Source organism: Faecalibacterium hattorii, from assembly GCF_003287455.1.
Classification (GTDB): domain Bacteria; phylum Bacillota; class Clostridia; order Oscillospirales; family Ruminococcaceae; genus Faecalibacterium; species Faecalibacterium hattorii.
In genome coordinates this window covers 1-228566 of record NZ_PRLC01000001.1, presented here as the reverse complement: position 1 = coordinate 228566, position 228566 = coordinate 1, and the positions used below count along the sequence as shown (strand labels likewise).

Here is a 228566-nt window from a genome sequence, read left to right as displayed (position 1 = left end):
TAAACTTGAGCAATTGCAGAAAACAGGAGGAACCAGCGTGGAGGATTACCGCACCGTCCGGGGCACAGCCATCGGCGAATACGAAGAGAAGAAGAGCCGCTTCATTGCGCAGCTCTCGTTTGCAGACAGTGAGGAAAAGGCCGTGGCCTTTCTGGAGCAGGTGCGGGCGGCCAACCGCACGGCGCGGCACAACGTGTACGCTTACCGTCTGCGGGAGGGCAACCGGGAGCGCTATTCCGACGACGGCGAGCCCGCCAAGACGGCCGGCACCCCTGCGCTGGAGGTGCTGCAGCACAGCGGCCTGACCGACCTGATCGTGGTGGTCACCCGGTACTTCGGCGGCGTGCTGCTGGGCACGGGCGGCCTTGTCCGTGCCTACACCACCGCCACGGCCCGTGCGCTGGAAGCCGCCGAGGTCGTCACGGTGCGCAGCGTGGTGGAGCTGGAAGTCACGGTGGACTACTCGCTTTATGAGCGGGCGGCTCTGCTCATCAACGGGGCGGGGGCGAAGCTTGCAGACCCCCAGTTCACCGACCGCGTGACCCTGTGCTGGCAGATGCCCGAAGGCACAGAGCCGCCTTTGCTGGAACAGCTCCGGGAGCTGACGCGGGGCGCAGCGCAGGTGCGCGTTTCGAAGCCGTTTTACGCACCCTTTTAAGAGGTGGAAGCCAGCAGCTTGACCGCAATGCCAAGGGCTCCCCTATTAGGGGAGCTGGCACGCGAAGCGTGACGGAGAGGTTTATTTTTTGGAGTGACAGCGATTTTCCCCCTTCGACAGGGCCGTTTTGCTAAAATAGCGGCGGGGAAGGGGGCGCAGAAACGAAAGCGAGGGATTTCGGATGGATGTACGCCAGCGTACCGAAGAGATCGAGCGGCTGACCTTTGCCCCATGGGCGACCTTCAGCGATGCCAGCCGGGGCCGGGCAAGGCCGGAGCCGCAGGACCCCATCCGCCCCGTGTTCCAGCGGGACCGGGACCGCGTGCTCCACTGCAAGGCGTTCCGGCGGCTCAAGCAGAAGACGCAGGTCTTCCTCTCGCCGGAAGGCGACCTCTACCGCACCCGGCTGACGCATACGCTGGAAGTTTCGCAGATCGCCCGCACCATTGCCCGCGCCCTGCGGCTGAACGAGGACCTGACCGAAGCCATCAGTCTGGCCCACGACCTTGGGCACACTCCCTTCGGCCACGCGGGCGAAAGCGCGCTGGACAAGCTCTGCCCGGACGGCTTCAAGCACTACCGCCAGAGTCTGCGGGTCGTGGATAAGCTGGAAAAGGACGGCAAGGGCCTGAACCTGACGTGGGAGGTGCGCAACGGCATCATCACCCACACCAAGGGCACATGGGCGGCCACGCCGGAAGGGCGCATCGTTCGGATGGCGGACCAGATCGCCTTCGTCAACCACGATATCGAGGATGCGGTCCGCGCCGGGGTGCTGGACCCGGCCACCCTCCCCAAGGAGTGCACGGCGGTGCTGGGCGAGACGAAATCCCAGCGCATCACGACCATGATCAACAGCATCCTGCTCCACAGCGACGGCGATGTGGCCGTGGGCAGCGAGGAGGAAGAAGCCTTCCTCGCCCTGAAGGATTTCATGTACGCCAACGTCTACACCGACCGCACCGCCAAGCGGGAAGAGCAAAAAGTGGAAAAGGTCCTCACGGAGTTGTACGAGTATTACCTGACCCACATCGACCAGATGTCCAACTTCTACTTGCAGCTGGCCTATCAGGAGGGCAGGGACCGGGCCGTGACCGACTACATCAGCGGCATGAGCGACGAGTTCGCCATCCGAACCTTTGAGGATGTGTTCGTGCCCCGCAAGTGGCACGTATTATAAAAGGAGCAGGGAAAAGACAAAATGATCCCACACGAATATATTGAAGAGCTGACCCGCCGGACGGACATCGTGGATCTGGTGGGCAGCTATGTCCAACTGAAACGGAAGGGCCGCCTGTACGGCGGGCTGTGCCCCTTCCACAGTGAGAAGACCCCCTCGTTCTATGTTTACCCGGACACCCAGAGCTTTTACTGCTTTGGCTGCGGGGCGGGCGGCGACGCCATCACCTTTGCGAAAAAGATCAACAGCATCAGCTATGGCGAGGCCGTCAAGCTGCTGGCTGGCCGCGCCGGGATGCCGGAACCGCAGGAGGACGACAAGACCGGGCGGATGCGCAGCCGTATCCTCTCGATGAACAAGGAGGCCGCGCGGTTCTTCCATGCCTGCCTGAACTCCACGGTGGAGGAGGCCCGTCAGGCCCGCGCCTACTGGCGCCGCCGCGGCTTGGACGATAAGACCATCGTTCGGTTCGGCCTCGGCTATGCCCCCAACGACGGACAAGCTCTGTATCAGTTCCTGCGGGATAAGGGCTACAACCAGCAGGAGCTGGACGCCAGCGGCCTGTTCAAGCGCAGCCAATCGGGCCGCATCTACTGCCTGTTCTGGAAGCGGGTCATGACGCCCATCTTCGATCTGCGCGGCAACATCATCGCCTTTGGCGGGCGCGTGCTGGACGACTCCAAACCGAAATACGTCAACAGCCCAGAAACGCTGGTCTATCATAAATCGGAGACGGTGTTCGCGCTCCAGATCGCGAAAAAGAGCGCGTCCCGGCGGTTCGTCCTCTGTGAGGGCTACATGGACGTCATCAGTATGCAGCAGGCGGGCATCGATACCGCCGTCTGCGCCTGCGGCACGGCTCTGACGCCGGAGCAGGTGCGGCTCATCAGCGAGTACGCGGAGGAGGTCATCCTCAGCTACGACTCGGATGAAGCGGGCCAGAAGGCGACCCTCCGCTCGCTGGAACTGTTCCGGAACAGCCCGGTGCGGGTGGGGGTGCTCCAGATCCCCGGCGCAAAGGACCCGGACGAGTACATCAAAAAATACGGGGCCGAGCGGTTCCAAGCCCTGCTGGACGGCGTGGGCAACGCGCTGGATTTCCGGCTCAAGCGGCTGCGGGATCAATATGACCTGAAACAGGATGCCCAGCGGCTCGAATACGTCCGCGAGGCCGTGGACATGTTGGCCGAACGCTCCAACCCCACGGAGCAGGAGGTCTACGCCGGGCGGCTGGCCGAGGAGACGAACATCTCCAAAACGGCCATCATGACCCAGTTGGCTTCCGCCGTGAAAAAGGCGGGCAACAAGCGCCGCAGGGACCAGAACCGCGCCCGGCTGCACTCCGGTGAGATGAACCAGATCAGCGTCCCCTACAGCGCGGGTGGCTCACAGGCGCTGGGCGTGGCCTCGGCGGAGCAGCGGCTCTTGGCAGCTCTGCTGCGGGAGCCGAGCTACATCCCGCAGGTGCGGGCCCAGCTCTCACCGGACAAGTTCCTGCTGCCCCAGCAGAAAGAGCTGTATCAGGCCATGCTGGACTGCCAGCAGCAAGGGGTGGAGGTCAGCCTTTCCACCCTCCACGGCTTTGTGCAGAGCGAAGAAGCACTGAATGAACTGAGCCGTCTTGCGGCACAATACAGTGATGTCAACTGTACCCCGGAAGACATCGGGTTTTATCTGGACCGTATCGCCCGCGGGACCCCCATGGCGAACAAGGCGGCCCAGATGTCGAATGAAGATCTAGAACGATATCTCCAGTCGATGCGAGAAAAGAAACAGGGCAGCGCCCCTGCGGAAGACTGAACTGCTCCCTTTCCTCCCGGCTGGAGTCGGAAGGAGAAGGAATTATGCGGAAAATGTCGCAAACAGAGGAATTGGCAAAGATCTTGGCGGCTCGTGCCCGGCGGCACACCCTGACGCCGGAACAGGTCAGCCGTGCGATGGACGAGCAGGATTATGACGTTGCCGGGCTGGATGCGCTGTATGCGGAGCTGGAAGCCCGCGGCATCCGCGTGGCCGAGGAGGAACCGGATGTCCCGCTGCTGGACGAAGCGCAGATCGGGCGGTTGGAGCATGAGCTCTCAGCGGAGGGCGTTGCGCTGGATGACCCGGTGAAAGCCTACCTGAAAGAGATCGGCCGGGTGCCGCTGCTTTCCGCCGAAGAAGAGCGGGCACTGGCCCGTGCCGCCAAGGCAGGGGACATGGAAGCCCGGCAGAAGCTCAGCGAAGCGAACCTGCGGCTGGTGGTCTCGGTGGCCAAGCGCTATGCGGGCCGGGGGCTGCCCTTCCTTGACCTCATCCAAGAGGGCAACCTCGGCCTGATGAAGGCGGCGGAAAAATTTGAGCCGGACAAAGGATTCAAGTTCTCCACCTATGCAACGTGGTGGATCCGCCAGTCCGTCACCCGCGCCATCGCCGACCAAGGCCGGACCATCCGCATCCCGGTGCATTTGGTGGAGCACATCAACCGGGTCAAAAAGACGGCGGGGGAGCTGCTTCGGAAAAACGGCCGGGAACCGACGGCGGAAGAGATCGCCGTCCGTTTGGAGATGGAGCCTGACCGGGTGCGGGAGCTTTTGCAGTTGTCGCAGGAACCCATCAGCTTGGAAACGCCGGTGGGGGAGGAGGAAGACGCCCATCTGGAGGATTTCATTCAGGATGAGGAGGCCGGGGTCCCCGTGGACGAAGCGGGCCACCAGCTGCTGCGGCAGGAGTTGATGAACGTCCTCAAGAGCCTGACGCCCCGCGAGGAGCGGGTACTGACCCTGCGGTTCGGTCTGGACGACGGCCAGCCCCGCACCTTGGAAGAGCTGGGGCGGGAGTTCAACGTCACACGGGAGCGCATCCGCCAGATCGAAGCCAAGGCCCTGCGCAAGCTCCGCCACCCCAGCCGCGCCAAACGGCTGAAGGATTATCTGGAATAAGAACGATGCAAAAGCACCCTGCCGGCCGGGGTGCTTTTGCTTTGCGGAAAACAAGAGTCAACCTGTACAAAATGCACAAGGGTGTTTTAGGTGAGAACGTGCAAAAACAAAAAATCAAGGCCCAAAACAAGCAAAGCATACACGCTTCCGTGTGTGCGGAGAAAGAAGGCGCTTGACAAAAAAATTGGCCTGAAATGCGAAAAATGACTTGACAACAAGGCTTTATGGGTGTATACTGCGTTAGTATCACATAATGGCCTAGTGCGCCAAAAAGGGAGTTTGTATTCGACCGGCCGAAAGGCACGGGAGGAAAAGTTTGTGAAAAACGCCGAACTTCCTTCGAGGATACGGGTTGATTTATGTGTGTCTGCTCAAATTTGACCCGTATAACGCAACATCCGTAGAGTATAAAAGTAAGGAGTGGTTGATTTTATGATGAAAGTCAAGCCCGTAAAGCTCGGTAAAACCGAGCGCATGAGCTTCTCCCACATCGACGAAGTCATCAGTATGCCGAACCTGATCGAGGTCCAGAAGAACTCTTACCAGTGGTTCTTGGACGAAGGCCTGAAAGAGGTCTTCCACGATATCGGCACCATTGAGGACTACACCGGCAATCTGGCGCTGAGCTTCGTGGACTTCCGTCTCGATAAGGAGCCTAAGTACAGCATCAAGGAGTGCAAGGAGCGCGACGTGACCTACGCCGCCCCCCTGCGCGTGACGGCTCGTCTGCTGAACAAGGAGACTGGTGAGGTCAAGGATCAGGAGATCTTCATGGGAGATTTCCCCCTGATGACCGATGCCGGTACCTTCGTGATCAACGGTGCTGAGCGTGCGATCGTCAGCCAGCTGGTCCGTTCTCCCGGCGTATTCTACGGAGATGCCAAAGATAAAGTCGGCAACGATCTGTACAGCGCGACCATGAACCCCAACCGCGGCGCATGGCTGGAGTATGAGACCGATGCCGCCAACGTGTTCTATGTCCGCATCGATAAGAACCGCAAGCTGCCCGTCACCGTGCTGTGCCGTGCGCTGGGTCTGTCCACCAATGAGGACATCCTGAACTTCTTCGGCGACGATGAGCGCATCCTCGCCACGCTGGAAAAGGATACCACCAAGAATCAGGAAGAGGGTCTGCTGGAAGTTTACCGCAAGCTGCGCCCCGGCGAGCCTCCCACGGTGGAGTCCGCTACCAGCCAGATCAACATGCTGTTCTTCGACCCGCGCCGCTACGACCTGTCTCGTTTCGGCCGTTATAAGATGAACAAGAAGCTCTCTCTGGCCCGCCGCATCACCGGCTTTGTGGCCGCTGAGAACATCGTGGCTCCCCTGACCGGTGAGGTCATCGTCGAGGCCAACGGCAAGATTACCCGCGAGCTGGCCGAGAAGGCTGACAACGCCGGTGTGGATACCGTCGTCCTGCTGATCGAGGGCAAAAAGGTCAAGGTCATCACCAACGGCTGTGTGGACGCACAGGGCTTCTTCTCCTTTGATGTCAAGGAGTGCGGCATCAACGAGCGCTGCTCCTTCGATGAGATCAAGAAGATCCTCGACACCACCTCCGATGTGGAGGAGCAGAAGGAAATGCTCCGCCGCAACCACGACCAGCTGATCGGCCGCACCGTCACCGTGAAGGACATCCTGTCCTCCATCAACTACCTGAACGGTCTGGGCCACGGCGTCGGCACCACCGATGATATCGACCATCTGGGCAACCGCCGTATCCGCAGCGTCGGTGAGCTGCTGCAGAACCAGTTCCGCATCGGCTTCTCCCGCATGGAGCGCGTCATCCGTGAGCGCATGACCCTGCAGAGTCAGGATCAGAGCGTCATCACTCCGCAGGCGCTGATCAACATCCGCCCGGTCGTTGCCGCCATCAAGGAGTTCTTCGGTTCTTCTCCGCTGTCTCAGTTCATGGATCAGAACAACCCTCTGGCTGAGCTGACCCACAAGCGCCGTCTGTCTGCTCTGGGCCCCGGCGGTCTGAGCCGTGACCGCGCAGGTTTCGAAGTCCGCGACGTTCATTACAGCCACTACGGCCGTATGTGCCCCATCGAGACTCCTGAAGGCCCGAACATCGGTCTGATCTCCTATCTGGCATCCTATGCAAAGATCAACGAGTACGGCTTCGTGGAAGCTCCGTACCGCAAGGTCAAGAAGACCTACGACGAGAATGGCCGCCTGATCGATCAGGTCGTCACCGACGAGGTCGAGTATATGACCGCTGACGTCGAGGATGAGTACGTTGTTGCTCAGGCCAACGAGCCGCTGGACGAAGGCAAGCACTTCATCCGTCCCCGCGTTTCTGCCCGCCGCCGCGACGACATTCTGGAAATCGACGCCGAAAAGGTCGATTACATGGACGTCTCGCCCCGAATGATGGTCTCTGTTGCAACCGCCTGCATCCCCTTCCTTGAGAACGATGACTGTAACCGTGCTCTGATGGGTTCCAACATGCAGCGTCAGGCCGTGCCTCTGATGGTCACCCAGCAGCCCATCGTTGCTACCGGTATGGAGTACAAGGCTGCTACCGACTCCGGCACCGCCGTTCTGGCAAAGAATGACGGCATCGTGGAGAAGATGGACGCCGATCATGTGGTCGTCCGCAACGAGCAGGGCACTCTGGATAACTACCCGCTGGTCAAGTTCGCCCGCTCCAACGCTGGCACCTGCATCAACCAGCGCCCCATCGTCGAGGTGGGCGAGAGCGTCAAGGCCGGTCAGGTTCTGGCCGACGGCCCCGCTATGCGCAATGGCGAGATCTCTCTGGGCAAGAATGCTCTGATCGGCTTCATGACTTGGGAGGGCTACAACTACGAGGACGCCGTCCTGCTGAATGAGAAGATCGTCCGTGAGGACGTTTACACCTCTATCCACATCGAGGAGTATGAGACCGAGTCCCGTGACACCAAGCTCGGACCCGAAGAGATCACCCGCGACATCCCCAACGTTTCGGAGGATGCCCTGAAGGATCTGGACGAGCGCGGCATCATCCGCATCGGTGCCGAGGTCAAGAGCGGCGACATTCTGGTCGGTAAGGTCACCCCGAAGGGCGAGACCGAGCTGACCGCTGAGGAGCGTCTGCTCCGCGCCATCTTCGGCGAGAAGGCCCGCGAAGTCCGCGATACCTCTCTGCGCGTGCCTCACGGCGAGTACGGCATCATCGTGGATGTCAAGGTCTTCACCCCGGAGAACAGCGATGAGCTGCAGCCCGGCGTCCGCGAGGTCGTCCGCTGCTACATCGCGCAGAAGCGTAAGATCAGCGTCGGCGATAAGATGGCCGGCCGCCACGGCAACAAGGGTGTCGTTTCCCGCATCCTGCCGCAGGAGGATATGCCCTACCTGCCCGACGGCACCCCGCTGGACATCGTGCTGAACCCGCTGGGCGTTCCTTCCCGTATGAACATCGGTCAGGTTCTGGAAGTCAACCTCGGCTACGCAGCTAAGGCTTGCGGCATCAAGGTCATGACCCCTGTCTTCGACTCCGCCCGTGAGGCCGACATCGGCGATACCTTCGATACCGCCCGCGAGCTGTGGCACGGTGAGAATGCTCCGGCTTATCCCACCAAGCTGCCCAAGATCATGGGCGAGAAGGGCCATATCATCGACTTCTCCAAGATCGAGCTCGACCGCGACGGCAAGACCACCGTTTACGATGGCCGTACCGGTGAGAAGTTCGATAACCGCGTCACCGTCGGTTATATGTACTACCTCAAGCTGCATCACCTCGTTGACGATAAGATCCATGCACGTTCCACCGGCCCCTACTCTCTGGTCACCCAGCAGCCTCTGGGCGGCAAGGCCCAGTTCGGCGGCCAGCGCTTCGGCGAGATGGAAGTCTGGGCACTGGAAGCTTACGGCGCCGCTTACACCCTGCAGGAGATCCTGACCGTGAAGTCGGACGACGTCGAGGGCCGTGTCAAGACCTACGAAGCCATCGTCAAGGGCGAGCCCATCCCGCAGCCGGGCATCCCGGAATCCTTCCGCGTCATGCTGAAGGAACTGCAGTCTCTGGGTCTGGACGTCGTGGTTCAGGACAAGGAAGGCAACGAGATCGATATGCGCCAGAACTTCGACGACGAAGAGACCGGCTTCGATATGCGTGACGTTGCAGGTTCCGAGACTGTTACCAACGAGAACGAGCTGCTCAACGATTACACCATCAAGGACGCCGACGCAGGTTTCGATGATCCTTCCGTGCTGGACGATGACGAGGCTGCTCCTGCAGCAGAGTCCTCCTCCGACGAAGTGAATTTTGACGACTAAACCCCGGACAAGCTGCCCACCCCGCTGCGGCGCGCGTGCTGCCGCCGCATAGGGCGGGGGAGAGCAGTGGGTTTTTACGTCAGCGAGCATCGAAACAACGAGAGATTAAGAAAGGGTTCGTTTCATGGAAAACAACGTTTTCGATTCCATTAAGATCGGCCTTGCTTCTCCGGAGCAGATCCGCAACTGGAGCTACGGTGAGGTCAAAAAGCCTGAGACCATCAACTACCGCACCCTGAAGCCGGAGCGCGACGGCCTGTACTGCGAGCGCATCTTTGGACCGACGAAGGACTGGGAGTGCCACTGCGGTAAGTACAAGCGCATCCGCTATAAGGGCAAGATCTGCGACCGCTGCGGCGTCGAGGTCACCAAGGCGAAGGTCCGCCGCGAGCGCATGGGCCACATCGAACTGGCCGCGCCCGTCAGCCACATCTGGTATTTCAAGGGCATCCCCAGCCGCATCGGCCTGATGCTGGACATCAGCCCCCGTCTGCTGGAGAAGGTCCTCTACTTTGCAAGCTATATCGTCACCGATCCCGGTCTGACTCCGCTGGAAAAGAAGCAGCTGCTGACCGAGAAAGAGTACCGCGAGATGCGTGAGCGCTACGGCGACGAGTTTGAGGCATCCATGGGTGCCGAGGCCATTCAGGAGCTGCTGAAAGAGATCGACCTCGATCAGTTGAGCGCTGAACTGACCGCCGAGGTCGAAAAGTCCTCCGGCCAGAAGAAGGTCCGCATCCTGAAGCGTCTGGAGGTCGTTGAGGCCTTCCGCATCTCCGGCAACCGCCCGGAGTGGATGGTCATGGACGTTCTGCCCGTCCTGCCTCCCGACCTGCGCCCCATGGTCCAGTTGGACGGCGGCCGCTTTGCGACTTCCGACCTGAACGACCTGTACCGCCGCGTCATCAACCGCAACAACCGTCTGCGCCGTCTGCTGGAGCTGGGCGCTCCCGACATCATCGTGCGCAACGAGAAGCGGATGCTGCAGGAGGCTGTTGACAGCCTGATCGACAACGGCCGCCGCGGCCGCCCGGTCACCGGCCCCAGCAACCGTGCGTTGAAGAGCCTTTCCGACATGCTGAAGGGCAAGCAGGGCCGCTTCCGCCAGAACCTGCTGGGCAAGCGTGTTGACTACTCCGGCCGTTCCGTTATCGTCGTCGGCCCTGAGCTGAAGATGGACCAGTGCGGTCTGCCCAAGGAGATGGCTCTGGAGCTGTTCAAGCCCTTCGTCATGAAGGATTTGGTCGAGAAGGGCGTGGCCAACAACATCAAGTCCGCCCGTAAGATGGTCGAGCGCGCAAAGCCCGAAGTCTGGGACAGCTTGGAGACCGTCATCAAGGGCCACCCGGTCCTGCTGAACCGCGCACCTACCCTGCACCGTCTGGGCATTCAGGCCTTCAACCCCGTGCTGGTGGAGGGCCGTGCCATCAAGCTGCACCCGCTGGCATGTACCGCATTCAACGCCGACTTCGACGGCGACCAGATGGCAGTTCACCTGCCGCTGGGTGAGGATGCCTGCCGCGAGGCGAAGATGCTGATGCTGGCTTCCGGCAACCTGCTGAAGCCTTCCGACGGTGCTCCTGTTACCGTCCCGACGCAGGATATGATCCTTGGCAGCTACTACCTGACCACCGTTCGCGAGAACGAAGAGGGCGCAGGCAAGATCTTCCGCGACGAGAACGAGGCTCTGATGGCATACGCTGAGCATGTCGTTACCCTGCACGCACCCATCAAGGTCCGCCGCACCATGACCATTGACGGCGTGGAGCACACCGGTCTGGTGGATGCCACCGTCGGCCGCATCATCTTCAACACCCCCGTGCCCCAGAACCTCGGTTATATCGACCGTACCGATCCGGAGCACTGGCTGGAGTATGAGGTCAGCTTCCGCGTGACCAAGAAGACCCTGCCGGACATCATTTCCCGCTGCATGACCCGCAACGGCACCCGCACCTGCGCTAAGATGCTGGATGCCATCAAGGCACAGGGCTATAAGTATTCCACCCTGTCCGCCATCTCCGTTGCTGTCTGCGACGCCGTCATCCCGCCCCAGAAGGACGAGCTGATCGCCGACGCCGACAAGCAGGTCTCTCAGGTCAACAAGCTGTTCAACCGCGGCCTGATCTCCGAGAACGAGCGCTACACCCAGACCATCAACATCTGGCAGGCAACCACCGATAAGGTCTCCAAGGCTCTGGCAGCAAACCTGCCCAAGGACAACGAGATCTTCATGATGGCAGACTCCGGTGCACGTGGTTCTATGAACCAGATCAAGCAGCTGGCCGGCATGCGCGGTCTGCTGGCAAACACCGCCGGTAAGACCATCGAGATGCCCATTCGTGCCAACTACCGTGAAGGTCTGAACATCTTGGAGTACTTCGTTTCTGCGCGTGGTGCTCGTAAGGGTCTGGCCGATACCGCTCTGCGTACCGCCGACTCCGGTTACCTGACCCGCCGCATGGTCGATGTCTCTCAGGAAGTCATCGTCCGTGAGATCGACTGCGGCACCACCGACGGCCTGTGGGTCTCCGAGATCCACGAGGGCAAGGAGAAGATCGAGAGCTTCCGTGAGCGTATCATCGGCCGTTATGCCGTGGGCGACGTGGTCAACCCCGTCACCGGCGACGTCATCGTGCCCGAAGGCAAGATGATCGACCTGTACGATGCCAACGACATTGAGGCTGCCGGCATCACCAAGCTGAAGATCCGCAGTCTGCTGACCTGCCGTGCAAAAGTCGGCGTCTGCGCACACTGCTACGGCAGCGATATGGCAAACGGTGAGCCCGTCCAGCTGGGCGAGTCCATCGGCGTCATCGCAGCAGAGTCCATCGGTGAGCCCGGTACTCAGCTGACCATGCGTACCTTCCATACCGGCGGTATCGCATCGGCAGAGGATATTACGCAGGGTCTTCCCCGTGTTGAGGAGCTGTTCGAGAGTCGCCGCCCCAAGAGCATGGCCATCATGAGCGAGATCTCCGGTGTCGTCTCTCAGGACGATACCAAGAAGAACGTCGTCATCAAGGTCACCGGCCACGATGAGAGCGGCGCCGAGGTCGTGAAGAGCTACTCCATCCCGTTCACCCAGCATGCACGTGTCATGCCCGGCGACCGTGTGGAGAAGGGCGACGTCATCACCCGCGAGGGTGTCCTGTATCCGCAGGATATTCTGGCTATCAAGGGCCTGAGCGATGTGCAGAACTATCTGATCAGCGAGGTCCAGAAGGTCTACCGTCTGCAGGGCGTTGAGATCAACGACAAGCATATCGAAGTCATCGTCCGCCAGATGTGCCGCAAGGTCCGCGTGACCGACTCCGGTTCTTCCGACCTGATCGGCGGTGCGCTGGCCAACCGCCTCGAAGTTGAGAACATCAATGCCGAGCTCCAGAAGCGTATCGACGCTGGCGAAGAGGGCATCAAGCTGGTCGAGTATCAGCAGGTGCTGCTGGGCATCACGAAGGCTGCTCTGGCAAACGAGTCCTTCCTGTCTGCCGCTTCCTTCCAAGAGACGACCCGCGTGCTGACCGAAGCCGCCATCAAGGGCAAGGTCGATCCGCTGGCTGGCCTGAAGGAGAACGTCATCATCGGTAAGCTGATCCCGGCTGGTACCGGTCTCCCGGAAGTCCGCGAGGATCTGAAGCGCCGTGAGGCTGAGCGCGACGAGGCCGTTGCTGCTGAGCTGGCTGCTGCAAACCAGCAGTAAGCGCTGACGGGCTAAAAATTCCATAAACGCAATGCCGCCCCGCGGGAGAATGCTCCCGCGGGGCGGTTTTTTGAATAATTGCAATTTTTTCTGGAAAAACTGTTGACATTCCGAATCAGAACGAGTATTATATAACTGTTGCGCGTCCCTGTAGGGGAAGTGTGGCAAAAAAGTCGGAAAGAATCCGATGTTCATCATTAAGAAAGGAGAAACAAAATGCCTACTTTTAACCAGCTTGTACGCAAAGGCCGTCAGGTTCTGGCTACCAAGAGCACCGCTCCCGCACTGCTGAAGAGCTACAATTCTCAGAAGAAACAGTATTCTGATCTGAACAGCCCCCAGAAGCGTGGTGTCTGCACCGCTGTTCGTACCATGACCCCGAAGAAGCCTAACTCTGCTCTGCGTAAGGTTGCTCGTGTCCGCCTCACGAATGGTATTGAGGTCACCTCTTACATTCCCGGTATCGGCCATAACCTGCAGGAGCACTCCGTCGTGCTGATCCGTGGCGGCCGTGTTAAGGACCTGCCCGGTGTGCGTTACCACATCATCCGTGGTACCCTGGATACTCAGGGTGTGGCAGGCCGTAATCAGGCCCGCTCCAAGTACGGCGCGAAGCGTCCTAAGGCCGGTGCTGCGAAGAAGTAATTAAGGAACGAACCGCCATAAACGGCTTTCCATTATATAAATAACAAGTCCGCCTTGTGCGGAGGGTAACGGTTTATGTAAGGTCAGCTCTTTGTGACACAACGGGAGTTTTATTACTTTCGAGTACCGATGATATCATTCTGTGAAGGAGGGAAGAAAGATGCCTAGAAGAGGTAACATTGCTAAGCGCGATGTCTTAGCTGATCCTATTTACAATTCCAAGATGGTCACCCGTCTGGTCAACAGCGTGATGCTGGATGGCAAGAAGGGCGTCGCTCAGAAGATCGTTTACGAGGCTTTCTCCATGATTCAGGAGAAGACCGGCAACGATCCTCTGGAAACTTTCGAGAAGGCGATGGAGAACATCATGCCCAGCCTCGAGTGCAAGACCCGCCGTGTCGGTGGTGCAAACTATCAGGTTCCTCTGGAAGTCAGCCCCGCCCGCCGCGAGACTCTGGGTCTGCGTTGGTTGACCGCTTACAGCCGCAGCCGTGGTGAGAAGACCATGGCTCAGCGTCTGGCTGCCGAGATCATGGATGCTGCCAACAACACTGGTAACGCCGTGAAGAAGCGCGAGGATACCCACAAGATGGCCGAGGCCAACAAGGCTTTCGCTCATTTCCGTTATTGATCTGTTCTGTAGGAGGTTAATTTCATGGCTACTCCCAGAGAAGTTTCTCTTCAGATGACGAGAAATATCGGCATTATGGCTCATATCGATGCCGGCAAGACGACCACTACCGAGCGTATCCTGTACTACACCGGTATCAACCATAAGATCGGTGAGGTCCACGATGGCGGCGCCACGATGGACTGGATGGTTCAGGAGCAGGAGCGTGGTATCACCATCACTTCCGCTGCTACCACCTGCTACTGGTCTCACTCCGAGACCCAGAAGGATCCGGTCGCGTTCAAGAAGAATCGTCACCGCATCAACATTATCGACACTCCGGGCCACGTTGACTTCACTGTTGAGGTTCAGCGTTCTCTGCGTGTTCTGGACGGTTCTGTAACCGTTCTGGCTGCAAAGGGTGGTGTCGAGCCTCAGTCTGAGACCGTTTGGCGTCAGGCTGATGAATACAAAGTCCCCCGTATGGTGTACGTCAACAAGATGGACACCATGGGTGCTGACTTCTTCCGCTGCATCAAGATGCTGCATGATCGTCTGCACGCCAACGGCGTGGCCATCCAGCTGCCGATCGGTCAGGAGGATACCTTCCGCGGTATCGTTGACCTCGTTGACATGAACGCTGAGGTCTACTACGACGATATGGGCAACGACATGCGCTGCGAGCCCATCCCCGAGGACATGAAGGAGCAGGCTGAGGAGTATCGCAACATCCTCGTTGAGGCTGTTGCCGAGAACGACGAAGTCCTGATGGAAAAGTACCTCGAGGGTGAGGAGATCACTCGTGAGGAACTGAAGGCTGCTATCCGCAAGGAGACCATTGCAAATACTCTGGTTCCCGTTACCTGTGGTTCTTCCTACAAGAACCGCGGCGTTCAGAAGCTGCTGGATGCGATCGTTGACTATATGCCCGCCCCGACCGACGTCGAGGACATCAAGGGCGTGAATCCGGAGACCGAAGAGCAGGAGACCCGTCCGTCTTCCGACGACGCTCCCTTCGCCGCTCTGGCCTTCAAGATCGCTACCGACCCGTTCGTTGGTAAGCTGGCATACTTCCGTGTTTACTCCGGTAAGGTTGAGGCAGGTACCACTGTCTACAACTCCGTGAAGGACACCAAGGAGCGTATGGGCCGCATCCTGCAGATGCACTCCAACCACCGCAAGGATATCGACTGCTGCTACGCAGGTGATATCGCTGCCGTTGTCGGTCTGAAGAACACCACCACTGGTGATACTCTGTGTGATGAGAATCATCCCATCATTCTGGAGTCCATGAAGTTCCCTGAGCCCGTTATCCGCGTCGCCATCGAGCCGAAGACCAAGGCTGGCAACGAGAAGATGGGCATCGCGCTGGCAAAGCTGGCCGAAGAGGATCCGACCTTCAAGACCTACACCGACGAAGAGACTGGCCAGACCATCATCGCAGGTATGGGCGAGCTCCATCTGGAGATCATCGTTGACCGTCTGCTGCGTGAGTTCAAGGTCGAGGCAAATGTCGGCGCACCTCAGGTCGCTTACCGTGAGACCATCCGCAAGGAGGCCAATCAGGAGACCAAGTACGCTCGTCAGTCCGGTGGTAAGGGCCAGTATGGTCACGTTAAGATCAAGATCGAGCCCAATGAGCCCGGTAAGGGTTACGAGTTCGTCAACGCCATCGTTGGCGGCGCGATCCCGAAGGAATACATCCCTGCTATCGACAACGGTATTCAGGGTGCTATGAAGTCCGGCGTTCTGGCTGGCTATCCTGTCGTTGACGTCAAGGTCACCCTGTGGGATGGTTCTTATCACGAGGTCGACTCCTCTGAAATGGCCTTCTCCATCGCTGGTTCTATGGCGTTCAAGGATGCTATGCGCAAGGCTGATCCTATCATCACCGAGCCTATCATGAAGGTTGCTGTTATCGTTCCCGATGAGTATCTGGGCGATGTCATCGGCGACCTGAATGCTCGCCGCGGCCAGATTCAGGGTATGGAAGCTATGGCTGGCACCCAGCGTGTCAACGCTTTTGTTCCTCTGGCTCAGATGTTCGGCTACGCAACCGACCTGCGTTCCAAGACGCAGGGCCGTGGTCAGTATGTCATGGAGCCGTCTCACTACGAGCCGGTGCCCAAGAACATTGCCGACCAGATCATTGCAGGCCGTACCAAGGCTTGATTGCCTTAAATTAAAAGAGAATTTTGCCGGGGTGGTGTAGCTCCGGCAAAATTTCCTGTAAAAACACTTGATTTTACAGGCTGAATCTAGTAGAATAGTTTTGCAATGCAATTCTGTGTTTGCAGGACTGTTGTAACCAAATTCAATCCGATTATAAAGGGAGGATATTCCAATGGCTGAAAAGGCAAAATTTGACCGTTCTAAGCCGCATGTTAACATCGGCACCATCGGTCACGTTGACCACGGCAAGACCACTCTGACCGCCGCTATCACCAAGTATCTGGCACTGAAGGGCGACGCAGACTTCATGGATTATGCCAACATCGATAAGGCTCCCGAGGAGCGCGCTCGTGGTATCACGATCAACTCCGCTCACGTTGAGTATCAGACTGACGCTCGTCACTATGCTCACGTTGACTGCCCGGGCCATGCTGACTACGTTAAGAACATGATCACTGGTGCTGCTCAGATGGACGGCGCTATTCTGGTCGTTGCTGCTACCGATGGTCCCATGCCCCAGACCCGTGAGCACATCCTGCTGGCTCGTCAGGTCGGCGTGCCTTATATCGTTGTCTTCATGAACAAGTGCGATATGGTCGACGACGAGGAGCTGCTGGATCTGGTCGAGATGGAGATCCGCGAGCTGCTGAACGAGTACGACTTCCCCGGCGACGACACCCCGATCATTCGTGGCTCCGCTCTGAAGGCTCTGGAGTCCACCTCCAAGGATCCTGATGCACCCGAGTATGCTTGCATCAAGGAGCTGATGGACGCTGTTGACTCCTACATCCCCAACCCGGATCGTGAGGAGGATAAGCCCTTCCTGATGCCCATCGAGGATGTCATGACCATTTCTGGCCGTGGTACCGTTGCTACCGGCCGTGTTGAGCGTGGTGTTGCCAAGGTTGGCGATGCTATGGAGATCGTCGGCATCAAGCCCGATCGCCTGAGCACCACCATCACCGGCCTGGAGATGTTCCGTAAGTCTCTGGACTTCGCTGAGGCTGGCGATAACATCGGCGCCCTGCTGCGTGGTGTTGATCGTACCCAGATCGAGCGTGGTCAGGTTCTGGCTAAGCCCGGCACTGTCCATCCCCACAAGGTCTTCGAGGCTCAGGTCTACGTTCTGACCAAGGACGAAGGCGGCCGTCACACCCCGTTCTTCTCCAACTATCGTCCTCAGTTCTACTTCCGTACCACTGACGTGACCGGCATCATCACCCTGCCCGAAGGCACCGAGATGTGCATGCCCGGCGATAACGTCATGATGCACGTTGAGCTGCTGACCCCGGTTGCTATGGAAGAGGGTCTGCGTTTCGCTATCCGTGAGGGTGGCCGTACCGTTGGCTCTGGCGTTGTCGGCAAGATCATTGAGTGATCTTGACCCTTCGCGCCTGTCCTAAGGCTAAAGGTTAAACTTTCAAAGAGCGTTCCCATTCCGGAGAGTGGGAACGCTCTTTTTGGCATCTTTGGCTCCTCTGCTGATGCGGCAGGGGAGCCTTTTGTGTTCTGTACAGAAGACTCTTTACAAAAAAGGTTGTTCTGCTATACTGAAGACAGATGAGAAAATAAAAAGATGCTGGAGGGCGCAAGCGATGGCATTTGATTATAAGAAAGAGTACAGGAAATTTTATCTCCCGCCGAAAAAGCCGCAGCTGATTACGATCCCACCCATGAATTTTGCAGCAGTGCAGGGGAGGGGTGACCCCAATGAACCGAATGGCGAATACAAGGCAGCCCCGGAAAAGTGCAAGACGGTGCTGCGTCATCCGATTCGAAAAAAATAATTCCGGTCAAATCCACAAAAGATGTCGCTTTTGGTTGTGAAATGTGCTATACTAAAGTCATCTGTAAAAGCACACATGCAACAGGGAGGAGAATATCATGCAGCACGAAACCGTGATCGTTCTGGATTTCGGCGGCCAGTACAACCAGCTGATTGCCCGCCGCGTCCGCGAAAACAATGTCTACTGTGAAATCTATTCCTACAAGACGGATCTGGCGCTCATCAAGGCGAAGAACCCCAAGGGCATCATCTTTACCGGTGGCCCCAACAGCGTTTATCTGGAGGATTCCCCCACGATCGACCCGGAGATCTTCAACTGGGGCGTGCCTGTTCTGGGCATCTGCTATGGCAGCCAGTTGATGATGCACCTACTGGGTGGTCACGTCTGCCGCGCACCGGAGCGCGAGTACGGCAAGACGGAGGTCTTCGTGGACAATTCCAGCAAGATGTTTGCGGATGTTCAGCCCTCCACGATCTGCTGGATGAGCCACAACGATTATATCGAACAGGCGGCGCCCGGCTTCAAGATCACGGCCCACACGGTCAACTGCCCGGTGGCCGCTGCCGAGAACGCTGAAAAGGGCCTGTATGCCGTCCAGTTCCACCCGGAAGTCCTGCACACTGCCGAGGGCAAGAAAATGCTGCACAATTTCGTGTACAACGTCTGCGGCTGCACCGGCGACTGGAAGATGGACTCCTTCGTGGAGAACAACGTCAAGGCGCTACGTGAGGAGATCGGCGACGGCAAGGTACTGTGCGCCCTGTCCGGCGGCGTGGATTCCTCGGTTCTGGCGGCTATGCTGGCCAAGGCGGTCGGCAAGCAGCTGACCTGTGTGTTCGTGGATCACGGTCTGCTCCGCAAGAACGAGAAGGAAGAGGTCTGCGCGGTCTTTGGCCCCGGCAACCCGAACTTTGACATCAATTTTGTCTGCGTGGACGCCCGCGAGCGCTATTTCAGCAAGCTGGCCGGTGTCACCGAGCCGGAGCGCAAGCGCAAGATCATCGGTGAGGAGTTTATCCGCGTCTTCGAGGAAGAGGCCAAGAAGATCGGCAAGGTGGATTTCCTTGCGCAGGGCACCATCTACCCGGACGTCGTTGAGAGCGGTCTGGGCGGCGAATCCACCGTCATCAAGAGCCACCACAACGTCGGCGGTCTGCCCGATACCGTGGACTTCAAGGAGCTGGTGGAGCCGCTGCGCAACCTGTTCAAGGACGAAGTCCGTCAGGTCGGCCGTGAGCTGGGTCTGCCGGAGTATCTGGTCAGCCGCCAGCCGTTCCCCGGCCCCGGTCTGGGCATCCGCATCATCGGCGAAGTGACCCCTGAAAAGGTTGCCATCGTGCAGGATGCAGACGCCATCTGGCGCGAGGAGATCGCCAAGGCGGGCCTCGATAAGGAAATCAACCAGTATTATGCCGCGCTGACCAATATGCGCAGCGTCGGCGTCATGGGCGACGAGCGCACCTACGACTATGCGGTGGCTCTGCGCGCCGTGACCACCACTGACTTCATGACGGCCGAAAGCTACAATATGCCGTGGGATGTCCTCGGCACCGTCACCAGCCGCATCGTCAATGAGGTCAAGCACGTCAACCGCGTCTTCTATGATTGCACCGGTAAACCGCCGGCCACGATCGAGCTCGAGTAATCTTCAAAACCTGAAAAGTGTTGATGCAATGCAATATTTCGAGAGTCAAAAGGCTCTGTGATACTGCTTTGATACTATCAGGCGATTATTCATAAAGAGAGACATGAGAATGCCCTCTGAGAAACGGTAAGTTTTTCAGAGGGCATTTTTGTGTCTTTTATTCTTTACGCCACTTTTTCTTCGGCTCGTACCGGCCGCAGCCGTCGGCGGTCTGAGGCCAGTTGAGCTTCCATTCCAGATACTCTTCCTTGGTGATCTCACCCTCCCGGAGCTGCTTCTTGCGGAGCTGCCACTCCTTCAGGAAATCATCCAGCAGGCGATACCGGAAGCTGACCGCCATGTGCTTTTCCGGGAGATCCGGGTCGGTGGTGTCTGTGACCTCGTAGAGCCGGGTGCCGGGATAGTGCTCGTCCAGCTCGAACAGAGTGTACATCACATCCTCTGCGGCGTACAGGGTCGGCTCATAGAGGGAACGGTAGTTCACGTCCAGCACCTCCGCAATCTTGCGGAGCAACTCTTCTTTAGGAGTGCGGGTGTTGCTTTCGTATTGTGCGATGCGGATGTCTGCGCTTTTCTCCTCAAACCCGATGGCAATGCCCAGTTCTTTCTGGGTCATACCTCGGAGGTTGCGGGCACGTTTGATGCGGTCACCGACTGCCATGCGATTGCCTCCTGACTTAAACATATTTGTTGAACCCAGTATAGCACAGAAAAACAGGAGGTGCAATAGAAAATAAACAAAAAAGTTTAAGATTTTACCCGAAAACCTCTTGACTTAACGGAATGTGTTTAGTATAATGAGAACACAAAAAGATAAGCAAAAATGCTTAGTAAAATTGAATGACCGCCAAACTGACCCAAACCGCCAAGACCTTCCGAAAGGAAGCGAGCGCTCCGTAAGGGGACGGCACAGCACCGCAAAGGGGATATGCCTGCCGGAAGTCAGCGAGGATGAAGCGGCACCGAAACGAAACCGACAAGGAAAGGACAAAAAATGGCAAACAGCATTTTTATCAAGGCAGACGAGCTGGCAAAGGAACTGGACATCTCCCAGGGGCTGGCGTACAAGATGATCGCCCAGTGGAACGAGGAACTGAAGGCCAAAGGCTATACGACCGTAGGAGGTCGGGTGAGCAGGAGGTACTATCAGGAGAAGATCTACGGGGCAGGAGAGGAGTGATGGGATGCCAGCCTACAAGGACAGCAGGCAGGGCACATGGTACGCTTCCTTCTACTTCGAAAACTGGCAAGGTGTGAAGCAGAAGAAGCTGAAACGGGGGTTTGCCACCAAGAAGGACGCTCTGGCGTGGGAGCGGGAGTTCCTTCTTCAGCAGGCAGCAGACCTGACTATGACCTTTGAAGCCTTTGTGGAAATTTATATCACGGACAAGAAAAAGCGACTCCGGGAAAACACCTGGTCTACCAAAGAGCACATCATCCGAACGAAAATCTTACCGTATTTCAAAGAAAAACGGCTCAGCGAGATAAAGCCACGGGATGTGATCGCATGGCAGAACGAGATGCTGAACTACCGGGACAAAAACGGCAAGGCCTACTCGCCGACCTACCTCAAGACGCTCCATGGACAGCTCAGTGCCATTCTGAACCACGCCGTCCGGTTCTATGGGCTGAAATCAAATGCAGCAGCCACAGCCGGGTGCATGGGGTCAGAAAAGCACAAGGAGATGCTCTTCTGGACGAAGGAGGAGTACCTCAAATTCGCAGAAGTCATGATGGACAAGCCGCAATCCTATTACGCTTTTGAGGTCCTCTACTGGTGTGGCATCCGGGAGGGCGAATTGCTGGCTCTGACCCCGGCAGACTTCGACTTGGACAAGGGGCTGCTCTCCATCACCAAATCCTATCAAAGGCTGAAAGGCCGGGATGTGATCACCGACCCGAAAACACCCAAGAGCGTCCGGGTCATCCAGATGCCGCAGTTTCTGACGGACGAGATCAGAGACTATCTGAAATCCCTCTACAAAGTCCAGCCAGACCAGCGGATCTTTGAGGTGACCAAGAGCTACCTGCACCACGAGATGGACAGGGGAGCCAAGGAAGCCGGGGTGAAGCGCATCCGAATCCACGACCTGCGGCACTCCCATGTATCGCTGCTGATCGAGATGGGCTTCTCGGCGCTGGCAATCGCAGACCGGGTGGGGCATGAGAGCGTGGACATCACCTATAAGTACGCCCATCTCTTCCCCTCAAAGCAGCAGGAGATGGCGCAGAAGCTGAACATGGAACGAAAGGAGGGATGAAAATGGAACGAGTGCTCGACCAGCAAGGACGCTGGCGGAACAAGGTGGTAGCCTTCCGAATGTCCCCGGAAGAGGACGAGGTTCTGGAAGCCAAAGTAAAGCTCTCCGGGCTGACCAAACAGGAGTATATCATCCGCCGCTTGACCGACCGGGAGATCACCGTGGTAGGCAACCCAAGGGTCTACAAAGCCCTGCGAGACCAGATGAAGCTGATCTATCAGGAATTGCAGCGGCTGGCCGTGGATGAAGAAGTCCCACCGGACTTGCTGGAGACCTTGCAAATGGTGGCTCTGACGTTGAACGGACTTAAGGAGGAATGCGAATGACGGACAATAGAAAAACGACCGTACCGGGTGCATCTGTTGGCGCAGATGCGGTACAGTCGTCCTCAAAAATCAACACCAATATTATAACAAATTCGGGCAAGCAAATCAATCTGCAAGCCGCGAAAAAGTCAAACAATTTCGGGCTGAACACGGTATCAATGACCGAACTGTACGACACGGTGTATCCACCCCGGAAGCCCATCGTGAACGACTTGCTGTACAGTGGCACCTACCTCTTCGTAGGTGCGCCCAAGGTGGGCAAGTCCTTCTTCATGGGGCAGCTCGCCTACCATGTGGCGATGGGGCTTCCGTTGTGGGAGTACGAGGTGCATCAAGGCACCGTCCTCTATCTGGCGTTGGAGGATGATTACGCCCGGCTGCAGCGGCGGCTCTCCCGGATGTTCGGGGTAGAGGAGACCAGCAATCTCTACTTCGCAACGCAAGCTAAGTCCGTGAGCGAGGGACTTGACCAGCAGTTGGAAGGATTCATCCGGGAGCACCCGGATGTACGGCTCATCATCATCGACACCCTGCAGAAGGTGCGGGAGATCGGCGGTGACCGATACAGCTACGCCAGCGACTACGAGATCGTGACCAAACTGAAAGCCTTCAGCGACAGGTATGGCATCTGCCTGCTGGTGGTTCACCACACCCGGAAGATGGAAGCCGAGGATAGCTTCGACATGATCTCCGGCACCAATGGCCTGCTGGGTGCAGCGGATGGAGCATTCATCATGCAGAAGAAGCGGCGCACGGACAATACCGCCCTGCTGGACATCGTGGGGCGTGATCAGCCAGATCAGGAGCTGACGTTGGAGTTCAACCGGGAACGCTGCGTGTGGGAGTTCCAAGGAGCCGAAACGGAACTCTGGAAGCTGCCGCCCGACCCGCTTCTGGAAGCGGTGGCAAAGATGCTCAGCCCGGAACAGCCAGAGTGGAGCGGTACGCCCACGGAGCTGCTGGAACGTCTGCCGGGTGTGAGCATACAGGCAAACATCCTGACCCGGAAGCTGAACGTGAGTGCCGACAGGCTCTACAACGATTATGGAATTCGGTACGAAAGCAGGCGCACCCATGAGGGCAGAGAGGTCAAATTGACGCTGGAAAATTCTGGGGCGTGACGATTCGTGACGGTTGTGACGGTATTTTTGCTACTATATAAAATATCGTCACAATCGACACAACCGACACGGGATGGTGATAATGATGAAAAATGTGCAAATTTCGCAGGAACTTTTCGTCGCCTTGCTGCATTATCATTTGAGCGGCGAAAATGAGTACGAAGAAGTTATTGAACAGGGTTTGGAGCAAAAACTGGATGCGATGCTGCGGCATGAGCTGTATGCCCAGTACAAGACGGCGCCCACCGAGGAACAACGGGAGCAGGCTCGGCAGGAGTATCTGGACAGACGAGGCGTGCCAGAAAGCTTCCGCTGGTGAGTCCCTCTATTGGTAGAGGACAGGAGCGTGTCACGCTCCTGTGAATGCAATCACGCAGGAAGGTGGTGTTGGACCGGGCAGCGGCGAGGTACAGCGAAACCCAGTCCGCAGACGGAAGCCCCCGGCAGGGCGCAAAGGCATCTTTTGATGGACGGAACGTCTGTCAAAAGTGCTTTTGCGTTACTTTCGACGAAAGTAACAAAGCCATTGCCGTGTCCGGCACCAGTTACTTCCACAGAGAAAGGACGTGCGATTGAAAAGAACCATTTCCGCAATGCGGGGTCCCGGCTCCCTCAACCATAACCGGAGAAGTTTCACCGCTGAAAACGTAGACCCGAAGCGCAGCAGCCTGAATGTCGTGTACCGGGATGAGCCGATTCAGAAGGTGTACCACGAACTGTTTGACGAGGCAGTGAAGCGTTACAATGCCAAGCAGAAGCGCAAGGACCGCTGTATCACCGACTACTATGAGCACCTGCGGACAGGCAAGCAGGAAAAGCTTTTCCATGAGCTGATCGTCCAGATCGGCAACAAAGATGATATGGGTGTCTTGACCGAGAATGGCGCACTGGCAAAGGAACTGCTGGACGAGTATATGCAGGGCTTCCAAGAGCGGAACCCGACACTGCGGGTGTTCGGGGCTTTCCTCCACATGGACGAAGCCACGCCCCATCTGCACATCGACTTCGTGCCGTATGTGTCCGGTTGGAAAGGCAAAGGACTGGACACCAAGGTCTCCCTGAAGCAGGCTCTGAAGGCCTTGGGCTTTGCAGGCGGCTCCAAGAGAGAATCCGAGCTGAACCAGTGGATCAACGCCGAGAAAGAGCAGCTTGCTGCCGTGATGGAGCGGCACGGCATCGAGTGGGAACAGAAAGGCACCCACGAAGAGCACCTGTCTGTGCTGGACTTCAAGAAGCGGGAGCGTAGTAAAGAGGTGGTGGCTCTGGAAGCTGCCAAGCAGGAGTGCCAGACCGACCTGACCGAGATGCAGGAACAGCTGGAAACAGCGCAGACAGCCGTAGAAGCCGCTGAACAGCGGGTACAGAAAGCAGAGTTGACCTACCAGAAGCAGAGCCAGAAGCTGAACAAGCTGGCTCCCATCATGGAGGGGCTGGAAAACCTGTCAGCGCAGTACTCCCAGCGGCCGGAGGAATGGGTGCCAGAAGCAGCCACGTTTGAGACCGCCAAGAGTTACCGGGAGAAAAAGGCCATGCCGCTGATCCAGAAGTTGGTGAAGGTACTTTTTGCCCTCCATCGGAAGTACTGGGAGGTTAAGAACGAGAGGGATAAGTATCTGCACTTCTATCAGGACGAGAAGAAGGCTACCCGCCATTTGAGCCAGCAGCTGGAACAGGTAAAAGCTGAGAATTCGCAGCTCTATGCGATGAAACGTGATTTCAGGCGAGTATGGAACTATTTCGGTGCCGAAAAGATGCAGCAGGTCATTGGGTTTATGAGGGAGCAGGAGCAGACCACAGATAGGAGCCAGAAGAAGAACAGGCAGAACAGCATAGAGCTGTAAGCATAGCAGACCCCCGCCAGCGGATGTTGGCGGGGGTCTGTACATATAAGTGATATTTTACTCAAAAAGCTCCGGGGCAATATCCGTCAGAGCAAATCCGGGAATGTCCTTCTCGTCTTTGTAGGTGCCATCTTCAGCCAGAAACTCGACCTTTGCAAAGTCCGCAACTGGAATCTCAGATTCACAGACATACCAGTTCAGGTAGTCATTAGCAGTTTGTTTGAGGGTTGAGGCAACGCTGCGGTCAGCGTTGTACTTGTCGCAGAAAGTGCGCCAAGGCAGATATCGCCAGATTTTACCATTGGTCTTGATGGTAATGCGGCACATGATTTTGTCGTTGGACAGACCGGTGTTTTTTGCACCGGCATGGTCATTGGCAGTCAGCCAGACGACAGGATGATAGTTTTCATATTTGTCAACGGATTTATAACCAATTTTCTGCCCATTAAAAAAGAGTGGTTCGTCATGGAGCGTGGCGTTGTCATATTTCAGATTGGAAGGTGTCAGAAGCAGTTTCCCAGTTGCAAGAATCATCCGATACTTGATGAGGCTGGTGTAATGATACAGATTTTCGGGCAGTTTGGTCTTTTTCGCTTTCATTGGCTTTCCTCTCAGTTCACAGGTGTTTGACGATACGAAACTCCGTCCGAGATACAGACAGTGGACAAGATTGAAAAAAGTGTACACTATCTCGCCGAAAAATGCAATAGAAATTTTTATCGGCTTGCAATCACGGAAAAGCTGTGGTACGCTTTACTAGGATAGTATAAAGGGAAAGTATATCCTTTTTGGGAAAAACACCATGGTGTACCAATAGTGGTACATTTACTATGTTAAAATGAAAGAAAACAATGCGGAAATTCGCATTTGATGGAGGAAATAAAAATGGTAGACACCAAAAAAGAACAGGAACGCGAAGAACTGCACCGTGCAATCTGGGCGATAGCGGATGATCTGCGCGGCGCAGTGGACGGATGGGATTTCAAGAGCTACGTTCTCGGTACGATGTTCTACCGTTATATTTCGGAGAACATTGCCAGCTACATCAATCAGGGCGAAATTGATGCAGGCAACCCGGACTTCCGCTATGAGGATATGCCTGATGCAGAGGCAGAGCAGGCACGGGAAGGGCTGGTACAGGAAAAAGGGTTCTTCATCCTGCCCAGTGAGTTGTTCTGCAATGTACGGGCAAAAGCGGCCAGCGATGAAAACCTCAATGAAACGTTGGAAACGGTGTTCCGGCACATTGAGGAATCCGCAAAGGGCAGCTCCTCTGAGGGACAGTTTGCAGGGCTGTTTGATGATTACGATGTGAACAGCAACAAGCTGGGCGCGACCGTTGCCAAACGCAATGAAAAGCTCGTGAAGCTGCTGAACGGCGTAGCAGATATGAACCTTGGAGATGTGAAAGAGCATGACATTGATGCTTTTGGCGATGCCTACGAATACCTGATGACCATGTACGCCAGCAATGCGGGCAAGTCCGGCGGCGAGTTCTTTACGCCTGCCGATGTTTCGGAGTTGCTGACCCGGCTGGGTACGGTAGGCAAGAAGGAAATCAACAAGGTATATGACCCGGCCTGCGGCTCTGGTTCGTTGCTACTGAAGGCAGAAAAGGTGCTGGGACGGGACGCTGTGCGCAATGGCTTCTTTGGGCAAGAAATCAACATCACAACGTATAACCTGTGCCGTATCAATATGTTCCTGCACGACATTGAGTTTGACAAATTCGACATTGTCTGTGAGGATACGCTGACAAATCCGCAGCACTGGGATGATGAACCCTTTGAGCTGATCGTATCGAATCCGCCGTACTCCATCAAGTGGGCCGGTGACGAGAATCCGCTGCTCATCAATGACCCGCGTTTTGCTCCGGCTGGTGTGCTGGCTCCGAAGAGCAAAGCGGACTTAGCGTTTATCATGCACTCGCTGGCATGGCTGGCTTCCAACGGTACGGCTGCAATCGTCTGCTTTCCCGGCATCATGTACCGTGGCGGCGCAGAGCAGAAGATCCGCAAGTATCTGGTGGACAACAACTTCATTGACTGCATCATCCAGTTGCCGAGCAATCTGTTCTTCGGCACCAGTATTGCCACCTGCATCATGGTGCTGAAAAAGGGTAAAACGGATAATAAAGTGCTGTTCATTGACGCTTCTTCCGAGTGTGTCAAGGTGACGAACAACAACAAGCTCACGCCGGAAAACATCAATAAGATCGTGGACACCTTTGCACAGCGGGCAGAAGAAGCGCACTTCTCCCATCTGGCGGAGTATTCCGAGGTGCAGGAAAATGACTACAATCTGTCCGTTTCCACTTATGTGGAAGCCAAGGACACCCGCGAGAAGATCGACATTGTGAAGCTGAACGCTGAAATTGCGCAAATCGCAGCACGAGAAAACGAACTGCGGGCTGCTATTGACCAGATCGTGGCAGAAATCGAGGGCTGAGATGGAAAACAAAAAGAATGATTCTGCGTTGGTACGTTCTTCTGCGGCGGAATATTTGACCTTTGTTGCCTCCACGGGGGAGGATAAGGACAGCATCGAGATGCGCTACGAGGATGAAAACATCTGGCTGACGCAAAAGATGATGGCGACCCTTTACGATGTGTCTGTCGCAGCGATAAACCAGCACCTGAAAAAGATTTTTGAGGATGGGGAATTGCAGGAAGAAGCAGTTATTAAGAAATACTTAATAACTGCCACGGACGGAAAAAAGTACAACACGAACCACTATAACTTACAGGCAATTATTGCGGTCGGCTTCAAGGTGAACAACCAGCGGGCGGTGCGGTTCCGTGTCTGGGCGAACCAGATCGTGGAGCAGTATACCATCAAGGGTTGGGCTATGGATGAGGAACGCCTGAAAAACGGTGGCACAGTCCTGACCAAGAAATACTTTGAAGAGCAGTTGGAGCGTATCCGGGAAATTCGCATTTCGGAGCGCAACTTCTACCAGAAACTCACTGATATTTACGCTACTTCGCTGGATTATGACCGCAACGCGCTGACCACAAAAGAGTTCTTTGCAAAGGTGCAGAATAAGATGCACTATGCCGTGCATCGCCATACGGCGGCAGAGCTGATCTATGAGCGTGCCGATGCCGAAAAGCCGCACATGGGGCTTCACACATGGAAGGACGCTCCCAACGGCAAAATTAAAAAGAGCGATGTTTCGGTGGCGAAAAACTATCTGACCGAAGATGAAATGAAGTCCATGGAGCTGATTGTTTCGGCATACCTTGACCTTGCCGAGAACCGTGCCCGCCGTCATATCCCCATGACCATGGAGGACTGGGCCAAGCGGCTGGACATCTATTTGCAGGCAGATGATCTGGAAGTGTTGAGGGATGCAGGCAAAATCTCGGCGCAGCTTGCAAAAATGCACGCCGAAACGGAGTTTGAAAAGTACCGTGTGGTGCAGGATCGGCTGTACCAGAGCGATTTTGACAGGTATTTGGAGGAAAACCTAGAGTAAAGATGAGCCTTGAGATTTGGAGTTTCGTAGTGGATGTGCTCTCATAGATTGCAACAGTTGTATTGACAGTTGCAATCTATTGGCTACAGCGCTCACATGAAAAAGAACGTGAGCAAATGGAAGTGGAGGCGCAGAAAAAAGCTGTTGCTGAAGCGGCAAGAGTTTTTCTGATTGATAATGAAGATGAAATAGAATACTTGCCGTTGTCAGCGATTGCAAAAAGCCTGAATCTCAAAAGAAAGCATCATAGAGTGATAACGACTAAGTTTTTAAGATGTAGTGAGGAAGTCCAAAAGGAAATTCTGAAGCAAGCCAATTTTCAGCCAATAGAGGTTTCTAAAGAACAGGTGAGTGCTGCATTAAAACGACTAAAAGATGATATTAAGGCGTGCGGTTTTGGACAAGATACTTTATATGATGGGGCTAAATACTTTTATCGAGCGATGGAGCGTTATTCGGATGAAAAAATTGAAACCGTAAACCCGTACATATTTGAGGACATAAGGCGAACACACTTTTATCAAGGTGATTCACTCCAATTATTAAAAGACACGAGCTATAACGGAACGCTATACGGATATATGTATGATTACCTTCACTCCGCAGATTTGGGAAAATCCAAATGGCTACTGCAGCCACCAATTGATATGGTTTGGTTGCAATGTGATTTAGCTGGATGCCCAGAAGAAATAATGACATACTGGACGATGCGAATCGTTATTGACTGTTGCCGGGTATTTGCTAAATCAGAAGAAGATATTATTTTCGATGAAGATTTGATCGAAACACAGGAAGATATGTATTATTATGCGGTGATGGCACTGTACAGTACCTATATTGCAAAGAAAGAAGAGGGTGCGGATGAGTAAGCTAGATGAACTGCTCCGGGAGCTTTGTCCGGATGGCGTTGAGTATAAAAGATTCGATGAAGTTTGCACATTAAATGCTCGAATTGGCTGGCAACGGCTAACGAAAGCAGAGTATATGAGCAAAGGCGACTACTTGCTTATAACAGGAACTGACTTTACTGAAACACATGAAATTGATTATAGTACCTGTGTATATGTGACGGAAGAACGATACAAGCAAGACCTGAAAATTCAATTGAAAAATGGAGATATCCTAATAACCAAAGATGGAACTCTTGGTAAAGTAGCGCAAGTAAAGGGGCTTGAAATGCCAGCTACATTAAATGGTGGAGTCTTTGTTGTTCGCTGTAAAGATGGTTCGTTAGAGAATCGGTTCATTCTGCACTATCTGTTGTCTAATCATTTTCAAAGTGTTGTTGAGCAACAGAAAACAGGTTCGACAATTAGTCACTTAACACAAACACTTTTTTCAAGGCTAATGATACCAATTCCACCACTAGAAATTCAGCGTGAAATTGTTCGCATTTTGGACAATTTCACAAATCTTACATCGGAACTTACATCGGAACTTACTGCTAGAGGCATACAGTATAGTTACTATAGAAATAAGCTGTTGACATTTCACGCTAACACAAAAATTGTGCAACTGGCAGATATAGCGGACATTGGGACGGGAAGTAGTAATACAAACGAGGCGGTGGAAGATGGCAAATATCCGTTTTTTGTTCGCTCTCAGGAGCCGTTGCGAAAGAATGATTATGAGTATGATGAAACAGCCATTATAACGGCGGGTGATGGTGTGGGCGTCGGAAAGGTATATCATTATATTGAAGGAAAATATGCGCTGCATCAGCGGGCATACCGCATTCACATCAATACGCCAGAAGTTATGTCTAAATATTATTTCCATTACATGAAAGCAAAATTCCTGCCGTATATCCAGAAAACGATGTTCCAAGGTTCGGTTGCGTCTATTCGTAGACCTATGCTGAATGCTTTCCCTGTGCCCGTTCCGCCCCTTGATGTCCAAAAACGCATTGTGAATGTACTGGACAACTTTGAGAAGATTTGCTCCGACCTCAATATTGGCCTGCCTGCTGAGATTGAAGCCCGGCAGAAGCAGTACGAGTATTACCGAGATAAGCTCTTGACATTTGCAGAAACTGGTAACACAATTTTGAGCAGAGCAGAGCAGAGCAGAGCAGAGCAGAGCAGAGCAGAGCAGAGCAGAGCAGAGCAGAGCAGAGCAGAGCAGAGCACTGATTAAGCTCTTGCAGTATGTGTTTGGCTATGTGAGAATCTCTTTAGGTGATATTGGCTCTATCTGTATGTGTAAGCGTATTTTGAAGAGCCAGACAAATACGGTGAGCGGTGTTCCGTTCTATAAAATTGGAACCTTTGGAAAAGAAGCTGATGCCTATATTTCACAGGAAACATTTGACGAATATCGGTCGAAGTATAATTTTCCGAAAAAAGGCGATGTGCTGATTTCTGCGGCGGGAACGATTGGCAGAACAGTTGTTTATGATGGGAAGCCTGCATACTTCCAAGATTCTAACATCGTTTGGATTGATAATGATGAAAGTATTGTTTTGAATAGCTATCTTCGCTACTGCTATGAACTGAAACCGTGGAAAGCATCTGAGGGCGGAACGATTCCGAGATTGTACAACGACAATATAGCAAAGGCTGTAATTGCAGTACCGTCTATTGAGGAACAGAAGCGAATTGTTTCTATTCTTGACCGCTTTGATGCAATCTGTAATGACTTGACAAGTGGCCTGCCCGCAGAGATTGAAGCAAGACAAAAGCAGTATGAATATTATCGAGATAAATTGTTGACGTTTAAGGAGGTGGCTGCAACGTGAGTGCAGCAAAAAAAGCTGGTGTAATTTATATCCTGACAAATCCCTCTTTCCCGGATTATGTAAAAATTGGCTATGCGACCAATATCGAGAATCGACTGAAACAGTTAAATCGAAGCGAGTGCATCCCATTTGCGTTTCGGGTATATGCTACTTACGATGTTTCAACTCCGCTACAAGATAAAGAACTGCATAGCCTGATCGACCGTTTGAATCCTGATTTGCGCGCTATTGATACGTTCGATGGCAAGACAAGAACAAAAGAGTTTTATGCAATGACAAAAGAGGATGCTTATGCGCTTTTGGAGAGCATTGCAAAATTAAGCGGCACAATGGACAAACTGCAGCGCCTTACCCCGGAAGGCCATGAGATTGCAGACGAAGAAGTTGCGGCTGAAATTCAGGAAGAAGCAAAAGAACGCAAAGCCCCGTTCTCATTTATTAAATGCGGTATTCCGATGGGGGCAGAGATCGTGCTGCAAAATCATCCTGAGGTTGTAGCCGTTGTAAAAGATGATCGGCAAATTGAGTATCAGGGTAAAACCTACTCGCTTTCTGCGTTGGCTCAAAAAATCATGCAGACGACCTATCCGCTACAAGGGCCGGTGCATTGGCTTTATCAGGGAAGAAAACTGCGAGATATTCGAGTGGAACGAGAAGAAGCAGGTTTGTATGAGTAAAAGGCGGGTGTGAAAATGTCCTTTTTCAATATCGTTGCGGCTACCAATGAGGATACCGTTGTTGCTGCCTATGAACCCTCCAAGGTGCGCTCTGACAGCTACCAGAGCGAGGCAGAACTGGAGAAAGAGTTTATCCGGCTGTTGTGCGAGCAGGGCTACACCTATCTGCCGCTGCATACCGAGGATGAACTGATTGCTAACCTCCGCAGCCAACTGGAAGAGTTGAACCACTACCAGTTTTCCGATACGGAGTGGCGGCAGTTTTTCAGTGATGTAATTGCCAACCCCAACGAGCATATTCCCGAAAAGACCCGGAAGATTCAGGAAGACAATGTGCAGGTATTGCACCGGGATGATGGAAGTTCCAAAAATATCACGCTGATCGACAAGAAGAACATCCATAACAACCGCCTGCAGGTCATCAACCAGTATGAGGTAAAACAAGCAGACGGCGCACGGCATGATAATCGCTACGATGTGACGATTCTGGTCAACGGCTTTCCGCTGGTTCATGTGGAACTGAAGCGGCGCGGGGTGGCCATCCGAGAGGCGTTCAACCAAATCAACCGCTACCAGCGGGATTCGTTCTGGGCGGGCTGCGGCTTGTATGAGTATGTACAGATTTTTGTGATCTCCAACGGCACAAATACCAAGTACTACTCCAACAGCACCCGCTACAATGCCATCAAGGATGCCAAACACGGCAAGACGAAAAAGGAAAAGACCAGCAATAGCTTTGAATTTACCTCCTACTGGGCCGATGCGAACAACCGCGTGCTGACGGATCTGATCGACTTTACCCGGACATTCTTTGCAAAGCACACGATCCTGAGCGTGCTGACCCGGTACTGCATTTTTACCTCAGAAAAGATGCTGATGGTGATGCGCCCATATCAAATCACGGCAACCGAGAGGATATTGAACCGCATCGAGATCGCCAACAACTACAAAAAGTATGGAAGCATCGAGGGCGGCGGCTACATCTGGCACACCACTGGCTCCGGCAAGACGCTGACCTCCTTCAAAACGGCACGGCTGGCATCGCAGTTGCCCTACATCGACAAGGTGTTGTTTGTGGTAGACCGCAAGGATTTGGACTACCAGACTATGAAAGAGTATGACCGCTTCGAGAAGGGCGCGGCAAACTCCAACACCAGCACCACGATTCTGAAACGCCAGTTGGAAAACCCGGAAGCACATATCATCATTACCACCATCCAGAAGCTGGCGACCTTCATCAAGAAAAATCCGGGGCATGAGGTCTACCAGAAGCACGTTGTGATCATCTTTGACGAGTGCCACCGCAGCCAGTTCGGTGATATGCACGGTGCTATCGTTCACAACTTCAAAAAGTACTACCTGTTCGGTTTTACCGGAACACCGATTTACGCAGCAAATGCGGGTACGAGCGGAAAACCCGGTATGAGGACAACGCCTCAGTTGTTTGGCGGTGAACCAAATGAAAAAGGCGAAAAGGTTCTACCACTGCATACCTACACCATTGTGGATGCCATCAACGACAAGAATGTGCTGCCGTTCCGTGTGGATTACATCAAGACGATGGATGCAGAGCCGGACATGGACGATAAACAGGTTTGGGACATTGACCGGGAAAAGGCATTCATGGCTCCCAAGCGTATTTCTCTGGTGACAAAGTACATCCTTGACCACTTCGACCAGAAAACCTATCGGGGAGACAAATCGTATGAGTTTAATCTGCTGACGAATGTGGCAGAGGTGGCCTCTGCCCAGCGTGGTGCGGTGGAGGAAATCAAGCAAAAACAGCGCGTCAGCGGTTTTAATTCGATTTTTTGCGTAGCATCTGTGCCAATGGCAAAGCTGTATTATCAGGAGTTCAAAAAGCAGATGGCGGCAGACCCAACCAAGCGGCTGCGCATTGCTACCATTTACAGCTATGGAGCCAACGAAGCGGAAACGGATGGCATTCTGGACGAGGAAAACCCGGAAGATACCTCCAACCTTGACCAGAGCAGCCGGGATTTTCTGGATGCCGCCATTCAGGATTACAACGAGATGTTCCATACGAACTACTCGACCGATGGCGAACGGTTCCAGAACTACTACAAAGATGTATCGCTCCGCATGAAAAATAAAGAGCTTGACCTGCTGATCGTGGTCAATATGTTCCTGACGGGCTTCGATGCCACGACCCTGAATACCCTTTGGGTGGACAAGAACCTGAAGATGCACGGCCTGATTCAGGCGTTCAGCCGGACGAACCGTATCTTGAACAGCATCAAGACCTTTGGCAATATCGTCTGCTTCCGCAACCTGCAAAAGCGGGTGGATGCGGCAATTTCGCTGTTTGGAGATAAAAATGCGGGCGGCATCGTTCTGCTGCGCAAATATGCAGACTATTACCACGGCTATACGGATGAGCAGGGAAAATACCATCAGGGTTACACCGACATGATCGATGACCTGACACAGAAGTTCCCGCTGACAGAGCCGCAGATCGTCGGAGAGCAGAACCAGAAGGACTTTATCGTGCTGTTTGGCGCACTGCTGCGGATGCGGAACCTGCTGTCCTCCTTTGATGATTTCAAGGGCAACGAACTGATCTCTGAACGGGATCTACAGGACTATTTGGGCCGCTATCAGGATTTGCGGGATGAATGGCGCAACAAGAAGCATGATGAAACCAAAGAGGACATCACCGATGATGTGGTGTTTGAGGTGGAGCTGATTCGGCAGGTCGAAATCAACATTGACTACATCCTGATGCTGGTCAAAAAGTACCATGACACCCATTGCGATGACAAAGAGGTGCTCATCACGATTCGCAAGGCGATTGATGCCAGCCCGGAACTGCGCAGCAAAAAGCAGCTGATTGAAACCTTTATTGCAGGTGTCAACGATGTGGATGACGTGATGGCAGAGTGGAACACTTATGTGTCCGAACAGCGGGAGAAAGAGCTTACAAAGATCATCCAAGAGGAAAAGCTGAAGGAGCCGGAAACGCGCAAGTATCTGGCCAATGCGTTCCGGGATGGTGAGATCAAGACTGTTGGCACTGATATTGACAAGCTGATGCCGCCTGTTTCCCGTTTCGGCGGCGGTGGCCGTGCACAGAAGAAGCAGGGTGTAATCGATAAGCTGAAGAGCTTCTTTGACAAGTTCTTTGGGATTGGAACCAAGATGCTTTGAAATTAAGAGTGGAGGAATGCGAAAATGCCGAGTGTTGATCTTGGAAAACTGTATGATGGAATGCAACAAGAAATGGAAGCAGGGCTAAAGACTGGCGCATCAGTATTGATGCATCCTGGAATGAAAGGGGACGACACAGAAGATAATTGGAGAGAGTGGCTAATGGCATATCTTCCGAATAGATATGCTGTTGCCAAAGGAGTTGTAATTGATGCAGATGGGAACGAAAGCGAACAAATAGATGTAATCATTTACGATAGACAGTACTCATATCTGGTGCTTAAACACAATGAAACATTTTTGATTCCAGCGGAAAGCGTATATGCAGTTTTTGAAGTAAAGCAAAGCCTAAACAAAGGCTATATGGAATATGCCCAACATAAGACAGAAAGTGTAAGAAAATTAAAACGGACATCAGTGGCAATAAAGCACGCAGGAGGAAAATATGACCCTAAACCACTACACAAAATTGTTGCAGGACTATTAACAACAACATCTGACTGGGCAGAATCGAGTACTATAGATAACATTGCAAACAACCTATCTGAAAACGAGTTGAAAAGGCTTGATATGATATGCTGTGTGGCAGCAGGAACTTTTGTATGTGATCGAGGGGATAAGACAATAAGTTACTGCGACAAGTCAAAATCACTTGTATATTTTCTTTTGAAAGTTTTGGGAAAATTGCAGGAAATAGGAACCGTACCAGCAATTGATTATAATGCGTATGCGCAAAAGATAGAAGTTCATCAACATCCATAAGAAAGGAAAGACTATGGCGAAACAGCGGGATTTCAATAATTTCTTGTCGGAAATCGAACCGAGTAGTACAACAGTGGCATATATTAGCAGTTTGCAAAGTACATTGAGGGATTATCTGAAGAATCATGATACTTATAAAAAAATACATGTAGATACATTTTTGTCCGGTTCATACGCAAAACATACATCTATTAGACCCACATCTAAAGGGAAAAAGAGAGATGTGGACATTATAGTTGTGACATCTTATGAGATGACAGATGATTCCAAGAAAGTAATAAGTGAGTTAAAAGATGTCTTGATTCAAAATGCGAATTATAATTCAGCAACAATTCAATCGCATTCTGTTGGAATTGAGATGGGCGGACTGTCAATAGATGTTGTTCCAGTTATCTCTGATCAAGATGATGAGGAAGTGTATTATATTGGGGATTCTAATACAGGAGAATGGACAAAAACTGATCCTAAAGGTCATAAAGTGTGGTCTACTACAGTCAACAAAGAACATAATAAAAAATATAAACCACTTGTAAAAATATTTAAGTGGTGGCGTCAGACAAATTGTCCAGAGGATATTAAATATCCCAAAGGAATTACACTAGAAAAAATCATAGCAGATAATTTGGGAGATTCATCTCTTGGAACAGAAGATTTTCTTATTGCAACAATGCAAAATATAGTAGCTGCATATAAAGAAGATTATGCAGATGCCGGAGTGAATCCAACTATAAGTGACCCATCAGAAAAAATTGAGGGCAATGATCTGCTGGCCGGGTATAGTACAACAGATTTTTCTAATTTTATAGATAAACTTAGTGAGCATGTTTCAATGTTAAACGATGAAGGAACAGAAAATGATACATGGAGAAAAATATTAGGAGATGAATTCCCCAAAGAAGGCTGCAAGGCTATTGCATGCTCAAGCGTTAATAATGTATACAGCTGTATATTCGCACCTTATAAGGAAAAGCCAAGATGGCCTATGCAGCGTGGTGGAGCTGCTTTTATAACATTAAGAGTGACTGCAGCAGATGGAAGCGATGTTGAGTATATAAGCAACGATATCCCACTTGAAAAAAGATGCACATTGCATTTTCGGGCATTAACTGGAGTAAAGCGACCATATAGCGTTATATGGCAAGTTGTGAATACTGGGCAAGAAGCTACAATGGCAAATTGCTTACGAGGAAATTTTGAACCATCCAATGAGGGATTTGATGGGAAGAGGGAAAGCACTTTGTATAAAGGAACACATTCAGTGCAATGCTTTATTATAAAAAATGGAATTTGTGTAGCGAAAAGTAAGGAATTTATTGTAAACATTCGGTAGTAGAGAACAGACTTGCTTTATGAGGGAGAGTTCGGTATAATACTCACAGAGATTCCGCTGGTTGCGTGATACTATCCTGATACTAAAAAATCATCAAGCCACATCTAGCACAGCAATCTCATGGAAAAGTGAACATCCAAGAATAGACACACTAAACAAATTTGTTTAGTAAAGAAATAAACTTACCGAGCTCGAATAATAAAAGGTCATTACAGTCAAACCTCAGAAAATAATTCGCAAATCCAACTCATCACGCCGCAGGAGACGGGACTTCCCATTCGGAAGGCTCCGTCTCCTTTTTGTTTACCCACGGCCTACCCAGCCCATCCTATTTTTCAAAGGGGGCGGTTCGATGTCCGGGCGGCGGGTGGTGGCACTGTATGCACTGTTGGTGGGGTGCTTTGCGGCGGTGGTCTGCCGGTTGTACTGGCTCTGCTCGAATCCGGCTTATGCGGCCCGTGCGGCGGCGCAGAGCGTGGTCACGCTCCGTCTCCCGGCGCGGCGAGGGAATTTCTACGACTGTGAAGGCCATCTTCTGACAGGTCTTGGCACAAAATGGGAAGCACTCTGCGTTCCCGGCGAGGGAAATTATACGAGGCTGTTTTCCTGTACCGATGCGGCCGGACAGGCCCTGCTCTACCAGAAACGAAACGCGCTTGCTCCGTTTTTTCTTGAGGTGGAGCAGGATGTTTCAGCGCTTGGAATTTCTTGCTGGCCGGTGTCCGTTCGTTTCTCGGCGGCACCGCTGGCGGAGCATCTGATCGGGTATGTGGATGGAGACGGCAAAGGAGCGGCGGGGCTGGAAGCGGCTTTCGATGCGGCCCTTTCCGGCACCGGGGAGGGCGACACGCTGACCTGTCTTGTCAACGCGCAGGGGAAGCTGCGGGAAACGCCGGAGCAGACCCACGCCGACAGCGGGGCTGTGGGGGTGCAGTTGACCCTTTCGCGGGATGTCCAGCGGGCGGCGGAAGCCGTCGCGGCCCGGATGATGACGACGGGGAGCATTGTGGTGCTGGAAACGGCCGGTGCCGAAGTACGGGCGTGCGTCAGCGTGCCGGGGTATGACCCGGCAGACCCGGCGGCCAGCCTGAACGCGCCGGACAGCCCCATGCTCAATCGGGCATTTCAGAGCTACGCGGTGGGGTCGGTGTTCAAGCCGGTGCTGGCCGCTGCCGCGCTGGAAGCGGGGGAGACGGGCCTTGTGTATCACTGCCCCGGCTGGTGCGAGGTGGATGGCCAGATCTTCCGCTGCGCGGGCGGGGTCGCCCACGGCGAGGTGGATCTGGCGGCTGCGCTGGAAAAAAGCTGCAATGGATATTTCATCCGCTTGGGGCAGACACTAGGGGCAGAGCGGGTGCGCACGCTGGCGGAGCAGCTTGGCTTTGGGCAGGCTGTGGAGCTGACCGATAGCTTCCGCACCGCGGCGGGGAAGCTGCCGGAGCTGGCTGCCCTGACGTCCAGCGGGGCCTACGCAAATTTCTGCTTCGGGCAGGGCGAGCTGCTGGCGACGCCGGTACAGATCGCCGGGATGCTGAACGCCCTTGTGACCGGGATGTATCGGGAACCTCTCTTTCTAAGGAACACGCTGGACGAAACGACCGGCGAACCGTTGACGCCGTTGGCCCACAGGAGGGCGGAGCGGGTGGTCTCGGAGGGAACCGCGTCGGCCCTGCGGATGCTGCTGGCGGGGGTGGTGGAGAACGGCACAGGGCACGAGGCGGCGTTGCCGGAAACGACGGCTGCGGGCAAGACCGGCACCGCCCAGACCGGGCAGTTCCGGGACGGCGTGGAGCTGAAAAACAACTGGTTTGCCGGGGTGTTCCCGGCAGAAAAACCGCAGTATACCATCGTGGTATTGCAGGACGCGCAGACCGTCCCGGCCCATTCCAGCGCTGCCATTTTTGCCGCATTGGCAGAGATGCTGGAAAATTTCGGCGCGTGAAGCGCAGTTGTTCTTGCTTTTTGCGCCGTTGTATGCTATTATATCCTTGTATTTGTATGTAGTCTCAATGAAACTAATAATAAAAGGAGCGTTCCATCCATGTCTGCTATTGAAATCGTCGGCGGTGTCGTCCTGCTTGCCGTCTCGGTCGTTATCATCGTCCTCACCCTGATGCAGCACACCCACGGTCAGGGGCTGTCCGGTGCGATCAACGGCGGCGCATACGGCGCAAACAATGCACGCCTGACCCCTGCCGATCAGATGCTGGCCAAGGTGACCCGCGTTGCCGGCGTCGTGTTCTTTGTGGTGGCCATTCTGGCCTGTGTGTTCGCCAGCCGTCTGGCCTGAGCACTCATGCACAGCCCCGTGTAAGGCGGGGCTGTTTTTCTGCCTATTTTTTCTGATGAGAGGGAAGAGCCGCCGCCCGGTGGAGGTGGGTCGGCTGTGGAAGTTAAGGAGTAAAATTTATGTCATTACGCGATAAAGTGGAACATGCCATCCAAAATCAGCCCTGCACCGTCAAGGACCTGAAGGCCCGCTTCGGCGGCGACCGCGGGGCCGACCGCAAGGTGATGGAGGCACTGGATTCTCTGGTGCACGACGCCGTCATCTGCCAGCGTTCGGGCGTGTTCTTTACCGTGCGCTCCGGCCGTGCCGAAAAGGCACTGCTGTGCAAGGTGGTCAAGCTGGGCAAGAACTTTGCCTTCGTCATGCTGGAGGATGAGACCAGCGATATCTTCATCCCCGGCCGTTTCACCCGCGGCGCAATGCCCGGCGACGAGGTCCTTGTCGAGAAATTTGAGCATCCCCGTGTGGAGGGCAGCGACGAGGGCGCGATCCTCGCCGTCCTCACCGAGAAGAACGACCTCGTGGGTACGGTCCGCCGGATCGAGGGCCGCCTGAAGTTCGTGCCGGACGACTGCCCGGCCATCTCCATGCAGCTCATGCGGGACTGCGAAGGCGGTGCCAAGGACGGCGACAAGGTAGCCGTCGAGATCCTGATGCGCGGCAACCGGCAGGAAGACCACCGCGTCGGCGTGGCCATGCGGTTCGGCAGCAGTGACGAGGCCAAGCGCTGCGCCAAGGCGCTGCTCTACGCCCGCGATATCCATACCCGCTTCCCGGACAAGGTCCGCGAAGAAGCAAAGAAGTTCGAGGATATGACGGTTTCTGAGAAGGACTGCGAGGGCCGCATGGACCTGCGTGCCCTGCCCATCTTCACCATCGACAGCGCCGAGACCAAGGACATCGACGATGCCATCAGCCTGACCCGCACCCCGGAGGGCGGCTTTGAGCTGGGTGTCCACATTGCGGACGTTTCCAATTACGTCAAGCCCGGTTCGGAGTTGAATGAGGAAGCCTTCAACCGCGCCACCTCTGTGTACTACGCGGATCAGGTGGTGCCCATGCTGCCCAAGAGCCTGTCCAACGGCATCTGCTCGCTGAACGAGAAGGAGCTGCGCCTTGCATTCTCCTGCCTGATGCGTCTGGACAAGGACGGCAACCTGACCGATTACCGCTTCGTCAAGTCGGTCATCTGCAGCCGGGTCAAGGGTGTGTATTCTGAGATCAACGCCCTGCTGGCCGGGACGGCGGATGCCGAGATTCAGGCAAAGTACGCCGAAGTGCTGGATCAATTGCCCGCCATGAAGGAGCTGTACGGCCACCGTGCCCGTCTGCGCACCGAGCGCGGCTGCATCGACTTCGAGAGCGGGGAAGTAAAGCTGATCCTCGATGAGGACGGCCACTGCATCGACGTCAAGAAGCGCACCTCCGGCGAGAGCGAGGCCATGATCGAGGAGTTCATGCTGCTGGCCAACCAGTGCGCGGCCCACTTCGCCCGTGTTAAGCAGATCCCCTTCGTCTACCGTGTCCACGAGGAACCCAACGGCGAGAAGCTGGAGCGTCTCCACGCTCTGCTTCAGGCATGCGGCATCAACGACCACTTCGCCAAGGATGTGCCCACCCCCAAGGAGCTGAGCGGGATTCTGGAAGGTGTGCGCGGCACCTCCTTTGAGGAGATCATCAACACCGGTATGCTCCGCTGCATGTCCAAGGCGTGTTATGAGGAGAAACCCAAGGGCCACTACGGTCTGGTGCTGAAAGACTATGCTCACTTCACCAGCCCTATCCGCCGTTACCCGGACCTTGCCATCCACCGCATCATGACCGACCTGCTCAGTGGCACCGACAAGGAAACCATGGCCATCCGCTACACCGACTTTGCGGCACAGGCAGCCAAGCAGTCCAGCGAGCGGGAAGTCATCGCCGTGCAGATTGAGCGCAAGGCCGAGGACTGCTATAAGGCGGAGTACGCCCGCCGCCATCTAGGCGAGTGCTACGAGGGCATCATCTCCGGCGTCACCCAGCGCGGCCTCTTCGTCGAGCTGGAGAACGGCGTGGAGGGCTTCGTGCCCGCTTCCAGCCTGACGGCTACCGGCACCACCCTCACCGAGGGCATCCGCCTGTCCGACCCCGTTTCCGGCAAGAACTGGAACCTCGGCGACAGCATGATGATCACCATCGTCCGCGCCGACGTCAACCTCGGCAAGGTCGATTTTGAGGTCGCCCCGGAGAATAAGCAGTAATAGATTTTATTAAATGGCTCGCGAAATGCGGGCCATTTTTTATAGAAAAAACGAAAGGAAAACATATGATCTACACGCTGGAAGACTTTATCCGAGAGTACCGAAAAATCAAGGAAATGGGCTGGATCCGGACACATCGCGCCGGGCCGACAGGCGTTGGCAAGACACTGGAAGACCTGCTGGGCATTGAAGAAAACAATCATGATGCGCCGGACTTCGGGGAATATGAGCTGAAATCCTGCCGGGTGAATTCACAGAGCATGTTGACGATGTTCACCAAAACACCGCAGCCTCCGAAAGCAAATACATATCTCCGGCTGAAATACGGCTATTCCAGCAGTGTCTATGACAATGAGGAAAAGGTTTTGCACTCCACTCTGACGGCAGCGCATTTTGTTCCTATTGCAGATACCGGGCATCAGCTGAAGATCGTGTGCGATGCTCAGAAAATTTCGATCGCATCGGAACTCGGAACAGAAAATGTATACTGGGAGCGGGAAAAACTCCGCAAAGCGTTTGAAAAGAAATACAAGAACAAATTTGTTTATGCAAAGGCGCAGTCCCGCGGGACGGGTGCGGATGAGGAGTTTTATTTTGAAGAAGCTTACGAGGTAAGCGGATTTGATTATGATGCGATGATCGAGCTGCTGGAACAAGGCAGAATCTATATTGACCTGCGGATTGGGCAGTATGCAAATGGAAAGACGCACGACCATGGAACGGGCTTCCGAATCCGTGAAATCGATCAGCCGAAGTTGTTCAAAGTAAATCGAAAGGTCGTGTAAAAGCAGAATCCCCGCCGTGCGGCGAAAAGCTGCGCGGCAGGGGTTCTTTTTCAAATTTTGCGGAGGACCACAATGTGTTCGTTGGTCATCGTGGTGACTTTGGCTCCGGCCTCATTGGTAGGGGAGTTCAGGGAAGGCATGACCTTATTGGGAATATTGCGATCAATGGTATAAACATGCTGCAAATGGTAGAGGGACGCCAGTTCAGAGATGATAACATCAGTTTGCAGAAGCACTTTTTTCACGGTGCGGTTGCCGACGACCCAGAACTGATAGCCGCCCGCTTTTGTCTTTTCCGACACGGCACGGATGGATGCGTCGAGGTCTTCATAAAAGCTATAGACATCTCCGGCACGCTCCAAATCGATGGCGGAAATTTGTTCCAGCGAATTTTGCAGCGTTGGGCTGTGGAGGTGGGAAGCAAAGCCTTTCCTGTATTTTTTTCCGCCCATCAGACTGCGGTCGATGCCAAGGATCTCCTTTTCGGTGAGATGCCCAAGGCCGAGCCACTGAAGCGAGAGGCGGCTGTATTCGCCATAGGCAACGGTCGTACGGCTGTCCCCATAGGGCGGAGAAGTAATGACAAGATCGAACATGTCATCCGGGATACTTTTCAATTCGGTAGCGTTATCCCGGTGGATCGTCACGCGGGAAGTGTTGCGACACGCGGCATAGAAATTGCCCATTTTCTCGATGTTGCGGGAGAGGATCTTGGAAAATTCGCCGATGACGCTGGGGGAAAAGGCGGCAACCTTTTTCGGCGGCATCCGGAACATCTTGAACTCGCCGTTCCGCCGGTTGGAGACGAGCCGAATGGATTCACTGAAAGCAACAAACACAAAGTTACGGATCGGTTCATCCGAAATTTCTAAGATGCAGTTTTTGATGAGCTGCAGGGATAGAATAACATTTGGCTTGAACCAGTAGCCGATATTTTTGAACGAGGGAATTTCAAAATCGGCACGACGGCAGGAAAGGCAGTATTCCTTCAGATAGCTGGGTGCATCGGAACCCCAATTGTCTTTTGCAGTCAGGTCAAGGCCGAGAACTTCTCGCATATAGTGGTCGGCACCGGAAAAAAACGATTCGTCCCGTTGGTAAAGCGTATGAATCTGGTCGAGAAGGGCGGAGCAAACCTTCCGCAGATGGATCGGGTCAAGCGGTGTGGTCTTTACGCGACAGAGCAACAGGGCAAGGGGGTTGATATCGTTGCCGCAGACTGTGGGAATCCCCGCAAGCATTCCTTCCACCAGCACGGTGCCGGAGCCGGAGAAGGGGTCGAAGAGCGAGTGCACCGGCCGGATGGAAGAAGTGATCCGGATCAGATTCCGGCTGATGGGGCTGACCATCATGGCGGGATAATTGTGCAGCCCGTGGGTGTATTCGTGGGTATCATCGGCCTTGAAATCCCAATAATCCTCCGGTAGTTCCCGCAGCTTCTGAATCAGTTGATCGTCTTCGGCAGTTGGCAGGGGAAAGGCCAACTGTTCGAATGCGGCGGGCTGAAAATGATCCTTCATGGGTGGGATTCTCCTTTGATCGGCCAATGCTGACACAACAGAAAAATGAGCTGCGTCCCGGCAAACGGTGATAGACATACTAAATTAGTATACACTGAAAAGAGCGGAAGTTCAAGGATCAGAAGGTGAAAACGGTTTGAGAAATCGATGGGGACGGACACACTTCGTTCACTTTTCCGACAAAAGTTGCTTTTTGCATAAATTTTATACACTGTTCGGTTTTTGTATGTTGTTCTGTCATAAGTGGTGGGATATACTAAGCACAACGAAAGGGCGAGCGGGAACGCCGCCCGGAAACATCCAAAATTCAGGAGGTCTGCGTTATGTATTATTCCAGTGGCAACTACGAAGCCTTTGCACATCCCCGCAAGCCGGAGGGTGTCGATGATAAATCTGCCTATATCATTGGTTCGGGTCTGGCGGCGCTGACCGCAGCGTGCTATCTCGTCCGGGACGGTCAGATGAAGGGCGAACACATCCATGTGTTTGAAAAGGACCCGCTGCCCGGCGGCGCTTGCGACGGTTACAAGTACGACATTGGCTATGTGATGCGCGGCGGCCGCGAGATGGACAACCACTTCGAGGTCATGTGGGATCTGCTGCGCTCCATCCCCTCGCTGGAAACGGAAGGGGCCAGCGTCCTCGATGAGTATTACTGGCTGAACAAGGAAGACCCCAACAAGTCCCTCTGCCGCGCCACCGAAAAGCGCGGGCAGGACGCCCACACCGATGGCAAATTCGCCATTTCCGATAAGGGTGCCATGGAGATCATGAAGCTCTTCTTCACCCCGGACGAGCAGCTGCAGGATAAGAAGATCACCGACATTTTTGACGATGAGGTGTTCTCTTCGAATTTCTGGCTCTACTGGCGCACCATGTTCGCCTTCGAGAACTGGCACAGCGCACTGGAGATGAAGCTCTATCTCAAACGCTATATCCACCACATCGGCGGTCTGCCGGATTTCACCGCCCTGCGCTTCACCCGGTACAACCAGTACGAGTCCATCATCCTGCCCATGGTCACCTACCTGAAGGAGCACGGCGTGGAGTTCCAGTACGAGACGAAGGTCACGGATGTCCGCTTCAAGATCGAGGACGGCAAGAAACAGGCCAGCTCCATCACCGTGGAGCACAAGGGTGAGGAAAAGGTGCTGGACCTGACGGAGAACGACCTGCTCTTCATCACCAACGGCGGCTGCGTCGAGAGCTGCACCATCGGCTCGCAGGACAAGGCGGCGGGGTTCGACCCCGCCATCAAGCCGGGCAACGGCTGGGATCTGTGGAAGAAGATCGCCGCGCAGGACCCCTCCTTCGGCCATCCCGAAAAGTTCTGCTCGCAGCCGGAACTGTCCAACTGGGAGAGCGCGACCATCACCACGCTGGACGACAAGATCCCCCAGTATATCAAGAAGATCTGCAAGCGCGACCCCTTCACCGGTCACACCGTCACCGGCGGCATCGTGACCGTCAAGGATTCCAACTGGCTGCTCAGCTGGACCTTGAATCGCCAGCAGCAGTTCCGTGACCAGCCCAAGAATCAGCTCTGCGTCTGGGTCTACGGCCTGTTCAGCGACAAGCCCGGCGACTATGTGAAGAAGCCCATGCGGGACTGCACCGGCCGCGAGATCTGCATGGAGTGGCTGTACCATCTGGGCGTGCCCACCGAGGAAATCGCTGAGCTGGCCGAACACAGCGCCAACACCGTGCCGGTCATGATGCCCTATATCGACGCCTTCTTCATGCCGCGTGCCTTCGGCGACCGCCCCGATATCGTGCCGCAGGGTGCCGTCAACTTCGCTTTCCTCGGCCAGTTCGCCGAGACCGGCCGCGACACCATCTTCACCACCGAGTATTCGATGCGCACCGGCATGGAGGCCGTTTACACGCTGCTGAACATCGACCGCGGCGTGCCGGAGGTTTGGGGCAGCACCTATGACGTCCGCAGCCTGATCGATGCTACCGTGAAGCTCCGGGACGGCAAGAAGATCACCGAGATGAACCTGCCGTTCATCCAGCGAGTCGCGCTCAAGGAAGTGCTCAAGAAGATCGAGGGCACTGACCTTGAAAAGTTCCTCAAGGAGTATCACGCCATCTGACGTGCATGCCGAAATGATTTCTCCGATCCGTTTTTGGATCTCCCCCTGAATGGGGCCGGGCCCTGCAAGCCTGAGACGGGATGCAGGACTCGGCCTTTTTTCGTGAAAATTTACAGAAAACTCATAAAAAGTACGACTTTCGTGAAATGATTTTGCGCAGGATCTACGGTTTTGCCTTGAGAAAAGTGTCAAAGTGTGTTATGCTTATACTACAAATACGGCGCGGGGGAGAGAGCCTGTGCCGCAAAACCGTGTTGTACGATCAAAAGGAGGTCATTTCCTGTGAAACAGTTCATTTCCCGCCGCAGCTTTATGAAGGCTACTGGAGCTGCCACTGCACTGACCGCAGTCTCGTTTGCTGCGCCCGCGGCGTCGGCCGAAGAGACCAATTGCTTCCTTGGTGACAAATCGGCGGTCACCATCCTCTACACCAACGATGTGCACACCTACATCGACAAAAAGTCCCCCGAACTGACCTATGCCGCCATCGCTGCGCTGAAAAAGAGCTACGAGGATGCGGGCCAGAACGTCCTGCTCGTGGACGCCGGTGACCACATTCAGGGCACCGCCTATGGCTCCATGGACGATGGCGAGACCATCATCAAGCTGATGAACGAGGCGGGCTACGATCTGGCCACCCCCGGCAACCATGAATTCGACTACGGCATGGCCCGCGCCAAGGCGGTCATGAAGGAAGCCGACTTCACCTACATCTCCTGCAACTGGGTCGATCTGCGCACCGGCCTGAAGGTGCTGCCCACCATCAAGATGTTCACCATCGGCGGTGCCCGCATCGCCTTTGTGGGCGTCACCACCCCGGAGACCTTCACAAAATCCACCCCGGCCTACTTCATGAACGCCAGCCAGACCAAGTACATCTATGATATCCTCGGCGGCGACGACGGCCAGAAGCTGTACAATGCGGTCCAGAAGGCCATCGACAAGGCAAAGTTCCTTGGCGCAACGTACATCATCGGCCTCGGCCATCTGGGCGTGGATCCCTCCTCTTCGCCGTGGACCAGTGAAGAGGTCATCGCCCATACCACCGGCTTCGACGCCTTCATCGACGGCCACTCCCACACCGTGATGGAGAACAAGCAGGTGGCCGATGCCTCCGGCAAGGCCGTCACCCTGACCCAGACCGGCTCCTACTTCAAGAATGTCGGCAAGATGACCATCGGTGCGGACGGTACCATTACCACCGAACTGATCCATACTTACGAGGGCGCGGACGCAGCCGTGGCCGCCACTGCCGCCGAGTGGATCAGCGCTGTGGACGATATGCTGGGCGAGGAGATCGCTGTGGGCGACTCCAAGTTCTACATCAATGACCCCGCCACCGGCAAGCGCCGCATCCGCTCCGGCGAGACCAACCTCGGCGACTTCGTGGCCGACGGCATCTATACCTACTTCAACGAGATCGAAGAACTGCACTGCGATATCGCCATCATGAACGGCGGCGGCATCCGCACCGATGTGGACGCGGGCCCGTGGAGCTTCAAGACCTGCAAGACCGTCAGCCCCTTCGGCAATGTGGCTTGCCTGATGTCCGTCACCGGTCAGCAGATCCAAGACGCGCTGGAGTTCGGTGCCCGCTTTGTGGGTTCGGACGGCAAGGAGAACGGCGGCTTCCTGCATGTGGCCGGTGCCCGGTATGAGATCCACGCCATGATGCCCAACACTGTCCTCACCGACGACAAGAACGTCTGGCAGGGCAGCGCCACCACCCCCCGCGTGACCAACGTGGAAATCTACAACAAGACCACCGGCACCTATGAGCCGCTGAACCCCAGCGCCACCTATGCGCTGGCCGGTATGAACTATACCCTGCGCAACCTCGGCGACGGCTTTGCGATGTTCGACGGTGCGACCCTCATCAAGGACTATGTCTCCGAGGACTACCTCGTCATGTCCAGCTACGCGGCCATGTTCGGCGGTGTGGACGGGAACGGTCTGCCTCACCTGAGCAGCGCCAACAGCCCGCTGGCCGATTATCCCGGCTACCTCCTCAACTATGAGGAACCCTACGGCGCGGGCCGCATCCAGATCATCTGGTAAGGCTGCTCCGGACGCTCTGAAATAGGAAATCAAAGGGAACAAAACGCCTCCCCATGTAGAACGCATCCTACACGGGGAGGCGTTGTTCTGCCGTTAGCTGTTGACCACACCAGATCGCAGCATTCCATTTTTTGCATCTTGTGAAATCTTGTTCTTTTCGCCTGTATCAAAAGTGAATCTTTTTCTTCTCCAAAATTGCATAAAACCCGCCGAAAACGGGGGAAAGTGTGATATAATAACCTTATTATGCTCTCCCAAACTGTGCGGGGAGGGCGGACAAAAGGATTACAGAGGAGAAAAAAACATCATGGAACGTGAGACCCTAAAATCGCGGCTGGGCTTCATCCTGCTCTCGGCGGGATGCGCTATCGGCATCGGCAACGTCTGGAAATTCCCGTATATGGCGGGTCAGGGCGGCGGCGGTGCCTTCGTGCTGTTCTATCTGCTCTTCCTCGTCATTCTGGGCTTGCCCATCATGACCATGGAATTTGCAGTGGGCCGCGCCAGCCGCAAGAGTCCGGTGCGCGCCTATCAGGCGCTGGAAAAGCCGGGCCAGAAGTGGCACATCCACGGCTATTTTACCCTCATCGGGTGCTATCTGCTGATGATGTTTTACACCACCGTTGCGGGCTGGATGCTGCACTATTTTTACATGACAGCGGCCGGGAAGCTGTCCGGCCTGAGCACCGGGCAGGTGACGAATGCCTTCAGCGAGATGCTGGCAAACCCCGGCGTCATGGCGTTCTGGATGGTCTTCGTGGTCGCGTTCGGCATTCTGGTCTGCGCCAAGGGCCTGCAGAACGGCCTTGAGCGGGTGACCAAGGTCATGATGATCGCGCTGCTCGTCATCATGGTCGTCCTCGCGGTCAACAGTCTGTTCATGCCCGGCGCGAAGGAGGGCCTGAGCTTCTACCTCGTGCCCGATTTCGCCCGGATGAAGGAAGTCGGCGTGGTCAACACGCTGGTGGGCGCCATGAATCAGGCGTTCTTCACCCTGAGCCTCGGCATCGGTGCCATGGCCATCTTCGGCAGCTATATCGGCAAGGAGCACGCGCTGCTGGGCGAGTCCATCCGCATCGTGGCGCTGGATACCTTCGTAGCCATCACGGCGGGTCTGATCATCTTCCCGGCCTGTTTTACCTATGGCGTGGACCAGACCGCCGGTCCCAGCCTGATCTTCATCACCCTGCCCAACATCTTTGCCAACATGGCCATGGGCCGCCTGTGGGGCAGCCTGTTCTTCCTGTTCATGGCCTTCGCGGCACTGTCCACCGTGCTGGCGGTGTTTGAGAACATCATCTGCTGCGGCATGGAGCTGACCGGTTGCACCCGCAAGAAGTCCAGCATCGTGAACCTGTTCCTTATCATTGCGCTGTCCATGCCCTGCGTGCTGGGTTACAATATCTGGAGCTGGGACGGCTTTGCTGTGTTCGGCGGCGCGGTGCTGGACTTCGAGGATTTCCTCGTCAGCAACCTGTTCCTGCCGCTGGGTTCGCTGGTCTACCTGCTGTTCTGCGTCTCCCGCTATGGCTGGGGCTGGAACAACTACAAGAAGGAAGTCAACACCGGCGACGGCCCCAAGATGCAGGATTGGATGCGCGGCTATCTGTCCTACGGTCTGCCGCTGATCGTTCTGTTCATCTTTGCCTTCGGCATCTACGACAAATTCTTCGCCTAACAATACCAGAGAGCGGGCTCTTCCTATGGGGAAGCCCGCTTTTTTCGAGAGGGAGGAGACTCCATTATGCACTTGTTGATCTGCGATGACGATGCACGGTTTGCCGCGCGGGTGGAGCAGAAAGTCCGGGACGAGCTGGCCCAGCGCGGGATCCCGGCCCAGATCACCGTCTGCACCCGCGGCGAGGAGGCCCTTGCCACCCCACATCTGGAGCTTTATCAAGTGGCGCTGCTGGACGTGGACCTTGACACCATGAACGGCATCTCACTGGGCCGCCAGCTGCGCCAGTCCAGCCCGGACATCGCCCTCATCTACATCTCTGCCTATCTGGAATTTGCGCCGGAGGGCTACACCGTCAATGCGTTCCGCTACATCCTCAAGCGGGACATGGAGCGGATGCTGCCCAACTGCTTGGAGGCCCTCTTCCGCGAAAAGACGGCCAGCGGCCGCAAGGTGCTGACCATCCGGCAGAACCGCACCGAGATGGAGCTGCCCTATGACAGCATCTATTGCCTCGAAAGCGACCTGCGGAAGGTGAACGTCTACGGGGACGTGCCGCATCAGCCGCTCTGCTCCTATTACGGCAAGCTAACCGACCTGCCCGCCGAGCTGTTCGAGAACGGCTTCCTGCGGGTGGGGCGGAGCGATGTGGTGAATATGCGCTACATCCGCCAGATCAGCGGCTACAAGGTAACGCTGCGCAACGGGGTGGAACTGAGCGTCAGCCGGAACGGCTATGCAGCCATCCGGGCGACCTATCTGGAATGGAAGGGGCAGTTCAGCGATGAATCCTGAATCGTGGTTTCTGATCGGCCACATCGTCTGTATTTCGCAGTGGTGCGCCTTTATCATGGTGGACTACGCCTACCTCGGCAAAGGCCGGGTGCGGCCGCTCTGGCTCTGGACGACTGTACTGGTGGCGGGGGAGCTGTTCCTTGGCATCAAGCTCAATATCGGTTTCTTCACCCTGCTGAGCATCTGGGAAAATGTCGGCTTCGTGCTGGTCTCCACGCTGGTGTTCGGCGGCACGCTGGCCCAGAAGCTGACGGCGGCCCTCATCAACGGCACCATGTGTCTGCTGGCGGAAAATACCGTCCGGTATGTGGCTTCGTGGGTGACGCATACCTCGCTTCTGATGATCTGGAAACGGATGGACTGCCTTGTGGCAATGACCATCACGAATGTCATCGTGGGCGTTCTGGTGGCCTACTTTGCCCACAGATGGAAGACTGAACGGGCGCTGGAATCCCCACAGGCGCTGGTGATGTCCTTCTTTCCCGGCATCACGGTGGTGCTGAACGTGGTGCTGATGATCTCCGCCGAGGACAAGCCCGCCGATTTCCTGATGCTTTTGCTGACGCTGGGCCTGACTGTGGCAGTGCTCATCCATATGGGCATCGTCCAGATGTTCAACGATCAGATGGCGCAGCAGCAAGCGCTCCACGTTCAGGCAGCGCTGGAGCGGGAGCGCGCCGAGGCATTGATGGACTCTTATACCACCCAGCGCCGCCTGACCCATGAGTTCACCAACCACACCGATGCGCTGGCCCTGCTTTTGCAGCAGGGAGAGTACGAGGAGGCCAAGGCGTATCTTGCAACGGTGACCAAGACCATTGCGGCCAACACCACCATCATGGACACCCACAACCCGCTGCTGGATGCCCTGTTGAGCAAAAAGTATGAGGAAGCCAGCCGCGAGGGAGTCATGCTCTACTTTGACCTGCCGGACCTGCGGGAGATCCCGCTGGACAACACCGACCTTGTGATGGTGGTGTCCAACCTGCTCAATAATGCCATTGATGCCGCTGCAAAAGCCGACCCGCCGGAGGTGTATTTTCGGATGCGCAAAACAGAGGCGGAGCTGCTGGTCTCGGTGCGGAACCGGGTGCAGAAGAACCTCGACCTTCCGGACGGCCAGCTCCCGCGCAGCACCAAAAAGGAGCCGGGGCACGGCATGGGCCTGTGGAACGTGACCGACGTGCTGCGCAAATATCAGGGCGAATACACCATCAGCTGCCGGGAAAAATGGTTCCGGTTCACCTGTTCGGTGCCCGTCCGCAAAATATGACATCCTCCCCCGCAGAATATGACATTTCGGGTGAAATGCCCGGCGGCATTTGGTATAATCTGGTTAAGAACAAGGCGGAACTCCAGAGCCAGTGCATTGCGGCCGAAGCAATTCGGAGGTGCTGGCGGGGGAGAGGGCAGAGCCGCAGAGCGTGTGTGCTGTTTTGCAGCCTTGTCTGGTGAAAAGTCCTAACGAAGCTCTTGACGGTGATCGGGGGATTGCTGTTTATAGAGACTCTTTTAAGGGCCGTGTCGGTGCGCGTCGTTGTGTGGGAACGGGATGCGCTTTTCGATGCGGCAGTGGAGAGAGCTTCGGATAGGGCTTTTTTAGTTGTAAACAAAGGCGGAACTCTTGCCAAACGGGTTCTGCCTTTTTATAATGGAAATAAAAAACGGCCCCGCAGCGGGGCCGGGAAAGAAGGAACGTTTATGAAACTGCCGGAGAAGAAACAGCGCTGGGTCCTGCATGAGGACACTCTGCCGCAGCCCGCAGGCGCGGGCGTCACCCGCAGGGTGCTGGCCTATACAGACGGCCTGATGTGCGTGGAGAATACCTTTGAAAAGGGCGCGGTCGGCGCACTGCACCACCACCCCCACACCCAGATCACCTATGTGGTCTCCGGTGCCTTCGAGTTCACGGTGGACGGTGTGACCCGTACCGTCCACAAGGGCGACACCATCCTCAAGGAGGACGGCGTGGAGCATGGCTGCGTCTGCACCGAAGCGGGCATCCTGCTGGATATCTTCACCCCCATGCGGGAGGATTTCGTGTAACAAAAAGAGCGGACGAGTGCAACGGCTCGTCCGCTCTTTTGCTTGATAGGGATTTATTCCGGCTTGACCTGAAGCTCCTGCTCGCAGTAGATGCAGCGATACTTGCCGTTGGAGCTCAGTTCGAAGATCTGGTCGCACTCTTCCTCAATGGAGGAGATGCAGCGGGGGTTCTTGCACCGCACAATGTTGACCAGACGCTTGGGAGGCTGGGGTTTTTCCTTTTTGACCGCCTTGCCGTCCTTGATGATGGTCACGCTGATGTTGGGGTCGAGGTAGGCCAGCACATCGAGGTTCAGCCACGAAGCATCGCCCTCCACCTTGATGATGTCCTTGCGGCCGCCCTCCGCCTTGTGGGAGCGGGCGTTCTGGATCAGCGCCACGCTGGCGGTGCGGTTGCCTTTGATGCCCAGCAGATCCATCAGGCCGACGGCAGTGCCTGCCTTGATGTGATCAATCACGATACCATTCTGGATTTCATCGATGTTCAGCATTTCAGTTGCCCTCCTTGGCCTTGGGGTCCTGCAGACCCAGCAGTGTCATGATCAGCGCCATACGGACGTAGACAGCGTTCTGCACTTGTTCAAAATAGGCGGCACGCGGGTCGTCGTCCACATCCAGCGCGATCTCGTTTACGCGGGGCAGGGGATGGAGCACGGCCATGTTCTCTTTGGCCAGCGCCATCTTCTCGCTGGTCAGGATGTAGCTGTTCTTCAGGCGGATGTAGTCTTCCTCGTTGAAGAAGCGCTCCTTCTGCACACGGGTCATGTACAGGATGTCCAGCTCCGGCATGGATTCCTCAAGGCTGCGGGTCTCACGGTACTCGATGCCCTTGGCTTCCAGCACATCCTTGATGATGTAATCGGGCACCCGCAGCTCCTCCGGGCTGATGAGCACGAAGCGGATGTTTTTGCAGCGGGCCATCGTCTTGATGAGAGAGTGGACGGTGCGGCCGAACTTCAGATCGCCGCACAGGCCGATGGTCAGGTTGTCCAGCCGGCCCATCCGGGAGCGGATGGTCATCAGGTCGGTCATGGTCTGGGTGGGGTGCTGATGGCCGCCGTCGCCCGCATTGATGACCGGAATGCGGGAGTAGCGGGAAGCGCGGAGCGGCGCACCTTCCTTGGAGTGGCGCATGGCCACGATGTCGGCGTAGCAGGAGATCACGCGGATGGTGTCGGCGACGCTTTCACCCTTGGAAGCGCTGGAAACGTTCTCGCTCGGAAAACCCAGCACGTGTCCGCCGAGGTTCAGCATGGCCGCCTCGAAGGAGAGGCGGGTGCGGGTGGACGGCTCGTAGAACAGGGTGGCGAGTTTTTTGTGGGCCGCAACGTCCTGATAAGCAGCAGGGTCGGATCGGATGCGGTCAGCTAAGTTCAGCAGGGAGTCGATCTCTTCCGGGCTGAAATCCAAGGGGTCGATCAGATGGCGCATGAATTTTTACCTCCGTCAAAGTAATTTTCGCAGAATGGAAAAATCAAAGAAATTTGTGTAATAACTCAGCGAACGCATGACTGGGTGACACAGCCGATTGAAACAGATCTCGTCGAGCAGCAGCATGGCCTCGCCCGGTGCCAGCCGCATGGCCGCGCGGATGGCCTCGTCGCCGCAGCTGGCCTTCAGGTGGGCGACATTGGACGAGATCTGCTGGCTGCACTCCTGCTCCAAGATATCGAACACGCCGCCGCTCAGGTCGATGCGGGTGTAGTCCCGGCTGCCGAACAGCGCACGGGGCAGATAATCGATGGAGTAGATGACCGGGGTGGTATCGGCGAGGATCCGCTTTTTGATGCAGATCACCTCATCCCCCGGCGCAATGGCCAGATCGCGGGCCAGCTCGGCCCCGGCGCGGATGGGATAGATCTGGATGCCATCGGCGTGGGGGTAGCTGCCAAAACTGCGGATCAGCGGGTAATATTCCAGCTTTTGATCCAACCGGCTGCGCAGGTTGAGCACAGTGCGGTTGACCACGGTCCCGATGCCGCGCACCCGCTCGATGTATCCGGCACGCTCCATCTCGCTCAGCGCATCGCGGATGACGGTGCGGCTGACGCCAAGTTGTGCGGCCAGATCGACCTCAGCGGGCAGACGGTCCGCGTCGGCGTAGCAGCCGGTACGCAGTTCTTCCAGCAGCGCGGCTACGATGCGGTCACTGATGACCGCACCGCCCAAGCGGATGGAAGACGAAGAGCTGGAATCTTTCATAGGTTGTATCCTCCGGTTCACGGGCGGGGCTGCCGCCCGGACATGCAGAAAACTGCCCTGTGACCCCAAAGTTTCACTGGACAATTTTTCTTGCATTCATTATAACATAAGATAAGATGATTTCAAACGGCAATTATACTGGAATCCGGAAGAAAGTATGATTTTATTTTGGAGGAGATTGAAAATGAAACTTTTGCTGCACAAGGTCTGCGGCCAGCCCGCCGCACTTCCTGTAACTATCCGCCGCTGCGGCCCGGCGGACGCCGATGCCTTTTACGCGCTGCAAAATGAGGTGTGCGCCGCCATGCCGCACCCGGAGCAGTTCGTGCCCGATACGCTGGAGAATATCACGGCTTATCTGACCGGAGATCTCTGCCTCGGCGTGTATGACGGTGCTCGGCTGGGAGCCTATTTCATCCTGCGCTACTGCGGCCAGAGTGAGCACAATTACGCGGCGTTTCTGGGCGTCCCGAAGAGCGAGTGGGACCACTGGGCCAACGCCGACAGTGCCATCGTCCACCCGGACTGGCGGGGCAACGGCTTGCAGCGCAAGCTCCTTGAAGCCGCGCTGCCCCTGCTCCGCCCCGGCATCGTGGGCATCGGGGCCACCGTCAGCCCCGAAAACCAGTACAGTTTGAACAATGCCCTCGCCAGCGGTTTCACCATCGCCGCCCGGCGGGAGATGTACGGCGGGTATGATCGGTATCTGCTGAAGAAAATGGTGTAAAAAGAGGCGGCTGCGGAAAACAAAAAAGCCACCTGATCTTCATCAGGTGGCTTTTGGTTGGGGATGAGAGAATCGAACTCCCACAAGTAGAGTCAGAGTCTACCGCACTACCACTATGCAAATCCCCAAGATATGCTTTGTTGTTTGGCTTTCGAGCCGCTCAACGTGTGCTATTATACGGGAAAAGGCGGGAGTTGTCAAGCACTTTTTCAAACTTTTTTGCAGAAATTTGAAAAACCGGCCTGAACTCTGCGCAGCGCAGGGTCCGGACCGGTTTGTATGGTTACGGAGTTTTATTAGGCTGCAGCCCTTTCCGACTGTTTTACGGCCAGTTTATGCCGCACCACCAACAGGCAGATGAGGTGGACGGAAGCCGTCAGCACCCAACTGATCGGGTAGCTAATGTAAAGGGTCGTGGTGGAACGGAAGAGTTGGAAGATGGTGGCGATCCAGACCAGACGGAGCAAGCAGCTGCCGATGAGGCTGACCACCATGGGCAAGACCGAGTAGCCGCGGCCGCGCAGACAACTGGCCAGCGTGTCCATCACGCCGCAGAGGAAGTAGCTGGTGCAGATGACCCGCATCCGGGCCAGACCGGCGGCGATGACGGTCTCATCGGTGGAATAGAAGTGGAGCAGCCCCTCACCGGCAAAGTAAGCGCCGCCGCCCAGCACCACGCCGACGACCACGGCACAGAGCAGACAGTTCCGCATGACGCGGTCAAGGTTGTCGTACCGGCGGGCACCCATGTTCTGACTGGTAAAGGTCACGGCAGCCTGTGCAAAGGCGTTCATGCCGGTGTAGATGAAGCCCTCGATGTTGGAGGCTGCCGAGTTGCCAGCGACCACGATGGAGCCGAAGGAGTTGATGGACGACTGGATGACCACGTTGGAGAGGCTGAACACCGTGCTCTGCAAGCCGGCGGGCAGACCGATCTTCAGGATCTGCAGCAGAGCCCCTTTGTGGAAGCCCAGATGCCGCAGGTCGAGGTGGAGGGCACCTTCCTCCCGGATGAGCAGGATGGTGACCATGATAGCGGAAACGGTCTGGCTGATGATGGTCGCCAGCGCCACACCGGCCACGCTCATCTGGAAGAGGATGACGAACACGAGGTTCAGCACCACATTGATGATGCCGGACACGGCCAGACAGTAGAGCGGGCGGCGGGTGTCGCCCACAGCACGCAGCAGCGCCGCGCTGAAGTTGTACAGCATGGTCATGGGCATCCCGATGAAGTAGATCTTCAGGTAGAGGGTCGAAAGGCCAATGACATCTTCCGGGCAGGACATCAGTTCCAGCAGACCGCGTGCCGCAAAGAAGCCTACAAAGGCCAGCAGCACGCCGCTGACGAGACCCAGCGTCACCGACGTCTGAACCGTATTCTGAACGCCGCGTTCATCTTTGGCACCAAAGCAGCGGGCGGCCACGACATTGGCACCCAGCGAAAGGCCGACGAAAAGGTTGACCAGCAGGTTGATGAGCGCACCGTTGGAGCCGACAGCGGCCAGTGCCGTGCTGCCCACAAACCGCCCGATCACAACGACGTCGGCCGCGTTGAAGAGGAGCTGCAGGATGCTGGACGCTGCCAGCGGCAGGGAAAACAGGATGATCTTTTTCAGCATCGGGCCGGTGGTCAGGTCGCCCGTGCGGGGAGATTGTGCCATGGAAAATGCCGCCTCCTTTGATTTTTACGATCCATTCGGATGAGCCGGATCTCACAAGCCGCGCTGCCGCTTTTTCGAAGCGGCACAATTCCTTATTATAGCGCGGCATCGGGTAAAATACAAGTAAAATCAAAACAAAAAAGGCCCCGCACGGCGGCAGGACCTGAAAAAACCGTTAAAGGGTAAGGGTGCGCCAGTGCTCCGGTTTCTCGTAATCGGTGGTCACGCCGTCGTCGGTATACATCCGGTAGGAAGCGTGAGCCCCATCGGGCAGATAGCTCCACAGGTTCAGCTTGGTGTCGTCCAACTGGGCGGTGTTGTCGGCAGGAGAAGCTACCGGCACAAGATGGCCGGGCCGGATGAAGAGCAGCACTTCGTCCAGCCCACAGCGGACGTAGTGATGCCCGGCGGGGAGGATCTCCTCGTCGTAATCGTCTGCTGCCCGCAGACGGAGCAGTTTCATGGATTCGGGCAGGTAGACCATCCGGCCGTGGGCGTTCTGGGTGTAGACGGGCGCGGCCATCAGACCTTCACCGAGGAGAAGCTGGTCCTGCACCTCGCGGGCATCGGGGTCGCCGGGGTAATCAAAGGCCAGCGGCCGGAAGTAGGAGCCGTTTTCCAGCGCCGCCTTCATGAACTCGCTGTAGAGGTAGGGGAGCAGGGCATAGCGGAGCTGCAGCATCTTGCGGATGGCGGGCAGCTCGTCCTCGAACTGGTAATATTCCTGCGCGCGGGTGCCGGAACTGGAATGGTTGCGCATCAGCGGGGTCAGGATGCCGAACTCCAGCCAGCGCAGGGCAAGGTCGGGCGTGGTGTCGTAGCCGAAGCCGCACAGGTCTGCGCCGGTGTACAGGAAGCCGCACATCTGGACGTTGGGCATCATCTGGATGTTGGCCAGAAGCTGCCCCCACGAGGAATTGTTATCGCCCAGCCAGATGCCGCCGTACCGGTGGGAACCGATGAAGCTGGAACGGCTGTAGAGCAGGGTGCGCTTGTCCGGGCGTTCCTTTGCGAGGGCTTCCCCGGCGGCGCGGGTCATGCTGCCGCCGTAGAGGTTGTGGACCCGGTCGTGACGGATGCGCTGGCCGTTTACCTCGTGGTAGAAGCTGGCGTAGTCTTCGGGGCTGTTCATCAGGCCCATGACGCCGCCCACGACCTTCTCGAAGAAATCTTCCTGCTCGATGTTCGGCATCTTGCTCATCTCGGCCATGGAGTCGAAGAAGGCTTTCAGCCGGTCGGGAGAGTAGAAAAGGGCAGGCTCGTTCATATCGTTCCAGAAGCCCTCAATGCCGAGGTCCGTCAGCACTTTGTACCGCCCGCCGAACCACTCCCGCACTTCCGGGCGGAGGAAATCGGCAAAATACGCCTTGCCGGGCCAGACCGCGGCCACAAAGGGGGTGCCGTCGGCCTTTTTGCAGAAGTAATCCTTGGCAAGGCCCTCTTGGCAGGTCTCGTCCTTTTCGTCGATGCGCACGCCCGCGTCAATGATGGGCACCAGACGGATGCCCTCGGCCTTGAGGTCGTCGGCAAGCTGTTTCAGGTCGGGGAAGCGCTCTTTGTTCACGGTAAAATCGGCGTAGCCCTGCATATAGTCGATGTCCATGCAGATCATGTCCAGCGGCAGGTCGTGGGTCTTGTACTGCTGTGCCACCGTGCGGATGTCGGCTTCGGTCTTGTAGCCGAAGCGGCTCTGGGCCAGACCAAAGGCCCATTTCGGCGGGATGTAGCTGCGGCCGATGAGGGCGCGGAACTCCCTGCACAGGGCGTTCTCGTCCCCGCCGGAAAGCAGATACAGCTCATAGTCCGGCTCCTCGGTGCGGATGGTCAGGGTGTCGTGCCGGGTGTAGCCGATGTCATAATGGACTTTTCCGGGGAAATCCACAAAGAGGCCAAAGCACTCCGCTCCATTGCGGATCAGCAGAAAATTGTGCGCACCATAGTAGGAAAGCTTGTCCTCGGTGTGGCGGGACTCGTCGGTGTTGTTGGTGACGTAATGCCAGCCGCGCTTGTTCAACCCGCGGGGCATTTCGCCCAAGCCGTAAACGACGCAGTTCTCCTGCATCTTGTACTGCCAGCCGCCGGGCAGGGCGGTCAGAAACGGAACGGGATCCTCACAGAGCGGGAGCGTCTGCACGACGCTCTCGGTGGGGATGGGGTGCCCGAATGAAAAACGCTGGATCACGGTGGAACCCTCCTTCGAAACGCTGCAAAAACAAACATTTTAATAGGATGGCTTAATAGTACGGCAGAACCGGCCCCGGAGCAAGGGACAAAACAGGCAGAAAAATAAAACAAAACCGGCGTTGCGCCCCGGTAAGCAAACCCATACTGAAACGAAAGGCGCACGGAAAACCTTGCCGGATGAATTGAAAAATGTCGAAGGGCTTGGTATAATGGATGCGTTCGGAATCGAAATCCATAAAGGGAGGGTTCTCCATGTATCGTAACGGCATCAAGCGGCTGCTGGCCATCCTGCTGTCCCTGTGCGGGATGCTCGTGCTTTCGCCGCTGCTGCTCATTCTCTGCATCGCCATCAAGGTGGATTCGCCGGGGCCTATTCTCTTCAAGCAGAAGCGGGTGGGCATCCATAAAAAGCACTTCAACATCCTCAAATTCCGCACCATGCGGATCGATACCCCCCACGATATGCCCACTCATCTGCTCAAGGATCCGGATCAATATATCACGCGGGTGGGGCATTTCCTGCGCAAGACCAGCCTTGACGAGCTGCCCCAGCTCTGGAACATCTTTGTGGGGGACATGGCGGTCATCGGCCCGCGCCCGGCGCTATGGAACCAGTATGACCTACTGGCCCAGCGGGACAAATACGGCGCCAATGACGTCCGCCCCGGCCTGACCGGCTGGGCGCAGATCCACGGCCGCGACGAGCTGGAGATCGACGAAAAGGCGAAACTCGACGGCTACTATGTGGAGCATTTGAGCTTCGAGATGGACGTGAAGTGCTTTTTCGGCACCATCGTGGCCGTGCTGGACCACGACGGCGTGGTAGAAGGCGGCACCGGCACCCTCCACGAAGAAGAGAAAAAGAAAAAGTAACCCGTTGAAACCGGTTGATTTATCCCGGAAAACGGCTATAATAAAAAGAGTACACAAGAATACGAAGGAGGATTTCCATGAATCGCACCTACATCCAAGAGGTACAAAAGGAAATTGGCAACACGATCAAAGTCCAAGGCTTTATCGAGAACCTGCGCAACAGCAAGTATATGGCCTTTATCGTGCTGAAGGATATTACCGGCAAGCTGCAGATTACCGTTGAGAAGGAAGACCACCCCGAACTGGTGGATACCATCGACCGGCTGACCCCGGATTCCGTTATCACCGTGACCGGCAAGGTGATGGAGAACGATTACGTCAAGATGGGCGGCATCGAGATGATCCCGGAGTCCATCGAGATCGAGAGCATTGCCGACGCACTGCCCATCGTCCGCAAGGAGATCGCTGCCACCAAGAAGAAGAAGGCCGTCGAGCGCTCCAGCATCGACCAGCGCATCGACTACCGCTGGGTGGATCTGCGCACCGATGAAAATCAACTGATGTTCAAGGCCCAGAGCTGCATGGTCAACGCCATGCGCAAGTTCCTGCTGGACGAAAATTTCATCGAGATCCACACCCCCAAGTTGATCGCGGCCGCCAGCGAGAGCGGCTCTGAGGTGTTCAAGGTCGATTATTTTGACCGCAACGCTTATCTGGCCCAGAGTCCCCAGTTCTACAAGCAGATGGCGATGGCTGCCGGCTTTGAGCGCATCTTCGAGACCGGCCCCGTCTTCCGCGCCGAGAAGAGCTACACCAACAAGCACGCTACCGAGTTCTCCGGCTTCGATCTGGAGTTCAGCTACATCACCTCCTTCTATGACGTCATGAAGATGGAAGAGGAGCTGCTGAAGGCCGGTCTGGCCGCCGTGAAGGAAGCCTACGGCGAGCAGATCAAGGAAGCCTTCGGGCAGGAGGTCATCGTCCCGGAGACTCCGTTCCCCGTGGTCAAGCTGGCCGACCTGTACAAGGGTCTGGAAGAGGAGTTCGGCTACACCGTCGATGACTCCGAGAAGGGCGACCTGACCACCGAGGCCGAGCGCCTGAGCTACGAGTGGGTCAAGAAGCACTACAACCACGAGTTCCTGTTCATCACCGATTACTCCGCCGAGAAGCGCGCCTTCTACCATATGCGCGACGAAAACGGCGTGCCGCAGGGCTACGACCTGATCTGGCGCGGTGTTGAGATCACCACCGGCGCCCAGCGTGAGCACCGCTATGAGGTGCTGAAGAAGCAGGCGGAGGAAAAGGGTCTGGCCGAGGACGTCAAGTTCTATCTGGAGTTCTTCCAGTACGGCTGCCCCCCGCACGGCGGCTTCGGCCTTGGCATCGACCGCCTGACCATGCTGCTCTGCGGTCTGCCCATCAAGGAGGCCGAGTTCCTGTTCCGCGGTCCCAACCGTCTGACCCCGTAAGGAGGGAGGCGTTTTGCGATGAACGCCGCCGAACATTATAAGACCCGCTATCTGGAACCCAAGGATCTGGATCAGTACAACGCCCTGCTCCGCTACACCTTTCAGGTCACGGAGGAAGAACTGACCGCGACCGGCTGGAAGGACGATGAGATCAAGCAGTCGAAATTCCCGGTGCTGGAACGCGCCGATGTGCTGGGCTGCTTCGATGGGGACGCCCTCGTTTCCCAGTTCGCAGTCTACCCGCTGAAGATGAACATCTACGATACGGTGTACCATGTCGGCTTTGTCACCAGCGTCTGCACCTACCCGGAGTACACCGGGCAGGGCATCATGAAAAAGCTGATGATCCAAGGCCTGACCCAGATGCACGAGGAGGGCAAATCCTTCGCGCTGCTCTACCCGTATTCCATCCCGCTGTATCACCATCTGGGGTGGGAGATCGTCTCCAACAAGATCTCGTTCAACATCAAGGATCGGCAGATCCCCACCAAAGTCAAAGCGCCCGGCTACGTCCGCCGCGTTTCGTGGGACAACACCGAGTTCCATGAGCTGCACTCCCATTTCGCTTCCATTACCCACGGGTGCCTGTTCCGCAACAGTCTTGCGTGGGAGGAATACTGGCGCTGGGACGAGGATGACACCAATGTTGCCGTCTACTACAACGTCAAGGATAAGCCCTGCGGCTACATGGTCTATCTCATCAAGAACGACATCATGCACATCAAGGAAATGGTCTACCTGAACCGCGAGGCGCAGAAAGGCCTGTGGGAGTACATCCACGCCCACGATTCCATGATCGACGAGGTGCACGGCAGCACCTACTTCAGCGAACCCATCGCCTTTGAGATGGACGACGGCGACATCAAGGAGAGCATCCGCCCTTATGCCATGGGCCGCATCATCGACGTGGAAGATTTCCTCGCCGATTACCCCTGTGACCCGGACGGCGGCACCCTGACCATCGCGCTGGAGATCGAGGATCAGCTCCTGCCGTGGAACGACCGCACCTTCACGGTGAAGTTTGAAAACGGCAAGTGTGTCCAGACCAACGAACCGGCTGAGTACCGCCTGAAAATGGGCATCGGCACCTTTTCCACCCTGCTTCTGGGATACAAAACGGCAGAACGCCTGTTTGAGCTGGAACGCATCGAGGGCAGGGAGGAGGCTGTGGAACGGCTGGACGATGTTCTCTTCCATAAGATCCCCTACATTTCGGATTACATCTGAGCCTTGAGAGACTGCTGCATCTGCGGCAGTCTCTTTCTGCATCATTTCAAAACCAAAAGATCCCGCTCCGGGCAGTGTCAAGGCTGCATCCGAGGCGGGATCTTTTCTGGGGGAGATATGCAGGAAAGAAAATAGTTAGAGAATCGTCGGCACCAGCTCGGCCAGTTTTTCGGCCAGCTGGGCGTGTCCCTTGCGGGTCAGGTGCATGAAGTCGATCTGGTTGAACTCACACCCTTCGGCGTCGAAGAAGTGGACATTGTTGCGCTCCGCGATCATCTTAAACTGGGCCGCGACCCCGCGGGATCTCTCCACACAGCCGTCGCCCATGACCTCATCGTGGAAGCCCTCCTTGATGCGGGGAGGGGCCACGACCAGAATGTTGGGGGTCTTGCCGCCCCAGCAGTCTACGCTCTTGCATTTCTGGATCAGGCGCTCCATGCCTGCGCCGATACAGGCGGCATTGGCTCCGAAACGCTCCTTGACGTCGTTGGTGCCCAGCATGAGGATGAGCAGATCAATGACCTCGTGGCTCTTGAGCAGGGCGTAGCACACGCTCAGGGCGTCCATAGACTCGTGGATGGGGTCCACAAAAACGGTGGTCCGGCCGGACAGACCTTCTTCGGTGACGAGGTACTTGTCGCCCAGTGCAGTCTGTAACCGGCAGGTCCAGCGCTCGTTCTCATTGAAGCGGATGCCGCCGTCGGCGTTGTCTTTCGGGTCGGCGCAGTAGCCGTGGGTGTTGGAGTCGCCGAGGCAGAGGATATGAGTTTTCATCGCAAATACACTCCTTTTTCAATTACAGTTCCGGATGGCACTGGCGGAAATAATATACCGCGCCGACCATTCCGGCGTCGTTGTGCAGCTGGGCCGCACGAACTTCCAGCCCCTCGGCAAAGGCGGGCATGACCGAGGCCTTCACCTTTGCGGCAATGGGGTCGATGAGCAGCTTTTGCTGGGCGGACACACCGCCGCCGATGAGGATCAACTGCGGGTTGAAGATGTGTACCATGCCCGCAAGGCCCTGCGCGATCTCGTCCGTCCAATGGTCCAGCAGGGCGAGGACAGTTTCATCGCCCGCTTCTGCCGCCGCAAAGATCGCCCGGCCGTCCGTCCAATCGGGGTTCTTTTCCTTGGCGGCGCGGACCAGTGCGGTGGTGGCGGCGTACCGCTCCCAGCAGCCCACGGCCCCGCAGGTGCACGGCACGCCGTCAAGGGCGTGGAGCCGGTAGTGGCCGATCTCGCCGCCAAGGCCGCGGGCACCTTCCAGCAGACGGCCGCCGGTCAGGATGCCGCCGCCGACGCCGGTGCCGAGGGTCACGCCGATGACGTCGGTGTAACCCTTCGCTCCGCCCACCCAGACCTCGCCGAGGCACATGCAGTTGGCATCGTTGGCAACAGTGACGGGCAGACCGAAGAGGGCTTCCAGTTCGGCCTTGATGGGGGAGCCGATGTAATGAGGCACATTGCCGCAGGTCCCGACGACGGTGCCCGCGCGGCTGTCGATCTGGCCGGTGGCGGACACGCCCACGCCGACGAAGGAAGCGGGGGAAAGGCCCTGCGCGTCCACAAAGGTTTTGGCCGCTTTGAGCACCGTGGTCAGGATGGGGGTCTCGTAGCTGTCGAAGCTGACGCTCTCCTCGGCTTTGGCCAGCACCACGCCGGTCTCGTCCACGACGCCCAGCTTGACGGAGGTGCCGCCGATATCAATGGCAAGATATTGTTTCTGGTTCATAAAAAGCGTCTCCGCGTTATTTGTTCATGGCGTTGATGGCACCGGTGAAGCGGGCCGTGATCTCGGCCGGGCGGGTGATGGCACCGCCGACAACGAGGGCAAAAGCACCGGCTTCCAGCGCCTTGACGGCCTGTTCGGGATAGTGGATGTGGCCCTCGGCGATGATCTTAGCCGGGCACTCGGTGGCCAGCTTGTGCACGAAGTCAAAGTCGATGTCGTTGATGCCCTGCGTCTCCGGGGTGTAGCCGCGCATCGTGGTGCCCACAAAATCGGCCCCGGCCTCGGCACAGGCCATGGCGTTTTCGAAGTTGTCGCAGTCGGCCATCAGGAGTTGATCGGGATACTTTGCCTTGATGGCGCGGATGAACTCGGCGGAGGTGGAGCCGTCCGGGCGGAGAGCACCGGTGCCCTGCACGGCGAGGATATCCACACCGCACGCCACCAGCTCGTCCACTTCCTTCATGGTCACGGTGATGTACATGGGGGTGCCGGGGTAATCCTTCTTGATGATGCCGATGACGGGCAGATCGACGACCTCCTTGATCTGGGTGATGTCCCGCACGGTGTTGGCGCGGATGCCCACGGCCCCGCTCATGGCGGCAGCTTTTGCCATCAGGGGCATTACGCCGCCCTCCTTGGTGTACAGGGGCTCGGTCTCCAATGCCTGACAGGAAACGATCAGGCCACCCTTGATCTGGGCAAACAGTTTTTCCTTATCCATGGTACTTGTCCTCCATTCTGATCTTGACGACAGCTTTGTGTACGTTCTTGCAATCGGGCTGCGCGATGCCGGGGCGGTGCAGCTCGCCGGGGAAGAAGATCACGAACCGCCCGCCGCCCAGCGTGCCGGTCACGGCATCGGGGCTGTCCTTGAAGCCGATATCGGGGGAGTAGGGCTTCACCTCGGTGCCCGGCTCGGTCTCGTAGCCCCAGCCCTCGCCGCCGGTCAGGTCGATCTGAAGATCGGCATAGAGGCGGTGGTATTCGGGGTGGGAACCCTCCATGGGCTGAAGGTCGGCGTCCATCACGTTGATGAACACATTCTCGCCGTCCACTTCGGTGCGGCCCAGCGGCAGGGCGTTCAGGTCACAGGCCGTCAGAAAGGTGATGGCCGTGTCGAGGTTTTTGTGGAAGCCCTGATATAAACTCAGGTGCTCCAGAGTATCGCAGATCATAAGGTCCCTCCATCAAAAAAGAGCGCCGGCCCTCTCCCCTCAGAAACGAGACGGAAGAGGGGGCGCTTTTTCAGTTACAGATCACAGCTTGGCGATGGCTGCTTCGATCATGGCCTGTGCCTCGGCGATGATGGGCTCATCTTCGGGGATGAGGCCGGGCATGGGCTCGCGAACGCCGCCCAGCTCCAGACCGTACATCCGGCGCAGGATCTCCTTCTGCACCGCGTACAGGTTGCCGTGGGCCTCGCACATCTTGTAGATGATGCGGTCGGCATCGTACTGGATGGCCTGAGCTTCCTTGATCTCGCCCTTGTTGATGTGGTCGTTCATGGCCAGATACAGCTCCGGCATCACGGCGTAGGTGCCGCCGATGCCGCCGTCTGCGCCGATGACGCGGCCGGAAACGAACTGCTCATCGGGGCCGTTGAAGACCACGAAGTTGCCCTCGCCGCGAGCCTTGATGCCGGCATCCTTGAACATCTGGATGTCCTGCGTGGGCATGGAGCTGTTCTTGACGGCGACGATGTTGGGGTTCTTGAGCATGGTGTTCAGCAAGCTCATGGTCAGGGCCGTACCGGCCAGCTGGGGGATGTTGTAGATGACGAAATCGGTGTGGGGGGCAGCGGCAGACATGGCGTTCCAATACTCTGCGATGGCATACTCCGGCAGGTGGAAGTAGATGGGGGGGATGGAAGCGATGGCGTCCACGCCCACGCTCTCGGCGTGCTTGGCCAGCTCCACACTGTCGGCGGTGTTGTTGCAGCCGACATGGGCGATGACGGTGATCTTGCCCTTGGCCTCGCTCATCACGGCCTCCAGCAGCTTCTTGCGCTCATCGGGGTGCTGGTAGATGCACTCGCCGGAAGAGCCGCCGACGTACACGCCCTTGACGCCCTTGGCGATCAGGTGGCGGGTGAGGGCTTTGACGCCCTCCACGGAGATATTGCCGTCCTTGTCATAGCAGGCATAGAACGCGGGGATAACGCCCTGATACTTGGTAAGGTCTTTCATGATACGTAACTCCTTCTCTATATGTCCTTTTGCGGTGCCCTGCATCCGCTTCGGCCCTTGGTGCGGGCCTCGCGTCTTGCAGACCGCTGCGCCAAAACAGCAAGCTCGCACGCTCTCTGTTCGGGCAGCGGAAGCAGCGCCCTCTTGCGGTGCCCTGCATCCGCTTCGGCCCTTGGTGCGGGCCTCGCGTCTTGCAGACCGCTGCGCCAAAACAGCAAGCTCGCACGCTCTCTGTTCGGGCAGCGGAAGCAGCGCCCTCTTGCGGTGCCCTGCATCCGCTTCGGCCCTTGAGCGGGCCTCGCGTCTTGCAGACCGCTGCGCCAAAAGTTGCTCCCTGTTTCGGCCGCAGGCCGCGGTCGCAACTTTAGCCCTTCACGGCACCCATTGCGATGCCCTTGGTGAAGTACTTCTGGAAAATCAGGAAGATGACGATGATGGGCACTGCGGCCAGCGCGGCACCGGCCATGATCAGGCCGAAGTCGGTGCTGTTCTCTGCCTGCAGCTTTGCAATGCCCAGCGAGATGGTCAGGTTGCTGGTGCTGGACAGCATGATCAACTGCATGAAGTAGTCGTTCCAGCTGTTGATGAAGGTGAAGATCGCCAGCGCGCCGACGCCCGGTTTGACCATCGGCAGAACGATGCTGATGAAGGTCTTGGCTTCGCTTGCGCCGTCGATGCGGGCCGCTTCCAGCATTTCGGTGGGAATGCCCTCACTGAACTGCTTCATCAGGAAGACGCCGAAGGGCCAGCCGACGATGGGGAAGATGACCGCCCAGATGGTGTTGTACAGATTCAGGGAACTCATCTCACGCAGCAGGGGGATCAGGATGACCTGCTTGGGCAGGGCCATTGCACACACGATCAGGGTGAACAGCAGCTTGCGGCCCACGAAGCGCTTCTTGGCCAGCGCATAACCGGCCATGGCGGCGGTGATGCAGGTCAGGATCATGGAGGTGACGGCCATGAACACGGTGTTGATCATCCAGCGGATCGCTGCCGGGGCAGTGGGGCCCACGGAGAAGTAGACGGGCTCCCCATCTGCGCTGAATTGGGCGCTGAAGGGGACGGCCAACTGCCACAGCGGAGCACTCTTGCCCGAAAACAGCTTCTGATAGTTGGTCAGGACCCATTCATGGGGCCACCATTCGGGGGTGGTGGAGTTGATGGCAGCGCCGGTCTTGAAGGAGCCGGTGATGATCCAGTACAGCGGGAAGGCGAACAGCACAGCCACGATGCTGATCAGGATCAGCGTCAGGATGGTGTAGGCGCTGGCCTTCTTGAGCTTGCTGGGGTGCCGCTTCAACGGCTTTTGTTTTTTTGCGGTTGCACTCATTGTTTGGCACCTCCTTAATTATCCTGATTGCCCAGCTTGAACTGAACAGCCGACAGGATGGCGATGATGATCGCCAGCACAACACCCATTGCGTTGCCGTAGCCGTAGCGATACAGCTTGAACGCCGTGTAGTAGATATAGTACATGATGGTGTCGGTGCTGTGGTTGGGGCCGCCGGAAGTCAACAGCTGGATCAGTGCGAAGCACTGGAAGGAGTTGATGGTGGTGATGACCAGAATGTACAGGGTGGTGGGCATGATGGCGGGCCACTTGATCTTCCAGAATGCTTGGAAATCGTTGGCACCGTCCACTTCGGCGGCCTCCACGATGGACTGGTCTACGTTGCCCAGTGCGGAAACATACAGGACGATGGGCTGGCCGACGGAAGTGGTCAGCAGGATGAGGATGATGCAGCCCAGTGCGAACCGCTCATCGCCCAGCCAGTTGATGTTCTTATCGAGCAGGCCGAGGCTCTTGCCCAGATAGTTGAAGATGCCGTAATAGTTGTTGTACATCCACTTCCAGACGACGGTAACGGCGACGGAACCGGTGACAACGGGGAGGTAGAACACGCAGCGGAATAGGCTTGTGGTCCACTCCGGCAGATCGACGATGGCCGAGCTGACCCACAGCGAGAACGCGCAGGTGACAGGCACAGACACAACGACGATGATGAAGGTGTTCTTCAATGCGCCGATGAAGATGGGATCGGCGAACAGTTCTTTATAGTTTGCAAGGCCGACGAAGATGTCGGCGCGGTTCATGGTGGAATCGAAGAAGCTGGTTACCACGCAGAGGACCATGGGGTAGATAACGAACCCCACGAAGAAGATCAGGCTGGGCAGAAGGAAGATGTAGGAGGCGATGGTCTCCTGCCGGACCAGTGCGCGGCTGCGCTTCGGCTCCTTGATTTTTGCAGTCTTTGCAGCCAAGAAAATCACCAAACCTTTCGTTTTGCTCGGCTCCCGACGGATCTAGTACAAAAAACTGCCCCTCCCTCGCCGGGATTTTCGAGGAAGGGGCAAGGTTTATAACGGGAGTACTATCAGGATGTGTTCGGCAGCTTAGGCCTCAGCGGTAGCGGCTGCGTTTGCATTCTCGACGAAGGTCGCGACAGCGGTCTCAACGGGCTCGCCGGTGCCAACGCGCTGCAGCATGTTCCACCACTCGGTACGAGCCGTTGCCCAGCCCGGAGTGATCTGATAGTAATCGCCCAGATAGGACATGAACTTGGTGTACTCGCTCATGATGTCATTGCCGGCGTAGATGTCGCCAACGCTCTCACGGACGGGGAAGTAGGTGGAAGCCAGAACGCTTGCGCCCACCTGATCGGGATCCGCAGCGATGAAGTCGATAAAGGTCTTGGCTGCTTCGATCTTGGCCTCGTCGCCGTTATCGAAGATGCCGAAGCCCCAGATGCCGCCGCACAGCTTCGGGTCGCCGCTTTCGGTGGGGAAGGCCATGGGGAAGATCTCGTCGCCGCTGTTGGTCAGGCCGGCGTCGTTGTTGTCGGTGTTCAGCTGCTGTGCGATGTTCCAGCAGAATGCCATCTGCAGGGTGCCGTTGCGGAACAGGGTGATCTCCTCGCCGCCGTTGATGGAAGCATCGAAGTTGATGCCCTTTGCATCGTACAGAGTCTGAATGGCCTTGATATTTTCGGGAGAGTCGGCGGTGTACTTGGTGTGCGCTGCATCGGTGAAGGTGCCGCCGTACATATTATTGATGATGGCGCGGGTGCCCTGATCGCCGCCCTGACCGCTGCAGTAGATGGCTGCCACGTTCTCGTAACCGCCATTGTACAGCGCGTCAACGGTCTTCAGGAAGCCGTCGGTGCTCCAAGTATGCTTGTCGGTATCGATGTACTGATCTGCGCCGACTTCCTTGACCTTGGTCATGTTGACGGCCATGCAGTGTGCAGTCATGCACAGGGGATACTCGTAGTAGTTGCCAGCGTCATCCTTGCAGGCGGACTCGACGGACGCGTAGATGTCCTTCTTGGCATCGTCGGTCCACAGATCGTTCAGGGGAGCCATGACGCCCTTCTTGCCCCAGTTGGCGACCAGACGCTCAGGACCTTCCATGACCAAGTCCGGTGCGCTGCCGCCCTCGATGGCGGTGTTCACCTGATCGTCGCCGTTGGTGTAGTCCAGATACTCGACGGTGACCTTGATGTCGGGGTACTTTGCGTTGAAGCTGGAGATCAGCTCCTGCACGGTCTCATCCTTGCCCCAGCCACCGATGGGGTATGTCCACAGCTTGATGCTCGCACCGGCAGAACCTGCGGCGGAAGCGGCTGCGGAGGAAGCGGCAGTGGAAGAAGCTGCCGTGCTGGTGGAAGTGGAGGAACCGCCGCATGCGGCCAGAGCACCGGCTGCGCCGAGGATGCCGGCGGCCTTCAGGAAGGAGCGGCGAGAGATACGGTTTTTCATAACGAATTCTCCTTGCATATCATCAAATGTGTCGCGGCTTATCGTGCCAAGCCACGGTTGTTGGCCTTATTATAGAAAATTCTTTTCATTTTGTCTATCTGCACAATGCACAACTTTGAAAAAGTTTTCTTGTTCATATCCACCAAATCGAGCAGATTATGCGATAATTTCCACAAAAACGGTGGTATTTTTGGCGATTGTATCTATTTTGTAACTATTTTGAAAATGAAACGTTTTTGAATGCTGAAAATTGTTTTCGCGTCAGAAAGGGTTGAAAATGGACGATTTTGAAAAGAATTTTCCTAAATGAGTCATACTTTTCAAGGAAAATTGGATGCTCTGCACAGAAAACCGGAGGAATTTTGTGATAAAAGCGCCTCTTGTCAAGAGGGAAAGATTCTTTTATACTTTCCTATGAGAAAGAGCAAATCCCGACAATGGAGTCGGCGGGCTGCGGGCACCGGGTCGGGCAAGGAGTAGGAGAAGAACACATGTCTACGAATTTCTGGGAGCTGCTGCACCAACGGCAGGACGAACTGACCAAATCCGGGCGGATGGTGGCCGATTATCTGATCCACCACGCCGACGAAGCGCAGTACCTTTCGATCTCCTCGCTGGCGCGGGCCTGCAATGTGGCGGAAGCTACCGTGTTCCGCTTCTGCCGGGCGCTGGGGTTCGAGGGGTATCACGAGATGCGCATCGCGCTGGCACAGGCCAATGTGACCGCTTCGCTCATCAACCAGTCGGAGCCGGAGCCGGGCACGACCACGGCCAAGCTCTGCGAACACGCAAGCGCGCTGTTCATCACCGCCATCAACGGCACCCAGAACGCCCTTTCGCCGGATGCGGTGGATCAGGCGGTGGATCTGCTGCGTGCCGCCAAGCAGGTATTCTGCCTAGGGCAGGGCGGCAGTATGCTGCTGGCCAACGACATCTGCGCCCGTTTTTCCAGCCTGTCCAATAAGTTCCGCACCGCAGGGGACAGCCACCTGCAGCTGCTCTCCGCCAGCCTGATGACCGAAGAGGACGTGGTGCTCTTTGTCTCCTATTCGGGTGCGACCCGCGATATGATGGAGACCCTGCGCACCGCCAAGGCGTCGGGGGCCAAGATCATCCTGCTGACCCACTACGAGGACTCACCCGGCGCAGCGCTGGCCGATGTGGTCCTGCTCTGCGGCGCACAGGAAAGCCCGCTGGACTCCGGCAGCATCCCCATCAAAGTGGCGGTGCTCTACGTGGCCGAAGTGCTGCTGCTCCGCTATATGCTCGACGACCCCCAGCAGACCACCGACGCGCAGGACCGCACCAGCGAAGCCGTTGCCATCAAGCTGCTATAAATCATGCCGATCTTCACAGCCCCTCCCGGAGAAATGGGAGGGGCTGTACTATTCCGCCGTGCCGCCGAATACACTGCTTCTGAGAACGCAGACGCGGACAGGAGGAGACCATTTTGGAGAAACAGGAACGATTGGAAGCCACGGTCTGCCGCGAGATCGGTGCCCGCACCGGCGGCGAGATCTTGATCGGCGTGGTGGGCCCGGTGCGCACCGGCAAAAGCACTCTCATCAAGCAATTCATGGAGCAGCTGGTGCTGCCCGCCATTGAAAACGACGACGCCCGCCTCCGCGCACGGGACGAACTGCCCCAGTCGGCTGCGGGCCGCACCATTATGACCACCGAGCCGAAATTTATCCCGGAGAACGCGGTCCCGCTGCAATTGGAGGGCGGGGGAGAGTGCCGCATCCGTCTCATCGACTGCGTGGGCTATATGGTGGACGGAGCCATGGGCCACGAGGAAAACGAGAAGCCCCGGATGGTCAAAAGCCCGTGGTTCGACGAGGAGATCCCCTTCGACCTTGCCGCCGAGACCGGAACCCGCAAAGTCATCCGGGACCACTCCACCATCGGCATCGTCGTCACCACCGACGGAACCATCAGCGAGATCCCGCGGGAAAATTATCTTCCCGCCGAACAGCGGGTGGTGGAGGAGCTGGAAGCGCTGGGCAAACCTTTCGTCATCCTGCTCAACAGCACCCACCCCGACGCCCCGGAGACACAGGCGCTGGCCGCTCAGTTGGAACAGAGTTACGGGCGCAGTGTCCTCCCCGTGAGCTGCATCGACCTTGACCGGGCCGCCCTGCACGAAATCCTGCGCCGGGTGCTCTACGAATTCCCGGTGCGGGAGCTGGATTTCGCCATCCCCCGCTGGGTAACGATGCTGGACAGCGGCCACTGGCTGCAAACGGAAATTTATACCGCTGCCATGGAGTTTTCAGAGCAGATCGCACGGATGAAGGACGTCCCGGCCCAAAACAGCGCCGGGGCCCTTGCCAGCGATTCGGTGGAGCGCTCTGCCCTCAGCGGGATGAACCTTTCCGAGGGCGTGGTGCGGGTAACGGTGCTGCTCAAACCGGATGTGTTCTACCGCGTCCTCAGTGAGCAGACCGGCCTTGCCATCGGCGACGAAGCGGGCCTGATGCCCTGCATCATTGAGCTGGCCAAGGCCAAGCGCGAATATGAGAAGATCCGCAGCGCCTTGGAGCAGGTGGAAGCCACCGGCTACGGCATCGTGATGCCCACCATCGACGAACTCTCGCTGGAAGAGCCGGAGATCATCCGGCAGGGCGGGCGGTACGGCGTCCGGCTGGAAGCCAGCGCTCCTTCCATCCATATGCTCAAAGCCGTCATCCACACCGAGATCAACCCCATCGTCGGCACCGAAAAGCAGAGCGAAGACCTTGTGCAGAGCCTTCTCGGCGACTTCGAGTCCGACCCGGAGCGGCTGTGGGAGTCGAACATCTTCGGCAAAAGCCTGCATGAGCTCGTCAACGAGGGGCTGCAGAACAAGCTCCTGCATATGCCGCAGGAGGCGCGGGGCCGCTTGCAGGATACGCTGGAAAAGGTCATCAACGACGGGTGCAGCGGGCTTATCTGCATCCTGCTGTAATAAAAAAATCCTCTGGAATGGCGTCTGTCGTTCCAGAGGATTTTTTAAGCGTGATCATATTTGAGGCACTCCGCAAAACCGTCCAGCGTGGAACGGAAGCGGATGCCCTGCGCGGCGGCTTTGCTGCCGTCCATCAGCAGGTTGCGGTGCCAGTCGGCGGGTTCGAACTTCACCGTGATGCCCATCTGCTCGGCAAACTGCTTCGCCGTCTCGGCCATGTTGGCATCGTTCCCGCTGCCGAAGTTGTATACCCCGCCGGGCAGGGCGAGGGCGGAACGCAGGTTTTCGATGATCTCCCGCACAAAGCTCACCCCGCGCCAGTCGTTTCGGCTGAACTGCACAGGGGTGCCGTCCTGCGCAGCCCGCAGCAGGTTCAGCGGCAGATTGCCCCGGATGGGCAGGTCATTCCCCGGAAAATCGTACATCCACGGCACCCGCAGCAAAACGGCATCGGGCAGAAGTTCCAGTGCCCGATGCTCGGCTTCCAGCTTGTGCTGCCCGTAGACGTTGGCCGGGGAGAGCGGAAGCGTTTCCGCCAGCGGCCCGTCCTGTGTGACTCCGGCATAGACCTGATCGGAGCTGAACGCCACGAGCTTTGCCCCGGCCGCCCTCGCGGCCTTTGCCATCCAGCAGGGCAGTTCCACGTTGGCCCGGCGGCTTTCCTCCGGGTGCTGCTGGCAGTAGCCGGTGTCGGAGAGGGCGGCAAGATGCAGGATGACATCCGGCTGCACCTGTGCGGCGAACCGGATCACCTCTTCCTCCGTGGCAGAGGCCAGAAAGCCGCGGGGGAAGATCGTCAGCTCCGCTTGCCCGCGCCAGAGGTGCATCACGCGGGCCCCGACAAAGCCGCCCGCACCGGAAACAAGAATTTTCTGCATCATCATCCCTCAGTGCACCAAAAACAGCTCGATCACGAAGACCACGGCGCAGCAGGCCACCGAAACTTGGAACAGGCTGGCCCCGCACCATGCGGCTGCAATGCCGACCACCAATGCCACCGCACCGGCCACCGGGTTCTGGGTGGCGTTGACGATGGCCGGGAAGGTCATCACGGCCAAGGTCACATAGGGCACATAGTACAAAAACGACTGGATGAACTGGTTCTTGATGGGTTTGCGGATCAAAGTCAGCGGCAGCACGCGGATGGCGTAAGAAACGGCGGCCATCACGGCAATGTAGATCCAATTGTTGTAGGTCATTGTGCGGCCTCCTCTGCATTATTTTTCACGGGGAACAGGAGCGCCGCCCCGCAGGAGATCAGCACCGTCAGCAGGATGGTGCGGGTGCCGTCGGAGAGAGACGCGATCCCCGGCAGGTAATTGCATGCGAAGCTGAGAGCAAAGCTCAGCGCTACCAGCGCCGCCACGACCTTGTTCTTCCGGGCCGGGGGAATGATGATGGCGAGGAACATGCCATAGAGCGCCACGCTCAGCGCACTGACGGCCCGCAGGGGCAGCAGGTTGCCCGCCACGATGCCCAGCGCCGTGCCCATGGCCCATGCCGGGGCAGCCAGCGTGATGGCGCCATAGGTGTAGAACGGGTTCAGGCAGCCCGGCCGGGCGATGGTGATGCCGAACAGCTCATCGGTGACATCGTAGCCGATGATGAGCCGGTGGAAAAAGGGCGTGCCGGGGGCAAACCGCTGGGCCAGTGCGCAGCTCATCAGCAGATACCGCGCGTTGGCGATCAGTGTGATGATGGCCACTTCCACATAGGTGGCCCCGGCGGCGATCAGCGAAAATGCGGCGTACTCGCCGGCAGAAGCGTTGTTGAACAAGCTGGCAATAAAACCTTGGATGGGGGTCAGGCCAGCGCTGCGGGCCGCAATGCCCAGCGAAAATGAGACGGCGAAATAGCCCAGCGCGATGGGCACGCCGTCCCGCATCCCCTCGCAGAACACCTTCCGGCTGAATGCGTAGGGTCTGGTTGCAGTTTCCATTGAGTTTCAAACTCCTTTCCTACTTCAAGACACAGAAATGATTATAGCACATCCGCCACGGAATGACAAAAGAAAATCCCTCAGGTTTCAAGACGAAATCTGAGGGATTTTCACAGAGAAGGAAGTGCGGAATTAGTCTACCACATCTTCAAACTGGCTGTTGTAGAGGTCGGCGTAGAAGCCGCCGGCTTCCAGCAGCTGATCGTGGGTGCCCTGCTCCACGATGTCGCCGTCCCGCATCACGAGGATGAGGTCGGCGTCCTTGATGGTGGACAGGCGGTGGGCGATGATGAAGCTGGTGCGGCCGCGCATCAGGTTGTCCATGGCGGTCTGAATGCGCTGCTCGGTGCGGGTGTCCACGCTGCTGGTGGCTTCGTCGAGGATCAGGATGCGGTTGTCGGCCAGAATGGCGCGGGCAATGGTCAGCAGCTGCTTCTGGCCTTGGCTGACGTTGGAGGCGTCCTCATTCAGCTCCATCTGGTAGCCGCCGGGCAGGGTGCGGATGAAGTGGTCGGCGTTGGCAGCCTTGGCGGCGGCAATGACCTCTTCATCGGTGGCGTCGAGGCGGCCATACCGGATGTTCTCCATGATGGTGCCCTTGAACAGCCACGTATCCTGAAGCACCATGCCGAAGCCTTCGCGCAGGGCGCTGCGGTCAAAATCGCGGATGTCGTGGCCGTTCAGGGTGATAGAGCCGGAATCTACGTCGTAGAAGCGCATCAGCAGCTTGACCATGGTGGTCTTGCCTGCGCCGGTGGGGCCGACGATGGCGACCTTTTCGCCGGGGTTGACGGTGCAGCTGAAATCGTGGATGATGGTCTTTTCGGGCACATAGCCGAACTTGACGTGGTCGAAGGTGACCTGACCATCGATGCTGGCGGGGTCTGCCCGGCGGGCCGGGTCGGCGAGCTGGTCTTCTTCGGGCTCATTCAGGAACTCGAAGACGCGCTCGGCGGCAGCGGCCATGCTCTGCAGCATGTTGGACACCTGCGCGAGCTGCTGGATGGGCTGGGTGAAGTTCTTGACATACTGGATGAAAGCCTGAATGTCGCCGATGGTGATGGTACCGTTGGCGGCAAAAATGCTGCCGACGATGGCCACGGCCACATAGCCGAGGTTGCCCACAAAGTTCATGATGGGCTGCATCAGGCCGGAGAGGAACTGGCTTTTCCAAGCGGATTCAAAGAGCTTATCGTTGACGGCGTTGAAATCGGCCAGCACACGGGCTTCCCGGTTGAACGCCTTAATGACGTTGTGGCCGGAGTAGACCTCCTCCACCTGACCGTTCACGACGCCCAAGGTGGCCTGCTGGGCCTTGAAGTACTTCTGGCTGAACTTGACCACCAGCATCACCAGCGCCAGCGAAACAGGCAGGATGAGCAGCGCGATCAGGGTCATCTTGGGGCTGATGGACAGCATCATGATGAGCACGCCGATCATGGTCGTCACGCTGGTGATGAGCTGGGTGATGCTCTGGTTCAGGCTCTGGCCGAGGGTGTCCACATCGTTGGTGATGCGGGAGAGCACCTCGCCGACGGTCCGCTTTTCAAAGTAGGCGAGGGGAAGGCGGTTGATCTTTTCGCTGATCTGGCGGCGGAAGTCGTAGCAGACTTTCTGGGAAAGGCCGGTCATCAGCCAGCCCTGAATGAAGCTGAACGCTGCCGAGCAGAGGTACATCGCCAGCAGGATCAGCAAGATCTTGCCGATATAGCCGAAGTCGATGCTGCCAATGCCGCGCAGCTTCGCGATCCAGCCGGTCGCAAGGGCCGTGGTGGCCTTGGCGAGGATCTTCGGGCCGGCAATGTTGAAGACGGTGGAGAGGATGGCGAAGACGATGACGACGATGAGGGAGATCTTATAGGTGCTCATGGCCTTGACCAACTGGAGCAGCGTGCCCTTGAAGTCCTTGGCACGCTCGGTGGTCTGGCGTCCGGGTCTTGGCATATCAATCACCCTCCTTTCCGTTGTTCAGGTCTTTGAGGTCGAGCTCTTTCTGGCTCAGCTGGCTGCGGGCGATCTCCTGATATTCGGGGCAGGAGGCCATCAGCTGTGCATGGGTGCCCACGCCGACGAGACGGCCCTCGTCGAGAACGAGGATCTGGTTGGCGTGGAGCACGGTGGAGATGCGCTGTGCCACGATGATGACGGTGGCGTTGTCGGTCTGGGCTTTCAGCGCCCGGCGCAGGGTGACGTCGGTCTTGTAGTCCAGCGCCGAGAAGCTGTCGTCAAACAGATAGATGCGCGGATCCTTCGCGATGGCACGCGCAATGGAAAGCCGCTGCTTCTGGCCGCCGGAAACGTTGGAGCCGCCCTGCGCAATGGGGCTGGCGTAGCCGTCGGGCTTGGTGCTGATGAACTCCTCCGCCTGTGCGATGGAGGCGGCCTTCTTCATGTCGGCGTCGGTGATCTGCTCACCGCCGAATTTCAGGTTGCTCTCGATGGTGCCGCTGAACAGCACACCCTTCTGGGGCACATAGCCCAGCAGACTGTGGAGCGTTTCCTGCGGCATGTCGCGGACATCGATGCCGTCTACGGTCACTCTGCCGCCGGTGGTATCATAGAAGCGGGGGATGAGGTTGAGCAGGGTGGATTTGCCGCAGCCGGTGGAGCCGATGATGGCGGTGGTCTGGCCCGGCTCGGCGGTGAAGCTGATGTGCTCCAGCGCGTCGCTGTCGGCGCCGGGGAAGCGGAAGCTCACGTCCTCGAACTTGACGACGCCCTTCCAGCCCTTGCGCTCCAGCGCGGGCTTGGCCGTGGCTTCGTCGGGGTCGTGGATGGAGGCGGCAGTGCGGCAGACTTCGTCGATGCGGTCTGCAGCGACACCGGCGCGGGGCAGCATCACGGCCACCATGGCCAGCATCAGGAAGGACATGACGATCTGCATCGTGTAGGTGATGAAGGCGATCATCTCGCCCACCTGCATATTGCCCGCATCGATGGCCTTGCCGCCGAACCAGACGATGAGCAGACTGGTGCCGTTCATGATGAGGGTCATAAAAGGCATCATGGCGACCATGGCGCGGTTGGTGAACAACTGGGTGCCCATCAGCTCGCGGCTGGCCTTGTCGAAGCGCTCTTCCTCAAATTTTTCGCGGCTGAACGCGCGCACCGGCATCACGCCGGTCAGGATCTCGCGGCTGACGAGGTTCAGCTTATCCACCAAGGTCTGCATGATCTTGAACTTCGGCATGGCGAAATTCATCAAAAAGGCGATGAGAGTGAGCAGCAGCACCACATCCAGCACGATGATCCATGCAAGGCCGGTGTTGCCCTGCACCACATGGAAGATGCCGCCCATGCCCAAAATGGGCGCGTAGGCCACCATCCGCAACAGGATGACGCAGACGAACTGCACCTGCTGGATGTCGTTGGTGGTGCGGGTGATGAGGGAAGCGGTGGAGAAATTCTCGATCTCCGCGTTGGAAAAGTGGATGACCGAGGAGAAGGTCTCCCGGCGCAGGTCGCGGCCGATGGCGGCGGAAACGCGGGAGGCGATGAGGCCCACAAGAATGGCCACGGCCACCATCAGCAGGGTCAGGCCCAGCATCTGCCCGCCCACCCGGAAGAGGTACTGCATCTGGACGTCATGGGCGACGCCCTGCGCTTCGTACTCCAAGCTGACGAGGAGGGTGGCCTGACTGGCCATGCTGGAAAGGGTGGTCTCGTCCATCTGCGCCAGTGCACCGGCCAACTGCTGCTGGATCATCTCGCGGGAGAAGCCCGGCATCTGGGCCATGGCGGCAAACTGGGCGCACACGGCGTCGAGGTCGTCAGCAGTGGGGGCGACGGTCTCCGTTTCGTCGGTGCTCTCTGCCGTAGGAGAAGCGGCGCTGCTGGCGGCTTCCCCACCGGACGAAGCCGGCGGATACTCCGAAAGCGGGGTCAGGCTCTGGGCGGGCATCCCGGTGCCGTTGGCGGTTTGGGAAGCCGTCATATACAGCACGATGTCCGGCACAGTCACGGCCTCTTCGAGGGCGGCGCGTTCGTCGGCGGTCAGGTCACTGCGCAGTTTCAAAACGCCGTCGTCCTGAACGTAATACTCGTAGGCGTTCTCAAACGCAGCGGCGTCTTCCTCACTCATCAGAAGCGAGAGGGCGTCCAGCGTGGAGGAGCGCAGGGTCTGGGGCAGGGGGCTTTCAATGCCGCCCTGCTGGATGCCGGTGTCCACGATCTTGCTCGTGTAGTCCGGCAGGGAAAGGTCGCAGTACGCCTGTACGATCAGCAAGGCTACCACGACAAGACAGGCGGCCCAGTGGCGGGCCAACTGCTTGAAGATCTTACCCATCTTGGTTGTCTCCCTTCAAAATTGATTGTTGTTCCGCGTTTTCTGCGGTCACAGCGTCCAACAGAGCATCTTTCAGCTCGTGGAACTGGACACGCTGCTGGGGCGTCAGATGCTGCATCACCCCGGAAAAATAGTTGTTCAGGGCGGTCTCGCACTGGCGGCTGGCAGCAAGGCCCTTTTCGGTGGCCCGCACCAGCGTTTTCCGGCGGTCGTTCGGGTCAGTGATGCGCTCGATGAGCCCATCCTGCTCCAACTGGCGCAGTGCGCGTGAAACAGCGGGCATCGGCTGCCGGATGGCGGCGGCTAGGTCGGAAACATAGATGCTTCCATCTTTTCCGTGCTGTTCAATGTTCGCCAGAACGCCTTCCAGTATCATGAAATGACATCTGGGGCACTCTTTCAGCGATGCCTTCATCCCGCGCTTGGTTTCGCAGCTCAGCTGGTGGAGATAGTGGAACAGCCCGAACAGCTCCGGAGCGTTTTCCTTCGGCATGGGGAACCTCCTCGTTTGTTGTCTGCTGCAAATACTTAACATATGATAACTATTTGCGTGCGATAATAATATACCCGCCTGCACCGGAATGCAAGCGGGTAAAGATGAACTTTTTGAAAACTCTGAAAAAACGACGTTCCAAAGTGAAAATGGTCACTCGTGGAGTGCGCGCTCTTCTTCCAAGGTGTCCTGCTTACCACGGATGCGCCCCAGCCCGTAGGCAAGGAGGGTGGCGCAGAGAAGGTTCATCCACGAAAAGGAAGTCCCGTTGAAGGTGTTGCAGATACCGATGACAAGGTTTGCAAGGCAGAGAAGTTTCACATCCTTCCCGATTTTATTCAAATGAGCGATACGGGAATCCATATCCGAAAACATATCAAAGGGGCCCTGTTCAGCGGAGCGGCGGAAGTAGCCCCAGCGGAAGCAGCGGCCAACGGATTCGGCCCCAAGCTCCTCCATGAAATTTTCAAAATCAGAAGAGTTGTCCAGTGTTTCTACCCGGATGATGTATTCGCCCGGTTCGGTCTTTTCGAAAACATAGGTGCAGAGGCTGGCTTTTTTCAAAGCCCAGCCTTCCTGCGCCATCTCGTTGAGCCAGCGTTCTTCTTTTTCGTATTCCCAGACCCAGAATACCTTGTGGAGTTTCTTTGTCTCGCTCACGCTTATTCCTCCTGTAAAATGTTGCGGCCATTGGTTACCAGTTCTTCCAGCCGGGTCAACTCTCGCTTGAGTGCCTCGAACCCGGAAGGGGTCAGCTGATATTCTTTTTTCCGGCTCCCGCTTTCCATGGGCAGGGGAGAAATCCAGCCTTTTTCGCACAGTGCGTTCAAAGCACCGTACAAGGTCCCGGCGGCCAGCCGCACGCGCCCTCCGGAGAGCTGTTCGGTTTGCTGCATGATGCCGTAACCGTGTTGTGGGTGGTAGAGGGAAAGCAGGATGTAGTAAGTGGATTCCGTCAGAGCCAAATTTTCCATTATATCGCCTCGCTTTGTATCGACATACGATATATCGTAATCGCATTATATCGCGCGTCGATATATCTGTCAAGGGGAGAAAACAAAAAAGCTCTCCCAAACGGGAGAGCAAATGCAGAGCGCTGACAGCTCCGGGAGATCAGCCCTTGAATAGCTTATTGTCCACCCAGATGCAGACGCAGGCGCCGAGGATGGAGATGACAAAGGAACTGAAGGACCCGGTGGCGTGGATGCCGACCATGCCGAACAGAAACTCGCCCACGAAGCTGCCCAGCACCCCCAGAACGGCGTTGCGGGCAAAGGATGTCTCGGTGCCCATAAAGCGGCCTGCGATGTACCCGGCCAGTGCGCCCACCAGTACGCCGATGACCAGCGAGACCAGCAGCCCCACAAGGGAGAACAGGCCCATCAGACAGCCGACGAAAGCGCAGATGAGGGCGATGACGATCAGGATCGAGAGTGTGATCATAATGAGACCTCCTTGGTTTGTGCCGCCTTCTGCTCCGCCGCATACCGGCAGATATCGTTCAGGCAGCAGTTTTTACATTCGGGTCTGCGGGCGTTGCAGACAGCCCGGCCGTGCATGACGAAGCGGTGGCACAGGTCGCTGCCCTCTTCGGGCGGGATGATCTTCCACAGCGCCATCTCCACCTTCTGCGGCTCCTTGATGCCGTCCACAAGGCCGATCTTATTGCACAGCCGGATGCAGTGGGTGTCGGTGACGATGGCGGGCTTGCCGAATACATCGCCCATGATGAGGTTCGCGCTCTTCCGGCCCACGCCGGGCAGGGCCAGCAGCTCCTCAAAGGTGGTGGGCACCTTGCAGTCGTACTTGTCCCGCAGCACCCGCATACAGGCTGAGATATCCCGCGCCTTGCTGCGCCCAAGGCCGCAGGGCTTGACGATGGCTTCGATGTCCTCCGGTTCGGCGGCAGCCAGTGCGGCTACGTCGGGGTACTTGGCAAACAACTCCTGCACCACGATGTTCACCCGCGCGTCGGTGCACTGGGCGGCCAGCCGCACGCTGACGAGCAGCTGCCATGCGTGGTCGTAATCCAAGGTGCAGCCCGCATCGGGGTATTCGTTTTTCAGCCGGTCAATGACCGTGAGCGCCAGCGCCTTTTTGGCGGAAAGATCCTCCGCCGGTGCCGTTTTGCCCATAGGAATCGCCTCATTTCACAAAAGAGTAGCTTGATAATACCATGTTTCGACAGTTTTGTAAATGAATTTTAAGCTATCTGAGAACCGTTTTCAAAAGAAGCGCTTGTCCTCCGGCAGAAAATGCGATATACTAAAGCTAAACAGGAAATTGTCGCAGATGGCAAAAGGAGGAATCCCCGATGAACGAACCGCTGGCGCAGCGCTTGCGCCCCAAAACGCTGGCCGAGGTCTGCGGCCAGCAGCATCTGCTGGCGCCGGGGCGGGTGTTCCGCCGCACCATCGAGAGCGGCCGCATCCCCAACATGATCTTCTACGGCCCCTCCGGAACCGGTAAGACCACCGTGGCCCGCATCATTGCGGAGAACAGCGGCATGACCCTCCACAAGCTCAACGGCACCTCCTGCGGCACCGGCGACATCAAGGCCGTGCTCAAGGACATCGGCACGCTGGCAGGGGCGGGGGGCATCCTGCTCTATCTGGACGAGATCCAGTACCTGAACAAAAAGCAGCAGCAGAGCCTGTTGGAGTGCATCGAGGACGGCAGCGTGACCCTCATCGCCTCCACGACCGAGAACCCTTATTTTTACATCTATAATGCGCTGCTGTCCCGCTGCACGGTGTTCGAGTTCAAATCCCTGTCGGCGGCGGATGTGGAGCGGGGGCTGCACAACGCGCTGGAAAAGCTCTCGGAAGCGGAGGGCGTGCCGGTCACGATGGATGCCGAGGCCTGTTCCTATCTCGCCGAGAGCGCGGGCGGCGACCTGCGCAAGGCGCTGGGCTGCCTCGATTTTGCCGTGACGGCCGCGCCGCAGGAGGCAGAGGGCAAGCATATCACCTTGGAAATGATCGAACAGGTCACCCGCCGCACTGCTATGCGCTACGATAAGGACGGGGACGATCACTATGACATCGTTTCTGCTTACCAGAAGTCGATGCGCGGCTCCGACCCGGACGCGGCGCTGCACTATCTGGCGCGGCTGCTGGAAGCGGGGGATCTGCCCTCGGCGTGTCGGCGGCTCATGGTCTGCGCGTGTGAGGATGTGGGCCTAGCCTACCCGCAGATCATCCCCATCGTGAAAGCGGCAGTGGATGCGGCCAACATGGTGGGTCTGCCGGAGGCCCGGCTCCCGCTGGCGGATGCCGTCATCCTCGTGGCGACGAGCCCCAAATCCAACAGTGCCCACGACGCCATCAACGCCGCCATCGCGGATGTTCAAGCCGGGCGCACCGGGCCCATCCCGCGCCAGCTCCAGAACAAGCATTTTGATGGCGAGGATGCCCTCGTCAAGGGGCAGAACTACAAATACGCCCACGATTACCCGAACCATTGGGTCGAGCAGCAGTATCTGCCCGATGTTTTGAAGGATACAAAATACTACACCTTTGGTGAAAACAAAAACGAACAGGCGGCCCGCGCCTACTGGGCCAAGATCAAAGGGGAAGACAAAGTATAAAAGGAGGAACTTATGCGTTATTCCAAACAGCGGGAGCTGGTTTTGCAGAAGGTGGAGGAACTCTGCGACCACCCCACCGCCGAAGAAATTTTCGATAAAGCGGCCCCGGAGTGCCCCGGCCTGAGCCTTGGCACCGTGTACCGCAACCTGAACAGTCTGGTGGAGGCGGGCAAGGTGCGCCGCGTTTCCATCCCCGGCAAGGCCGACCGGTTCGACCACACCCTGTGCTGGCACAGCCACCTGTACTGCAATGGGTGCGGCAGCGTCGTGGACGCCGATGTGGACGAAAAACAGGTGATGAAACTGGTCCGCAATCAGAAGGGCGTCGTCGAGGACTGCGCCGTGGTTTTGTTCGGCCTGTGCGAGGACTGCGCCCAAAAACAGGCCGAGAAAGCCGTCTGAACCCGAAAATTTCCTCCTTCCTACTTGCCCTTGGAGGCAAAACAGGGTATACTAAAAGGAGCTTTTTGAAAATATCGAACCGAAGGATGGTTTCATCATTGGAGTACATTGCATTTGAACATAACACTGCCGCCGCCGAACTGGTGCGCAGCGCATACGACACCCCGCCGCTGGCCTTCGTCCACAGCTACGGCTGCCAGCAGAACGTCAACGACGGCGAGCGCATCAAGGGCGTGCTGGTGGATATCGGCTACGGCCTGTGCGACAAGCCGGAGGACGCCGATCTCATCCTCTTCAACACCTGCGCCGTGCGTGAGCACGCCGAGCAGCGCGTCTTCGGCAATGTGGGTGCACTCAAGGGCCTGAAGGAAAAAAAGCCCGGCCTGATGATCGGCCTGTGCGGCTGCATGGCCAACCAGAAGCATGTGGTGGAAAAGCTGCGCCAGAGCTACCCCTACGTCGATCTGGTCTTCGGCGTGGATGGCATCGACACCCTGCCCCAGCTCATTGCCCAGAAGCTGCAAAAGCATAAGCGGGTGCTCATGGAGCCCGCCCAGCGCCCCGTCATCGTGGAGAACATCCCCATCCGGCGCGAGAGCGAGTTCCGCGCGTGGCTGCCCATCATGTACGGCTGCGACAACTTCTGCACCTACTGCATCGTGCCTTATGTCCGCGGCCGCGAAAAGAGCCGCAAGCCCGGCGATATCCTCGCCGAGTTCCGCGGCCTTGTGGAAGCGGGGTATAAGGAGATCACCCTGCTGGGCCAGAACGTCAACAGCTACGGCAAAGGGCTGGAAGAGAAGGTGGACTTCTCCGATCTGCTCAACCTGCTCTGCTCGGTGCCCGGCGATTACCAGATCCGCTTCATGACCAGCCACCCGAAGGACGCCAGCCACAAGCTGATCGACACCATTGCGGCCCAGCCGCATCTGTGCAAGCACCTGCATCTGCCGGTGCAGTGCGGCTCCAACGAGATGCTGCGCCAGATGAACCGCCGCTATACCGTGGAGCAGTACCTCGAACTCATCGAGTACGCCCGCAAGACCGTGCCCGGCATCACCTTCTCCAGCGACATCATCGTCGGTTTCCCCGGTGAGACGGAGGAGGACTTCCAAGGTACCCTCGACCTGATCCGGAAGGTCGGTTACATGCAGCTGTTCACCTTCATCTACTCCAAGCGCACGGGCACCAAGGCGGCAGAAATGCCCGACCCCACCCCCCGCAAGGAGAAGACGGACCGGATGAGCCGGCTGCTCAAGGTTCAGGACGAGATCGCCATGGATCTCGTCAAGGCGCAGGTAGGCCAGACCGTCCGCGTCCTCGTGGAGGGCTACGGCCGCAACGAGGGTACCCTGTCCGGCCGGTTGGACAACAACCTGACCGTGGAGTTCATCGCCGACCCCGGCCTGATGGGCCAGTATGCGCAGGTCCGCCTGACCGGTGCCCGCGCTACCGTCCTGCTGGGCGAACTCGAAGCCTGAGCTTTTCCCGCTGCGGCAGCAAAACCGGCTGCTGCACCTCAAAATAAACGAACATCAAAGGAGAACATTCTTATGGATTGCATCGACCTCTTCAAGCGTGCTGCTATGGCACTTCAGACCGACCCCCGCTACCTCGCCCTCGATCAGGCCCGCAAGCTCAACGACAGAGACGAAGAGCTGCAGAACATGATCGGCGAGTTCAACCTTGCCCGCATGGACCTGAACAACGAGATCGGCAAGACCGAGCGCAGCGATGCCCGCATCGCCGAGCTGAACGAGAAGGTCAACGACCTCTACGGCAAGATCATGGCCGACGAGGGCATGACGGCTTACAACGAAGCCAAGAAGGACTGCGAGAACCTCGTCAACTATATCGACGCCATCATCAACACTGCCATGAACGGCGGCGACCCCATGACGGTGCAGGAACCCAGCGCCTCCTGCACCGGCAGCTGCTCCACCTGCGGCGGCTGCCACTGACCCAGATGTGAAACGGAAAACGCGGCTTCGCTTTTGCAGGCCGCGTTTTCCTTGCAAAAGCGGTTACTCGCTGCAAACCCCAACAACAACGGAATGCAAGAAAGGTGGACTACCATGGCCGAACTGTCGCCCATGATGCAGCAATATCTGGAAATCAAAAATCAACACAAGGACGAGATCTTGTTCTACCGCATCGGCGACTTTTACGAGATGTTCTTCGATGATGCGCTGACCGCCTCGCGGGAGCTGGATCTGACGCTGACCGGCAAGCAGTGCGGGCTGGAAGAGCGGGCCCCCATGTGCGGCGTGCCCTTCCACAGCTACGAAAGTTATGTGGCCCGGCTCATCGCCAAGGGCTACAAGGTCGCCATCTGCGAGCAGATGGAGGACCCGGCCAAGGCAAAGGGCCTTGTCAAGCGGGATATCATCCGCGTGGTCACGCCGGGCACCGTCATTGAGAGCAGTATGCTTCAAGACGACAAAAACAACTACATTGCGAGTGTTTTCATCAAGAGTGATCAGGCGGGCCTCTGCTTTGCCGATGTCTCCACCGGCACGGCCCACATCACGGAGCTCAAGCGGGAAAAGATCGTTCCCGCCGTCATCACCGAGCTGTGCCGTTACCACCCCAGCGAAGTGCTGATGAATCCCGGCAGCCTCGACTGCCGGGAGCTGACCAATTACTTGAAGAAGAATATGCGCTGCTCCGTTGAACTTGTGGAGGAAGAACACTATGCCCCCGGCCTTGTGGCCATTGCGCTGGAAAACCAGTTCGGCCGCGATTGGGCCGCCAAGACCGGCATCAGCGAAAAGGGCAATGTCCGTTTCGCCATGGCGGCGCTGCTGGAATACCTCCACACCACCCAGATCAAGGGCGTGGAGCGCCTGAAGACGGTCCTCAGCTACAACGAAGCGCAGTTCATGCGCCTGTCGCCGGTCACGCGGGCCAATCTGGAGCTGACCGAGACCCTGCGCGGCCGCGAAAAGCGGGGCACCCTGCTCTGGGTGCTGGACAAGACCAGCACCGCCATGGGCAAGCGGATGCTTCGCAGCTGGATCGAACAGCCGCTGGTGTCCAGCCCCCTCATCAACCGCCGCCTGAATGCGGTGGAGAGCCTCGTGAACCAGACCGTCCAGCGCGGCGACCTCATCGAGGAGCTGCACTACATCTTCGATCTGGAGCGTATGATGACCCGCACGGTCTACGGTTCTGCCACCCCGAAGGAGATCTTCTCCATGGCGCAGACCTGCGAGCGTCTGCCGGGGCTGCGCCGTCAGGCCGAAAGCTGCAACTGCCCGGAGCTGGCAGAACTGGCCGCTCAGATCGACCCGCTGACCGACATCAAAGACAAGATTTATGCCGCAGTGGACCCGGAAGCACCTTCGACGCTGAAGGATGGCGGCGTCATCGCCAAGGGCTACCATGCCGAGGTGGATGAGCTGCGGGCCATCCGCGACAACACCAAGGGCATTCTGGCCCAGTTGGAGACCCGGCTGCGGCAGGAGACCGGCATTCCGAAGCTGAAAATTGGTTACAACCACGTTTTCGGTTACTTCATCGAAGTCAGCAACAGCTACAAAAATATGGTGCCGGAGAGCTACATCCGCAAGCAGACCCTGACCACCGGCGAGCGATACATCACGCAGGAACTCAAGGAGCTGGAAAGCAAAATTTTGGGTGCCCATGAGCGGCTCATCGCGCTGGAACACCGCCTGTTTGACGAGCTGCTGGAAAGCATCAGCGCCCAGCTCGACCGCATCCAGTGCACAGCCAATGCCGTTGCGGAGCTGGACGTGCTGGCAGCGCTGGCGCAGGCGGCGGCGGAAAACAACTACTGCCGCCCCACCGTGGACGACGGCGACGAACTGACCATCATGGAGGGGCGTCATCCGGTGGTCGAGCAGATGCTGAAGGGGAGCCTTTTCGTCCCCAACGACACTGCCCTCAACTGCTCGACGGATCGCTGCCTCATCATCACCGGCCCCAACATGGCCGGTAAATCCACGTACATGCGCCAGAATGCACTGATCGCTCTGATGGCGCAGATCGGCTCCTTCGTCCCGGCTAAGGAGTGCCGTGTGGGTGTGGTGGACGCCATCTTCACCCGCATCGGCGCGTCGGATGATCTGTCCGCCGGTCAGTCCACCTTCATGGTCGAGATGACCGAGGTGGCGGAAATTTTGAGGAACGCCACTGCCAAGAGCCTCGTCGTGCTGGACGAGATCGGCCGCGGCACCTCGACCTTCGACGGCATGAGCATCGCCCGCGCCGTGGTCGAACACATCACAGACCCGGCCAAGGGGCTGGGGTGCAAAACGCTCTTCGCCACCCATTACCACGAGCTGACCGACCTTGAAGGCACCATCGACGGGGTGAAGAACTACAACATCGCGGTCAAGAAGCGCGGCGAAGATATCACGTTCCTGCGCCGGATCATTCGCGGCCCCGCCGATGACAGCTACGGCATCGAGGTGGCAAAGCTGGCTGGTCTGCCCGGCAGCGTGACCCGCCGCGCCCACGAGGTGCTGCGTGCACTGGAAGCCACGGCTCCCAAGAACAAGGTGGAGCAGATGGACTTCGACGCATTGCAGGAGTACACTTCGCCCGCCGTGCCCAGCGAGGTGCTGGAAAAGCTGGAAACGCTCGATGTGGAGACGCTGACGCCCATCGAAGCGCTCAATTTCCTGTACGAACTCAAAAAGACCTTGAAGGGCAGCCTGAACGGCTGAACCCGAACACGATAAAAAGGGGAGGGAGATCTTATGGCAGTCATTCACGTTTTGGACAAGCATACGGCGGAACTGATCGCCGCCGGTGAGGTCGTTGAGCGGCCCGCGTCGGTGGTCAAGGAGCTGCTGGAAAATGCCATCGATGCCGGTGCAGCGCAGATCACTGTGACCATCGAATCCGGCGGCGTCAAGCTGATCGAGATCAGCGACAACGGTTCCGGCATCGAGGCGGAGTACATCCCCACGGCTTTCATCCGCCACGCCACCAGTAAAATTCAGACGGAGGACGACCTAAACCATATCCATACCCTCGGTTTCCGCGGCGAGGCACTGGCTTCCATTGCCAGCGTGGCGCGGGTGGAGGTGCTGACCCGCACCGAGGCGGACGAATGCGCCTCGATCTACCGCATCGAGGGCGGTGATGCCGCCCCCATCGAGCCGGGTGCCCGCAGCGTCGGCACTACCATCCGGGTGAAGGACCTCTTCTATAACACCCCCGCCCGGATGAAGTTCCTAAAAAAGGATTCCAGCGAGGGCACCTTCGTGGCCGATACGGTCGCCCATGTGGCCCTCAGCCACCCGGAGGTCAGCTTCAAATTTGTCCGCGAGGGGAAACTGCAGTACGTCACCCCCGGTGACGGCCAGCTGCGCAGTGCGGCCTATGCCGTTCTGGGCCGGGAATTCAGCCGTGACCTCATCGAGGTGGACAACCGGGAGGGCGTCTACCGGGTGTGGGGCCTCATCACCCAGCCCAAGAGCTGCCGCGCCAGCCGGAGTATGCAGTACTTCTATATCAATGGCCGCTATGTCCGCAACCGCACCATGATGGCGGGCATGGAAATGGCCTTCAAGGGCACCACGATGCAGGGCAAGTTCCCCGGAGGAATCTTGCTTCTGGAAATGCCGTCGGACCTCGTGGATGTCAACGTTCACCCGGCCAAAACGGAAGTCCGCTTCGCCCGCGAAAACGATATTTTCGACCTCGTTTACCATGCGACCAAGCTCGCGCTGGCCCAGCCGGGTACCGGCGAGCGGTTGTTCACCTTCGACGAGTCAAAGAATGAGAAGAACAACGAAAAATCCAACAATTCAACAAACGATGATATTTTGACAGAAAATGCTGTAAAGAAGAATAACTTTACAGGGCTTTCTGCCATCATTCCGGGCCAAGCAGAGCCCGGAACGCTGGAACATCACCACGAAACCGCCCCGGCAGCCCCTGCCGCAGCATCGACACCCACAATGGCTTCTCAGCCGACCCCGCCGGTGCGCCCGGCTGCGGCGGAAAGCCGCCCGGCCGCCGGGAACACTTCCGCTTCCGCCCCGGCTCATACATGGACAACGGTTGCATCCTCGGCTCCGCTGAACCCGGATGTCAGCCTCCACAGCCCGAAGCAGCCGGAAGAGGAAGAGCCGGCCTTGGAGAGCGCTCCGACATTCCGTGCCGCTTCCAGCGAAGCCCAGCTGGACATTGAGATGGAAGGCGAAGAGCCCGCCGCGCAGGATCACATGGCTGCGTGGACTCCGACCCCGCAGCCGGAAGCGCCGACCGAAGGAGCTGCCGAGGAAGCCGATTCCTTTGGCGCGACACCTGCCGGGACGCCGGAGCAGATGGGGTTCGATGTCCAAGAAGGGCCGGAAGCCCTCCGCTATGTGGGCGAACTGTTCAAGACCTATATCCTCGCCGAGCGGGGCGATGAGGTCTGCATCATTGATAAGCACGCCGCCCACGAGCGCCAGCTTTTTGAGAAGCTGGCCGCCAACTACGGCGATGTTCCCAGCCAGCTTCTGCTGGAGCCGGTGGTGGTGGAGCTGTCGGCGGAGGAGAAGACCGCCCTGCTGGCCAACACCGATCTGCTGGAAAGCACGGGCCTTGAGATCGACGATTTCGGCGGAAGCACGGTCCTCCTGCGTTCCGTTCCGGCGGATGTGGAGCAGGGCAGCGCGGAGGACCTGCTGGTGGAGCTGGCCGCAAAACTGGCCAAGGGCAGCCGCGACGCTCTGAACGAAAAGACCGAGTGGGTGCTCCACTCCATTTCCTGCCGCGCGGCCATCAAGGCGGGCGACCACACCTCCCCGCAGGAGCTGATGGCACTGGCCGAGAAAATTTTGTCCGGCGAAGTGCCGCCCTTCTGCCCCCATGGCCGCCCCTGCGTCCTCAAATTGACCCGAAAGGAGCTGGAAAAGCAGTTTGGCCGAATCGTTTGAGAAAAAACATCCTGTCCTCGCGGTGGTCGGCCCCACGGCCACCGGCAAAACGGCGCTGGGCGTCGCGCTGGCTGAGCGGTTTGGCGGCGAGATCATCAGCGCGGATTCGATGCAGATCTATAAGGACCTTGATGTCGGCACCGCCAAGGTGACCCCCGAAGAGACCCACGGCATCCCGCACTACGCAGTGGACCTTCTGGAACCGGACCAGACCTTCAGCGTGGCGGACTTCACGGCGCTGGCGGCGAGGCTCGAAGCCGAACTCTCCGCCCGCGGCAAGCTGCCCATCTTGGTGGGCGGCACAGGGCTGTATGTCCAGAGCTTTCTGTATGGGGTGCGGTTCACCGCCGAAAAAACGCCGGACGGGCTGCGGGAGCAGCTGGCTGCAGAACTGGCCGAAAAGGGTCCGGCTGCCATGTACGAGGAGCTGAAACAGGCCGACCCCGAAGCGGCTGCGGTCATCCACCCGAACAATCAGGTACGGGTGCTGCGTGCACTGGAACACTACCGTGCCACCGGCAAAAAGCTGAGCGAACAAAAGGCAGGATCCCTCCCGCCGGAGCGGCCCTACCGCTCGCTGGTGCTGGGGCTGGATTTTCCGGACCGCGCCCAGCTTTACGCCCGCATCGACCGGCGGGTGGACAAGATGATGGAAGCCGGGCTGCTGCGGGAAGCACAGCTCGTTTATGCGAACCGTGACCGCTTCAAAACGGCGGCACAGGCCATCGGCTATAAGGAGTTCTTCCCTTACTTTGAGGGAGCGGCTGAACTGACGCCCTGTGTGGACAAGCTGAAACAGGCCTCCCGCAACTACGCCAAGCGCCAACTGACATGGTTCCGCCATATGGACGGCGTGGTCTGGCTGGATGCCTCTGCGCCGGACGCTGCCGCCCGCGCGGCGGCGCTGACCCAAGAATTTATCGCGAAAGGATGAGCAGGATGCAGGAAAAACGCGAATTGCCCGGTGCGCTGAAGACGCTGGCGGGTGTCGTGATCGTCTTTTTGCTGCTGGCGACGGGATATGTGATCTATCAGGCGGGGCAGGTGCTGCTCCCGCCCAACACCTACGAGACCGCCCTTCTGGCCACGGTGGAGGACACTGTGGACGCCGAGGGCGTGCTCCTGTTCGACGAAAGCTACGTGGCAGGGGATGGTACGCTGGGGTATCTGGTGGCCGACGGTGAGCGCGTCTCGGCGGGCACAGCGGTGGCCGAAGTGTACAGCGACGCCTCTCAGGCTGCGCTGCGCCAGCAGCTGACTCAGTTGGGCGACCAGATCGACCTGCTGCAAAAATCCCAGAACACCACCTCTGCCCAGATGGAAACGCTGCGGAAAGACCGTTCCGCTGCGCTCTATAACTTGATGGATTCGCTGGACACCGCCGATTATGAGGATACGGACGCAGAAAAAGAGGACTACCTGCTGGCCCAGAACAAGCTCTGGGTCATCACCGGGGAAGTGTCGAGCTTCTCGGACCAGATCGCCGCGCTGGTGCAGCAGATGTCCAGCGTACAGGCCCAGCTTGGCGCTCCGACCCAGATCACGGCCCCGCAGACCGGCTATTTCATCCGCTCGTCCAGCTCCGGCCGCCTCAACGCGGGGATGGAGGATATCCTTGCCCTCGGCGCGGTGGACCTGAAAGCGTACATCGAGTCCTCGCCGGAGATCGCGCTGGACGGCTGCGCGGGGAAGATCGTCTCCGGCTTTACATGGTACTATGCGGGCATCTGCTCGGCCAAAGAGGGCCAGAAGCTGCTGGGCACGGATGGCAGACCGCTTCGCTCCGGTGTTGAGATCCGCTTCCCCGGTCAGGCCGAAACGCCCCTCAAGGCCACCCTCCAAGAGGTGAACATCGACGAGGAGAACGACCTGACCCGCTTCGTCCTCTCGTGCGAGGTCATCAACGGCGATGTGCTGCGGCTGAACAAGGCCAACGCACAGATCATCGTAGGGGAGAGCACCGGTCTGCGCATCCCGGCCTCCGCCGTCCATTACCTCAAGGACGACGGCTCCGAGGCCGAGGGACAGGGCGAAAATTACATCCCCGGCGTCTACGTCAAGTACGGCAACCTCGCCCGTTTCTGCAAGATCGACCCCGTGGATGCCGACCACCCGCAGGTGCAGGACGGCGATCATCTCATCGTTTTGCCCAGTGGAACGGTCGGTTCGGTCAGTCAGGTTCGCCTTTATGACGAGATTATCGTATCCGGACAAAATTTATACGATGGAAAACTTTTGTAGTTATTGACATCTGCGGCAAAAAATCCGATAATAGTAGAAGCTATTTGCATCTCTTTGCAAAATCAGCCGAGGCAGCGCAAGCCGCCCGAATGAAAGGAGCAGTTTCTATGTCTTTTGTGGATAGTCTGAAAAAAGGCCTTTTCGGCAGCGAGGACGAGTACGACGATCAGTACATCGACGACGGCCCCCAGATGGTGAACAACAACAACGGCCTTGGCATCGGTGCGGATGATGAGGACGAGGACCCTGCAGAGGGTGCCCCCAAGAAGAACAAGGTGGTCAACATCCATGCCACCACCCAGCTCAAGGTCGTTCTGGTCAAGCCGGAGCGCTTTGAGGACGCCAGCACCATTGCAGACCATTTGAACAACAAGCGCACCGTGGTGCTGAACCTTGAATCCACCAATAAGGAAGTTTCCCGCCGTCTGGTCGATTTCCTTTCCGGCGTCGCCTACGCCAACAACGGTCAGATCAAGCGTGTGGCAAACAGCACCTTCATCATTACCCCCTACAACGTCGATATCATGGGCGACCTGCTGGACGAGCTGGAGAACAATGGCGCGTTCTATTGATCCTGCCCTAAAGGCCGTGCGGGGGTTCGTCCCCGCGCGCACCGATGAAGAACGATACCTCATGCGGCACATCGAGGATCTTGCCCGCACGGCGGAAAGCCGCGGCATCCCGCGGTATTCCGGCTTTTTGAGCGACCGGGAGCAGGATCTTGCCAAGGCGGCGCTCAACCGCGCCGAGGTGCCGGAGGCCGACTATCATTTCGAGGGCGGCTGGCCCGGCGCGGAGCGCAAGCTGCTCTGCATCGAGCCGGAGGGCAGTTGGACGGACAGCCCGCTGTGCTGCGTCCGGCTGGACTGCCGGGCTCTGCCGGGGGCTGCACTGCCCACCCACCGGGACTACCTCGGCAGCCTGATGGGGCTGGAACTCAAGCGGGAGGCGCTGGGCGATATCGTCCTGCCGCCCGATGCGCCGGGTACAGCTTACGTCTTCGCGCTGGAACCGGCGGCGAAGCTCATCTGTCAGGAGCTGTGTCAGGCGGGCCGCACCGATCTTTCCACCACGCCCATGGAGCCGGATGCCCTTCCGGCGTTCCCACAGGCGGAGCGGACGCTGCAAACGGCGACCGTTTCCTCCCTGCGGCTGGATGCGGTGCTTGCGGCGATGCTCCGCTGCAGCCGCGGTGCGGCGGCGGAGTTGGTCACGGCCGGGCGGGTGGAGATCAATCATCTCCCCGCCGAGAGCGTCCATGCGCCCGTTTACGAGGGGGATGTCTTCACCGTGCGGGGCAAGGGCCGCTTCGGGCTGACGGCACTGCCCGGAAAAAGCAAAAAAGACCGATCAATCATCGAGTTTTTTCAGTATGAATGATAACAGGAGGAAACTACTATGCTGACCCCGCAGGACGTGCGCAGCGTTCAATTTGAAAAAAACCTCCGCGGCTATCGCACCGAAGATGTGGACCGCTTCTTGGACCGAGTCGAAGAGCAGCTCAAGCAGGACGATACGCTGGCAGAGGAACTCCGCAAGCAGATCGCGGATCTGACGGCGGAGAACCAGCGTCTCCACAAAGAGATGGAGAACTATGAGGCGGACGGCGATATGCTCAAGAGCGCGCTCATCAACGCGCAGCGGATGGGCGAGAATGTCATCCGCGAGGCAAACCAGAAGTCCGAGGAGATCCTGCATCGCGCAAATCTGCGCGGTGATGATATTATCCGTGATGCCAACGAGCTGCTGCAGAAGGCCAGTGACCGCGCGGATGAGATCATCAACGAAGCAAATGAGAAAAAACTTGCGGAGGAGCGCGAGTATGACCGCGTTCGTCTGGAAGTGACCCGCTTCAAGTCCGATGTGCTGAACCTCTACCGCAGCCATGTGGAGTCCCTGAGCCGTCTGCCCGAATTCCAGAAGGAAGAGACGGCCGAGGCCGAGCCCGCCGTGGAAGAAAAGGCTGAGGAGACCGCTGCCGCTGCCCTGACCGAGGAGATCGAACAGGCCCAGCCGGAGGCCGAGGCTGCCCCCGCCGAGGAGGAAGCTGCCGAGGACGACAAGAGCGAGGACTTCTGGGAGAAGGACGAGAGCCAGCTCAAGATCAAGCTCGACCCGTCTCAGGCCCCTGTCGGTGCGGACGAGGAAGAGGAACCCGCAGAGCCGGACTATGCCGCGTTCAAGGGCGTCAAGTTCAGCGAGTGATCCCAAGCATTTTAGTAAATTAGAGGAGTGTGTAACCATTGGCTAAGAATAAGTCTCAGTACGACAGTACGTTGAATCTGCCCAAGACTCTGTTTGAGATGCGTGCAGGTCTGCCCAAGAAGGAGCCTGTGATGCTCAAGGACTGGGAGGACAACGACCTGTACAACAACCTCATCAAGCACAACGACGGCAAGCCCAAGTTTGTCCTGCACGACGGCCCTCCGTATGCAAACGGCAACATCCACATGGGCACGGCCCTGAACAAGATCATCAAGGATATCATCATCCGCGACAAGAACATGGAGGGCTATCAGGCTCCCTATGTGCCCGGCTTTGATACCCATGGTCTGCCCATCGAGCTGAAGGCTCTGTCCTCCGTCGGCGAGAAGAAGAAGGACATCTCCAAGCTGGAGCTGCGCCAGATCTGCGAAAAGTTCGCCACTGAGCACATTGACATCATGAGCGACCAGTTCAAGCGTTTGGGCGTCATCGGCGACTTCGAGCACCCCTATCTGACCCTGAAGCCGGAGTTCGAGGCACGCCAGATCGAGATCTTCGGCGAGATGGCCAAGAAGGGCTATATCTACAAGGGCCTGAAGCCCGTGTACTGGTGCCCGGACTGCCGCACCGCTCTGGCTGAGGCTGAGATCGAGTACGGCGAGGACGACTGCGATTCCATCTTCGTCCGCTTCCACGTCACGCAGGACCCCAACGGCGTGCTGGCAAAGCACGGCATCCCGATGGATAAGACCTACTTCGTGATCTGGACCACGACCACTTGGACCCTGCCCGCCAACGAGGCCATCTGCCTGAACGGTCAGTTCGAGTATTCCTTCGTCAAGATCGGCGAGGAGTATCACATCATGGCCACCGAGCTGGTCAAGAGCGTCATGGACGCTTGCCATATCACCGAGTATGAGGTGGTGGGCGAGCCGGTCAGCGGCGCAGAGTTCGAGCTGATGCGTTATCAGCACGTCTACCTGCCCAAGGAAGGCTGGGTCATCCTTGGCGACCACGTCACGCTGGAAAGCGGCTCTGGCTGCGTCCACACCGCTGGCGGCCACGGCGTCGATGACTTCAACGTCTGCCAGAAGTATCCGCAGGTGCCCATCACCGTCCCCGTGGACGATGGCGGCTACCTGACCGACCTCGCCGGCAAGTACGCCGGTCAGCGCGTCTGGGCGGCCAACAAGACCATTCTGGCCGACCTGACGGAGTCCGGTGCCGTCATGGGTCAGGTGCACATCAAGCACCAGTATCCGCACTGCTGGCGCTGCCACCACCCCATCATCTTCCGCGCCACCGAGCAGTGGTTCTGCTCCGTGGCCAAGTTCCGTGAGGATGTTTACAAGGCCATCGACACCGTGCAGTGGATGCCCGATTGGGGCCACGACCGCATGAAGGGCATGGTTCGCGACCGCAACGACTGGTGCATCAGCCGCCAGCGCACTTGGGGCGTGCCCATCCCGGCCTTCTACTGCAAGAAGTGCGGCGCTTACCATATCACCGATGCCACCATCAAGGCCGTCAGCGAGCTGTTCCGCAAGGAGGGCTCCGACGCTTGGTATAAGTACGAAGCCGAGCAGATCATCCCCGCAGGGGAAGTCTGCGAGAAGTGCGGCGCTTCCGAGTGGATCAAGGACACCGATATCATGGACGTCTGGTTCGATTCCGGTTCCACCCACGCCGCCGTTCTGGAGGAGCGCCCGGAGCTGAAGTTCCCGGCCGATATGTATATGGAGGGCGGCGACCAGTTCCGCGGCTGGTTCCAGTCCAGTCTGCTGACCAGCGTTGCCTCCAAGGGCTGCGCACCGTACAAGTCCGTTCTGTGCCACGGCTGGGTCGTGGACGAGCAGGGCAAGCAGATGCACAAGAGCGCCGGCAACGGCGTGGAGCCCAGCGAGATCATCAAGGACTACGGCGCCGATATCATCCGCCTGTGGGTCGCTTCTTCCGATTACACCGTCGATGTGCGTGCCGGCAAGAATATCTTCAAGCAGTTGAGCGAGGCATACCGCAAGATCCGCAACACCGCCCGCTTCATTCTGGGCAACCTCGACGGTTTCGATCCCAATACCGACTGTGTCGCCGACGACCAGCTGCAGGAGATCGACCGCTGGGCACTGGCCGCGCTGGACGATCTGATCGTCAATGCGCATAACGGCTATGCGGTCTATGACTTCAACAAGGTCTACCACGCCGTTTACAACTTCTGCGTCGTGGCCATGTCCAACTTCTATCTGGACGTCACCAAGGATCGCCTGTACTGCACCAACGGCGCAGCCCGCCGCGCAGCACAGACCACCATGTACAAGATCCTCGTCGCTCTGGACAAGATCATCGCCCCCATCCTCTGCTTCACCAGTCAGGAGATCTGGGACTTCCTGCCCAAGACCGAGGGCATGAACAAGTACGTCGTCTTCGAGGATATGCCCAAGGCGGGCGAGTACGCAGCCGACGACGCCTTCAAGGCCAAGTGGAATCAGCTCATCGCTGTCCGCGACGAGGTCAAGAAGGTGCTGGAACAGGCCCGTGCCGAGAAGACTATCGGTGCTTCGCTGGAAGCTTCCGTCACCCTGTACTGCGGCGATGCCGTCTATGACCTGCTGAACAGCATCCCCATGGACGAGCTGGCCGACCTGATGATCGTCTCCCACGTGGAGCTGGTCAAGGGCGAGGGCGGCGCTGCCTCCGCAGTCGAGGGTCTGGGCATTGCTGCTGCACACGCCACCGGCGACAAGTGCGAGCGCTGCTGGAAGTACTCCGCAGACATCGGCACCCACCCGGCTCACCCCACCCTCTGCGCGCGCTGCGCAAGCGTGGTCGAAGGCTAAGCAAAAACTTTTGAACGCTGCGGCGCTCCTTTCGAGCAGGGGAGCGCCGCTTTTTGGTATCAGAAAACCGGCGGGCCCTTCCGCCGTTGGGAGGATTCGTTATGGCATTTGTTATCTTCAATCTGCTGTGCGTGGCGGCGCTGATCGGCGCAGATCAGGCCATCAAGGCGTGGGCGGTGAGCGTTTTGCAGCCCGTAGGGGCTATGCCGCTGATCCCGCATGTGGTGGAACTGCGGTTCGTGCTCAATCAGGGCATGGCGTTCAGTCTGCTCAGCGGCAAGCAGCTGTTTCTGATCATCGCCACCAGCGCAGCGCTGCTCCTCGTGGCCTACTGGCTCTTCTTCCGCAGCCGGAACAACCGCTTGCAGCAGGCAGCACTGATCCTCGTGCTGGGCGGCGGCATCGGCAACCTGATCGACCGGGTGCTGAACGGCGAGGTCGTGGATTATATCAACGTGCTGTTCATGCGCTTCGCCGTCTTCAACTTCGCGGATATCTGCGTCTGTGTGGGCGTGGCGCTCTGGGTGCTGGTCATCTTTCTGGAGGAGCTGCACGAGGACAGCGCAAAGGAGCAGTGACCCATGGAACAGCGTGAATTTATCGTCGAAGCCGAGGGTGCGGGCCAGCGCATCGACCGCTTTCTGAGCGGCGAGGACACCGGCCTCTCCCGCAGTGCGCTGCAAGCCCTTGTGGCCGAAGGTCATGTGCTGTGCAACGGCAAGGCCCCGGCCAAGAGCCTGAAGCTCAAGGCGGGGGATGTCATCCTGATGGAGATCCCGGACGCAAGGCCCATCGAGGCTGTGCCGCAGGAGATCCCGCTGGACATTGTTTACGAGGATGCGCATCTTCTGGTGGTGAACAAGCCCAAGGGCATGGTGGTCCACCCGGCCCCCGGCAACCCGGACGGTACCCTTGTCAATGCGCTGCTGTGGCACTGCAAGGGGAGCCTTTCCGGCATCGGCGGCGAGATCCGCCCCGGCATCGTCCACCGCATCGACAAGGACACCAGCGGCCTTCTCGTGGTGGCGAAGGACGACGCCACCCACATCGGCCTGTCGCAGCAGATGGCGGTCCACAGCGTCGAGCGGGCCTACAACACCATCGTCTACGGCGGCTTTGCGCAGGACGAGGGCTTCGTGGAATCGAACCTCGGCCGCTCCAAGACCGACCGGAAGAAGATGGCCGTCTACCCGTCCACCGAGCCCCACACCAAGTACGCCTACACCGGCTACAAGGTGCTGGAGCGGCTGGGCGAGTTCACGATGCTGGAGTGCCGCCTGAAAACAGGCCGCACCCACCAGATCCGCGTCCACATGGCGTCCATCCATCACCCGGTGGCGGGCGACCCCGTCTACGGCCCCCACAACTGCATCACAAGCCTCCACGGCCAGTGTCTGCACGCCAAAACGCTGGGCTTCATCCACCCCATCACGGGGGAGCATCTGCGGTTCGATTCCGAACTGCCGGATTACTTCACCCGCTTTCTGACCACGCTCCGTCAGCGCACAGGAGGAAACAACGAATGAGCAATTCCATCGAAAATACATTGGTCCTCTGCGATCTGGACAATCTGCTGCTGAATGCCGAGGGCAATCTGCCCCAGCTCCACCGGGATGTGCTGCAATTGTTTGCCAGCCGCGGCGGCAAGCTGACCGTCTACTCCCAGCGGTCGCCGAAAGTCGTGCGTTCTCTGCTGGGCGGAGTGCGGCTCAGTGCACCTGCGCTGGTCTGCGGCGGCATTCTGGCCTATAATTTTGCGGAGGGCAGCGGCACGGCGCTGTGCAGCTTTGCCGGGATGGAAGATTCCGTCCTGAAGGTTCTGCCCGCTGCGCCCGGCATCGGCATCGCGTTCCAGATGCGGGACGGCACTACCCGCGTGGTGCGGATGAGCGAAGCGCTGGAAGCCCACCTGCGGCAGGAGTGGACCAGCTTCGTGCTGAGCAACGCGGCGGATGTCAGGGGCGAGGAGGTTCTGCGCATCCTGTTCTATCAGGACAAAAAGCAGGTGCCCCTGACCGCTCTGCTGGAAAAAACGCTGGGTGAAGCGACCGTGACCCTCCGCGCCGAGCGGATGGCCCCGGATGTGGTGGCCCTGCTGCCGGGCGGTGTGTCCGGCACGGCTATGCTGAACGCTGTCTGCCCGCCCGCTGGCTACTCTGCCGAGCAGCTGACCGTTCTGGCAGACTGCACCCAGATGACCGAGCTGGTCCAACTGGCGGGGAACAGCGTCGTCCCCGCCGACGCCCCGGCAGAGCTGCGCCTTGCCGCCAAGCAGACGACCCTCACCGACCACGATGCCGGTGCGGCGGCGGAACTGCTGTACGGCATGGTGCGTGCGGCCGAAAAGTTCGCGTAACGTAAAGATTTTGTAAGCTCCTTGTATACTTTGTGCAGGGGGCTTTCTTTTTGGAGGAAAGTCGGGTACAATGGGAGAAACCAGTTCTCAGAAAGCCGGAAAGCGGCACGAGCGGGTATTTCTGCTCTGCGCCGTGTTGGCGGCGGCCCTGTGCGTGGCGCTGGCCTTCTGGTATGCGCCGCCCAAGGCAAAGTCAGACCCCGCGCCCCAGACGCCGCTGCTCCAATCGCTCCGGGTGGATCTGAACACTGCCGACTTCGAAACGCTCTGCATCCTGCCGGGCGTAGGCGAAAAGCGGGCACAGGCGATCCTCGACTACCGTGAGGCGCATGGCCCCTTCCGGCGGGTCGAGGATGCCGCCGCGGTGCCGGGCCTGACCGAAAACATGGTGGCGTCGTGGGCAGAGCTGGCCTATGTGAGCTGAACAAACCCAGAAAAAGGGGAGTAACTATGAAAGAGGATTCGATTTTCATCAACCGCGAATTGAGCTGGTTGGATTTCAACCGCCGGGTGCTCGTGCTGGGCAAGGATAAGAATGTCCCGCTGGCGGAGCAGCTCAAGTTCCTTGCGATCTATGGCTCCAATCTCGACGAGTTCTTCATGGTGCGCGTGGGTTCGCTCCAAGAGCGGGCCAGCCTGATGCGCGCCAAAAAGGAGCGGGACAAGCGCGAGAACAAGACGAACATGACCGCCGAGGAGCAGTTGGCCGCCATCATGCCCAAGACGGCTCATCTGCAGGAGGACTGCGACAAATACTATGAGAAGGCGCTGGAAAATCTGGCGGCGTGCGGCTACAAAAAGGTGGACTTCGATGCTCTTTCCAAGGAGGAGGAGCATTTCTGGAAGAAGTATTTCCAGAGCGAATTGTTCCCCATCCTCAGCCCGCAGATCGTGGACAGCCGCCACCCGTTCCCGTTTTTGCGCAATAAGGAGATCTACCTCGGCGTCCTGCTCAAGGAAAAAGAGGGCCAGAGCCTTGGCATGATCCCCATTTCCAGCCAGATGGAGCGGCTGCAGCTTGTCCGCCGGGATGGCCACACCGAGTTCGCCCTCACCGAGGAGCTGGTGCTGCACTATGCGGCCCTCATCTTCGGCAAGGATGCTGTGCAGGAAAAATGCCTTTTCCGCGTCACCCGCAACGCCGACATCGACGTGAAAGAGGGGATGATGGACCATGACATCGACTACCGTGAGATCATGGCCGATCTGCTCAAGCGCCGCCGCAAGCTGGCGGCTGTCCGTCTGCAGGTCACGCCGACGGCCCCGCAGGAGATCGTCCGCATCCTCTGCGGCAAGCTGGAACTGACGCACAAGCGTGTGTTTGCCCAGAAGAGTCCGCTGGACCTGAGCTTCTTCTATAAGCTCACCGGCAAGATGGAGGCCGACGGCCACCCGGAGCTGTTCTACCCCTCGGCCCGGCCCATGCTGCCGCCGCCGGAGTACGACCTCGCCGCCGAGGTGCAGAAGCACGATGTGCTGCTCAGCTATCCGTACCAGTCCATCCGGCCTTTCATCGCGATGCTGAAAAAGGCCGCGCAGGACCCGGACGTCATCTCCATCAAGATGACCCTGTACCGGATGGCGCGGGAGTCCCAGATCGTACAGGCCCTGATGGAAGCAGCCGAAAATGGCAAGGAAGTTGTGGCGCTGGTGGAGCTGCGCGCCCGCTTTGACGAACAGAACAACATCGACTGGTCGAAGCAGCTGGAGGAAGCGGGCTGTACCGTGCTGTATGGCTTCGAGGATTACAAGGTCCACTCCAAGCTGACCCTCATCACCAAAAAGAGTGCGCAGGGCTACAGCTATATCACCCAGATCGGCACCGGCAACTACAACGAAAAGACCAGCGAACTCTACACCGATTACTCCTTCATCACCGCTGACCACGGCATCGGCGAGGAGGCGTCCAACGTCTTCCAGAATCTCGCCGTGCAGAAACTGACGGAGACCAGCGAAAAAATGCTGGTGGCCCCGCTGCGGTTCAAGAGCGTCCTGCTGGACGAGATGGACCGGGTCATCACCGCCGCCCGTCTGGGCCGCCCGGCGTCCATGATCCTGAAGAACAACTCCATCTCGGATCGTGACATCATCCTGAAATTGCAGGAAGCAAGCTGCGCCGGGGTCCGCATCGATATGATCGTCCGCGGTATCTGCTGCGTCCGTGCCGAGGTGCCGGGCAAGACCGAGAATCTTCACATCCGCAGCCTTGTGGGCCGCTACTTGGAGCATGGCCGCATTTACAGCTTCTACGACGGCACCGAGACCCGCATCTATATCGCCTCCGGCGACTTCCTCACCCGCAACACAGAGTGCCGCGTGGAGGTGGGCGTCCGGGTGGAAGACCCCATTCTCATCCAGAAGCTCAGCGATATTTTGCAGCTCCAGCTGCGGGATAACGTCAACGCCCGCGAGATGCGGGCCGACGGCAGTTACCAGAAGGTGAAATCCGCCCCCGGCGAAGAACTGGTCAACGGCCAGATGGATATGTACGACCTGCTGAAGGACGATTGGACCCGCCACGATACCGAGGCTTCCAAAGCCGTGACGCAGCCCCAGCCGAAGCAGCCGGAAGCTCCTGCCGCCCCCAAGGCCCCGGAGACGCCCCAGATACCGCCCAAGCCGGAAGCAAATCCGAAGCCGGCTCCGGCCCCCGAAGCGCCGCAGCCTGTGCCGCCCGCCCCGGAAAAGCCGCACCCTGTGGCCCAAAGCCCGGCACCGCACACGGAATCGCACGGGCGTCAGAGCTTTTTTGAGCGGATCCACAACTGGTTCCGCCCCAGAAGAAGATAAGGAAACCGACACCCGCAGGGAGACTTGCGGGTGTTTTTGCGTTCTCAGCTGCCTTGCCGCAGCATACACTGTTCCGACGGAGGAACAAGACGATGCAGAGAAAAACAGGACGAGCCGGGGTGTTGAAAATCATTCGAAGGGGCGCAGCGGTGGGGATATTAGCGGCGCTGCTCTTTGGGCTGCTGGCGGGGGTCATGCTTCCGGCCTGTGCGAAAGCGGCGCAGCGGGCCCCGGCGGGAACATCGCTCAAGGTGGCCAAGCCCACGCAGGCGCTGACTTTCCCGCTGGCGGGGAGCTGCTGGCTTTCGGATGCCTACGGCTGGCGGGAAGACCCCTTCACCGGAGACGAGACCTTCCACCGGGGCGTGGACCTTGCCTGTGCAGAGGGAACCCCGGTGTTGGCGGCGCTGGCGGGCACCGTGACCGCCGCCCGCCGCAGCGCGACCTACGGCAACTACCTCTGCCTTTCCCACGCCGACGGGCAGGAAACGATCTATGCCCATATGCAGTATCTCTACGTCCGGGCCGGGGAAGTCGTCCGGGCGGGGGAGTGCCTCGGCACCGCCGGGCAGACGGGCCGGGCGACGGGGCCGCACCTGCACTTTGAATTTTTGACGCAGGGTGTCCGGCAGAACCCCGCCGCCGCCCTTCCTCTGCCATGAAGCGGACGCTCCGCGCCGGGCCGTTTGTGTTCCGGGACCCGGTACTGCTCTGCGGCATCTTGTATGGGCTGCTCTGGTTCGACGCGAGTGGTTTTCTGCGCATCGGGCTGTGGGCGGCGTTCCTCCACGAATGCGGGCATGTGGCGGCGTATCTTGCCATGCTCCATGAGATGCCAACGTTGGAAGTGAACATGACCGGCTTTTGTATGCGCACCCGCGGCAAAGCTCTGATGCCGCAGCAGACCTTCTGGCTGGCGGCGGCAGGCCCGCTGACGAACGCCCTACTGGCGGCGCTCTGGGCCGGGAAACTGTCCGATGCCGCCACCATCCGGGGCAGCGCTTTTCTCGCCGCAAACCTTCTGACCGGGGCGTTCAACCTTCTGCCCATCCCGCCGCTGGATGGGGCACAGATGGCGGCGGCGCTGTGGGAGCTGGCACACCGCAAAAAGAAGGATTGCAATTCCCCGCGAAATCAGGTAAAATAAAAAGGTTCAAGAATAATGTTCTGTCAATGGAGGAACCTGATGTTTGATCCGAAACTGAAGGAAGCGCTGGGCCGGGTGCAGAAGCCGGGCCGTTATACGGGCGGCGAGCCGGGCAGCGTATATAAAGAGAAGGAAAAGATGGATGTCCGGTTTGCGTTCTGCTTCCCGGATACCTACGAGGTGGGCATGTCCTTCCTCGGCGAAAAGATCCTGTACGAGCTGCTCAACAGCCATGAAAACTGGTGGTGCGAGCGCGCATTCATGCCGTGGCTGGATATGAAGGCCGAGATGGAGCGGTTGGATCTGCCCCTTTACACCATGGAGAGCAAGGACCCGCTGACCGCTTTTGATGCGGTGGGCTTTACGCTGCAATACGAGCTTTCCTACACCAACATTCTGGCCATGCTGGACCTTGCGCACATCCCGTTCTACGCCAAGGACCGCGATGAAAGCTGGCCGCTGATCGTGGCGGGCGGCCCCTGCGCGTGCAACTCGGAACCCATTGCGGACTTCTTCGACGTCATCCAGCTGGGTGAGGGCGAGAACCAACTGCCCGGCATCTGCGCCGAGATCGAGAAGGCGAAAAAAGAGGGCGGCGTTCCCAAAAAGGAACTGCTGCGGCGCATCGCGAAGATCCCCGGCATCTATATCCCGGCCTTTTATGATGTGGACTATTACGAGGACGGCCGGGTGAAGTCCATCACCCCCAACGAGCCGGGCATCCCGGCAGTGATCACCAAGGCCATCATCAAGGATCTGAACGATTTTGCGCCCCCGACGAACTTCGTTGTGCCGATGGTGGGTGCCATTCAGGATCGCGCCAGCATCGAGGTGCTGCGCGGCTGCGTGCGCGGCTGCCGGTTCTGTCAGGCGGGTTTCCTGTACCGCCCCATGCGCCAGCGGGACGCGAACCTGCTGAACAAGGCTGCGCAGGACCTGTGCGCCAATACCGGCTATGAGGAGCTGAGCCTTTCCAGCCTGTCCACCTCCGACCACAGCCAGCTCGAAGAGCTGCTGGACGATTTGAACGAGTGGGCCCCGGAAGAGCACGTCAGCCTGTCGCTGCCCTCTCTGCGAATGGACAACTTCTCCCAGAGCCTTATCGAAAAAACCACCAAGGTGCGCAAGAGCGGCCTGACCTTTGCCGCCGAGGCAGGCACCCAGCGTCTGCGCGACGTCATCAACAAGAACGTTACGTGGGACGAGATCGAAAAGACCTGCTCCATCGCCTTTGCCAACGGCTATTCGTCGGTCAAGCTCTACTTCATGATGGGCCTTCCCACCGAGACGATGGAGGACATCGAGGGCATTGCCGAAACGGCCCAGAAAGTCGTGGACCTGTACTACAACACCCCCCACGCCAAGGGCCGCGGCGTGCAGGTGACCATCAGCTGCTCCTGCTTTGTCCCCAAGCCCCACACCCCCTTCCAGTTCGTGCCCATGGACACCGAGGAGATGCTGCGTGAAAAGCAGAAGCATCTGGTGGAGTGTGCCCGCGCCCGCAGCCGGAAGATCAAGGTCAACTACCACGACAGCAAGACCAGCTTCCTTGAGGGCGTCTTCGCCAAGGGCGACCGCCGCTTGGCTCCGGTCATCCTCGAAGCCTACAAGCGCGGCTGCTACTTCGACGGCTGGGACGAGTGCTTCCGGTATGACACGTGGATGCAGACCTTCGAAGACCTCGGCGTGGATCCGTTCTTCTACTGCCAGCGCCCCATCGGGCTGGACGAAGTGACCCCGTGGAGCCACATGGATTACGGCGTGACCCACGAGTATCTGGTGCGCGAGTACCAGAAGGCCCTTGCAGCCCAGACCACCCAGCCCTGCAACCGCGCATGCCACGGCTGCGGTGCCAATCATCTGTTAGGAGGTCCCTGCTTTGATTACAGTCAGAATCTCGTTTGAAAAGAAAAATGAGGCCTCCTACATCTCGCTGCTGGACATGCAGCGGGTGATGCAGCGGATCCTCAAGCGCAGCGGGCTGCCGGTGTGGCATACGCTGGGCTTCAACCCCCATATCTATATGACCTTCGCCTGTCCGCTTTCGCTGGGGCAGGAGAGCGAGTGCGAGTGTGTGGACGTCAAGACCGAAGCGGAACAGCCCGATTTTGAGCATTGGAAGACGGCCCTCAATGCCATCATGCCCGCCGGCATCGTGGTCACCAAAGTGGCCCCGGTGGAGATGAAAGCCGACCTCATCGCCTATGCGTGCTATGAGATCAGCTACCCGGCCGCCGAAGCGGAAAAGCTGGCGCAGTACAACGCGCTGGAAAGCGTTCCGGTGGAGAAAAAGAGCAAGCGGAACACCAAGACCGTGGAGCTGAAGGAGCATATCCCCGCGCTGGAATTGACGGAAGCGGGGGAGCGGGTGCGGTTTGAGATCTGTCTGCCCGCTTCGCAGGATCTGACCCTGAACCCCTCGCTTTTGACGGCGGCGCTGGAAGAGCACCTCGGTGTCCCGGCGGCAGCGGCCAACATCCTGCGCACGAAGTTCCTGACCGCTGAAAAGACGCTTTTCGCCTGAGCACCGGGCCGGAAGAACGTCTTTTGGGCAGAACGGAAAAATTTTGGGATAATTTTGGGCAAATCGCTTGCATTTGCGGGCGTTTTGTGCTATCCTATTAAGGCGTTAGTGTCCGCTGAAACCACAGCGGGGTTAATGACACAACTCATTAAACGGGCGGTCCTCTGACGGCAAGGAGCCGTGTATGAACGTCTAAAAACAAATGGAGGATTCAAAAATGGACGCACTGAAGATTATTTCCGAAGGCAGCATCAAGGCTGAGAAGCCCCAGTTCAACGTTGGCGACACCGTCCGCGTTGATGTTCGTATCAAGGACGGCGACCGTGAGCGCATTCAGGCCTTTGAGGGCACTGTGATCGCAAAGAAGCACGGCGGCGTTGCTGAGACCTTTACCGTCCGCCGCGTGTCTTATGGCGTTGGCGTCGAGCGTGTCTTCCCCATCAACAGCCCCTTCGTTGAGAAGGTCACTGTTGTCCGCAAGGGCAAGGTCCGCCGCGCAAAGCTGTTCTATCTGCGTGGCCGTACCGGCAAGGCTGCCAAGGTCAAGAGCGATATTTGATGATCCCCGCGTAAACGGGAAGAAAGGGACAACTTGTTGTCCCTTTTTTCTTTATTTGTCGGGTTTGTCCGGCAAACTGGATTGAGAGGTGCATCGGGATATGGAAAAGCAAACGGCGGCGCAGCCCGCAGCGGCCAAGGGCCAAGGAGCATTTGAGTGGTACGAGGCGCTGATCTCGGCTGCGCTGGTGCTGGTGCTGGTCTTTTCGTTCTTTTTCCGGATCATTCAGGTGGACGGCGCGTCCATGGTGCCCACCTTGCAAAACGGCGATAAGCTCATCGTCTGGGGCGCGGGGTACGAACCCCAGCGGGGCGATGTCGTCATCGTGGACAGCTACACGGCCTACGGCAAGCCGCTGGTCAAGCGGGTCATCGCCAAGGGTGGCGACACCATCAGCATCGATTATGCCAGCGGTACCGTCACCGTCAACGGCGAGGTGCTGGACGAAGATTACATTGCCGAGCCGACTTATCTCGGCTACGATGTGGAGTTTCCCTACACCGTGCCGGAGGGCACTGTCTTCGTGATGGGGGACAACCGCAACAATTCGCTGGACAGCCGCTCTTCCTATGTGGGCTGCATCGACGAACGTGATATTCTGGGCAAGGTACTGGTCTGCTTTCTGCCCTTTTCGGATTTTGGAGTGGTAAAATGAACAATCAGGACACCCGGTTTACAAACCAATATAACATCCAGTGGTTCCCCGGCCATATGACCAAGACCCTGCGGATGATGGAGCAGGAGATCCAGCACGTAGACGCCAGCCTCGTGCTGTTGGACGCCCGCATCCCGCTTTCCAGCCTGAACCCGGAGATCGAGCGGATCACGGCCCGGAAACCCAAGCTCTACGCGCTGAACAAGGCCGATCTGGCCGATCCGGCTGTGACGGAGGAGTGGATCCGCTACTTCCGCGCGGCGGATGCGGGCTGCGTCGCCATCAGCGCCAAGCAGAAGGGCGGCGCCAAGGCCGTCCAGACCGCCATCGAAAAAGAGCTGGCGGGCCTTTTGGAGCGCCGTCAGGTGCGCGGCATGGGCGGCGCAAAGACGCAGGTGATGCTCTGCGGCATTCCCAACGTCGGCAAGTCCACCTTCATCAACACCTTTGCGGGCTCGGCCCGCGCCAAAGCCGCCGACCGCCCCGGTGTGACCAAGGGCAAGCAGTGGGTCAGCACCGAAAAGTTTGATCTGCTGGATATGCCCGGCGTGCTCTGGAAAAAGTTCGATTCCAAGACGACGGCCTCCAATCTGGCCTTCATCGGCTCCATCAAGGACGATATCCTTGACGTAGAGGAGCTGGCGATGAACCTGCTGGACGAGGTGCGCCGCAACTACCCCGACTTGGTGGCTCAGCGCTACAAGCTGGACGCCGAGACGCTGGCACTGCCGCCCTACGAGCTGATGGAAGCCATTGGCCGGAAGCGCGGCTTGCTGGTGCGGGGCGGCGAGGTGAACACCGAGCGCTGTGCAGTCATGCTGGTGGATGAGTTCCGCGCCTGCAAGTGGGGCCGCATCTCGCTGGAGCGCCCGCCCCAGCGGGACGACCTCGTGGATTTTGCGGAGGAGGACGACGAATGAAACGGCGCTCCGACGAAGAGATCTCCGCACCTCTCTATGCGTATGACGCCGACGTCCGGGCCCAGTACGGCTGTTTTGCCGGGGTGGACGAAGCCGGGCGCGGCCCGCTGTGCGGCCCCGTCTGCGTGGCGGCGTGCATCCTCGACCCGGAGCATCCGGTCTACGGCATCAACGACTCCAAAAAGCTGACCGAGAAAAAGCGGGAAGCCCTGTTTGACGAGATCGTGGAAAAGGCGCTGGCCTACAAGATCGTGTTCGTGGGGCCGGACATCATCGACCGCGACAACATCCTCAACGCCACCATGGGCGGGATGCGTCAGGCCGTGGAAGGGCTGGACATCGTGCCGAACCTCGTCCTCATTGACGGAAACCGCACTCCGGCCGGGCTGACCATGCCCGCGCAGCCGGTGGTCAAGGGCGACGCCACCAGCGCCAGCATCGGCGCGGCGTCCGTGCTGGCGAAGGTCAGCCGGGACCGCTATATGATGGAGCTGGACAGGCAGTACCCCCAGTATCAGCTTGCAAAGCACAAGGGCTATCCGACCAAGCTCCACTATGAGCTGATCGCGCAGTACGGCATCCAGCCGTTCTACCGCCGCAGCTTCCTTAAAAAGCAGGGCTACTGGCCGGAGGGCAAGTGATGAACCGGGCCGAGATCGGCCGCAGGGGCGAAGCCGTGGCGGCACGCTATTACCAAAAACAGGGCTGTACGCTGCTGGTCCACAATTACCGCGTCAAGATGGGGGAGATCGACCTCATCCTGCGGGAGCCGGACGGTACCATCGTTCTGTGCGAGGTCAAGACCCGCAGCCCGGACCCATTGGCCAGCCCGGCGGAGGCTGTGACCTTAGCCAAGCAGCGCAAACTCATCCGTGCCACAAAATATTATCTCCAGCAGACCGGCCAAAGCGATGAACCCGCCCGTTTTGACGTGGCGGAGGTCACCCCTCTTGACAGCGGGCGCTGGATGGTACATATTATAAAGGGTGCATTTACCGCATAAACGGGGTGCACCGGTGGGAAAAGGCAGAAAATGGCGTTTGCCGCTGCCATCAAAAAAGGGCCATTGTGGGCCCGCGGACGAAAAGGAGCGACGACAATGCAGTTTTTCAGCACGAGAGACCGGAACCGCGTGGTAAGTGCGTCTCAGGCCATTGCACAGGGCCTGTCCGACGAGGGCGGTTTGTTTGTTCCGCAGAGCTTTCCGCAGGTGGATGTCCAAGCGATCTGTGAGTTGGAATACCCCGAAATGGCAGCGGCCATCGTGGGGCAGTACCTGACCGATTATTCACAGCAGTTCCTCGCCGAGGCGGCGAAGGCCACTTATGGGGAAGCCTTCGGCGGCAAGGCAGGGTATCTGGCCCCGGTGTCCGACAGCGTTTATTCGCTGGAGCTGTGGCACGGCCCGACCTGTGCGTTCAAGGATTACGCCCTCCAACTCATGCCGAAGCTTTTGGTGGAGGCAAAAAAGAATCTGAACCGCACAGAGAAGACCCTGATCCTCGTGGCGACCAGCGGCGATACCGGCAAGGCCGCGCTGGACGGTTACCACGACATCCCCGGTGTGGAGATCGCAGTCTTCTTCCCCACGGGCGGCACCAGCGAGATCCAGCGTCTGCAGATGGCAACGCAGGAGGGCGAAAATGTCGCCGTCTACGCCGTGCGTGGCAACTTTGACGATGCCCAGACCGGCGTGAAGCGGGTCTTCGGCGATGGGGCCATCGCGGCAGAGCTGGCAAAGCGGAATATCCGCCTGTCCAGTGCCAATTCGATCAACTGGGGCCGTCTGGTGCCGCAGATCGTCTACTACTTCGCGGCCTATGCCCAGCTGCTCAAAGCCGGAAAGATCGCCTTTGGCGACAAGGTGGACTTCTGCGTCCCCACCGGCAACTTCGGCGACATCCTTGCGGGCTATTATGCCAAGCAGATGGGTCTGCCTGTGGGCAAGCTGGTCTGCGCGTCCAACGAGAACAACGTCTTGACGGACTTCCTCACCACCGGCACGTATGCGGCCAAGCGGGAGTTCTTCAAGACCACTTCGCCCAGCATGGATATTCTGGTCTCGTCGAATCTGGAGCGTCTGCTCTACCACGTCACCGGCAGCGATACCGAGGTGGCCGCGCTGATGAAGAGCCTCGCCGAGACCGGCAGCTACACCGTCCGCCCCGAAACGCTCCGGACCATTCAGGAGAGCTTCGCGTGCGGCTGGAGCAGCGAGGAGCAGGTGGCAGGGGAGATCCGCGCCCGTTACGAACAGGACGGCTACCTCTGCGATACCCACACGGCGGTGGCCTTCCATGTGGCCGCGCAGCACAAGCGGGACGGCGTGCCCATGGTGGTGCTCTCCACCGCATCGCCCTTCAAGTTCCCCCGCAGCGTGCTGGAAGCGCTGGGCCAGACCGCACCGGCCAACGATTTCGAGGCCATGCAGCAGCTGGAAGAGATCACCGGCCGCACCGCACCGGCCAGCTTGTCGGCGCTGCGCCGGAAGGCCGAGCGCTTCAACACCGTCATCGACCCGGAGCAGATCGCACAGGTGGCGCTGAGCTATCAGGCGTGATGCAACGTTAGAACAGGAGTAACAGAATGGCACTTTATGTGCTTGGCGATACCCATCTCTCCCTCGGCGGGTCCAAGCCCATGGACATTTTTCCGGGGTGGGATGGCTACGTGGAGCGGCTGGAGCGCAACTGGCGCAAGCTGATCACCCCGCAGGATACCATCGTGTTGGCGGGGGATATCAGCTGGGCCATGCGCCTGACCGATACCCGCAAGGATTTTGAATTTCTGCAGCAGCTTCCGGGTCAGAAGCTCATCATGAAGGGCAACCACGATTACTGGTGGACTACGGCCAACAAGATGAACGCTTACTTAAAAGCGGAAGGCTTCGATACCCTGCACATCCTGCACAACAACTCCTACGCCGTGGAAGGGTGCGCTCTGTGCGGCACGCGGGGCTGGCTGTTCGATGTGGGGGAACCCCACGACGAAAAGGTGATGAACCGGGAGATCGGGCGGCTGAAAATGAGCTTGGATGCCGCAGAGCCGGGCCTTGAAAAGCTCGTGTTTTTGCATTATCCGCCGGTCTACACCGGCACCAGCGCCCCGGAGATCGTGGCGACGCTGAAGGAATACGGTATCAAGCGCTGTTTCTACGGTCATCTGCACGGCAACGCCATCCGGTATGCAGTGCAGGGGAATGTGGACGGCATCCAATACAAGCTCGTCAGCGCGGATGGGCTGCGTTTCTGCCCGTACCGCATCAATTAAAGGCGGACCGCGCGGGCAAAAAGAACAAAAAGTCAAAATTTGGGCTGGCAATTGTGTCTGGAACGTGCTATAATAAGTTTTGACGCGATTGTTGCACCCAATTGAGCGCGCGCGTCCCCGCATTTCGCAAACAGCTAGGACGCGGTGCGCGGTTGCAGGAGGCGGGTCCACCCGCCCCAACGCAATAGAATTTTTGAGTGGAGGATACACAAATGAATTTCATCAAGTGCGAAAAGCTCGAAAAGAGCATGGCAGAGCTGCAGTTCTCTGTTGACGCTGAGGCCTTCAAGGCTGCAGTTGCCGACGTCTTCAAGAAGGAGGGCAAGAAGTACGCTGTGCCCGGCTTCCGTAAGGGCAAGGCTCCCCGTGCTCTGATCGAGAAGATGTACGGCGCTGATGTCTTTACCTATGACGCCATCAACGAGCTGTTCCCCGAAGCTTACGAGGCAGCCGTCAAGGAAGCTGGCGTTGAGCCTGTTGGCCGCCCGGAGGTCACCGTTGATTCCGCAAGCGAGACCGAGGGTGCTACCCTGACCGTGAAGGTCGCTGTCAAGCCCGAAGTCAAGGTCGGCAATTATTCCGGTCTGACCGTGGAGAAGACGGTCCATACTGTTACCGATGAGGCTGTGGACGCTGAGCTGAAGCGTGTGCAGGAGCGCAATGCCCGTGAGCTGACCCGTGAGGGTGCTGCACAGAACGGCGACATCACCGATATCGACTTCGAGGGCTTCGTCGATGGCGTTGCTTTCGATGGCGGCAAGGCAGAGCACTACAGCCTGACTCTGGGCAGCGGCTCCTTCATCCCCGGCTTCGAGGATCAGATCGTCGGCCATTCCGCTGGCGAGGAGTTCGATGTCAACGTGACCTTCCCCACCGAGTATCAGGCTGCTGAGCTGGCTGGCAAGGAAGCTGTCTTCAAGATCAAGCTGCACGAGGTCAAGTACAAGGAGCTGCCCGCTCTGGACGACGAGCTGGCAAAGGACGTCTCCGAGTACGACACGCTGGACGCTTTCAAGGAGTCCATCCGCAAGAACAATCAGGAGCAGCTCGACAAGCAGGACGATCTGGCGGTTGAGAACGCTCTGGTCGATCAGGTCATCGACGGCATGGAAGCTGAGATCCCTCAGGCTATGTACGATGCCCGCATGGACGAGATGGTCAACGACTTCGCTTTCCGTGTGGAGCAGCAGGGTCTGCGTCTGGAAGACTACCTGAAGTATATGGGCCAGACCGTCGATCAGTTCCGCGCTTCCTTCATGCCGCAGGCTGAGAAGCAGGTTAAGATCCGTCTGGCTCTGGAGGCAGTTGCTGCCGCTGAGAACATCGAGGCTTCCGAGGAGGAAGTTTCCGCTGAGATCAAGCGCATCGCTGACCAGTACAAGATGGAAGAGGATAAGGTCCGTGAGCTGGTCAATGTCGAGGATCTGAAGAAGGATCTGGCCGTCAACAAGGCCATCGACTTCATCAAGAGCCACGCCAACATCGTGGAGAAGGCTGCTGAGGCCGAGAAGACCGAGGACGCTGAGTGATCTCAGCTTCCAAGGCCGCAGTTATGAAACGGCAGCACGCTGTTTTGTAAGCAAAGGTAGTTAAAATTGACCGATACGGCCCTGTTTCTTTTGCCGTATCGGTCAATTTTGCAGATACCATTATTTCGATTTCTAGGAGGCGAACTTTATGAGTTTTGTTCCGTATGTTGTTGAACAGTCGGCACACGGCGAGCGGTCCTATGACATTTTCTCCCGTTTGCTGAACGACCGCATCATCGTGCTGAGCGAGGATGTCAACGATACCACGGCCAGCCTTGTTGTGGCGCAGCTGCTGTATCTGGAAGGGCAGGACCCGGATAAGGATATCAGCCTGTATATCAACAGCCCCGGCGGCTCCATCAGCGCGGGCATGGCCATCCATGACACCATGCGGTATATCAAGTGCGATGTTTCCACCATCTGCATGGGCATGGCTGCTTCCATGGGTGCCTTCCTGCTGGCCAGCGGCACCAAGGGCAAGCGCTTTGCACTGCCCAACGCAGAGATCATGATCCACCAGCCGCTCATTGCAGGCGGCCAGAACGGCGGCCTTTCCGGCCAGACCACGGACATCAAGATCCATGCCGAGCACATGGTCTATATCCGCGACAAGATGAACCGGATGCTCAGCGAGTACACCGGTCAGCCGCTGGAAAAGCTGCAGCTGGATACGGAGCGCGACAACTATATGTCCGCCCAGCAGGCAAAGGAATACGGCCTGATCGATGAGGTCATCACCCACCGCTAAGGAATCGCTGAAACCAATCGGCGCAGCGGGGGAGACCCTTGCTGCGTCAGACGACCCAGAATAAGGAAAAACGGCTATGGCAAACAACAATTCCGGCAGAGATAAAAACGAAAAAGATCTGGTTTGCAGTTTCTGCGGCAAGCATCAGGACGAAGTGGAGCGGATGATCATTGGCCCCGGTGTCAACATCTGCAGCGAGTGCATCGGCCTGTGCTATGACCTGCTCTCGGACAAGCCGGAGCATCCGGGCGCAAACCGCCCGAACCGCGGCGGCGCGAGCCGTGCCCACGTACAGGCGACGGACGGTCTCTCGGTCAACATCCTGACCCCGGAGGAGATCAAGGACGGTCTGGATCAGTACGTCATCGGGCAGGACGAGGCCAAGCGTGTGCTGGCGGTCTCCGTCTACAACCACTACAAGCGCATCCTGAGCGGCAAGGGCTCGGACGTGGAACTGCAGAAGTCCAACGTCCTGCTCCTCGGCCCCTCCGGCGTCGGCAAGACGCTGCTGGCACAGACGCTGGCTAAGATGCTGGGCGTGCCCTTCGCCATCGCGGACGCCACCACCCTCACCGAGGCCGGTTATGTTGGCGAGGACGTGGAGAACATCCTGCTCAAGCTCTTGCAGGCAGCGGATTTCGACGTGCAGAAGGCTCAGATCGGCATCATCTATATCGATGAGATCGACAAGATCACCCGCAAAAGCGAGAACCCTTCCATCACCCGCGATGTGGGCGGCGAGGGCGTGCAGCAGGCGCTGCTGAAGATCTTGGAAGGCACGGTCAGCAATGTCCCGCCGCAGGGCGGCCGCAAGCACCCGCAGCAGGAGTTCATCCAGATCGATACCACCAACATCCTCTTCATCTGCGGCGGTGCCTTTGATGGACTGGACAAGTACATTCAGCGCCGCACCGATAAGTCCGCGCTGGGCTTCGGCAGCTCCCTGAAGGACAACTCCGACGATTTCCAAAAGGCCCTGCTGCGCAAGGTGGAGCCGCACGATCTGGTCAAGTTCGGCCTCATCCCGGAGCTGATCGGCCGTCTGCCGGTCATCACCGTGCTGGACGATCTGGACGAGGATGCACTGGTCCGCGTGCTGAAGGAGCCCCGCAACAGTCTGGTCAAGCAGTACAAAGAGCTGCTGAATATGGACAACGTGGAGCTGGAGATCACCGACGAGGCCCTCCATGCCATCGCCCGCAAGACCATCGAGCGGAAGACCGGTGCCCGTGGTCTGCGCAGCGTGATGGAGAGCATCCTGATGCCCATCATGTACAAAGTCCCCAGCGATGCCACCATCATCCGTGTGACCATCGACGAGGACACCGTGGACGGCGGCGAGCCGAAGCTGGAATACGGCGCGGTCCGCAAACGCTATAAGAACCTGACCTCCCTGAGTTGAGCGCTGCCTTTGCAGCCCGCTTGGGGTGGACGCCCTGCTGAGAGCTTCGGCTTTTAGCAGGGCTTTTTTGAGATATGCTTGTTTTCATGCGGGATATGAGCTATAATATTAAAGTCTGGACGACTGCGGTGGGAACGCTCTCTGGCAGGACTTTCCGGTAAGCCGCTCTCCCGGACACTGTGGGAACAGGAAGTACGATAAAGGAGTGTGTTTTCAATGGCAAATTATTTTGAGATGAACCGCGACGAGCTCGTAGCTGAGCAGGAAAAGCTGAAAGAGCAGTACAAGAAGTTTCAGGATATGCACCTGAAGCTGAACATGGCCCGCGGAAAGCCCGGCCCTCACCAGATGGATCTGGCTATGGGTCTGCTGCAGATGACCGATTACACCACCGACGCCGGCACCGATGCCCGCAACTACGGTGATCTGGAGGGTCTGCACGAAGCCCGCGTTCTGTTCGCGGATATCTTCGGCGTCAAGCCCGAAGAGGTCTTCGTGGGCGGCAACTCCAGCCTGCAGCTGATGTACAACCTCATCAACATCGGCTATGTGTTCGGCTTCCCGGAGTCTCCCTGCCCGTGGTCTCAGGTGGAGAAGCGCAAGTTCCTCTGCCCGGTGCCCGGCTATGACCGCCATTTTGCGATTACCGAGGAGTTCGGTTTTGAGCTCATCAGCGTCCCCATGACCCCCGATGGCCCGGATATGGACATCGTGGAAGATCTGGTGGCCAAGGATGACACCATCAAGGGCATCTGGTGCGTGCCCCAGTATTCCAACCCCGATGGCTACACCTACAGCGATGAGACCATCGAGCGTTTTGCGAAGATGAAGACCGCCGCCCCCGATTTCAAGATCTTCTGGGATGAGGCATACATCGTCCATCACCTGACCGACGAGATCATCGAGACTCCTGTTCTGCTGAACGAGTGCAAGAAGTACGGCACGCAGGATCGCGTTTTCATGTTCACGTCCACCAGTAAGATCACCTTCCCCGGTGCGGGCGTCTCAGCCATTGCCTGCAGCGAGAACTCCATGAAGTATATGTGCAAGCGCTTCTCGGTGATGATCATCAGCTACGACAAGATGAACCAGCTGCGCCATGTCCGCTTCCTGAAGAACAAGGAAGGCGTTCTGGCCCATATGGCAAAGCACCGCCGTCGTCTGGTGCCCTGCTTTGACGCTGTGAAGACTGCTTTCACCGAGGAATTGACGCCCTGCGGCAACATCGCCCACTGGACCAACCCCAAGGGCGGCTACTTTATCAGCCTGTACGTCATGCCCGGCTGCGCAAAGCGGGTGGCGGCCCTCTGCAAAGAGTGCGGCCTGACCCTGACCGGTGCCGGTTCCGCTTACCCCTACCACAAGGACCCGGAGGACTCCCACCTGCGCATTGCGCCGACTTATCCCAGCTTAGATGAAGTGGAGACCGCTTCCGACCTGCTGTGTGTCTGCGTGAAGCTGGCTACGGTGGAAAAGCTGCTGGCGGAAAAGGCGTAAGCATTCCCGTTGTTGAAAATCTCCCCGCGCGGCAGCCGTTGCCGCACGGCGGAGGTTTATTATATTTGGAGGTTTCCCGATTTTTATGAAGACTAAAGGCAAAGCATGGCAGCTTGTTGTCACGGTGCTCCTGATCGCGGCGTTCGTCTACACGGCGTTCTTTGGCGTTGCGGTCAAGTATGGCGATGTGACCAAGACCTACATCAAGGGCGCGCAGGATATCCGCTTCGGCGTGGATATCAAAGGCGGCGTCAACGTGACGTTTGGACCCTCGGACGGCTACGATGCCACCGACGACCAGCTGGACGCCGCGCAGCTCGTCATTGAGAACCGTCTGGTTGCCCTGAATGTGACCGACTACGAGCTGTACGTGGACTATGACTCCGACCGGCTGATCCTCGAATTCCCGTGGCAGTCCGGCGAGACGGATTTCGACCCCGAAGCGGCCATCGAAGAGATCGGCACCACCGCCTATCTGACCTTCCGGGAGGGAAGCAGTGCGGACGGCGAGCTGATCTTGGACGGCTCCATGGTCGAGAGCGCTGCGGCGCAGTATGGCCCGGTGAACGGCAGTTCGTCGGAATACTACGTCGCCCTCAAGTTCACCGATGAAGGTGCCAAAGCCTTTGGTGATGCCACCACCAAGCTCTACCAGAGCAGCGGCACCATCAGCATCTGGCTGGACGATGAGAACGTGAGCACGGCATCCGTCAACGCGGCCATCACCGATGGCTCCGCCATCATCACCAGCTCCGCGGCCAACCCCTTCACGCAGGAGGATGTGGTCAAGATGGCGCGCCAGATCAACTCCGGCTCGCTGCCTTTTGCGCTGACGGTGGACAGCTATTCGACCATCAGCCCCAGCCTCGGTGAGAACAGCCTGAGCGCCATGGTGCTGGCCGGCCTCATTGCCTTTGCCCTCATCGTGGTCCTGATGACGGTGCTGTACCGTCTGCCCGGCTTCCTTGCGTGCATCGCGCTGGCCGGTCAGGTGGCTGCTACGCTGGCCTTTGTCTCCGGTTACTTCTCTGTGTTTGAGAGCTTCACCCTGACGCTGCCCGGCATCGCGGGCATCATCCTTGCCATCGGCATGGGCGTTGACGCCAACGTCATCACGGCCGAGCGCATCAAGGAAGAGCTTCGCAGCGGCAAATCGCTGGACGGTGCCCTCAAGAGCGGCTTTGCCCGCGGTTTGACCCCCATCATCGACGGCAACGTGACCATCGTCATCGTCGCCATCGTCCTGATGGGCGCCTTCGGCCCGTCGGATGGTTTCTTCGCCAAGGCCCTGCACTTTGTGTTCTTTGCCTTTGGTCCGTCCACGGCGGGTACGATCTACGCCTTCGGCTACACGCTGCTCACCGGCGTGCTGCTGAACTTCGTCTTCGGCGTTTTTGCGACCCGCGTGATGATCCGTGGTGCGGCGGCCCTCAAAGCTCTGCGGAACCCGTGGCTCTATGGTGCGGACAAGCCCGGCAAGGAGCCCGCAGAAAAGAAGCCCATCAACTTTGTGGCGCTGCGCAAGCGTTTCCTGACCTTTTCCGCCTGCCTGATGGCGGCTATCCTGCTCTGTGCCGTGGGGTTCGGCGTCCGTCTGGATACCGAGTTCACCGGTGGTGCCATGATCACCCTGAGCTATGAGGGCGAGTTCACCACCTCCGAGGTGCAGAAGACCGCTTCCGCTGCGCTGGGCAGCAATGACCTGACCTTGCAGAGCGGCGAGAACGTCGCCACGGGCGAGCAGACCCTGAAGATCTCGATGCCCGGCAACGAGACCGTGACCACCGATCAGGTGGAAAACCTGCTGGACTCCCTGAACGAGACGTACCCGGACAACGCCTTTGCCCAGCTCTCGCTCAGCAACGTCAGCGCCGCCATGGGCACCAAGTTCCTGCAGAAGAGTCTGGTCGCGGTGGTCTTTGCGCTGATCCTGATCCTGCTGTACATCGGCATCCGCTTCAAGAAGATCGGCGGCCTGACCGGCGGCATGATGGCCGTTCTGGCCCTGCTGAACGACCTGATGGTGGTGTTCGGCACCTTTGTGCTCCTGCGCACCCCGCTGGACGGCAACTTCATTGCGGCCATGCTGACCATTCTGGGCTACTCCATCAACGATACCGTCGTTGTCTATGACCGTATCCGTGAGAACCGCGCGCTGATGGGCAAGAAGACTTCCTTCGAGGAGCTGGTCAACCACTCGGTCAACCAGTCGGCCCGCCGCACCCTCATCACCACCATCACCACCGTGATGGCGCTGGGTGTAATGTGCGTCATCTCCAAGCTCTATGGGCTGGACAGTATCTTCACCTTTGCTTTCCCGCTGATGATGGGTATGGTCAGCGGCGTGTACACTTCGCTGTGCGTTTCCACCTCCGCGTGGGTGCTGTGGAGCGAGCGAAAGGGCAAGAAGAACGCATGATCTTCGCCCGAACTTGACCGTGACCAACATCAGGAGGAACAAACCATGAAATGTCCCTATTGCGGCGATGAGGAATCCAAGGTCATTGATTCCCGCCCGACCGAAGACGGCGAGCGCATCCGCCGCCGCCGGGAGTGTCTGCGCTGCCATATGCGGTTCACGACCTACGAGGTGGTGGAGACCGTCCCGCTGATCGTCATTAAAAAGGACAACTCCCGCGAGCCCTTCGATCGGCAGAAGCTCCTCAATGCCATGCTTCGCGCCTGTGCCAAGCGCCCCGTCAGCTTCGAAACGCTGGAGCGGGCCGTCAGCAGCATCGAGCAGACCCTCATGAGTTCTTATGACCGTGAGGTGACCAGCGTCCGGATCGGCGAGCTGACCATGCAGGAACTGAAGCAGATCGACGAGGTGGCCTATGTCCGCTTCGCCTCGGTTTACCAGCAGTTTGCGGATGTCGAAAGCTTTTTCAATGAACTGAAAAAGCTGATGGGCAACCGCAGCAAGTGATCATTGAATAGGCAAAAGCGCACTGCCTCCGTTTGGTTTTCCAAGCGGGTGGGCGGTGCGCTTTTTTGCGTTCAGATGATGCGCTGGGCCAGCCACGCCAGCGTTTCGACCTGAACCTGTGCGCGGCGCAGCTCACCGAAGGCTTCCTCCGGAGCATTCCACTCCAAGTGGCCGTCCGCCGCGCGGAGGGCGGCTTCCAGCTCGGTGAAGTCCTCGGTGCGGAGAAGATGGTTCATCCCTTCCCGCATCCGGTCGCACAGCTCTGCCCCTTCGGCAAGGGCTTGCCGCGCACCGGTCAGATCTTCGTCCCGGATGGCCCCCATGGCGTTGTCCAGATCCTCCGAGATCTCCTCGGCGAATTGCTGCACCCGGAAACTGCTGTAAAAGGCGATGACGAGCAGCGCCGCCACGATGGCGAGACAGGCGTAGATGCGCTTCATGGCTTCTCCTTTCCCGCCGGGCGGCGCGGCTGCTTTTTCAAAAGAAAATAGTCCTCGGTGTCGTTGCCGATGAGCAGCAGGATCTCTTCCACCAGCAGGGTGTTTGCCTCGGCGGTCCGCTCCAGCCACGCGCGGTCCTTGCCGCACCAGTGGAGGTTGTCGTCCAGTATCTGCCCGTCCAGCACAAAGGGGATGGTGGCCTGTGTTCGTTCGGCGTTCAGGCGGAGGTCCGCGAGGGTGGTCGTTTCCTTTTCGGGCCGGAGCGCCACCGAAAGGTTCCCGTTCGTCTCCACGACGGCGTAGGAGACATCCCGCGGGTCGAAGACATCCTTGCCGCGCAGGGCCTCCATCAGGTCGGCGGTGGTCAGCCGCAGAGTGCGCAGGGCGTCTTGGTCAATCTCTCCGTTCAGGATGACGGTCTTGGGCCGTCCGGACATCAGGTTGAAGAATTTCTGGCTCCGGAAGCTCAAAATCGAGCCCAGAAGCTCCAGTGCCGCGATCAGGAAGAGCGGGATCAGGCTGGCGGTCACCGGGACTTCCTCGCTTTCGATGGAGATGGACGCCAGATTGGAGATGAGGATGGTGGAGACCAGCTCCTCCGGCTGCAATTCTCCCAACTGCCGCTTGCCCATCAGCCGCATGGCGAACAGGACGCAGAGATAGATCAAAATTGTGCGAAAGATCAGTAATTTCAAAGGCGAACACCTCCTGCGGGAATAACCGCCGCCGCTGCGGGCACCCTAGGGCAAAAGGGGGATGGAACCATGCAGCTTTCCGAACATCTGGAAACGAATCTCACGGCGCTCAACGCTAGATTGGGCAGTTCCGCCGATTTTTATGCGAAGCGGATCGAGTTGTACCGCTGCCGGGGTGCAATTTTTCTCTTTGACGGGATGGCGAGCTTGGAGTCCCTGTGGGAACTTCTGCTGGACGCGGCCAGCCGCCAGACGCCGCCTCTCCTTTCCGGTCAGGCTGCGCCCGGCGGCGAGCGGGTATATCAACTCCTCTGGGAGCACTCGGCTCTTCCTGCCGAGAGTGCCCCGGTAGAGGACTGGGAGAGCCTGATGCAGCGGCTGACCGCTGGGATGGCGGTGCTGCTTTTGGACGGCTGTGCCAAGGGAATTGCTTTTTCGGTGCAGAGCCTGAAATATCGTTCGGTGGAAGAACCCTCCGGGGAAGGGAACATCCGGGGTTCGCGGGAGGGCTTCTGCGATCTGCTGCGGGTCAACCTGAGTTTGCTGCGGCGGCTCATCCGCACCGAGGCGTTGGTCATGGAGGTGCGGCAAGGGGATTGCGAGATGAAAACGGAGTATGCGGTCTGTTACTGTAAGGGGAAGGCATCGCCCGCCGCCGTCGAGCGAGTGAAAGAGACCCTTCGCCGCGCCCGGCCGCAGATGCTGTTGGATTCCAGCTATTTCGTGCCGTGGCTTTTCCCATGCCGGGTGCGGACGGCTTCGCCTGTGGGCTACACCGAGCGCCCTGCTGTGGCCGCTGCAAAGCTCTGCGAGGGGAAAATTCTGATCCTAGTCAACGGAAGCCCGTCGGCGATGATCCTGCCGACCCTCTTCTGCGAAAACTTTGAGTGCCTTGACGATTATGCCCAGCCCGCCTTTTTCGCATCCTTTCTGCGGGTGCTAAAGTACGGGGCGTTCTACCTGAGCATCTTTCTGCCGGGAGTCTTTGTCTGCCTTGCGGTCTATCTGCCGGAGCTGATGCCGCCGCAACTGCTTTTTAAGATCGAAGCGGCGGAGCGGGCGACCCCGCTGCCGCTGTTTGCCGAGATGGTGGTGGTCATCCTGCTGCTGGAAGTCATCCGGGAGGCCGGGCTGAGGATGCCGCAGACGCTGGGCCATTCGGTCAGCTTAGTGGCCGCCATCATCATCGGAGACGCCGCCATCGCCACCGGCTTGATGAGCACCCCGGTCATCCTGATCGCGGCAGTGGCGTCCATCGCAGTGTTCGTGGTGCCGTCGCTGTACGAGGCGGCTACGATCTTCCGGCTTTTGGTCCTGCTGGCGGCAGGTATCGCCGGGCCGGTGGGCTTTGTGACGGCGGCGTTGGCGGTATTGCTGGCGCTGACACGGGTCTCAGCGCTGGGAGTGCCCTACTGCGCGCCGCTTCCGTTCCCCAAGACGGGGATCTCGCAGGACGGCGTGACCCGGCGCACCTACCGCACCCTGTCAGCCCGCCCCTTTACCATTTGGCAGAAACGGAGGAAAGCGCCATGAGAAAGCTGAACTTTTCCGGTGCGGCCGTTTCCCTCAGCGTTCTGACCACCGTGATGGGGCAGTGCATCCTGTCCGGCGAAGCAGTCTCTGCGCGGACGCTGCTGTTGCAGGGGCTCCCGATGGCCTTGGCACTGGCGGTGATCTCGCGGCTGTTGGCTCTTGCAGAAGTGGAACAGGGCACCTTTTCCGGAAACACCTTCTGCTCAAAGCTCTTCTGCCTGCTGGCGACGCTCTGGTTTGGCGCGGAACTGGTGGAAACACTGGGCCAGATACAGACGCTCTGCTGGGAGCAGTTTTCGTCCATGGCGCTGGTCGGTATCCTGCCGCTTCTGCTCTGGGCCGGATGGACGCTGGAACCGGGTGTTTTCTCCCGAAGTGCCGGAATTTTGTGGTGGGCTGTGGTTCTGGCGGCGGCCATCTGCTTTTTCAGCCTGAGCGGCCAGCTCCACTGGGAGAACCTGTTTCCGGAACCGGAAATGACCGGACCAATGCAGCTGCCGATTTACGCGGAATTCTTTGCTCTTCCGCTCTTTTTTGAAACCGATGGGCAGAAATCTCAAAGGCACTGGGTTCTTCCTTTTGCGGCCTTTTTGGTGCAGGCGCTCTTTGCCTTTGGCCGAGAGGCTGTGTTTGGCCCGGCCCATGGCTTGCAGGGCCTTGAATTGCTGCGGGCGGGGAGCATTGGAGGCATTGCGCGGTTCGATGCGGCCTTTCTCCTCGTTTGGCTTGCGGCGGCGCTCTTCCGGTGCGGGATGCTCGTGTGCACCCTGCGGGTGCTGCTCTGCCGGGCATTTGGCTGCGGGGAACAGGAGGTGCCGGAATGAAACACGCATCACGAACCGCCCGCTGGATGGCCGGGTGCTTACTGGCTCTCTGGTGCGTGGCCTTTCTGCGGGCCGAGACCACGGAAAAGAGCATGGTGCGGGCGCTTTTTCTCCGGCAGGGAGGGCAAGGCTGGACGGTGAGCTTGCTGTATCAGTTCCCGGAAGCCGCCGCCGATGCCTCGGATGCAGAGGCGGAGATCCGAGCCTGTACGGCTGAAGGCGAAACGCTGGAGCGGGCTATCCAAACGGCAGAACAGGCTCTGCCCAAAACTGCAAATTACCGCCTCTGCGAATACCTTCTCTTTGACGAAGCTGCGTCGCAAACAGAACTGCTGGAAGTGCAGGAGTTTCTACAAACAAACCCGGTCAGCCGCTTATCGGCGCGGGCGTTTTTGGTGGAGCAGACAGCGCCCTTGCAGCAACAGGCAGAGCCGCTTTTGCAGTGCGCGGAAGATCACGCAGCCGGTGCGCCGCATTTGTACGAAGCCGCCGGGGAAATGATCCTCCCGGTGGTGGGGCTGGAAGAAGAGACGGCGGCTCTTTCAAAAGAAAGCCGATTGCTGACGGCGCAGGGAAGCGCGCCGCTCTCCTCGGAAGAAACCGCCATGGCGCAGCTTTTGCAGGAGAAGCTGCCCGTCTCCTTCGAGCTGGAAGAAAGCACGATCACGCTCCGGCGCTGCGTGGTGTCGGTAGAGGCAGAAGGGACCGGCTTTGCGGTGGCACTGACGGGCCAGCGGAAAGCGGGCACTCCGCCTGTTTCGGAGGTGCAGTGCCGCCAACTGGAAGCACTTTGTACCCAGACCCTTGCCCGCTGCTGGGAAAACGGGCTGGACCTTCTGCATCTGGGGGCCGTCCGGGCCCTGAAGCAGGGGAGCGGGGAGAAGTTGACAACAAAAAACGCCTACCCGGCTGTGCGGGTAAGCGTTGAAATGCTGGAATTTTAAGGGTTCAGTGTGCGGTCTCGAAGATCACGGTAATGGTCGTGCCGACGTCCACTTCGCTTTCCAGCTTGATGCGGGCGTTGTGAATGCGGGCAATGTGCTTGACGATGGCCAGTCCCAGACCGGTGCCGCCGGTCGCCTTGCTTCGGCTCTTGTCCACGCGGTAGAACCGTTCAAAAACGCTGGACTGGGCTTCTTTTGGAATGCCGATGCCGTTGTCTTTCACGGTCAGGGAACAGTGGCCGTCCCGCGCGCACGCGGTGATAAGCTGAACCTTGCCGCCGGGGTGATTGTAGCGGATGGCGTTGTCGCACAGGTTCTGGCACAACTCATCCAGCAAGCTGCGGCTGCCAAGGATCGGGGCGCTTTCGCCGATGTAGGTCAGGGAGATGAAGGACTTCTGCGCGTTGACCTTCTGGCGTTCGACGCATTCCTTGGCAACGTCCAGCAGATCGACCGTCTCCATCTGGGGCGTATCGTGGCTTTCGGAGACGTTGTCCAGATGGGACAATTGCAGAATATCGTTGACCAGTTGGATCATCCGGCTGGCTTCTACATGGATCTTCCGGCCAAACTCCGGCACATCGGCGGGCTTCGCGATGCCGGTCTCGATCAGTTCTGCGTAGCCGGAAATGCTCGTCAGCGGCGTTTTCAGCTCGTGGCTGACATTGGCGGTGAACTCCTGCCGCATCTTCTCGTTGTTTTCACGCAGCAGCCGGTCGGAATGGATGCTCTCCGCAAAGGGGATCAGCTCCTTGTAAGGAACATTTTCCTGAATGTGTTCGAGGTCGTCCGTCATCTTCAAAATCGGCTGCACAAGGCTGCGGGTCAGCAGCCCGGCCATGATGGCGGCGGCTCCCATCATCAGCATACAGCTCAGGATGATGGCGGGCAGGGCCGCATCGTAGATGGACCAGATGGTCTCGGAGTCCTGCGCCACCCGGAGGATGTTGCCGTCCGGCAGGAGCATGGCGTAGTAATAGGTCTCGTAGCCCAGCGTCTGCGAGTCGCGGCGGTCGCGGCCCACGCCCTTTTGCATAGCGGCTTGGATCTCCGGGCGGGAAAGGTGGTTTTCCATCTGCTGACTCGTTGCGGACTCAAACAGCACCGTGCCGTCCGATGCAATCAGCGTGATGCGCAGATTGGAGTTGACGTAGGAGGAAAGCTGGCTCGGTGTGTCGATCTGCTCACAGCCGGCAGCAACCAGATCCGCTTCATTTTCCAGCGCGGCCCATGCCTGTTCCCGGAACGCCTTATGGAACACGAAGATGCAGAGCGCGGCGGTGCAGACGAGCCCGACAAAGCCCATCAGGAAAAGCCGGTAGCTGATTTTTTCTTCCATGCTCCGTGGTTTCATTCTTCGCTCTCCTCCTCGCTGTCGGCCAGCTTATAGCCGACCTTGCGCACGGTGCAGATGTACTTCCCGGCATCGCCCAGCTTTTTGCGCAGGGTGCGGATGTGCATATCCACGGTGCGGCTCTCCACCGAAATGTCGGTGCCCCACACCACCTGCAAAATGGTCTCGCGGGTCACGACGAGGTTCGTGTTTTCCAGCAGCAGCCGAAGCAGACTGTACTCTTTGTAGGTCAGGTCCACATGGGCCCCGTTCACAGTCACGCTGTGGCGGGCGTTGTCCAGCAAGATCTCATGGAAGGCGTAAACGTTGGTCTTTTCCTCCGGAGCCGAGCGGCGCAGCGCAGCCCGCACCCGGCTCAGAAACTCCATGATGCCGAAGGGCTTGGTGATGTAATCATCGGCGCCGCAGTCCAGCCCGCGCACGGTGTCCAGCTCGCTGGACTTTGCGGTGACCATGATGATGGGCAGCCGACGCAGGGAAGGGGTGTTGCGCAGCTTTTTCAGGATGGAAAAGCCATCCTCACCGGGGAGCATCACGTCAAGGATCACCAGCTCCGGTTCGGCGGCGTGCATAGCCTGCCAGAAGCCTTCGGAAGATTCAAAGCTCTGCACCTCGTATCCGCTGGACTGGAGCGCGTACTGCTCCAGCTCCCGGATTGCTGCATCATCCTCTACGATATAGATCATTTGTTGGGTTCCTCCTTTTCACTGGCCACAGCGGGCTCGCCGTCCGGGAAGAGATAGCGCTCGCGGTAGCGGTCCAGACGGCGGCGGAACTGCTCGCTCTCCTTGGTGTCGTTGCCATAACGGAGATCGTTCAGGTAAGCGTGGGTGTCGAAGCTGTCCTGCGCCACCTCGATCTGGGCCACGGCGACGTTGCTGCAATGATCGCAGACGCGCTCGTAGTTAGTGAGCAGATCTTCAAGCACGAAGCCGTATTCGATGGAGCAGCTGCCCGCCTGCAGACGGGCCACATGCCGCGCCTTGATGGCACGCACCAGCTCATCCACAACGGTCTCCATGGGTTCGACTTTCCCGGCAAGGTGCAGGTCGTCTTTACGGAAGGCGTCGGTGGTGCGGCTCAGCACATCCTGCACCGCACCTTCCAGCACCTGCAGTTCCTCGCGGGCGTCCTTGGAAAATTCAATATTCTTGGAGTGGATCTCCTCGGCCGAGCTCAGCAGATTCACGGAGTGATCGCTGATGCGCTCGAAATCGCTGATGGTGTGGAGCAGGGTGTTCACGCTCTGGCTGTCGGCGTGGCTCAGCTCCCGGCTGGACAGCTTGACGAGGTAGGTGCCGAGGGCATCCTCGTACTGGTCCACCTTCTGCTCCTCATCCCGGACCTTCTGGGCGAGGCTGTCATCCCACGTATGAGTCAGGCTCATGGCCTGAACGACGCCGACGCGGGCCAGCTCGGCCATTTCGGCGGTGGCGGCGCGGGCGCGCTCCACGGCAACGGCGGGGGTCTTGAGCAGACGCTCATCCAGCAGAGCAAAGCTCTCCTTCTCGGCATCGTCGGGGATGGTCAGAATCGCCAGCTTTTCCAGCCCGTTTGCGAAGGGCAGCAGCACAGCGGTGGCCGTCAGGTTGAAGATGGAGTGGACCACGGCGATGCCCCACGGGGTCACCGTTTCGTTGATGAAGGAGAAGTCCAGCACCAGATTCAGGCCGTAGAACACGGCGAGGAAGAGGGTCACGCCGATGATGTTGAAGTACAAGTGCACCATGGCAGCGCGGCGGGCGTTCTTGTTGGCACCCACCGAGGAGATCAGCGCGGTGACGCAGGTGCCGATGTTCTGGCCCATGATGATGGGGATGGCGCTGCCGTAGGTGATAACGCCCGTAGAACTGAGGGCCTGCAGGATGCCGACGCTGGCACTGGAACTCTGGATGATGCCGGTGACGATGGCACCCACCAGAACGCCCAGCAGGGGGTTGGAGAAACGGACGAAGAGGTTGGTGAACCATGTCTCGTTCTGCAGCGGAGCCACTGCGCTGGACATGGTGGTCATGCCGGTCATCAGAACGGCAAAGCCGATCAGGATCGTGCCGATGCCTTTCCGCTTTTCGTTCTTGCCCATGTAGAGCAGGATGCCAATGAAGGCGAGGATCGGGCTGAAGGAGGTGGGCTTGAGCATCGTGATCCAGAAGCTGTCACCCTGCAAGCCGGAAAGGCTCAGGATCCAACTGGTGACGGTGGTGCCCACGTTGCTGCCCATGATGATGCCGATGGCCTGATGCAGCTCCATGATGCCACTGTTGACAAAGCCGACCACCATAACGGTGGTGGCGCTGGAGGACTGGATCACGGCGGTGACGCCGAGGCCAAGGAAAAAGCCCTTGAGGGGGTTATCGGTCAGCTTGCTCAGGATTTTCTGGAGCTGGCCGCCCGCCTGTTTTTCCAGTGCCTTGCCCATGATGTCCATGCCGAACAAGAACAGAGCAAGACCGCCCAGAAGCGAAAAGAGGTTGAAGACTGTCATATGTGCTTTCCTCACTTTTAGTTGACGTGAAATTCTCCTATTTGTGAGTATAAGCACGGAATGTAAAATCGGAAATCGGGGAAATGTAAAACTCATGTAAAATGACGGACTTTTTCCGCCTACGGGGTGGTACTTCCTATTATAAAGAAAATCCGGGAGGATGCAAGGGCGGAACCATAGGACTTTTCTCAAAAGAAACATTGTAATCCGAAACCATTTCGCTTATAATAAAATAAGGAGTGTCTGCGGGCAGATGTGTGACCCGCAGAGAGGAAACTACGCAGGAGGAAGAACGATGGCGAATTTTACCGTTTCGCTCAAGAAGCTGACCGAAAAAGTCAGCATGGATGTGGTCTATGCGCCGCAGGACCTCGAAAACATCAGCGTTGAGATCGCGGAAGTCAACCGTCCGGGTCTGTTTCTGGCAGGCTACTACGATTATTTTGATAAGCTTCGGCTGCAGATCATGGGTCTGGCCGAGATGAATTTTCTGTCCGGCCTTTCTCCGGAAAAGCGCTATGAAGCGCTGGACCAGCTGTTCCGCCAGCAGCCGCCGGCCGTGATCGTCGGCCGCAGCGAGGAGCTGAAACCCTTCCCGGAGATGCAGGAACTGGCCAAGAAGCACGGCGTGGCCCTGCTGCGCTCCAATGAGACGACCTGCACCCTGATGGGCAGCCTGATCAGCGTGCTGAACTTGGAGCTGGCCCCCCGCATCACCCGCCACGGCGTGCTGGTGGAAGTGTACGGCGAAGGCATCCTCATCCTCGGCGACAGCGGCATCGGCAAGAGCGAGCTGGCCATTGAGCTGGTCAAGCGCGGCCACCGCCTTGTGGCCGACGACGCTGTGGAGTTGCGCAAAGTCTCCAACCGGCAGATTATGGGCACGGCTCCGGAGAACATCCGCCACTTCATCGAACTGCGCGGCATCGGCATCGTCAACGTGGCCCGCGTGTTCGGTGTGGGCGCGGTCAAGGTGAGCGAAAGCCTCGATCTGGTCGTTCAGTTGGAGGCTTGGGACCCAACCAAGAATTACCAGCGTACCGGCCTTGAGAGCGAATACTACGAAATTCTGGGCGTCAACATCCCCAGCACCAGCATCCCTGTTTCGCCGGGACGCAACCTTGCCGTTGTGCTGGAGACGGCCGCCATCAACAACCGCCAGAAGAAGATGGGCTATAACGCCGCGAAGGAGCTGCTCATCCGGCTGGGCTTGGAAGGCACCATGGAATAACACCCGAAAAGAGGAACAACGAGTTTATGGAACAACTGAAACAACAGCTGCGGGCTGAGGGCATCGCGTATCGGGAAAATGAGCCGCTGGCCGCCCACTGTACCTTTAAGATCGGCGGCCCGGCGGATGTATTCGCCCAGCCGGAGACCGAAGAGCAGCTTTGCCGTACCATCGCCTTGTGCAGGGAATGCGGCGTGAAGTATTATCTGCTGGGCAACGGCAGCAACATCCTGTTTGAGGATACCGGATACCGCGGTGTTGTCATTGACACCACCGCTCTGAAAATGGGAATCGGCATTTTGGAAAACGTCTGTCATCCGGGTGCCGCGCCGGGCGAGGTCTACGATGCCGTGGCAGCCGGTGCGGGGCTGAAGCTTTCGGCTCTGTGCGCTGGGGCGCTGGAAAACGGCCTGACCGGGCTGGAATTTGCCTACGGCATCCCCGGCACCGTCGGCGGAGCCGTCTACATGAACGCCGGTGCCTACGGCGGCGAGATGAAGGACGTGCTGGATAAGGTGACCTATCTGACCCAAGAGGGTCAGATCGTGACGGAGGAGGCCGCGAAGCTGGACCTTGCCTACCGGCACAGCATCTTTGAGGAAAACGGCGGCTGCATCCTGAGTGCACAGTTCCACCTGAAACGGGGCGACCCGGAAGCCATCCGTGCCCGGATGAACGAGCTGATGGCCAAGCGGGTGGAAAAGCAGCCTCTGGACAAACCCAGCGCGGGCAGCACCTTCAAGCGCCCGGCGGGTGCGTTCGCGGCGGCCCTTATCGACCAGTGCGGTCTGCGGGGCTACCGCCACGGCGGCGCTGCCGTCAGCGAGAAGCACTGCGGCTTTGTGGTAAACATGGGCGGCGCGACCTGCGCCGACGTTCTGGCGCTGTGCGATGAGGTGCGGGCCATTGTAAAGGAAAAGACCGGGTACGAACTGGAAAAAGAAATTCGTGTCGTAAAAGCATAAGAGGAAACAAGTATGGAGCTTCTGATCGTGAGCGGACTTTCCGGCGCGGGAAAGTCTGTGGCAATGAACGCGCTGGAGGATATCGGCTTTTTCTGCATCGATAACGTCCCTGCGGAGCTTTTGCCGAGCATCACCGCCTTTTCCATGGCTGGAGACAATCAGCTCAAGCGGGTCGCCCTGTCGATGGACGTCCGCGGCTGCCGCTCCAGCGAGGAGATCGAAAAGGCGCTGGGTCTGCTGGACAAGCAGGGCATCTCCTACGAGATCCTCTTCTTGGACGCACCGGACGATGTGCTGATGCGCCGCTACAGCGAGACCCGCCGCCGCCACCCGATCAGCATTGCCGAGGGCATCTCCACGCGGGAAGCCTTCCAGAAAGAGCACCAGATCCTCCGCCCTTTCAAGGAGCGCGCAAATTATATCATTGATACGGCCCTTCTCTCCACGGCGCAGAACAAGGAGCGCATCTGCGAACTCTTTGTACAGAACGGCGGGGCAAAGAATGCCATGCGGCTCACCATCATGTCCTTCGGGTTCAAGTTCGGCGTCCCGGCGGATTCCGACCTTGTGCTGGATGTGCGTTGTCTGCCCAATCCCTTCTATGTGCCGGAGCTGAAATTCAAGACCGGCCTCGATCAGGAGGTCGTGGATTTTGTGATGGGCCACCCGGAGGCGCAGGAGCTGCTGCGCCGGTACGAGGCATTTTTGGAATATGCTCTGCCGCTCTATGTGAAAGAGGGCAAAAGCCAGTTGACCATTGCGGTGGGCTGTACCGGCGGCAAGCACCGCTCCATCACCTTTGCGCGGAAGATCGCGGAATACTGTGAGAAGCTTGGCTATCAGCCCGGCGTCCAGCACCGTGACGCTTCCCGCTGACCGGCAGAAAAAGAAGGAAAGAAACATGAGTTTTGCATCCCAAGCGCGGGAAGAGATCGCGCAGCGCAGTTTGCAGTTGCAAAAGGACTGCTGTGTCCGCGCGGCGGCTTACGGCATCGCCTGTTTTGCCAAGTATTTCGACGCCAAGGGCCTTGTGCTCCAGACCGAGCAGGAACTGACCGCCCGCGTGGCCGAGCAATTGTTTGCCCGCTGCGGCGTGCAGGGAACCATCACCGAAAAAAGCCGCCCCAGCGGCGTGGTGTACGAATTTGGCATCCGGGAGCCGGAACAGGTGGTGCGGCTGCATGAGCTGTTCGGCACCACCGGCAGCGAGACAAGCTTACAGATCGACCCCAAGCTGATCCGCTGCCAGACCTGCGTCAGCGCCTACATCGGCGCGGCCTTCCTCTGCAGCGGCACCGTGACCGACCCACAGAAAGAATACAATCTCGAATTTCTGACGAGCCGCACCAACCTTGCCAAGGATTTCGAAGCCCTTTTGGCCGAGCATGAATTTGCGCCCCACCGCACCCGCCGCAACGGTGTGAACCTCGTTTACGTCAAGAGCTGCGCCAACGTGGAGCGCATTCTGGCGTTTATGGGTGCGGCACAGGCGGCGCAGCAGATCGGGGCGCAGAAAGCCATGAAGCAGGTGCGCAACCAGATCAATCGCCACACCAATTGCGATACCGCCAATCTGGGCAAAACGGCGCGTGCCAACGCACAAACTTTAAAAGCGATCCGCTTTTTGCAGGAACAAAAGGCGCTGGAAACTCTGCCGGAGGTCTTGCAGGAAGCGGCTGCCAAACGGATGGAGAACCCGGATCTCTCGCTGGCGGCGCTCTGCGCTTGCTTTGACCCGCCGGTGAGCAAATCCGGCCTTTCCCACCGGATGAAGAAACTGGAAGCCCTCGCGCAGTCGATGCGGGAGCGTATGGAACAGGAGGGACAGCATTGACCGAGATCAGCGAAAACAATCACCTTGGGCGGGAGTTTGTTCACCTCCATATCCATACGGAATACAGCTTGCTGGACGGCGCATGCCGCATCGATCAACTGATGGATCGGGTGAAGGAGTGCGGCCAGACCGCCATTGCCTGCACCGACCACGGCGTGATGTACGGCTGCGTGCAGTTTTATAAGGCGGCCAAAAAGGCGGGCATCAAGCCCATCATCGGGTGCGAAGTCTACGTTGCCACCCGCACCCGTTTCGATAAGGTCAACAAGATCGACGGCAACAATCACCTGATCCTGCTGTGCAAAAACGAAACGGGCTACAAAAACCTGATCAAAATGGTCTCGGCGGCCTTTACCGAAGGCTTTTACTCCAAGCCCCGTGTGGACAAACAGTTGCTGGAGCAGTACCATGAGGGCCTGATCTGCCTGTCGGCGTGCCTTGCAGGCGAGATCCCCCAAGCCATCCTCGCAGGTGACTATGAGCGCGCCAAGACGACGGCGCTGTGGTACCGTGACCTGTTCGGCGAGGGCAATTACTACATTGAACTGCAGGACCACGGCCTTGAAGAGGACACCATCGTTCTGCCCCAGCTCATCAAGCTGGCGCGGGAAACAGGCATCCCCATGGCGGCTACGAACGACGCTCACTATCTGCGCAGGGACGATGCCAAGATGCAGAGCATCCTGCTTTGCATCCAGACCGGCAAGACCATGCAGGACGCCGACAAAATGGAGTTCCAGACCGACGAATTCTACGTCAAGACGACGGATGAGATGTATGATCTGTTCGCCATGGTGCCGGAGGCTTGCTCCAACACCCAGATCATCGCAGATCAGTGCAATTTTGATTTCGAGTTCGGCCACACCAAGATCCCCTACTACAAAGCCCCGAATGGGATGGACAATCAGGAGTTCTTTGAAAAGCTCTGCTGGGATGGCTTGGAGCGCCGGTACGGCCCCCATGTCCCGCAAGCCAACAAGGATCGCCTGACGTACGAGATCGGTGTGGTCAAAACCATGGGCTACACCAACTACTACCTCATCGTCTGGGATTATATCAACTACGCCAAGAGTCAGGGCATTCCGGTGGGCCCCGGCCGTGGTTCCGGCGCGGGCAGCATTGCGGCCTACAGCGTCGGCATCACCGACATCGACCCTATCCGCTACAACCTGATCTTCGAGCGCTTCTTGAACCCGGAACGTGTCAGTATGCCCGATTTCGACGTGGACTTCTGCTACGAGCGCCGGCAGGAGGTCATCGACTACGTCAACCGCAAATACGGTGCCGACCATGTGGCACAGATCGTCACCTTTGGCACCATGGCCGCCCGCAACGCCATCCGCGACGTGGGCCGCGTGATGGGAATGCCGTATCAGGACGTGGATGTGGTGGCAAAACAGGTCCCGATGGAGCTGAAAATGACGCTGAAACGCGCGTTGGAGGTCTCGCCGGAGCTGAAGCGGATGTATGACACCGACCCGAAGGTGACGGAGCTGATCGACACCGCCCTGAAAGTGGAGGGAATGCCGCGCCATGCCTCCACCCACGCGGCTGGCGTTGTCATTACGCCGGAGCCGACGGATTACTATCTGCCGCTGGCCACCAACGACGGTCTCCCCGTGACCCAGTTCAATATGACCGAGATCGAGGAGCTGGGTCTGCTGAAGATGGACTTCCTCGGTCTGCGCACCCTGACCGTCATCCGGGACGCCGAAGTGGCTGTCCAGAAAAAGGACCCGGACTTTTCCGTTGCAAAGCTCGATTACGATGACCCGGACACCTACAAGATGCTGGGGCAGGGTGAGACGGAGGGCGTGTTCCAGCTCGAATCTTCGGGCATGAAGCAGGTTCTGGCCGGTCTGCAGCCGCAGAACCTTGAAGATGTCATCGCTCTGATCAGCCTGTACCGCCCCGGCCCCATGGACTCGATCCCGACCTACCTGCGCAACCGCCATGAACCGGACAAGATCAGCTACAAGACACCGCAGCTGGCGCACATTCTGGACGTCACCAACGGCTGCATCGTCTATCAGGAGCAGGTCATGCAGATCTTCCGGGAACTGGCGGGCTTCTCGTTCGGACAGGCAGACAATGTCCGCCGCGCCATGAGCAAAAAGAAGCACGCCGTGATGGAGGCGGAACGGGAGCATTTTGTCCACGGCTGCACCGAGCCGGGCCACGAATGCCCCGGCTGTGTTGCCAACGGCATCTCCGAGAAAGTGGCCAATGAGATCTACGATGAGATGTCGAGTTTTGCGTCTTATGCCTTCAATAAGAGCCATGCGGCGTGCTATGCCTATGTGGCATTCCAGACTGCGTACCTCAAGTGCCATTACCCCAGCGAGTTTATGGCGGCGCTGCTGACCAGCGTGCTGGATAATACCGATAAAGTCATCGAGTATTCTGGCGAGTGCGCCCGCCTTGGCATCAAGGTCCTTCCACCGGATATCAATGTTTCCAATGGCGGTTTTACCGCCGATGCGAACGGGCAGATCCGTTTCGGCCTGAACGCGGTGAAGAGTGTCGGCCGCAACCTCGTGGAGCGGGTCGTGGCCGAGCGCGAGGATCGCCCCTACACCAGCCTGTACGATTTCTGCAAGCGGCTGTACGGCAACGAAATGAACCGCCGGGCCGTGGAAAGCCTCGTCAAGGCCGGTGCGTTCGACAGCATGGGGGAGAACCGCCACAGCCTCGTGGAGGCCGTGGATGGCGTGATCAAGAGCGTGGAAAGTGACGCCAAGCGGAATCTGGAAGGCCAGATCGACCTGTTCTCGCTGACGAGCGGAGGTGCAGAGCCTGCCGCCGAGAAGGCGTATGAGATCAAGCATCTGCCGGAATATACCCACACCGAACTGCTCCAGCAGGAAAAGGAGGTCAGCGGTCTGTACCTTTCCGGGCACCCGCTGGACGCTTACCGTGAGCAGTCGGCGAAGTTTGCCACTCATTCCATCAAGGCTCTGACCGGCGAGGAGGCACATGGGCTGGACAATGCCCATGTCCGCATCGTCTGCACCGTCGTCAAGAGCCGGATGATGACCACCAAGTCCAACAACATGATGGCCTTTACCAGCGTCGAGGATCTGACCGGCACGATGGAGGTCATCGTCTTCCCCAAAGTGCTGGACGCATTCCGGGATGTGCTGAAGGAAAACGCCGTCGTCGTCATCGAGGGGCGGCTGTCCGTCCGCGAGGATGAGGCCGCAAAACTGATGGCTGAGACGATCTCGCCCATTGAAAGCTACAACCCGAAGAACCCACAGGCGAACCGCCCCGATCCTATGCGGGACGCGGCCCGGCGGCTGTATATCCGGCTGCCTTCCCGCAGCTGCCCGCAATACGCGAAGGTAATCAATCTGCTGGAGATTTTTGACGGTGATATGCCGGTCATCTTCTATCTGGAGGACACCAAACAGAAGCTGGCAGCCCCGCGCAGGTTGTACACGTCGGGCCATCCGCTCTTCTTTGAGGAGCTGCGGCGCGTGGTCGGCGAAAAGAACATTGCAACAAAATAACATGTCAAGAAACGAATCTTACAAAGAGTGAAAACTTAAAATCGGTCGCAGAAACGTTTAAAAGCAGACTTCAATAAAAGTTTAACAGAGTCTCAAAAAGGTATTGGATTCACGGGAAATCTGTGCTATAATATTTGAAGGCAAGTCATGCAAGATGAGCAAAGCAAAGGAACGGCGTTTGATAGAAGGGAACGCTGCTCCAAGGTGAATGAAGAAACAATTGGAGGGAATCTCTCTTATGGAAAAGCAAATCAAAACGATCGGTGTGTTGACCAGCGGCGGCGACGCCCCCGGCATGAATGCCGCAGTTCGTGCGGTGGTGCGTACAGGTCTGCACAAGGGCTATCGGATGATCGGCATTCAGCGCGGCTACAATGGTTTGCTGAACGGCGAATGCTTTGAAATGAATCTGCGCAGTGTCTCCAACATCATTCAGGCCGGCGGCACGATCCTTTACACGGCCCGCTGCTTGGAGTTCAAGACCAAGGAAGGTCAGGATAAGGGCGCGGCCAAGTGCCGCGAACTGGGCATTGATGCGCTGGTCGTCATCGGCGGCGACGGTTCCTACCGTGGTGCCCGCGAGCTGGCACACCGCGGCATCCCGATGATCGGTCTGCCCGGCACCATCGACAACGATATTGCCTGCACCGATTACACCATCGGTTACGATACGGCTATGAACACCGCACTGGAAATGATCGATAAGCTCCGCGATACCACCCAGAGCCACGACCGCTGCAGTGTCGTCGAGGTCATGGGCCGCAACGCGGGTTACATCGCTCTGAACGTCGCCATTGCTTCGGGCGCTATGGCGGTCCTGCTGCCGGAGAAGGAATTCGACATGCAGCACGACATCCTCGATAAGATCACCGAGACCCAGCGCACCGGTAAGCGTCACTTTATCGTGATCGTTGCCGAGGGCATCGGCCACTCGCAGGAGATCGCCAACGAGATTCAGGCCCGCACCGGCATCGACACCCGTGCCACCATTCTGGGCCACGTCCAGCGCGGCGGCTCTCCCACCCTGCGTGACCGCGTGAATGCCTCCGCAATGGGCTATCACGCCGTCTGCCTGTTGGAGCAGGGGAAGTATAACCGCATCGTCGGCATGAAGGGGGAGCATCTGGTGGACTACCCCGTGGATGAGGCACTGGAGATGACCAAGAGCCTCGACCCCGTGCTGGTGGACGTTGCCAATACTATTTCTATCTAAGGAACAGCAGGAAATGAACGTGGATACGGAAAAATCGTGATATACGGATTGGATAAAGTGTAGGGAGGATTGGGTCACTCGTATACATTCCCTTCATGCAGATGGAGAAGGAGTATATGATCAGGGGATCTTTTCTATCTCACTTTTGAGCCATTTCAGGCTACGCTCTGTATAAACACGCTCCGTCAGGTCTTTGATGTAGTGGCCGACGATGCGCTTGATAGCAAAGTCATCAATGCCAGCGGCCTTCGCCATTGTAACAAAAGTCTTGCGGCCGTCATGTCCCTTATGTGCAGGATTGAGAGACAAAAGAGGAATAACTTCTTCGACGAGCTGCTCTTGAAAGGCGGAGTAGCGCATTTGCATCAGCTCGCCTTTTGGCCGAGTCGGGCCATTGCTTTTCATTCGAATCGAAAAAAATAAATAGGGTGAGTTTGCAGCGAGTGCTTTTTCGTAGCGGGCTTTCACCAAATGGAAAATGCGGGGATGAATCGGGACTGTCCGGTTGATCCCCGCTTTTGTTTTTAATCCGCCCATCATGCAGCCGCGCTCCAGATCGATATCCTTCATGAGCAGCTCACACATTTCACCCGGACGCCAGCCTGAATAACATTGGATTAGGATCATATCGATGATCGGGTGCTTATCAACGTTAGCCCAGAGAAGATCGAGTTCTTCTGAAGTATAGGCCATATGACAAGTGGGACTCCGGACATAGCCGCTTTCTACATTAAACAACCGGGCATAATTTTTATCGACGATCTCGATGGAAACTGCATAGTCAAACAACAGGTTATAGAGCGTCTTCATAGAGTTAATGGAGTTATTCTTGGGCGTCCGGACCTCTCCGCCGATGGTGATAGTTCCGTGCTCAATGCAGTTGAGCATATCGGGAATATGGACATCACGGACAAGCATATTGTGAATGGATTCGGAGTAACTCCAAGCGGTTCGATAGCGAGCAAGAGTCGAGCTGTCCACTTTTCCTTTTCGGGTCGTGATCCACACATCGTACAAGTCTTGCATGGTCATGTTGTTCGACAAGTCGAACGGGTGAGCATGATATTTGACGAGCGCTTGGTAGGCCTCATTATAGGTTTCAAAATAGGCAACTGGCCGGAGCGGCTTGGTGATTGGTTTACCTTCGTTAGTTCTTCCAACAGTGAGTGTTACGCGGAATGGCTTGCGTAGGTTGTGCCCTCGAATCTCACAGATTTGCCCAAATCCATTGGGAAGACGCATGTGTTTCTTCTTGGGCGGGGGAGACTGTTTTGATCGAAGCGGATAACCGCAGTGGGGGCAGGACACAGCCTTATCACTGACTTGCATTTCGCACTCTGGACAGAGTATGAGCATAAAAACCTCCTAGTATTTTAGAAAATAGACTGCTTTTCAGGGTGAAAAGCGATTCTAGGGTATACGATAGCCTTTCAATTGTCAATCCCTCAAGCGGAAAAAGGAAAAAAGCATCACGCGGACGACCGGGTTATCAGGTAATATCCTTTTGAACCTAAGATGCAGAAAAATGCACTTAGAATAAGTAAAAAGGAGTAAGATAAAATGGACAATCCTAGATTAGAATTTGGCTCAGTTCCGGTACGAGTGGCAGCAAAGGTGTACGGACGTGACCCTTCATGGGTAAGAGCCGGGATCATTTCCGGATGGCTGCCGATCGGACAGGCGACGCGGAACGGCGTGCCGGTTACCGGCATGAAGCAGATGAACTCGAAGTACGGGCGGATCAACTATTATATTTCGCCGAAGCTCCTTTATGAACAGACCGGTTTTGAATGGAGGGGCGAAAAATGAAAGGGGAACGGGCCAAACTTTCGAGAAGGAACCCCTACTACATCCCGGCAGAGCGCTACTATGAGCTGAAGCACTTCTGCCGCCAGTATTACGATTGGAAGAAAGCGCTCAATCTGATCGACGCATGGCATGTGCCACCCAATGATATTTCCGGTGTGCTCAAAGGGAATCCTCCCTCAAACCCGACGGAGCGGCAAGCACTGGCGCGGGTGTACTATTCCGGCCACATTGATATTTTGGAGAGCTGTCTGCCAGAAATCGACCCGGCGATCTCTCCGTACTTATTAAAAGGCGTGACCGAAGGCGTCGGCTACGATGCACTGCGAGCTAACGGCTGTCCTTGCTGCCGGGAACTTTACTACGAATATTATCGCCATTTCTTCTGGCTGCTCAGCAAAGAACGCGGATGACGCGAAAAATACAGCCGCCTTTATGAGAAAGGTGGTATGAAAAATGTTTAATTTGATTCTCTGGATTTTGATCGTTGTGATCTTGGTCAGGATTGCAAAACTGATCGGAGCAAAGACAAATGAGGTGAAGCAAAGAACAAAGAAAAAACACTGAATCAAAATGGAGCTTGTGGAAACGCAGGCTCTTATTTTTTACGCAGACGCGAAAATTTCGGCTCCTATTATGGAAGAAATAAACCAATTATAGGAGGAAACTACTATGCTGAAGAATATTGTGAATGGTTTTGAGGAAATGATGAATTCGATCCTGAAGGCATTTAACGAGTCGATGAGCGACCCGTATGCTGGCTGGAACGAAGGAGAGGAACTCCTCATGCTGAATGATGTTCGGTGTGGTATCCGCTGATGGATTCTACCGGAAAACGGGTGTATGGAAACATACGCTCTTTTCTTTTTGCATAGAATTTTCTAACCTAGCATAGAATGCTTCGAAACAACGCGAAAAAATCTCCGCGCTTTATGGAAGAGATGTCTTCCGGAATTTGAAAGGAGATTGATATTTATGTACTATCGAGTAAAGACGAACTTTGACCGGGGCTATGTGAACGCAATGGATAAGGTGCGGGTGTTTATTGAAAGCAACCAGAAAGTGATGTATGTGAATACAGACGAATACAAGGATGCAAAAAATGCACGCGCGGCTTATGTAAATGCAATTACATTGATCCGGGCAGGAGGAATTGTGAGAGCAACTCGAAGCAAGAATGATTTATTCCTGATTCGAAACGACATCTAAGGCGTAAGAGCTTACGAGAAATCGTAGGCTCTTTTATTTTTTCATCACGCAAACGACCGAAATCCACTTTATAGTAGTACAAAGGAGAATTCAAAATGAACGCAGAACTTGGATTGATTTTTGGCATCCTGATCTTTGGCATGGCCCTCCTCGTCGGTGTGGCGATCGGGTTCCAGCTCAGCGAAGACCAACGCACGGCAGGAAACCTTGTGATCGCGCCGGGAGACGAGGACGCACCGAACTACATGTTCCTTGACCTTGACATGAACCCTGAAAGCCTTACAAAAGACGAGAAGGTCGTGCTTCGGGTCAAGAAAATTACGGCGCGAAAATAACGTGCTGTTTCATGGAGGAAACTCCGAAATTACTTTGTAAAGGAGAAATTCAAAATGGAAAACTACGAAAACAAAGAATTGCTGAAGGAAGCGGCGAAGCAATCGCTGGCAAAACTGAAGGATCTGGAACCGGGTACGGACGAGTACGCGAACACGGCGAAGGCAGCGTTGCAGCTGTACGACATGCAGATCAAGGCAGAGGCGCAGGAGAGCGACCAGAATCTGAAAGAAGATGAAGAACGGCGTAAGGGCCAAGAGGTCATCAACGATCAGGAAAAGGCTGCGAAGGCGCGTCGCCTTGAATGGGCAAAGTTCGGACTGAGCTGCGTGACGTTTCTGGGAACGGGCGCTATGACGATTTACTGGTCGATCCTTGAGGCTGGCGGTGTGACGCAGCTTTCCAGAGCAATTAGCGATGGACTCCATGAAATGAAACGAGGCTTTACGGACAGAAAGTAAAGGAGGAACCGAGGAGGGTTCGTGGCGAAAGCTGCGGGCTCTCTTTATTTTTTATGCGATATCATGAAATGCCGCCCCGCGAATGGACGAGCTACTACGGAAGTGTCTACCGCTGCAATCATCCGGTGTACCGTGTATGCACGCTGTACCGGGAGGGTTCGAAAGGACTATGTGTCATCCAACAGCGGTACAATGAGAAGACAAAAGCAACGTACTGGAGTGCCATCGACCCTTGGCTGACCGACAAAATTTATCTGCGAAATGGCTTCAAGGAATACTTTGACAGTCACGCCAAGCGGAGAAATCAAAATGGAGAATATCCGACTGTGACCGTCCGACAGATCATGTGGGCCCTGCGCATGAAGCCCATCAAACGGGAACGGTGGGAGACTGTGTTTGACAGGAGTTTGATCTAGGCGCGAAAAATTCTCCGTGCTTTATGGGATAAAGGCCCAAGAAAAGGAGAATGTAATATGAACGAATCTATTTTTAAGAAAATTTGGAATTATTCGATTACGGTTGGGCAGATGATTATGACAGCAATTGCAATGGCGATTGTAACCGTTATTGTATGGCTGTTGTGTCGGGCATTCCGGCCGTCGAAAGACTGATATTTGACGATAGACCGGTTGAACACAACTTGAGTTGGGCCGTCCCGGAGAAGAGCTGATGCGAAAGCATGGGCTCTTTCTTTTCGGCGCGAAAAATACAGCTTCTATTATGGAGGTAAGAGGGCTTACATTGAAAGGAGAAAAACTATGATGAAAGCTATTAAGAACTTTATGAACAAACCTTGGACTTGGGGTACTTATTTTAAGTGCTGCGGAGTTGGTGCGGGATTGTCGTCGGCAATCCTTGGTGCATTTGCAGCATGGGCAAAGTGGAACGAGAAGAAGGCATTGAAAGAGATGCAAGAGAGCAATCTGGAAGAGGACAATATCTGAAAGATCACGCCCTCTTATCTTTTTCAGACGCGAAAATTTCAGTTGCCTTTATGGAGGAGATAGCTCAATTGGTAGAGCGCCACTTTCGGGTGGAGGTTATGGGTTCTAGGCCCATTCTCTTTTTCATTTATATTTTTGGAGGTACTACATCATGGAGGACATTATGCTGATCCGGTCGAGTTTTCTGCGCCGCATCATCTCGCAGATCATCAATAAGATGCTGAAAAAGCAATTTCCCGGTGTTGAGCTGGAGCTGAAGGATGCACAGGCGAATTGGTCTGAAAAGGAGCAGAAAATGAAGGTGCATCTGGAGCTGGACGCCGAGGTGACCAAGGCACAGCTCGTAGATATTTTGAAGAAGAATCATGTGATCTGACGCGAAAAAATCTCGATGCTTTATGAGATGATTAGTCTCGGAATTATATTTTGGAGGTATAACTTATGAAAAAAGCATTGAAGATTGGAGCGATTGGGCTTCTTGGATGTGGAGCATTGGTATATGGAGGAGTATGCGGATATGTATGCGCATGGAAAGAACTTTTTGATAGGGGAAACTATGTTGGCGCAGACGCGTTGCTCTATGTAGCAAAGTGCACGTTTAGGGATGTTCCAAGATGGCTGATTGAAAATGCAGTGAAATACTACACCAAATCTAAGAGCTAATTGTAAAGGCGAGAGCTTACGAGAAATCGTAGGCTCTTTAATTTTTTTCAAAATGGAGGTTGAACATCATGAAACTGACGAAAGCATGCGCGAGATTCTTACGTAAGCACGGCGGGACTATTCTGGCGGTGGCGGCATCGGTGGGTGTTGTGGCTACAGCCATTGAGACTGGCCGGGCAACCACGAAGGCGAAGCATCTGCTCGAAGTGGACGAAGCCTTGCGAAAATACAACGAAGATGAACAGGGCATTGTGGAGGAGCCACCGACAAAGAAGCAAATCGTTCTGGTATGCTGGAAGGCCTACGTACCGGCAGTGATTCTGGGCGGTGGCACCATTGCGTGCATTCTGGGTTCCAACGCGCTGAACAAGAAGCAGCTCGCAAGCCTGACCGCGGCATATATGGCGCTGGGAAGGACGTGTCAGACCTACCGGGCGCAGGTGCGGCGAACCATTGGCGATCAACAGGAAGATGAGATCTTCGAGACTGCCAAATCCATCGAGATGGCGGAAAAAGATCAGACAGTCAAGAATGCCGCAACCGAAAAGCTGCTTTGCTATGACCCTATCGGAAAAAGATATTTTCATGCAACGGAAGCTGAGCTTCTGACGGCGTTCTATGAAGCAAACCGCGACTTCAATGTCAATGGCTATATTGCACTGAATGACGTATACGGATACCTTAATCTTGACTTCATTCCGGAACTGAACGGTCGGGGCTGGAGCATCGACTACATGAACGAAATGTGGGACAATTGTTGGATCGATTTCAGCTATGCAAAGCAACAAACAGATGACGGTCTGGAAGTATATTATGTCACTGCCTTTGAGGAGCCAATCGAGGATTATTTGAATTTTGATCCGTACGAAGGGTTAGCAGAGAGCGTTACAAAAAGCACGATCGAAAAACTGAAAAATGATTTACCATTCTGAGAGCAAAGGAGACTGATATTTATGAAACATATCAACTGGTGGAAGGTGGCATCCGTGGCCATGATGGCCGCAAGCGCTATTCTGGGCTTCGGGCATGACCTGATCGAGGACCAGCGCAGCGAAGAGGAACTGCAAGACATGGTGCAGGAAGAAGTGCGCCGTCAGCTTGCGGAAAAGAACCTGTAAACGCGAAAATTTCAGTCTCCCTTATGGAAGAGATATCCAAACTGACAAACAAAGGAGATTGATATTTATGTACAACCATGATTATTATGCAACTCTGGATCAGGCAATGGTGAAGCTGCTGAAGCACACTGCACTGAACGGACTGCGGACACTGAACGCGATCGCAATGTACCTGTTCATGCAGCCGACCAGACTGTGCGAATATATCCGTTACCGGATCCAACTGGAGCGTGATTATCAGCGTGAAACAGAAATTCGCTTCGAGAATTTGAAGCAGCACGGACATATCTGAAAGGCGAGAGCTTACGAGAAATCGTAGGCTCTTTCTTTTTATAAATTTTTGGAGGTACGAACATGAACCTGAAGACATTTGCAAAGGCTGCGCGGAGAAGCGTGAGCCGGAACGCATCCAAGATTCTGGGTGGTCTGGCCATTACCGGCGGCATCACGGCCGTTTATTTTGCAGTGACGGCCACCCCGAAGGCCATGATCCTGCTGGATGAGAAAAAGAAGGAGCTTGGCGTCGAAAAACTGGACGTGAAAACCATCGTCAAGACGGCGGGCCCGGTTTATATTCCGACGGCGGTGAGCATGAGCCTGAGCGCAGCGTGCACGATTGGAGCCATCCATGTGGATGAGCGCCGGAACGCTGCACTGGCGGCGGCGTGCACGCTGGCAGAGAGCAGCCTCAAGACCTATCAGGACAAGATCGTGGAGACCATTGGCAAAGAGAAAGAACAAGAGATTCGCGAGGCGGTGACACTCGACAAGATGGCCAAGTGCCCGGAACCGACTGTCGTTCCCACCGCAAAAGGACTCAAGGAGACTGATATTTCCTATGACCAGCGCGTGAAATGCTGGGAAAGCCTGTCCGGGAAGTACATCTGGACGACCAAGAATGCGCTGGAGCGAGCCCTCAACGGCGCAAACAAGCAGCTCCTCAGTGATCTTCGGGTGACAGAGAACGACCTCTATGATTATCTGGGCATGGAGCACAATCGGAACGGTGATCTGCTGGGCTGGGATACCGAAACGACACTTGGGATCGAGACGTTCTATTCCTCGAAGCTGGATGAGGAAGGAATGCCCTGCTTGGTGCTGGATTATTCCACTCCGCCGAAGTGGCTGGGGTATTGATATTTTCGATACCCCGTGCAGACGCGAAAAATTCATCTTCCTTTATGGAGGTAATACTCCGACATTATGAACTTTAATAAAAGAAAGAGGTAACAAAAATGGACGAAATGAATAATGTGACTATGGAGAACGAGACTTCTGTGGAGGTCGCTCCTGTTGAGAGCGTTGTTCCTGCTGAGGCAGAGAACCCTGCTTATAACAACGACTGCGAAAGCAGCTCCGGGGTTGACTTTGGCACGATTGTCAAGGTTGGCACTGGTGTGGTGCTTGGCGTTGCCGTTGGCGTGAAGTATGGCGTTCCGCTGGTAAAGAAGGGATTTAAGCACATCAAGGAGAAGATTGCAAGCAAGAAGGCAAAGAAGGACGAGGTCATTGATGTCGAGTCGAAAGATGTGACTTCTGACGAGGAAACTTGTGAAGAAAAGTAATGTTTGACGAAGCGAGAGCTTACGAGAAATCGTAGGCTCTTACTTTTTTATTTTTGAAAGGGGTAGACCATGGCACAAGTAGATATGCCGAAGTCCAGCATCGGCCAGAAGCCGGAGCAGCCGAAGAAAAAGTTTGAGAAGGTCGTGAAAGGCAAAGTGATCGTGAAGGAGCAGAATGACATCCAGAAGATCGCAAACGAATTTCTTGCCGAAGACCTCAAAACAGTGAAAGACCGCATCATCGTGGATTATCTGCTGCCGATGCTCAAAAACGGGCTGTGCAGCGTGGTGAATTCTGCCATCAGCATTGCGCTGTTCGGCGATGACCGTTCCCGCAATGGGGCAACAAATTACAGTGGCCGCACCCAGCGCAACAGCTACGACGGCTACTATCAGGGAAGCCAGAATGCCCGGCAGGGAAATCCGAACCGTCCGCCGCAGAGGAGCTTGCAGAATCTGGACTTTGAGTTCCGCGGCGATGCAGACGACACGCTGGTTCAGATGTACGACGCGATCCGTCGCTACGGTCAGGTATCTGTGGGCGACCTGTGGGATCTGATGGGCGTTTCCAATGACTCGACGGACTACAATTACGGCTGGTATGGGCTCGATCAGGCCTACATCAAGGGCATTGCCGGTGGATACCGCCTTGTCCTGCCTCGCCCTACGCCGCTGCACTAATAGAAAGGAATGATATTTTATGAAGTTTCTGAAGAGCATCAAGAAAGATGAGATCATCGAAAAAGTGAGCCGTACCGCATACAAGTATGGCCACAAGCTGAAAAAGGCAAGCCCGACCATCATGATCGTGGGCGCTGCCATTGGCGGCGTAACCGCGACGGTTCTGGCCTGCAAGGCGACCATCAAGGCACAGGATATTCTCGCTGAGCACAACGCAACGGTAGAGAGCATTCACGCTGCGCAAGACCAGATCAAAAACGGTGAGCTCCAGCTGGACGAAGGCGAGAGCTACACCGAGAAGGAGTTTAAGCAGGACATCACCACGGCCTACATCCAGACCGGTCTGAAGCTGGCCAAGGTCTACGCGCCTGCGGTCGGGCTGGGTGCAGCGTCTCTCGGCTGCATGTTCGGTTCCCACCACATCATGACTCGTCGCAATGCAAGCCTGACGGCGGCATATATCGCGCTGGATCAGGCATTCAACGAATACAAGACCCGCGTTGGAGACCGCTTTGGCAGCCGTGTACAGGAAGAGCTGGAGCACAACATCAAGGCTGTGGAGATCGAGAACAAGAGCACCAACGAGCAGGGCGTCGAGGAGACCATCAAGGAGTACAAGGATGTTGCCATGCAGCACACGAACCCGTACACCTGCATCTTTGATGAGACGGTGGACACGTGGCAGCCGGACAACCAGTTGAACCGGAACTACCTGTTTCTGATGGAGCAGAGCGCCAACAAGCGTCTGCGGATGCAGGGGCATCTGTTCCTGAATGAGGTTCTGGCAACGATCGGCACCCACGGGGGCGTGTCCATGAAGACCCCGGAAGGGCAGATCGTAGGCTGGATCTATGACCCGAACGACCCCACCAAGCAGAACCATGTGGACTTCGGCGTCACGAACTATGTGGACGGCGATGAAGCACTGAACAGTTTCATCAGTGGGCACGAGCGCTCGGTGATGCTGCGCTTCAACTGCGACGGCCCGATCATCGACAAGATCTGAGACCGATATTTATTGATATTTTCAGGAGGGAATCGCTATGACCAGATACGCTAAGAAGCTTTCTTATCTGTTTGCTGCCATGGCCGGAGTGTGCTTCGTCTCTGGTCTGGCAGTCCTTTCGGAGTGAGGTAACACGATGGACAGTTTGGAAAACGCATTCCTGTTTCTGGACTATCTGACCGATACCAAGCGCAAACGTCACATGGTGGGAGGCATTCTGATGAGTGTCTCCCTTTTCTTTGGCGGCTTGGCATTTACTATGATGACCATCAAAGGAGAAGACAATGAACAAGACCCTTCATGATATTCTGATTTTCGCTGCTGGATTTGGAGCGGGTGCCTTCGTGATGCACCATTTCTTCCAGAAAAAGTACGAGACCTACTATGGGGAAAAGTACGAGGCGGAGCACGAGAATCTGCGGCAGAAAGAGGCCGACATGGACAAGACCATTGAAGAGCGGGCGACCCAGAAGAGCTTTGAACAGCTGGCAGGAAAGTACCGTACGGAATCTGACCCGGAAGATATCGTGGAGCATGCCCCCATCGAGATCATCGAGCCGGATCAGTTCGGAGAAGATGATGAGTACGAGACCTGCTTCCTGTCTTATTATGCAGATGGCAAGCTGGTCTACGACGGGGAAGCGGAGCCTTTGGACGAAGAGGACGTCCAGAAGACCGTCGGTACCGAGGCGTTGACGCACATCGGTGAATTCATGCCGAGCGCCATTCATGTCCGCAACCACAACTACCACAAGGATTATGAGATCATGCAGGTACGGCAGAACTGGTCGGATATTGATCCGAATGAGGAGGACGAATGATTTTAACAAAGATGACGGAGCAGTATTATGACTGGCTCTACAAGATCGTATGCGGGGAATGGGAGCCGCGGAACCTGTCGTTTCACCGGCTGCTGATGTTCCTGTACAACCGCCGTTATATTCCGGCCTGTGAGATGGACGTCTGCCGCGCAACGGATGGCATCAACCTGCGCTACCGATTTGCCACCGAGAATGATATTCCATATGCACAGGTCATGGACACGTTTAACGGCGTGCCGTGCAGCCTTCTGGAAATGATGGTGGCGCTCGCGCTGCGCATCGAAGAGCACATTATGGAAGACGCGGCGGCCGGGAACCGCGTCGGGCAGTGGTTCTGGAACATGGTGGTCAGCCTTGGGTTGGCCGCGATGGACGACAACCGCTTCAGCGAGGAACGCGCTGTATCTATCATCAACCGCTTTGATCACAGAGACTACCAGCCGAATGGTGCCGGTGGTCTGTTTACGCTTTCCCATCCGACCGAAGACATGCGCCAGCTTGATATTTGGTATCAGCTGATGGCGTATCTGAATGAGAACGAGTTTTGATGACATATGAATCAAAAATCTGCATCCCTATGGAAGGATTCGTTGAGAAGATACTCGACGATTCCCATGCGATGCTGCGAATCACGGCGTGTCGAGACGAGAATAACATTGGTCGGCTGATTCTGGCTGACCCGAATTACTGGAGGAAAATTGACAATGGAACTGACTGATATTTTGATCGACCTGAGCAACAGCAAGGCTGCACTGGTGGCTGCGAACAACACCATCCGCCGCCTGAACGGCAAGTGCATGCGGAAGAATCTCGTCATTGCGGGCCTCGTCTGGTTTGGCCTGACTGCTTGCAAGATGCTCGGTGAGAGCGAAAAGAAGCGCAAGGAAGCAGAAGACCGGGCACGGAATGCAGAAGCGGGCTGCGCCAAAGCGGAGGCTCAGCTTTGGGAAGACCAGAACAAGAAAGATATTTGCTGCGATGGTAAGGCCCGCATCGACAAAAAAGAAGTCTGAGACAGATTTCATAGAAAGGAGGAAGTCAGTTACCGATGATTGATTTCCTGATGATCGCGACGCGGATGGGAAAACGCAACACGATCGAAATTTACCCGAAGTTCATCATCAAAAAGTCCAAAGACTTGATGATCCGGGGCTCAGACTTCTATGCGATCTGGTTGGAAGAGCGCGGCCTTTGGAGCACGGAAGAGCAGGACGCCCTTCAGCTCATTGACCGGGAGCTTGATATTTATGTGCAGGAGCACAAGCAACTGCTCAACGACAGCTATCGGGTACTCCATATGTGGGATGCCGAGTCCGGCATGATCGACAACTGGCACAAATACTGCCAGCGACAGATGCGGGACAACTATCACACCCTCGATGACACATTGATATTTGCAAACACCCCGGTCAAGAAGGACAGCTATGCGTCCAAGCGGCTGCCGTATCCGTTGGAGGAAGGGGATATCAGCGCTTATGACGAGCTCATTGGTACCTTATATTCTCCGGAAGAGCGAGAGAAGATCGAATGGGCTATCGGTGCCATCGTCAATGGTGACTCGAAAAAGATCCAGAAGTTCCTCGTTCTGTATGGCCCGCCCGGAAGCGGCAAGTCCACTGTGCTGAACATCGTGGAGAAGCTGTTCGAGGGGTACTGCGGCACCTTCGACTCGAAGGCGCTGGGGTCATCCTCCAATGCGTTTGCGCTGGAAGCGTTCAAATCGAACCCGTTGATCGCGATCCAGCACGACGGTGATCTGTCGCATATCGAGGACAACACCCGGCTGAACTCGCTCGTTTCCCACGAGACGATGATGGTAAACGAGAAATTCCGGAGCGCTTATGCGAACCAGTTCAAGTGTTTCCTGTTTCTGGGCACCAACAAGCCGGTCAAGATCACCGATGCAAAGTCGGGTCTGATCCGACGGCTCGTTGATGTGAACCCCAGCGGCGAAAAGATCCCGGCGAAAAAGTACCTTGACCTTGTAGAAAAGGTGAACTTTGAGCTGGGCGGCATCGCATGGCATTGCAAACAGGTATACGATGAGAATAAACATTTCTACGACGATTATATTCCGACTCGTATGATGGGCGCATCCAACGATTTCTACAATTTCATGCTGGATTCCTATTATATTTTCAAGAAGGAAAACGGCGTCTCCCTGAAGCGGGCATGGGCCATGTACAACGAATACAATACGGCTGCGAATGTGCCGTATCCGTATTCGCGCCGTGCCTTCCGGGAAGAGCTGATGAACTATTTTGAAGATTACAAGGAGCGGGAAACTGACGTGAACGGCGAGCGGGTGCGCAGCTATTACAGCGGTTTCAAGGCGGAAAAATTCAAGGAATTTGCGGATGCCCCCCTAGGGGGTGAGGAGAAAAAAGACCCCCCACCCTCGTCGTGGATCGAATTCAAAGAGCAGCATTCTCTCTTTAATGATATTTGCAAGGACTGCCCGGCCCAGTATGCGACGGAAAATGGCACGCCCCTGCAAAAGTGGGAGAATATCAGAACCAAGCTGGGAAATCTGGACACTTCGAAACTGCACTACGTGAAGGTTCCGGAGAACCACATTGTGATCGACTTTGATATTCCGGGGCCAGATGGGAAAAAGAGCTTTGAGCGAAACCTCGAAGCTGCATCCAAATGGCCCAAGACATACGCAGAGCTGAGCAAATCCGGTGCAGGGATTCATCTGCATTATATTTATACCGGTGAAGCGGCCAAACTGAGCAGGGTCTACGACGAGAGCATCGAGGTCAAGGTGTTCACGGGAAAATCCTCGCTCCGGAGAAAGTTGTCAGAATGCAATGATATTCCCATTGCCAGCATCAGCAGCGGCCTACCATTGAAGGGAGAAAAAATGGTTGATACAAAGCAGATTCAGGATGAGAGGCATCTGCGCGTTCTCATCAAGAAAGCACTCGCCAAAGAGATCAGCCCCTACACCAAGCCCAGCGTGGACTTCATTGCGCACATCGTGGAAGAAGCCTACGAGGGGAATGTTCCCTATGATATTGATGACATGCGGAACGTGATCCTCGCCTTTGCGGCCAACAGCACCAATCAGGCAGACGCATGCCTCAAAATCGTATCAAAAATACACTTCAAGTCGAAGGATGATGTGGAGCGTGCTGCACCCACCGGCGAAGAAAAGCCATTGATATTTTTCGACTGTGAAGTGTTTCCGAACTTGCTGCTGGTGAACTGGAAGTTTGCCAAGCAGGATAAAGTCTACCGGATGATCAACCCCTCCCCGGCGGAGATCGAAAGTCTGACCAAGTACCGGCTGATCGGCTTCAACAACCGCAAGTACGACAACCACATTCTCTGGGGACGGATGCTGGGGATGTCCAACGAGCAGATCTATGCGCTGTCGAACCAGATCGTCAACCAGCATACGGGGTTCTTCGGAGAAGCGTACAACCTCTCCTACACGGATATTTACGACTTCTCGTCGAAAAAGCAGAGCCTGAAGAAGTTTGAGATCGAGCTGGGCATCCACCATCAGGAGTTGGGACTTCCGTGGGACCAGCCGGTGCCGAAGAGTCTCTGGGACAAGGTTGCCGAGTATTGCGACAACGACGTGGTGGCAACGGAAGCACTGTTCTATTCCAAAGATCGACAGGCGGATTTCGTGGCGCGTGAGATTCTGGCAGACCTTGCGGGGATGACGGTCAACGACACGACCAATAGTCTGACGACTCGAATTATATTTGGACGGGAAAAGCACCCCAAGCTGGTCTATACCGACCTTGCGACGGGAAAATCGGATTCGGTGGTCGAGGTCGAGCCTGATATTTTGACCGACCGAAACATCATCAATGCGTTTCCCGGTTACGAATGGGTGCGCGGAGAGGATGGAAAAATGCACAACATGTTCCGAGGCACAGATCTCGGCATGGGCGGTTATGTCTATGCAGAACCGAACATGTACAGCAATGTTGCGCTGCTGGATGTTGCGTCGCTGCATCCGCACTCCGCCGTCGCCATGAATTACTTTGGCGAGTACACCAAGTACTTCAATGACCTGATGGATGTACGTATCCATGTAAAACATGGCGAGTACGACAAGGCTAAGAAGCTGTTTGACGGCAAACTGGCGAAGTATCTGGAAGATCCCGGTCAGGCAAAAGCACTGGCACAGGCACTGAAGATCGCCATCAACTCGGTCTACGGTCTGACCAGCGCAACTTTTGATAACCCCTTCCGCAACCCCAAGAACGCCAACAATATCGTGGCGCTTCGAGGGGCTTTATTTATGCGCACTTTGCAGGATGAAGTACAACAGCGCGGCTTTACGGTGGCACATATCAAGACGGATTCTATCAAGATTCCTGAAGCTACGCCGGAGATTATCGATTTCTGCATGAACTTTGCGAAAAAGTACGGATACACGTTCGAGCACGAGGCTACCTATGAGAAGATGTGCCTTGTGAACAACGCCGTTTATATTGCAAGGTACATGGACGCGGACCGCTGCAAGGACCAGTATGGGTATATTCCAGAGAAAAATGAGAAGAAAGGGGGCCAATGGACGGCCACGGGCACCCAGTTCCAAGTCCCGTATGTCTTCAAGACACTCTTCTCGAAGGAGCCAATCGTATTCTCTGACCTTTGCGAGACCAAAACCGTGTCGAAAGGTGCTATCTATCTGGACAAGAATGAGGATCTGCCCGCAGGGGAGCACAATTATATTTTTGTGGGCCGCGTTGGTCAGTTCTGCCCGATTAGGCCCGGAAAGGGCGGCGCTCTTCTGGTGCGGGAAGCTGGAATGACCGAAGACGGCGAACGAAAGTACAGTTCGGTCACTGGCGCAAAGGATTACCGCTGGCTGGAAAGCGAGTGCGTTTATTCTCTCCAGATGGAGGATGCGATCAACAAGGGCTATTTCAATAAGGAAGTCAAAGAAGCCGTCGATGAAATTTCGAAGTACGGCGACTTTGAGTGGTTTGCCGCGGACGATTCCGGTGTTTCTCCGTGGACGGCACCCGACTTGCCGTGGAGTGATGCACAGGATGAAGCTGCAAGAAATTTTGATGTGAGGTGATATTTTATGGCATGTAAATTATTCAATTCCAAGGGTGATCTTATCGGGGGCATTGCGCATATTCGCATGCTGTCGGGCGAGTCCACGATGATTATTACGTTAGACACGGGGCATGCACTTCAGTTCAACCCGGATGATATTTACTTGGACAGCAATTGCGATGCCCATATCCGTAAAAGTGGAACAATTCATAGGAGAGCAATCGATTCTTATGATTCTTACTGCTATGCAAATCCGGCAAAAGAAATTTTGGATGATGTGCATGGGCAGATGGCAGCACGTGCCATCAAGAAAGTAATCTTCAACCCTCCGGCCACGGTTGTTTACTGGACGGATGGTACGAAGACAGTCGTGAAGTGCAGCGAGAATGATATTTTCGACCCAGAGAAGGGACTGGCCATGGCTATTGCGAAGCGCAGCGCTGGTAATAATAGCGGCTATTATAAGGAAATCCGTCACTGGATTGAGCAGAGCGGGTTTAAGCAGGCGTAAATCAATAAAAGGAGACTGATATTTATGTACACTAAGCGTCAGAAAGTCAATATTGACGATACCCGTTTCATTTATGCAACCAATTTCTCTGGTGATCCCAGCCGCGACCGCTTTGGTTCGGATAAGCGCCGGGTCAACGTGGTCATTCCTACGCAGGAGCAGGCGGATTATCTGGTATCTCTGGGCGTAAAGGTCAAGCAGACCAAGCCGAACCCGGAGCGTACTTATGATGAGCCGTATGTGCCTACCCTCTACGTGCCGGTCAATGTCAACATGGGTTCCAAGTGGCCGCCGCGCGTTTACTGGATCACGACCGCGGGCAAGCGTCTGCTGTGCGATGCAGATACGGTCGGCCAGCTCGACTTCATCCGTGTCAAGAATGTCTGCCTTCAGGCCAATCTCGTGGAGAAGCGCAACGCTCCGGGCGAATACAGCCTGTATGCGGATGTCATGTATGTGGAGCAGGATGCAGATGCCGACCCGTATGCAGAACGGTATGCACGCTATGCTGCACCGGAAGCAGACATGGCAGAGCCGGATGAACCGAACGATACGCCGTTCTAATCATTGATATTTTCGAGTGCCGGGGTCAGTCCTTGGTTGAATGCTCCAGCCGGTGAGTGCCCACGTCGCAAATGGCGTTCTCAGAGGAAACAGCTCGATTGATATTTATGAACGAGTTGGAGGTTGACATCATGAAACAAATCAAAGTGCTCCGTATCAAAGCGCATTGCTATCCCGAAATCGTTCGGATCCCGTTAAGTCTGGACTCCTTGCAGAAAGAAGTGAGTGGCCCGATTCAAGCAACGTATCCGTGGGACGATCCAGTGGCAATGATCTGCAATGAAGAAGGCAAGCTGCTTGGCTGCTCGATGGATAACTTTAACCGTACGCTTTTGTCTGATGATGGAACGCCGATTGATGTGATCGCAGGAACCTTTCTGATCGTCGGGCTTACGGAAGACGATTTCGGATCGCTGAGTCCCGAACTTCTGGAGAAATATGAGAAGCTGTTCCATCGACCGGAAAAATTTTGGGTAGAAGTGGATGCTTCTGGTCAATCTCATTTGAAAATCGACTACTGTGAGCCGGAAGAGCAATAACTTCAAGCTAGTGTAGAACGGAGAGCCGTGGAGAAATCTGCGGCTCTTTTTATTTGAGTCATCAGCAAGGGCTGTTACGGCAGGTTCGATTCCTGCATGACTCGCAAATGCTCAGAATAAAGGAGATTGATATTTATGGGCAAAGTTTGGAAGATCGATAAACCGTGTGTGGACTGTGGGGTGATGATGTACGACGTCTATCCGGGCAAGAGGTACTGCGACAAATGCCGGAAAGAGCGATTTCTGAAGAAGGCCGAGCCGAAACCGAAGAAGCTTACCCTTCAGGAAATCATGAGAGAAGCCGATAAGGAGGGACTGCAATATGCGTCCTACTGCAAAAAGCACGGACTCTACTAAGAAAGAGTGGAAGGTCTTTACGAAGAACGGCAAAGAGCTTTGGTCGTACACCATTTTGGGCGAAGGCGAGGACGAGCAGGAAGCGACAATTGCACTGCTGGCTTATGAGCAACATTGCAGAAAGTCCGCAATCCATGTGCACAGGGAATGGAGGTAATGAAACTGATGGCAGGAGTAACGCTCTATGACTACCAGTTGGATGCACTCAAACGGATGAAAATTGGATGCATCCTTTGCGGTGGCGTCGGGAGCGGCAAATCAAGAACGAGTCTGGCGTTTTATTATACGTTGTTTGACGGGCAGGTGAACACGGAAAATTACGTTAAGATGACAGAACCACCGGATTTGTACATCATCACGACCGCTCGGAAGCGGGATACTGGCGAATGGGATGAAGAATTGGCCCATTTCTACATGTCTACGGATCCAGAGCATGATATTTATGAGCATACCGTAGTTGTGGATTCATGGAACAACATTGGAAAATATATAGGCGCGAAAAACGCTTTCTTTATATTTGACGAACAGCGCGTTGTTGGCAGCGGTGCATGGGTGAAATCGTTCCTGAAGATCACAAAGGAGAACGAGTGGATTCTGCTGAGTGCAACGCCCGGTGACTGCTGGACGGATTATATTCCGGTGTTTATCGCAAACGGATTCTTCCGGAATCGTACAGAGTTCAATAACCAGCACGTTGTCTATGCCCGCTTCTCAAAATATCCAAAGATTGACCGTTATCTGAACACACAGAGGCTTGTGCGGTTACGGGAGCGGGTACTGGTAGACATGGATTTCGAACGGGCAACGGTTTCGCACCATGAAAACGTCTTTGTGGACTACGATAAACCGAGATATTTGCAAATCTGTCGGAATCGCTGGGACCCTTGGGAGAACAAGCCAATCGAGACAGCCAGCGAGTTCTGCTATCTGCTGCGGAAGCTCGTCAATTCGGATGAGAGCCGCCAGCGGGAAGTGCTGGATATTTGCATGACCCGGCCTAGAGTCATCATCTTCTATAACTTCGACTATGAGCTGGATATTCTGCTGAATCTGGCCTATGACGAAGGCGTGGAAGTAGCACAATGGAACGGGCATAAGCATCAACCGATTCCGGATGGAGAGCGATGGGTCTATCTCGTGCAATATAGCGCCGGGGCAGAAGGCTGGAACTGCATCAAGACGGACACCATTATATTTTACAGTCAGAACTACTCCTACAAGATCATGGAACAGGCGTCTGGGCGTATCGACCGGCTGAATACGCCTTACAAGGATCTCTGGTACTACCATCTGAAGAGTAGGAGCGGTATTGATCTAGCGATTTCGAGAGCGCTGAACTCGAAGAAGGCATTTAACGAAAGGAAATTTTATGGAAAGTAATGATATTCGAGAACTGTTTCCCAAGGAAATCGTAGAAAAAGCCAACAAAGAAATGATTGATTATGCAGTTTCTGACGAGTTGGCGCTAAAAATAATGATTCGCTCCACCAAGGATGCTGCTTTTCAGAATTTCCTTGTAAATTATGTTATTAGCGCGATTGGTAAAATTATTGAAAAGTTGGAGGCGGAAAACGGATGACACTGTTTCATGAAATTTACAAGTGCCGCTTGTGTGGAGAATTATTTGAGCCTATTACGACTGCTAGTGAAAATACGGCAATTGAATCCGTTTCGGGTGCAGCCTATGATGGTAAATGGTATCCGAAAGGCTGTGGAATTGGTGCGCATGTACGTGACGTTCACCATTGCAAAGATGGAAACTTTGGGATAGGAGACTTTCAAGGATTCAAAAAGGAGGAAGACAAATGATTAGAGATTCGGGAGATCGCACGGAGTTTGAAACCGGTGCCAAGCGCGATATTTATGATTTTTTGAGGCTTGCTGCGACGATTTCTGAGAAACTTGCAGATGTCTTAAACGCGATTGCGGAATGCAGCGAGAAAGTGACGGCTTGTTTTATGGACTTGTTTGAAGAAATCAAGAGGCCGCCATTGAAGATGATTCTACAGAAGCTGCGTCCTGACTACAAGGACAAGTGCAAAATCCGGTGGCTGGATATTCCCAACAAGGTTATGCAGGGAAGAATCAGGAGGTTCTGCTAATGGGAAATATTTCAAAGAAAAACAGAAAGAAACTTGTCAAAGTTATCAATGCTAATTGCCATCGTGTAACGCATTTTGGAGAGCACAATGCAATGTTTGTTCCTTATGACAGCAGCCCACTGTCTGCTATTTGGAAATATCTCTGCATCAGAGATGACGGTGCTTTTACAGGTCGTTTCTTGGTTGATCGAAGCGAAAAACATATTCCTTTCAGCGAGAGATACTGTTACATCAATGCTCCAGAACAATTATTTGCTCCAAGAGCGTATATCGAAATCAACAAACAAATTGTCAATAGATTAAAAGAACACAATCAGCTTTATGCTGTTTATTACACATGGAGAAAAAGAAAATGATCAAAGATTCTGGAGATCGCACCGAATTTGAAACCGGTGCAAAGCGTGATATGCACGCAGGGAAGGGGCGGATGGACCTTCTGCCTTGGTACGGCATCATGGAGGTCAGCAAGCACTGCGAGGAGGGTGCATTAAAGTACGGCGAGCACAACGTGGATAAGGGTATCCCGCTGCATTCGCTTCTGGACAGTGCTGCACGACATCTGGCCAAGTACATGGTCGGTATGGACGACGAGGACCACCTGCGTGCTGCCTGCTGGAACCTGCTCTGGGCATTGAACCAGCGGGAGACGCACCCGGAGTTGGATGATAGGTTTGCAATCCAGATAAAAGAAAACAAAAAGTCGATGAAGGATATTACGTGTACATGCGGCAAAGCCTTAACGGATGAGCATGGCCGTGCTTTTCGTGACGTTGAACAAGATATTAACTTACCTATGTTAAGATGGATGCTCCGCTGCCCGGAGTGCAAGAAAGTGACCGTAGTAAATTGGAAGGAGTTCACCAATGAATGACTGGATGCGCGAAGTAGACTATGCGACCTACTGCCCGAAGTGCGAGAACTTCAAGGTGCTGGAGACGGACGAGCCCTGCAACGAGTGCCTGACGGAGTGTGCACGGGAGGGTACTGTGAAACCTCTGAACTTCAAGGAGAAGGCGCGAAAATAACAGGCTCCTTTATGGAGGTGAGATAAATGGCAACAAGAGATTGGAGCAAAGTGGATTGGACCAATAACGAAGGCAATAATCTTATCCGTGCATTTCTTGCAGATCCTGATAATATCATGAATTGCAACCAATGCCCCTATAAGATGAAGCATCCGAGTTGGGACGCACTGCCTTGTGGACAATACCATTGCTGGGTTGAGTTGTCTTGCTAAAGGCGTGAGCCGTGGAGAAATCTGCGGCTCTTTATTTTTGACGCGAAAATAACAGGCTCCTTTATGAGGTAAACTCATATTTGAAAGGAGATACTTATTATGAAAAAAGCGTGGAAAATTGGTATTAGTACTATTGCTGGTATTGTTGGGGCGTGTGTGTTGATTCGTATTCACAATGCAGAGGTTCGCAAAGTATATTGCGAACGCTATGGAAAAGGATATGATGAAGGATATGCACTTGGACTTTATCAAGGAAAGTTGATGGGTGCCAATGACCTGTATATGAATGCTCATAATGGGAGCGAATATTTCAATAATTATATGATTGAAGCTAGGAAAGAATTTGTTGAGGCAAATACAAAACTCAATAAATAAGAGAACTGGGCCATGGAGAAATCTGCGGCTCTTTATTTTTATCATTGAAGGAGATGCTTGTATGCAACGTATGAACATCAAATGTTGCCATTGTGGAGACTATACCCCATTTATCACAGAGGAGAATATTGAAGTCATTCCTCAAGTTAATATCACAAGAACCGACATGGATAGTTTAGGCGATATCGCTGAGGCATTGATGGAATGTGGTTGCTTGGGTGCGTGTGATTTCTTACGCCGGGTTCAGAGTGAAGTGACCAAAATTGTAGAGTATCAGGAGGAACGGTGAACGCTAAATGATATTTGCTGAAGAGGATTTGAACTCTTTGAATGCTATTGCTGGACTATTGGCTTCATTCGGGTGTGATAGTCAGGCTGGCTGTGTGCTTTATATTCAGCATAAAATCGCAAAGGCCATGGAGGCTGACGAAAGGAAATGCAGAAATGAGAAACATGTCTAAGAAAACATGGAAACTCCGGGTTTGGAGTCACATGACCGAGATGCAGAAGCTGGACATTCTGCTGAAGCACGCTAAGGTTCCGCATACTTATGGACGTCGTTGGCCGGAGATGGACAGACCGGACTGTCAAGAGTATCTTCCGGGCGGACGACACGATGGTGGTGAGCAAATCATTGCATATGATGCTGCTGGAAATCGTATCTGGGATGGCATTTGGGGTTGGGGTTCCTATGGCTTTGAGCAGGGGCTTATCGAGGTGATGGGCACGAAGGCACTTGGCCATGATGATGTTGTGGGCTGGCTCACGGCTCGCCAAGTCACAAAGATGTGGAGGTGTAGAAATGCTGCGCAAAATCGTTGAGTTTATCAAGATATTTTGGACGAAACCAATCAAATGGCTTCTCGGAATTAAATCTCCAACAGAAGAATGGGCTCGTTGGTTGGGAATCCCAGAATGTGAAGCTCAAATTGGCGCAATCCATAAATATTGTAACCCTCTACAAGAATTGGAAATTGCTAGGAACCACTTTGAGAACTGCGACCCGGCATTTATCACGGCGGCTATCTTTGAGTTGAACGCTGCGGAAAGCCGTTTGGATGCTGCGAGGAGGTGTGTGGGGTGAAGACATTTTATTATCCGACTTACAAGTGCCGATTTTGCGAGAGGGAATTTAACGATGGGAGTCCCTACTGCAATCCCGAAGATGCGAAGAACAATCTGGCCGGTCTGATGGCGTTCCGCCCAATTCATTATTGCGATGGTGGTCATATTGGCATTGGATATTTTACAGGTCTCGAAAGGGTTGATAAGGATGAATGATGTTTGGGATAAGATTGGCACATTCTTCGGACGTATGCTGGCCCTGACCATGGCTATCTGTGCGTGGCTGCTAATCATTGTGTTCACGCTGAAGCTGATCTGGTTCATTTTGTTCCGGATTCTGGTATGAGGTGAGAGCAATGGATGACGGAAGAGTATCTTATGAGGAAGATGAGGTGACACTGTATGCAGATGATGTTCCGTACTGCTCTGTGAAGAATGTGCATTATCCACTTAGGGTATGGGACGAAGAGCATTGCCATTGGATTACTATTGAGGATTGCAGAACGCTCGAAGACGTTATTTGGCATTTTAATAATGGCGATTGTACTTTATATGAGGCGCGAGCTTGGTGCCTCGTTAATAATGCTCCTCAATATGAGTTTTTAAGGCGAATCTCTGAACCAAGGCCAGAATTCACGGGTGCATATAATACTAGGCCGCAAGAGAAAGAACCGTGGCCATATCGGCTGGTGGCTTTTCTGAATCGCTGTCTTGAAATTCTGATCAATTCGATTTTGGAGGATTTTGTATGAGATGTTGTCCTATGTGCTATTCCAAAGCATATTTGAAGAATACGGGAGCTATTACATGTGGTACGACCATGAAGCTTAATTACGAGATTTCATGTTGTAATTGTGGACTTGGTCCGGATAAAACTGGCACAGTCCTGATGACATACAACGAAAACAGCATGCAGGGAGTAATTGATGACTCAAATCTGAAACAGCTTATCAAAGAGTGGGATTCTATTTTGAGAGACCCTGAGAAAGAAAAGGGAAACTAATTATGAAGCACACGTTTTGGTTTGAATGTACTGATAATGGTGGCGGACATCAGAGTTTTGTGGTCGTAGCAAATGACAAGCAGGAAGCCATCAAGAAGGGCATGGCATTCGCGAAGAAGCATGCTTCGGGTGATATCTGTGGGGATTGGACTTGCAGATTGATATCGGAGTGGACAACATGAACAACGACTTCGGAGCACTTACGATACTTGCCCCTAAATGCCAGAAGTGTCCGAAGGTGGAATCTTGTGACCATAAGCAATTGGCTCATCTCGGATACATTATCCCAATTGAAGATCTTAGCATTGACTTAGTTACCCAAAGAGCTAACGGTAAGAGCCTCAGTCAGCTCGAAATAGTGGATTCACTGATGAAAAGGAGATTTAATTATGAAAATCGTTGAACCTAAGTACGAAATCCTCACTGATATTTCTCAGGACGGCATCAAAGAGCTCCAGCAGATCGAGCGGGTGGCGCGGGTCTGCTACAAGAGCGAGGACAAAATCACGCCGGATGGTGAGTCGGCAAAGAAGCTGGTGGGCTTTCTGGTGAAGCAGGGGCATGAGGCTATGCTGGAGCATTCTCAGCTGTCTGTGCTGTTTACCTGTGACCGTGGCGTGGCTAACGAGCTGGTGCGGCATCGCATTGCTTCTTTTGCACAGGAGAGCACCCGGTACTGCAACTACTCGAAGGAGAAGTTTGGCGGAGAGTTGACGTTTATCTGGCCTTCTTATATTCGTGGCGAGCAGTATTGTGAACTGAACGATAGCGAGGTTACGATCAAGAGTTCGTTCCTTGAAGCCATGACTTATGCCGAAAAGGACTACAAGCTTATGATCGCTAACGGTATGCGTCCCGAACAGGCTCGTTGTGTGCTACCGCTGTGCCTGAAGACCGAGATCGTGGTGACGGCCAATTACCGTGAGTGGCGCAACATCTTCAAGCTGCGTACTCCTGTGGCAGCACATCCTCAGATGCGGGAGCTCATGTGCCCGTTGCTGATGGAGCTTCAGAAGAAGATTCCGGTGGTGTTCGATGATATTTACACGTACTGGCCTGCGGATGACCAGACACGGAAGGGGAGCATGGTGAAGTAACTATGAAAGGAATTGATAAGAAATATATTGACGTGCTGCAACAGTTTGGCTTTCATTTATACACGACCGAAACCGGGTATAAACTGTGCTATAACCCGATAGGTGGAACATTCTCTGCAAATTTTAATGACGAGAATTTTGTAGAGAACCTAATCAACTTTGCAGAGACATTTGATCCGAGTACCTATGCCTCGGTTGAAATCGAGGGCCCCTGCTCAATCAAAGAGCTTGCCGAGACAGTTAAAAGTCTGGAAAAAATTCAGCTTCTCCTCCTGAAAGTAGCTCTTGCATTTGTAAAGATCGATAAAGAAAGCATGGTGAACGAGAATGCAGCAGAAAACGTATGACTTCCTCATCCAGATGCGGGTGCCGGTGATTACCTTCGGCGGCGAGCTCATGGGTGAGGCAATTGAAATCTTCATGGATAAGCTGGCGCATCATCAGTTCGTTTCATTGTCTGATGTCGAATGCACATTGGCAGATAAATTCAATTGCAGCCGCGGTTCGGCGGATCGTCGTTTGCGCAGAGCGATGGAGATGACGGAGTTCCGGGCAGGGGAGTATCCGAATCCCGAACTGGAGAAACTGCGGGTTGAATTCCGCATCGATACATGGTCGGTCAAGAAGTTCCTTTATGCAGCGGCGAGGAGGCTTATGAGTTATGAATAAGAATCGAACAGTGTGCCTGATTTGGTGTACGCTGATGCTGTGCCTGTGCATCTGGTTGTGCGGGTGCTCGAAACGGACGGAGAGCAAGAGCACCACGAGCGACGAGCAGGATTATCACATCGCTATCTATTATCCGAACAGCAGAGACGTGTATTTGGAGGGTGACGGTGAAGTGCTTTGGCTGAAATCTACTGACCAAAAGATTGTGGCTCGGATTGATGATAAGGTTTATGGTGTGAGTTGGAATAATGTCATTGTGGAGTATAAGGTGAAATAGTAATGATATTCGATAAATTGATCATTTGGATTATACCTCCTTAAAATCCTTGACGCTGGTACGTCTCCATGATATTCTTATAGCAAGATGAGGAGGTGCTTTTATGGCACGGACGGTAAAATGCCCTAGCTGCGGTGCTGAACTTACAGCGAAAGACGACAACAGGGACTTTATGTTTTGCGAGTTCTGCGGGACGAAGGTTCGGTTGGATGACTATCGGGAGACGCATCGGTATGTGGATGAAGCACGGATACAAGAGTCCAAGGATGCTATGGAACTCCGGATTAAGGAGATGGAGCAGGAGAGATGGCGAACCGAAGACGCTAACAAAACTGCTGCTACTTATTTCAAGTGGCTTGGAATCGTCATTGTGATTTTGGTCATAGCGTATATAATTTGCATGGGCTTAGGTATCGCTTGATGCCCACTTCAGCCCATTTTAATTTGCCGCTTTTTGTGATGAAACGTCAGAATCTGTCATTTTCGTGGCCAAAAACCCGGTTCGTGGCCAAAAATTTTAGAAAAAATGACCACAAAAAATAACGATAGTTCGTTAAAATTATGCCGTTTGGCCAAAAACCCACTTTTTTCTTTCAGTTAATGAAAAAAATGAAAATTTATATATAGTAATTGGCACTGAAAAACGGGTTTTTGGCCAGCGCTATTTTTGGGGCTTGAAACAGCTGGCCCATAGATGTATCATAGAACCACAGTGTACGAGCGTAACGCTTCTGATTCTACGAGGTAAAGAGTATGGACTACATGGACGAGTTGGCTAAAAACTGGCGGGTACACGACTGTTCTTACGAGGGACGCGATGTTCTTCCAAATGGCGATGAGGTTTGGGTTTACAGCACATTGGAATTGGGTCTACCAGTTCTGTGGGTGAAACATCCGGATGGTTCATTTGAATACCGTGTGATTCATACTCCGGGCTATGATCAACCCACAGGTGAACATTGGTGCTGGGATTGCCATTGCCGAATGGAACAACACGGTGAGCTTTGGGTATGCCCCGAATGCGAGAGCGAAATCGAGGAGAGAGATATAGATATCGCATCTTCCCCAACAGAAGAAGCAAGCTATGCCGATGATTTTGAGCCCGAACCTGAATGGTTAGATGGTTGCTATGAAAACCCGCATGTTCCGCATAATGAACGTGATTTTGATGGGTTCTAAGCACTAATACTCTTAACTGTAGAAGCCTCTGCGCTAATAACGCAGGGGCTTTTTTCTTTGTCCAAAATTCACAAAAATTCACGCTTTCTCACAAAAACCCCCGCGATAAAAACATCCCCTTTTATGGGGGGAATAGAATGCGTCTTACGCACTATTCCTTTCATTTTGGAGGTTGTAGCATGCTTGAAAACAAATTCAAAACGAGATTGGTGAAAGAACTGAAAGAGCGCTTTCCCGGCTGCAAGGTGGTCCATCTGGATCCGAACGAGGTGCAGGGGCATCCTGACCTCTTGGTTTTGTATGGCCACACTTGGGGCGCGTTGGAAGGCAAACGGTCAGCGGATGCGCCTCATCGACCGAATCAGGACTATTATGTTCAGGATTTCAACAGTATGAGCTTTGCAGCTTTCATCTATCCCGAAAATAAGGAGGAAGTTCTAAATGCAATGGAACGATCATTCGAGGCTCACGGGGCAGCATGCCTTCCTCGGAGCCAGCAAGTACCATTGGCTCAATTATGACGCACAGCGTCTGGCCGATGCGTACATGAACTTTCAGGCAAAAGAGAAGGGAACGCGCCTTCATGCTTTTGCCGCAGAGTGTATTACTCTCCGGCAGAAGCTGCCCAAGAGTAAGAAAACTCTGAACGCATACGTTAACGATGCAATCGGTTTCCGCATGGACCCGGAGATGGTTCTCTATTATAGCGAGAACTGCTTCGGCACCGCAGACGCAATTGCATTCAACGATAATCTCCTTCGCATTCATGATCTTAAAACCGGAGCTGTTCCTGCACACATGGAGCAGCTCTTTATTTATGCTGCTCTGTTCTGCATGGAGTATCACATCAATCCGAAAGATATTCAGTTCGAGACGCGAATCTACCAGAACGATGATATTTGGATCGAGAATCCCACCTGCGAGGACATTGATCCCATCATCGAGAAGATTCGTGAGTTCGACAAAGTGATTGCAGATTTGAAGTTAGGAGCAGTAGCAGTAGCATGAACGCGATTGAGAAAGATATCCACGCCTATCTGGGCATTCCTTCCAACGATAGTGTTCTGGAGCACTACGGTACCAAGCGCCACTCTGGCCGTTATCCTTGGGGTTCCGGCGACAATCCGTATCAGCATTCCGGTGACTTTCTGTCTCGTATTGAGACGCTGAAGAAAAAAGGGCTGTCCGAAAAGGACATCATCAATGCTATAAACGACACGCTCCCCAAGGAGTATCAGCTGAGCCCTACTGAGTTTCGAGTTGCGAGAAGTAAAGCAATCAGTTTGCGGAAGCAGTCTGAATACGAGCAGATCAAGGACCTGAAAGACAACAAAGGGCTCGGTTGGACGGAGATTGCGAACCAACTCGGTATGAGCGAATCGAGCGTTCGATCCAAATATGCCGGAAATGCAGACAAAAAAGCGCAGCGTGCAAAAAACATCGCCGAAACTCTGAAAAAAGAAGTCGATAAAAAGGGAATGATTGATGTTTCGGAGGGCGCAAACTTTGTGTTGGGCGTAACTGATACTGAACTTCAGGATGCAGTATATACGTTAGAGGCAGAATACGGCTATAAACGTTACGGCATAGGCATTAAGCAGCCGACAAACAATCGTCAGCAGACCAATATTATGGTGCTTGCAAAACCAGAGTTCGATCAGAAGTATGCCTACCAACATCAGGAACAGATCGATTCACTGGGCGACTATCACACGGATGATGGTGGTGATACCTTTACGAAGCTCCAGCGCCCTACAAGTCTGGATTCCAGCCGCGTTGCCATTCGCTATGGTGACGAAGGCGGTTTGGACAAAGACGGCGTCATGGAGATTCGCCGCGGCGTGCCTGACCTCGACCTTGGTAAGAGCCATTATGCGCAGGTTCGCATCCTTGTAGATGGTGATCATTACCTGAAGGGCATGGCTGTATATTCGGATGATCTTCCGGACGGTGTGGACATCATGTTCAACACGAACAAGCACTCCGGCACACCTAAGATGAAGGTTCTGAAGGAAGCCAAGGCAGACCCGGACAACCCGTTTGGTGCAGCCATTAAGGCGAACGGTCAGAGCACTTACATCGGTGCTGACGGCAAAGAGCATCTTTCTCCTATCAACAAACTGAAAGAGGAAGGCGACTGGGATACGATGTCGAAGAATGTCTCTTCGCAGTTCCTGTCCAAGCAGCCGAAGAAGCTGATCGAGAATCAGTTGAAGCTCACCGTTGCAGATTATCAGGCGCAGTATGACGAGATTATGCACTATGATAATCCGACAGTCAAGAAGAAGCTACTCAACGATTTTGCAGACACCTGCGAAGGTACATCGATGACCCTGAAAGCATCGGCGTTTCCCGGTCAGTCCACCAAGGTTATCCTGCCTCTCAACAATATCAAGGAAACAGAAGCTTACTGCCCGACTTATGAGAACGGAACCCATCTTGCATTGATTCGTTATCCGCATGCGGGCACCTTTGAAATTCCCATGGTCACGGTCAACAACAAGAACTTGAGTGGCAAGCGGAATCTCGGTGCGATTCAGGATGCAATCGGTATCAATGCTAAGGTAGCTGAGCGTCTGTCTGGTGCAGACTTCGACGGCGACACCGTTATGGCGATTCCTGTCTCTGACAAGGTCAACATCAAGTCCACCCATGCGCTGAAAGCGTTGGAAGGCTTCGACCCGAAGACTGCGTATGCAGTTCCGGAAGGCAATCCGAACAATGTGCGTCTCATGAAGAAGGAAGAGAAGCAGCGCGAAATGGGTGTAATCTCGAACCTCATCACGGACATGACCCTTCGCGGCGCGGATGAAGATGAGCTTGCACGTGCTGTCAAGCACTCCATGGTGGTCATCGATGCCGAAAAGCACAAGCTGGACTACAAGAGGTCTGAGCGTGAGAATGGCATCCCCGAACTGAAACAAAAGTGGCAGATCCGTGTGGACGAAGAGGGCGGCACGCACTATGGTGGCGCATCCACCCTGTTGTCTCGCCGTAAGCAGACCGTTCGTGTACCGGAGCGCCGTGGCAGCGTACGTGTTGATAAGGATACTGGTGAGCTCATCTATAAGGAGAGCGGCCGCACCTTCACCGACCCCAAGACAGGGAAGGAGCGCCTCGCTGAGGATACCGTCAGTTTGATCTCGGAGACGAAGGATGCACGCACGCTGTCGTCTGGTACGGTGCAGGAGAATCTGTATGCGGACTTCTCCAATAAGTTGAAGGCGATGGCCAATCAGGCCCGCAAAGAGGCTGTTAATATGAAGGGGCTTGAATACAGTCCTTCTGCCGCCAAGACCTATGCGCCTGAGGTTGCCTCTCTGAAAGAGAAGTACAATAACATGATTGCCAACAAACCTAAGGAGCGCAAGGCGATGCTGATTGCAAATGCGGTTATTAAGGCAAAGATTCAGGAACAGGGGCTTGATCCCCATATTTCGGAAGATAAAAAGGTAATTAAAAAAATCTCTTCTGTCGAGATGCAGCGTGCCCGTGACTCTGTGGGTGCCAGTGGGCGTAAGTCCAAGGTCACGTTCACGGATCGTGAATGGGAAGCTGTTCAAGCTGGCGCAATTTCGGACAATATGTTGACGAAATTCCTGAATTCGTCTGATTCTGATGAAATCGTAAAACGTGCAATGCCGAAAACTACAACTGCTTTGTCCTCTGCAAAAGTGAACAAAGCAAAAGCAATGCTTCGCGGCGGCTACACGTACGAAGAAATCGCAAAAGCATGCGGCGTGCCTAAATCCACGATTTACGATGCACTCAACAAGTAAAACATGCAAGAAAGAGGCTTTGAATTATGGTTCGATGCTTTCTGACCACGACCGATAACCCGTACGATCCGTGCGAGCAGTTCGAACAGTGGTATCAATATGATGCGGATCATGGCTACAACTCTTCTGGTCTGTTGATGCGGCTGGCAGAGACGTCCTCTCAGTTCACAGACAATGAGAATGCCTATGAAATTGAGCGAGCAATCGATAAAATCGTGGCAAATGATCCGTTGAACATCTACAAAAAGCTCAAGATCGATATCAAAGACGAAAGCACTGCGGCGTAAAGTGCTAAAAGCATAGGGAGGGGGTCTCAAAAATGACACCCCCTCTCAAATCGCGCCGGTCTTTGATATTTCCCCGGAGGGAAAATTGATATTTGGGCTTTAAGAATGCGAAAAGCTGACCGTGTGATATTTGAGGTGTCGCTTGGCCAGCTTTCTTTCGTATCGCCGAGGCTGTGGGGAGTAGACTGCGGCTTCGGCGGTTTTTGCAAGGGCTCATGGGAGAAAAGTTTCCTCCTTTTGACCCTCATGATGTTGACCTCCAAAATTAACACTTTCATGATAGAGTTTGTTCAGTTCATACACTGCGGCTGAAGACATTTGTTTCTTTTTCTCCTTTCAAATGGTTGGCCATGCTGGTACCTTGACAGCTCCCATGAACCCTTGCAAAAGCTTATACCTTATTACAAATGTGCGAAAAGAGGATAGCGGATGAAACCGAAGAGAAACGCTCCCGGAGAAACGGCTGCGGCTTCGGCCCGGCCAGCGACATCTCCGGAGGCACAAGAGAATTACATGATCAACCTCGCGATGAAGCTGGTAGAAAAGCGGCTGCGCGAGGGGACAGCATCCAGCGCCGAGACGACCCATTTCCTGAAACTGGCAACAACAAAGGCAGACCTCGAAAAGAAGAAGCTGGAAGAGGAAAACAAGCTGCTGCGGGCAAAGACCGAGACGCTGGAGAACGCGAAGAACTCGGAAGAGCTATACGCAAATGCCATTAAGGCAATGCGAAAGTACAACGGGCTTGGGGAGGATGACGAGTATGTGGACAACTGAGTTTCTTACGCAGGCCGGAGCTTTTGCGGTGGTTGGGGCACTCGTTATTCTGGCCATGCTGGTCAGTGACAGGGATAACAGCACCCGTTTTTTTCTGGCAGGTGATCTTTCCGGTTTGTATTGGGTGCTGCGTCGTGGCGAGCATCTGGCTGGCTGATGTGACGAGATGAATGCAATCATGATACGAGTAAACGATCTGATCATTGTGATGGAGCTCTTGTGCTATATTCTAACGGCGGTGAACGCATTTACCGATGATACAAGCCCAGCGGACAACATCGGGCATTGGATCGCCAAACTCTGTGAGATGGTCATGCTTATCGTGCTGATCCTTATGACGGCAGGTTTGGGGGAGCTGAGATGAAGAGTTACACGGAACTATGCCAACTGCCGACGTACAAGGAGAGGCTGGAGTATTCACAACTGCACGGGGAAGTAGGGAAGGACACGTTCGGGTTTGACCGGTGGCTGAACCAAGACTTCTACCAATCGCGGGAGTGGCGGCAGTTCCGGGACAAAATCATTGCACGGGACGGTGGATGCGACCTTGGATGCGTGGATCACCCGATCACGGACTGGGTGCTGCGGAACGGCGTGTCTGTACGGCCGAAGATCAGCATCCATCACCTGAACCCCATAACAAAAGAAGACGTCCTCCGGCACAGCGAAAAACTGCTGGATCCGGAGAACGCCATTTGTGTTTCGGCGGCAACGCACAAGGTGATCCATTACGGAACGGGAAAGGGCTCGAAGCTGCCGGACGGAGAAAGAAGACCGGGCGACACCTGCCCATGGATAAAAACATGAATAAGTTACAAGAAGAAACTGACAATGACTAAGGCGACAAAAAGCAAAACGACACCGACTTGAATGTACATTCCGTGATCACCGAGAAAATCAAGAGTTCTTTCGAGAATATGCTTGACTCTATCGATAAATTCGATGACCGTAAATTCTGGAATATGGCGATTTACTATTTCTGCATAGGTGCGAAGTTCTTCGTTATCATCGTCCGAATCCGTTTGACGACTGCTTGGCTCATCAGATAAAGAATCATCGGGCTTGAACTGTGATCCGCAATAAGGACACTCAAGAAATGCACCATGGTCATCCATTTTTACTGGAGCACCGCAGTTGGGACAGGTGTAAGACTGCATATATTGCCTCCGAAGTATAAGAAATACCGTTTGAGATAAGTATATCAATCCATATGTTGTATGTAAAGAAGAAAGTCTGATATCCAGTGGAGGAAATGAGTATGTACCAGAAAAAAGCATTTAACCGTCGAGAGCAGGACTACACCATGGGGCCGCGGCGGAAGCTGGACTGGTACTACGCCATGATGAGCTACATTATGGGTGGCGACAGCGATGTCGAGGAGGAATCAAAATGAATTCGATCCTGACGAGTGTGAAGAAGCTGCTGGGGATCGCGGAGGAGTGCACGGACTTTGACGCGGACGTGGTGATGTACGTGAACAGCGCACTATTTGTGCTGAGCCAGATCGGCGTGGGGCCGGTGGGCGGGTTCACCATTACCGGCAGCGAAGAGACGTGGGAGCAGTTCAGCCCGGACAAGCTGAAAAACGAAGCGGTCAAGGCATACCTTGGTGTGAAGGTGCGGCTGCTGGGCTTTGACCCGCCACAGAGCAGCTCCACCATGGAGGCCATGAAGAACACTGTGGCGGAAATGGAGTGGCGGCTGCGGGAAGAGTTCGATGAGCCGCTGGGCACCGGCGCGACTGCGGCAGACCACATCAAGGATGCCATCGGGCTGCATGTGGAGAACGGCAGGATGCAGGTGGAGCACACCGACGAAGTGACCGGCGAGACGGTATCGGATGTACTGGCGACGGAGAAGACCGGAAAGGGCATCTCTGAGCAGCTGGGGAACATTCTGGAAAAACTGAACAGCTAAAGGAGCTTTTGAAGAAGATGGCACTCTCGAATACGGCCACGCCCATTTACTACGGCCGGTTCCGGGAGGCCGTGATGCGTGGCGAAATTCCGGTATGCCGGGAAATTTCCATGGAAATGAACCGGATCGACGATCTGATCGCAAACCCCGGCATCTACTACGACGACAAGGCGGTAAACGGCTTCATTGCGTTCTGCGAAGACGAGCTGACCCTGACCGATGGCACCGACGTGAAGCTGCTTGACAGTTTCAAGCTGTGGGCCGAGGAAATCTTCGGGTGGTACTACTTCGTGGAGCGGAGCGTCTATGTGCCCAATGAGCGCGGCGGCGGGCACTATGAGGCCCGGCGGATAAAGAAACGTCTGGTGACGAAGCAGTACCTCATCATTACCCGCTCGGCTGCAAAGACCATGTACTTGGAGTTTTTGCAAGCTTACTTCCTGACGGCGTACACCACGACGACCCAGCAACTGACCACAGCACCGACCATGAAACAGGCTGAAGAGGTTCTGGCTCCGTTCCGCACGGCGCTGGCGCGGGCAAGGGGACCGGTGCTCAAGTTTATGACGGAAGGCAGCCTCCAGAACACCACCGGCTCGAAGGCCGACCGCGTGAAGATGGCGCCCACGAAGAAGGGCATCGAGAACTTCCTGACGAACAGTCTGCTGGAAGTGCGCCCGATGACCATCGAGAAGCTTCAGGGCCGCCGTGACACCATGGCGACGGTGGATGAATGGCTCTCCTGTGATATCCGGGAAGATCCCATCGGTGCTATCGAGCAGGGCGCGGCCAAGAATGAGAACTATCTCATCGTGGCGGCAAGCTCCGAAGGCACCGTGCGCAACGGCTGCGGCGACGACATCAAAATGGAATTGATGGAGATCCTGAAGGGGGAGTACATCAACCCCCACGTCTCCATTTGGTACTATAAGCTCGACTCCATCGATGAGGTGGGACAGCCCGAAATGTGGCTGAAAGCAAACCCGAACCTCGGCAAGACGGTGAGCTACGAGACCTATCAGCTCGATGTGGAGCGCGCGGAGAAATCCCCCAGCGCACGGAATGATATTCTGGCCAAGCGTTTCAACCTGCCCATGGAGGGTTACACCTATTTCTTCCCATACGAAGAGACGCTGTGCCACCGCAAGCGGGACTATTGGCAGATGCCCTGTGCCATGGGAGCAGACCTTTCCATGGGCGATGACTTCTGCTCGTTTACCTTCCTGTTCCCGCTGTCGAACGGATATTTCGGCGTGAAAACGCGGGATTACATCACGAGCTACACCCTGAGCCAGCTGCCCATCAGCCGACGGAACCAGTACGAGGAGTTCATGAACGAGGGGACGCTGTTTGTGTTCGACGGCACCGTGCTGGACATGATGCAGGTGTACGAAGATCTCGACAAGTTCATTCAAGAGAACGAATACGACGTGAGAGCCTTTGGCTACGACCCCTACAACGCGAAGGAGTTCGTGGAGCGGTGGGCGATGGAAAACAGCAGTTTTGGCATCGTGAAGGTGATTCAGGGTGCCAAGACCGAAAGTGTGCCGCTGGGTGAATTGAAAAAGCTGAGCGAACAACGGAAGCTGATCTTCGATGAGAAGCTGATGCAATTCGCCATGGGGAACTGTGTCACGCTGGTGGATACCAACGGCAACCGGAAGCTCTATAAGCAGCGGCAGGATCAGAAGATCGACGCCGTGGCGGCCATGATGGACGCCTACATTGCATGGAAGCAGAACCGGGATGCGTTTGAGTGAGGGTTATTTCTGATAGCGCTTCTCCCAGTTGTCCCAATAATACTTTTGAACCTCTTCATCGGTCATCTCACGGCCAAAGGTTCTAAAGAACCTGATTTTCATCTCATCCGTATCATACCGAAGATACACACGAATTCTACCGGGAACAGTTTCATTTTCTTTTCCGTCAAAGACGCGAGTGCTTTTTCCCTGCGAGAACTGAATAGGAACACCATTACGGATTTCACAAAAGCCCGTCTTTTCCCAATAGTGATTTATTGGGCCATCGAATTCGCCAGCCGACAGTCTTTCTAAAAGCCGCAGTTCGGTATCCGTGAAATGAGGTTTATTATCAAGCGCATCCATTGAAGTCAGATTATATTCATGGAAAATTGAATTGGACATCTGACCACCGAATTTTTGAAGGAAATCCAGTTTTTCCTCGTCGGTATTCCATGTTTTTACAATAATTGGTTTAGTGTACTTTTGTCCTGACGATGTCGATAGAGGTCTGGATTCTGTTTTTGTTGGAATGCCTGACATGATCCAGTAGCTAACAATAAAGCTACGAGAATCATAAAAAGGTTTTCCGACAGGCTCATCCGTGTTGGCGAGAATACACAGGAGTAATTTCTCGTGCTTAGTCATGAGGCACCTTCTTTCTCAATAGGTTGGTTAATTGAGAAGAGTATATCACGGTAAATAAACGTTGTAAATCTAAGAAAGGGGCGATGAAATGAACGATTGGTGGGACTACCTTTAGCACGGGTGGTTCGGCAGCAGCCGGAAACACAGCTTGGAAAGAAAAACTATAAGAAAGCAAAATGGCAAAAGAGCTTGTTCATTCCGGACAGATATACAAGAGCTGCTGTGAAAAAGAAATGAGGCGATGAGGTAAATATGCGAGTATACAGTGACGAGCTATACCATTGGGGCATCAAGGGCATGAAGTGGGGCGTGCGGCGGTACCAGAACAAGGACGGCACCCTGACGACCGCAGGCAAAAAGCACTATGCCGGAGATGGGAACGCCGGTTCAGAAGATGAACCGAAGGTGGAATATGCACCGAAACGCTCTGGCCGGAATGCAGAGGATTACTCCGACGAGGAGCTGCGAAGCCGCATCAACCGGCTCCAGATGGAGAAGCAGTACCGTGATCTTCAGGGGCAGACGAACATCCGCGCCGATGATCCGAACAAGGAACTGAAGGCCGAGAAAGAGCGGCTCCAGCTCCAAAAGGACGTGAAGCAGCTGCGGAAGGACGTATACAGCGGGCAGAGCTTTGCAAAGAGTGTGATGCAAGATGCCTCGAAGCAGTTTCTGACCAAGGCGGTTTCCGGCGCGATGAGTTACAGCGCAAAGCAGTTCATCAGTAAGGAACTGAAGAATCCGGAGCTTGCGAACGCAATCGTAAGCGGCAGCGCCGGTGGTCAGCAACAGCAGAAGAAAGACGACGACAAGAAGGACTAGCCCTGCTTCGAAGAGCCCCTCAGTCAGCAAAGCCGACAGCTCCCCCGATGGGGAGCATTTTTCAAAATGGAGGAAGACCAATGGCACAGAGTATCGGTTCCCGCCTGAAGAGGGCGTGGAATGCGTTTACGAACCGGGACCCTCCCGGAAGAAGTTACTATGACGGAGGATACAGCTACCGGCCAGACCGGGTGCGGCTGAACCGGGGAAATGACCGGACCATCCTGACCGCCATCTACACCCGCATTGCGATGGATGCGGCCAGCATCACCATCAATCACGTAAGGCTCGATGAAAACAACCGCTTTGATGAGGTCGTTGATTCGGGCCTTAATTCTTGCCTGAATTTATCCGGCAACAAGGACCAGACTGGGCGCGCCTTGCGGTACGACCTGTTCCTTTCCGTCCTCGACGAGGGCGTGGTGGGGCTGGTGCCGGTGGACATCGACATAGACCCGGAGATGGGTGAAGCCAAGATCGAGTCCATGCGGGTAGGCAAGATCAAGGAATGGTACCCCGACGACGTGCGGCTGGAAGTGTACAACGACCGAACCGGACAGCGGGAGGAGATCACCCTGCCGAAAAGTCAGGTGGCCATCGTTGAAAACCCGTTCTACGCCGTGATGAATGAGCCGAATGGAACCATCCAGCGGCTGATCCGGAAGCTGAACCTGATGGACGTCATCGACGAGCAAGTGGGCAGCGGAAAGCTCGACATGATCATCCAACTGCCTTACGTGGTGCGGAGCGAACAGCAGAAACAGCGGGCCGATGAGCGCCGCGCCGAGGTGGAACGCCAGCTTTCCGGCTCCAAATATGGCATCGCCTACATCGACGGCACCGAGCATGTCACGCAGTTGAATCGCAGCCTCGAAAACAACCTTCTGAAGACCGTGGAATACCTGACGAACATGGCATACAGTCAGCTGGGTATCACACCGGACATCATGAACGGCACTGCCAACGATACTGTGATGACCAACTACGAGAACCGGACCATCGAACCCCTTGTGGCGGCTGTTGTAGACGAGCTGAAGCGGAAGTTCCTGACCGAGGAAGCACGGGCCAAAGGCGAATCCGTGATGTATTTCCGCGACCCATTCAAGCTGGCACCGGTCTCCATGGTTTCAGAGATGGCAGACAAGTTCACCCGCAATGAGATCATGACCTCGAACGAGTTCCGACAGGTGATCGGCATGAAGCCCTCGAAGGACCCGAAGGCCGACCGACTGGAGAACAGCAACATCAGTCGGCCGAACGAGGAAGACGGGGTGCAGAAAACAATTACGGCTGGAAAAGAAGCCGTGGAAAGGAGTATTGCAAATCAAAATGGTTAATTTTGACTACGATTGCAGCGGCTGGGCGACCAAAGCGAACACCCGCTGCTACGACGGGCTGACCATTGCGCAGGACGCATTCAAAGAGTGCGACGGCAAGGTGGTGCCCATGGTGTACAACCACGACCACAGCGACATCGGCAACGTGATCGGCCACTGTCTGCTGGAAAACCGCCCCGGCGGCGTGTACTGCTATGCCAAGTTCAACGACACGGACACCGGCCGCACGGCGCGGAAGTGCGTGGAAAGCGGTGACCTGAACGCTTTTTCCATCTACGCCAACGGCTTGCAGAAGGTGGGGAAGACCGTGAAGCACGGCTTCGTTCAGGAGGTGAGCCTCGTACTGGCGGGCTGCAACCCCGGCGCGATCATCGACGAAGTCATCAAGCACTCGGCCGACGAGGACTATGAGGGCGGGGAGGCGTTCATCATCTCGGACACGGCGCTGAGCCTTGAGCACGGGATGGACCCGGACGGCAACCCGCTGGAAGAGCTGACCCACAGCGCGGATGACGGCGAACATAAACAGGAGGAAGCCAAAATGGCGGACGGAAAACAGAACGAAGGCAAGACGCTCAAAGAGGTCTACAACAGCATGACCGACGAGCAGAAGGAATGCTGCCACGCATTCGTGGGCTTGGCCCTTGAGAAAGCGGACGGCGGCGAAGATAACGGTGAGGAGGATGAAACCGTGAAGCAGAATGTTTTTGACAAGGATACCACCGCAACCGTGCTGAAGCACAGCATGGAAGAAATCGACAATGTGGTCAAGACCGCAAAGAGCCACGGCACCATGAAGGCTGCCTTTGAGGATGCCGGTATGGACAGTGACGAGCTGACCCACAGCATCGACAACATCAACTGGCTGTTCCCCGAGGATCACCTGCTGGACACCACGCCCCGGATCATCGACAAGCCCGACGACTGGGTGAGCGTGGTCATGGGCGCTGTGCACCACATTCCTTTCAGCCGGTTCAAGAGCATGTTTGCTGACCTGACCGAGGACGATGCCCGCGCTAAGGGTTACATCAAGGGCAACTTCAAGAAGGAAGAGGTCTTTGGCCTGCTGCGCCGCTCCACCAGCCCCACCACCGTGTACAAGAAGCAGAAGCTGGACCGTGACGACGTGATCGACATCAACAGCTTTGACGTGGTGGCATGGCTGAAGCAGGAGATGCGCCTGAAGCTGAACCGTGAGCTGGCTCTGGCATACCTGCTGGGCGACGGCCGTCTGGCTGCCTCTGAGGACAAGATCGACGAGAACTGCATCCGTCCTGTGTTCAACGACGCAGACCTGTTTACCATCAAGGTCCAGTGCAAGACCACCGGCCTGACCACCGTGGAGGACAAGTACAAGGCCCTGATCAAGCAGATCCTGCGTTCCCGCAAGGAATATCGTGGCTCCGGCACTCCCACCCTGTTCACTACCGAGGACGCACTGACCGAGATGCTCCTGCTGGAGGACGGCGTCGGCCGTACGCTGTATGCTGACGAGGCCGCGCTGGCCCGCAAGTTGCGTGTTTCTAAGATCATGACCATCCCCGAGATGGAGGGCCGCAAGGGTGCCAAGGGCGGTGAACTGGTCTGTCTGATCGTGAACCTCGCCGACTACACCGTGGGCGCAGACAAGGGAGGCGCTGTTTCCATGTTCGATGACTTCGACATCGACTTCAACGCCCAGAAGTACCTGATCGAGACCCGCTGCTCCGGTGCACTGACCACCCCGTTCAGCGCCATGGCTGTTGAGTGGGCTGCTTAAAGAGAAAGGATATGAATATGCTGAACACCATCTACGAGACCGGTCATGACCTGCACGTGGCAAACTACGTTGCCTATCTGCACACCGACAAAAAGCTGTACGAGGACGAGGCTCACAAGGTTCAGGCCAAGAAGGCCGACGTGGAGAAGGCCTTTAAGCTGGGCCGTCTGATCGTGGTTGCTGCCGATAAGACCTACCTGCCTGTGGCCCTGATGGCTGCCGGTGTGGTCGTGACCGACGGCACCACCGCCACCACCTGCACCATGGCTGCGGACGAGGCCTGATTTTTTAGGCCCCAAAGGTTAGCTGTGACAAATCAAAATGGAGAGTGAGACTGCTATGAGATGGAGCGGAGTGATCGGGTTCGCTGATACCAGCGAAGAGGCCCCCAGCGTATACGTGGAGCATATCACGGAGCGGCGCTATTACGGCGACGTGGTGGAATTTGGGCGGCAGATGCAGGGCAGCGACAAGATCAACGAGGACGTGACCCTCTCGAATCAACTCAGCGTCCTCGGCGATCCGTTCGCTCAGAGCAATCTCTACGCCATGCGATATGCGACGTTCGGGGGACGGAAATGGAAGGTGGAGAGCGTGAAGGTACAATACCCGCGCTTGATCCTGACGCTGGGAGGTGTGTGGAATGAGTGATGTTCGTTTGAATGTGGACGCGCTTTTGCGCGATGTAATGAACAAAACCACGGGCTGCGCAAACCTGTATTACCAACCTCCCACCGGACTCCGGATGAAATACCCCTGCATCGTGTACAGCGAGGGCCGGATCCAGAACTGGCACGCAAACGACCGCGTTTACATCCAGCACCCGTTTTATACGGTGACCGTGATCGACGCGGACCCCGATTCGAAACTCAAGGCGGCCGTATCTGTACTCCCGAAGTGCGCGTACGACCGCCAATTTGTTTCGGACAATTTATACCATACCGTTTTTACACTTTATACCTGATAGGAGGTAACCTATGTCCAGACTGATTTGGGACGCCATTGGCGAAAAGTTCTACGAAATGGGCACCAAGATGGGTGCCCTGTACCCCATGAAGGAAGACGGCAGCTACGAAAACGGCGTAGCTTGGAACGGCCTGACCGCCGTGACCGAGTCGCCCTCCGGCGCAGAGGAGACCAAGCTCTACGCCGACGACATCAAGTACGCATCCCTGCGCAGCGCCGAAGAGTACGCCTACACCATCGAGGCTTACACTTACCCGCCGGAGTGGGAGCCCTGCGACGGCTCCGCACAGGTGGCGACCGGCGTGACCATCGGCCAGCAGAAGCGCAAGGGCTTCGGCTTCAGCTGGGTGACCACCGTGGGCAACGATGTTTCCGATGAAGTGGGCAAGAAGATCCACATCGCATGGAACTCCACCGCCTCTCCCTCCGAGAAGAGCTATGCCTCTATCAATGACAGCCCCGACGCCATCACCTTCAGCTGGGAGTGCTCGACTTCGCCGGTCAACGTCAGCGGTTTCCGCCCGACTTCCCACATGGAGATCGACTGCTCGAAGCTGAAGGCTGCCACCGTGAAGGCCATCGAGGACAAGCTCTGGGGCACCGAGAACGCAGAGGCAACGCTGCCCACTCCGGAGGAGATCATCACCCTCGTGACCACCAGCGAGGCTGCGGTGTAAGATCGCCCTCTCACTGCTCCGTCCGCCAAGGGCGGCGCGTCGCGGAGCTCCCCCAAAGGGGTGAGCCCTGCTTCCATATAAAAATAAAGGAGAAGAACAAACATGCTGAAGAAAACGATGCAGACCGTCGATTTTGGCGGCACCGAGCGCACGGAAACCTACTATTTCAACCTGACGAAGGCTGAGATCATGGAGATGCAGCTGGGCACGGAGGGCGGTTTCGTGGAGATGATCCACCGGATCGTGGACGCCAAGAGCCAGCTGGAACTGGCCGAGATGTTCAAGAAGATCATCTGCAAGAGCTACGGTGTGCTGAGCCCCGACGGCCGCAAGTTCATCAAGAATCAGGCCGTGCTGGACGACTTCATGGCCACGCAGGCCTTCAGTGACCTGTACATGGAGCTGGTTGGCGATGACAGCAAGGCCGCCGCATTCTTCGAAGGCATTTTGCCCGAAGGCATGAAGAACGAGAAGAAGCCCGCCGCCCCCGCGCAGCCGGGCCTTACCATGATCGAGGGTTCTGCCGTGGAGCAGTAAGATCGCCCTCTCAGTGCGGAGCTCCCCCAAAGGGGTGAGCCCTGCTTAGAAGAACCCCTTAGTCAGCAAAGCTGACAGCTCCCCGATGGGGAGCATTTTTTTGTGAGCCCCATGAGAGCGGCTCGCTTCATTTAGACACCCCAAGGAGAGGCAGAAGATGTTGAAACTGACCGTTGCCGGTGAACAGAGCTGGAATCCCCGGACAGAGGAGTTCGAGTACACAAAGCCGGTGGAATTACGGCTGGAGCACTCCCTGCTCTCCTTGGCTAAATGGGAAAGCAAGTGGCATGTGCCATTCCTGACCAGTTCCGGAAGTATGACACGGGAGCAGCAGCTCGATTACATCCGCTGCATGACCGTGACGCAGGGGACTGACCCCGCCGTATACCGGAAACTGACACGGGAACAGCTGACAGCCATTAACGAATATATGGACGACCCGATGACCGCCACATGGTTTGCCGGGGAACCCAAACCGAACGAACCAAAAGACAAGCGAACCGCCCGCCCCAAGCGCCGCCCTCCCCGCGGAGGGACCACCACAGCCGAGGTGCTATACGCCCAGATGTTCGCGCTGGGCATCCCGAAAGAGTGCGAAAAGTGGCACCTGAACCGGCTTTTGACCCTGATCCGGGTGGGACAGGAGATGAATGCACCGCAGAAGAAGATGACACCCGGTGAGCGGATGAGCCAGCAGAGGGCGCTGAACGCACAGCGGAAAGCCAAGATGCACACGAGGGGATGATGTCCTTTCAGCGGGCTTGCCCTCTCAGCGCGCAATGCGCCGTTGGCGCAGTTGCTTGCAGCTCTCCCAAAGGGCGAGCTCTGCTTAGAGGAACCCCTCAGTCAGCAAAGCTGACAGCTCCCAGATGGGGCGCATTTTTCAAAATGGAGGCCCTATGACAGAGGGTGAACAGCACAATGGCGAAAGTAATCATCTTCAAGCAAAAGGGCGACTGGAAAAAGAGCCGTAAGTTTCTGAAGCGGTGCTCGGAGCTGGACCTTGACGCCATCCTCGACCAATACGGTCGGGAAGGCGTGGAGGCACTGGCCAAGGCGACCCCGAAGGCCACGGGCAAGACGGCGGCCAGCTGGAGTTACGGCGTAACCAAGGGGAAAGACCGGATCACGATCACATGGCGGAATGCGAACATCGTAGACGGCGTGCCCATCGCGGTGATCCTGCAATACGGACACGCGACACGGAACGGCGGATATGTAGAAGGCGTGGATTACATCAACCCGGCCATGCGGCCCATTTTTGAGCGGATCGCGGCACGGGCGTGGGGCGAGGTGAGGACGGAATGAGCAGAGAAGTAGACAGCCGCGTTGTTGAGATGCAGTTCAACAACGAAAACTTTGAGAAAAACACAAAACAGACCATCGGCACCATCGACAAGCTGATGGAAAAGCTTCAGTTCAAGGGAGCGGAAAAGGGCTTCGAGAAGCTGGACGCTGCCGCCGAAGATGTGGATTTTTCCACGATGCAGCGCAGTCTGGACACGCTGGAGTCCAAGTTCTCGACCCTGAACATCGTGGCCACCACCGCCCTGATGAACATCACCAACAAGTTTGTGGATGCGGGCGAAAAAATGGTGAAGAGCCTGTCCTTCGATCAGGTGATGAGCGGCTGGAACAAGTACGTGGAGAAGACCGGCAACATCCAGACCATCATGAATGCTACCGGCGACAGCATCGATACGGTCAACGGTTACCTGAACAAGCTGATGTGGTATTCGGATGAGACCAGTTTCAGCTTTAACGAGATGACCAGCGCACTTTCACAGATGACGGCATCGGGCGGCGACATCAAGAAGATGATCCCCATGATCATGGGCATTGCGAACGCAACGGCAGACGCAGGCAAAAGCGGCTTTGCGTTCCAGAGCACCATCCGGAATCTGACCCAGAGTTACAGCGCGGGACACTTACAGCTTCAGGACTGGAAGAGCCTGAACCTGATGGGCACGGCAACGAAAGCCCTGAAACAGGAACTGATCGACACGGCCGTGGAGCTGGGCACCCTGAAAGAGGGCGAGGTGACCATCGGCAGCTTTGAATCCAGCCTTTCGAAGAAGTGGGCCAATACGAAGGTCATGGAAAAGACCTTCGAAAAGTACGCCTCCATGATGGAAGCAGCCTACGAGATGACCCAGAAAAACCCCGGCATGACCAGCTCGGAAGCGCTGGAAAAGCTGAGCGGGCAGTATGGCGAGCTGGCGGAACGAAGCGCGCTGGCGGCTCAACAGGCAAAGAGCTTTTCCGAAGCCATTGACTCCACGAAGGACGCGGTGAGCTCCAAGTGGATGAGGAGCTTTGAGCTGATCTTCGGCAATAAGGAAGAGGCCACGGACACGTGGACGGAACTGGCGAACCGGCTGTATGACATCTTTGTGCCGCCCATCGACGCACTGAACGAGCGGCTTTCGAAGGGGCTGGACAGCGGGTGGCAGCAGCTGAACAGCAAGCTGGGCGACCAAGCAGAGGTCTACGACACCGTATTGCAGAAGGTAGCCCTTGCCAGCGGCGCGGTGACGGAAGAATCCATCGAGGAGGCGGGCAGCTTTGCAAAGGCGCTGGAAGAAGGCGGCGTGAACGCGGAGCTGCTTCAAAATGGATTGGATTCCACCCTTGTGACCCTGCGCAATTACCTTGGACTGAGCGACAAGGAGCTGAATGCACGGAACCTCGACAAGGACGCCATCCGGAAGGACTACGATGCACTGACCAAGCTGAACGAGGAAGTGCAGAAGGGCACGGTCAACCTGATCGATTACGCCAAGGGCATGAGCCAAGTATCCGGACGGCAGCACCTGATGCAGAGCCTGTGGAACATCATGGATGCCATTGGGAAAGTAGTGCAGCCCATCACGGAGGCCTTCCACGAGCTGTTCCCGCCCGCAGACGGCGACCGCATCTACAGCTTTGCGGAGCGGCTCGACCTGATGACCCAGAAGCTCATCATCAGCGACGAGACGGCAGCGAAGATCAAGAAGACCTTCAAAGGCGTTTTCAGCGTGCTGAAGGTGTTCACAACGGCCCTTTCGAAAATGGGAGCCGTGGCAAAAGAGGCCTTTGGGCTGGCACTGAACGCGCTGAAGCCGGTGGGCAAGGTACTGCTGAATGTAAGCGCCGGGTTCGGGGAGTTCCTTGAGACTGTAATGCAGACGGTGACCGGAAGCGGCACTCTGAAGGAAAAGCTGGGTGGCGTAAAGACGGCGCTCGGCAAACTGTTGAACCCGCTGAGCGACCTTGGCGGGATGATGAAAAGCACAAAGATCGCCCAGTACATCGGCCAGTTCATCGAACAAGGCGAAAACGCCACCGGTGTGCTGGGAACACTTTATTCCGTGGGCAAGCGGGTCTTCGGGATGCTGAGTGTTCTGGTACAGGGCGTGGCCAGCGGCGGAACGGGGATCCTGAGCGGGTTTGGCATGGCCGTAGGAACGCTGATTGGAAAGCTGGGGAGCCTTGGGCAGACCATCTCGGATTTTATCGGGCTTTCTATGCCAACGATGGAAGAATTCCAGCAGAGCCTGACCGGCATGCCGAAGAATCTGGCTGCCTCCATGAGTGAGTTCGCTTCCGGGTTCAAATCCAGCATGGACAAGATCAATGGAAGCGTAGGTGACGCCTTTGCACCGGTGAAACAGTTCTTCACGGCGCTGAAAGAAGGCTTCGACTCCATTACCGGAACTGACGTGTACCGGTTTATGTCCCTGATCGACGTGGGGTTGCTGGCCGTGGCCATCAATCAGGTGGCAAAGGCGATGAACAGCCTGAAAAAGATGCTGCAAACGCCGCTGACCGGAATGCTGGATTCGATCTCCGGCACCTTCAAGCAGTTGACGAGCGCCATCAAGACATGGCAGAAGAACAACGCCAGCAAGACCTTGGTGAGCATGGCAAGCGCCGTACTGATCTTGGCCGGAGCAATGTACGTGATGAGCAGGATCGACCCCGACCGATTCTATACAGTTTCCGTCGTTACAATGACGAGTATCGTTCTGCTGGCAAGTGCGGCAAAACTGCTGGAACCGACGGCGAAGAAGTTCAACAAGGCATTTGACAGCCTGAAATCGAATGTACTGAACGCGGCGATCCTGTGGGGAACTGCGGCGGCGCTGATCGGGCTGGGGGTGGCGGTAGGCTCTATTACAAAAGGCTTATCGAACCTTGTGGCGGCACTGAACGAAGGCGATATCGCGGCGAATGCGGCGGCATTGGCAATTGCTGCCACCGCTGTGGTCGCGTTGATGCTGGCCATGGGCGAACTGAGTAAGGCGTTGATGATCGGCGAAAAGGTCATCAACCACAAGGTGCTGCTTTCCACGGCGGCAGAGATGATCGCCTTGGGAGCTGCCATCAAGATCGTTTCCACGGCGTTGGAACCGCTGAGCCAGATCAAGTTCACAAGCCTTGCGAAAGCAGGACTGGCTGTGGTTTCGCTTGGCGGACTGCTGACGAGTATGGCGACCGTTGTGGCTGCGGTACAGAAGCTGATCGGCCCCACTGGATTTCAAAATGGAGCTGCAATCGCAGCAATGGCAAGCGGCATCTGGATCGCGGCACGGGCAGTATCCAGCATTGCAAATATCAAACTGGTCAACCTTGACGCGGCTATGACGAGCATCAAGACCCTGATGCTCCTGATGACCACGATGTCGGCACTGTCCGCCAAGACAAAGTTTACTTCCGGCGCGGCTATCTTCATGATGTCGTCGTCCTTGATCGTTCTGGCAGGAGCTGTTGAACTGTTTGCCGTAATGGGCGATGGGGCAATCGATGGGCTGATCAAAGTTGCAGCGGGATTGACGGCGCTGACGATCGCATCCAGCATGTCCACCGGTGGTGCGAGTTCCGGCGCGGGCATTCTGTTGACTGCAAGTGCATTATATGTTCTGGCTGCGGCGGTAGAAAAGTTTGCGGCATTGGGCATTGGTGAGCTTTTACGTGGCGGGATTTCTGCATTGCTCGGACTGGGAGGTCTGGTTGGCGGGTTAGTCGTATTCACAAAATTCGGCATTGCTTCCGCACTGGACGGTCTGGGTTCCGCAATGATCAAAATGAGCGCGGCGCTGCTGATCATGGCTCCGGCCATCAAACTGCTGGGTGATGCTGACCCGGAATCTGTCGGACAGGCATTGCAGGTGTTTCTGGACGGAATGCTTATTGCTATGCTTGGCGGTGCGCTCCTTGCAGCAATGCCCCAGCTGGCAGTTGGATTGGAACTGCTGGCAACAGCATTCTGGAACTTTGCAAAGTCGCTGGGTGTGATCGCGCTGGCAACTGCGGCGATGGGCGTTCTTTCTATGTTTGCAGGCCCCATCTGCACCGCCATCATCAACGCTGCACCGGACATTCAGGAAGCATTGACCACCGTGGTGACGATGCTCTGCGAGGTGATCAAGAACTGCGCCGGGCCTATTGTCGAGGCATTTGGCGCGCTGGTCCGTGCCGTGATCCCGGAGTGCTGGCAGCTGGCGAAAGACGGTTTGAGTTTCCTTGGTGTTCCAGAAACATGGGGTGAACTGTTCAGCGGCATCGGAAATGCCATGAAGGATGCGGCGCTGGGTATATTTGACTGGTTCGGCGAGATCTTTGAGGACGACCGGCCGGTTGGCATGGCGGTCAACGGCATCAAATCGCTGGGCGGAAAGATCGTTGAAGCGTTCCAATCGTTCTTTGGTATTGCGTCGCCTTCCAAGGTGATGGCCGAAAATGGCCGATATGTTCTGGCAGGTTTGCAGGAAGGCTTACAGGATGAAGGCGCACTGGCAAAGGTCAAGAACGCTATGCACAGTGTGGCAACCGCCATCCGGAATGTGTTTACGACCTTCTGGGGCATCCATTCGCCCAGCGACCTTGCAGCCACCGATGCAGAGAACATCCTTGAAGGTGCTATCCTTGGCATGGCAGACGAAAATGCCCGTGAACGGCTGCGACAGGAAAGCTACAATGCAGCCAGCGAAGTGAACAAGGGTGTCGGTCAGGCGCTGGATGAGGCAACAGCAACCGTACAAACAAAGATGCAGGGGCTGTATCAGGCCTTCAAGGCGGGCAACCCACTGAAGGGTAATGCCGCTTATCAAAATGGAATCAAGGACGCAGCAAAGGAACTGACCGATGCTCAGAACAACAATGTCCTGATCCCCGGAAAGAACGGCATCACGAAAGCGGGAAACAGCAGCAAGACGCCTTCCACGTTGGAGCAGATCCAAGAAACCGTCCAAAATGGTGTTGCGACGCTGACACAGCCGGTCCAGAGCTATATCGACGAGACGATCGACTCGCTGTATCAGAAAACATCTGACACGGTGGCTGATGTAACCGGCTCCACCAGCAAAGGCCATTCCGGCACTTCGAAGAGCACGAAGACCGCGGCGGACAACCTTGTGACCGAATACTCCAAGAAGCTGAAGGAAAACAAGGCCAAGATGGACGCGGCGGACAAGGAGTACAAGCTCTGGGAGGCGACGAGCGGGGACACCGCCACAGCGGAAGAACTGCTGGCCAAGAAGACCGAGAGCCTGACCACCGAGATCGCGAACCAGACCGACAGGGTCGCCATTGCGAAAGAGCAGTACGACAAGATTGTGGCCGAGGCCAGCAGCACCGACACCCAGAAGAGCGACGCCTACGCTACCTTACTGGATGAGCAGACCACGCTTGCAGACCTCCAGCATGAAAAACAGGAGACCTTGTTCAAGGCCATCAAGGACCGGTACGGCAATGAAGCCGACACGGCCACCGATGAATACGAGCTGTGGAGCGCACTGTACGAAGACACGGCCAGCGTGGAGGAAAAATCCAACAAGAAGATCGCGAACATCGACCGGAAGCTGGCGGCACAGGCGAAGGTCGTGACTGCGGCGGAGGACGAGTATACCGCCCTGAAAGCGGAGTTCGGTGAGAAGAGCGCCAAGACGCAGGAAGCTTACCGGCAGTGGCTGGAAGAGCAGACGACCCAGCAGAATCTCATCAACGAGATGAACAAGGCCCAGCTCGACGCCTTTGACGACGCGCTGGCCGTACTTGAAAAGCACGAGAAGCTGGTGACCAACCGCCAGAACATGCTGGCCAAAATCTACGGCGACGGCGACCTCTCCCAGCGGGAGGAAGCCTACAAGGCAGCGGTCGAGAAATACGGCGAGAACAGCAAGGAGGCCCGGAAAGCGGCAACGCAGGGCACCATGACTGCCATCATCGGCGTGGGCACGGCGCTGGACAGCATGAGCTACAGCCTGAAGAAGGTAACGAACCGGCAAACGAAGTACACCGAAGCCGTCGCCAAATTCGGCAAGGACAGCGATGAAGCACTGGACGCCTATGCAGACTTGCAGAGCGAACAGTACAACTTCGTGGGATTTGCGGAGAACTTGGCCGACGCCTTCGAGATGGACGACAGCGGCAAGCACATGATGATGCAGCTGGGCTACGCCATCTCCCGGAACTGGAAGCCAATTCAAAATGGATTCAAGACCGTGATGGCAAAGGTCCAGCGGAGCTTCCCACAGCTTGCCGACAAGATGGCGAAGGCCTTCGGCGTGGCGACCGGCGAAGGATTCACGAACGTCGTGACCGACATTTTCGGCGTCATCACGGCAGCAGTCAGCGGTGACTGGGGACAGGCACTGACCAGCGGCATTACGGCCATCCTCGACTTCGCGGGGAGCGACTTCGGGCAGAAGATCATCGCAAACCTCGCACCCCTGCTGATGGGTCTGCCGAAAGTGTTCGGTGAACTGGCGGCGGGCGGCAAGACCCTGACCATCATGGGAAAGGCTGTGACCGTAGCCGGAAAAGGCGTGGGTTCGCTGGGGCTGAGCCTCGGCGGGCTTATCGGCGAGGGCGGCGTACTGAGCAAGATCATCTCGACCGTCGTTCAGTTCGCGGCCAACCTTGGGCCGGAAGGGTGGATCATTGCCGCCATCGTGGCGGGCGTGGCCGTCTGCGCCGGACTTATCATCAAGAACTGGGACAAGGTGGTGGAGTTCTTCCAGAACTTCGGCAAATGGGTCTCGAACCTGTTCTCGAACATCTGGAACGGCATCAAGAAGGGTTTCGAAGGAATCGGGAACTTCCTGAGCAAGGCTTGGGAAGGAACCAAAAAATTCGTCTCCGGGGCCATCGACACCGGCAAGAACTTCGTGAAGGGCCTTGGCGAGGGCATCAAGAACGCGGCGACCGGCGTGGTAAACGGAGTGAAGACTGTCTGCTCCAACGTGGCGAACGCAGTGAAGAACTTCTGGGGCATCCACTCGCCCTCGACCCTGATGGCCGAGATGGGCGGATACATCTGCGCGGGCTTTGCCAAGGGCATCACCGACAGCAGCGACGGTGTGAACCGCAGCATGGAAGACGTGATGAGCGGAGCCGAGGGCGTGGCCCTGATGGCTGCCAACAGTCTGCTGGGCGCGCTGAGCACCGACGACGCGGACGAACCCCTCATCCGGCCCGTGGTGGACCTGAGCGATGTTCAAAATGGAGCCGACTGGATCAACACAAACCTCGGCGAAGACCAAAGCTTTGCACTGAGTGCCGAGAGGAGCGCGGGACTTGCCGGAAGTGTGGCACGGAAAGCGGCTCAGAACCGCAGCGCCGCGCTGGAAGCGGACACCCCCGACCCGAACGTGATGTCCAACCGGGACATCGTGGAGAGCGTACAGGCGCTGGGCGAACACGTGGACGGCATCGCGGAAGCGGTGCGGAACATGAAGCTCAGCCTGAACGGACGACAGCTCGTTGGCGGGATCATCGACGAGGTGGATGTGCAGATGGGGAAGCGGGTGAGAAGATGAGCGCAGAACAATTCCTGACGGAAAATGGGAAGAAATTCTCGGACCTTATCTTCATCCAGCCCGAACGCACCAGCAACCTCATCGGCTTCTATGTGCCGGAGCAGACGATCTCGATGCGAGAGATAAACCTGATCCCGACGGAGCCGATCCACCCGCCTGTGTTCGAAGAAACCTACGCAGAGCTTTCCATTGCGACCTACAACGGCACGGTGGAACCGCCCCGGATGGGCGACCGGGTTTATAAGAACGCTACCGGCACATGGACGTTCCGCTATCAGTTGGACGGGTACGTACATTCCCCGTGGGACGGGTTCAACTCGCTCCACGGGCATGCCGTCCATCACAGCATCGGCGGCGGAATGGATGTGCCGAATGAAGAGAGCAAAGCATTATACCCCGGATGGCACGGGCACAACTGGACGATGGCAAATGACCTTGCCCGGCTGTACCGGTTCCTCCAAGGAAAGGATGAGCTCCAATGTAAGATCAATATCGACGATGTAACGACCACACAGAACTATACCGGACGGTTCGTTGTGAAAAGCCTCAATGCCACGGCAAGCGGGGAGACAACGGTGACCATCGGATATGACATTGACCCACCGGAAGGCTGGGGCATGTAAGAAAGGAGGCGGTGCGAGATGACACCCATGAGCCACGACGCGCAAATCGGTGCCTACCACACCGCAAACGACCTGCACCTGATCCCGGCGACAAAGCTTCTGGTGGCTCCGCCCCAGCCGCGGCGCATCACCGTTGACGTACCCGGCCGGAGCGGTAGGTTCGACTTATATCGGACCGTGACAGGTACAAGGCGGTACGATAACCGGGAGGGAAGCTGGAACTTTTACATTGACACGGACGGCTGGCGGAGCAGTTGGGGCACACCGGGACTTTATGCGGCCTACCACAAGATCGGCGCGCTGCTGGGAGCCCAGAACACCGGGCCGAACGCCGTGACGGTGCATCTGGATGATGACCCCGCATTCATCTACAAAGGGCGCGTCTGGATGGTGAATGACTACGCGGCGGCACAGAACTACTCGAAGATCACCCTGAAATACAAGCTGTACCCCTACAAGGAGCTGGCGAAGCCCTTGGAAGAGGACTGGCTGTGGGACGAGCTGAACTTCGAGTGCGATCTGGCTCCGCAGCCATTCGGGCGGCTGGAACTGGCACCGGGAGAAGTGCGGCGGGTACAGCTTCCACCATGCGACCGTGACTACAGCGAAGTCCTTATCACACTGCTGGAAGGAAAAGCCCATGTGGACACCCGAATGTGCTTAGGGAAAGACTACGAGACAGATGCGACGAACAAGGAAGAGTGGAGTTACGATCTGCCATGGAACAATGTCAGTTCTGCGAACTATACATTGCTCAGCGTGTCGAACGACCCGTTTTACGACAATTATGAAATCCGGCTTCAAAATAAATCGACGACCGAAAAAGCCGTTTTTTCGATCCAGTATCAACCAAAGTATTTGTGAGGTGAGAGGATGTTCAATCAGATCTTTGCAGGAGAATGCAAAGTCGTGAAAGACTCGGCCATGCACGACGCCTATACGGGCCGTGATATTTACGACGGCCTCCAGTGGGTGACGCATGAGCTGATCTACCATTATGACGGAGACGGCAGAGATTATTTCGACGAGCATTATGTGGACAAGAATCTCAGCAAGCGTCCTTACGCCTATGACATCACCCTGACCGAGGAGAAAAATGAGATCGCGACACTGACCTTCACCGTCACAAAGGACAACCCGTACTATGGCAAGTTCGCCATCAAGCGGACCAAGATCGGCGTCACGGACGTCAATGATACGCTGTTCTTCGGGTATGTAAGCGAGATCGCACTGAACTTCGACGGGAGCAAGACCATCATGGCGAAGTCCATCCTCGGACTGCTGGAAGAGAGCGAAGTGACCTTACGCCCCAAGAGCCATTACCTGACCGATATGACGGATGACATCATTGCAAACGGCGCGCCGATCCTTTACACGGCCATCAGCAACATTGAATCACCGAGCGGAGATTCCGCCTTGGGCGTGCCGACCTTCAATTACGGCAAGGTGACCATGCTGCTTGGCAAGAAAGTCGATCTTTCAGACAGCGGCACCGTGATCGGAACGCGCTGGAATATCATCCAGACCTACCTGACAGACGAATACGACGGATATCTTCAGCTGCGCTATGAGACCAACGGTGAAGCTGTTCTGTTCTTCGTCATCGATTATCTGCTGGAGCCGCCAAGCACGAACAATCAGGAAGTGCGATATGGGCTGAACATGCTGAATCTGACCCTGACGCAGACCCTGCCGACGAACCTTGTGAACTGCGTCCGAACCGACAAGCTCGTGAGCAGTTCGAAAGGCTGGTGGATCTTCAAGCAGGTGACCACGGATTTTGTTGGCGGAGCCGCGGAAGACAGCGCCTCGGTCCAGAAATTCGGCTATCACACCAAATGGCTCGTGACAGACGAGGGCAACACCGAGGCGGAGTTGAACAAGCTCTGCCAAGAGGAACTGAACAAGTATCCGCACGACGTGGAACCGGAACTGGACGTGGAGGCTATCGATCTGGCGGACGTAGGAGGATATCGAGTCGGGCGGCTAGAGTTGCTGGGCAAGACCCATGTCATCTCGGAACCCCACGGCATTGACGGGTGGTATGTCTGCACGAAGGTAGTGAATACCATCGACCAGCCGGACCGGAAGGAATTCCATTTCGGGTTCACACCCAAGAAGCTGAGCGACCAGCAGAAGGCCACGGAAAAGAAGGCGAAGGAAGGAAAGCTGAGTCTGCGGGGCGTGCTGGCACATCTGAACGGGTGATAGGAGATTTTTCAAAATGGCATTTACTATGGAGCAGATCGCGTCCGGCATCCGGAATGCCTTATACGGGCGCGAAGTACGAGAATGGCTGGCACTGTTAGGCGAGACCTGCGTGAAATTGACCAAACAGGCCATCGACGCGGCGAGCGGAGCCAAGGCATCCGAAGAGGCAGCAAAGAAGAGCGAACAGAACGCGAAAGCCAGCAAAGAGGCGGCGGAAAAAAGCGCCGGAAAGTCCGCGGACTCGGCGGCTGCGGCAAAGGGCAGTGCAGAAGCTGCTGAAAAAAGTGCGCAGGCTGCGAAGGGCAGCGAGGAAAGTGCCAAGAGCTACTCCGAAAAGGCGAAAGACGCGATCAACGATGCCCGGAACGACTACAGCGGAGGCTACTACAAGACCTACAACCTGACGGCCCTGCAAACCGCATGGAAGCCGCTGGAAGAAGCGATCGGACCGTACCGGTATTACTGCGACATTGAAGTGGCAGAGCTGACGGATCGGTACACCCCCTTCTGCACTACGAGTCTGGAGACCCATGTGGAGGCAGTAACGGCGGGCGTCGCGGCGGGCATTGAGACCCGGAACGGCTGCGTGCGGCTGTTTTCTATCCTGATTCCGACGGGCGATGTACAGCTTTTGCTGACGCTCTACGGTGTAGGCACCCTGAATTACGAGCTGACCCTGCCCACCGGAAGCTGGGTGAAGGGGGAGAGCGCTTTTGGGGTCTACCCGTACTACTGTGATATCCCGGTAGAGGAATGCACCCCGGCCCTGATCCCCATGGGCCTGACGAGCCTTTCGGAGTTCGAGGAAGCGGAGAAAGCGGGCCTTGCCACCGTGATGGAGACGAAGACCGGCTGTCTGCGGTTCTTTGCGTACACCGCGCCGCAGAAAAACATCGATGTGAACGTTTCGCTCCTGAAGAAGGAGGAACCGGTGAACACTCCGGCCACGAGAACGGAGCTGGGCCTTGTGATGATCGGCGACGGTCTGGACGTTTCCAGCGCTGGCAGCGTGACCTCCAGAGTGGCATCGGACAAAGAATTTGATGCCATGATGAAGCAAATCTACGGCTCTTGATGAGGAGGAAGAATTATGGCAGAAACCGTATTGGCGTCGCTCAAGCAATTGCAGGAGATCGCCGCAAAGAACAAAGAGATCTCAGACAACCTTACCGGACGGCTGGAAACCATCGAGAAGGTCGGCCCGCAGGCAAACGTGCTGGAAGGTGTGAAGGTCAACGGCAAGGCGCTGGCCATCGTACAGAAGATGGTGGACATTCTTGTGACCACCGGGTCGGCAGACGGCACCATACAAGTGAACGGAGTGGATGTCTCGGTCAAAGGACTGGCCCAGATGGCCTACCGGGCACAGGTGTCCCAAGGCGACCTCGATCAGGCCCTGATCGCCATCCTGAACGAAAAGGCCGTGAAATCAACGACCCTGAGCGGCTACGGCATCGGGGACGCCTACACCAAGGAAGAGGTCAACGCGAAGATCAGCGCGGTGTATAAACCCGCCGGTTCCCTGATCTTTGCAAACCTCCCGGTACTGGGCGAAAGCATCCTCGGCAATGTCTACAATGTGACGGACGCTTTCACGACCAACACGAGCTTCGTGGAGGGTGCAGGCAGCAACTACCCGAAGGGCACCAATGTTGTCTGCATCAAAATGGAGAACACCTACAAGTGGGACGTGCTGGCGGGCTTTGTAGATATTTCCGGCAAGGTGGACAAGGAGACCGGCAAAGGTCTGAGCACCCACGATTTCACGAATACTTACAAGACCAAGCTGGACGGCATCGCTGAGGGCGCGAACAAGTATGTTCATCCCACCTATACTGTGCGGGCCAGCGGACTGTATAAGATCACCGTGGATGCCAGCGGCCATGTGAGCAACGCGGTGGCGGTCACGAAGGCGGACATCACCGCGCTGGGCATCCCGGCGCAGGATACCACCTACCCGCTGGCGTCTTCCACGCAGGACGGCCGGATGAGCAAGGCAGACAAGGCCAAGCTGGACAGCATCGACCTTGCCAACGTGCGGATGGCCACCGACGAAGAGGTGGCGGCCCTCATCAAGGAAGTCTACGGCGGCTGAGCAGAAGGGAGATTTCAAAATGGCTGACACGAAAAAGCCGGTGCCCTCGCTTGCACAGCTCAAACAACTGCACGCTAAGTGCATGGTGAAGATCTCGGAACTGTCAGATTCCGTCAGCAAGACTGTCACGGAGCTGTCGGGAAAGAAAGCCGACAAGGTGGCCGTGCAGAGCCTGACGATTCCGGCAAGCGGGTGGATGTCAGACAATTCGACATTTCCGAAGTATGTGGACATCGCCATTTCCGGACTGACGGCAAATGATGTGGTCTGTGTCATTGTTCCGCCCAGCGCAGCGGCCAAGGCAGCGGGTATCTGCACGGTCAGCGAGTCGCTCGCAGGAAAATTGCGCATCCGCGCACAATATGTGCCCACCGCTGCTATCACGGCAACGTATTACATCGTACGATAGGAGGAAGGAACGATGGCATTAGGCCCCATGGTCGTCGGCTCCGGCATGGACCCGGCGAGTTACTACACAAAAGAAGAAGCAAACAAGAAATTCCTGACGAAGGTCCCGGACCCGACGAAGCAGCAGGTCATCAACGCGCTCGGTTACACTCCGCCCCAACAGGACACGACCTACGGCAACGCAACGACCAGCAAGGCGGGGCTGATGAGCGCCGAAGACAAAACCAATCTGGATGCGCAGGTCAGCAAGTACATCCTCCAGACCAGCGACCCCGGCGCGGGAAGCCCTCTCGCCACCGGGAAAATTCTGATCGTGTACGAGTGAGGGGGCTGCTATGGCAAAGAAACTATACGCCGAAGTCGGCGGCAAGACCCGGAAAGCAAAGAAAGGCTACGTCAGCGTCAATGACAAGGCGCGGAAGATCAAAAAGGCCTACGTCGGCGTAGACGGCAAAGCAAGAGCCTTCTGGAGCGGCGGCGAGCTGAGGTACTACGGAAGGGCAACGGCGCTGAGTGAGGCAAGACGCGAGCTTACCGCCACTGCAATCGGAGGTTATGCGCTTTTTGCAGGAGGGAATAATGGCAATTACAGTAATGTTGTAGACGCATACAATCGAAGCCTTACGCGAACAAAACCCGCTGGTCTCGAAAAGTATGGAGTGCACATCGCCACATCCGTAGGACAGTATGCAATCATCGCTACAAATGATCTCAGCAATTCAGTTCTTGATTATGTCGCGGATAGTTATGTCATTTATAATAACTCCCTGACAAAAATAAGTAACAACATTGGCACGACTGTAGAAGCCCGTACTGGCAAAGGAGTTGCCAACGTTGGCAACTATGCGCTCTTTGCCGGAGGAAGCTTGATTCCGCGGTTTGGTGCAAAAAAGCCAGTTAGTACAATAAACACGATCAATAGTTCCTTAACTCTGAGCAGCATTACACTATCCAAGGCAAAGCGTGCTGTTTGTGGCGGCAAAGTCGGCAACTATGCGCTCTTTGCCGGAGGTGTTGCGGGCACTCTATTAAACCCTAGTTATTGTGCCGATGTTGATGCGTATAATGCCTCTTTGACGCGGATATCCGTTACAGCAATAGATAGTGGTATTGATTCAGTGCGGTGCAGCGCATCTATCGGATCGTCGTATGTGCTATTTCGGGTTGGTGTCGCTGCTCTTCCGCCATTTACGATCAACGCTTATGACGCGTCCCTTACAAAGAGAAGCGTTACAGTTCCTAACCGAGACTCATATGAAATGGCCGCAGCCTCGTCTGAAAATTACGCTATCTTTGCTGACAAGTATTATGTAGTAGCCTACAACGACTCACTGACATGCTTTATGATGGCACCACTAAGCGATGAAAGATCCGATGGGGCCGCTGCTGTTATTGGAAACTATGTACTCTTTGCAGGTGGAATCTCTTCTTCATCCGGAGGTACTTCCGACAAAGATATTGTAGACGTCTACACCATTGACTGACGCAGGAGGAAAAATCAAAATGGCACGTTACAAAATTTACGACAACAAATCTGACGTCATCACCCCGGTGGGTGAGACCCTGACCGCAGAGCAGTGGCTCAACCGCTACCCTTGGGCCCGCATGGCCAAGATGATCGTGGGCGGCGGCGTCATCAACGGCAGCGTCGCCCTTGTCTTTGACGATTATGTGGACATGATGCGGAAGGCGGGCTGCGATTTCAGCAATTGCACCACCGACGAAGAATATCTGGCCGCCATCGAGGACTTCGAGGACAACCCGCCCGTCTCCAACACCGTGGACGACCAAACCCGCATCGCGGACGCACTGGAAGACCTCGTGGTGATGAATATGCCGGATGAAAATTAAGGGAGGAAACTGATATGAACATTGAAACACTGAAAGAACGCTGGGTACAGGGCCGTATCTCGGAGGCCATGCTGAAAATTTACGTGCGCAAGGGCGTCATCACTGAGGAGAAGCGGAACGAGATCATGCAGTGCAAGAAAGAAAAGTAAGGAGGCAGACCATGCCTGAAATCATGGACGTTTCCCGTTGGCAGGGAAACATCGACTGGAAGAAAGTCAAGGCCAGCGGTAAAATCGACGGCGTGATGCTGCGGACAGTTTCGACCAGCACAGCATACGGCGGCATCTACATCGATCCAACCTTCGAGAAAAACTACTGGGGCTGCGTGGAAGCCGGGCTGCCGGTAGGGGCGTACTATTACACGAAGGGAACCACCATCGACTATGCTACAAAAGAGCTGGCGAAGCTGAAAGTCGCGCTGGAAGGGAAGACCTTCACTCTGCCCATCGCGGTGGACGTAGAAGACCCCTTCCTGAAAGCGCTGAGTCCCGAAAGCCTTGCCCAGCTCATCAAAATGGAGGCAAAGCAGATCGAAAAGTGGGGGCTGTACGCTATGGTGTACACCTACACGAACTTCGCCGACACCGCCCTTGCAATGCACGAGCTGACCGACTTTGACCTGTGGATCGCCGACTACCGCTCGAAGCGGCCCTCCCGCAAGCACGGCATGTGGCAGTACACCAACAAGGGCAAGATTCCCGGTGTGAGCGGCCCTGTGGACCTGAGCCATGCCTACAAGGACTACCCGGCCATCATCCAGCGGGCGGGTCTGAGCCGGATGAAGGAGGTGTGACCCCGATGTGGCATATTCTCGTAGAATACTGGGCCCAATGGGTCTGCACCCTGATCGGCGCAGGCATTCTCGCGGCGCTGCCGAAGATCAAGGCCCTCTGGAACGCGGTATTGGCACTGCTGCACGACCGCATCTACAGCGAATGTTACCGATTCATCGAATTGGGATACGTCACACAGGACGGACTGCGGAATCTTGGCTACCTGTACAAGACCTATCATGTGATGGGCGGAAACGGCACCGGAACAGAATTGTACAACCGCGCCAAGGCGTTACCCATTCACAACGCATAACGGAGGATTTCAAAATGGACAAGAAAGTATCGACGGCGACCATCGTGCGAACCATCTGTCTGGCTCTGGCGCTTATCAATCAGCTGCTCAGCGCGGGAGGCCACAGCGTGATCCCCATCGACAATGAAACGGTCAATCAGCTCGTGACGACGATCATCACGGTGGTTGTGGCCCTCGTGAACTGGTGGGAGAACAACTCGTTCACGCCGGAAGCCATCCGAGCAGACGAACTGCTTGACCAGATGCAGGGGAAGAGCAGCAAGTAAAATTTCAAAATGGAAGAAAACACCCTGTCAGACTGATATTTCCGATGAACAGTTCGGAAAGAAACGCAGTTTTGACAGGGTGTTTTCTTTTTTGAGCGAGTGTGGTATAATTTAGGGCGTTCGGGCAGAAATGCAACAAGAGTGCATGACTGGATGCCGGATGAATGGGACTTGATAAATGAATAGGGGCAACATCCTACGTTGCAGAAAAATTTAGGGAACGCAACCGAGCAGCAGATGGACTTGACGAGACAAAAAACGGACTGATATTGAGCGTGCAAAACGAACGTATTTTTACGATGGTACGATGAGTTTCTGATGAAAGGATGTCTTGCCAATACGATCAGCATCTGATTGTTTCATAAGCTTCTGAAGGAGCTGTCCTTTTAAGAGGATGGCTCCTTTTTTGTAGGACTCCATGCGAAGAAAGGAAAAACGATGAACATTACGGTTTATCTTGGAGCAAACGAGGGAACGGACCCGGCACTGAAAACGGCGGTGCAGGAACTGGGCAAATGGATCGGGGAGAGCGGAAACGCGCTGATCTATGGCGGCTCCCGCTGCGGCCTGATGGGGGTGCTGGCCGACAGCGTCCTCGCAGCGGGCGGCGAGGTGACCGGCGTGGAGCCGGAGTTCTTCGTGAAGGGGGAGCTGCAGCACGACGGCCTGACCGATTTGATCGTCACGAAGGACATGACGGAGCGCAAGACGAAGATGATCGAGCTGGGGGATGCTTTCATTGCGTTCCCCGGCGGCACCGGGACACTGGAAGAGATCGCGGAGGTGATGTCCAAGGTGTCGCTCAAGCACTTGGAAGCCCCCTGTATCCTGTACGATCTGGACGGCTACTATACCGGGCTGCGGATGCTGCTGGATCATATGATCGAGCTGGGCCTGTCCTCTAAGGAACGGCAGGAGGGCATCTGTTTTGCAAAAGATCTGCCGGAGATCCAGAAAATCCTGCAAAGCAGTTTGTAAAATCCTATGTTCGGAAAAGAACAGCACAACGATTGAAACTTTAAAAATAAAACAAGGAGTAAATCGAAAGGAAACTGAAACTGGACTGAGTTTAGGAAGCTCAACAATCTGCGGAAACGGCAAAAATACAATTTGTATACAGCGGAAATGCGTCAAACATCGCGATGCAGCGGTTTAAAAAATCCCTCGAAGGAAGGGTCGTGGTGTGGTATAATAAAGAGGATAAAGGAGAGTGGACCATTTGGAACTGGAGCAAGCAAAAAAGCGCGTGGAAGAGCTGCGCACCGTGATCGAAAAGAACAACCGATTATACTACGATCAGGACGCCCCTGAACTGGAGGATTTTGAATACGATGCCCTGACGCGGGAGCTGAAGGAACTGGAAGCGCAGTTCCCGGAGTTGGTCACGCCGACTTCGCCGACCCAGCACGTCGGCGGCACCCCTAGCGGACGGTTTGCCAAGGTCACGCACGCCGTCAAGATGGAGAGCCTGCTGGACGCATTTTCGTTTGAGGAATTGCGTGACTTTGACCGCCGAGTGCGGGAAGCGGGCGTGGAACCGGAATATGTGGTCGAGATCAAGATCGACGGCCTTTCCTGCAGCTTGGAGTACGAGAATGGAATGCTGGTGCGGGCTTCGACCCGCGGCGATGGCGTGGTCGGCGAGGATGTGACCGCCAACGTCAAGGCCATCAAGCGCATCCCGAAACAGCTCAAAAACGCACCGGAATTTCTGGAAGTGCGCGGTGAGGTGTATATGCCCCACGAGGCCTTCCAGCACCTGTGCGCTGAGCAGGAGCTGCAGGGCGCGGCACCGTTCAAAAACCCGCGCAATGCGGCCGCCGGGTCGCTGCGCCAGAAAGACGCCAAGATCACCGGGAGCCGCGGCCTGTCCATCTTTGTGTTCAACGTTCAGCAGATCCGCGGCAAGGAGCTGACGACCCACGCCGAAAGTCTGGATTACCTCAAGAGCCTTGGGCTGCCGGTCTCGCCCCGCTACCATGTAGTGCACGACATCGAAACCGCCATTGCAGAGATCGAGCAGATCGGCCAGAGCCGTTCGACCCTCGACTTTGACATGGACGGTGCCGTGATCAAGGTGAACGATTTTGCACAGCGTGACCGGATGGGTTCGACCAATAAATTCCCGCGCTGGGCCATCGCGTTCAAGTACCCACCGGAAGTCAAGGAGACGACCCTGCGCAGCATCGAAGTTGCCGTGGGCCGCACCGGCGTGCTGACCCCCACGGCCTGTTTTGACCCGGTCTTTCTGGCGGGCACAACGGTCGCCCGCGCCACCCTGCACAATGAGGATTTCATCCGTCAGCTCGGCCTTTGCATCGGGGATACCATTCAGGTGCGCAAGGCGGGCGATATCATCCCGGAAGTCATCGGCGTGACCCGCCACGAAGCAGAGGCAGAGCCTTATCAGATGCCGGAAGTCTGTCCCTCCTGCGGCGCGCCGGTGGTGCATCTGGAAGACGAGGCGGCGCTGCGGTGCGTCAACCCGGAGTGCCCGGCGCAGTCGCTGCGGAACATCATCCATTTTGCCTCCCGCGACGCCATGGACATCGACGGCCTTGGCGCCGCTGTGGCGGCCCAGCTGGTCGAAAAAGGGCTGGTGCATTCGGCGGCAGACCTTTACGATTTGACGCTGGAACAGCTGCTGACGCTGGAAAAATTCAAGGAAAAGAGCGCCACCAACCTGCTGCAAGCCATCGAAAACTCCAAGCAGAACAATCTGGATAAGCTGTTGTTTGGTTTCGGCATCCGAAATATCGGCGATAAGGCAGCGGCTCTGCTGGCAGAACATTTCGGTTCGCTGGAAGCCATCCGCGAAGCCACCGAAGAGCAGATCAGTGAGATCGATGGCTTCGGCGGCGTGATGGCTCAGAGCGTGACCGAGTTCTTTGCGAAGGACGGCACGACCGACCTGATTCATCGGCTGGCAGATGCCGGGCTGAACATGCAGTGGAAGGGTGAGCCCAAGGGCGATAAGCTGGCGGGCAAAACGCTGGTAGTGACCGGCACGCTGGAAACGCTCTCCCGCAACGAGGCCGAGGCGCTGATCGTGAAAAACGGCGGCAAGGCCAGCGGTTCCGTCTCCAAAAAGACGGCCTATGTCGTGGCCGGAACGGCGGCTGGATCTAAGCTCACCAAGGCACAGGCGCTGGGTATCCCGGTGCTGACGGAGGAAGAGTTCCTCGCCATGCTGCGTGACGACGAACCGACCCCCGAAGCATAATTCCATAGAGTCCGATTTTATAAGCCCGTACAGCAACTGCCGCTGTGCGGGCTTTTTGCGTGGTTCTACTTTCCGCCCTGCCGCATAAAGTGATGGCAAGAGACGCGGAAGGAGAAACGGAAGATGGACGAGTATGATCAGGTGATCCAAGCTCTGCCGAGCTGGCTGGCGCGTCCGCTGCTGGAGCTGCCAAGCACGCTTGCGCCGCAGGTACAGGAAGTGCGGCTGCGGGTGGGGTGTACGCCGATGTTTACGGTGCGCGGTGCGGTATATGCCCCGCAGGAACTGGGACGGGAAGGAAAAGCGCTGCAAACGCTTCGCCTGACCCCGCCGCAGATGGAAGAGATCCTTTTCACCCTTTGCGGCGGTTCGGTCCACACCCACCAGACGGAGATCGCGCAGGGGTATGTCACCCTTGCGTCCGGGTGCCGGGCCGGTCTAGGCGGGCAGTTTTTGCAGACGGCGGAACAGGGCATCGTGCTGCAGGAGCTGACCTCAGTGAACCTCCGCATCGCGCGGGAAAAAACGATCGACCTTCCCGAAGAGCTGCGTGCCGCATTGCAGGAACATTTCATCGGGATGCTTCTTGTCGGCGAACCGGGCAGCGGCAAGACGACGGTGCTGCGGAGCATGGCGCAGGAGCTTGCCCGGCAGAAAAAGCTCGTCTCCGTCATCGACGAACGGCGGGAGCTGTTTGCCGGAATGCCCCGGCGGACTTTCCCCGGCGAGGCGCTGGACGTCATTTCCGGCATCCCGAAGGGACAGGCTGTGCAGATGGCGCTGCGGACCCTATCGCCGCAGGTTTTGCTGTTGGACGAGCTGGGCGGCATGGAAGAGGTTTCCGCGCTGGAACAAGGCATGTTCAGCGGCGTGGATTTCGTTGCGACCCTTCACGCTGGGACCCCGGAAGAAGCGGTCGGCCGACCGCAGGTACAGGCTTTGCAAGCCCGCGGCGCGGTGAAGGTTCTGGTCTGGCTCCAAGGCCGGACGGCGCCGGGCCAGATCCGGGAGGTCCGGTTTTTATGAGCGGAAGCAGTCTGCGCGGATTTGGGGCGCTCTGCCTTGTGCTCTGCGGCTGGTGTGTCGGGGACAGCATCTGCGTGCGGACATCCGAGCATCAGCGGGCGCTTCAAAGAACCATCGAATTACTTGACCGCATCCGCCGGGAGATCGAGTTCCGCCGGGCAGATCTGGCTTCTTTATTTGTTCGCTTGCAGCGGGAAGGTCTGGTCGGACAAGCTGCCGGGTCTCTGCAGGAGCTGGAACCGTTCCCGCAGTTGTCCCGGCGGGAAAAGGCCGCGTTCCGAAACTGTATGGCGGGCCTTGGCCGTGCGGAAGCGCAGCAGGAATGCCAGCGGCTTGCGCTGTACATCACGCAGTTCGAAGCGTTCCGGGATGACCTTACGCCGCGCCTGAACGTTACAATGGAGCTGGCGCATAAAATGGGCCTTTCTGTGGGGCTGGCGGCGGCCATTCTACTGCTTTGAAAGGATGACGGAGATGGAAATCGATCTGATCTTCAAGATTGCGGCCATCGGCATCATCGTGGCGGTGCTGAACCAGCTTCTGATCCGTTCCGGGCGGGAGGATCAGGCGATGATGACCACCCTTGCGGGGCTTGTGGTCGTACTATCGATTCTGGTCAAACAGATCAGCGTCCTGTTTGTGACCATCAAATCGCTGTTTTCCTTATGAACACGCTCACGGCGGTCTTCGGCATCGCGCTGCTGGCGGCGCTGCTCTATACGGCGCTGAAGCGCAGTGTCCCGTCCTACGCGCTGTTCCTTTCGCTGGCGGCAGCGCTGGTGATTCTGGTGCGGGTGGGAGCGGCGTTCCGGTCCGTCCTGCTTGGCGTAGCGCGTTTGGGGGAACAGGCGGGAGGCGCGGCCTTTTCCTGCCTTGTCCGGAGCGCGGTCATTTTTCTGCTCACGGATTACACCCGCACCCTCTGCGAGGAAGCGGGGGCGGATTCTCTGGCGTGGTGCGTGTGGCTTGCGGGGCGGTGTCTGGTACTGGCGGCGGCATGGCCTCTGCTGGAGGAAATATTACAGCGGATCGGGAGCATGACAGGATGAAGGAACTCTATACTCTGCTTCCGGGGGGCGACCTCTGGGGGCCGTATCTGGAGCAAAGCCCGGTATCGCCCACCGAGCTGGTGGATCATCCGCTCAAGACCTTGCGCGGTTTTTTCCCGGCGGAGCTGGGGGACGTGCTGCGGGAGGCGGTCGGCGGCTATGCGCAGGTGCTGCTGTTTCTGATCCTGAGCGCGGTGATCGCCCTGCTGCTGGGGGAACGCGCGGATGGGACCCTGCTGGATCTTGTCTGTGCGGGCGGCTGCGGGGTGCTGCTGTGGGAAAAGCTTGTCGCGCTGTCGGACGAGTTCTGTGTGCAGATCGAAAGCTGGAACCGCTTTCTTCTGGGGTTCCTGCCCGTATATGCGGGGGTTCTGACGTTGGGCGGCGAGAGCGCGGCCGGAGCATCGGCCAGCGGCTTTTTTCTGACGCTGCTCTGTTTTCTGGCGCAGGGGTTGGCGGCCGTGGTCCCGCCGCTGCTGCAATGTTACCTCGCGCTGAGCATGGCGTGCTGTGTCAGCACCGAAGCGGGTCTTTCTGGATTTTGCAGAGCCTTGGGCGGCTTTTTGCAGAAGCTCCTTAGCTGGGCGGGCAAACTTCTGGCAGCGCTCTTGGGGCTGCAACGGTTTTCGGCGTGGCAGCTTGACCGCGCAGCCCTGCGCACAGGCCAGCTCCTGACGGGAACCATCCCCATCGTGGGCGAAACGCTGAGCGACGCTTCGGAGGCGGTGCTGGCCAGTGTCCAGCTTTTGAAAAGCGGGCTGGGGCTGGCGGCGCTCCTGACGATCGCGGCGGAATTTGTTCCGGTCTATCTGGGAATGCTGGTGCAGCTTGGGCTGCTCTCCGGCTGCGGGGTCCTCTGCTCCCTGACCGGAAATGCACGGGGGCAGGAGCTGCTTGGCTGCTTTGCCGAAGCGGTGCGCTGCATGATGGCGGTCACGGCTCTGTTTGCGGGGCTGGCCGTGGTCGGGACGGCTTTGCTGTTTGTGGTAGGAGGTGGATGAGGTGCAGGGACTCAAGGTGGCGATGGCGGTTTTCTGCACGGCGTGTATCTGCGCGGAACTGGTGGCACAAATTACAGAGAGCGGCTGGGCCCGGCGGGGTATAAAAGTGGTGGCAGGGCTATATATTTTAGCAGCGGCGCTTCATGTGCTTCCGCAGCTCAAGGCAGAAGGCAACGTGTTTTCGGTCCCCACAGTCTCTTCGGTCGAGCTTGGAACGTTGGAACAGGCTGCATTGGCTCAGACACAAACGCAGTTGGAGCAGGACTTGGAAGAGCGCTTCCGGCGGGAGGCTGGCGTCTCTGCCGGGGTCACGCTTGACCTGCGTTCCGCATCGGATAGCGTTACGGTCGATTCCGTTACGGTAACGCCCGCAGCAGACTGCACCCCGGAGCAGCAGCAAGCGGTGGAGAAGATCGTGGAAGAAGCGCTGGGGGTCAGACCGGAATGGAATGCCCCCGGCGGGGAGATACAGCCATGAAAGAAGGACAGGAGAAGACCGGGGTCTTTACACTTCGCTCGCTGCTGGAAAAGCAGAACCGCACAAAACTTGCGGTGGTGCTTGGGGCAGCGGCGATGATCCTGCTGCTGCTTTCCGAGCTGCTGCCCACAAACGCGGTGAAGGCACCCGTCTTGGCTACGGCAGACGAAACGGCTTACCGGGAACAGTTGGAAAAACAGCTTCAGGAATTGATCGAGCAGATCGACGGGGCGGGAACAACGACGGTAATGATCACACTGGAAAGCGGGGAGGAAACGGTATATGCGACGGACACGCAGTCGGGACAGACCCAGAGTCAGGAGACACACGTTCTGCTGGAGGACGGCACAGCGCTGGCACAGACGATCTATCTGCCGCAGGTCTGCGGCGCTGCGGTCGTCTGCGACGGCGGTGGCGATATCCGGGTGGCTGCACAGATCACAGAGCTTGTGCGGGCGCTGCTGGACCTTTCCGCAAACCGGATCGTTGTAGCACAGCGCCGGAGCTGACCGGCCTTTGCGATGCTGAGAGAAGGAGGAGCATTTTCATGAGAGCCATTTCGAAAAATACCCGAAAAGCGACTGCCATCACACTTGCGGCGGCGCTTGTTGTGGCGGTTTACCTCAATTGGCAGTATGCGCGGACGGGCGTGACGCTGGAAGAGGATGTCGTCAATGTAGCGGCTACGGTGGAAACAGAGGAAGCCGTCTCGGCCCCGATCATGGACGGGCTGATGACTGAGGCGGAAGCAGTTTCCAGTGCGAACAAGAATTACGGGGAGGCGCAGCTCGTCAGCGTGGCCAACAACAGCGGCTCCAAGTTTTTTGAGGAAGCCCGGCTCAAGCGGACCAAGGCCCACGACGAAGCCATGGACGCTGTGCAGAAGGCACTGAAATCCGCTTCGCTCTCCGCCGAGGAAAAGAAGAGCTATACCCAGCAATTGACCGGCAGCCTCGAAGACCTCAACGCGGAAAATGAGATCGAAACCTTGGTCAGGGCCAAAGGCTTTGCAGATTGTCTCTGCTTTTTACAGTCCGGCCGGGCCGACCTGACTGTGATGACCTCCGGCGATGCACTGACTGCGGCACAGGTGGCGCAGATCCGGGACATCGTGCTCAGCAAGAGCAATGTCACGGCCCAGAACGTTACCATCGTAGAGGTAAAATAAGCGCTTTCCTTGCGGGGGTCCGCCGGATGTGGTAATATAAGAACGAACAACAAAAACAGGCTCGCTGCCCGGCGGGCCTGACAGGAGCGTATATGAAAGAACCGAAATTAAAAACCGTTTATGTTTGCTCCAACTGCGGGGAAACAAGCCCGCGCTGGATGGGACGCTGCCCCAGCTGCGGAAGCTGGAACACGATGAACGAGGATGTGGTGGCGGAAGCACCCAAAGCGGGCCTTTCGGGCAGCAAGGCGGCACCGGCCCGGCAGGAGGGCGTCACCTCGTTGACGGCAAAGCGTCTGGCCGATATCAGTACGACCGAAGAAAAGAGCCGCATCCTGACCGGCATCTCGGAACTGGACCGGGTGCTGGGCGGCGGCATCGTGCTGGGCGGAGTGGTGCTGCTCAGCGGCGAGCCGGGCGTAGGCAAATCCACGATGCTGCTCCAGCTTTGCGGGGCCATCTCGAACCAGCACACGGTGTTGTATATCACCGGCGAGGAGTCGGTGCGGCAGGTGAAACTCCGCGCGGCCCGGCTGAAGATCCAGCAGGAGAACATCTATCTGGCCGCCGAAAACGACGTGGACGAGATCTGCGGCCTCATCGAAAAGGAAAAGCCGGACCTTGTCGTCATCGATTCCATCCAGACGATGCGCTGCATGGATATCTCGTCCTCGTCCGGCACGGTCAGTCAGGTCAAGGAGAGCGCGGCCCGGCTGCTTGCCGTGGCCAAAAGGCAGGAGATCCCCATGTTCATCGTCGGCCATGTCAACAAGGATGGTGCCATTGCTGGCCCCAAAGTCATGGAGCACATCGTGGATACAGTGCTTTACTTTGAGGGTGACAAAATGCTCCCGTACCGCATCCTGCGCGCAGCCAAAAACCGCTATGGCTCGACGAATGAACTCGGCATGTTCGATATGACAGGGCAGGGGCTGGAAGAAATCGAAAACCCGTCCCAGATGCTGCTGGAAGGCCGCCCACTGGGGGTTTCTGGCAACTGCGTCGCCTGTACGATGGAGGGCAGCCGCCCCATCCTGAGCGAGATCCAAGCCCTCGCCACCAAGACGAATTTCCCGGCACCGCGCCGTGCGTGCAGTGGCTACGATTACAACCGCATGAACCTTCTCATCGCGGTGCTGGAAAAGCGGGCGGGCTATTTCTTCGGCAATCTGGATGTGTATATCAACATCGTCGGCGGCATCGCGCTGCGGGATACCGCCTGCGATCTGGCCGTCTGCCTGAGCATGGTGTCGTCGCTGTTGGATCAGCCGGTCAGCGATAAGCTGATCGCCATCGGCGAAGTCGGCCTTGGCGGCGAGGTGCGCAGTGTGCCCAATCTGGAACAGCGTTTGCGGGAGGCAGAGCGCATCGGCTTTGAACGTGCCGTTGTGCCGAAGCACAGCCTTGCGCACCTGAACCCGGCGGATTATCCCGGCATGAAGCTCGTGGGCGCCGCCTATATCGCCGACGCCATCCATGCGCTGAAAAATGACCGCTTATAAGAGATAAGGAAACGATATGTCCATCTATCTTGATGAAAAGAATCCCAGCAAACACAAACCGTTTGATGATGCCTCGCCGGATATCGTGGAGTATGTGCGGTATCTGGAAGTGATTGCGGGCAAAAGCGCGAACACGGCGTTCAGCTATTACTGCGACCTGCGCGGCTTTTCCCGCTTTATGAAGCGCCGCAAGGGGCTTGTGCCGGAAGATGCCGAGATGAAGGAGATCGACCCCAAAGGGCTGGATACGGCCTTCTGGGGCAGCGTTACAAAGGAAGACATCTACGAATATCTGTACTTTTTGAACCGAGAATGCGGCAACAAAAAATCCTCCACCGCCCGGCGGCTGGCCAGTCTGCACGGGTTCTACGATTATCTGGTCAATCAGGTCAACCGGCTCTCGCAGGACCCGACAGCTTCCATCAAACCACCGAAACAGGATAAAGTCCTGCCCAAGTATCTGACGGCAGAACAGTCCAGAGAGCTTCTGGAAAGCACCCAGTACCAGAGCGATTTCCCGGAACGGGATTACTGCATGGTGGTGCTGTTTTTGAACTGCGGAATGCGCCTTTCCGAGCTGGTGGGGATGGATCTTGGTGACATTGATCTGGAACAGCGGCAGATCCGGCTGTTCGGCAAGGGCCACAAGGAACGGATGGTCTACCTGAACGATGCCTGTATTGAGGCGCTGCAGCTCTACCTGAAAAAGCGCAATACGATGGAGGGCCTCGACCCCAAGGAAAAGGCCGTTTTTGTGACCCGCCGCCGGAAGGATCGCATCTCGAACCGGCGGGTAGAGCAATTGGTGACCAGCGCAATGAAAGCGGCCGGGCTGAAAGGCTTTTCGACCCATAAGCTGCGCCATACCGCCGCGACCCTGATGTACCAGACCGGCAATGTGGATATCCTGACGCTCAAACAGCTTTTGGGTCACAGCAGCGTCGGAACAACTCAGATCTATACACATTTGCAGGAATTTCAGGTGCGTGCGGCCATCGAGCAGAATCCGCTTGGCGAAGTGAAGAAAGCAAGCTTGGATACAACGGAACGGGAGGCAGGGGAGATAAGCGGGGAAAATGCTGCCCCTTCCGCTAAAATAAACGATTCTGCGAGTAAATCTGAAGAGGCTGCTCCGTCCGGGCCGATGGAAGCCTTTGAAGGAGCTGCCAACGATGGATTCCGTGCAGATGTTTCTGCAATGAAGGAACCGGAAGAACCCGTGCAGGAATGAGATAGAAAATACACCCAGTGGTGTGAATTCTACGGAATCAAGCAAAACCGCCGATGACGAGATTTATGGACCCGTCACAGGCGGTTTTTGTTTTGTGAGCCAACAGAATGTACCACAATGTGAACCAGAAATAAATCAGAAGCAAAACTATGGGAATGGAGTTGCAAAATGGAAATTCAGCAACGGCGCAGAACAAAATACAAACGAATCACGACGAAGACATTGAAACAGAAACCTGAAAACAGATAACAAAAAAACAGTGTAAAAACACATCCAAAGAACACCATGCCAAAAAGGCTCAAAATGAGCCCAAGACGGCTGGATGTGAGCCGGATGGCCGAAACGGAGCGAAAATCCGGAAAAGAGGGCTTTTTCACTCCCCTATATTTCACATAACGCGCATTATACGAAACTTATGCAATCAAAAAATCAGACCCTCCACTCTCTCCCCGCTGCAGCGGTCAGAAAAAATTCGGAGGGTCATTGACTCTTTTCCAGAGGGTTCGGTGACGTGCTATTCCGGCAGCGGTGTTGTCTCAAAATATGCACAGATCGCTTCGTAGTACGCGCGGGCTGTCCGCTGGCAGCCGTCCTCGCTGCCAAACTGTGCAACGTCGGCTTCGCTGGTCACGAAGCACTGTTCTGCCAGAACGGCGGGACAATTCACATCTTCCAGAATCGTAAAGCTTCGCTCTTCGCGCACTTCGGTGTGGCTGCTTTCGACCAATTGCTTGGTCTCCCCGATATAATATATGTACCGGATTCCCCCGCGCCCCCGCAGACTGGCCCCTGCGGACCGCATGGCGCTGGCCAGTTGTTTGGCAAAGTAATAACTCTCCCGGTGCCACGTCCTGCCCGGAACGGTCGGATAGCATTCAAACCCGGAGGCCGTCGAGCCCTCCGGCGCGGAATTGCCATGGATGGAAAGCAGCAGATCTGGCGAAAGCGCGTTGGCGGCGGCGGCTCGCTCGGAGGGTTTGGCGGTTATGTCATAATTTTCGCGGGTCCGGAGCGGGATGAAGTTCGGGTCCTGCTCCAGCCATGCCAAAAGCGCTTCTGCAGTGGCGGCGGTCATCTCTTTTTCCTCTACGACTCCCCTTGCACCCGGATCACTGCCGCCGTGCCCGGCGTCTACCGCGATGCGATACGGCGGCTCACCGATCGTGGGGCGGAAGTCATCTTCCGATTCAGTGGAGGGATTCCTCTGCCCGATGGTAAAGGCTTCATGGCACAAATAAAGGCCGAAACAAACGGCGATGACGCAAAGGCATAATACCAGTGCGTGACGGAACGAGAAAGCGCTGTGGCTTCTCTTCTTTTTACGATGGACTGCATGTTTTGCCATAGGCACTTCCCTGCTTTTGATACAACAAAGCCTGTCCGCAGAAGCTGCTCAGGGACAGGCTTTGACACGACAAATTATTTCAATTCTACGACGGTCACGCCGCTTTCACCTTCGCCGTAGCGGCCCAAGCGGAAGCTCTTAACCATTCGGTTTCCGCGCAGGTGCTTGTGGATGGCTGTGCGCAGCGCACCGGTGCCGTTGCCGTGGATCAGATACACCACTGTCTGCCCGTTCAGGATGGCGCGGTCAATGAAGGAATCTACCTCCGGCAGTGCCTCGTCTACGGTCAGACCCAACAGGTTGCACTCCATCTTCGCGGAACGCTGGACGCGCTCGACTCGGCCATTCGGACGGTTGGCGTCGCCGGTCAGGCGGGAATAACGCTGCTGCGCCTTGGTTTTGGGCTGCGGTTCCCTGACCAGCTTTTCCGGCTGTTTCAGACCCTTGAGGGGGACTTTTGTCTTGATGATGCCAGCACGAACCAGCACGTCGCCGTTTTTGTCCGGCAGGGCGAGCACGGTCGCAAGCTGATTCAGCTCTGCAATACAGACCTCCTGCCCTACTCTGACTTCCTTCAGCGGCACGAACTCCTTAACGGGGTTGTGCACGACTTCGGTGCCGACGAAAAGTTTTTCCGATTCCTTTTTGGCGATCTCGCGGGCGCGCTGCGCCTTTTGCTGGGTGCTCATCCGCTCGTCCTTTTGAATCTGGCGCAGTTCATCGGTCAAGGCATAGGCCTTGCTTTCCACCTGCTGTGCCAGTGCACGGGCCTTGGCACGGGCTGCTTCCAGCTCGTTTTCGCCCTGCTGAATGAGCTCGTCCCGCTTTTTGCGGGCGGCATCCAACTGATGTGCGGCCTCGTTGCGCAGCTCTTCAACTTCGTTCTGGCTTTCCTTCAACTGCAGCTTCAAATCGTCGAGCTGGCCCAAAACGGCATCCAGACGTTTATCCTCGGCGGAAAGGTGCTGTTGTGCGGCCTCAATGACTCGCTCCGGGATGCCCAGCTTTTCGCTGATGAGGAACGCGTTCGATTTGCCCGGCACGCCGACGCTGAGCTTGTAGGTCGGGCGCAGGGTCTCAAGGTCGAACTCGCAGCTGGCGTTGATAACGCCCTTGGTTTCCAGCGCAAAGACCTTCAGTTCGGCATAGTGGGTGGTAGCCATCAGCAGCACGCCGCGGCGGCGGAGTTCCTCGATGATGGCCACGGCCAGCGCCGCACCCTCAGCAGGGTCGGTACCGGCACCCAACTCGTCCAGAAGAACGAGGGTGTGCGGCATAGCCAGTTCCAGAATGCCGGTGATCTTCTTCATGTGGCCGGAGAAGGTGGACAGGCTCTGTTCGATGCTCTGTTCGTCGCCGATGTCCACGAGGAACTCGTCAAACACGCAGATCTCACTGCGCTCGTCGGCGGGGATCAAAAAGCCGCACTGCGCCATGGCGCAAAGCAGACCGGCTGTTTTCAGTGTAACAGTCTTACCGCCGGTGTTCGGGCCGGTGATGATGAGCGAATCGTACTCCCGGCCCAATGCAATATCCACCGGAACACACTTTTTAGGGTCGATGAGCGGATGACGCGCCCGGATGAGGGAGAAGGACGAATCCGTCCGGACAGCGGGCTTGAAAGCCTTCAGATCCAGCGCCAGCCGCGCCTTTGCCAACAGGACGTCGATCTCCAGCATGGCTTTGTAGCTGTACTGGAACTGCGGCTCGATCGCGGCCACCTGCGCGGTAAAAGCCACGAGGATGCGCTCGATCTCCTGCGCTTCCTGCGCGCGGTACTGCAAAATGCGGGCGTTGGCTTCCACAACGGCCTGAGGCTCGACGAAGACGGTAGCACCCGTAGACGAAACATCGTGGATGATGCCGCTGACTTCGCCGCGGTACTCGCTCTTAACCGGGACAACATAGCGCCCATTTCGCATGGAAACGACGCTCTCCTGCAAATATTTGGAGGTGTCCATGTTGCGGACCATGCTCTCCAACCGGTCGCGGATGCTGTTCTCGGTGACGCGGATCTTTTTGCGCAGCTCGTTCAGGGTATGGGAAGCTGTATCCGCCATGGCGTCTGGGGCCAGAATGGCACTGGAGATCTGCTGCTCCAGACCGGGCTGTGGTGCCAGAGCATAAAACAGGTCGTCCGTCGGCAGGGCATCGTGGTCGGAGGAGCCGTACCAGCTGCTCAGATTCTGAAAGTTGCGCAGTGCACCGGCCACCATCAGCAACTCGCCCATGGAGAGCACGCCGCCCTTGACCGCGCGGGTCACGAGCTGGCTGACGCCCTCCACGCCGCCAAAGCGGGGCGAGCCGTTTTTGATCAGCAGACTATTGATGGCGTCGGTCTGCTCCAGCGCATAGCGCACTTCGTCCGGGTCGCACTGAGGTTCCAGCGCAAGCATCTGCGCTTTTGCTTCCTGACAGACGCAGCCCTCGGCGGCACGCGCAATGATCTTATCAAGCTCAAGTGTTTTTAAGTAGCTTGTTTCCATAGCAATGATTCCTTTAGAATTTGTTCGGTCACGGCAGAACGGATTTGAGAAATTCGTAGCTTTTCAGCGGCTTGTCGAGGTGGGTCAGAGCGTACTGCTCCGCCACAGCCGCAAGCTTTGCAAGGCTGCCGACCGAGATCTTGAATGCGAAAATCTTCTTATCTTCCACAAGGCAGATGTGCCGCAGCGCATACAGAGCACCGGTGTCGAGGTTGCAGCGCTTCCCTGCTTTCTGCGCACAGTCGGAACAGAGCAGATACCCCTCCTGTGGGTCGAGATAGAACGATTCATCATCGTATTGATTGCACACCTTACAATAGATGAGCTGCGGCAGAAATCCGCATTCGCTCATGGTGCGCAGCTCGAACACAGCCTTGACCACGCGCAGATCGGCCTTGTGCTCGCTGATCATATAAAGGCAGTTGAGCAGCAAGCGCAGCTCCTTCCCTGCTTCTTCGCCCGTCGGCGAAAGCGAGGCAGCCATTTCGGCCAGATACATCGCAAGGCTCATCCCCTCGATGGAGGAAGAAATTCCGTGGAAGACATTTTTCACGGAAGCTTCCCTTACAGTGTACATATTCCGGCCCGGAAGCAGCACAAATTCCGAATAACAAAACAGCCCACAGGCGCTGAATAATTTGTTCTTTAGCCGTAGGCTGCTCTGTGCCGAAGCCGAGATCACCCCCAGCTCCGGCGTCAGAATGGTGAGTATCCGGTCAGATTCCTTGTACCGTGTCTCCTTCAGGACGAGCCCCGGTGTTACGATCGTATCCATCTGTCTTGTCTCCTGCCGAAGCTGTGGTCTGCTCCGGGCGCTGCTGTTTGTAGTCCAGATAGCGAAGGATGTTCCCTGTCTGTGCAAAGGCTTGCCAGCTTGTGTCGGTGTTCATAAAGGTTCCCCTTTCCGCGCGGCAGAGTACCGCCCGTGATAGTGTTGCCTTTATCCTAGCGCACTACCCAAGGAAAATCTGTCCGAATCGCGGCGCGGATTCAGCGGTTGTTCGGGTTCTGCTTGAAGCCGAAATTGTTCAGCAAAAACTCGTTGTCGCGCCAGTCCGCCTTGACCTTGACCCAGCACTGCAGGTTGACCCGGCAGCCGAGGAACTCCTCACAGTCCGCGCGGGCTGCGCTGGCGATCTTCTTCAGCATTGCGCCGCCCTTGCCGATGACCATGCCCTTGTGGCTTTCTCGCTCACAGTAAATGTTCACGTCGATGTCCACCAGATCAGTGCCGGGGCGCTCCTTGAAGCGTTCCACCACGACAGCGATGCCGTGCGGGATCTCGTCCCGCATGAAGAGCAGCGCCTTTTCGCGGATGACCTCGGCGACCAGCTCCTTTTCCGGCATATCGGTATAAGCGTCGTCATCGAAGTAATGCGGACCCTCGACAGCATACTGACTCAGCGCATCAAACAGCTCCTCGCAATGGTCATCGGCGCGGACGCTGACGGTGTAAATGGCGTCGAACACGCCGAGCGCCTTCAGCTCTGCCTTGCGGGCTTCGAGGTCCGCCGGTTCCTTGACGAGGTCGGTCTTGTTGATGACTGCAATGGCGGGGCCGCCGCTCTGGCGCAGCGCATCCACCAGAACCATTTCCGGCTCGTTGAGCGCACCGTAAGGCTCGAACAGCATCATGGAAACATCCACATCTGCAATGGAATCGCTGGCCGTCTTGTCCATCCGCTTCCCCAGCTTGTTGTGGGCCTTATGGACGCCCGGCGTGTCCAGCAGAACATACTGCAGCGGGCCGCGGGTGACCACGCCGGTGATGCGGGTGCGGGTGGTCTGAGGCTTGGAAGTGACGATAGCCACCTTCTCGCCGACCAGACGGTTGGTCAGACTGGATTTGCCGACGTTCGGTCGGCCGATCACGGCTACAAAGACCGAAGAGGTGTCGTAATGCTGCTGCATTGGTGCTGCGTTTTTCAAAATTGAACTCCTATCCATTCCAAGGGTTTGTATTATTCCGTATAGCTGACCGTGCGGGGCAGACCGAGCTGGAGCAGAACGGCCTCTTCCTTTTCGCGCATCCGCATGGCTTCCAGACCGCCGTTCTCGTGGTCATAGCCCAGCAGATGCAGCATGGAGTGAACGGTTAGGAACGCGACCTCGCGCTGCAGCGGATGGCCGTAAAGGGTGGCCTGTTCCTGTGCACGCTCCATGCTGATGACGATATCGCCCAGCATCTTGCAGCCGTTGTTCTCGTCGGTATCGTAAACGCCGTTCTCGCCCAGAGGAAAGCTCAGCACATCGGTGGGCATGGGCTTGTTGCGGTACTGGTTGTTCAGCTCTGCAATGGCGGCATTGTCCACAAAGGTGACGCTGATCTCGGCGGGTGCCGTGAAATGCTCATATTCCAGCACAGCATTGCAGGCGCGGCGGATCAGGATACGGAGGCCGGACGGAACCTTCACGGCCTTCTGGGAATTGGTGATCAAAACTTTATTGGACATACTTGTCCTCTCCCTTCTTTTTATGCTGCCTCAACGCTTGGCCGGGTGTGCGGCCGCTTCGTAGGCTTTAATGATCTCTTGAACCAGACGGTGACGCACAACGTCCTTTTCGGTAAAGTAGCATTGTGCGATGCCGTCCACATTTTTCAGAACCTGCAGCGCGTCCACAAGGCCGCTGCGGGTACGGTCGGGCAGATCGATCTGCGTAACATCGCCGGTGACAACGACTTTGGAACCCACGCCCATGCGGGTCAGGAACATCTTCATTTGTTCGGGGGTTGTATTCTGCGCCTCATCCAGAATGATGAATGAATCGTCCAGCGTCCGGCCGCGCATATAAGCCAAGGGTGCCACTTCGATGATCTGCTTTTCCACCAAACGCTCATACGTTTCAGCGCCCAGCATATCAAACAGGCCATCGTAGAGCGGGCGGAGGTAAGGGTCTACCTTCTGCTGCAAGTCTCCGGGCAGGAAACCGAGCTTCTCTCCCGCTTCCACAGCCGGGCGGGTCAGCACGATGCGGGACACATCTTTTGCTTTAAAAGCCTTTACGGCCATGGCAACAGCCAGATAGGTCTTGCCCGTGCCCGCCGGGCCGACGCCGAAGGTAACGGCGTTTTTGCGGATGGCATTCAGGTACTCCTTCTGCCCCAGCGTTTTGGGGCGGATGGGGCGGCCCTTGACCGTTACGGTGACAAAATCTTCTGTCAGCTCCTTGACCCGCTTCTCCTCACCGTCGTGGGCAAGGCTCAGGCAATAGCGCACGGTCTGCTCCTCCAGCGGCGTGTGATTTTCGATCAGAAGGAGCATTCCCTCAATGGCCCGTGTCGCTGCGGCAACGTTGGCGGCTTCGCCGGAAATGCGAAGCTGTGTACCGCGGCATACGGCCGTGACGGAAAACTCTTTCTCCAACAGGCGGATATTCCGGTCGCAGTTTCCAAACACTGCCGCCGCGATCTCCACACTATCCAGTTCGATGCTTTTTTCAGCCATACGGCTCCTCCCGAAAACTTCAATAGAATTCCACCTTTATTGTACCACCAAAATACCAATTAGAAAACTGTGAAAATTGCACAAAATTTTGCCGGTGGAATCTATAAACGAAAAACTCCCCGAAAATCAGTTTAAACTGATTCTCAGGGAGTCTATACTTGGAGCTACTGATCCGATTCGAACGGACGACCTGCTCATTACGAGTGAGCTGCTCTACCGGCTGAGCCACAGTAGCATGACGTTACATTCCTGCAACGTCATGTATTTTATCATAAATGGAGGAAACTGTCAAGGATTTTTTAGTACCTGCACAAGGATTGCACGAAGATCGTTAAAACGAAAGCTTCATCTGGCCGCACAGGTAGAGCATTCCGGTCGCAGCGCCGCAGATGGGCAGCAGCAGAAACAGGGTTTGGGCAAACTGCCCCACGAGCCCCCATGCGCCGGTGGAGTGAAACGCCTTCCCGAAGGAACAGCGCTGGATCTTCCCGCTGACCTGCAGCGCCGACGCCCCGAACAGGCACAGGCACCCGGCGGCCAATGCTGTCGGGACACCGGAAGCGATGCAATAAGCGGCCAGCGCTTTCCAGTTCAGATCCGCAAGCAGTTGAAAGGAAAGCATCCCGGCCCCGGTCCCGTAGAGCATCACAAAGAAAAAGATGGGCAGCGAACCGATGGCGGAGAGTCCCAGCAAAAGCAGGACGACCAGTGCGCCGGATGTAGTTAGGAATTCGGTGCGGAACAGGCCGACGACCTCGGCGGCGGTATTCGCCGCAAAGGAAGCGCGCCAACAGTCGAGGTAATACCCCAGCGTTTCCAGCTCTCCGGCGCTGCACAGAGCGGACAGCGCCCCGGCAAGAAAGGTTCCGAACAGATAGGCTCCCGCCAGCAGGATGCAGTCCCGGCTGGCATGGGGCAGAGTGCGTTTTGGAAGCCTCTCCTTCGCTTCGGCCTCTTCAATGATCGGTTCCGCCGGGGGCGTTTCCGCCACAGGGGCAGAGCGCTCTGGCACAAGCCCCGGTTCCACTGGTTCCGGGGCATCTGCCCCGGCAGACAGTGCGGGAAGGTTTTGCTGTTCCTGATAGACCCACATGTTTGGATTCCTCCTGCTTTTTTGATGCAAATCGTTTTAATGATGCCGCCGCTCAGTGCGCAGTATCCCGAAGATACCACCCATACAGCCAAACAGAAACACAAGGGCAAACCGCAGAAGCTGCATTTCGGTGGGCGAAAAACCGGCCCAAAGGCCAAAAATGGTCAGCAGCAGGACGAACAGGATGCCTTGTATTGCGCCGCAGAGCAATCCCCTGCTGCGCTGGAAAAATGCCGCCAGCCATCCGCTGAGCAGACTGCCCGCACAGACTGCAGCGCTTGCCATGGGCCACGCGGCGGCTTGCGAGAGCCCCTGCCGCGCCATCAGATACGCCAGCCCCGCCATGCAGCCACCGGCAAACGCGCCGCCGATGCCGAACGCAAGCAGCGCCGGGCCTACGGAAAACTTCTTTTGTTCAGACATAAAAACGCGCCTCCCTGCACTACTGTATGCAGGAAGGCGCGTGAAAAAGTACCGGAAGCGGAAATTACTTTTTAGCAGGAGCGTTGTCCATGTTCAGCTTTTCCACAGAGCTGATGGCACTCTTGGTGAAGCGGATCTTCACACGGTCGGAGCCGGTCTCCAGAACGAAGGTGTCGTCCTTGATGGCAACCACACGGCCGATCACACCGCCGATGGTGGTGACCTGATCGCCGATCTCCAGAGCAGCACGCATCGCAGCGTCCTTCTTCTCCTGCTTCTTCTGGGGACGATAGATCATAAAGTAGAGCAGAACCAGCATCAGAGCCAGCGTAAAGAACAGGCTGATATAGCTTTCGGTCGTAGTCGTCAGAAATTGCATGGGGCAAAATCTCCTCTCAAAATTCAGATAAGTCTATTATAATCCCATCTTCGGCCTGTTGCAAGGCTAAAGTGTGAAAACCCTCAGATTCTTGTATCCAGCAGCTTCACATAGCGGTCGTGGAAGGCCGTGAAGGTGCCCGCGTCCAGCTCATCCCGGATGCGCTCCATGAGATGATTGTAGAACCACAGATTGTGCATAACGGCCAGACGCATTCCCAGCAGCTCTTCTGCCTTAAACAGGTGGCGGATATAGGCGCGGGAATAGTTCCGGCACGCCGGACAGCCGCAGGTGGGGTCGATGGGGCGCTCGTCCCGCTCGTACTTGGCGTTCTTGATATTGATGATGCCGCCCCATGTGTTCAGGTGGCCGTGGCGGGCGTTGCGGCTGGGCATTACGCAGTCAAACAGATCAACGCCGCGGGAAACAGCCTCAATGATGTTGCCGGGGGTGCCGACGCCCATCAGATAGCGGATCTTGTCCTTGGGCATGTAGGGTTCGACCTCGCTGATTATCTCGTACATGATCTCGGTAGGCTCGCCGACGGCCAGACCGCCGATGGCGTAGCCGTCGAGATCCATCTCGGCGATCTGCTTCATGTGCTCCACGCGCAGGTCGGCAAACGTACAGCCCTGATTGATGCCGAACAGCAGCTGATCCGGGTTGACCGCCTTGCCCTCGTGCTTCAGACGGGCCATCTCGGCCTTGCAGCGGGCCAGCCAGCGAACCGTGCGGTCGCAGCTTGCCTTGGAGTAATCGTGCTGTGCAGGGTTCTCCACGCACTCGTCAAAGGCCATGGCGATGGTCGAGCCGAGGTTTGCTTGGATCTGCATACTCTCTTCGGGGCCCATGAAGATGCGGTGGCCGTCCAGATGGGAAGCGAAGGTCACGCCCTCCTCGGTGATCTTGCGCAGCTTGGAGAGGCTGAACACCTGAAATCCGCCGCTGTCGGTCAGGATGGGGCCGTTCCAGCGGGTGAACTTGTGCAGACCGCCCATGTCGGCCACCAGCTTGTCGCCGGGGCGCAGGTGCAGATGGTAAGTGTTGCAGAGCATGACCTGTGCGCCGATGTCCTTGAGATCCTGCGCAGACAGGCCGCCCTTGATGGCACCCGCCGTGGCAACATTCTGGAACGCGGGAGTCTGCACCGTGCCGTGCACGGTCTTGAACTCGCCCCGCCGGGCGTCGTGCTCCTGCTTGAGGAGCTTGTATGTGGTCAAAGAAGGCATGGTATCGTTCCTTTCTGTGCACGGAAAACAGCCGTGCAGCCTTACTGAAAAGCCTGTGACGCAGACTTATCAACAACAGAATGAATTGTTGGCAAGCAAAAGAGCCCCATGTGGGGGCTCTTTTGTTCGGTAGTGCGCCGCATATTTATTTTAACAGATATGTCGGCGGATTGCAACCGGTTTTTCGACGGCAGAGAGAGTTAGTCAAAATGCTTCTCAGTCATTTCAAGCGCCGATGCGATGACAGCATCCATATCGTAATATTTATACTCGCCCAGACGGCCGCCAAAAATCACATTCGGCTCTGCGTCGGCCAGCTTTTTGTACTCCGCATAGAGCGCACCGTTCTTCTCATCATTCACTGGATAGTAGGGCTCGTCACCGGGCTTCCATTCAGAAGAATACTCGCGGCTAATGATCGTTTTTGGCAAATCGTTCCCATTTTCATCTTTGCCAAACTCAAACCACTTATGCTCAATAATGCGGGTCCACGGTGTTTCGCGGTCGGTATAATTGACCGCTGCGTTTCCTTGAAAGTTCGGCTTGTCCAGCAGTTCGTTCTCAAAGCGAACAGAACGATATTCCAGCGTACCCAACTTGTAGTCAAAATAAGCGTCGATAGGTCCGGTATACACAACCTTTTCAGCCAGTGCATCCAGTTCTGTCTTGCGTTCCAAATAGTCTGTGTTGAGCCGCACCTCAATGCCGTCCAGCAGGTTGGCCACCATTTTGGTGTAGCCGCCCACCGGGATGCCCTGATACAGCGCGTTGAAGTAGTTGTTATCAAAGGTCAGGCGCACAGGCAGGCGCTTGATGATAAACGTAGGCAGCTCCTTGCAATCGCGGCCCCACTGCTTTTCCGTATAGCCCTTGATGAGCTTTTCGTAGATATCCCGGCCCACCAGCGAGATGGCCTGTTCTTCCAGATTCTGCGGTTCGCCGGTGATTTCTTTGCGTTGCTCCTCGATTTTGGCAGCCGCTTCTTCCGGCGTCACCACACCCCACATCTTATTGAAGGTGTACATATTGAACGGCAGGGAGTACAGCTCACCCTTATAATTTGCCACCGGGCTGTTGGTGAAACGGTTGAACTCCGCAAACTGCGTGATATACTGCCACACTTTTTTGTTGTTGGTGTGGAAAATGTGGGCGCCATACTTGTGCACATTGATGCCCTCGATGTTTTCCGTGTAGACGTTGCCCGCAATGTTGGGGCGCTTGTCCACCACCAAAACAGACTTACCGTGGGCTTTTGCCTCGTGGGCAAAGATGGCTCCGTATAAGCCGGAACCGACAATTAAGTAATCGTACATGGGTACTCCTTTTGTTATGGTACAAGTTTATTGATTCCTGGTACTCTCTTAAGTGCTAGTGTGATAATGAGCGAGGATAAGTACACTGCTGGAACTCCCCAAACACGCCATTGCCAAGACTGCATATCAAGTTGAAGTGTATCCACAAAATATCGCAAAATGTAAAAATGCGTTAGATAAACACCAAAGCTTGCGCCGGACACCACTCTCAGGAAATGCTTTTTCTTTCCGCTGTTTAAGAATGACCAGTCGTGGTACCAGAACCATACAAAAACGGCGACTGAAAATACAACGCAGGGAAAGCGTTCGTATCCGCTGAAAGTTCTTCCGACGGCTTCAATATGAAAAGATTCCACAAGAGTTCCTACATATCGCAGCAACAAACCAAAAGCACCAAGTGGATATATCATACGTGTCCGTATTTTCTTTGGGATGTTATAATGAGTTATGTAATAGCCGAGGAAAAGATATCCGCAGTATCCCCCCCCCCTATTACTGGCATGTTGAAGGAAACTTTCAGAAAAGAAAGTAATAGCGGCAAGCACGAGCAAATGATGAACGCAATTGCACTTCCGTATAAAAATGTATTTTTCCGTTTATCTTCGGAAATTTGAGAAAAAACTGGAATCACAAGATACAGTGCAAACAAAGGCGGGAAAAACCAATAAATGCTCATTCCCTTAGTGTTTACAATAGCGTCCAAAAAAACTCCAAGATTGCTTAACACATCTGGCGGCAAATAATGCGATATGTACACTGCCCAAAAGATTGACACGATACTCCAAAAGACGAACGGTATACCTGTTTTGGTAAAGCGCTTTTGAAAAAAGACTTTTGTAGAGTAGCGCAAACGGTAATCCAAAAGTGTTGCCCCTGTAATCATAAAAAATACAGGAACTGCCCAATAGCATACGCACTCCGTAATCAGCATTATCGCCCAGTTTAGATTACGCGTAAAGCCCCATATGCCGCCATTCACATGAAGAGCCACAACGGCAATGCAGGCAGCGATATTCATTACGTCAATTGTTGGATTATACTGCGCCACATTTGCTTTTTGTTCTATCATGTCCATCTTATTTCCCTACAAAAATTTTCGCCAGCTTTTTCACGCGTTCACGCCGCCTGCTCCCTTTCGGGAACCATTTGTTCAATTTGTTAATCAAGCGGATATACATACCGTCAATATAAATCGTTTCTTCCATGCCCGGAATCTGAAGTTGATATGCACTGTCCGCCTCGACTACAGAACCAGCAAGTTTCTTTTTGCCGCCGCAGCCAGCCAACAATTGCTCATAGACCGAAGTATTCCGTGCATATTTCCAAAAGTATTCTGCGAAATCACAATCCGGCACATTCCACGGCTTTTGGAATCCTGCAAAGTGTGCAATTTTGATGTGCTTTCTGGAATCCAGATAATCCTGATACATTTGGTGCGGCGCCAGTCGGAGCGTTGCCAAACGACTGGAATTTGCATCTTTCCAGTTCATCATAACATTCCAAGCCGCATCGAGATAGTAAACATGGCCCTCACATATGACGTTTAGAACATCTTGGTCCGGGAAAAGCCATTTTTTTGATTCCGCTAAATCAAAGATATCTTTGACTGTAATATTTTTTCGGAATTGTGTAAGGTTCATAACCAGTACGCCAGAGTTAAAGTAATGATATGGATTGGCCATTCTTAATACTTTCTCATAATATTCTTTACGATCAGGGTCAACGCCTTTATAACAACCTGCAAAATCAGCATCTACAACTGCGGCGATATAGTTTTCTCCAATATCAGTCTCGTATAATTTGGCAACATCATCCAACACGACCAAGTCCGAATCAAGGTATACTACTTTGTCGTATCCTTTCATAATATCTTGCATAAGGAGTCTATAATAGATTTCTACTGTAAAGTGTCGATGAACAAATAAGTTCCGATTTTCCAAATAACTTTTCACATTATAAAATCTAATCGAAATCCTACCCGAGGAAAATTCTTTGGAAACCTTCTTTTGATTTTCGGTACTAATATTTGAATCTAAAATAATAATATCGTACTTATAATCTGTATTTGAATTTTCAATAATGGACTGTATAGTCACTGTCACATATGGAACGTATTTATTATCTGCCGCAAGAACAATAGGAACTGTTTTTCCAGTAAACACGGGAGTGATTTCGGCCTGCTCATCCGTTTCTGTGAAGAAGGAGCGCTGCACTTCCTTAAAACGAAGTTCCCCGTGATTCTTTTTCAGCCAAGTATAATAAATGCCCCACAGCCTTTCAGCAAGAAAACCGCTGACACGATATTCGTCTACATCGTAATCCGAGAAATCAGAGCGCTTTTCATGCTCCTTCAGAATACCAAACAGCCACTCAGAATATTCGTTGAAGATATCTTTCCGCAGGATGTACATATTGCAGAAATATGCTGTTCTGGATTTCATATATTCCTGCGCAGCATCCAGATAATCCGGGTACTGCTCGCTAATGATATCCAGAATTTTCTGCATATCGTCCAACCGATGATGCGGCGAATTTTTATAGTGTTCCCAAACGGTTTTGCCCTGCCCAAGTCCGGCGATATTTTGCCCTTCCGTGCAAATGACATCATAGTTGTTTACGAAGGACTCAATCGTCTTTTCATTCAGTCTCAAATCTTCGACTGCCTGTGCATCAAGCCGTTCATAAAGCACATTGCCAAAAGTATCCTCTTCCAACTGCGACGGGTTAAAGCTAAAATAGCGGCGATAATGCATAAAGCCATAGTAATCTGCATCCGTGTTTTTCCACGCCCAATACTGCGCCGTCAGCTCACAGTACATTCCATTTTTACCAGAGATATTATCTCCCGTATTATCGTGCAGCGTATCTTCATAAATAATGCCGTTTACATCCGTTCCAACCTGAATGGGATAGATATACTTGTTTTTTAACAGCTCGCATTTTTTGTGGTACGACGTAAAGATTTTAATGTTGCTCATTGTGCTTTCCTCTCTCACTTACTTTGATTTATGATTTCTCATACGCGTCGCAGACTTCTTTGGTATCCCCCACCATTTGCACGGTACCGTGCTCCAGCCAGACGACCTTCGAGCACATCTCGCGGATCTGTTCCAGATTGTGCGAGACGAACAGCACGGTCGTGCCGCCGCTCATGAGTTCCATCATCCGCTTGCGGCTCTTCTCCTGAAAGTTTGCGTCGCCCACCGAAAGGATCTCGTCTACGATCAGAATTTCCGGCTGTACCTCTGCCGCAACGGAGAAAGCCAGACGGGCCAACATACCGGACGAATAATTTCGGATGGGCATTTCGATGAAGTCGCCCAGTTCGGAGAACTCTACAATCTCATCGTACTTTGCTTTCAGGAATTCCTCACTGTAGCCTAGGATCGCACCGTTCAGATAGATGTTTTCCCGGCCGGTGAGGTCAAAATCGAAGCCGGAACCAAGCTCCAGCATGGGGACGATATTGCCGTGGGTCGTGACCTTACCTTTTGTCGGCTCCAGAATGCCGGAGATCACCTTCAGCATGGTACTTTTGCCCGCGCCGTTGTGGCCGATAAGGCCAACAGTCTCGCCTTTTTTCACAGTAAAGGAAACATGGTTCAACGCGGTGAAGTCCTGAAATGCCAGCTTACCGCGAAGGGCGGTGGTCACAAATTCCTTCAATGACAGGATGCGGTCTGTATTCATATGGAAGCGCATCGTTACGTCATTTACTTCGATCATCGTTTTGCTCATAATTTTCCACCTCCTTTACAAATACAGCACAAACTTGTTCTGGGTTTTTTTGAATACCAGCGCACCTATCAGCAGCGCGGCCAGTGCCATCAGTAGACACTGCACATAGACCACCGGGTCCGGCGAAACACCGCCCAAAATACAGGTGCGCTCCGCTTTGATGATGTGGTACAGCGGGTTGATCTGCAGAACGAACTTGAACTGATCCGGAAGAATCGTCTCCGGGTAAAACAGCGGTGTTGCGTACATCCAGATCATGCTGATGACATTCCAAAGGAATTGCACATCCCGGAAGAAGACCATCGCCGCCGAGAGTAGCAAAACCACACCCAGCGTGAAAAGGATCAGACAGACCAAAAAATAGAGTGCCAGTAACGCCGATTTACGGAAATGAACGCCCGTAAACATTGAAACAATGATCAGCGGGATCAGAGAGATCGCCAAGTTGACCACCGAGGACATCACGCGCGTAAGCGGATAGATATACTTCGGCATATAGACTTTGGTAATCAGGCCGGAGTTGCCAATGATCGACATCAGGCCCATGCCACAGGCTTCGTTGAAGAAGTTGAACGAAACGATACCAACGAGCAGGTAAGCCGGGTAGTATTCAATGTCCGACTTGAAGATGGTCGAAAAGATGAAATACTGCACTATCATCGTCAAAAGCGGGTTTAAAAAGCTCCAGAACACACCCAGTACAGAGCGCTTATATTTGGTTTTGAAATCGCGGGAGACAAGTTGTTTAATGAGAAAGCGATATTTCTTCACTGCGAGTATTGCTTCGGCCAGAATATCCTGTCTGCCGCGCTGGTAGCGATTCCATGCAAATACCAGCACTGCCAGCAATACCGCGCCAACAATACTCACCAACTGCCAATAATGCAGTCCCGCGCGGATATAATCGGTACCCGCCGTGCTGAAACACAAGAGACCGGTCGTTTGCTCTCCGTTCAGCCAAAGACCGCCGGTTGAAGGATTTTCTGCATCCATCAGAGGGGAGACCGCCTCACCGGGAGCGGAATCTGCTGTAATATGAAGTGCCAGCTCAACACCCGGCAAGCCCTCTATAGGCTGCTGCGCATAAATGGTTGTTGTGCCACCCTCCGGGATATCCACCGCAGCGAATTGGCCGCTCATAAGAACTTCTCCAGTATCGGTTCGTAGAAGCTCTACGGTAACAGTGCCCGCATTGGCGCGGTAATAAGTTCCCCACAGCACGGAAACGGAATCCAGACGCTGTACGCCAGTCATAAAGTACTGCGTCACATCGCTGCCCTGATACAGCTCCACCGTTCCCGCAGTCGCTGCTGGCATTTCCTGCTCTCCTCGCGACTCCCGATAAATCAGTTGATCACCTGTCAGAAAGTAAAACAGCACAACGAATGCACAGTAAAACGCAAAGATCCCGATCAGCACACGCTTCAAAAATCGGGGATTTTCTTGCATCTCTTTCAATTTCTTCGTCTTTATATATTCTCTGTTTTGCATGAATTTGTTCTCTCACTCTCTTATAGTTGATTCCGCATCATTTCGTGTTCCCGCAACATATTCCACCTTTGGGGCAAAGCCAACCCCGTTTATCATCCCTTGGAACAACACACCGAGGCGTTTCAATCGATGGTCTTTTGCGGAAAGCAAAATCTGCGTTCCGTGCTTTCCGCAACGTGCCAGATAATAGCAGATGCCTTTTATGCCTTCCTGTCGGTAGGTATAGTTTTCATTCCGGTATGCGTACCAATATCGGTTGATACGCTCAATATCATCCAATGCCAGATTGCTACCGTTATTGTTTTTCATGGCATGAATCACTTGGCTTTGCCCAACGATATAACAAGGATAATTTCTTCGTACAGCGATTCGCCGGGTGTACTCGATGTCATCTCCCCAGATGAAATATTCGGCAATTGGTAGACCAACTTCACGAACCGTTTCACTTTTTAGGAACAGCGAGACAAATGTTGCCTGTTCCGCTTGCAGAACTCCCTCGCGCAGTAATTCGATGTGTTCGTAAAAGCTTTTTTTCACCTTCGGACGATTCATTCGGCATTCACGGCCATCCGTCCATAGGGCAACACTGCTCATCCACCCATACACTCCCTTCAAAAGAGAGTCTGCACTCAAAAGCTTCTCCAAGGCATCCGTTTTGGGAAAGCAATCGTCATCCATGACCCACAGATAGTCATAATTTGCCTCTATCGCCCAGCGCATACCATAATGGAATCCGCCGGCACCGCCAAGGTTGCTCCCCGTATTATGAAAAAAAATATCTGTCTGCGATTCAAGCCACTGGGCCGTTTCATCGGTACTGGCATTATCCACGACTAAAATATCGCACGGTACGGTCTGTTTGTGCAGTGAATCCACACACCTCTTTAGGAATTCCAGCCGGTTGTAAGTAACAACCACTACCGCGACACGATTTTTTAGGTTATTTTGCAACATCCCACACAATTCCTATCTTCTCTAATTTTGCAACTCTCTCCGGAGTCATGACACAATTGCCGCTTTTCCTTCCCGCATTTTTCTGCCGGGCCAGCCACCGACCAAGCCGATAGCCATCCACCGTGCAATAAGCATACGGAATGTTCAGATTTCCGTTCTGTTGGTAGTATTCTTCTGCCCGTCGATAGGCATTTTGCCACTGAGCCTCCTGAGTGCCGCCCCAGTCCATCCCAATTGCAGTAAGTCGGTCGATTTGTTCGGCAGTCAACCTTTTGGATTTATTTGCGCCCGTTTTGGCTTTTCTCTGACTTGCAACCCACATCCCCAACAGGAAGCCGTCTTCACAGCGGTAGGAACTTGGGATATCCAGATTTCCTTTTTTTTCAAAATACCGCTTCGCTTGTGCATATCGCTGCTCCCATCTGGAATTAACTGCGTCCCACACCATGCCAATTTCATTCAGTTTTGCAACGCGTTCCGCAGAAAGTCGGCCATTCTTCTTTCGGCTGCGCTGGTATGCGGTCCACTTTCCTAGATCTATACCACCGATTTGAAAGCTATCCGGCACAAGCAGATTCCCATTGGCCTCGTAATATTCCTTTGCCAATTTCCAAGTCTCGCTCCATGCCCTGTCCAGAACACTGCCCCATTCCATTCCAATGGCATTCAACGCATTCACTTGTTCATCGGTAAGGTTTCCTCTGGCTTTTCCGTTGAAAACAGCCCGCTGAGTCTGTATCCAAACACCAAGCTGCATTCCGCTTTCCGTAACATACCGTCTTGGAACCGCCAGATTTCCATAAGAAGAAAAATAGGCACACGCTTCCGCATACCACGTATCCCATGTATTATTCAAGGTGTTTTCCAGTTCTCGGACCAGCCGGATGCTATCCTCCACCTGTTCCTCAATCGGAAATTTGTCTACGCGGACCAGATTTTCTTTGCCCGCACTGCGCAATTTCTGAACGGCAGCAGCCATTTCCGCTCGAATCGTGCCAACACTGGACAAGCCGTCAAAATTGTTGACAATATCTAAGATAAGCGGCTGTTTTCCATTGCCGGTGGTCAACGCTCTGCCGATCTGCTGTTTGTAGAGAATCGGCGAAGAAGTCACGCGAAACAAGATCACGCCGTCAATATCAGCCACATGAACGCCCTCGTTCAACCGGTTGATGCACAGCAAAAGTCTCAAATGATTCCTTTGGTCTTTCAGGAATTCTTCGTACTCCGCTTCCGTTTCCCGTTCACCTGCGTAGAGGCAATAGATCTGCGGGCTATCATCAATGCCACGCAGCCAGTGCGGAAGCTGTGCTTTGATTTTTTGCATCTGTGCCCAATCCGTGCAGAACAAGATGTATTTCCCGTTCCTTTTCAGATAGCGTGAAAAAATTTTCTCCAGTCCATCCACTTGCCCAAGAGCCCTGCGCAGTGCATTCAATTGACGCTGACTGATATCTTTCGCGCCATTAGGCACCTGCCAATTGATCCGCTTCTGGTAACGGTGCAGCTCCTGCTGGTACTGAAACATTGTTGTCACATATTGCGGTGCTGGCAGGATTCCGCGGACAATTGCTTCTCCCAAGGTCATTTCACTGGCAACACAAAGCTTTCTCTTGACGGTAAAAAGTTCTTCTGCCATGTTTCGGCGGTTATCCAGATACCGAATCGGCGTTGCGGACAGTCCCAGAACTTTTGCGCGGGGGCAGTTTTTCAGCAGCCGTTCTACACCAGTTCCCCAGCAGTACGCCCCACACCGATGGAATTCGTCCAGAATGATATATTCCGAGCGGAGCAGATTCAGCTCTTCTTCGTTCATCCGAATCAGCCGGGTATAGGTCATATGAACGACATTGTTGAAATTGCCGCTGACATTCCGCCGCTGGCTTTCAAAGATATAATCATTCGGGGACAACCACAAGAATTGCGCATCGGGATGCTCCTCAATCAGCTTGAACGCGATAAAGCTTTTCCCTGTGCCGGTAGGGTGAATGACCGCAGCGCAGCCATAGGTCTTCAGCATTTTATCAGCCTCTTGATATGCTATTTGGTTATGCTCATATAACTCCACAGTCAGAGCTCTCCCTTTTTCATTTGCGACATAATCAACATTATGTCATTCTCTGCCGATTGTTAGAACATCATCTGGTATTTTACCACATTGAACCATAAAACACAACTGCAATGCCAATAAAAATCAGAAGTCATACTTGATTCTTTCTGTATTATTACATTACAAATCAGCCTTTCCGCGATGATTTGAAGCGCAGAAGGGCTTGGTTTCTATACTCATTTGGGATGGCAACTGCCATCCTTTTTTTCATTTGCGACATAATGTTGATGATGTTTTGAAATATCATAGAGAAATAGCGCAGATATTATCCAATCTAACACACCAGCCCAAGGCTTTCTATTTTTCGACGGTGCTCGACCCCGGTAGTCATAGTATAAATTCTGGTTGTGTTAATATTGCTGTGTCCCAAAATATCTGCCAATTTAGCAATATCTTTTTCGATATCATAAAATGTTCTCGCGAACAGTTTGCGCAGATTGTGAGGAAAAACCTTGCTTGGATTTACGCCAGCCCTTTTGCAAAGAGCTTTCATCTGTGCCCATATCGTTCCTCGATTGAGCGGTTTTCTTCGAATGATTCAACTTTTTGCAGCCATCCTATCGCGGCTTCTTCATCAAGATAAGGTTTCGAGCAGCGTATTCAAAAGCTTTTTGATACACTTTCATCCTGAAATGACAAAAGACCCGACGGCATAATGAACTGCACCCTATTTGTTAGACAGTATGGTATACTGTTTAGGAAATGGGGTGTTTTTGTATGCCAAAGGGACAAC

The 228566-nt window shown here is 56.0% G+C and carries 235 protein-coding genes, 3 tRNA genes and 1 pseudogene; 184 read left to right on the top strand and 55 right to left on the bottom strand.

Going from position 1 to position 228566, the window contains the following annotated elements:
- Positions 1–37: 37 nt before the first annotated feature.
- The 12 genes and pseudogenes from C4N23_RS01145 (at position 38) to guaA (ending at position 19581) form a co-directional block, all read left to right on the top strand.
- Positions 38–658: an IMPACT family protein gene (locus C4N23_RS01145; protein WP_112143463.1), complete on the top strand. Its 621-nt coding sequence runs from the start codon at positions 38–40 to the stop codon at positions 656–658.
- Positions 659–839: 181 nt separating this feature from the next.
- Entirely contained in the window at positions 840–1838 is a 999-nt protein-coding gene (locus C4N23_RS01140) for a deoxyguanosinetriphosphate triphosphohydrolase (RefSeq protein WP_097838598.1), read from the top strand.
- Between the two features lie 21 nt (positions 1839–1859).
- Positions 1860–3638, top strand: coding sequence for a DNA primase (gene dnaG / locus C4N23_RS01135; protein ID WP_112143461.1), 1779 nt, complete (start codon positions 1860–1862; stop codon positions 3636–3638).
- A 44-nt stretch (positions 3639–3682) separates the two neighbouring features.
- A complete protein-coding gene (gene rpoD, locus C4N23_RS01130) occupies positions 3683–4759 on the top strand; it encodes an RNA polymerase sigma factor RpoD (protein ID WP_112143459.1) in 1077 nt (358 codons plus the stop codon).
- Positions 4760–5191: 432 nt separating this feature from the next.
- Positions 5192–9022 (top strand): DNA-directed RNA polymerase subunit beta, encoded by a 3831-nt coding sequence (rpoB, locus tag C4N23_RS01125; protein ID WP_055188468.1) that lies wholly within the window; start codon positions 5192–5194, stop codon positions 9020–9022.
- A gap of 124 nt (positions 9023–9146) precedes the next feature.
- Positions 9147–12722, top strand: coding sequence for a DNA-directed RNA polymerase subunit beta' (gene rpoC, locus C4N23_RS01120; RefSeq protein WP_055188465.1), 3576 nt, complete (start codon positions 9147–9149; stop codon positions 12720–12722).
- A gap of 216 nt (positions 12723–12938) precedes the next feature.
- A complete protein-coding gene (gene rpsL / locus C4N23_RS01115) occupies positions 12939–13367 on the top strand; it encodes a 30S ribosomal protein S12 (RefSeq protein WP_005940205.1) in 429 nt (142 codons plus the stop codon).
- Between the two features lie 160 nt (positions 13368–13527).
- Positions 13528–13998: a 30S ribosomal protein S7 gene (gene rpsG, locus C4N23_RS01110; RefSeq protein ID WP_005930552.1), complete on the top strand. Its 471-nt coding sequence runs from the start codon at positions 13528–13530 to the stop codon at positions 13996–13998.
- A 24-nt stretch (positions 13999–14022) separates the two neighbouring features.
- A complete protein-coding gene (gene fusA / locus C4N23_RS01105) occupies positions 14023–16149 on the top strand; it encodes an elongation factor G (RefSeq protein WP_112143457.1) in 2127 nt (708 codons plus the stop codon).
- Between the two features lie 172 nt (positions 16150–16321).
- Positions 16322–17527 (top strand): elongation factor Tu, encoded by a 1206-nt coding sequence (gene tuf / locus C4N23_RS01100; protein WP_055188460.1) that lies wholly within the window; start codon positions 16322–16324, stop codon positions 17525–17527.
- A gap of 217 nt (positions 17528–17744) precedes the next feature.
- Positions 17745–17888 (top strand): annotated as a pseudogene (locus C4N23_RS01095) (GyrI-like domain-containing protein); the annotation flags it as partial.
- Positions 17889–18033: 145 nt separating this feature from the next.
- Positions 18034–19581: a glutamine-hydrolyzing GMP synthase gene (gene guaA / locus C4N23_RS01090; RefSeq protein ID WP_055188456.1), complete on the top strand. Its 1548-nt coding sequence runs from the start codon at positions 18034–18036 to the stop codon at positions 19579–19581.
- A gap of 157 nt (positions 19582–19738) precedes the next feature.
- Here guaA and C4N23_RS01085 read toward each other — a convergent pair whose 3' ends face one another.
- Entirely contained in the window at positions 19739–20242 is a 504-nt protein-coding gene (locus C4N23_RS01085) for a helix-turn-helix domain-containing protein (RefSeq protein ID WP_097774840.1), read from the bottom strand.
- A 333-nt stretch (positions 20243–20575) separates the two neighbouring features.
- Between C4N23_RS01085 and C4N23_RS01080 the strand changes: the two genes are divergently transcribed.
- From C4N23_RS01080 to C4N23_RS01055, 6 genes are all read left to right on the top strand, one after another.
- Positions 20576–20761, top strand: coding sequence for a hypothetical protein (locus C4N23_RS01080; RefSeq protein ID WP_055184318.1), 186 nt, complete (start codon positions 20576–20578; stop codon positions 20759–20761).
- 4 nt (positions 20762–20765) lie between these two features.
- Positions 20766–21842, top strand: coding sequence for a site-specific integrase (locus C4N23_RS01075; RefSeq protein ID WP_112143455.1), 1077 nt, complete (start codon positions 20766–20768; stop codon positions 21840–21842).
- Positions 21839–22168, top strand: a complete 330-nt coding sequence (locus tag C4N23_RS01070) for a plasmid mobilization protein (RefSeq protein ID WP_015538530.1) — start codon at positions 21839–21841, stop codon at positions 22166–22168. Before C4N23_RS01075 ends, C4N23_RS01070 begins: the two co-directional genes overlap by 4 nt.
- Complete coding sequence (locus C4N23_RS01065; protein ID WP_112143453.1) at positions 22165–23289, top strand: AAA family ATPase; 1125 nt, start codon at positions 22165–22167, stop codon at positions 23287–23289. The genes C4N23_RS01070 and C4N23_RS01065 overlap by 4 nt, the downstream gene beginning before the upstream one ends.
- Positions 23290–23374: 85 nt before the next feature.
- A complete protein-coding gene (locus tag C4N23_RS01060) occupies positions 23375–23608 on the top strand; it encodes a complexin-2 (RefSeq protein ID WP_097778380.1) in 234 nt (77 codons plus the stop codon).
- Between the two features lie 253 nt (positions 23609–23861).
- Positions 23862–25130, top strand: a complete 1269-nt coding sequence (locus tag C4N23_RS01055; protein WP_242959338.1) for a plasmid recombination protein — start codon at positions 23862–23864, stop codon at positions 25128–25130.
- Between the two features lie 57 nt (positions 25131–25187).
- On the opposite strand, the gene C4N23_RS01050 is transcribed toward C4N23_RS01055, so the two are convergent.
- Complete coding sequence (locus C4N23_RS01050) at positions 25188–25730, bottom strand: hypothetical protein (protein ID WP_097777957.1); 543 nt, start codon at positions 25728–25730, stop codon at positions 25188–25190.
- Positions 25731–26015: 285 nt separating this feature from the next.
- On the opposite strand from C4N23_RS01050, the gene C4N23_RS01045 reads away from it, so the two are divergent.
- The 13 genes from C4N23_RS01045 to C4N23_RS00990 all read left to right on the top strand — a co-directional run bounded on the left by C4N23_RS01045 (position 26016) and on the right by C4N23_RS00990 (position 42597).
- On the top strand, positions 26016–27578 hold the full coding sequence (locus tag C4N23_RS01045; RefSeq protein WP_112143451.1) for a type I restriction-modification system subunit M: 1563 nt from the start codon (positions 26016–26018) through the stop codon (positions 27576–27578).
- 1 nt (position 27579) lies between these two features.
- Positions 27580–28608 carry a virulence RhuM family protein gene (locus C4N23_RS01040; protein WP_112143449.1) on the top strand — a complete coding sequence of 343 codons (1029 nt, stop codon included), beginning with the start codon at positions 27580–27582 and terminating at the stop codon, positions 28606–28608.
- 62 nt (positions 28609–28670) lie between these two features.
- Positions 28671–29477, top strand: a complete 807-nt coding sequence (locus C4N23_RS01035) for a hypothetical protein (RefSeq protein WP_181567050.1) — start codon at positions 28671–28673, stop codon at positions 29475–29477.
- Positions 29470–30744, top strand: coding sequence for a restriction endonuclease subunit S (locus tag C4N23_RS01030; RefSeq protein ID WP_112143445.1), 1275 nt, complete (start codon positions 29470–29472; stop codon positions 30742–30744). The genes C4N23_RS01035 and C4N23_RS01030 overlap by 8 nt, the downstream gene beginning before the upstream one ends.
- Before the next feature lie 13 nt (positions 30745–30757).
- Positions 30758–31345, top strand: coding sequence for a restriction endonuclease subunit S (locus C4N23_RS01025; protein WP_242983691.1), 588 nt, complete (start codon positions 30758–30760; stop codon positions 31343–31345).
- Positions 31342–32022, top strand: a complete 681-nt coding sequence (locus tag C4N23_RS01020; RefSeq protein ID WP_112143441.1) for a GIY-YIG nuclease family protein — start codon at positions 31342–31344, stop codon at positions 32020–32022. The genes C4N23_RS01025 and C4N23_RS01020 overlap by 4 nt, the downstream gene beginning before the upstream one ends.
- Before the next feature lie 15 nt (positions 32023–32037).
- Positions 32038–35190 carry a type I restriction endonuclease subunit R gene (locus C4N23_RS01015; RefSeq protein ID WP_112143439.1) on the top strand — a complete coding sequence of 1051 codons (3153 nt, stop codon included), beginning with the start codon at positions 32038–32040 and terminating at the stop codon, positions 35188–35190.
- A 24-nt stretch (positions 35191–35214) separates the two neighbouring features.
- Positions 35215–35952, top strand: a complete 738-nt coding sequence (locus tag C4N23_RS01010; protein WP_097777949.1) for a DUF6602 domain-containing protein — start codon at positions 35215–35217, stop codon at positions 35950–35952.
- Positions 35953–35965: 13 nt separating this feature from the next.
- Positions 35966–37282, top strand: a complete 1317-nt coding sequence (locus C4N23_RS13770) for an SMODS domain-containing nucleotidyltransferase (protein WP_143405514.1) — start codon at positions 35966–35968, stop codon at positions 37280–37282.
- A gap of 352 nt (positions 37283–37634) precedes the next feature.
- Entirely contained in the window at positions 37635–39224 is a 1590-nt protein-coding gene (locus C4N23_RS01005) for a peptidoglycan D,D-transpeptidase FtsI family protein (RefSeq protein WP_112143437.1), read from the top strand.
- 99 nt (positions 39225–39323) lie between these two features.
- The gene (gene secG, locus C4N23_RS01000) at positions 39324–39572 is read left to right on the top strand and encodes a preprotein translocase subunit SecG (protein WP_055188282.1); all 249 of its coding nucleotides are present in this window, start codon (positions 39324–39326) and stop codon (positions 39570–39572) included.
- Positions 39573–39691: 119 nt separating this feature from the next.
- Entirely contained in the window at positions 39692–41812 is a 2121-nt protein-coding gene (gene rnr, locus C4N23_RS00995; protein WP_112143435.1) for a ribonuclease R, read from the top strand.
- Positions 41813–41877: 65 nt separating this feature from the next.
- A complete protein-coding gene (locus tag C4N23_RS00990) occupies positions 41878–42597 on the top strand; it encodes an MvaI/BcnI family restriction endonuclease (RefSeq protein WP_112143433.1) in 720 nt (239 codons plus the stop codon).
- 50 nt (positions 42598–42647) lie between these two features.
- Here the strand turns inward: C4N23_RS00990 and C4N23_RS00985 are convergent, their stop codons facing one another.
- The gene (locus C4N23_RS00985) at positions 42648–44117 is read right to left on the bottom strand and encodes a TRM11 family methyltransferase (RefSeq protein ID WP_112143431.1); all 1470 of its coding nucleotides are present in this window, start codon (positions 44115–44117) and stop codon (positions 42648–42650) included.
- A gap of 323 nt (positions 44118–44440) precedes the next feature.
- Here C4N23_RS00985 and C4N23_RS00980 point away from each other — a divergent pair, with 323 nt between their 5' ends.
- The 6 genes from C4N23_RS00980 to C4N23_RS00955 all read left to right on the top strand — a co-directional run bounded on the left by C4N23_RS00980 (position 44441) and on the right by C4N23_RS00955 (position 52790).
- The gene (locus C4N23_RS00980) at positions 44441–46213 is read left to right on the top strand and encodes an oleate hydratase (protein ID WP_112143428.1); all 1773 of its coding nucleotides are present in this window, start codon (positions 44441–44443) and stop codon (positions 46211–46213) included.
- A 282-nt stretch (positions 46214–46495) separates the two neighbouring features.
- On the top strand, positions 46496–48271 hold the full coding sequence (locus tag C4N23_RS00975; protein WP_112143426.1) for a bifunctional metallophosphatase/5'-nucleotidase: 1776 nt from the start codon (positions 46496–46498) through the stop codon (positions 48269–48271).
- A gap of 307 nt (positions 48272–48578) precedes the next feature.
- Positions 48579–49949: a sodium-dependent transporter gene (locus C4N23_RS00970; RefSeq protein ID WP_112143424.1), complete on the top strand. Its 1371-nt coding sequence runs from the start codon at positions 48579–48581 to the stop codon at positions 49947–49949.
- A gap of 66 nt (positions 49950–50015) precedes the next feature.
- Complete coding sequence (locus tag C4N23_RS00965) at positions 50016–50744, top strand: LytR/AlgR family response regulator transcription factor (protein ID WP_112143422.1); 729 nt, start codon at positions 50016–50018, stop codon at positions 50742–50744.
- Entirely contained in the window at positions 50734–52017 is a 1284-nt protein-coding gene (locus C4N23_RS00960; RefSeq protein WP_112143420.1) for a sensor histidine kinase, read from the top strand. Before C4N23_RS00965 ends, C4N23_RS00960 begins: the two co-directional genes overlap by 11 nt.
- 428 nt (positions 52018–52445) lie before the next feature.
- Positions 52446–52790, top strand: a complete 345-nt coding sequence (locus C4N23_RS00955) for a cupin domain-containing protein (RefSeq protein WP_055188267.1) — start codon at positions 52446–52448, stop codon at positions 52788–52790.
- A gap of 53 nt (positions 52791–52843) precedes the next feature.
- Here the strand turns inward: C4N23_RS00955 and C4N23_RS00950 are convergent, their stop codons facing one another.
- Genes C4N23_RS00950 through C4N23_RS00940 form a run of 3 tightly spaced genes read right to left on the bottom strand, consistent with a single transcriptional unit; the run spans position 52844 to position 54992 of the window.
- Positions 52844–53281 (bottom strand): aspartate carbamoyltransferase regulatory subunit, encoded by a 438-nt coding sequence (locus C4N23_RS00950; RefSeq protein ID WP_055188265.1) that lies wholly within the window; start codon positions 53279–53281, stop codon positions 52844–52846.
- A gap of 1 nt (position 53282) precedes the next feature.
- Positions 53283–54221 carry an aspartate carbamoyltransferase gene (gene pyrB, locus C4N23_RS00945; RefSeq protein WP_112143418.1) on the bottom strand — a complete coding sequence of 313 codons (939 nt, stop codon included), beginning with the start codon at positions 54219–54221 and terminating at the stop codon, positions 53283–53285.
- A 15-nt stretch (positions 54222–54236) separates the two neighbouring features.
- Positions 54237–54992, bottom strand: a complete 756-nt coding sequence (locus C4N23_RS00940; RefSeq protein WP_112143416.1) for a GntR family transcriptional regulator — start codon at positions 54990–54992, stop codon at positions 54237–54239.
- 184 nt (positions 54993–55176) lie between these two features.
- Between C4N23_RS00940 and C4N23_RS00935 the strand changes: the two genes are divergently transcribed.
- Positions 55177–55719, top strand: a complete 543-nt coding sequence (locus C4N23_RS00935) for a GNAT family N-acetyltransferase (RefSeq protein ID WP_112143414.1) — start codon at positions 55177–55179, stop codon at positions 55717–55719.
- 54 nt (positions 55720–55773) lie between these two features.
- Here C4N23_RS00935 and C4N23_RS00930 read toward each other — a convergent pair.
- From C4N23_RS00930 to C4N23_RS00920, 3 genes are all read right to left on the bottom strand, one after another.
- A tRNA-Gln gene (locus C4N23_RS00930) sits at positions 55774–55847 on the bottom strand.
- A 168-nt stretch (positions 55848–56015) separates the two neighbouring features.
- On the bottom strand, positions 56016–57383 hold the full coding sequence (locus C4N23_RS00925) for an MATE family efflux transporter (RefSeq protein WP_112143412.1): 1368 nt from the start codon (positions 57381–57383) through the stop codon (positions 56016–56018).
- A gap of 175 nt (positions 57384–57558) precedes the next feature.
- The gene (locus tag C4N23_RS00920; RefSeq protein ID WP_112143410.1) at positions 57559–59565 is read right to left on the bottom strand and encodes a TIM-barrel domain-containing protein; all 2007 of its coding nucleotides are present in this window, start codon (positions 59563–59565) and stop codon (positions 57559–57561) included.
- A 254-nt stretch (positions 59566–59819) separates the two neighbouring features.
- On the opposite strand from C4N23_RS00920, the gene C4N23_RS00910 reads away from it, so the two are divergent.
- The 3 genes from C4N23_RS00910 to C4N23_RS00900 all read left to right on the top strand — a co-directional run bounded on the left by C4N23_RS00910 (position 59820) and on the right by C4N23_RS00900 (position 63079).
- Positions 59820–60440 carry a sugar transferase gene (locus C4N23_RS00910; protein ID WP_112143406.1) on the top strand — a complete coding sequence of 207 codons (621 nt, stop codon included), beginning with the start codon at positions 59820–59822 and terminating at the stop codon, positions 60438–60440.
- 77 nt (positions 60441–60517) lie between these two features.
- A complete protein-coding gene (aspS, locus tag C4N23_RS00905) occupies positions 60518–61852 on the top strand; it encodes an aspartate--tRNA(Asn) ligase (RefSeq protein ID WP_097838628.1) in 1335 nt (444 codons plus the stop codon).
- Between the two features lie 18 nt (positions 61853–61870).
- Positions 61871–63079, top strand: coding sequence for a GNAT family N-acetyltransferase (locus tag C4N23_RS00900; protein ID WP_055188246.1), 1209 nt, complete (start codon positions 61871–61873; stop codon positions 63077–63079).
- A gap of 135 nt (positions 63080–63214) precedes the next feature.
- On the opposite strand, the gene C4N23_RS00895 is transcribed toward C4N23_RS00900, so the two are convergent.
- The 8 genes from C4N23_RS00895 to C4N23_RS00860 all read right to left on the bottom strand — a co-directional run bounded on the left by C4N23_RS00895 (position 63215) and on the right by C4N23_RS00860 (position 70759).
- Positions 63215–63853 carry a GDSL-type esterase/lipase family protein gene (locus tag C4N23_RS00895; RefSeq protein ID WP_055188244.1) on the bottom strand — a complete coding sequence of 213 codons (639 nt, stop codon included), beginning with the start codon at positions 63851–63853 and terminating at the stop codon, positions 63215–63217.
- A gap of 22 nt (positions 63854–63875) precedes the next feature.
- The gene (locus tag C4N23_RS00890; RefSeq protein WP_112143404.1) at positions 63876–64811 is read right to left on the bottom strand and encodes an ROK family protein; all 936 of its coding nucleotides are present in this window, start codon (positions 64809–64811) and stop codon (positions 63876–63878) included.
- A gap of 16 nt (positions 64812–64827) precedes the next feature.
- Positions 64828–65532 carry an N-acetylmannosamine-6-phosphate 2-epimerase gene (locus C4N23_RS00885; protein WP_097838631.1) on the bottom strand — a complete coding sequence of 235 codons (705 nt, stop codon included), beginning with the start codon at positions 65530–65532 and terminating at the stop codon, positions 64828–64830.
- Positions 65525–65986, bottom strand: coding sequence for a NanQ anomerase/TabA/YiaL family protein (locus tag C4N23_RS00880; RefSeq protein ID WP_055188239.1), 462 nt, complete (start codon positions 65984–65986; stop codon positions 65525–65527). Before C4N23_RS00880 ends, C4N23_RS00885 begins: the two co-directional genes overlap by 8 nt.
- A gap of 81 nt (positions 65987–66067) precedes the next feature.
- Positions 66068–66997 (bottom strand): dihydrodipicolinate synthase family protein, encoded by a 930-nt coding sequence (locus tag C4N23_RS00875; protein WP_112143402.1) that lies wholly within the window; start codon positions 66995–66997, stop codon positions 66068–66070.
- 364 nt (positions 66998–67361) lie between these two features.
- On the bottom strand, positions 67362–68330 hold the full coding sequence (locus tag C4N23_RS00870) for a carbohydrate ABC transporter permease (RefSeq protein ID WP_112143400.1): 969 nt from the start codon (positions 68328–68330) through the stop codon (positions 67362–67364).
- 14 nt (positions 68331–68344) lie between these two features.
- Positions 68345–69271 carry a carbohydrate ABC transporter permease gene (locus C4N23_RS00865; protein WP_179858914.1) on the bottom strand — a complete coding sequence of 309 codons (927 nt, stop codon included), beginning with the start codon at positions 69269–69271 and terminating at the stop codon, positions 68345–68347.
- A 123-nt stretch (positions 69272–69394) separates the two neighbouring features.
- The gene (locus C4N23_RS00860; protein ID WP_112143398.1) at positions 69395–70759 is read right to left on the bottom strand and encodes an ABC transporter substrate-binding protein; all 1365 of its coding nucleotides are present in this window, start codon (positions 70757–70759) and stop codon (positions 69395–69397) included.
- Between the two features lie 491 nt (positions 70760–71250).
- Here C4N23_RS00860 and C4N23_RS00855 point away from each other — a divergent pair, with 491 nt between their 5' ends.
- Together C4N23_RS00855 and spoIVA are read left to right on the top strand one after the other, a co-directional pair.
- Complete coding sequence (locus tag C4N23_RS00855; RefSeq protein WP_055188231.1) at positions 71251–72096, top strand: MurR/RpiR family transcriptional regulator; 846 nt, start codon at positions 71251–71253, stop codon at positions 72094–72096.
- A gap of 113 nt (positions 72097–72209) precedes the next feature.
- Positions 72210–73706: a stage IV sporulation protein A gene (gene spoIVA / locus C4N23_RS00850; RefSeq protein ID WP_055188228.1), complete on the top strand. Its 1497-nt coding sequence runs from the start codon at positions 72210–72212 to the stop codon at positions 73704–73706.
- Between the two features lie 44 nt (positions 73707–73750).
- On the opposite strand, the gene C4N23_RS00845 is transcribed toward spoIVA, so the two are convergent.
- From C4N23_RS00845 to C4N23_RS00800, 10 genes are all read right to left on the bottom strand, one after another.
- On the bottom strand, positions 73751–74590 hold the full coding sequence (locus C4N23_RS00845) for an SDR family oxidoreductase (RefSeq protein ID WP_242983688.1): 840 nt from the start codon (positions 74588–74590) through the stop codon (positions 73751–73753).
- A gap of 3 nt (positions 74591–74593) precedes the next feature.
- A complete protein-coding gene (locus C4N23_RS00840; protein WP_112143394.1) occupies positions 74594–74905 on the bottom strand; it encodes an AzlD domain-containing protein in 312 nt (103 codons plus the stop codon).
- A complete protein-coding gene (locus tag C4N23_RS00835; RefSeq protein ID WP_112143392.1) occupies positions 74902–75645 on the bottom strand; it encodes an AzlC family ABC transporter permease in 744 nt (247 codons plus the stop codon). Before C4N23_RS00835 ends, C4N23_RS00840 begins: the two co-directional genes overlap by 4 nt.
- A 132-nt stretch (positions 75646–75777) precedes the next feature.
- Positions 75778–77589, bottom strand: coding sequence for an ABC transporter ATP-binding protein (locus tag C4N23_RS00830; protein ID WP_112143390.1), 1812 nt, complete (start codon positions 77587–77589; stop codon positions 75778–75780).
- 1 nt (position 77590) lies between these two features.
- Entirely contained in the window at positions 77591–79930 is a 2340-nt protein-coding gene (locus C4N23_RS00825) for an ABC transporter ATP-binding protein (RefSeq protein WP_112143388.1), read from the bottom strand.
- Positions 79923–80423, bottom strand: coding sequence for a MarR family winged helix-turn-helix transcriptional regulator (locus C4N23_RS00820; RefSeq protein WP_242983687.1), 501 nt, complete (start codon positions 80421–80423; stop codon positions 79923–79925). The genes C4N23_RS00825 and C4N23_RS00820 overlap by 8 nt, the downstream gene beginning before the upstream one ends.
- A gap of 153 nt (positions 80424–80576) precedes the next feature.
- The gene (locus tag C4N23_RS00815) at positions 80577–81083 is read right to left on the bottom strand and encodes a DUF2812 domain-containing protein (RefSeq protein ID WP_112143386.1); all 507 of its coding nucleotides are present in this window, start codon (positions 81081–81083) and stop codon (positions 80577–80579) included.
- 2 nt (positions 81084–81085) lie between these two features.
- Positions 81086–81397, bottom strand: coding sequence for a PadR family transcriptional regulator (locus tag C4N23_RS00810; RefSeq protein ID WP_112143384.1), 312 nt, complete (start codon positions 81395–81397; stop codon positions 81086–81088).
- A gap of 139 nt (positions 81398–81536) precedes the next feature.
- Positions 81537–81866 (bottom strand): GlsB/YeaQ/YmgE family stress response membrane protein, encoded by a 330-nt coding sequence (locus tag C4N23_RS00805; RefSeq protein ID WP_112143382.1) that lies wholly within the window; start codon positions 81864–81866, stop codon positions 81537–81539.
- A complete protein-coding gene (locus C4N23_RS00800) occupies positions 81863–82558 on the bottom strand; it encodes an endonuclease III domain-containing protein (RefSeq protein WP_181567049.1) in 696 nt (231 codons plus the stop codon). Before C4N23_RS00800 ends, C4N23_RS00805 begins: the two co-directional genes overlap by 4 nt.
- A gap of 179 nt (positions 82559–82737) precedes the next feature.
- On the opposite strand from C4N23_RS00800, the gene C4N23_RS00795 reads away from it, so the two are divergent.
- The 34 genes from C4N23_RS00795 to nrdR all read left to right on the top strand — a co-directional run bounded on the left by C4N23_RS00795 (position 82738) and on the right by nrdR (position 120916).
- Entirely contained in the window at positions 82738–84012 is a 1275-nt protein-coding gene (locus tag C4N23_RS00795) for a replication-associated recombination protein A (protein WP_097838642.1), read from the top strand.
- A gap of 12 nt (positions 84013–84024) precedes the next feature.
- Positions 84025–84414, top strand: coding sequence for a Fur family transcriptional regulator (locus C4N23_RS00790; protein WP_097838643.1), 390 nt, complete (start codon positions 84025–84027; stop codon positions 84412–84414).
- A gap of 98 nt (positions 84415–84512) precedes the next feature.
- Positions 84513–85895 carry a tRNA (N6-isopentenyl adenosine(37)-C2)-methylthiotransferase MiaB gene (miaB, locus tag C4N23_RS00785; protein ID WP_112143378.1) on the top strand — a complete coding sequence of 461 codons (1383 nt, stop codon included), beginning with the start codon at positions 84513–84515 and terminating at the stop codon, positions 85893–85895.
- A 72-nt stretch (positions 85896–85967) separates the two neighbouring features.
- Positions 85968–86375, top strand: a complete 408-nt coding sequence (locus C4N23_RS00780; protein ID WP_055188203.1) for a YlbF/YmcA family competence regulator — start codon at positions 85968–85970, stop codon at positions 86373–86375.
- Between the two features lie 114 nt (positions 86376–86489).
- Positions 86490–89105, top strand: coding sequence for a DNA mismatch repair protein MutS (gene mutS, locus C4N23_RS00775; protein WP_112143376.1), 2616 nt, complete (start codon positions 86490–86492; stop codon positions 89103–89105).
- Positions 89106–89138: 33 nt separating this feature from the next.
- The gene (gene mutL, locus C4N23_RS00770; protein ID WP_112143374.1) at positions 89139–91313 is read left to right on the top strand and encodes a DNA mismatch repair endonuclease MutL; all 2175 of its coding nucleotides are present in this window, start codon (positions 89139–89141) and stop codon (positions 91311–91313) included.
- A complete protein-coding gene (miaA, locus tag C4N23_RS00765) occupies positions 91297–92247 on the top strand; it encodes a tRNA (adenosine(37)-N6)-dimethylallyltransferase MiaA (RefSeq protein WP_112143372.1) in 951 nt (316 codons plus the stop codon). Before mutL ends, miaA begins: the two co-directional genes overlap by 17 nt.
- A 5-nt stretch (positions 92248–92252) precedes the next feature.
- Positions 92253–93554 carry a biotin/lipoyl attachment domain-containing protein gene (locus C4N23_RS00760; RefSeq protein WP_242983686.1) on the top strand — a complete coding sequence of 434 codons (1302 nt, stop codon included), beginning with the start codon at positions 92253–92255 and terminating at the stop codon, positions 93552–93554.
- Between the two features lie 107 nt (positions 93555–93661).
- On the top strand, positions 93662–94126 hold the full coding sequence (locus C4N23_RS00755) for a cell division protein SepF (protein ID WP_055188194.1): 465 nt from the start codon (positions 93662–93664) through the stop codon (positions 94124–94126).
- The gene (locus C4N23_RS00750) at positions 94110–94934 is read left to right on the top strand and encodes a YlmH family RNA-binding protein (protein ID WP_112143368.1); all 825 of its coding nucleotides are present in this window, start codon (positions 94110–94112) and stop codon (positions 94932–94934) included. The genes C4N23_RS00755 and C4N23_RS00750 overlap by 17 nt, the downstream gene beginning before the upstream one ends.
- An 18-nt stretch (positions 94935–94952) precedes the next feature.
- Positions 94953–95759, top strand: coding sequence for a DivIVA domain-containing protein (locus C4N23_RS00745; protein ID WP_097838649.1), 807 nt, complete (start codon positions 94953–94955; stop codon positions 95757–95759).
- Between the two features lie 38 nt (positions 95760–95797).
- Positions 95798–98593, top strand: coding sequence for an isoleucine--tRNA ligase (ileS, locus tag C4N23_RS00740; RefSeq protein WP_055188189.1), 2796 nt, complete (start codon positions 95798–95800; stop codon positions 98591–98593).
- A 101-nt stretch (positions 98594–98694) separates the two neighbouring features.
- Entirely contained in the window at positions 98695–99171 is a 477-nt protein-coding gene (gene lspA / locus C4N23_RS00735; RefSeq protein WP_097838651.1) for a signal peptidase II, read from the top strand.
- 3 nt (positions 99172–99174) lie between these two features.
- Entirely contained in the window at positions 99175–100119 is a 945-nt protein-coding gene (locus C4N23_RS00730; protein WP_055188185.1) for an RluA family pseudouridine synthase, read from the top strand.
- Positions 100116–100949: an HAD hydrolase family protein gene (locus tag C4N23_RS00725; RefSeq protein ID WP_112143366.1), complete on the top strand. Its 834-nt coding sequence runs from the start codon at positions 100116–100118 to the stop codon at positions 100947–100949. The genes C4N23_RS00730 and C4N23_RS00725 overlap by 4 nt, the downstream gene beginning before the upstream one ends.
- A gap of 70 nt (positions 100950–101019) precedes the next feature.
- The gene (locus C4N23_RS00720; RefSeq protein WP_112143364.1) at positions 101020–101373 is read left to right on the top strand and encodes a ComEA family DNA-binding protein; all 354 of its coding nucleotides are present in this window, start codon (positions 101020–101022) and stop codon (positions 101371–101373) included.
- Positions 101374–101399: 26 nt separating this feature from the next.
- A complete protein-coding gene (gene ppk1 / locus C4N23_RS00715) occupies positions 101400–103739 on the top strand; it encodes a polyphosphate kinase 1 (protein ID WP_112143362.1) in 2340 nt (779 codons plus the stop codon).
- Positions 103740–103831: 92 nt separating this feature from the next.
- Positions 103832–104401, top strand: a complete 570-nt coding sequence (locus C4N23_RS00710) for a M23 family metallopeptidase (protein WP_112143360.1) — start codon at positions 103832–103834, stop codon at positions 104399–104401.
- A complete protein-coding gene (locus tag C4N23_RS00705) occupies positions 104398–104886 on the top strand; it encodes a site-2 protease family protein (RefSeq protein ID WP_112143358.1) in 489 nt (162 codons plus the stop codon). Before C4N23_RS00710 ends, C4N23_RS00705 begins: the two co-directional genes overlap by 4 nt.
- Positions 104887–104925: 39 nt before the next feature.
- Positions 104926–106791 (top strand): TIGR03960 family B12-binding radical SAM protein, encoded by a 1866-nt coding sequence (locus tag C4N23_RS00700; RefSeq protein WP_112143356.1) that lies wholly within the window; start codon positions 104926–104928, stop codon positions 106789–106791.
- Positions 106766–107410 carry a TIGR03936 family radical SAM-associated protein gene (locus C4N23_RS00695; RefSeq protein WP_112143354.1) on the top strand — a complete coding sequence of 215 codons (645 nt, stop codon included), beginning with the start codon at positions 106766–106768 and terminating at the stop codon, positions 107408–107410. The genes C4N23_RS00700 and C4N23_RS00695 overlap by 26 nt, the downstream gene beginning before the upstream one ends.
- A 217-nt stretch (positions 107411–107627) precedes the next feature.
- Positions 107628–107969 (top strand): 50S ribosomal protein L19, encoded by a 342-nt coding sequence (gene rplS / locus C4N23_RS00690; protein WP_055188169.1) that lies wholly within the window; start codon positions 107628–107630, stop codon positions 107967–107969.
- 100 nt (positions 107970–108069) lie between these two features.
- Complete coding sequence (lepB, locus tag C4N23_RS00685; protein ID WP_097838658.1) at positions 108070–108624, top strand: signal peptidase I; 555 nt, start codon at positions 108070–108072, stop codon at positions 108622–108624.
- Positions 108621–109544, top strand: a complete 924-nt coding sequence (gene ylqF, locus C4N23_RS00680) for a ribosome biogenesis GTPase YlqF (protein ID WP_112143352.1) — start codon at positions 108621–108623, stop codon at positions 109542–109544. The genes lepB and ylqF overlap by 4 nt, the downstream gene beginning before the upstream one ends.
- Positions 109541–110185, top strand: a complete 645-nt coding sequence (locus tag C4N23_RS00675) for a ribonuclease HII (protein ID WP_112143350.1) — start codon at positions 109541–109543, stop codon at positions 110183–110185. The genes ylqF and C4N23_RS00675 overlap by 4 nt, the downstream gene beginning before the upstream one ends.
- On the top strand, positions 110185–110547 hold the full coding sequence (locus C4N23_RS00670; protein WP_112143348.1) for a YraN family protein: 363 nt from the start codon (positions 110185–110187) through the stop codon (positions 110545–110547). Before C4N23_RS00675 ends, C4N23_RS00670 begins: the two co-directional genes overlap by 1 nt.
- Before the next feature lie 96 nt (positions 110548–110643).
- Complete coding sequence (thrC, locus tag C4N23_RS00665; protein WP_112143346.1) at positions 110644–112104, top strand: threonine synthase; 1461 nt, start codon at positions 110644–110646, stop codon at positions 112102–112104.
- Between the two features lie 26 nt (positions 112105–112130).
- The gene (locus C4N23_RS00660; protein WP_112143344.1) at positions 112131–112814 is read left to right on the top strand and encodes a metallophosphoesterase; all 684 of its coding nucleotides are present in this window, start codon (positions 112131–112133) and stop codon (positions 112812–112814) included.
- Between the two features lie 212 nt (positions 112815–113026).
- Positions 113027–114343 (top strand): trigger factor, encoded by a 1317-nt coding sequence (gene tig / locus C4N23_RS00655; RefSeq protein WP_112143342.1) that lies wholly within the window; start codon positions 113027–113029, stop codon positions 114341–114343.
- Between the two features lie 148 nt (positions 114344–114491).
- Positions 114492–115091, top strand: coding sequence for an ATP-dependent Clp protease proteolytic subunit (locus tag C4N23_RS00650; protein WP_055188153.1), 600 nt, complete (start codon positions 114492–114494; stop codon positions 115089–115091).
- A 76-nt stretch (positions 115092–115167) separates the two neighbouring features.
- A complete protein-coding gene (clpX, locus tag C4N23_RS00645; RefSeq protein ID WP_112143340.1) occupies positions 115168–116493 on the top strand; it encodes an ATP-dependent Clp protease ATP-binding subunit ClpX in 1326 nt (441 codons plus the stop codon).
- Between the two features lie 216 nt (positions 116494–116709).
- Positions 116710–117990, top strand: coding sequence for an aspartate aminotransferase type Ic (locus C4N23_RS00640; protein WP_112143338.1), 1281 nt, complete (start codon positions 116710–116712; stop codon positions 117988–117990).
- A gap of 85 nt (positions 117991–118075) precedes the next feature.
- Positions 118076–120409, top strand: a complete 2334-nt coding sequence (gene secF / locus C4N23_RS00635; RefSeq protein ID WP_112143336.1) for a protein translocase subunit SecF — start codon at positions 118076–118078, stop codon at positions 120407–120409.
- A gap of 45 nt (positions 120410–120454) precedes the next feature.
- Positions 120455–120916 carry a transcriptional regulator NrdR gene (gene nrdR, locus C4N23_RS00630; protein WP_055188144.1) on the top strand — a complete coding sequence of 154 codons (462 nt, stop codon included), beginning with the start codon at positions 120455–120457 and terminating at the stop codon, positions 120914–120916.
- Positions 120917–120987: 71 nt separating this feature from the next.
- Here the strand turns inward: nrdR and C4N23_RS00625 are convergent, their stop codons facing one another.
- A complete protein-coding gene (locus C4N23_RS00625) occupies positions 120988–121356 on the bottom strand; it encodes a DUF4363 family protein (RefSeq protein WP_112143334.1) in 369 nt (122 codons plus the stop codon).
- A complete protein-coding gene (locus tag C4N23_RS00620) occupies positions 121353–122051 on the bottom strand; it encodes a DUF421 domain-containing protein (protein WP_055188139.1) in 699 nt (232 codons plus the stop codon). The genes C4N23_RS00625 and C4N23_RS00620 overlap by 4 nt, the downstream gene beginning before the upstream one ends.
- Before the next feature lie 69 nt (positions 122052–122120).
- Here C4N23_RS00620 and C4N23_RS00615 point away from each other — a divergent pair, with 69 nt between their 5' ends.
- From C4N23_RS00615 to C4N23_RS00605, 3 genes are read left to right on the top strand one after another with little or no spacing between them, the layout of a single operon-like run.
- Positions 122121–123584, top strand: a complete 1464-nt coding sequence (locus C4N23_RS00615; protein WP_112143332.1) for a spore germination protein — start codon at positions 122121–122123, stop codon at positions 123582–123584.
- Entirely contained in the window at positions 123581–124408 is an 828-nt protein-coding gene (locus C4N23_RS00610; RefSeq protein WP_112143330.1) for a hypothetical protein, read from the top strand. Before C4N23_RS00615 ends, C4N23_RS00610 begins: the two co-directional genes overlap by 4 nt.
- Positions 124405–125352, top strand: coding sequence for a Ger(x)C family spore germination protein (locus C4N23_RS00605; RefSeq protein WP_112143328.1), 948 nt, complete (start codon positions 124405–124407; stop codon positions 125350–125352). Before C4N23_RS00610 ends, C4N23_RS00605 begins: the two co-directional genes overlap by 4 nt.
- Before the next feature lie 4 nt (positions 125353–125356).
- Here the strand turns inward: C4N23_RS00605 and C4N23_RS00600 are convergent, their stop codons facing one another.
- From C4N23_RS00600 to C4N23_RS00590, 3 genes are read right to left on the bottom strand one after another with little or no spacing between them, the layout of a single operon-like run.
- Positions 125357–126706 carry a sensor histidine kinase gene (locus C4N23_RS00600; RefSeq protein ID WP_112143325.1) on the bottom strand — a complete coding sequence of 450 codons (1350 nt, stop codon included), beginning with the start codon at positions 126704–126706 and terminating at the stop codon, positions 125357–125359.
- Positions 126703–127392, bottom strand: a complete 690-nt coding sequence (locus C4N23_RS00595) for a response regulator transcription factor (RefSeq protein ID WP_112143323.1) — start codon at positions 127390–127392, stop codon at positions 126703–126705. Before C4N23_RS00595 ends, C4N23_RS00600 begins: the two co-directional genes overlap by 4 nt.
- Positions 127389–129191, bottom strand: coding sequence for a Na/Pi cotransporter family protein (locus C4N23_RS00590; protein WP_112143321.1), 1803 nt, complete (start codon positions 129189–129191; stop codon positions 127389–127391). Before C4N23_RS00590 ends, C4N23_RS00595 begins: the two co-directional genes overlap by 4 nt.
- Positions 129192–129486: 295 nt before the next feature.
- Between C4N23_RS00590 and hprK the strand changes: the two genes are divergently transcribed.
- The 6 genes from hprK to pfkA all read left to right on the top strand — a co-directional run bounded on the left by hprK (position 129487) and on the right by pfkA (position 137946).
- Positions 129487–130422 carry an HPr(Ser) kinase/phosphatase gene (hprK, locus tag C4N23_RS00585; protein ID WP_112143319.1) on the top strand — a complete coding sequence of 312 codons (936 nt, stop codon included), beginning with the start codon at positions 129487–129489 and terminating at the stop codon, positions 130420–130422.
- A gap of 26 nt (positions 130423–130448) precedes the next feature.
- Positions 130449–131387 carry a UDP-N-acetylmuramate dehydrogenase gene (murB, locus tag C4N23_RS00580; RefSeq protein ID WP_112143317.1) on the top strand — a complete coding sequence of 313 codons (939 nt, stop codon included), beginning with the start codon at positions 130449–130451 and terminating at the stop codon, positions 131385–131387.
- A 12-nt stretch (positions 131388–131399) separates the two neighbouring features.
- Positions 131400–132263: an RNase adapter RapZ gene (rapZ, locus tag C4N23_RS00575; RefSeq protein ID WP_055188122.1), complete on the top strand. Its 864-nt coding sequence runs from the start codon at positions 131400–131402 to the stop codon at positions 132261–132263.
- A 25-nt stretch (positions 132264–132288) separates the two neighbouring features.
- Positions 132289–133221 (top strand): DNA-binding protein WhiA, encoded by a 933-nt coding sequence (gene whiA, locus C4N23_RS00570; RefSeq protein ID WP_112143315.1) that lies wholly within the window; start codon positions 132289–132291, stop codon positions 133219–133221.
- The gene (locus tag C4N23_RS00565) at positions 133218–136733 is read left to right on the top strand and encodes a DNA polymerase III subunit alpha (RefSeq protein WP_181567048.1); all 3516 of its coding nucleotides are present in this window, start codon (positions 133218–133220) and stop codon (positions 136731–136733) included. Before whiA ends, C4N23_RS00565 begins: the two co-directional genes overlap by 4 nt.
- A 238-nt stretch (positions 136734–136971) precedes the next feature.
- Positions 136972–137946 (top strand): 6-phosphofructokinase, encoded by a 975-nt coding sequence (gene pfkA / locus C4N23_RS00560; protein ID WP_055188118.1) that lies wholly within the window; start codon positions 136972–136974, stop codon positions 137944–137946.
- A gap of 120 nt (positions 137947–138066) precedes the next feature.
- Here the strand turns inward: pfkA and C4N23_RS00555 are convergent, their stop codons facing one another.
- A complete protein-coding gene (locus tag C4N23_RS00555) occupies positions 138067–139302 on the bottom strand; it encodes a tyrosine-type recombinase/integrase (protein WP_112143313.1) in 1236 nt (411 codons plus the stop codon).
- 204 nt (positions 139303–139506) lie between these two features.
- Between C4N23_RS00555 and C4N23_RS00550 the strand changes: the two genes are divergently transcribed.
- The 59 genes from C4N23_RS00550 (at position 139507) to C4N23_RS00295 (ending at position 170212) form a co-directional block, all read left to right on the top strand.
- On the top strand, positions 139507–139755 hold the full coding sequence (locus tag C4N23_RS00550) for a hypothetical protein (RefSeq protein WP_112143311.1): 249 nt from the start codon (positions 139507–139509) through the stop codon (positions 139753–139755).
- Positions 139752–140165: a hypothetical protein gene (locus tag C4N23_RS00545; RefSeq protein WP_112143309.1), complete on the top strand. Its 414-nt coding sequence runs from the start codon at positions 139752–139754 to the stop codon at positions 140163–140165. The genes C4N23_RS00550 and C4N23_RS00545 overlap by 4 nt, the downstream gene beginning before the upstream one ends.
- A gap of 259 nt (positions 140166–140424) precedes the next feature.
- Positions 140425–140571 carry a hypothetical protein gene (locus C4N23_RS13920; RefSeq protein ID WP_158577531.1) on the top strand — a complete coding sequence of 49 codons (147 nt, stop codon included), beginning with the start codon at positions 140425–140427 and terminating at the stop codon, positions 140569–140571.
- Positions 140572–140727: 156 nt separating this feature from the next.
- Positions 140728–140961 (top strand): hypothetical protein, encoded by a 234-nt coding sequence (locus tag C4N23_RS00540; protein WP_112143307.1) that lies wholly within the window; start codon positions 140728–140730, stop codon positions 140959–140961.
- A 95-nt stretch (positions 140962–141056) separates the two neighbouring features.
- On the top strand, positions 141057–141296 hold the full coding sequence (locus tag C4N23_RS00535; RefSeq protein WP_112143305.1) for a hypothetical protein: 240 nt from the start codon (positions 141057–141059) through the stop codon (positions 141294–141296).
- A gap of 54 nt (positions 141297–141350) precedes the next feature.
- Positions 141351–141755, top strand: coding sequence for a hypothetical protein (locus C4N23_RS00530; RefSeq protein WP_112143303.1), 405 nt, complete (start codon positions 141351–141353; stop codon positions 141753–141755).
- Between the two features lie 53 nt (positions 141756–141808).
- Positions 141809–142171: a hypothetical protein gene (locus C4N23_RS00525; protein WP_112143301.1), complete on the top strand. Its 363-nt coding sequence runs from the start codon at positions 141809–141811 to the stop codon at positions 142169–142171.
- Positions 142172–142228: 57 nt separating this feature from the next.
- Positions 142229–142366 (top strand): hypothetical protein, encoded by a 138-nt coding sequence (locus C4N23_RS13915; protein WP_181567047.1) that lies wholly within the window; start codon positions 142229–142231, stop codon positions 142364–142366.
- 147 nt (positions 142367–142513) lie between these two features.
- Complete coding sequence (locus C4N23_RS00520; protein WP_112143299.1) at positions 142514–142699, top strand: hypothetical protein; 186 nt, start codon at positions 142514–142516, stop codon at positions 142697–142699.
- Positions 142700–142752: 53 nt separating this feature from the next.
- Positions 142753–142822 (top strand) — tRNA-OTHER (locus tag C4N23_RS00515).
- A 28-nt stretch (positions 142823–142850) separates the two neighbouring features.
- Positions 142851–143075 (top strand): hypothetical protein, encoded by a 225-nt coding sequence (locus C4N23_RS00510; protein ID WP_112143297.1) that lies wholly within the window; start codon positions 142851–142853, stop codon positions 143073–143075.
- Between the two features lie 65 nt (positions 143076–143140).
- Positions 143141–143362, top strand: coding sequence for a hypothetical protein (locus tag C4N23_RS13765; RefSeq protein WP_146746461.1), 222 nt, complete (start codon positions 143141–143143; stop codon positions 143360–143362).
- Between the two features lie 68 nt (positions 143363–143430).
- Complete coding sequence (locus C4N23_RS00505; RefSeq protein WP_112143295.1) at positions 143431–144294, top strand: DUF6353 family protein; 864 nt, start codon at positions 143431–143433, stop codon at positions 144292–144294.
- Positions 144295–144315: 21 nt separating this feature from the next.
- A complete protein-coding gene (locus tag C4N23_RS13910; RefSeq protein ID WP_181567046.1) occupies positions 144316–144480 on the top strand; it encodes a hypothetical protein in 165 nt (54 codons plus the stop codon).
- A gap of 67 nt (positions 144481–144547) precedes the next feature.
- Entirely contained in the window at positions 144548–144772 is a 225-nt protein-coding gene (locus tag C4N23_RS00500) for a hypothetical protein (RefSeq protein WP_112143293.1), read from the top strand.
- Positions 144773–144834: 62 nt separating this feature from the next.
- Complete coding sequence (locus C4N23_RS00495; protein WP_112143291.1) at positions 144835–145617, top strand: DUF6353 family protein; 783 nt, start codon at positions 144835–144837, stop codon at positions 145615–145617.
- 98 nt (positions 145618–145715) lie between these two features.
- Positions 145716–146045, top strand: coding sequence for a hypothetical protein (locus tag C4N23_RS00490; protein ID WP_112143289.1), 330 nt, complete (start codon positions 145716–145718; stop codon positions 146043–146045).
- Positions 146046–146114: 69 nt separating this feature from the next.
- On the top strand, positions 146115–146726 hold the full coding sequence (locus tag C4N23_RS00485) for a hypothetical protein (protein WP_112143287.1): 612 nt from the start codon (positions 146115–146117) through the stop codon (positions 146724–146726).
- A 19-nt stretch (positions 146727–146745) separates the two neighbouring features.
- Positions 146746–147732, top strand: coding sequence for a DUF6353 family protein (locus tag C4N23_RS00480; RefSeq protein ID WP_112143285.1), 987 nt, complete (start codon positions 146746–146748; stop codon positions 147730–147732).
- Positions 147733–147868: 136 nt separating this feature from the next.
- Positions 147869–148036 (top strand): histidine kinase, encoded by a 168-nt coding sequence (locus C4N23_RS00475; RefSeq protein WP_112143283.1) that lies wholly within the window; start codon positions 147869–147871, stop codon positions 148034–148036.
- Positions 148017–148553, top strand: a complete 537-nt coding sequence (locus C4N23_RS00470; protein ID WP_112143281.1) for a hypothetical protein — start codon at positions 148017–148019, stop codon at positions 148551–148553. The genes C4N23_RS00475 and C4N23_RS00470 overlap by 20 nt, the downstream gene beginning before the upstream one ends.
- The gene (locus C4N23_RS00465) at positions 148550–149101 is read left to right on the top strand and encodes a hypothetical protein (RefSeq protein ID WP_112143279.1); all 552 of its coding nucleotides are present in this window, start codon (positions 148550–148552) and stop codon (positions 149099–149101) included. Before C4N23_RS00470 ends, C4N23_RS00465 begins: the two co-directional genes overlap by 4 nt.
- A gap of 156 nt (positions 149102–149257) precedes the next feature.
- Positions 149258–149566, top strand: a complete 309-nt coding sequence (locus C4N23_RS00460; protein WP_112143277.1) for a hypothetical protein — start codon at positions 149258–149260, stop codon at positions 149564–149566.
- Positions 149567–149601: 35 nt separating this feature from the next.
- A complete protein-coding gene (locus C4N23_RS00455; protein ID WP_112143275.1) occupies positions 149602–153606 on the top strand; it encodes a DUF5906 domain-containing protein in 4005 nt (1334 codons plus the stop codon).
- Positions 153607–153612: 6 nt separating this feature from the next.
- Positions 153613–154098 (top strand): hypothetical protein, encoded by a 486-nt coding sequence (locus tag C4N23_RS00450; protein WP_112143273.1) that lies wholly within the window; start codon positions 153613–153615, stop codon positions 154096–154098.
- A gap of 24 nt (positions 154099–154122) precedes the next feature.
- Positions 154123–154662 carry a hypothetical protein gene (locus tag C4N23_RS00445; RefSeq protein ID WP_112143271.1) on the top strand — a complete coding sequence of 180 codons (540 nt, stop codon included), beginning with the start codon at positions 154123–154125 and terminating at the stop codon, positions 154660–154662.
- A 131-nt stretch (positions 154663–154793) separates the two neighbouring features.
- Positions 154794–155201 (top strand): DUF3846 domain-containing protein, encoded by a 408-nt coding sequence (locus C4N23_RS00440; protein ID WP_181567045.1) that lies wholly within the window; start codon positions 154794–154796, stop codon positions 155199–155201.
- A 135-nt stretch (positions 155202–155336) separates the two neighbouring features.
- The gene (locus C4N23_RS00435; protein WP_112143267.1) at positions 155337–155558 is read left to right on the top strand and encodes a hypothetical protein; all 222 of its coding nucleotides are present in this window, start codon (positions 155337–155339) and stop codon (positions 155556–155558) included.
- Complete coding sequence (locus C4N23_RS00430) at positions 155524–155715, top strand: hypothetical protein (RefSeq protein ID WP_112143265.1); 192 nt, start codon at positions 155524–155526, stop codon at positions 155713–155715. The genes C4N23_RS00435 and C4N23_RS00430 overlap by 35 nt, the downstream gene beginning before the upstream one ends.
- A complete protein-coding gene (locus C4N23_RS00425; protein ID WP_425349557.1) occupies positions 155715–156938 on the top strand; it encodes a DEAD/DEAH box helicase family protein in 1224 nt (407 codons plus the stop codon). Before C4N23_RS00430 ends, C4N23_RS00425 begins: the two co-directional genes overlap by 1 nt.
- The gene (locus C4N23_RS00420) at positions 156928–157137 is read left to right on the top strand and encodes a hypothetical protein (RefSeq protein WP_112143263.1); all 210 of its coding nucleotides are present in this window, start codon (positions 156928–156930) and stop codon (positions 157135–157137) included. Before C4N23_RS00425 ends, C4N23_RS00420 begins: the two co-directional genes overlap by 11 nt.
- The gene (locus C4N23_RS00415) at positions 157134–157367 is read left to right on the top strand and encodes a hypothetical protein (protein WP_146746460.1); all 234 of its coding nucleotides are present in this window, start codon (positions 157134–157136) and stop codon (positions 157365–157367) included. Before C4N23_RS00420 ends, C4N23_RS00415 begins: the two co-directional genes overlap by 4 nt.
- Positions 157364–157660, top strand: a complete 297-nt coding sequence (locus tag C4N23_RS00410; protein ID WP_112143259.1) for a hypothetical protein — start codon at positions 157364–157366, stop codon at positions 157658–157660. Before C4N23_RS00415 ends, C4N23_RS00410 begins: the two co-directional genes overlap by 4 nt.
- Positions 157660–158016 (top strand): hypothetical protein, encoded by a 357-nt coding sequence (locus C4N23_RS00405; RefSeq protein ID WP_112143257.1) that lies wholly within the window; start codon positions 157660–157662, stop codon positions 158014–158016. The genes C4N23_RS00410 and C4N23_RS00405 overlap by 1 nt, the downstream gene beginning before the upstream one ends.
- Entirely contained in the window at positions 157998–158531 is a 534-nt protein-coding gene (locus tag C4N23_RS13905) for a dATP/dGTP diphosphohydrolase domain-containing protein (protein ID WP_181567044.1), read from the top strand. The genes C4N23_RS00405 and C4N23_RS13905 overlap by 19 nt, the downstream gene beginning before the upstream one ends.
- On the top strand, positions 158524–158685 hold the full coding sequence (locus tag C4N23_RS13900) for a hypothetical protein (protein ID WP_181567043.1): 162 nt from the start codon (positions 158524–158526) through the stop codon (positions 158683–158685). Before C4N23_RS13905 ends, C4N23_RS13900 begins: the two co-directional genes overlap by 8 nt.
- Before the next feature lie 26 nt (positions 158686–158711).
- The gene (locus tag C4N23_RS13760) at positions 158712–158897 is read left to right on the top strand and encodes a hypothetical protein (protein ID WP_146746459.1); all 186 of its coding nucleotides are present in this window, start codon (positions 158712–158714) and stop codon (positions 158895–158897) included.
- 99 nt (positions 158898–158996) lie between these two features.
- Positions 158997–159272, top strand: coding sequence for a hypothetical protein (locus C4N23_RS00395; RefSeq protein ID WP_112143255.1), 276 nt, complete (start codon positions 158997–158999; stop codon positions 159270–159272).
- A gap of 61 nt (positions 159273–159333) precedes the next feature.
- Entirely contained in the window at positions 159334–159561 is a 228-nt protein-coding gene (locus C4N23_RS00390; protein WP_112143253.1) for a hypothetical protein, read from the top strand.
- Positions 159562–159764: 203 nt separating this feature from the next.
- A complete protein-coding gene (locus tag C4N23_RS00385) occupies positions 159765–160094 on the top strand; it encodes a hypothetical protein (protein WP_181567042.1) in 330 nt (109 codons plus the stop codon).
- Positions 160075–160356, top strand: a complete 282-nt coding sequence (locus tag C4N23_RS00380) for a hypothetical protein (RefSeq protein ID WP_112143249.1) — start codon at positions 160075–160077, stop codon at positions 160354–160356. Before C4N23_RS00385 ends, C4N23_RS00380 begins: the two co-directional genes overlap by 20 nt.
- Complete coding sequence (locus C4N23_RS13755; RefSeq protein ID WP_146746458.1) at positions 160353–160553, top strand: hypothetical protein; 201 nt, start codon at positions 160353–160355, stop codon at positions 160551–160553. Before C4N23_RS00380 ends, C4N23_RS13755 begins: the two co-directional genes overlap by 4 nt.
- Before the next feature lie 140 nt (positions 160554–160693).
- Positions 160694–161089, top strand: coding sequence for a hypothetical protein (locus tag C4N23_RS13750; RefSeq protein ID WP_146746457.1), 396 nt, complete (start codon positions 160694–160696; stop codon positions 161087–161089).
- 68 nt (positions 161090–161157) lie between these two features.
- Positions 161158–161340 carry a hypothetical protein gene (locus tag C4N23_RS13895; RefSeq protein WP_181567041.1) on the top strand — a complete coding sequence of 61 codons (183 nt, stop codon included), beginning with the start codon at positions 161158–161160 and terminating at the stop codon, positions 161338–161340.
- 2 nt (positions 161341–161342) lie between these two features.
- Positions 161343–161522 carry a hypothetical protein gene (locus C4N23_RS13890; RefSeq protein ID WP_112143243.1) on the top strand — a complete coding sequence of 60 codons (180 nt, stop codon included), beginning with the start codon at positions 161343–161345 and terminating at the stop codon, positions 161520–161522.
- 207 nt (positions 161523–161729) lie between these two features.
- A complete protein-coding gene (gene thyX, locus C4N23_RS00355; protein WP_112143239.1) occupies positions 161730–162437 on the top strand; it encodes an FAD-dependent thymidylate synthase in 708 nt (235 codons plus the stop codon).
- Positions 162438–162439: 2 nt separating this feature from the next.
- Positions 162440–162784, top strand: coding sequence for a hypothetical protein (locus C4N23_RS00350; RefSeq protein WP_112143237.1), 345 nt, complete (start codon positions 162440–162442; stop codon positions 162782–162784).
- A complete protein-coding gene (locus tag C4N23_RS00345) occupies positions 162765–163106 on the top strand; it encodes a hypothetical protein (protein ID WP_112143235.1) in 342 nt (113 codons plus the stop codon). Before C4N23_RS00350 ends, C4N23_RS00345 begins: the two co-directional genes overlap by 20 nt.
- Positions 163099–163383, top strand: coding sequence for a hypothetical protein (locus tag C4N23_RS00340; RefSeq protein WP_112143233.1), 285 nt, complete (start codon positions 163099–163101; stop codon positions 163381–163383). Before C4N23_RS00345 ends, C4N23_RS00340 begins: the two co-directional genes overlap by 8 nt.
- Positions 163384–163486: 103 nt before the next feature.
- Positions 163487–163804 carry a hypothetical protein gene (locus C4N23_RS00335; RefSeq protein WP_112143231.1) on the top strand — a complete coding sequence of 106 codons (318 nt, stop codon included), beginning with the start codon at positions 163487–163489 and terminating at the stop codon, positions 163802–163804.
- 332 nt (positions 163805–164136) lie between these two features.
- Positions 164137–164562: a hypothetical protein gene (locus tag C4N23_RS13745; protein WP_146746456.1), complete on the top strand. Its 426-nt coding sequence runs from the start codon at positions 164137–164139 to the stop codon at positions 164560–164562.
- 179 nt (positions 164563–164741) lie between these two features.
- Entirely contained in the window at positions 164742–165083 is a 342-nt protein-coding gene (locus C4N23_RS00330; protein WP_112143230.1) for a hypothetical protein, read from the top strand.
- On the top strand, positions 165004–165570 hold the full coding sequence (locus tag C4N23_RS00325) for a PD-(D/E)XK nuclease family protein (protein ID WP_112143228.1): 567 nt from the start codon (positions 165004–165006) through the stop codon (positions 165568–165570). Before C4N23_RS00330 ends, C4N23_RS00325 begins: the two co-directional genes overlap by 80 nt.
- Positions 165567–168341, top strand: coding sequence for a helix-turn-helix domain-containing protein (locus C4N23_RS00320; protein WP_112143226.1), 2775 nt, complete (start codon positions 165567–165569; stop codon positions 168339–168341). The genes C4N23_RS00325 and C4N23_RS00320 overlap by 4 nt, the downstream gene beginning before the upstream one ends.
- Positions 168342–168367: 26 nt before the next feature.
- Positions 168368–168628, top strand: coding sequence for a hypothetical protein (locus C4N23_RS00315; RefSeq protein WP_342587737.1), 261 nt, complete (start codon positions 168368–168370; stop codon positions 168626–168628).
- 513 nt (positions 168629–169141) lie between these two features.
- Complete coding sequence (locus C4N23_RS00305; protein ID WP_242983684.1) at positions 169142–169405, top strand: hypothetical protein; 264 nt, start codon at positions 169142–169144, stop codon at positions 169403–169405.
- Positions 169392–169562, top strand: a complete 171-nt coding sequence (locus tag C4N23_RS13885; protein WP_181567040.1) for a hypothetical protein — start codon at positions 169392–169394, stop codon at positions 169560–169562. The genes C4N23_RS00305 and C4N23_RS13885 overlap by 14 nt, the downstream gene beginning before the upstream one ends.
- Positions 169563–169583: 21 nt before the next feature.
- A complete protein-coding gene (locus C4N23_RS13880; RefSeq protein WP_112143218.1) occupies positions 169584–169769 on the top strand; it encodes a hypothetical protein in 186 nt (61 codons plus the stop codon).
- A complete protein-coding gene (locus C4N23_RS00295; RefSeq protein ID WP_112143216.1) occupies positions 169766–170212 on the top strand; it encodes a hypothetical protein in 447 nt (148 codons plus the stop codon). The genes C4N23_RS13880 and C4N23_RS00295 overlap by 4 nt, the downstream gene beginning before the upstream one ends.
- Before the next feature lie 5 nt (positions 170213–170217).
- Here C4N23_RS00295 and C4N23_RS13740 read toward each other — a convergent pair whose 3' ends face one another.
- Positions 170218–170562, bottom strand: a complete 345-nt coding sequence (locus C4N23_RS13740) for a hypothetical protein (protein WP_146746455.1) — start codon at positions 170560–170562, stop codon at positions 170218–170220.
- 95 nt (positions 170563–170657) lie between these two features.
- Here C4N23_RS13740 and C4N23_RS13875 point away from each other — a divergent pair, with 95 nt between their 5' ends.
- From C4N23_RS13875 to C4N23_RS00285, 3 genes are read left to right on the top strand one after another with little or no spacing between them, the layout of a single operon-like run.
- A complete protein-coding gene (locus C4N23_RS13875) occupies positions 170658–170798 on the top strand; it encodes a hypothetical protein (protein WP_181567039.1) in 141 nt (46 codons plus the stop codon).
- A complete protein-coding gene (locus tag C4N23_RS13870) occupies positions 170795–171322 on the top strand; it encodes a phage head-tail connector protein (protein ID WP_181567038.1) in 528 nt (175 codons plus the stop codon). The genes C4N23_RS13875 and C4N23_RS13870 overlap by 4 nt, the downstream gene beginning before the upstream one ends.
- 17 nt (positions 171323–171339) lie before the next feature.
- Positions 171340–173082 carry a terminase TerL endonuclease subunit gene (locus tag C4N23_RS00285; protein WP_112143214.1) on the top strand — a complete coding sequence of 581 codons (1743 nt, stop codon included), beginning with the start codon at positions 171340–171342 and terminating at the stop codon, positions 173080–173082.
- A gap of 3 nt (positions 173083–173085) precedes the next feature.
- Here C4N23_RS00285 and C4N23_RS00280 read toward each other — a convergent pair whose 3' ends face one another.
- Positions 173086–173709: a hypothetical protein gene (locus tag C4N23_RS00280; protein WP_112143211.1), complete on the bottom strand. Its 624-nt coding sequence runs from the start codon at positions 173707–173709 to the stop codon at positions 173086–173088.
- Between the two features lie 252 nt (positions 173710–173961).
- On the opposite strand from C4N23_RS00280, the gene C4N23_RS00275 reads away from it, so the two are divergent.
- From C4N23_RS00275 to C4N23_RS00105, 36 genes are all read left to right on the top strand, one after another.
- Entirely contained in the window at positions 173962–174531 is a 570-nt protein-coding gene (locus C4N23_RS00275; protein WP_112143209.1) for a DUF7211 domain-containing protein, read from the top strand.
- An 80-nt stretch (positions 174532–174611) separates the two neighbouring features.
- Complete coding sequence (locus C4N23_RS00270) at positions 174612–175868, top strand: phage portal protein (RefSeq protein ID WP_112143207.1); 1257 nt, start codon at positions 174612–174614, stop codon at positions 175866–175868.
- Positions 175861–177627: a phage major capsid family protein gene (locus tag C4N23_RS00265; protein ID WP_112143205.1), complete on the top strand. Its 1767-nt coding sequence runs from the start codon at positions 175861–175863 to the stop codon at positions 177625–177627. The genes C4N23_RS00270 and C4N23_RS00265 overlap by 8 nt, the downstream gene beginning before the upstream one ends.
- Positions 177628–177638: 11 nt before the next feature.
- Positions 177639–177911, top strand: a complete 273-nt coding sequence (locus tag C4N23_RS00260; RefSeq protein ID WP_112143203.1) for a hypothetical protein — start codon at positions 177639–177641, stop codon at positions 177909–177911.
- 55 nt (positions 177912–177966) lie between these two features.
- Entirely contained in the window at positions 177967–178278 is a 312-nt protein-coding gene (locus C4N23_RS00255) for a DUF7253 family protein (RefSeq protein ID WP_112143201.1), read from the top strand.
- Complete coding sequence (locus C4N23_RS00250) at positions 178271–178591, top strand: hypothetical protein (RefSeq protein ID WP_242983683.1); 321 nt, start codon at positions 178271–178273, stop codon at positions 178589–178591. The genes C4N23_RS00255 and C4N23_RS00250 overlap by 8 nt, the downstream gene beginning before the upstream one ends.
- Before the next feature lie 13 nt (positions 178592–178604).
- Positions 178605–179270: a hypothetical protein gene (locus C4N23_RS00245; protein WP_112143199.1), complete on the top strand. Its 666-nt coding sequence runs from the start codon at positions 178605–178607 to the stop codon at positions 179268–179270.
- Between the two features lie 102 nt (positions 179271–179372).
- The gene (locus C4N23_RS00240) at positions 179373–179807 is read left to right on the top strand and encodes a hypothetical protein (RefSeq protein WP_112143197.1); all 435 of its coding nucleotides are present in this window, start codon (positions 179373–179375) and stop codon (positions 179805–179807) included.
- Between the two features lie 157 nt (positions 179808–179964).
- On the top strand, positions 179965–180552 hold the full coding sequence (locus C4N23_RS00235) for a hypothetical protein (protein WP_112143195.1): 588 nt from the start codon (positions 179965–179967) through the stop codon (positions 180550–180552).
- Positions 180553–180728: 176 nt separating this feature from the next.
- Positions 180729–181115, top strand: a complete 387-nt coding sequence (locus tag C4N23_RS00230; RefSeq protein ID WP_112143193.1) for an HK97 gp10 family phage protein — start codon at positions 180729–180731, stop codon at positions 181113–181115.
- Positions 181112–188608, top strand: a complete 7497-nt coding sequence (locus tag C4N23_RS00225; protein WP_112143191.1) for a hypothetical protein — start codon at positions 181112–181114, stop codon at positions 188606–188608. The genes C4N23_RS00230 and C4N23_RS00225 overlap by 4 nt, the downstream gene beginning before the upstream one ends.
- Positions 188605–189231 (top strand): hypothetical protein, encoded by a 627-nt coding sequence (locus C4N23_RS00220; RefSeq protein WP_112143189.1) that lies wholly within the window; start codon positions 188605–188607, stop codon positions 189229–189231. Before C4N23_RS00225 ends, C4N23_RS00220 begins: the two co-directional genes overlap by 4 nt.
- An 18-nt stretch (positions 189232–189249) precedes the next feature.
- Positions 189250–190095, top strand: coding sequence for a hypothetical protein (locus C4N23_RS00215; protein WP_112143187.1), 846 nt, complete (start codon positions 189250–189252; stop codon positions 190093–190095).
- 9 nt (positions 190096–190104) lie between these two features.
- A complete protein-coding gene (locus C4N23_RS00210) occupies positions 190105–191439 on the top strand; it encodes a hypothetical protein (RefSeq protein ID WP_112143185.1) in 1335 nt (444 codons plus the stop codon).
- 16 nt (positions 191440–191455) lie between these two features.
- Positions 191456–192517, top strand: a complete 1062-nt coding sequence (locus tag C4N23_RS00205) for a hypothetical protein (RefSeq protein ID WP_112143182.1) — start codon at positions 191456–191458, stop codon at positions 192515–192517.
- A gap of 15 nt (positions 192518–192532) precedes the next feature.
- The gene (locus C4N23_RS00200; protein ID WP_112143180.1) at positions 192533–193537 is read left to right on the top strand and encodes a hypothetical protein; all 1005 of its coding nucleotides are present in this window, start codon (positions 192533–192535) and stop codon (positions 193535–193537) included.
- A gap of 19 nt (positions 193538–193556) precedes the next feature.
- Positions 193557–193946 carry a hypothetical protein gene (locus tag C4N23_RS00195; RefSeq protein ID WP_112143178.1) on the top strand — a complete coding sequence of 130 codons (390 nt, stop codon included), beginning with the start codon at positions 193557–193559 and terminating at the stop codon, positions 193944–193946.
- Between the two features lie 12 nt (positions 193947–193958).
- Complete coding sequence (locus tag C4N23_RS00190; protein ID WP_112143175.1) at positions 193959–194270, top strand: hypothetical protein; 312 nt, start codon at positions 193959–193961, stop codon at positions 194268–194270.
- Positions 194271–194280: 10 nt separating this feature from the next.
- On the top strand, positions 194281–195429 hold the full coding sequence (locus C4N23_RS00185) for a hypothetical protein (RefSeq protein ID WP_112143173.1): 1149 nt from the start codon (positions 194281–194283) through the stop codon (positions 195427–195429).
- A gap of 19 nt (positions 195430–195448) precedes the next feature.
- Positions 195449–195796 (top strand): hypothetical protein, encoded by a 348-nt coding sequence (locus C4N23_RS00180; protein ID WP_112143171.1) that lies wholly within the window; start codon positions 195449–195451, stop codon positions 195794–195796.
- A gap of 14 nt (positions 195797–195810) precedes the next feature.
- Complete coding sequence (locus tag C4N23_RS14285; RefSeq protein WP_280953100.1) at positions 195811–195945, top strand: hypothetical protein; 135 nt, start codon at positions 195811–195813, stop codon at positions 195943–195945.
- 11 nt (positions 195946–195956) lie between these two features.
- Complete coding sequence (locus C4N23_RS00175; RefSeq protein ID WP_112143169.1) at positions 195957–196589, top strand: GH25 family lysozyme; 633 nt, start codon at positions 195957–195959, stop codon at positions 196587–196589.
- Between the two features lie 5 nt (positions 196590–196594).
- Positions 196595–196882 carry a hypothetical protein gene (locus C4N23_RS00170; protein WP_112143166.1) on the top strand — a complete coding sequence of 96 codons (288 nt, stop codon included), beginning with the start codon at positions 196595–196597 and terminating at the stop codon, positions 196880–196882.
- 14 nt (positions 196883–196896) lie between these two features.
- Positions 196897–197148: a phage holin gene (locus C4N23_RS00165; protein ID WP_112143163.1), complete on the top strand. Its 252-nt coding sequence runs from the start codon at positions 196897–196899 to the stop codon at positions 197146–197148.
- A 438-nt stretch (positions 197149–197586) separates the two neighbouring features.
- The gene (locus tag C4N23_RS00160; protein WP_055188115.1) at positions 197587–198126 is read left to right on the top strand and encodes an LOG family protein; all 540 of its coding nucleotides are present in this window, start codon (positions 197587–197589) and stop codon (positions 198124–198126) included.
- Positions 198127–198358: 232 nt separating this feature from the next.
- Positions 198359–200371, top strand: coding sequence for an NAD-dependent DNA ligase LigA (gene ligA, locus C4N23_RS00155; RefSeq protein WP_112143160.1), 2013 nt, complete (start codon positions 198359–198361; stop codon positions 200369–200371).
- 123 nt (positions 200372–200494) lie between these two features.
- Complete coding sequence (locus C4N23_RS00150; RefSeq protein WP_112143158.1) at positions 200495–201397, top strand: ATPase, T2SS/T4P/T4SS family; 903 nt, start codon at positions 200495–200497, stop codon at positions 201395–201397.
- Complete coding sequence (locus C4N23_RS00145) at positions 201394–201858, top strand: hypothetical protein (protein ID WP_112143155.1); 465 nt, start codon at positions 201394–201396, stop codon at positions 201856–201858. Before C4N23_RS00150 ends, C4N23_RS00145 begins: the two co-directional genes overlap by 4 nt.
- A gap of 13 nt (positions 201859–201871) precedes the next feature.
- On the top strand, positions 201872–202066 hold the full coding sequence (gene spoIIIAC / locus C4N23_RS00140; protein WP_055188106.1) for a stage III sporulation protein AC: 195 nt from the start codon (positions 201872–201874) through the stop codon (positions 202064–202066).
- On the top strand, positions 202063–202446 hold the full coding sequence (locus tag C4N23_RS00135; RefSeq protein WP_112143153.1) for a SpoIIIAC/SpoIIIAD family protein: 384 nt from the start codon (positions 202063–202065) through the stop codon (positions 202444–202446). The genes spoIIIAC and C4N23_RS00135 overlap by 4 nt, the downstream gene beginning before the upstream one ends.
- Positions 202443–203447, top strand: a complete 1005-nt coding sequence (locus C4N23_RS00130; protein ID WP_242983682.1) for a stage III sporulation protein AE — start codon at positions 202443–202445, stop codon at positions 203445–203447. Before C4N23_RS00135 ends, C4N23_RS00130 begins: the two co-directional genes overlap by 4 nt.
- A 1-nt stretch (position 203448) precedes the next feature.
- Positions 203449–203925 (top strand): hypothetical protein, encoded by a 477-nt coding sequence (locus tag C4N23_RS00125; RefSeq protein WP_112143148.1) that lies wholly within the window; start codon positions 203449–203451, stop codon positions 203923–203925.
- Positions 203922–204434: a stage III sporulation protein AG gene (locus tag C4N23_RS00120; RefSeq protein WP_112143146.1), complete on the top strand. Its 513-nt coding sequence runs from the start codon at positions 203922–203924 to the stop codon at positions 204432–204434. Before C4N23_RS00125 ends, C4N23_RS00120 begins: the two co-directional genes overlap by 4 nt.
- Positions 204435–204472: 38 nt before the next feature.
- Positions 204473–205093 (top strand): SpoIIIAH-like family protein, encoded by a 621-nt coding sequence (locus C4N23_RS00115; RefSeq protein WP_112143144.1) that lies wholly within the window; start codon positions 204473–204475, stop codon positions 205091–205093.
- 92 nt (positions 205094–205185) lie between these two features.
- Positions 205186–206595: a DNA repair protein RadA gene (gene radA / locus C4N23_RS00110; RefSeq protein ID WP_112143142.1), complete on the top strand. Its 1410-nt coding sequence runs from the start codon at positions 205186–205188 to the stop codon at positions 206593–206595.
- Between the two features lie 16 nt (positions 206596–206611).
- Complete coding sequence (locus C4N23_RS00105) at positions 206612–207826, top strand: tyrosine-type recombinase/integrase (RefSeq protein ID WP_112143140.1); 1215 nt, start codon at positions 206612–206614, stop codon at positions 207824–207826.
- 514 nt (positions 207827–208340) lie between these two features.
- On the opposite strand, the gene C4N23_RS00100 is transcribed toward C4N23_RS00105, so the two are convergent.
- From C4N23_RS00100 to C4N23_RS00005, 20 genes are all read right to left on the bottom strand, one after another.
- Positions 208341–209171 carry an N-acetylmuramoyl-L-alanine amidase family protein gene (locus tag C4N23_RS00100; RefSeq protein WP_112143138.1) on the bottom strand — a complete coding sequence of 277 codons (831 nt, stop codon included), beginning with the start codon at positions 209169–209171 and terminating at the stop codon, positions 208341–208343.
- Between the two features lie 74 nt (positions 209172–209245).
- Positions 209246–211657: an endonuclease MutS2 gene (locus tag C4N23_RS00095; RefSeq protein WP_112143136.1), complete on the bottom strand. Its 2412-nt coding sequence runs from the start codon at positions 211655–211657 to the stop codon at positions 209246–209248.
- Between the two features lie 28 nt (positions 211658–211685).
- A complete protein-coding gene (gene recO, locus C4N23_RS00090; protein ID WP_097838687.1) occupies positions 211686–212432 on the bottom strand; it encodes a DNA repair protein RecO in 747 nt (248 codons plus the stop codon).
- A gap of 215 nt (positions 212433–212647) precedes the next feature.
- Positions 212648–213568, bottom strand: a complete 921-nt coding sequence (gene era / locus C4N23_RS00085) for a GTPase Era (protein WP_055188083.1) — start codon at positions 213566–213568, stop codon at positions 212648–212650.
- Between the two features lie 50 nt (positions 213569–213618).
- The gene (ybeY, locus tag C4N23_RS00080) at positions 213619–214110 is read right to left on the bottom strand and encodes an rRNA maturation RNase YbeY (RefSeq protein ID WP_055188081.1); all 492 of its coding nucleotides are present in this window, start codon (positions 214108–214110) and stop codon (positions 213619–213621) included.
- Between the two features lie 30 nt (positions 214111–214140).
- Complete coding sequence (locus C4N23_RS00075; protein ID WP_055188079.1) at positions 214141–215103, bottom strand: PhoH family protein; 963 nt, start codon at positions 215101–215103, stop codon at positions 214141–214143.
- A gap of 159 nt (positions 215104–215262) precedes the next feature.
- A tRNA-Thr gene (locus C4N23_RS00070) sits at positions 215263–215338 on the bottom strand.
- A 96-nt stretch (positions 215339–215434) separates the two neighbouring features.
- On the bottom strand, positions 215435–216196 hold the full coding sequence (locus C4N23_RS00065) for a hypothetical protein (protein WP_112143134.1): 762 nt from the start codon (positions 216194–216196) through the stop codon (positions 215435–215437).
- A gap of 36 nt (positions 216197–216232) precedes the next feature.
- A complete protein-coding gene (locus C4N23_RS00060) occupies positions 216233–216619 on the bottom strand; it encodes a TIGR04086 family membrane protein (protein ID WP_112143132.1) in 387 nt (128 codons plus the stop codon).
- A gap of 64 nt (positions 216620–216683) precedes the next feature.
- On the bottom strand, positions 216684–216998 hold the full coding sequence (gene yajC, locus C4N23_RS00055) for a preprotein translocase subunit YajC (RefSeq protein ID WP_055188073.1): 315 nt from the start codon (positions 216996–216998) through the stop codon (positions 216684–216686).
- 83 nt (positions 216999–217081) lie between these two features.
- A complete protein-coding gene (tgt, locus tag C4N23_RS00050) occupies positions 217082–218227 on the bottom strand; it encodes a tRNA guanosine(34) transglycosylase Tgt (RefSeq protein WP_097838691.1) in 1146 nt (381 codons plus the stop codon).
- Between the two features lie 200 nt (positions 218228–218427).
- Positions 218428–219540, bottom strand: a complete 1113-nt coding sequence (gene glf / locus C4N23_RS00045; protein WP_112143130.1) for a UDP-galactopyranose mutase — start codon at positions 219538–219540, stop codon at positions 218428–218430.
- A gap of 14 nt (positions 219541–219554) precedes the next feature.
- Positions 219555–220085 (bottom strand): acyltransferase family protein, encoded by a 531-nt coding sequence (locus tag C4N23_RS14280; protein ID WP_181567037.1) that lies wholly within the window; start codon positions 220083–220085, stop codon positions 219555–219557.
- Complete coding sequence (locus C4N23_RS14275; protein WP_181567036.1) at positions 219986–220609, bottom strand: acyltransferase; 624 nt, start codon at positions 220607–220609, stop codon at positions 219986–219988. Before C4N23_RS14275 ends, C4N23_RS14280 begins: the two co-directional genes overlap by 100 nt.
- 7 nt (positions 220610–220616) lie before the next feature.
- A complete protein-coding gene (locus C4N23_RS00030) occupies positions 220617–222518 on the bottom strand; it encodes a DUF4422 domain-containing protein (RefSeq protein WP_112143121.1) in 1902 nt (633 codons plus the stop codon).
- Positions 222519–222546: 28 nt separating this feature from the next.
- The gene (locus C4N23_RS00025) at positions 222547–223278 is read right to left on the bottom strand and encodes an ABC transporter ATP-binding protein (protein WP_112143119.1); all 732 of its coding nucleotides are present in this window, start codon (positions 223276–223278) and stop codon (positions 222547–222549) included.
- A 15-nt stretch (positions 223279–223293) separates the two neighbouring features.
- The gene (locus tag C4N23_RS00020; RefSeq protein ID WP_242983681.1) at positions 223294–224769 is read right to left on the bottom strand and encodes an ABC transporter permease; all 1476 of its coding nucleotides are present in this window, start codon (positions 224767–224769) and stop codon (positions 223294–223296) included.
- Positions 224770–224781: 12 nt separating this feature from the next.
- Positions 224782–225723 (bottom strand): glycosyltransferase family 2 protein, encoded by a 942-nt coding sequence (locus C4N23_RS00015; protein ID WP_112143117.1) that lies wholly within the window; start codon positions 225721–225723, stop codon positions 224782–224784.
- Positions 225710–227743, bottom strand: coding sequence for a Helicase associated domain protein (locus C4N23_RS00010; protein WP_112143115.1), 2034 nt, complete (start codon positions 227741–227743; stop codon positions 225710–225712). The genes C4N23_RS00015 and C4N23_RS00010 overlap by 14 nt, the downstream gene beginning before the upstream one ends.
- A gap of 364 nt (positions 227744–228107) precedes the next feature.
- Positions 228108–228368, bottom strand: a complete 261-nt coding sequence (locus C4N23_RS00005) for a tyrosine-type recombinase/integrase (protein WP_425349562.1) — start codon at positions 228366–228368, stop codon at positions 228108–228110.
- Positions 228369–228566 lie beyond the last annotated feature (198 nt).

Excerpts from the sequence above, each read along its gene's own strand:
- C4N23_RS01140 (WP_097838598.1), top strand. The coding sequence starts at position 840 with ATGGATGTACGCCAGCGTACCGAAGAGATCGAGCGGCTGACCTTTGCC.
- dnaG (WP_112143461.1), top strand. The coding sequence starts at position 1,860 with ATGATCCCACACGAATATATTGAAGAGCTGACCCGCCGGACGGACATC.
- rpoD (WP_112143459.1), top strand. The coding sequence starts at position 3,683 with ATGCGGAAAATGTCGCAAACAGAGGAATTGGCAAAGATCTTGGCGGCT.
- rpoB (WP_055188468.1), top strand. The coding sequence starts at position 5,192 with ATGATGAAAGTCAAGCCCGTAAAGCTCGGTAAAACCGAGCGCATGAGC.
- rpoC (WP_055188465.1), top strand. The coding sequence starts at position 9,147 with ATGGAAAACAACGTTTTCGATTCCATTAAGATCGGCCTTGCTTCTCCG.
- rpsL (WP_005940205.1), top strand. The coding sequence starts at position 12,939 with ATGCCTACTTTTAACCAGCTTGTACGCAAAGGCCGTCAGGTTCTGGCT.
- rpsG (WP_005930552.1), top strand. The coding sequence starts at position 13,528 with ATGCCTAGAAGAGGTAACATTGCTAAGCGCGATGTCTTAGCTGATCCT.
- fusA (WP_112143457.1), top strand. The coding sequence starts at position 14,023 with ATGGCTACTCCCAGAGAAGTTTCTCTTCAGATGACGAGAAATATCGGC.
- tuf (WP_055188460.1), top strand. The coding sequence starts at position 16,322 with ATGGCTGAAAAGGCAAAATTTGACCGTTCTAAGCCGCATGTTAACATC.
- guaA (WP_055188456.1), top strand. The coding sequence starts at position 18,034 with ATGCAGCACGAAACCGTGATCGTTCTGGATTTCGGCGGCCAGTACAAC.
- C4N23_RS01085 (WP_097774840.1), bottom strand. The coding sequence starts at position 20,242 with ATGGCAGTCGGTGACCGCATCAAACGTGCCCGCAACCTCCGAGGTATG.
- C4N23_RS01080 (WP_055184318.1), top strand. The coding sequence starts at position 20,576 with ATGGCAAACAGCATTTTTATCAAGGCAGACGAGCTGGCAAAGGAACTG.
- C4N23_RS01075 (WP_112143455.1), top strand. The coding sequence starts at position 20,766 with ATGCCAGCCTACAAGGACAGCAGGCAGGGCACATGGTACGCTTCCTTC.
- C4N23_RS01070 (WP_015538530.1), top strand. The coding sequence starts at position 21,839 with ATGAAAATGGAACGAGTGCTCGACCAGCAAGGACGCTGGCGGAACAAG.
- C4N23_RS01065 (WP_112143453.1), top strand. The coding sequence starts at position 22,165 with ATGACGGACAATAGAAAAACGACCGTACCGGGTGCATCTGTTGGCGCA.
- C4N23_RS01060 (WP_097778380.1), top strand. The coding sequence starts at position 23,375 with ATGAAAAATGTGCAAATTTCGCAGGAACTTTTCGTCGCCTTGCTGCAT.
- C4N23_RS01050 (WP_097777957.1), bottom strand. The coding sequence starts at position 25,730 with ATGAAAGCGAAAAAGACCAAACTGCCCGAAAATCTGTATCATTACACC.
- C4N23_RS01045 (WP_112143451.1), top strand. The coding sequence starts at position 26,016 with ATGGTAGACACCAAAAAAGAACAGGAACGCGAAGAACTGCACCGTGCA.
- C4N23_RS01040 (WP_112143449.1), top strand. The coding sequence starts at position 27,580 with ATGGAAAACAAAAAGAATGATTCTGCGTTGGTACGTTCTTCTGCGGCG.
- C4N23_RS01030 (WP_112143445.1), top strand. The coding sequence starts at position 29,470 with ATGAGTAAGCTAGATGAACTGCTCCGGGAGCTTTGTCCGGATGGCGTT.
- C4N23_RS01015 (WP_112143439.1), top strand. The coding sequence starts at position 32,038 with ATGTCCTTTTTCAATATCGTTGCGGCTACCAATGAGGATACCGTTGTT.
- C4N23_RS01010 (WP_097777949.1), top strand. The coding sequence starts at position 35,215 with ATGCCGAGTGTTGATCTTGGAAAACTGTATGATGGAATGCAACAAGAA.
- C4N23_RS13770 (WP_143405514.1), top strand. The coding sequence starts at position 35,966 with ATGGCGAAACAGCGGGATTTCAATAATTTCTTGTCGGAAATCGAACCG.
- C4N23_RS01005 (WP_112143437.1), top strand. The coding sequence starts at position 37,635 with ATGTCCGGGCGGCGGGTGGTGGCACTGTATGCACTGTTGGTGGGGTGC.
- secG (WP_055188282.1), top strand. The coding sequence starts at position 39,324 with ATGTCTGCTATTGAAATCGTCGGCGGTGTCGTCCTGCTTGCCGTCTCG.
- rnr (WP_112143435.1), top strand. The coding sequence starts at position 39,692 with ATGTCATTACGCGATAAAGTGGAACATGCCATCCAAAATCAGCCCTGC.
- C4N23_RS00990 (WP_112143433.1), top strand. The coding sequence starts at position 41,878 with ATGATCTACACGCTGGAAGACTTTATCCGAGAGTACCGAAAAATCAAG.
- C4N23_RS00985 (WP_112143431.1), bottom strand. The coding sequence starts at position 44,117 with ATGAAGGATCATTTTCAGCCCGCCGCATTCGAACAGTTGGCCTTTCCC.
- C4N23_RS00980 (WP_112143428.1), top strand. The coding sequence starts at position 44,441 with ATGTATTATTCCAGTGGCAACTACGAAGCCTTTGCACATCCCCGCAAG.
- C4N23_RS00970 (WP_112143424.1), top strand. The coding sequence starts at position 48,579 with ATGGAACGTGAGACCCTAAAATCGCGGCTGGGCTTCATCCTGCTCTCG.
- C4N23_RS00965 (WP_112143422.1), top strand. The coding sequence starts at position 50,016 with ATGCACTTGTTGATCTGCGATGACGATGCACGGTTTGCCGCGCGGGTG.
- C4N23_RS00960 (WP_112143420.1), top strand. The coding sequence starts at position 50,734 with ATGAATCCTGAATCGTGGTTTCTGATCGGCCACATCGTCTGTATTTCG.
- C4N23_RS00955 (WP_055188267.1), top strand. The coding sequence starts at position 52,446 with ATGAAACTGCCGGAGAAGAAACAGCGCTGGGTCCTGCATGAGGACACT.
- C4N23_RS00950 (WP_055188265.1), bottom strand. The coding sequence starts at position 53,281 with ATGCTGAACATCGATGAAATCCAGAATGGTATCGTGATTGATCACATC.
- pyrB (WP_112143418.1), bottom strand. The coding sequence starts at position 54,221 with ATGCGCCATCTGATCGACCCCTTGGATTTCAGCCCGGAAGAGATCGAC.
- C4N23_RS00940 (WP_112143416.1), bottom strand. The coding sequence starts at position 54,992 with ATGAAAGATTCCAGCTCTTCGTCTTCCATCCGCTTGGGCGGTGCGGTC.
- C4N23_RS00935 (WP_112143414.1), top strand. The coding sequence starts at position 55,177 with ATGAAACTTTTGCTGCACAAGGTCTGCGGCCAGCCCGCCGCACTTCCT.
- C4N23_RS00925 (WP_112143412.1), bottom strand. The coding sequence starts at position 57,383 with ATGGCACAATCTCCCCGCACGGGCGACCTGACCACCGGCCCGATGCTG.
- C4N23_RS00910 (WP_112143406.1), top strand. The coding sequence starts at position 59,820 with ATGTATCGTAACGGCATCAAGCGGCTGCTGGCCATCCTGCTGTCCCTG.
- aspS (WP_097838628.1), top strand. The coding sequence starts at position 60,518 with ATGAATCGCACCTACATCCAAGAGGTACAAAAGGAAATTGGCAACACG.
- C4N23_RS00900 (WP_055188246.1), top strand. The coding sequence starts at position 61,871 with ATGAACGCCGCCGAACATTATAAGACCCGCTATCTGGAACCCAAGGAT.
- C4N23_RS00895 (WP_055188244.1), bottom strand. The coding sequence starts at position 63,853 with ATGAAAACTCATATCCTCTGCCTCGGCGACTCCAACACCCACGGCTAC.
- C4N23_RS00890 (WP_112143404.1), bottom strand. The coding sequence starts at position 64,811 with ATGAACCAGAAACAATATCTTGCCATTGATATCGGCGGCACCTCCGTC.
- C4N23_RS00885 (WP_097838631.1), bottom strand. The coding sequence starts at position 65,532 with ATGGATAAGGAAAAACTGTTTGCCCAGATCAAGGGTGGCCTGATCGTT.
- C4N23_RS00880 (WP_055188239.1), bottom strand. The coding sequence starts at position 65,986 with ATGATCTGCGATACTCTGGAGCACCTGAGTTTATATCAGGGCTTCCAC.
- C4N23_RS00875 (WP_112143402.1), bottom strand. The coding sequence starts at position 66,997 with ATGAAAGACCTTACCAAGTATCAGGGCGTTATCCCCGCGTTCTATGCC.
- C4N23_RS00870 (WP_112143400.1), bottom strand. The coding sequence starts at position 68,330 with ATGAGTGCAACCGCAAAAAAACAAAAGCCGTTGAAGCGGCACCCCAGC.
- C4N23_RS00860 (WP_112143398.1), bottom strand. The coding sequence starts at position 70,759 with ATGAAAAACCGTATCTCTCGCCGCTCCTTCCTGAAGGCCGCCGGCATC.
- C4N23_RS00855 (WP_055188231.1), top strand. The coding sequence starts at position 71,251 with ATGTCTACGAATTTCTGGGAGCTGCTGCACCAACGGCAGGACGAACTG.
- C4N23_RS00845 (WP_242983688.1), bottom strand. The coding sequence starts at position 74,590 with ATGATGATGCAGAAAATTCTTGTTTCCGGTGCGGGCGGCTTTGTCGGG.
- C4N23_RS00840 (WP_112143394.1), bottom strand. The coding sequence starts at position 74,905 with ATGACCTACAACAATTGGATCTACATTGCCGTGATGGCCGCCGTTTCT.
- C4N23_RS00835 (WP_112143392.1), bottom strand. The coding sequence starts at position 75,645 with ATGGAAACTGCAACCAGACCCTACGCATTCAGCCGGAAGGTGTTCTGC.
- C4N23_RS00830 (WP_112143390.1), bottom strand. The coding sequence starts at position 77,589 with ATGCCAAGACCCGGACGCCAGACCACCGAGCGTGCCAAGGACTTCAAG.
- C4N23_RS00825 (WP_112143388.1), bottom strand. The coding sequence starts at position 79,930 with ATGGGTAAGATCTTCAAGCAGTTGGCCCGCCACTGGGCCGCCTGTCTT.
- C4N23_RS00820 (WP_242983687.1), bottom strand. The coding sequence starts at position 80,423 with ATGCCGAAGGAAAACGCTCCGGAGCTGTTCGGGCTGTTCCACTATCTC.
- C4N23_RS00810 (WP_112143384.1), bottom strand. The coding sequence starts at position 81,397 with ATGGAAAATTTGGCTCTGACGGAATCCACTTACTACATCCTGCTTTCC.
- C4N23_RS00805 (WP_112143382.1), bottom strand. The coding sequence starts at position 81,866 with ATGATCACACTCTCGATCCTGATCGTCATCGCCCTCATCTGCGCTTTC.
- C4N23_RS00800 (WP_181567049.1), bottom strand. The coding sequence starts at position 82,558 with ATGGGCAAAACGGCACCGGCGGAGGATCTTTCCGCCAAAAAGGCGCTG.
- C4N23_RS00795 (WP_097838642.1), top strand. The coding sequence starts at position 82,738 with ATGAACGAACCGCTGGCGCAGCGCTTGCGCCCCAAAACGCTGGCCGAG.
- C4N23_RS00790 (WP_097838643.1), top strand. The coding sequence starts at position 84,025 with ATGCGTTATTCCAAACAGCGGGAGCTGGTTTTGCAGAAGGTGGAGGAA.
- C4N23_RS00780 (WP_055188203.1), top strand. The coding sequence starts at position 85,968 with ATGGATTGCATCGACCTCTTCAAGCGTGCTGCTATGGCACTTCAGACC.
- mutS (WP_112143376.1), top strand. The coding sequence starts at position 86,490 with ATGGCCGAACTGTCGCCCATGATGCAGCAATATCTGGAAATCAAAAAT.
- mutL (WP_112143374.1), top strand. The coding sequence starts at position 89,139 with ATGGCAGTCATTCACGTTTTGGACAAGCATACGGCGGAACTGATCGCC.
- C4N23_RS00760 (WP_242983686.1), top strand. The coding sequence starts at position 92,253 with ATGCAGGAAAAACGCGAATTGCCCGGTGCGCTGAAGACGCTGGCGGGT.
- C4N23_RS00755 (WP_055188194.1), top strand. The coding sequence starts at position 93,662 with ATGTCTTTTGTGGATAGTCTGAAAAAAGGCCTTTTCGGCAGCGAGGAC.
- C4N23_RS00750 (WP_112143368.1), top strand. The coding sequence starts at position 94,110 with ATGGCGCGTTCTATTGATCCTGCCCTAAAGGCCGTGCGGGGGTTCGTC.
- C4N23_RS00745 (WP_097838649.1), top strand. The coding sequence starts at position 94,953 with ATGCTGACCCCGCAGGACGTGCGCAGCGTTCAATTTGAAAAAAACCTC.
- lspA (WP_097838651.1), top strand. The coding sequence starts at position 98,695 with ATGGCATTTGTTATCTTCAATCTGCTGTGCGTGGCGGCGCTGATCGGC.
- C4N23_RS00730 (WP_055188185.1), top strand. The coding sequence starts at position 99,175 with ATGGAACAGCGTGAATTTATCGTCGAAGCCGAGGGTGCGGGCCAGCGC.
- C4N23_RS00725 (WP_112143366.1), top strand. The coding sequence starts at position 100,116 with ATGAGCAATTCCATCGAAAATACATTGGTCCTCTGCGATCTGGACAAT.
- C4N23_RS00720 (WP_112143364.1), top strand. The coding sequence starts at position 101,020 with ATGGGAGAAACCAGTTCTCAGAAAGCCGGAAAGCGGCACGAGCGGGTA.
- ppk1 (WP_112143362.1), top strand. The coding sequence starts at position 101,400 with ATGAAAGAGGATTCGATTTTCATCAACCGCGAATTGAGCTGGTTGGAT.
- C4N23_RS00710 (WP_112143360.1), top strand. The coding sequence starts at position 103,832 with ATGCAGAGAAAAACAGGACGAGCCGGGGTGTTGAAAATCATTCGAAGG.
- C4N23_RS00705 (WP_112143358.1), top strand. The coding sequence starts at position 104,398 with ATGAAGCGGACGCTCCGCGCCGGGCCGTTTGTGTTCCGGGACCCGGTA.
- C4N23_RS00700 (WP_112143356.1), top strand. The coding sequence starts at position 104,926 with ATGTTTGATCCGAAACTGAAGGAAGCGCTGGGCCGGGTGCAGAAGCCG.
- rplS (WP_055188169.1), top strand. The coding sequence starts at position 107,628 with ATGGACGCACTGAAGATTATTTCCGAAGGCAGCATCAAGGCTGAGAAG.
- lepB (WP_097838658.1), top strand. The coding sequence starts at position 108,070 with ATGGAAAAGCAAACGGCGGCGCAGCCCGCAGCGGCCAAGGGCCAAGGA.
- ylqF (WP_112143352.1), top strand. The coding sequence starts at position 108,621 with ATGAACAATCAGGACACCCGGTTTACAAACCAATATAACATCCAGTGG.
- C4N23_RS00675 (WP_112143350.1), top strand. The coding sequence starts at position 109,541 with ATGAAACGGCGCTCCGACGAAGAGATCTCCGCACCTCTCTATGCGTAT.
- C4N23_RS00670 (WP_112143348.1), top strand. The coding sequence starts at position 110,185 with ATGAACCGGGCCGAGATCGGCCGCAGGGGCGAAGCCGTGGCGGCACGC.
- thrC (WP_112143346.1), top strand. The coding sequence starts at position 110,644 with ATGCAGTTTTTCAGCACGAGAGACCGGAACCGCGTGGTAAGTGCGTCT.
- C4N23_RS00660 (WP_112143344.1), top strand. The coding sequence starts at position 112,131 with ATGGCACTTTATGTGCTTGGCGATACCCATCTCTCCCTCGGCGGGTCC.
- tig (WP_112143342.1), top strand. The coding sequence starts at position 113,027 with ATGAATTTCATCAAGTGCGAAAAGCTCGAAAAGAGCATGGCAGAGCTG.
- C4N23_RS00650 (WP_055188153.1), top strand. The coding sequence starts at position 114,492 with ATGAGTTTTGTTCCGTATGTTGTTGAACAGTCGGCACACGGCGAGCGG.
- clpX (WP_112143340.1), top strand. The coding sequence starts at position 115,168 with ATGGCAAACAACAATTCCGGCAGAGATAAAAACGAAAAAGATCTGGTT.
- C4N23_RS00640 (WP_112143338.1), top strand. The coding sequence starts at position 116,710 with ATGGCAAATTATTTTGAGATGAACCGCGACGAGCTCGTAGCTGAGCAG.
- secF (WP_112143336.1), top strand. The coding sequence starts at position 118,076 with ATGAAGACTAAAGGCAAAGCATGGCAGCTTGTTGTCACGGTGCTCCTG.
- nrdR (WP_055188144.1), top strand. The coding sequence starts at position 120,455 with ATGAAATGTCCCTATTGCGGCGATGAGGAATCCAAGGTCATTGATTCC.
- C4N23_RS00625 (WP_112143334.1), bottom strand. The coding sequence starts at position 121,356 with ATGAAGCGCATCTACGCCTGTCTCGCCATCGTGGCGGCGCTGCTCGTC.
- C4N23_RS00615 (WP_112143332.1), top strand. The coding sequence starts at position 122,121 with ATGCAGCTTTCCGAACATCTGGAAACGAATCTCACGGCGCTCAACGCT.
- C4N23_RS00610 (WP_112143330.1), top strand. The coding sequence starts at position 123,581 with ATGAGAAAGCTGAACTTTTCCGGTGCGGCCGTTTCCCTCAGCGTTCTG.
- C4N23_RS00605 (WP_112143328.1), top strand. The coding sequence starts at position 124,405 with ATGAAACACGCATCACGAACCGCCCGCTGGATGGCCGGGTGCTTACTG.
- C4N23_RS00600 (WP_112143325.1), bottom strand. The coding sequence starts at position 126,706 with ATGAAACCACGGAGCATGGAAGAAAAAATCAGCTACCGGCTTTTCCTG.
- C4N23_RS00595 (WP_112143323.1), bottom strand. The coding sequence starts at position 127,392 with ATGATCTATATCGTAGAGGATGATGCAGCAATCCGGGAGCTGGAGCAG.
- C4N23_RS00590 (WP_112143321.1), bottom strand. The coding sequence starts at position 129,191 with ATGACAGTCTTCAACCTCTTTTCGCTTCTGGGCGGTCTTGCTCTGTTC.
- hprK (WP_112143319.1), top strand. The coding sequence starts at position 129,487 with ATGGCGAATTTTACCGTTTCGCTCAAGAAGCTGACCGAAAAAGTCAGC.
- murB (WP_112143317.1), top strand. The coding sequence starts at position 130,449 with ATGGAACAACTGAAACAACAGCTGCGGGCTGAGGGCATCGCGTATCGG.
- rapZ (WP_055188122.1), top strand. The coding sequence starts at position 131,400 with ATGGAGCTTCTGATCGTGAGCGGACTTTCCGGCGCGGGAAAGTCTGTG.
- whiA (WP_112143315.1), top strand. The coding sequence starts at position 132,289 with ATGAGTTTTGCATCCCAAGCGCGGGAAGAGATCGCGCAGCGCAGTTTG.
- pfkA (WP_055188118.1), top strand. The coding sequence starts at position 136,972 with ATGGAAAAGCAAATCAAAACGATCGGTGTGTTGACCAGCGGCGGCGAC.
- C4N23_RS00555 (WP_112143313.1), bottom strand. The coding sequence starts at position 139,302 with ATGCTCATACTCTGTCCAGAGTGCGAAATGCAAGTCAGTGATAAGGCT.
- C4N23_RS00550 (WP_112143311.1), top strand. The coding sequence starts at position 139,507 with ATGGACAATCCTAGATTAGAATTTGGCTCAGTTCCGGTACGAGTGGCA.
- C4N23_RS00545 (WP_112143309.1), top strand. The coding sequence starts at position 139,752 with ATGAAAGGGGAACGGGCCAAACTTTCGAGAAGGAACCCCTACTACATC.
- C4N23_RS13920 (WP_158577531.1), top strand. The coding sequence starts at position 140,425 with ATGCTGAAGAATATTGTGAATGGTTTTGAGGAAATGATGAATTCGATC.
- C4N23_RS00540 (WP_112143307.1), top strand. The coding sequence starts at position 140,728 with ATGTACTATCGAGTAAAGACGAACTTTGACCGGGGCTATGTGAACGCA.
- C4N23_RS00535 (WP_112143305.1), top strand. The coding sequence starts at position 141,057 with ATGAACGCAGAACTTGGATTGATTTTTGGCATCCTGATCTTTGGCATG.
- C4N23_RS00530 (WP_112143303.1), top strand. The coding sequence starts at position 141,351 with ATGGAAAACTACGAAAACAAAGAATTGCTGAAGGAAGCGGCGAAGCAA.
- C4N23_RS00525 (WP_112143301.1), top strand. The coding sequence starts at position 141,809 with ATGCGATATCATGAAATGCCGCCCCGCGAATGGACGAGCTACTACGGA.
- C4N23_RS13915 (WP_181567047.1), top strand. The coding sequence starts at position 142,229 with ATGAACGAATCTATTTTTAAGAAAATTTGGAATTATTCGATTACGGTT.
- C4N23_RS00520 (WP_112143299.1), top strand. The coding sequence starts at position 142,514 with ATGATGAAAGCTATTAAGAACTTTATGAACAAACCTTGGACTTGGGGT.
- C4N23_RS00510 (WP_112143297.1), top strand. The coding sequence starts at position 142,851 with ATGGAGGACATTATGCTGATCCGGTCGAGTTTTCTGCGCCGCATCATC.
- C4N23_RS13765 (WP_146746461.1), top strand. The coding sequence starts at position 143,141 with ATGAAAAAAGCATTGAAGATTGGAGCGATTGGGCTTCTTGGATGTGGA.
- C4N23_RS00505 (WP_112143295.1), top strand. The coding sequence starts at position 143,431 with ATGAAACTGACGAAAGCATGCGCGAGATTCTTACGTAAGCACGGCGGG.
- C4N23_RS13910 (WP_181567046.1), top strand. The coding sequence starts at position 144,316 with ATGAAACATATCAACTGGTGGAAGGTGGCATCCGTGGCCATGATGGCC.
- C4N23_RS00500 (WP_112143293.1), top strand. The coding sequence starts at position 144,548 with ATGTACAACCATGATTATTATGCAACTCTGGATCAGGCAATGGTGAAG.
- C4N23_RS00495 (WP_112143291.1), top strand. The coding sequence starts at position 144,835 with ATGAACCTGAAGACATTTGCAAAGGCTGCGCGGAGAAGCGTGAGCCGG.
- C4N23_RS00490 (WP_112143289.1), top strand. The coding sequence starts at position 145,716 with ATGGACGAAATGAATAATGTGACTATGGAGAACGAGACTTCTGTGGAG.
- C4N23_RS00485 (WP_112143287.1), top strand. The coding sequence starts at position 146,115 with ATGGCACAAGTAGATATGCCGAAGTCCAGCATCGGCCAGAAGCCGGAG.
- C4N23_RS00480 (WP_112143285.1), top strand. The coding sequence starts at position 146,746 with ATGAAGTTTCTGAAGAGCATCAAGAAAGATGAGATCATCGAAAAAGTG.
- C4N23_RS00475 (WP_112143283.1), top strand. The coding sequence starts at position 147,869 with ATGGACAGTTTGGAAAACGCATTCCTGTTTCTGGACTATCTGACCGAT.
- C4N23_RS00470 (WP_112143281.1), top strand. The coding sequence starts at position 148,017 with ATGAACAAGACCCTTCATGATATTCTGATTTTCGCTGCTGGATTTGGA.
- C4N23_RS00465 (WP_112143279.1), top strand. The coding sequence starts at position 148,550 with ATGATTTTAACAAAGATGACGGAGCAGTATTATGACTGGCTCTACAAG.
- C4N23_RS00460 (WP_112143277.1), top strand. The coding sequence starts at position 149,258 with ATGGAACTGACTGATATTTTGATCGACCTGAGCAACAGCAAGGCTGCA.
- C4N23_RS00455 (WP_112143275.1), top strand. The coding sequence starts at position 149,602 with ATGATTGATTTCCTGATGATCGCGACGCGGATGGGAAAACGCAACACG.
- C4N23_RS00450 (WP_112143273.1), top strand. The coding sequence starts at position 153,613 with ATGGCATGTAAATTATTCAATTCCAAGGGTGATCTTATCGGGGGCATT.
- C4N23_RS00445 (WP_112143271.1), top strand. The coding sequence starts at position 154,123 with ATGTACACTAAGCGTCAGAAAGTCAATATTGACGATACCCGTTTCATT.
- C4N23_RS00440 (WP_181567045.1), top strand. The coding sequence starts at position 154,794 with ATGAAACAAATCAAAGTGCTCCGTATCAAAGCGCATTGCTATCCCGAA.
- C4N23_RS00435 (WP_112143267.1), top strand. The coding sequence starts at position 155,337 with ATGGGCAAAGTTTGGAAGATCGATAAACCGTGTGTGGACTGTGGGGTG.
- C4N23_RS00430 (WP_112143265.1), top strand. The coding sequence starts at position 155,524 with ATGCGTCCTACTGCAAAAAGCACGGACTCTACTAAGAAAGAGTGGAAG.
- C4N23_RS00425 (WP_425349557.1), top strand. The coding sequence starts at position 155,715 with ATGAAACTGATGGCAGGAGTAACGCTCTATGACTACCAGTTGGATGCA.
- C4N23_RS00420 (WP_112143263.1), top strand. The coding sequence starts at position 156,928 with ATGGAAAGTAATGATATTCGAGAACTGTTTCCCAAGGAAATCGTAGAA.
- C4N23_RS00415 (WP_146746460.1), top strand. The coding sequence starts at position 157,134 with ATGACACTGTTTCATGAAATTTACAAGTGCCGCTTGTGTGGAGAATTA.
- C4N23_RS00410 (WP_112143259.1), top strand. The coding sequence starts at position 157,364 with ATGATTAGAGATTCGGGAGATCGCACGGAGTTTGAAACCGGTGCCAAG.
- C4N23_RS00405 (WP_112143257.1), top strand. The coding sequence starts at position 157,660 with ATGGGAAATATTTCAAAGAAAAACAGAAAGAAACTTGTCAAAGTTATC.
- C4N23_RS13905 (WP_181567044.1), top strand. The coding sequence starts at position 157,998 with ATGGAGAAAAAGAAAATGATCAAAGATTCTGGAGATCGCACCGAATTT.
- C4N23_RS13900 (WP_181567043.1), top strand. The coding sequence starts at position 158,524 with ATGAATGACTGGATGCGCGAAGTAGACTATGCGACCTACTGCCCGAAG.
- C4N23_RS13760 (WP_146746459.1), top strand. The coding sequence starts at position 158,712 with ATGGCAACAAGAGATTGGAGCAAAGTGGATTGGACCAATAACGAAGGC.
- C4N23_RS00395 (WP_112143255.1), top strand. The coding sequence starts at position 158,997 with ATGAAAAAAGCGTGGAAAATTGGTATTAGTACTATTGCTGGTATTGTT.
- C4N23_RS00390 (WP_112143253.1), top strand. The coding sequence starts at position 159,334 with ATGCAACGTATGAACATCAAATGTTGCCATTGTGGAGACTATACCCCA.
- C4N23_RS00385 (WP_181567042.1), top strand. The coding sequence starts at position 159,765 with ATGACCGAGATGCAGAAGCTGGACATTCTGCTGAAGCACGCTAAGGTT.
- C4N23_RS00380 (WP_112143249.1), top strand. The coding sequence starts at position 160,075 with ATGCTGCGCAAAATCGTTGAGTTTATCAAGATATTTTGGACGAAACCA.
- C4N23_RS13750 (WP_146746457.1), top strand. The coding sequence starts at position 160,694 with ATGGATGACGGAAGAGTATCTTATGAGGAAGATGAGGTGACACTGTAT.
- C4N23_RS13895 (WP_181567041.1), top strand. The coding sequence starts at position 161,158 with ATGAAGCTTAATTACGAGATTTCATGTTGTAATTGTGGACTTGGTCCG.
- C4N23_RS13890 (WP_112143243.1), top strand. The coding sequence starts at position 161,343 with ATGAAGCACACGTTTTGGTTTGAATGTACTGATAATGGTGGCGGACAT.
- thyX (WP_112143239.1), top strand. The coding sequence starts at position 161,730 with ATGAAAATCGTTGAACCTAAGTACGAAATCCTCACTGATATTTCTCAG.
- C4N23_RS00350 (WP_112143237.1), top strand. The coding sequence starts at position 162,440 with ATGAAAGGAATTGATAAGAAATATATTGACGTGCTGCAACAGTTTGGC.
- C4N23_RS00345 (WP_112143235.1), top strand. The coding sequence starts at position 162,765 with ATGCAGCAGAAAACGTATGACTTCCTCATCCAGATGCGGGTGCCGGTG.
- C4N23_RS00340 (WP_112143233.1), top strand. The coding sequence starts at position 163,099 with ATGAATAAGAATCGAACAGTGTGCCTGATTTGGTGTACGCTGATGCTG.
- C4N23_RS00335 (WP_112143231.1), top strand. The coding sequence starts at position 163,487 with ATGGCACGGACGGTAAAATGCCCTAGCTGCGGTGCTGAACTTACAGCG.
- C4N23_RS13745 (WP_146746456.1), top strand. The coding sequence starts at position 164,137 with ATGGACTACATGGACGAGTTGGCTAAAAACTGGCGGGTACACGACTGT.
- C4N23_RS00330 (WP_112143230.1), top strand. The coding sequence starts at position 164,742 with ATGCTTGAAAACAAATTCAAAACGAGATTGGTGAAAGAACTGAAAGAG.
- C4N23_RS00325 (WP_112143228.1), top strand. The coding sequence starts at position 165,004 with ATGCAATGGAACGATCATTCGAGGCTCACGGGGCAGCATGCCTTCCTC.
- C4N23_RS00320 (WP_112143226.1), top strand. The coding sequence starts at position 165,567 with ATGAACGCGATTGAGAAAGATATCCACGCCTATCTGGGCATTCCTTCC.
- C4N23_RS00315 (WP_342587737.1), top strand. The coding sequence starts at position 168,368 with ATGGTTCGATGCTTTCTGACCACGACCGATAACCCGTACGATCCGTGC.
- C4N23_RS00305 (WP_242983684.1), top strand. The coding sequence starts at position 169,142 with ATGATCAACCTCGCGATGAAGCTGGTAGAAAAGCGGCTGCGCGAGGGG.
- C4N23_RS13885 (WP_181567040.1), top strand. The coding sequence starts at position 169,392 with ATGTGGACAACTGAGTTTCTTACGCAGGCCGGAGCTTTTGCGGTGGTT.
- C4N23_RS13880 (WP_112143218.1), top strand. The coding sequence starts at position 169,584 with ATGATACGAGTAAACGATCTGATCATTGTGATGGAGCTCTTGTGCTAT.
- C4N23_RS00295 (WP_112143216.1), top strand. The coding sequence starts at position 169,766 with ATGAAGAGTTACACGGAACTATGCCAACTGCCGACGTACAAGGAGAGG.
- C4N23_RS13740 (WP_146746455.1), bottom strand. The coding sequence starts at position 170,562 with ATGCAGTCTTACACCTGTCCCAACTGCGGTGCTCCAGTAAAAATGGAT.
- C4N23_RS13875 (WP_181567039.1), top strand. The coding sequence starts at position 170,658 with ATGAGTATGTACCAGAAAAAAGCATTTAACCGTCGAGAGCAGGACTAC.
- C4N23_RS13870 (WP_181567038.1), top strand. The coding sequence starts at position 170,795 with ATGAATTCGATCCTGACGAGTGTGAAGAAGCTGCTGGGGATCGCGGAG.
- C4N23_RS00285 (WP_112143214.1), top strand. The coding sequence starts at position 171,340 with ATGGCACTCTCGAATACGGCCACGCCCATTTACTACGGCCGGTTCCGG.
- C4N23_RS00280 (WP_112143211.1), bottom strand. The coding sequence starts at position 173,709 with ATGACTAAGCACGAGAAATTACTCCTGTGTATTCTCGCCAACACGGAT.
- C4N23_RS00275 (WP_112143209.1), top strand. The coding sequence starts at position 173,962 with ATGCGAGTATACAGTGACGAGCTATACCATTGGGGCATCAAGGGCATG.
- C4N23_RS00270 (WP_112143207.1), top strand. The coding sequence starts at position 174,612 with ATGGCACAGAGTATCGGTTCCCGCCTGAAGAGGGCGTGGAATGCGTTT.
- C4N23_RS00265 (WP_112143205.1), top strand. The coding sequence starts at position 175,861 with ATGGTTAATTTTGACTACGATTGCAGCGGCTGGGCGACCAAAGCGAAC.
- C4N23_RS00260 (WP_112143203.1), top strand. The coding sequence starts at position 177,639 with ATGAATATGCTGAACACCATCTACGAGACCGGTCATGACCTGCACGTG.
- C4N23_RS00255 (WP_112143201.1), top strand. The coding sequence starts at position 177,967 with ATGAGATGGAGCGGAGTGATCGGGTTCGCTGATACCAGCGAAGAGGCC.
- C4N23_RS00250 (WP_242983683.1), top strand. The coding sequence starts at position 178,271 with ATGAGTGATGTTCGTTTGAATGTGGACGCGCTTTTGCGCGATGTAATG.
- C4N23_RS00245 (WP_112143199.1), top strand. The coding sequence starts at position 178,605 with ATGTCCAGACTGATTTGGGACGCCATTGGCGAAAAGTTCTACGAAATG.
- C4N23_RS00240 (WP_112143197.1), top strand. The coding sequence starts at position 179,373 with ATGCTGAAGAAAACGATGCAGACCGTCGATTTTGGCGGCACCGAGCGC.
- C4N23_RS00235 (WP_112143195.1), top strand. The coding sequence starts at position 179,965 with ATGTTGAAACTGACCGTTGCCGGTGAACAGAGCTGGAATCCCCGGACA.
- C4N23_RS00230 (WP_112143193.1), top strand. The coding sequence starts at position 180,729 with ATGGCGAAAGTAATCATCTTCAAGCAAAAGGGCGACTGGAAAAAGAGC.
- C4N23_RS00225 (WP_112143191.1), top strand. The coding sequence starts at position 181,112 with ATGAGCAGAGAAGTAGACAGCCGCGTTGTTGAGATGCAGTTCAACAAC.
- C4N23_RS00220 (WP_112143189.1), top strand. The coding sequence starts at position 188,605 with ATGAGCGCAGAACAATTCCTGACGGAAAATGGGAAGAAATTCTCGGAC.
- C4N23_RS00215 (WP_112143187.1), top strand. The coding sequence starts at position 189,250 with ATGACACCCATGAGCCACGACGCGCAAATCGGTGCCTACCACACCGCA.
- C4N23_RS00210 (WP_112143185.1), top strand. The coding sequence starts at position 190,105 with ATGTTCAATCAGATCTTTGCAGGAGAATGCAAAGTCGTGAAAGACTCG.
- C4N23_RS00205 (WP_112143182.1), top strand. The coding sequence starts at position 191,456 with ATGGCATTTACTATGGAGCAGATCGCGTCCGGCATCCGGAATGCCTTA.
- C4N23_RS00200 (WP_112143180.1), top strand. The coding sequence starts at position 192,533 with ATGGCAGAAACCGTATTGGCGTCGCTCAAGCAATTGCAGGAGATCGCC.
- C4N23_RS00195 (WP_112143178.1), top strand. The coding sequence starts at position 193,557 with ATGGCTGACACGAAAAAGCCGGTGCCCTCGCTTGCACAGCTCAAACAA.
- C4N23_RS00190 (WP_112143175.1), top strand. The coding sequence starts at position 193,959 with ATGGCATTAGGCCCCATGGTCGTCGGCTCCGGCATGGACCCGGCGAGT.
- C4N23_RS00185 (WP_112143173.1), top strand. The coding sequence starts at position 194,281 with ATGGCAAAGAAACTATACGCCGAAGTCGGCGGCAAGACCCGGAAAGCA.
- C4N23_RS00180 (WP_112143171.1), top strand. The coding sequence starts at position 195,449 with ATGGCACGTTACAAAATTTACGACAACAAATCTGACGTCATCACCCCG.
- C4N23_RS14285 (WP_280953100.1), top strand. The coding sequence starts at position 195,811 with ATGAACATTGAAACACTGAAAGAACGCTGGGTACAGGGCCGTATCTCG.
- C4N23_RS00175 (WP_112143169.1), top strand. The coding sequence starts at position 195,957 with ATGCCTGAAATCATGGACGTTTCCCGTTGGCAGGGAAACATCGACTGG.
- C4N23_RS00170 (WP_112143166.1), top strand. The coding sequence starts at position 196,595 with ATGTGGCATATTCTCGTAGAATACTGGGCCCAATGGGTCTGCACCCTG.
- C4N23_RS00165 (WP_112143163.1), top strand. The coding sequence starts at position 196,897 with ATGGACAAGAAAGTATCGACGGCGACCATCGTGCGAACCATCTGTCTG.
- C4N23_RS00160 (WP_055188115.1), top strand. The coding sequence starts at position 197,587 with ATGAACATTACGGTTTATCTTGGAGCAAACGAGGGAACGGACCCGGCA.
- C4N23_RS00150 (WP_112143158.1), top strand. The coding sequence starts at position 200,495 with ATGGACGAGTATGATCAGGTGATCCAAGCTCTGCCGAGCTGGCTGGCG.
- C4N23_RS00145 (WP_112143155.1), top strand. The coding sequence starts at position 201,394 with ATGAGCGGAAGCAGTCTGCGCGGATTTGGGGCGCTCTGCCTTGTGCTC.
- spoIIIAC (WP_055188106.1), top strand. The coding sequence starts at position 201,872 with ATGGAAATCGATCTGATCTTCAAGATTGCGGCCATCGGCATCATCGTG.
- C4N23_RS00135 (WP_112143153.1), top strand. The coding sequence starts at position 202,063 with ATGAACACGCTCACGGCGGTCTTCGGCATCGCGCTGCTGGCGGCGCTG.
- C4N23_RS00130 (WP_242983682.1), top strand. The coding sequence starts at position 202,443 with ATGAAGGAACTCTATACTCTGCTTCCGGGGGGCGACCTCTGGGGGCCG.
- C4N23_RS00120 (WP_112143146.1), top strand. The coding sequence starts at position 203,922 with ATGAAAGAAGGACAGGAGAAGACCGGGGTCTTTACACTTCGCTCGCTG.
- C4N23_RS00115 (WP_112143144.1), top strand. The coding sequence starts at position 204,473 with ATGAGAGCCATTTCGAAAAATACCCGAAAAGCGACTGCCATCACACTT.
- radA (WP_112143142.1), top strand. The coding sequence starts at position 205,186 with ATGAAAGAACCGAAATTAAAAACCGTTTATGTTTGCTCCAACTGCGGG.
- C4N23_RS00105 (WP_112143140.1), top strand. The coding sequence starts at position 206,612 with ATGTCCATCTATCTTGATGAAAAGAATCCCAGCAAACACAAACCGTTT.
- C4N23_RS00100 (WP_112143138.1), bottom strand. The coding sequence starts at position 209,171 with ATGGCAAAACATGCAGTCCATCGTAAAAAGAAGAGAAGCCACAGCGCT.
- C4N23_RS00095 (WP_112143136.1), bottom strand. The coding sequence starts at position 211,657 with ATGGAAACAAGCTACTTAAAAACACTTGAGCTTGATAAGATCATTGCG.
- recO (WP_097838687.1), bottom strand. The coding sequence starts at position 212,432 with ATGGATACGATCGTAACACCGGGGCTCGTCCTGAAGGAGACACGGTAC.
- era (WP_055188083.1), bottom strand. The coding sequence starts at position 213,568 with ATGCAGCAGCATTACGACACCTCTTCGGTCTTTGTAGCCGTGATCGGC.
- ybeY (WP_055188081.1), bottom strand. The coding sequence starts at position 214,110 with ATGTCCAATAAAGTTTTGATCACCAATTCCCAGAAGGCCGTGAAGGTT.
- C4N23_RS00075 (WP_055188079.1), bottom strand. The coding sequence starts at position 215,103 with ATGGCTGAAAAAAGCATCGAACTGGATAGTGTGGAGATCGCGGCGGCA.
- C4N23_RS00065 (WP_112143134.1), bottom strand. The coding sequence starts at position 216,196 with ATGTGGGTCTATCAGGAACAGCAAAACCTTCCCGCACTGTCTGCCGGG.
- C4N23_RS00060 (WP_112143132.1), bottom strand. The coding sequence starts at position 216,619 with ATGTCTGAACAAAAGAAGTTTTCCGTAGGCCCGGCGCTGCTTGCGTTC.
- yajC (WP_055188073.1), bottom strand. The coding sequence starts at position 216,998 with ATGCAATTTCTGACGACTACGACCGAAAGCTATATCAGCCTGTTCTTT.
- tgt (WP_097838691.1), bottom strand. The coding sequence starts at position 218,227 with ATGCCTTCTTTGACCACATACAAGCTCCTCAAGCAGGAGCACGACGCC.
- glf (WP_112143130.1), bottom strand. The coding sequence starts at position 219,540 with ATGTACGATTACTTAATTGTCGGTTCCGGCTTATACGGAGCCATCTTT.
- C4N23_RS14275 (WP_181567036.1), bottom strand. The coding sequence starts at position 220,609 with ATGATAGAACAAAAAGCAAATGTGGCGCAGTATAATCCAACAATTGAC.
- C4N23_RS00030 (WP_112143121.1), bottom strand. The coding sequence starts at position 222,518 with ATGAGCAACATTAAAATCTTTACGTCGTACCACAAAAAATGCGAGCTG.
- C4N23_RS00025 (WP_112143119.1), bottom strand. The coding sequence starts at position 223,278 with ATGAGCAAAACGATGATCGAAGTAAATGACGTAACGATGCGCTTCCAT.
- C4N23_RS00020 (WP_242983681.1), bottom strand. The coding sequence starts at position 224,769 with ATGCAAAACAGAGAATATATAAAGACGAAGAAATTGAAAGAGATGCAA.
- C4N23_RS00015 (WP_112143117.1), bottom strand. The coding sequence starts at position 225,723 with ATGTTGCAAAATAACCTAAAAAATCGTGTCGCGGTAGTGGTTGTTACT.
- C4N23_RS00010 (WP_112143115.1), bottom strand. The coding sequence starts at position 227,743 with ATGCTGAAGACCTATGGCTGCGCTGCGGTCATTCACCCTACCGGCACA.